This window comes from Intrasporangium mesophilum (assembly GCF_054783095.1).
Map to the genome: position 1 here is coordinate 1 of NZ_BAAGRF010000009.1, position 230,686 is coordinate 230,686.

Here is a 230,686-nt window from a genome sequence, read left to right on the forward strand (position 1 = left end):
TCGCGGTCGGGCTGTTCGCGGTCGGGGTGCTCGCGGTCGGGCTGTTCGCGGTCGGGCTGTTCGCGGTCGGGGTGCTCGCGGTCGGGGTGCTCGCGGTGGTCGGGGTGCCGAGCGACCGCGCGACCAGCTCGGGGCAGTGGCGCCGACGGCAGGCGTCCATGAGCGCGGCCAGGGTCTGGTCCGCCCAGGCGATGACCGGGCGGGGATCCGGGGTCGAGGCGGGTGTCCGGTGCGTCGTCAGCATGAACTCGATCGGCGCCCACAGGCGCGTCACGGTGTCGATCGTGTATGGCATCTGCCTCCTTCCCTCTGGATCCATTAGAACACATGTTCGAACAGAGTGCAACGCGGCCCGGGTGGAATTCGCCTGCAGCACAGCGCATTTAGCGTTATCCACAACCAGACGAGCCCGCAGGCGAGGGCACTATCGACGCTATGGCGACCCGACGGCATACGGGCATGGGGTGGTGTGCTGGGCCACCCCGGGAACGGTGGGCGTATGGGCGACCGGGGCCTTGATCGCGCCGCTCGGCGACTGTGCGCAGTAGGTTGCGTGAGAGGTGTTCGTACGGTCCCGGAATCGAAGGGGATGGCATGTCCGACACAGGAAAGACGATTCTGTGGATCGTCGTCGCGCTCGTGGTCGTCGCTGTGATCATCTGGCTCTTTGCCTCAGCCCGTCGGAGCAAGGAGGCAGACGCGCGACGGTTCGAGGCCTCGGAGCTGCGCGCTCACGTGCAGGAGCGTCTTCCGCAGGTGCAGAACCAAGAGGACCGTGCGTCCGTGACTGGTCGGATAGCTGCGGAAGCGAGAGCCGAGGCGGACGAGAAGGCCGCGGCCGCAAGGAATCTGGAGGAGCAGGCCGAACACCATCGCGCGGCCGCGGAGGCTGCGCGTGCCGAGCACGAGGATCTCGCCCGTCGCGCCGACCTTGTCGATCCAGACGTGCCGACGGACTCGGAGGGGTATCTCGTCGACGACCGCGGGCAGCGTTTCGCCGGGCGAGGTCCCGACCAGGCGTCCGAGGTGCCCGAGGCGCCTGATGAGCCGACCACGCGGGCCGAGCCGGCAGGCTCTGGACCCCGGTCGACGAGCCTGGGCGCGGGAGCGGGCGCAGTCGCCGCTGGTGCCTTGGGCGCAGCGTACGCGCACGACGAGGACGACGAAGAAGACCTCGCCGACGCCGAGAATCCTTTTGCCGCAAGCACACCGGCCGAGACTGAGCCGGAGCCGAAGGCCCTCGAGCCCGAAACTGAGCGGGAGCCGAAGCCCCTCGAGCCTGAGGCCGAGGCTGCGGAAAAGCCGGAGTCGACGGTCGGGCCCGAGGCAGCAGCCGAGCCCAAGCCGGAGGCCAGCGAGGACGCGTGGAGTGGTCCGACCTTCGTGCCCGAAGCCGAGGCCCACTCACCTGGGCAGGCTTCCTCGGGCGACGTCCCGGAGGGCGCCGAGCCGGACGAGAAGCCACGTGAGGCACACGAGTCAGGCGTGCCGGACGCCGCACACGAGGAGCGCGACGCAGACGAGGCGGGCGACGCAGACGAGGCGGGCGTCGCAGACGAGGCGGGCGACGCACACGAGGAGCGCGAGGCGCACGAGGCGGGCGACGCAGATGAGGCGGGCGACGCAGACGAGGGGCCGGCGGCCGAGTCCGACACGGCCTCCGACGAGCCCGCCGAGCCGAACCTGGAGGTGACCAGTCCCGCGGAGGCGGTTGCCGAGGCGGTTCCTGCCCTGCAGGACCGGGAGACGCACGTCGCGCTGGGGGGCACTCCAGGGGGCGACCCGGGCGACCACCGTGGACAGCCGTGGGCCACGACCCCGGGGGTGCCTGGCCTCGAGCAGGACACCGCCGAGCCAGAGGTGACCGAGCCGCAACCCACCGTCGACACAGGGCAGGGTGTGGAGGGCTTGGGAGACCAGGACGACGAGAACCCTCCACAACCGGACGCCGAGGAGGAGCCCGCCGAAGCGCCGGGCGGTCGCCGGATCTCCACCTTCGAGGAGGTCACCGACGGAGGCTTCGGGATCGGGTCCGCCGCTCCGCTCGCCGACGGTGCGCAGCCGCTGGGCCACGCCGTCAAGGGCACGCGTGAGGGCCGGACCTTCCTGGCGCCCGCCGACGACGGCTATGACGACGTCGAGCCGGACGTGTGGTTCTACAACGAGGAAGCAGCCCGTCGAGCCGGCTTCAACCGCGAAGGGGAGTGAACCCGCGACCTCAGCCCTCGATGCTGAGGGGGCGGGACGGCATACCCGGCCTGTCCGGCGGTGAAACGTGGGCGCGGGCACTCATGGCGCGCTCATAGACTGGCCCGCATGGTTTCACCGCTCGTCGCGCTCACGCCCAAGGTCCAGTCCGCGATCGCCGTCGCCCTCGGCGACGACTATCGCGAGGCGGACCCGGTGCTGCGGCCGTCGCAGTTCGCGGACGTGCAGGTGAACGCCGCGCTCGCGCTCGCCAAGAAGGTCGGTATGCCGCCGCGTGACCTCGCGAGCCGCATCGTCGACGCGCTCGACCTCGATGGTGTGTGCGACCACGTCGAGGTCAGCGGGCCTGGCTTCATCAACCTCACGTTCTCCGACGCCTGGCTCGCCGAGCTGCTCCACGACGTCGATGCCGACGAGCGGACCGGCGTGCCGCTGGAGCCGACCCAGAACATCCCGATCGACTACTCCGCGCCCAACGTCGCCAAGGAGATGCACGTCGGGCACCTGCGGACCACGATCGTGGGCGACTCCCTCGCCCGCACCCTCGAGCATCTCGGCCACAATGTCATCCGGCAGAACCACATCGGCGACTGGGGCACGCCCTTCGGCATGCTCATCGAGCACCTGCTGGAGGTCGGGGAGGACTCGCCCGAGGCGGAGCTGCTCGTGAGCGACCCCAATGCCTTCTACCAGGGTGCCCGGACCAAGTTCGACACCGCCGAGAAGGCCGAACCGGCAGGCAGCGCAGGCGACTTCGACAAGCGGTCGCGGGCGCGGGTCGTCAAGCTCCAGGCGGGCGACGAGCAGACCCTCGGCTACTGGCACGACCTGGTCGGCATGTCCAATATCTACTTCAACAAGGTCTACTCCACGCTCGGGGTGACCCTGACTGATGACGACCTCGCGGGCGAGTCGAGCTACAACGACGAGCTCCGGGCGATCTGCGACGAGCTCGAGGCCAAGGGCATCGCGACCATCTCGGACGGCGCGCTGTGCGTGTTCCTCGACGGATACACCGGCCGCGAGGGCAAGCCGGTGCCGCTGATCATCCGCAAGTCCGACGGCGGCTACAACTACGGCACCACCGACCTCGCCACCATCCGGTACCGCGTGGCCAAGCTCGGCGCCCACAGGGTGCTCTACGTCATCGGCGCACCACAGTCGCTGCACCTCAACATGGTGTGGGACACCGCCCGCAAGGCGGGTTGGCTGCCGGACGACGTCACTCCCGTCCATGTCCAGATCGGCAACGTGCTCGGTGAAGACCGCAAGATCCTGCGGACCCGGTCCGGGTCGTCGCTGCGGCTCATGGCCCTGCTCGACGAGGCGGTCGACAAGGCACGGACCCTCATCGACGCCAACCGGCCGGACCTCGCGGAGAGCGTGCGCGGCACGATCGCCCGGCAGGTCGGCATCGGCGCGGTGAAGTACGCGGACCTGTCCGTCGCACACGACAGCGAGTACGTCTTCGACCTGGACCGGATGGTCTCGCTGACGGGCAACACCGGCCCCTACCTGCAGTACGTCGTGGCCCGGATCCGCTCGATCTTCAGGCAGGTCGCGCTCGAGCCGTCGCTCCAGCACGCACCGGTCGTCATCGGCGAACCGCACGAGCGGGCGCTGGCGATCCAGCTGCTCGGCTTCGGCGAGGTCGTGGGCGAGGTGGGGTCGACGTACGAACCGCACCGGCTCGCGGCCTACCTGTTCGAGCTCGCCCAGGCCTTCTCAGCCTTCTACGAGAACTGCCCCGTGCTCAAGGCCGAGCGGGACGAGGTGCGAGCCTCGCGGCTCACGCTGTGCGCGCTCGTATTCCGCGTCATGACGACGGGGCTGGACCTGCTCGGTCTGGAGTCCCCCGAACAGATGTGACCCGCTCGTCGATCTGAACACGCAGATACGCCAGAGCCGGTCGCCGGCTCGGGGGCCTGGGCCGGGGCTGGGGCCGGGACCGGGGCCGGGACCGGGACGCCGACCTGACCGACGGTCCGGAAACGCCCGGTCTGATCACCCGTTGCGGGTGAGCAGAAGACCTATCCGGGAACGGCCGCCCAGAGCAGTATGAAGGCACGCTCAGCAGCAGCTCGCGCCGCAGCCTTCCCCGAAAGAGGTCTAGCCCATGTCGTTCTGGGACATCGTCTGGTTCATCTTCATCTTCTTCGCCTTCATGGCCTACCTCATGGTGCTCTTCACCATCATCACGGACCTGTTCCGTGACGACTCGGTCAGCGGATGGATGAAGGCGCTGTGGATCATCCTGCTCATCTTCTTCCCGTTCATCACGGCGCTCATCTACCTCATCGTGCGCGGCAAGGGCATGCAGAGCCGGCACATCTCCGACGCCGAGTCGATGAGGGAGAAGCAGGAGAGCTACATCCGGACGCTGGCGAACACACCGATGTCACCCGCCGACCACATCGCCCGTGCCAAGGAGCTGCTCGACAACGGCACCATCAGCCAGGAGGAGTTCGACCAGCTCAAGGCCAAGGCGCTCGCCTCCTGACGCAGGTCTCGCGATGCTCGCCTCCTGACGCCCGCACTCCTGACAGTCCACGCGCAAACACACCCGGAAGTCGTCAGCTCCGCACGGTAATAACCATCGGGAGTTGACGATTTCCGGGTGTGTTGCGCGGTCGGGGCGGTCCGGGTCAGCGGCCGTGCAGGGCTGCGAGCAGCTCGGCGTAGCGCGACGTCACGTCGGACGTGTCACCCGGCGGGACGGCATACTCCGAGTCGACCTCGAGGGCCCACGTGGGCGGCTCCGAAGCGCCGGACAGCGCCCAGGCGGCCTGGCGTGCGGCACCGATGCCGACGTACTCGGCCGGTGTGGGCACGACGACCGGCGCGCGAAACAGGCCCGGCGAGATCTCGCGAACGGCCTGGGAGGCGGCCGCGCCGCCGATGAGCAGCACCCGCTCGACGGACACGCCATTGTCACGCAGCGCGTCGACACCGGCGACGAGGTTGCAGAGCATGCCCTCGACGGCGGCCCGGGCGAGGTTCTCGGGGGTGGCGTTCGAACGGGTGAGGCCACTCAGCGTGCCGGTGGCGTCGGGCAGGTCGGGGGTGCGCTCTCCGTCGAGATACGGCAGCAGGCTCAGGCCTCCGGCGCCCGACTCGGCCGACAGGGCGAACCGGTCGAGCGTCGCCAGGTCGACGCCCAGCATCGAGGCCGCCGCCGTCAGGACGCGTGCCGCGTTGAGGGTGCACATGAGGGGCAGGTGGCGTCCGGTGGCGTCCGCGAAGCCGGCGATCGCGCCCGTCTCGTCGCGGATGGCCGAGTCGTGCGGGGTGAAGACCGTGCCGCTGGTGCCGAGCGAGACCACGACATCGCCGGGGGAGAGGGTCAGGCCCAGGGCCGCGCCCATGTTGTCGCCCGTACCGGCAGCCACGAGCATGCCGCCATCCGTGTGGCCGGCGGCCTCGGCAGGCGCGAGGACGTCGGGCACATCGACGACCCGGCCGAAGGCACGCTCCAGCAGGTCCAGCCGGTAGTCGCCCTTGGCCGCTGACCAGTAGCCGGTGCCCGAGGCGTCCCCACGGTCGGTGGTCCAGCGGTGGAAACCGTTGCCCTGCTGAAGGATTCGTCCCGTGAGCCAGTCGTGCGGCAGCACGACCCGGGCGACCTGCGCGGCATGCTCCGGCTCGTTCTCGGCGAGCCAGCGCAGTTTGGTCACGGTGAAGCTGGCGACCGGCACGAGGCCGACCGCGTCGACCCACGCGGCCACCCCACCGAGCTCGTCCGTGAGGTCCCGGGCGGCCCCGGCACTGCGCGTGTCGTTCCAGAGCAGCGCGTCGCGGACGACCCGGTCGCCCTCGTCCATGGCGACCATCCCGTGCTGCTGGCCGCCGACGGCGATGGCGGCGACCCCGTCGAGGATGCCGCCGCTGCTGGCCTGCTCGTAGGCCTCCCACCAGCGGTCCGGATGGACCTCGGTGCCGTCCGGGTGCGGCGCCCGGCCGGTGCGCACGACCGCGCCGGTCTCGGCGTCGCAGACGACGATCTTGGTCGACTGGGTCGAGCTGTCCACCCCTGCGACGAGGGTCTGTCCATCGGTGACGCGTTGCTGCGGTTGATCCATGCCGAAAGGGTCTCCCGTGCGCCCTTCTCGTGCAACTGCCCACGATCAGAGACGGCGGCGCCGAGGGGTCCGGCAACCGGGTGTGATTTGGCAGGCACTCACCCCGATAGCGGCCCCTCGTGGTCTAGGTTCATGATCCAGTGCCGCCTCCCCTCGATCGGCAAGGAGCCAAGCGTGCAGATCGGTGTCCCACGTGAGTCGCGTGCCCGTGAGACGCGGGTTGCAGCGACGCCCAAGACCGTCGCCCAGCTCGTCGGGCTCGGCTACGACGTCGTCGTCGAGACGGATGCCGGCGCGCTCGCGAGCTTCGACGACGCGGCGTATGCCGCCGCGGGGGCTCGCGTGGTCGGCGCGGACGAGGCGTGGGGCTCGCAGATCATCCACAAGGTCAACCCGCCGACCGACGACGAGATCGCCCGGCTGCGTCCGGGGACCGTGCTGGTCGCGCTCATGGCTCCGGCCCTCAGCCCGGACCTCGTCGAGAAGCTGCGCGCCGCGGGCGTGACGGGCATGGCGATGGATGCCGTGCCCCGGATCAGCCGGGCGCAGTCGCTCGACGTGCTGTCGTCGATGGCGAACATCGCCGGCTATCGGGCCGTCGTCGAGGCCGCGCACGAGTTCGGCTCCTTCTTCACCGGTCAGGTGACCGCGGCCGGCAAGGTGCCGCCGGCCACCGTGCTGGTCGCCGGAGCCGGGGTGGCAGGCCTCGCGGCGATCGGCACGGCCCGCTCGCTCGGCGCGATCGTGCGGGCGACCGACGCCCGCCCAGAGGTCGCCGAGCAGGTCGAGTCGATGGGCGCGGAGTTCCTCGCGGTCGAGATGCCCGAGGTCCAGGCGTCCTCCGACGGCTACGCCCGCGAGATGGGCGAGGACTTCAACCGACGCGCCGCCGAGCTGTATGCCGCACAGGCGCCGCAGGTGGACATCGTCGTCACCACGGCACTGATCCCGGGCCGGCCCGCTCCGCGCTTGATCACCGCCGACATGGTCGCGACGATGAAGCCCGGATCGGTGATCGTCGACATGGCTGCCTCCAACGGCGGCAACGTCGAGGGTTCGGTGGCGGACGAGCTGGTCATCACCGCCAACGGCGTGAAGATCATCGGCTACACCGACCTCGCCGCGCGTCTGCCTACTCAGGCTTCGCAGCTGTACGGCACCAACCTCGTCAACCTCATGAAGCTGCTCACGCCTGGCAAGGACGGGCAGCTCGTCCTCGACTTCGACGATGTCGTGCAGCGCAACATGACGGTCGCCCGCGACGGCGAGCTGCTGTGGCCGCCACCGGCCATCCAGGTCAGCGCTGCCCCGGTGGTCGCCGCGTCGGCTGCGGCAGTCGTGAAGGAGCCTGAGAAGCCGAAGGATCCGCGCCGGCGGTATGTCGGAATGGTGATCGCGGCGATCGTGTTCGGGGCGATCGCGGCGGTGTCGCCGCCGAGCTTCCTCGGGCACTTCACCGTGTTCGCGCTCGCGGTCGTGGTCGGCTACTACGTGATCGGGCATGTGCACCACGCGCTGCACACCCCGCTGATGTCGGTGACCAACGCGATCAGCGGCATCATCGTCGTCGGCGCGCTGATCCAGCTGGGCCAGTGGCGCTCCGGGATGTCGGCCGCGATCCTCATCCTCGCCTTCCTCGCGACCCTCATCGCGAGCATCAACATCTTCGGTGGCTTCCTCGTCACCCGCCGCATGCTCACGATGTTCCGGAAGGGCTGAGCGCACGTGACAACCGGAGTGGACCTCGCACTCATCCAGGCGGCATACATCGTCGCCGCGATTCTGTTCATCCTGTCGCTCGCCGGGCTCTCCAAGCACGAGACCGCCAAGGACGGCAACGTCCTGGGCATGGTCGGTATGGCGCTCGCGCTCGTCGCGACACTGTGGCTGGCGCTGCGCGGGTCGTCCGCGCTCAATGTCGTGCTCATCGTCGTGGCCATGGCGATCGGCGCGTCGATCGGCATCTGGCGGGCGCGCATCGTCGAGATGACAGGGATGCCCGAGCTGATCGCGATGCTGCACAGCTTCGTCGGTGCGGCGGCCGTCCTCGTCGGGTTCAACACCTTCCTCGCGTCATACACCGCCTCGAGCGCCGGGGCGGTCGCTGCGGAGACCGACGGCGTCCACCTCGTGGAGATCTTCCTCGGCGTGTTCATCGGTGCGGTGACGTTCACCGGGTCGATCGTCGCGTTCCTCAAGCTGTCGGCGCGCATCTCGTCCCGGCCTCTGATGCTGCCCGCGCGGCACTGGCTGAACCTGGCGGCGCTCGTCGTGTCGACGGGGCTGCTCGTGTGGTTCGTCGCGTCGGCGTCGATCGCGCCGCTGGCGATCATGACCGCGATCGCGCTGGCCTTCGGCTGGCACTTGGTCGCCTCGATCGGCGGCGGCGACATGCCGGTCGTGGTGTCGATGCTCAACAGCTACTCCGGATGGGCCGCGGCCGCGGCGGGCTTCATGCTCGGCAACGACCTGCTCATCGTCACCGGCGCCCTCGTCGGCTCCTCTGGTGCATACCTGTCCTACATCATGTGCAAGGCGATGAACCGCTCCTTCGTCTCGGTCATCGCCGGTGGGTTCGGCTCGGACGGCGCCGTCACCAGCGGGGACGTCGACTACGGAGACCACCGCGAGACGAACGCCGAGGAGGTCGCCGACCTGCTGACCCACGCCGGCTCGGTCGTCATCACCCCCGGATACGGCATGGCGGTCGCTCAGGCGCAGTACCCCGTCGCGGACCTCACGGCCAAGCTGCGCGAACGCGGCGTCGATGTCCGGTTCGGCATTCATCCGGTCGCGGGGCGCCTGCCCGGACACATGAACGTACTGCTCGCCGAAGCCAAGGTGCCGTACGACATCGTGCTCGAGATGGACGAGATCAACGACGACTTCCCCGAGACGGACGTCGTGCTCGTCATCGGCGCGAACGACACCGTGAACCCGTCCGCAGCCGAGGACCCGAGCTCGCCGATCGCGGGGATGCCGGTCCTTCAGGTGTGGAACGCCAAGGACGTCGTGGTCTTCAAGCGCTCGATGAACGCCGGCTATGCCGGCGTGCAGAACCCTCTCTTCTTCCGCGACAACTCCGCCATGCTCTTCGGCGACGCCAAGGAGCGCGTCGAGGACATCATCAAGGCCCTCTGACCGGCGCGCTCCCCGCTGGAAGCCCGACTCTCGGCCTCCTGAGATGTCGCTCTGGCACGCTGTGATCTTGCTCCGGATTCCGGAGCAAGATCACAGCGTGCCAGCGGACCTCCTGGCCGCCGCGGCATACGGGCCCCGAAGCCGAGTCCGCTGCTGTCACCGGTGTCGTCCAGACTCCTGCGAAAGGAGGGGGCGGTATGGACGAGGGATTCGAAGGACCCGGCTTCATCAGGAGGGTGCGTCGCCTCGCAGATCTCAGCCAGCGCGATCTGGCGACCTCACTGGGGGTCTCGCCAGCGACAGTCGGTCGTCTGGAGTCGGGCAAGGCCAAGCTCGACGCAGGGACGCTCGCGACCATCCTTGGCCTCGCTGGGCTCCGCCTTGCGGTCCTCGACGACCGCGGGCGCGAGGTGCGGCCGGTCCCGCCGGACACGCTCGTCGACAACCGTGGCCGGCGCTTCCCGAGCCATCTCGACGCCCGCCCGCCGACTGAGCACCCGCCGCTCGACCGGGGGATCGATCCGCGTAAGGGGAAGCCTCCAGCCACGGGGTGGTTCGACGGGCGCACTCAACGGGACCTCCGACGGGCCCGCAAGGGCGTGCCGGATGATCATCCGACGGTCGGCGGCGAGCGAGAGAAGCGGCGCGTGGAACGAGCCGAACGGCTCGAGCGAGCTCGACGAGCCAGCCAAGCTGCACCGTTGCCCGAGTGCGAGTGTCTCGATGAGTGCTTCGAGGCGCTCTGCCTGGCCGACTGCCCGTGTCAGTGCGAGCCGGCCAGCGGGAGCTGGATGGACCGAACAGAGTGGGCCGCCACGGAACCTGTTGGTTCAGCGGTCGCTGAGACCTCGGGAACCCCCGGGCTCAGCGGTCGCTGAGGACTTGGGGGGTGCCCTCGACGCCGGCCTCGGGCTCGCCCGTGGCCAGCTTGCTGTGGCTCTTGGAGTACCCGAAGTAGACGACGAAACCGATGACCATCCACACCACGAACCGGATCCACGTCTCGATCGACAGGTTGAGGATCAGGTAGAAGCACAACAGCGCTGACAACCACGGGATCCACGGGCTGCCCGGCACACGGAAGGACCGCTTGAGGTCGGGGCGCCGGTTGCGCAGGATCGGGATCGCGATCGACACGAGCATGAATGCCGTCAGCGTCCCGATGTTGACCATCTCCTCCAGCTTGCCGATCGGGGTCAGCGAGGCGATGAGGGCCACGAGCGTGCCGATGATGATGGTGAGCCGCAAAGGGGTGCCGGTGCGCTCGGACGTGACTCCGAGCCCGCTCGGGATGAGCCGGTCCCGGCTCATCGCGAAGGTCACCCGGGTCGCACCGATCATGAGGGTCATGACGACCGTCGTCAGGCCCGCGACGGCGCCCGCCGAGATCAGGGTCGCGTACCCCTCCTTGCCGACCGCCGAGAACGCCGACGCCAACGCGGCATCCGGGTCGATGTCCTTGTAGTTGACCATGCCGGTGATGACGAGCGAGACCGCCATGTAGAGCACGGTGCAGATCGCGAGCGAGCCGATGATGCCGATCGGCAGGTCGCGCTGCGGGTTCTTCGCCTCTTCGGCAGTCGTGGCGACGACGTCGAACCCGATGTAGGCGAAGAAGACGACGGCTGCCCCGGACATGATGCCGAGCACGCCGAACGTGACCGGCTCGATGCCGGTCAACCACTGGAACAGCGGCGTCGACAGGCCCGAGGACGCGGCGCCAGGCTGGGCCGGCGGGATGAACGGCGACCAGTTGTCGCGGTTGATGTAGGCCAGGCCCGCGAAGATCACGAACAGGACGATGAAGATCTTGATCGCGACGAGGACGAGGTTGACCCGCAGCGACTCCTTGATGCCGTAGGCGACCAGGGCGGTGAGCAGCGCGATGAGCAGGAACGCGGGCAGGTCGAAGTGCGACCCTGGTGCCACCGAGGCCGGCCAGGTGACCCCCACCTGGTCGAGGAACTTGACGAAGTAGGTCGACCATCCCTGGGCGACGACACTCGCCCCCAGCATGAGCTCGAGGAGGAGGTCCCACCCGATGATCCACGCGATGATCTCGCCGAGCGTGGCGTAGGAGAACGTGTAGGCGGAGCCGGAGATCGGCACCGTCGACGCGAACTCGGCGTAACAGAGGGCCGCCAGGCCACAGACGATGGCACCGACAACGAAGGACAGCGCGATCGACGGGCCGGCGTAGTCCTTCGCGGCTCTGCCGGTCAGCGTGAAGATGCCGGCGCCAATGATGACGCCGACACCGAAGACCGTGAGGTCCAGAGCCGTGAGTCGTCTCTTGAGATGGTGGTCGGCCTCGTGAGCCGAGGCCATCGAGGCTTCGATCGACTTGGTACGAAAGACACTCATGCGGACCTCCCGAACGTCTGCGGTCGACTGGTCCAAACCAAACTAGACCCGTCCCGCGGCGAGGGCGAGAGATGGCGGCCCCGTGGGTGAGTCGCCGGGCCGGCCTGCGGCTCAGTCGTCGCCGGGGTCCTCGCCCGGGTCGGCGACGCGGCGAGGCCGCTTCCGCTGAGCCCCGGACTGGCCGGTCTGACCGGTCTGGGGTGGCCGCGGCTGGAGGTCCTTCGCGAGTGGCTGCTGCCAGATCGGACCGGTGTCGGCGGCCCGCCGCCGGCGCCTGATGTCCTCGCTCTCGTACACCGTCTCCAGGCGGGGCGTCCGCTGGATCGGCAGGGCTCGGGAGTAGGAGTCGAGGCGGTCCTGGATCGGGTTGTGGGTGCGATGGACATCGGGGTAGCCGGGCTGGTGACCACCGGCGCTGATCGGGCTGGCCGGGGGAGTGGCTCCACCCGGGCCGCCGCCGTAGCCGCCGGGGCCGTACCCACCGGGGCTGTAGCCCCCCGACCCGCCATAACCACCGCCGGATCCGCGCCCGCTCGGTCCGGCGCTGGGCCCGCCGCCCGGTCCGCCGCCGAGCTCGTCGAACTCGTCGTCGAGGTCGTCCTCGTCAGCGGGGGGCGGCACGATGTGGAAGATCTCGGCGCAGATGGCGCGGTAGGTCTCGTCCGGCTTGGGGACCCACTTGACCTCGCGCAGCGCCTGGTCCTGGCCGGCGCTCTCGAGCACGAACTTGCCGTAGCCGAGGAACTGGCCGGGGATGGACCGCAGGTAGCTCATGTCGGTCACCTTGAGCAGCGGCATCATCGCGACCTTGTGGACGATCAGGCCGTAGCGCAGCAGCAGTCGCTTGTCAGTCGCGACGAACCAGTTGTGCTGCCAGTTGAGCAGCTCCCACATGAGCCGGGCGAGCAGGATGAAGAAGACCCACCAGAAGAGGGTCCCGACGACCTGGGACGACTTCGTCACGTTGGAGTCGATCCAGACGGCGACGAAGAAGCCGAGGATCATGGTGATGACGGGCTCGGCGAGCCGGGCCCAGTGGGCGTGCACGGCGATGACGAGCTTCTCGCCGGGCAGCAGCACGCGCGTCAGCCCGGTCGGGATGTCGCTGTTTCGTCGTGCTGCCATGGTGCCTGCCCCCGCCGGTCGTCAGCGTCGCGTCATTGGTTCAGCAAGGATCCGAAGAACGTCAGGATCGCATTGAACCCGTCGACGATGACACCCCAGATGTTCGCGACGATCTGGGCGGCCTTGTCGGGGGAGGTGAAGACGGCATAAGCGAAGAAGGCGAGCACCGCTATCCCGATGAACTTCTTGGTCTTGGGACCCATGGGGTGCGCTCCTTGGAGGGTATGGCCGGATGGCATACGTCTGAGGCCAGTGTGCCGCAAGTGACAGATGTGAAGTGGGATGGGATCCCCGCGTGTCCCGATTCGCCCGCGGGGGGCCGGGGTGACGCGACTATTGTCCATCGCGTGCCCGGACCGGTGTCGAGACCTTCTTCCTATGCGGCTGAGCTCCGGGAGGCGCTCACCCGGACCCTGCGCGGAGCCGACGAGCGGCACCTGACGCAGGCGACTGAGGCGCTGGTCGCACGGTATAGGGCGGTTGCGCCCGCTGCCACTCCAATCCTGGCGAGCGAAATCCAGGTGGCCGCCTACGCCGCATACCGTATGCCGGCAACTCACGCCGCGCTGGCACGGATCCTTCGCGACGTGGCGGGCACGGGCTTCGCGCCGCGCCGGATGCTCGACCTGGGTGGCGGGACAGGTGCTGCGGCGTGGGCGGCCGCGGCCGTGTTCGGCTCACTCGAGTCGATCGTGGTGCTCGACCAGGTGGACGAGGCGCTCGCTCTCGGCCGGCGCCTGGTGTCGGACGCACCCGCAGGCGCGCTCTCACACGCGCGGTTCGATCAGGCGGTCGCAGGACGGTGGCCGGACGTCGAGGCCGACCTCGTCACGGTCTCCTACGTCCTGAGCGAGCTCGATGACGCAGCGCAGTCGCGCCTCGTCGGGGATGCGATGGCCCGGGGCAGGGTCGTGGTCGTCGCCGAACCGGGGACTCCGGACGGCTACGCACGCATCCTGCGTGTGCGCGACGCGCTGCTTGCGGCCGGGTGGGCCCTGCTCGGTCCGTGCCCTCACGCGGCGAGCTGTCCTCTGCCACAGGGGGACTGGTGCCATTTTGCAGCGCGGGTCAACCGCTCGGCCGCGCATCGGCGGATCAAGGGTGGCGAGCTGTCGTACGAGGACGAGAAGTTCTCGTGGGTTGCCGGGGCATCGCCACAGGCGGCCCTCGCCGGGTTCGAGGCCGTGACCCGTCCCGCACGCGTGTTGCGCCACCCCATGAGGCGCAAGGGTCTCGTGGAGCTCCAGGTGTGCCGGCCGGATGGCACGGCCGGGCGCGAGGTGATCTCCAGGAAACAGGGCGACCGGTACCGAAAAGCCCGCGACACCGAATGGGGAGATGCGCTTCCGGAATGAGGTGCATATTCCGAAGTTTCTGACAAAATGGACATGAGGCGCTTGAGATAGCCGCGCGGGCTAATGTGAAGCCGTCCACCCAACACGGGGAGGTGGGCGTGGCGGTCATTTGATTCCGATCCCCTCAATCGGGAAGCAGTGCACCGGTGCAGAAGACGAGCGAACGCGGTACGGGGACGCGGGCGGCACGCCACGCTCCCAGGTTCAGGATGCCTGTCCTGGCGGACTGGATGATCGACCGAGAACGGGTGGGTCCGTTGCTCCCACTCGAGTCGGCTGTGGAGCGCGATGCAGGCTCCATCGTCGTCGTGACAGGCTCGGTCGGAGCGGGCAAGTCGACGCTGCTTGCTCGCTGGGCCCACGACGTGCTCGACCACGGCGCACTCGTCGGGTGGGTCTCACTGAGTGGTGACGACAACGACGCGCATGCCCTGTGGGACGCGCTCCTCACGGCGATCCAGCATGCCCTCAACGCCCACGACTCCGAGGCGTCCCCGATCGTCGAGGACCTCGTCGCGCCACGGCTGCCTGACAGCGGCGCGACCGGCGACCTCGTCGACCGGCTCGCACAGCTCGAGACGCCCTTGTGGATCTTCCTGGACGACGTGCACGAGGTGACCGACGCGCAGGCGCTGGGCGTGCTCGACCTGCTGCTCCAGTGGGCGCCGCCGACCCTCAACGTTGTCCTCGGGTCACGGTCCGACCCGTTCCTGCACCTGTCCCGGCTGCGGCTCGAGGGCCGCGTCCGCGATGTTCGCGACGACGAGCTGCGCCTGAGCCGCGAGGAGCTCGAGGAGATGCTGTCGGCTCAGGGCCTCGTGCTGACCGGGCCCCAGCTGAGCCGCCTTCACCACCTGACCGAAGGCTGGGCCGCGGGCGCCGGCCTCGCCGCCATCGCACTGCGGACCGGGCGGGATGTGGACGAGTTCCTTCGGTCGTTCGAGTCCGACGACGCCGCGGTGGCCGGCTACCTTGTCAACGAGCTCCTCTCGGGGCTCGACGCGGACATCCAGGAATTCATGTTCCTCACCTGCCTGCCTGATGTGCTCACGGCGGACCTCGCCACGAAGCTGTCCGGGCGCGACGACGCGGGTGAGCTGCTGCGACAGCTGGCGGGACGCAACAGCCTGGTCACCGCCCGGCACGGCGCCGACGGCTACAGCTACCGGTACCACGCACTCCTTCGCGGCTATCTGCGTGCCCGCGTCGAGGGGTCCGGTGCCAACCGGAAGGCCAAGCTGCACGTCGAGCTCGCCCAGTGGTACCTCCAGCACGACGGCCCGATGAAGGCGCTGGACCACGCTGTCGCCTCCGGCGACGCGCCCACCTGCCGGCTCGCCCTCGACCGGCTTTCGGTCGGGCTCCTGCTCAGTGGCGGCGCAGCCACGCTTCGCCGGCTGCTCGCAGCGGCGCCCTCCGAGGTCACGGACGAGACGGCATACCACTGCTTGTGGGCACTGTCGTGCCTCGAGCTGGGTGACCTCTCCGCCGCGATCTCGCTCATGGACGGCGTCGCGACCGGCAGCGAGCGCGAGGCCGAGCCGTCGCGGCTGCCTGCGGACCGGCTGCGTCGGGTCGCGCGGCTGGCGACTCGCCAGGCTGTGGCCGGAGCCGCCGAGATCGCCGCCGACACGGTGGGGTGGTTCGCCGCGTTCACGACGGCAGCTGCCGACGGCGACACGAAGGCTCTGCCTGCGTGGGTGGCGGAGCACGGATTCCATTCTGCGCCAACGGAAGAGATGGCCGACATCGTCGCGCTGGTCGCGGCGTGGACGGGCCCGGCCCACGTGCCCGGAGCGGTGCTCGACGAGGTCGGGCTGCTCGAGCTCGCCCACGTCGGCAAGCTGCTCCTCGCGATCGGCCAGTACGACGCGGGGGAGGCCGCGCTGCGCGAGGCGATGCGCACCGCCAGCCGCCTCGGTTACACGTACACCGAGACGACGTGCCTCTCCCAGCTCGCGGGCGCCGCCGGCGCGCGCGGGGACCTGGCCGAGATGCGCAAGTGGGCCGAGGTGGCTCTCGAGGCGGCCACGACGTATGGCTGGCTGTCACTGCCGAGCCTGCTGCCCGCGCTCATCCTGGCGTCCGCCTCGGCGCTGGAGGGACTGGACTACCGGCGGTCCCGGTGGCTCTGCGACGCTGCCGCCGCGATCATCGCGGGGCCGGACCGGCACGCCGGCCTGGGGCTCGACCGCCGGCCGGTCGACGTGAGCGAGGACCTCCGTCGCAGTGTCCGGGCGATCTCGGCGTACCTCGACTTCGCGGAGCTGCGCGACGACCCGGCGGCGCGACGGAGGCTGCTGCAGGATCGGGTCGAGGCCATCGACGAGCTCTCCGGCTGGGGGTTCAACCCGGTCCTGGTCGGCTCGGAGCTGACCGAGCACCACCGGATGGCCGTGGCCACCGGGCAGATCGACATCGCCCAGCGCGCCATCGACATCGGCGCCCAGATCCCCGATCTCGACGGTGACGTCGCCGTCCTGCGCGCCCAGCACCTGACGCGGCTCGGCCATGACGCCGAGGCCCGGGGGCTGCTCGTGCCGGTCCTGCGCGGGACCACCGAGCCGCTGCTCGTCACGAGCCTGCTCACTGCGTGGCTGCTGGAGTCCGCCCTCGCTGCGCGCAACGGACAGCAGACCGTCTCACACGATGCCCTGCTGTCCGCGCTGGAGATCGCCGGTCCCCGCCGTGCGGTCCGCCGCATGCTGCAGGTCGCGCCGGAGAACGTCGAGAGCCTCAACAACGGGCGGGGCAGGTTCGGCCGATATGAGGCGTTCGTCGATGAGGTCCTGACCCATGTCGAGGTCCCGGCGGCCCCCGGCGCGGCCGAGGGAGACCATGCCCGGGCCGACGGATCGGTGCCGCTGCTCACCCCGCGCGAGCTGTCCCTGCTCTGGGACCTCCCGTCGCTGATGACCGTGGCCGAGATCGCCGAGGCGCGCGCTGTCAGCCCCAACACGGTCAAGACCCAGCTGCGCTCGCTGTTCCACAAGATGGGCGTCGCATCCCGTCGTGACGCCGTCTCGGCGGGCCGGCGCTACGGCTTCCTCTGACCCTTCCGGGCTGCTCGTCGGTGCATCCTCCGAGCGCTGCATTTTCGGGAGCAGTTACACCTTCCAAGGGTGAAGCGACGCGCCCCGCGGCGCTGCACGATGGCTACCAATGAGCGGTCCCTCGTCGCGGTCGACCGCGACGAGAGCGCCCCCGGGAAACAAGAGGAGCTACTCACGTGCGTTACGAGTTCATCCTCGCCGAACGACTGACCGATGCCATGCGAGACGCCTTCCCCGAGCTGGAGGAGTCCACGGTCACCGACACCAAGGGGACCGTCCTCTACGGCAGTGTCCTCGACGGACCCCACCTGCACGGACTGCTGCAGCGCTTCCAGACCCTGGGCCTCACCCTGGAAGAGCTGCGCCGACTACCCGACTGACCCGGCCCCCGGGGCAGGAGTGTGCCCACACGACGGTGGCTGGCGACATACGGGGGCGGGCGGCATACGGCTGCGTATGCCGACTGGCCCGGTGCGCCCGGGGGCCCCAGCGCGGCGGCCGGTTGAGTCACCCGGATCGGGTGAGGGGGGTCAGACCACGCCGTAGAGGCGGTCGCCCGCGTCGCCAAGACCCGGGACGATGTAGCCCTTCTCGTTGAGCCTCTCGTCGATGGTCCCGAGGACGACCTTGACAGGGATGTCGGTGTCCGCGAGCGACTCCTGGAGGTGTGCGATGCCCTCTGGCGCCGCCAACAGGCAGACCGCGGTGATGTCGTCGGCGCCGCGGTCGACGAGGTACCTGATCGCGTCGGACATCGAGCCGCCGGTCGCCAGCATCGGGTCGAGGACGAACACCTGCCGACCGGTGAGGTCGTCGGGGAGACGGTTGGCGTAGGTGAGCGCCTCGAGCGTCTCCTCGTTGCGCTGCATGCCGAGGAACCCGACCTCGGCGCTGGGCAGGAGGCGCACCATCCCCTCGAGCATCCCGAGGCCGGCGCGCAGGATCGGCACGACGAGGGGCTTCGGGTTGGACAGCTTGATGCCGGTCGTCGGTGCCACCGGGGTCTCGATCTCGAACGGCTCGACCCGGACGTCGCGCGTCGCCTCGTAGGCCAGCAGGGTCATCAGCTCCTCCGCCAGCCGGCGGAAGGTCGGGCTGTCCGTCCTCTTGTCGCGCAGATAGGTCAGCTTGTGGGCGATGAGCGGGTGGTCTGCGACGTGGACGTCCATGGGTGGAAACTTAGCGCGTGGCCAAGCAATCCGAGACCCCCTCAGCCCCAGCGTCCGCGGCCGTCGCGGCGCCGACTGCGGAGACGTATGCCGCCTGGGTCGGCGAGTCGCTCGCGCTCGCCGCCGCAGCGGTCGGCTCCGAGGACGTGCCCGTCGGCGCGCTCGTCGTGTCCGGCGACGGCGAGGTGCTCGGCCGTGGCCGCAACGTGCGCGAGGAGCTCGGCGACCCCACCGGTCACGCCGAGATCGTCGCGCTGCGCCAGGCCGCCTCGGCTGCGGGCACGTGGCGACTCGACGGGTGCACTCTCGTCGTGTCGCTCGAACCGTGTGTCATGTGCGCCGGCGCAGCCATGGCGGCCCGCCTCGAACGGCTCGTCTTCGGCGCCTGGGACCCCAAGGCCGGAGCGTGCGGATCCGTGTGGGACCTGACCCGCGACCCCCTCGCGACTCACAATGTCGACGTCGTCGGAGGAGTGCGCGCCGAGGAGTCGGCGGCCCTGCTGGTCGATTTCTTCGAGGGACGCCGGCTCGGGTAAGGTCTCCTCTCGGTGGCGTGTCCGAGCGGCCTAAGGAGCACGCCTCGAAAGCGTGTGTGGGGGTAACTCCACCGTGGGTTCAAATCCCACCGCCACCGCCAAATGACTGAGGCGCCCCCGAGCTTGCGAGTGGGGCGCTTCTGTCATTTCTGGCGGGTGATGTTGCGCGGGATTTGGGAGGAGGCCGGAGCGAAGCGGAGGCCGACGGCGTCCCACCGCCACCACCGCTGACCTGCGGAAACGCCGGGGGAAAGACCTCGAACGAGGCCATGCGCCTGCTCAAACGCAGGCTGCCCGACATCGCGTTCCGCACGATGCTCGCCAACACGGTGCAGGCCTGAGCCAAGGTCAGGAGAGGTGGGCAGCGACCGCCGCGAGTGCGCGGTCCCGTTCCGCATTCGTCCATGGCCGCTGTCCGTCCAGGACGACCCAGTCGACACGCTCCGGGGTCAAGAACGCGACGGCAGCCGCCACACCCGACGGGGCAGACTCCGACGGCACGAACCCGACGACCGCCGGCACCCCGTGAACGCGCTGGACCGTGCCTCCCGCGCAGTGCTCGAAGGCCGCCTGCGCGAACTGCCCCATCCGCTTGGGGTCGTGCGCAGGCAGCTCGATCTCGGCGTAGGTCAGGACCCGCGAGGCGGAGTCCGGACGGGCTGGGTCACTCTCCTCGGTGACGATCTTGACGTGGCGTACCCGCTGGGCTCCCGAGACAATCAGCAGGTCTCCCCAGCCCGTGTGGGCCCACGGACCGCGTAGGCCACAATCGAGGTCCTCGAACGCCGGAGACCTCCCGGCGCACCGGCCATCGCCCGCATCCCGGCCGGGAACGAGCTCCTCGTTGATGTCGATGGTGCGCGTGACACCCCGCTCCAACAGGTCCTTCACCGGCATGTCGGCTCCCGCGCCCGTACCGAGGTCTCGAGCCTGGACGCACTCGACCGCTTCCGGAATCACGGTCATCGACGGGCCCACCGAGCTTTGGGTGGGGTCGGACGGTTGTGGGATCGAGGTGCCCGCGGTGCACCCAACGAGCGCAAGGAGTGGAGCAACAACCAGCGCAGCCAGGGGGAGCGCCCCCAGCCGGCGTCGGCCCCGTTGACCCCCCTCGTCCATGATTCGCATTATGCCAAGCACGGTTACGGTTGGCGCTCGTTGAGTGCCGGCGAGATCGGTAGGCCCGGCATCGGTCCCATCGACCAGGTGTTGCGGCTCATGAGGTTGATGACATGGTCCTGAGTTGAGGCCGGGCAGGTCCTCGGCGGCAGGATGAGTAGCGCTAACCAACGGCCCGCAACCAGCTCACACTGAGCCGGTCACGTCATACCGTCTAGGCCGGCCCATCAGCGAGGAGCGGCCAGAAGCGCGGTATAGAGCTCAGGTACTGGGACCGGATGGGTTCGCGTTCGTATCAGAAGGCGCGTAGTGAGGCGGGCCACCGAGCTGGCGACCCACGGTCGAACCGTTCTGTTTGACAGGCGCGGGACGACCAACAACTGCGCCGGGTCTTTCAAGCACACCCTTCCGCGGTCGACGGTTGGAATGCATTTTCGGCGCAAGATGTAGGCCTGCTGCTGCGGCGGAAGGGCGCCCGATGTCCTGGTTCCATCGCACTACTCGTTGGCCAATAGGGGGGCGTTTACCTGATTACGCCCACCTGCTCCAGCAGTCGATGTGGTTACAACACCATCACCAGCCGACGGGTTACGTGGTGCCCCTCATGAGCGACCTAGAATTTGTCAAATGTGGTCGCGCACAGTATGCGAGGTTCGCAGGCGCTATGGCGTCGCTCGCACTGACGCCAGCGCTACGACAGCGGATGGTCGACACGCTGCAGGTCAGCTAGTTCGAGAAGCCGGCGGAGCCACGCGTGACCTGGGTCCTTGTCAGTGCGTGACGTCCAGATCACGATCTCCGTGCTGGGCTGCAGGCGGGGGATGGGCGGCTCAAGCAGGCCTATGCCGGCCGCCTCGCCGATGTGTAGCGCCAGCCGCTCGTGCACAGGCGTGATTGGGCGAGTTCCTTTGAGAGGGAACGAAGCCAGGCCGAACCCGGCGATGATGTCGGTGTGGCGGGGTACGCCGAGGAAGTCGAGCAGCGCCCGGGTTCCGGGCGCGGACGTGCCCGACCCGCAGTGCGCAGTAGGCGTGCTGGACCTGGCGGCGGGCGGCCGCGGCGGTACCGATGTTGTGGCCGCGGCGAACCTCTCGCCCAGTTCGCCGACCTCGGTGTGCGGGCCGACCCGCTGGACGGATTCGACCGCGGCCCAGCGGACCAGCCGGAAGCTCTGCTTGGTGATCGGGCCGCGATGGACGTGGGCGTCGGACTCGTGGTGCGCTTCGGGCTCAAGCGGGCCCACGAGTCCAGGTGCGGAGCGGCGGCAAACTGGTGCACGTCGCCCGCTACCCGGTCGACCTGCGCTCCGTCGCGCACGGCACAGGCACCTTCACCCGCAGTTTTGTCCCGTATGACTACATACCTCCGGCCTTGGCCTGGGAGGTCACGATCTGGGCTGGGTCACGGGTCTGGACTTGCATCGCGTGGTCGGCCAGCGTTACGCGATCGTTACTGGATGCACCGAAATCCACACCATCGGCCCGTTGCGCTTCGAGGCTCTCGGCATAATGTTTTTCAGCACAACGTAATGCGTGATCGTCCTCACACGACGGCCACCCACTGGGAAGGGACGACCGATGAGTACTGGCATGAAGCGGCGGGTGCTGCCGGTAGCGGCTGCAGCCGCCTTGGTGCTCGGGAGTGCTGCCTGCGGCAGCGACTCGGGCGGAGGTGGGTCCGCCGGGGGCACGGCCTCCGGAGGTTCGGCGGCCAAGACGGTCGGCGTGATCCTGCCGGACGCAACAACCTCGCCACGCTGGGAAGCCAACGACCGGCCCAGTCTTGAGAAGGCGTTCACGGCAGCGGGTCTCAAGTCCGACATCCAGAACGCCGGTGGTGACAAGTCGAAGTTCGGCACGATCTGCGACGCCATGATCAACGAAGGCGTCTCGGTGCTGATGATTGTTAACCTCGACTCCGAGTCCGGCGGCGCCTGCCTGAAGAAGGCCGCCTCGGCCGGTATTCCGAGCATCGACTACGACCGGCTCACGCTCGGCGGCGGCGCGTCGTACTACGTGTCGTTCGACAACGTGAAGGTCGGCGCGCTGATGGGCACCGGTCTCCAACAGTGCCTCGGTGACAAGGCCCAGGGCGCGGGCGTCGTGTACATCAACGGCGACCCGACTGACAACAACGCTGCACTGTTCAAGCAGGGCTACGACACTCAGCTGAAGCAGGACGGCAAGGTCAAGATCCTGTCCTCGGACGTGTCCGGCTTCTGGGACGCCACCAAGGCAGGAAAGGCCTTCGACGGTCTGTACACCCAGTTCGGCAACAAGATCCAGGGTGTCATCTCGGCCAATGACACAATGGCCGGCGGCATTGTCGCCAGCCTCAAGCGCAACGGCCTCGCCGGCAAGGTGCCGGTCACCGGACAGGACGCCAGCGTCGAGGGTTTGCAGCGTATTCTCGCCGGCACCCAGTGCATGACGGTCTACAAGAACACCAACCTCGAGGCCGACGCGGCGTCGAAGCTGGCGATCGCACTGGCCACTGGCAACAAGGCCGCGGCGGATGCACTGGCGACGTCGACGGTCAAGGACACCGTAACGGGCAAGGATGTCCCGTCGGCCCTTGCCACGCCAGAGGCGATCTACCAGGACACCGTCAAGAAGGTTGTCTCCGACGGCTTCCAGAAGGCCTCGGACATCTGCACGAGTGAGTTTGCGGCCGCCTGCACCAAGTACGGCGTTTCCTGACAGACGCGAGAGGGCCGGCTCGTGCCGTGGGGCCGGCCCTCGAGCATCTGCCGCACGCTTTTACGCGCCATACCGCGCGGGCCAGACATCCGGGGGTATGTTCGGGCTGCTAGCAGACCCGCTTGGCCAGACAACCCCGGCTCAACGTGGAGGCCTCGATGACGACGATCACAGCAGCGGAGTCCGTCCCGGTGGCGGACCCCACAGCGCCCCTGCTCTCACTTCGCGCGGTCAACAAGAGTTTCGGCGCGGTGGATGTGTTGCGTGGCGTCGATATCGACGTCCGCCCAGGGCGGGTCACCGCATTGGTCGGTGACAACGGGGCCGGCAAGAGCACCCTGATCAAGGGCATCGCCGGCATCCACACCTTCGACGCCGGCGAGTACACCTTCGAGGGCAAGCCCGTCACGGTGCACAGCCCGAAGGACAGCAACGCCCTCGGCATCGAGGTCGTCTACCAGGACCTCGCGCTGTGCGACAACCTGGACGTGGTGCAGAACATGTACCTCGGCCGCGAGCTGAAGAAGAGCGGCCTGTTGGACGAGGACACGATGGAGGCCAGGGCCAAGGAGACGCTCTCCGGCCTGTCTGTGCGCACCCTGAAGTCGGTGCGCACCCTCGTGGCCAGCCTCTCCGGTGGCCAGCGCCAGACGGTCGCGATCGCCCGCGCCGTCCTGTGGAACTCGCGGATCGTGATCCTGGACGAGCCGACCGCGGCGCTCGGTGTGGCCCAGACCGAGCAGGTCCTCCTGTTGGTTCGGCGGCTCGCCGACCGCGGGCTGGGCGTGGTGCTCATCAGCCACAACCTGACCGACGTGTTCCAGGTCGCGGATGACATCGCGGTGCTCTACCTGGGTCAGATGGTCGCTCAAGTAGAGGCCAAGACTGTAACCAACAGCCAGGTGGTCGAACTGATCACGGCCGGGCGTTCCGGCGACCTAGGGCTGAAGCATCCAATGGCGGACGTGATCGAGGAAGGCGTGAGCGAGACGGGGGACGTGTCGGCATGAGCACCGTCACCGAGCCCCAGTCGGCAGAATCGCAGTCCGGCTTCGCCAGCACCGCCGGGCCTGAGACGATCGGCGAGGCGGCCCGCGCCTACATACAGAAGGTGCGCGGTGGCGATGTCGGCGCGCTGCCCGCCGTCGCGGGCCTGATCGTGCTGATCCTTGTCTTCACGGCGCTGCGCCCATCGACCTTTCCGACCGCGTTCAACGTCGCCAACCTGATCAACCAGAGCGCCGCGGTGATCGTCATCGCCATGGGCCTGGTCTTCGTGCTGCTGCTCGGCGAGATCGACCTGTCGGCCGGTTATGCGGCCGGGACGTCGGCGGCCGTCATGGGCATATTCATGACCAATCACGGCTGGCCCTGGCCGTTGGCCCTCGCCGCGTGCCTGCTGACCGGTGTCGTCATCGGCAGCTGCATCGGCCTGCTCGTGGCATACCTGGGCATTCCGTCGTTCGTGGTCACGCTCGCCGCGTTCCTTGGGCTCCAGGGCCTGCTGCTCGTGCTGATCGGCGAGGGCGGCACGATCCCGTTCCGCGACGACACGATCCTCGCGATCATGAACAGTAACCTCCCCATCTGGCTGGGTTGGACCTTGTACGTCGTCGGGATGATCGTCTATGCAGGGTTGACCTACCGGCGGTCGGTCGCCCGCCGCCGGGCCGGGCTCACCGGTGACGCCCTCTCGGTCTGGGCCTTCAAGATCGGGGCGCTGGCCTTCCTTCTCGGCCTCGCGACCTGGTACCTGAGCAGGGAGCGCAGCAAGAACATCATCGTGACCTCACTCAAGGGCGTTCCGATCGTGGTGGTCGTCCTGCTCGCGCTGCTGATCATCACGAGCGTCGCGCTGGGACGCCTGTCGTGGGGCCGGCACGTGTACGCCGTCGGCGGTAACACCGAGGCGGCCCGGCGGGCCGGCATCGGTGTCCAGACGGTGAAGCTGTCCTGCTTCGTCATCTGTTCGACACTGGCGGCCGTCGCCGGCGTGCTCCTGGCCAGCCGGGACAACTCGGTGTCGCCGACGACGGGTGGCTCCTCGACCCTGCTGTACGCCGTTGGCGCGGCCGTTATCGGTGGCTGCAGCCTGTTCGGGGGCAAGGGCAAACCGGTCAACGCGATCATCGGTGGCCTAGTGGTCGCCGTCATCGACAACGGCATGTCGCTGCTCAACCAGCCCTCGGGCCGGGTTTTCATGGTGACCGGACTGGTCCTGCTCGTCGCGGCCAGCGTGGACGCCCTGAGTCGTCGTCGGGCCGCGGCGAGCGGCCGAGCTTAGGGGCTACTGGGGCCGAGGAGGGCCCAGTCGGGGGAGCTGTCGTAGAGCGTGGTCCGGGCGGCTTCATTCCGTAGCGCTCGTAGTGGACGCGTCAGTCGACGAGTGCTTGTGTGCCCAGAACGAGCGCGAGCGCCAGCCGCTCGGCGTCTTCGGTGCCGGGCTCGGCGGTGTAGACGGTCACCCGCAGGTCGTCCATGGCGACGATGAGCGTGTCGCAGTCGAGCGTGATCCGGCCAACGGCCGGATGATCGACAACCTTGCGCCGCGACATCTCTGCGGGCGCCGGCGGGGCAGCCGACTCCCACAGCGGGGTGAAGCCCGGGGCGTCGCCCAAGTCGTCGATCAACCGCCGCAGCCCCCCATCGGCGGGGTACCGGGCGGCCGCCCGCCGCAGGTCGGCGACGAGCAGGGCGACGTGCTGCGCGTACTCGTCCGGTGTGTGCACGACACGGTTGCGGCGGCCGTTGAGGTGACGCCAGATGGCGTTGCGCTCGAGGCCGCGCCAGCCGGTCGTGTCACCCATCAGGGCGTCATATGCGGCATTGGCCAGGACGAGGGTCCAGCTGGCGTCGTAGACGACGACGGGGGTGTGGGCGAGGCGGTCGAGCATGCGCTGCACGCTCGCCGGCACACGCGAGGGGAGGATGTCGAGCCCGGGCACGGTCAGGCCGGCGAGCTCGTACATCAGGGCGCGGTCGCCGTCAGGCAGACGCAGCGCCCGGGCGAGGGACTCCACGACTTGGGCGGAGGGAGCCGTTGCCCGGCCCTGCTCGAGCCGGGTGAGATAGTCGGCCGAGATGCCGGCCAGCTGGGCGAGCTCCTCACGGCGTAACCCGGCGGCTCGACGGCGCCGGCCGACCGGCATACCGACGCTCTCCGGGGTCACCCGGTCACGCCAGCGACGCAGCGCACGGCCGAACTCCCAGGTCTCCACGAGGCCAGTCTGCCCGCACTGCGCGTCATCAGGATGGTCCTGTCAGTCCTATGACAACAGGACGACTGCCTGGGGCTGGAGCGCGCCAGCATGCTCAGTCCTATGACGACAGTCCTGATCACCGGTCCCACTCGCGGCCTCGGCCGGGCCACGGCCCTCGCGCTCGCCCAGAATCCGAGGGCCCGCGACCTGCTGTTGCTGGGGCGCGGTGGAACCGCACTGGACGAGACAGCCGAGCAGGCACGGGGACACGGGGTCAACGTCCACGAGATCGGGTGCGACTTCGCCCGGCTTTCCGACGTCCGCGACGCGGCAAGCACGGTGCGCAACCTCATCGAGGACGGGCACGTGGGTCGGCTGAGCGCGCTCGTCGCCAACGCCGGCGCCATGTCAGCCGACACTCGGCTGTCGTCAGTCGACGGCTACGAGCTGACCTTCGCCGTCAACTACCTGGCCCATGCGCAGCTGATCGGTGACCTCCTCGACTCGCTGGCCGACCGGGCCCGCATCGTGATGGTCGGCTCGAACACCTATCACGCCAACGTCTGGCGGCGGCTGCTGCACGTGCCGGCCGCCGAGTGGCGCGACCCGATCGCGCTGGCGAAACCAGCTCTGGGAGAGGACAACCCAGGCGTGAAGGCGGCGGGCGTGGCCTACTCCAACGCCAAGCTGGCGATCCTCTACTACGCGCACGAGCTTCAGCGGCGGGTCGGCCGGAGCGCTGCAGTGTCGGTGTACGAACCCGGATGGATGCCCGGCACGGCCTTGGGCAGAGGAGCTCCCGAGGCCGTCCAGGCGCTTGGACGTGGCCTGGCCCGCGTGCCTGGCGTGGCCACCCCGGAGAAGTCGGGACCGGTGCTGGCCTCGATTGCACTCGACGACCGCTGGGCACATCTGCATGACGGTGCCTTCGTCGTTCGCGGCAAGGTCGCTGAGGTGAAACCGGTGGCCCACGACCGCGACCGCGAGGCGCGTCTGTGGGAGGCAACCGCTGAACTGCTCGACGGAGCCGGCCGGGCATAGCGGTCAGTCCCACAGTGACTCGTGCGGGATTGTTTGCGTGACAGGGTCGTTCGGGCCCGGCATGATGGTGTGCGCCCAGCCGTCCCCTATCGGCTGGGTGCCCGGTGATTCCCCCGGCCCAGGTGCCCATCCGGCCGTCGAAGTCCGGCGGCGCTCTGCCGACCGGCATCGTGACCGAACCCAAGGAGATAGCAGGTGTCCGATCCCGCAGTGTCGAACCCCGACCTGTACAAGGTTGTGTTCGAGAACGACCGCGTCCGCGTCCTCGAGTACCTCGACCATCCAGGCGATGCGACGACACCCCACAGTCACCCCGACTCCGTCATGATCACCCTCAGCTCCTTCTCCCGAAGGCTTCGGAGCGGCGATCGCGACGTCGATGTCGAGATGCCCGAGCACCAGGTCCGCTGGCTCGACGCCCAGGAGCACGCGGGCGAGAACATCGGCACGTCCACCACACATGTCGTCTTCGTCGAGCTCAAGGAGCCCGTCGCGGCCAGGGCCATACCGGTCGACTCCGGAGACCCGGTCCTCGGCCCCCGATGAAGCCGACGCCGCACGTGCGCCCACACGGTTCGGTGGAATGAGGCTCGGTCGGTCGCAGGTGACTGTCGGCCCCCTGACACGCGAGCAGACGCGTTGCCCACATATCGCGCGCCCGAGAAAACGTGGGTTCCTGCCCACCACGATGGCCAGGTCGTCGACGCGGACTTCACCTGCGCCGAAGGGGCGTCTGGCCCCGGGCTGCTGAGTTCCTCGGGTTGCACCGGAACGGTCGCGAACGGGGCACCGATTGACACCTCGACGGCCGGCGCCCATTCCTTCTCGGCCACCGCCACCAGCAAGGACGGACAGACAACGACCAGGACGGTCCACTACTCCGTCGACTACGTGGTCACCGGGTTCGCCGCGCCCATCGCCGACCCGCCGACCGTGAACGTCGGCAAGGCAGGGCGTACGTATCCGGTGAAGTGGCAGCTGCAGAGCGCGAGCGGGCTGTACGTCGGCGACCTGGGCGCGATCACCGGCGTCACGTCCCAGAAGGTGACCTGCGCCACTGGGGCGCCGGTCACCACGGGCTGCTACCGGCTGACCGTGGCGTTCGACAGCGGCCAGGTGCTGGCCGCCTCCTTCGATCTTCGCTAACCCTGGTCCTTCCGGACGGCGGCCGAAACGGTGTCAACCATCAACCGAAGCCCGAATGTCGGGCCCGGGCATAGGTCCATACGGCTGAGCTGCGCCGCCAGGCTTGGTGGCAGTGCTGCCGCGCGTGAACGTGCCGACCGCTTTCGTGAGGTCGTATTGGAAGGAGACTTACACGCGCGGGTGGGTCACGACGTGCGGCGTGTCGATTGCCGGAGCGAAGCGACGGCGTCCCACCGCCACCGCGGTTCACCTGTGGAACGCCGGTCGGCTCGGCCTTGTCCACAGCCCGCCTGGTTCGAGAGCCACTCCGTGTCGCGCCAGCTCGCCTCGGAGGAGTCCACGCTCCGCCTCTACCGCCGGGCGATCGCGCTCCGCCGCCGGATCCCCACCCTCCGACCAGCGAGTTCCGTTGGCTCCCAATCGAACCAGGCGTGTTGGCCCTCACCCGGGCGACAGCTTCGCCTGCGTCTTCAATTGATGGCTGCGTCTGGTGCGCACCCTGTCGACGGCCGCCTCATGCGCGCCAGCCACGCCGAGGCCGGCGAGAAGATGCCTCCGAGCAGCGCCGACTGGCTCCAGCTGTGACGGGTCTCCGCGCGCAACGGGAGTCGTCGCGACGACAAACCCGTCGCCCATTCGACGCACGCGGTCCGCGAACCCGACTCAGGTCCCCATCCGCGCCGTCGGCAGCGTGACCGTGATCGTGCACCCCGCGTCGGGAGCGGACTCGACGCTGATCGCGGCGCCGATCGCGGTCGCGCGTTCCGCCATGGTCGACTGGCCCAGGTGACCCGGGTGCGGCCGCGCGGTGTCGAAGCCGATGCCGTCGTCGGCGATGGTGACGGTGAGGCCGTCGTCGGTGCTCAGGACGGCAACCTCGATCCGCCGGGCCTCGGCATGCTTCACCGCGTTGTTGAGGGCTTCGAGCGTCAGCCGGTACAGATGTTCCTCCACCGGTGGGTCCAGCGCCGGCCGTGTGGTGGGGCCGCGGACGTCGATCGGGATCCCCTCGCGTGCCGTGAGGGCCGCTGCCTGCCGGCTCAGAGCGGTGACCAGACCCTCCTCGGCCAGGGCTTGTGGGCGCAGCTCGAAGATGAGTGCGCGCATCTCGGCGAGGGCGCCCTGGGTCAGCTCGGCAAGCCGCCGCACCGTGGTGGCCGCCGCTGCGTCAGGACCGAGGCCGGCAGCCTCGAGCTGCCGCTCGGCGGTTCGCGCGTGCAGGGTCATCGAGAACAGCGCCTGGCTGACGCTGTCGTGCAGCTCGCGAGCCAACCGCTGGCGCTCGAGGTTCGCCGCGTCCTGCTCGGACCGTGCGTAGAGGTCCGCGTTGGCGACCGCGACCGCGGCCTGGTCGGCGAGCGCGGCGAGGAACGTCCGTTCCTCGTCGTCGTGCTCGCGCCCCGCAGGGTGGTAGTACTGCATGACGCCGAGGTATCGCCCTCGTGAGTCGAGGGGCACGACGACGATGTCGTCCCACGTCGCCTCCCGCAGGAACGCGTGCAGCGGCTCGTATAGCGGGTTGGCCAGGCCCCTGGCCCGGGCGCCCGTGGCGACCAGCACCTCCTGTCGTTCCAGGGCGTCCCGCGTGGGCGTCGGGTCACCGCGGCGCCACCACGCGGCCAGCGCAGCGGCATACGCGTCCTGCAGGCCGGCCGCTTCGAAAAGCGTCAGCTGGTGAGTGACGGCGTCGACGATGATGACGGCGCAGGCCTGCGCTCCGGTCACCCGCGCCGCGATCTGTGCCAGCGACCGAAGCGTCACCTCGATCGGCTGGTCCACGGTCATGATCTCGGCGACCATCGCGAACGCCTCGATGCGCCGCTGTAGCAGCTCGTATGCCGTGACTCGGTCAGTGGCGTCGGTGACGAGGTTGACGAAACCAACGACGTCGGCCCCGTCGAAGATCGGGGCGAGGACGACGTCCCAGTACGTGACGACTCCCGGCGCCTCGAGCCGGTTGCCGACCTGGCTGACCACCTCCCCGGCTAGTGCCCGCTCGATCAGGCGGTTCTGCGCCTCGTCGTTGCCCGGGATCAGCTCGTAGAGGGTCTTCCCGGTCCGGACGTACTCGGCGGGGACGCCGAGGTAGTGCGCGAAGAACTCGGCCCAGGTCCGGTTGCATCGAAGCAGGCGGGTGTCGCGGTCGCAGACCGCCACACCCATCGGCACGCGCCCGAAGACGATGTCGAGCAGCTGCTCGTCGCGTGCGGCGTCGGTCGGCGATGCCGGCGCCGACTCCGGCTGCGACGGAACCGACGCGCCCATCTCGGCCTCCTCGGAACGTCCCAAAGGCGTCTGAGACGAGTCCACCACCGAGAGAGCGGTCCCGGCAGCGCGTCGGCGCCAGACATACATCGAGCACCGACCCATACCCGGACATATGCCAGCTCGCGCCACGGGATTGCGACCGAACGACCGCCAGGCGCGATGCCGCGGCCGATAATGGCGTGACGGGCCCGCCGGGCACTGCGGAAGCGATCGCGACATGACGGCAGAGGCTGACAGCGACACGACCCGCGTGTTCCTCGTCGACGACCACGCGGTGGTCCGCGCCGGGCTCGTGGCCTATCTCGGCACCGAGCCGGGGATGGTCGTCGTCGGCGAGTCGGGCAACGGCAGGGATGCGATCAACCGGATCGCCGTCCTCGCGAACACCGGCGCGCTGCCCGACGTCGTGCTCATGGACCTGCTGATGCCGACTATGGACGGCATCGCCGCAACCGCAGAGATCAAGCAACGCTGGCCGGTGGTCGAGGTCGTGGCGGTGACCAGCTTCCTCGACGAGGAGAAGATCCGAGGTGCGCTCGAAGCGGGCGCTACGGGCTACCTGCTCAAGGACGCGGATGCCTCCGACGTCGCGGACGCGATCCGCGCTGCCGTGGCGGGCGAGATGACGATCGACCCGGCGGCCGCGAAGACCCTGACGGCGGCCCTGCGCGCGCCCAAGTCCGCAGCCGACGGCCTCACCCCACGAGAGCGCGACGTCATCATCCTCATCGCGCAGGGCGCGACCAACCGGCAGATCGGGAACCGCCTCGGCGTCACCGAGCGGACCGCACGCACCCACGTCTCCAACATCCTCACCAAGCTCGGGCTGACCAGCCGGACCCAGGCCGCCATGTGGGCAGTCCACCACGGCCTGGTCTCGGCCGGGCCCACGTCGGCGCAATGACGTAGACGACGACCGCGCAAACGGACGGTCCTCGCCGGCTTTTCGACCGATGCGACCCCAGCGCGATGGCGCGACAGTCGAGCCATGTCGCAACCGGTGAACGAACGGGTCCTCGTGGTCGACCACGACACGCGGGTCCGCGCAGCACTCGCGGCCCTGATCGACGCGACTCCGGGACTGCAGGTCGCGGCCACGACCCGCTCGACGGATGACGCCGTCGCCGTCGGTCGGCTCGTCGGCGCAACCATCGCGATCGTCGACGTCGACACCGGCCGGACCGCGGACAACCTCGCAGTGGTCCGCGAGCTGGCGCAGCACCTTGCCGTCATCGCCGTCGGCAACGGCGCCCACGGCCGCCGCCGTGCCCTAGACGCCGGAGCCATCGCCGTCTGCGACAAGAACGGCGACTCCGATGCCCTCACCGCGGCCGTCGTGGCGGCGGCCCGGCACCGTCCCCCACGCGCCGGGACCACCGAAGACGTCGGCTCGGCGACCCGACTGCGCTCTGACCCGAACCCACAACACGAAGAGGAGAAATGATGTCCCACCTGGAGCTACGCGCACGGATGACGGTCCGCCCCGGTCAGCTGGAGGGGTTCACCGCGCAGGCGGCCGAGCTCATGCGGCTGACCCGCGAGCTGGACACCCACACGCTGCGGTACGACTGGTACCTCAGCGAGGACGGGACGCTCTGCGAAGTCCACGAGGCGTACGAGAACGAGCAAGGGCTGTTCGAGCACAACGAGCACATCATGGCGGCTCGGGCCACGCTGTTCCGCGACTTCGCCGACGGTCACCACATGACGGCATACGGCGATGTCTCGCAACGGCTCGTCGACCTCTCGGCAGTCCATGCCGGCGGACTCGAACGGTACGCGTTCCTCAGCGGCCTGCAGCCTGAGCCCGCGATCTGACCGCGGGCGCCGGAAACCGTTGCCCGACAGGGCGATCGCCCAACCCAACCAACCCTGACTCGAGGAGAAGTCATGAGCAACCTGGAACTGCACGCACAGCTGAGGATCCGCCCCGGCCAGCTGGAGGCCTTCAAGGCCCAGGCCGCCGAGATCGTCCGGTTGGCCCGGGAGACGGACACGCAGACGATGCGCTTCGACTGGTACGTCAGCGAGGACGGGACATCGTGCGAGGTCCACGAGACCTACCCGAGCGCCACCGCGTTCTTCGAGCACACGCAGCACATCATGCAAGCCCGCGCCGCGCTGTTCAGCACCGCTGTCGACGGCCATCACGTGACGGCATACGGCGACGTGCCCCCGCGGCTCGTCGAGATGGCGAACGCCCACGCCGGCGGCCTCGAACGCTACTCGTTCCTTCAAGGCCTGCGGTCCGAACCAACGGTGTGACCTTCGCGAGACACACACCTCCCTGCGGGACGAAGTGCCCGCCCCATTCACATGACGAAGGAGTCATGCCATGACCACATCGACAGCGTCCGCCCGATCGGCCGGTGACAGGATCCGGCAGGCCATCGCCGACCGACCGTCGACCGACTACGTCTTCCACTTCTGGACCGCGCTCGGCTGGACCGTGCTCACCTTCGGCCTCTACGGGTTCTACGTCTTCTACCAGCTGATGAAGCACTCGCGGGACCACAACCGCAGGCGGATCGCGCTGCTGGCGGCTGCGCGGGAGCTGGCTCGGGAGCGGGCTGCCGAGCAGGGCACCGCCGAGGACGTCCGTCCCGCACTCGAGCGAGTGCAGGCCCACATCCAGTCGCTGCGCGCGATGGACGACGACTTCCGCGAGCCGACGTTCTGGCTGCTGGCCAGCTTCGTCGGCAGCGGCCTGGTCTGGCTCGTCGAAGCGATCCTCCTTGACCAGGACCTGATCCAGCACGAGCGACACGAGCGCGCCGCCGAGGCTGAGCTCACTGTGCTCTTCGCCGAGCTCGGTGTCACTCTGCCGGCACCCGCGGCGGCGGCGAAGCAGCCGCACAGCTACCTCGGCCGCATTGCCGCCGCGATCTGCACGTTCGGCCTGTACGCGCTGTGGTGGGTCGCCGACCTCATGCACGAGCGCAACGAGCACGTCCAACAGGACCACGCGTGGGAGGACGCCCTCCTTGCGGCAGTTGGCACAGCGCCGACCGCCGGCCGCGGCGCCCTGACGGGCGGCGACGCGCAGACCGGGAGGGGCTGACCATGGGCTACGTCACGGTCCGGGGAACCGACCTCTACTACGAGGAGAGGGGCGACGGGCCGCCCATGCTGCTGATCCCGCCGGCCGGCTCGACCGCCTCGACGTGGGGCGCGCTGGTCGACGAGCTGACGGCCTTCGGACGGGTGATCACGTATGACCGGCGGGGGTACAGCCGCTCGGGCGGTGGCGTGGTCAGCGCCGCCGAGGTGCACAGCGCGGACGCCGCCGCCCTTCTGAGCGCATTGAGCGCAACACCGGCGGTGGTGGCCGGGACCAGCGCAGGCGCCACGATCGCGCTGGACCTGGCGGTCCGCCGACCGGACCTCGTCCGGGCGGTCGTCGTGCACGAGGCACCGTGGCGTGCGCTGCTTCACCCGGACGTCGCGAGCCTGGGCATGCTGGCGAGAGTGCAGTGGCTGGCCTGGCGAGGTCGGTACGACGAGGCCGCCGCGGTGCTGCTGCGACAGGTGTACGCGTACCGCGACGGCGGGAGTGCCTGGGACGCCTTCCCCGACGAGTGGCGGCGCATCGCAACGGAGAACGGACCGTCGGTCATCGCCGACCTGAAGGCAACGCTTCGGAGCTATCCGCGTCGCAGCGACCTGGCGAGGATGACCCTGCCCGTGGTCTGCACCTATGGGTCCCGGAGCGCCCTCAACATGCGCGCCATCACTCAGGGGCTGGCCGCAGCCATTCCGGGCGCCACCGTATGCCGCATCGACGGCGCCGCCCACGCTGTTCCGTTCGACGCGCCGGGCACCTTCGCCCGGGTCATAGCCCCGGTCATAGCCCGGGTCATCGGAGACGCGGCCGGCCGTGCCGGGACCAGCCTGCGTACGCCAGATGGGAAGAGGTGAGACCCGTGAACGAGAGATCAGTGCCACGCATGGCGGCGCTCGTGGTGGGCGTCCTGCTCGTCCTTGTCGCGCTGCCCCTGCTCGGCGCCGGCGGAACGGCGCTGTGGGCCGACCGGACCCAGCGCGACGCCGGGTATGTCACGGCCGACGTCCATGAGTTCTCGAGCGCCGGAGCGGCCCTGACGACAGTCCCGACCGATCTGGGCTCGGCCGGAACCGGTTGGCTCTACTCGCCGGCGCTGCTCGACACGGTCCGGATTCGGGTCACACCGACGAACCCCGACTCGAAACTGTTCGTGGGGATCGGCCCCTCCGCCGAGGTCGACCGCTACCTCGCCGGCGTGCAGCACACCGTCATGTCCGACTTCTGGACAAGCAAGACGCACAGCGTCGGCGGCAGCACGACCCCGGCGGCACCGGCTACGCGGGGCTTCTGGGTTGCCGCGTCGACCGGCGCCGGCGCCCGGTCGCTGGTGTGGGGGGCGACCGAAGGGTCATGGAAGGTCGTGGTGATGAACACCGATGCAAGGCCCGGGATCGACGTCGTGGCCGATCTGGGGGCGCGTCTGCCGGCCGTGGTCTGGATCGCCGCCGGCCTGCTGGTGGCAGGGACCGTCATCGCCGTCGGCGGGGTGCTGCTCGTCGTGGGTGCTCTCCGCCGGCGCGTCAGGACCAGATGATGTCCGGGAAACGCGCGTTCGAGAGGGTGACCGCCTCCGACCTGTTCCTGCTGCTGTGGGACGACTACGGCTGGTCGAGCGACATCGGTGGGCTCGCCATCCTCGACGGCCAGGGCCTGTACGACTCCGACGGTGGTCTGCGAGTCGACGCCGTGCGAAGGCATCTCGAGCCGAGACTCCATCTGATCCCCCGCTTCCGGCAGCTGCTCTACCGGCCGCGGCTCGGCCTGGGCTGGCCCCTGTGGGTCGACGCTCCTTCCTTCGACCTCGCCGACCACATCCAGGTCCACCCGGTTGCCCCTCCCGGAGACGAGGCCCAGCTGCTACAGGCATGCCAGGACCTCGCGCGCCGGCGGCTTGACCCTGCGCGACCGCTGTGGGAGCTGTGGCTGCTGCCCGGCCTGTCGGAGGGACGACTCGGGGCGTACCTGAGGTTGCACCACGTGCTGGCCGACGGCGCCGCGGCCCTGGCGGCGTTCGGGACCTTGCTGGACCCGACCGCCGAGGCGCCCGAAGTGGCCCCGCCTCCATGGGCGCCGACGGCGATCCCCACCGCCACGCAGCTCCTGGGCGACAACGTGTCGCGGCGTCGGCAGGAACTGGCTCGAGGGTGCTCGGCCGTGGCCCATCCGCGACGGACGCTGCGCCGCGCCCGGCAGGCCGCACCGGCCTGGGGAGAGGTGCTCACCGAGCAGCCTGCCCCACGGACCAGCCTCAACCAGCCGGTGGGCGACGCGCGACTGCTGGCGCTCGTGCGCGGTCGCCTGGACCTCGCCAAGCGGATCGCACACGGCAACGACGCCACGGTGAACGACGTGGTGCTGGCCGCTGTTGCCGGAGGCCTGCGAGAGCTGCTCACAGGCCGCGGCGAGAGCGCGCCTGGGCTGGTCCAGCGGGCCATGGTGACCATCTCCGAGCACCACGAACAGCCAGAGCAGGCGCAGGGAAACAAGCCCGGTTGGATGATGGTGCCGCTGCCGCTCGACGAGCCCGAACCGGTGCGTCGGCTCCGGCGGATCGCGGCCGAGACGACCGAGCGGAAACGGCGGGCGCGTCCGGAGGCCGGCAGCGGCATCTTCCGGTTCATCGCCGCCCAGCGCCTCTGGTATCGGGCGTTTCCACGGCAGCGGTCGGTCAACCTGGTCGTCACGAACGTCCCGGGTCCGGGGGTTCCGCTGTACCTTGCCGGCGCCCGGGTGCTGGAGACCTTCCCGATAATGCCGACGATGGGCAACCTGACCCTCGTGGTCGCGGTCCTGTCGTATGCCGGTCAGCTCAACCTCACGGCGGCCGCCGACCGAGACAGCTGCGCGGACGTCGAGGCCTTCGCGCAGGGCGTTCGCGACACACTGGATGCACTCGCCGGATCGGTCCTGCTGCCGGCCTCTTGACTGCCACGCTGCTCACGTGGCTGCCGGACGGACGTCGACGAGGCCGTCGGGACCCACGTGGAGCTCGGCGCCCCAGGCCGAGCTGGCCCGGGTAAAGGATCAGCCGCCTTCCGTAGAGCTTGTGCTGGCGCGCATGGTTCGAGGAATGGCCGCACGACGACGTCACCCGTATGCCGTGCCGCGCGCACCCGTCGGTCAACCGGTCGGCGGCCGCGTGGCTCGGTTCGACGACGTTAACCCCGGGACGATTCGGTCGGGCGAGCCACGACGAGGGGATCCCGCTCGACGCGAGCCCCCAGGAGAAGACCAGGACCCGGCCGCCGCCCAACACTGGGATCGCGGCCGGGCGCTCTGCACCGTCCGCGTCGTACCCCTCAACATGACCGGACTAGCGTTCGACCCCTCGGCCAGGACACTGTGGGAGGCGGTCAACGCCACGGTGCCAGCTCCGTGCTCGTACGGTTCTGGGCCATCCTCGAACGCTTCGCGCGCTTCGGGTGCCACTCCAGCTGACCGAGACCACCCTGGTCTCCGGTCAGCTCATGCCGCCCGAGATCGTCGATCTCAACGACTACCAGGTCGACGACTGGCCGACGACGCCCGACGGCGAGGCGCGGCAGGCCGACGAGATCGTTCGTCACTACCGCACCGTCGTCTGGCACCCGGCAGTCGAGTCGCCGACGTACTGGGGGATCACGGACCACGGGGCCTGGCTCGGTGCGCCGTCCGGCCTGCTACGTCGCGACGGGTCCCGCAAGCCGTCGTTCAATGCCCTGCACGACCTGATCCGCCGCGAGTGGTGGTACCCCAGGACGACCATGCGGCCAGACGGGACCGGCGCCGTCCGCCAATACGGCTTCGCCGTGCATTACCGGGTCGCTGCGTCCGGGGTCGACGCCCATGTCGACGTGGCCGCGGGGCAGCGCAACGACGTGGTGGTCAGCCTTCCGGTGCTCGGTAACCGGCCACAGTCGCACTAGCCGCGGGTCATCCTGCCTGCGGCTATGTCAGGAGGCACAACAATCGACCATCTGGTCGGTTGTTGCGGCGCGTGGCGTTGATGTGGCGCGACAAGTGAGCATCTGGTCGGTTGTGGTGCCACACGGCATCGGCGAAAGGCACTGGGTCCGCTACAAGATCCAGCCGCGGCGGGACTTTGTGGGCGATGTTCGCGGATTCGGCCACCAGGTCCATCTCCGGCTGGATTCTGTATGCGGCAAGGCGGCAGACAACATCCTCAATTCGGCAGAGTCGGACGCTCACTGCCGCCGCACACCTGGGGCGCGTGCCATGCCCGCCGGCTGGCTCCGCCGCGCAGGGACGCGATCTCATTCCTAGTCTCATCCGGGTCCCGGCTCGAGCTGCTCGAGGTTTGGCCAGAGGAGTCCGCCAACGTGCATGGCGACCGTGTACCGCCACTGGACGGGCAAATGCCCGATGTGCAGGACGAGCCGGGTCCATAGCGTGGCCGAGAATCGTCCGATCCGCGCACCTGGAGCTCGTCATGGACCGCAACATCCGCCGTGCCACCATTGCCGCCGTCGCCAGTGTCGCGACCGTCTGTGCGATGGTCACGCCCGCAGTCGCCGAGACCCTGGCGGGCACGCCCGGCGCAGTGCTCCAGCGGCAGGGAATCACGACCCCGGAAGAGCTGGCCAGTCCCGCTCCGCCGGACCTCCAGTACCCGGATCCGACGGACGGGCTGTCGCTCATCGACCCGCCCACCGCGTCGAGTGGAGGGTCCGCCTCGCTGTCGTACCCCATCGTCCTGCCGAAGGGCCGCGGCCTCATGCCACAGCTCTCGATCGACTATGACTCCGGCAGCGGCAGCTCGTGGGTCGGGCAGGGCTGGGACTTCGGGGTCGGCGACGTCAGCGTCGACACGACCTTCGGCGTGCCCAAGTTCTGTCCTCGGACGACCGCGCCGGCGTGCGGCAGCTTCGAGAGCGAGTCCTATCGGCTGAACGGCGACCTGCTGATGCCGAATGCGCAGACCGCGAGCCCGCAGCCCCGGGTCAGCGAGCGCCACGACTGGACCAGGCAGGTCCAGACGCAGTTCGACCGGATCGAGCGACACGGGACGAAGCCGGGCGACTACTCGTGGGAGGTCACCGACAAGGACGGCAACGTCTGGTTCTACGGCATGTTCCCCGACCAGGGCGGGTTTGCCGCGGGCAAGGGCACCCGGACGAGCGGACCGTTCCAGAACGACCGGGCGCGCGACCCCTCCTCGATCCTCACCGACGACCACGGCAACGAGGTGACGTGGTACCTGACGGCACAGCGCGACGTCGGCGTCAACATGATCCGCTACCAGTACGAGACGGTGCACTACGAGGCGACCACGACCTCCAGCGGCAACCGCTCCCAGTGGACCGAGGTTCCCGCGTCCACGTGCACCGCGGAGGTCACGTGCGCCAAGCACGTCTACCTGTCCAAGCTCTTCTACACGGGCGCCGGCGAGCTGAGCGGCCACGACGAGGACCCGGCATACGAGGTCGACTTCATCCGCGGCGCCCAGCGCTCGAACCCGACGCTCGACGCCCGCGGCGGCTTCCTCGACCTCGCCCGCGACCGGCTCACCGCGATCCGGGTCTACTCGCTCAAGCCGACTCGCACCCAAGCGCTGGAGTACCGGCTCGCCTACGCGACCGGGCAGTACGCCAAGGACCAGCTGACGTCGATCACTCAGGTCGGCTGCGCCGGCACGGCCGGGTGCGACGCCGCGACGGCGTCCGCGGTGCACACGTTCACGTACTACGACGACACCAACGGCAAGACCCTCGCCGCCTCCCACGAGTGGAACACCCAGGACAACTCCCTCGGCACCGGCCGGCTCGAGGGCGGGGCCAGCGCGCTCGGCATGTCCTCGACCAACGCCGGCGACGGCCACCTCTATCTCGGGTTCAACCTCCTCGACCCGGAGAAGACCGGCTCCTTCGGCGGGTCCATCACTGTCGACGGGTCGACGACCGACTCGCTCGTCGAGTTCATGGACATCAACGGCGACGGCCTGCCGGACAAGGTCTTCCGCAAGGAATCCGACAAGGACCACCCGATCTGGTACACCCCGAACACGTCCAGACCAGGAGACGCGCCCGACCGTCAGGTGACGTACGGCGATCCTCGTGTGGTCGACGGCCTCTCCGCCCTGCCAAGCGAGCACTCCGCCGGCTTCGGGGGGTCCATCGAGGCCTATCTCGTGGTGTCCGCGTCGTTCGGCGCCTCGGGTTCGTGGAACTGGTCCGACGGCTACTTCAACGACGTCAACGGCGACGGGCTGCCGGACTTCATCAAGGGCGGCACCATCTACTTCAACCACCTCACCTGCACCGGCTCCGGCGACACCAAGGACTGCGTCCCGCATTTCGCGACGACCGACGCCACGACGCGCGTGCCACTGACGACCCAGCCCGTGAGCGACCCGGCCGCGGTGAAGGCCGCGGCCGCGCGTCACGCGGTCCTGCGGAAGCTCTCGCCGCCCATCGACACCGTCAAGCGCTGGGTCGCCCCGTTCGACGGCACCGTCTCGATCGACTCGACTGCGACCCTGCTCCCGTGCCTCGACGCCGACCTTGTCGACGGCGTCTGCCCCGACGTCAAGATGCGCCTCGCGATCCAGAAGGAGGGCACCGAGCTCGACCATCAGGTGGTCTCCGTGTCTGGCGACACGTGGTCGCCCACGCTCTCCACCCAGGTGACCAAGGGCCAGCGTCTCTACTTCCGCGCCGGCGCCGACGCCGACTCGGTGGGCCGGACCGTGTCGTGGGACCCGACCATCACCTACACGAGCTACAGCTCGGGGCCGGCGACGCCGCCGGCTGACGCCAACGGCCTGAGCCAGAAGGTGTTCACGTCCTCCGACGACTTCACGCTCGCGGGCCGCCCCGGCGGCTTCGTCGGGCTGCCTGTCGCCGGCGACGTCCTGTTCGGCGCGGAGATCGACAAGGCGGTGACGTCCGACGACGTCCGGCCGACGATGACGCTGACTCCGGGGTCGGGTCAGGCCGACGTCGACGAGACCGTCGAGGTCACCCCCGTGGACAGCTCGGGCCAGCCCGACCTGTCTCGCCTGAAGAGCTACGCCAAGAACAACGCCGGCAAGTTCTGCGTCAGCGACGGCTCGGGCACGCAGTACGGCTGCTTCGACACCGAGGCGCAGGCCAAGGCACAGCTGCAGATCCTGACGAAGAAGGAGACAGGCCGGTTCGTCCTCGGGGCCAAGGCCACCGTCGCCGCTCCCGTCAGCGACTCCAACGGCCAGATCACGGCCCAGGACCACGCAAGCATCCACTTCGCCGTCGACTCCCCGATCGACGTCAACGCGCTGCGCTGGGTCCAGCGCCCCCGGCTCTGCTACGCGACGGCCGCGGGAACGTGCGACTCGAAGAAGCCGGACCTCACGTCGCCGGTCGACACCGACATCTACCCCGACTCGACGGGCAGCGCCCCGCGCCAGCCGTGGCACAGCTCGGTCTCCGGCGACGCGAGGCTGCGGATCGCGTACTCCGTCGGTGACCTGTCCAAGGTGTCGGACCCGGGCAAGATCGTCCTGACGGTCAAGACGGCAGCGGACGGTTACGTCCTCAAGAAGGAGATCGACCCGAAGACGGACGCCAGCCCGTTCGACGTCACGATGTCCTTCACCAAGAACACCGACTACTGGTTCGACCTCAGCATGCGGGTGCCCGCGCTGGGCGAGAAGGTGTCCGGGACCTCGGCCTCCGTCCTGCCCCAGGGCGGCACCGACCCGGCGGACACGGTCTCCGTCCCCCTCACGGTCAACACGGTCGGACGTCAGGGCTACTTCCCGCTCGCTTACCGCGGGTGGGGTGTCGCGGGGTACCTCGCCAACGAGGACCGCGGCGGCAAGGCCCTCGTCCAGGGTGACTTCGACATCGTCTCGGGCGGCAAGCCCTTCGCCGACTCAGACAGCGCGTGCAAGGCCGTCACCGGCGGGGCGTGCAAGACGAGCAAGTCCGATGTCGACGGCATGACGTTCCCGGGCTCGTACTCCAACGACCCCAACGCCGACCAGACCTTCGACCCGAACACGGTCGAGTCCAGGTTCAGCAAGGCGTACGGCTACGTCCCCGAGGTCGGCACCGACGCGGCAGCGCTGATCACCGAGACGTGGAAGGGCCCGATCGCCCACCTCTTCGCCACCCGGGTCGGCCTGGCCTCGGCCCTGCTCGGCGGAGCCATGCCCGCCGACGACGGGAGCAACGGGCTCACGCCACCACAGCTCGAGGGCTCGACGGGGCCCGTCCTCGCCGCCATGATCGGCCTCGGCCCCGCCTCGGCATCCTTCGCCTTCGGCTGGAGCCGCAGCTTCGTCGACTACATGGACCTCAATGGCGACGGCTTCCCCGACAAGGTGACGACCGACAGCGTGACCTACACCAACCCGCGCGGCGGGCAGGGCTGCAAGCAGACGGACGGCTCGTTCACGGCGTGCTCGATCAGCCGTGACGGCGCGGTGAACCAGGACACCACCTTCGCGGTCGGAGGTGGGCTCAGCGGCTCGCCCGTCGGGATCAAGGGCAATGCCCGAGGCGTGCCCAACGCGACGCAGGGCGCGGCAGCCAGCAAGGGCGGTGGGACGAGCCCCGACGAGTACGGAGCGGGCATCGGCGCTGGTGTGGGGGTGTCCGCGGAGTTCGGAAGCCCCAATGCTGCCGACCCGAGCTGGGACTCCGGCAACGTCGACCCGAACACGACCAAGCTCCCTGGAGACCCGGTCCACAACGACTCGACGCTCGCGATCCAGCAGACCCTCGCGGACGTCAACGGCGACGGCCTCCCCGACCTCGTGAAGACGACCCCCAAGGGCGTGTTCGTCTACTTCAACCTCGGCTACGGCTTCGCAGCCAACTCGGTGCCGTGGGCCAGCGGTGGGTTCGAGTCCAGCGAGGCGTACAGCGGCTCGTTCGAGTTCGGGCTCGGCTTCTCCGGCCCGGGCAAGGACTTCTCCGGCGGCGTGTCCCACAACGCGGCGATCAACTTCCCGCGCTACTCCTGGGCGGACGTCAACGGCGACGGCATCCTCGACGCCCTCCACCGTGACGACAGCAACGGCACCGTCCAGATCGCGTACGGCACCGGCGCCGGACTGACGAGCGGCGCCGACCTCGGCGTCGACGACTCAGTCCCGTTCCGGCTGGCCGGCCAGATCACCGTGCCCATCAAGGACCAGATCCGGCAGGACCAGAGCGTCGGTTACGGCGCCGGTGCGGACGTGACGATCGGGTTCGGCCCGTTGTGCCTCGTCGCCTGCTACCTCATCGTCAACCCCGGCGTGCACTTCGAGAACAGCCTGAGCCTCAGCGACGTCGACCTCGTCGACGTCAACGGCGACGGCTTCGCCGACTCGGTCCGCCGCGTCGTGGCGGACAGCGACCACCCCAACCAGGAGCGGCTCGACGTCCAGCTCAACACGCACGGCCGGACCGGCCTGCTCAAGACCGTGACGAACCCGTTCCATGGCGTGACGACGCTCGACTACGACCGCTACGGCAACACCCCGGACCACCCCGGCTCGCTGTACGCGCTGTCCAAGGTGTCGGTCGACGACAAGCGACCCGGGGACGGCGTCGACGTCACGACGACGACGATGTCCTACCAGGGCATGGGCTACGACTTCCTGCGCCGGCAGGACCTCGGCTTCGCCCGCGTCGAGAGCGACGAGCTCGCCACGAACGGGGACGTGCTGCGCTCGACCGTCCAGACCTTCCACAACGACAACGTCTTCAGTGCGGGCCTGCTCACCGACACCACCGTCTACGACGGGCCCGTGTCCGCGGGCAAGCGCCTGCAACGGACGGCCTACGCCTGGAACGTGCTCGACGGAGCGACCCGGTCGGCACTCAACCTCGCCTCACTGACCCCGGATGAGTCGCTCGCGATCTGGGCTGTGCCGGAGCGCGTCGACGAGGCGCAGCAGACGTTCGGCCCGGACGGCAGCACCGTCATCCAGTCGACGTCGACGCACTTCACCTATGACGCCCTAGGAGCCCCGACGACGATCCTGGACCGGGGTGATCCGGCGAACCCGGCGGACGACCTCACGGCCACGATCCGGTACTCCGACTGCGAGATCTCCGCGAGCGACCCCGACCAGACCGACAAGTGCGCGACCCAGAAGACGGACACCACACAGCGTCCGGCGTTCTGGAGCCCTTCGCTGTGCCCGACCTGGGTCCACACCGCCGCGCAGTACACGGTCACCGACAGCGGCGGCACCGTCGTGCGCTACCGCGACGGGGCACCGGCACTGTGTGACAACGACTCCGTGACCGAGCTCAACGAGCTCATCAGCGGACCGATCAGCGGCGGCACCTACGCGACGACCCGGCTGAACTACGACAACTGGGGCAGCTACAACCGCATCGTCTACCCGGCCGGCACGGACGGGAGCCACTACGCGGTGCACTACGTCTACGACGACATCGGCCACGCCAACGTCGCAGACGTGACCGACTACGAGCTCACCGACGCCGAGGCCGACGACTTCATCGACGCCGCCTCTGACGCCACTCCCACAGCGGCGCGCACCGGCCTGGAGACGACCTCCACGTTCGACGGCCCGTCGGGCAAGGTCGGCAGGACGACTGACGCCAACAACGCGACGACCACGTACGCCTACGACCCGATGGGGCGGCTCGCCAAGGTGACGACGCCCGACAACCAGACGGTCACGTACTCGTACGACCCGGGCAACGCGGCATACGGCTACGCCACCGCGAAGCACAGCGACGCCTTCAGCACGGTCGGCGGCACGATCGATACGGCGACCTTCGTCGACGGCACCGGCCGTGTCACCGAGCAGAAGCGGACGGCGGAGTTCTACAACGGGCCGACCGGGACCGCAAAGGGATTCGTCGTCTCGCCCGCTGTGGCCGTCGATGCGCTCGGTCACGAGGTGTCCCAGTGGTTCCCGCAGAAGCAGATCGGCGGGTCCCTCACGGACTACCAGGCGCCGCCGCCTGACAGTGCCCCCCACACCGTCAGCGTCTACGACCGGCTCGACCGTGTCACATCGGTGACGGCCCCCGGCAACCGCGTCACGACGACCACCTACTCCGCGACGACCGACCTCGGCCGGAGGCTGTGGGAGACGGTCATCACGGATCCGCTGCTGCGCGCCACGCGGACGCTGACCGACGTGCGCGGGATCGTCCGAGTCTCGGAGGACCGGGCCGTCAACAAGCCGCCGGTCCGCACGGACTACGCCTACACACCGATGGGCGACCTCACGAAGGTCGTCACCGGCGGGGTGACGCAGTCCGAGAGCACCTACGACCTGCTCGGCAACAGGCTGTCGACGGACACCCCCGACGGCGGGCTGACCACCTGGACCTACGACGCCGCCGGCCAGCAGAAGACGTCCCAGACGCCCGAGCAGTTCGCCGCGAACACGCAGACGACCTACCGCTACGCCTACCAGAACCTCGTCTCGATCGACTACCAGAACGCCTTGCCGACCGTCACGCTCGGCTACGGCGGGTACGACGGCGTGTCCAAGACGGGAAACGGCGCTGGGCGGCTCGTCGCCGTCAAGGACAGCGCGCGCACCCAGACGCTGACCTACGACAAGAACGGCCAGCAGGCGTCGGAGACGACGGCGATGAACGACGACCACTGGACGAGGGGCAACGTCACGACCAGCTTCGTGAACGACTACCTCGGCCGGCTCGGCAGCGTCACCTACATCGACGGCGAGAAGGTGACGAACCACTACGACACCGGCGGATCCCTCGCCTCGATCACGGGCGAGAAGGCGTGCACCGACTTCGGGACCCTCGCCTCGGCGATCGACGCCACACAGACGACGATCTCGGTCCGCGAGACCCCGCACACGCAGGCGCCGGTCCTACCGTTCACGATCACGATCGGCGGCGAGCAGCTGCGGGTCACGGCCCGGGCGCCCGCTCCCGACGGGACCTTCACGTACACCGTGGACCGGGGCATCAACTCGACGCCACTGATCCCGACGGCCGCTCCGCACGGGGCGGGCTCGACGATCACCACCAGCATCGCGCTCACGTGTGCGTACCGTTACCTGGACCGGCAGGAGTACGACGAGTTCGGCGACATCGCCTTCCGTCAGCTCGGCAACTCCAACCAGTCGTGGTCGGAGCGCGACCCGAACACGCGGGCGCTGTCCAGGGTCGTCTCGACGGCCCCGACCCAGGGCACGTCCATCGAGGGCACGCTCGCCGCGTCCGCTACGCAGGGCGCCGGGACCCTCACGGTCAAGGAGGCCTACGCGCCCCCGCCGGTGCCCTTCACGGCACAGGTCGGCACGGAGAAGGTCACCGTCACCAGCCGCGTGGAGACATCCGTGAAGGGGACGTTCGCCTACACCGTCACCAGGGGCCAAGGCGGCACGACCGCGGTGGCACATGCCCCTGGCGAGCTGGTGCTCACCGACCTCGTCCAGCAGAACCTCACCTACAGCTACGACACAGTGGGCAATCTCAAGAAGTACGTGAACGACCTGCCGGTGGACACGTCCAGCCTGTTCGGCGGTAAGTCCTCGCAGACGTACGGCTACGACGCCTACTACCGCGTGACGTCGGCGTCGGGCTCCTGGGACACGGCCCCGTCGAACCAGCGCGACTACTCGCTGTCGCTGACCTACGACGACACGTCCGGCAACCTCCTGTCCAAGGACCAGAAGGACTGGACCCTCAAGACGTCGTGCACGAAGAACTGCAAGACGACTCCTGTCGGCGCGACGTCCTACACGGTCGCTCCGGGATACCGGTCGCCGCAGCAGCACCAGTTCTCAACCTTCGGCGCGGACACCTACACCTATGACCGCAACGGTCAGGTGACCTCGATCAGCAACCCCGACAACCTGCGCCAGATGGCGTGGGACGTCACGGGCCACATGACGATGATCATCGACCGGCCGAATGGCACGGGAGGCAAGCCCACGTTCTACACGTACGACTACCAGGGCAACCGGGCCATCGAGCAGAAGGAGACCGGGCGGACGTGGTTCGTCAACCAGTGGACCACGGTCCGTGACGGGACCCTCTGGAAGAACATCTGGGCCGGTGACGAGCGGCTCGGCACGAAGTTCTCCGAGACCGGCACGTACGAGCACAAGTCGTACTGGTTCCAGAAGGACCTCCAGGGCAGCACGAACGTGGTGTCCGACGAGACCGGGTCGATGTTCCAGCACCGCGAGTACTTCCCCGACGGCCAGATCTGGGTCGACGAGTCGAGCACGGTCTTCCGGTCGCCCTACATGGCTCAGGGGAACTACTTCGACGAGGACCACAACCTGTCCGACTTCGGGCAGCGATGGTTCGACCCGCGGAGCCAGGCCTTCCTCAGTGCCGACCCAGCCGTGTACGACGACCCGACCGGCGACATCACCGATCCCACAGCGGCCTGGTCGTTCACCTTCGCGCGGGGCAACCCGCTCGTGGTCGGTGACCCCGACGGCCGGGCCGGCAAGTTCATCAACCCGACCGTTGTCCAGCGCGACGCGCTGACCAAGGGTCTGACCATCAAGGGCAAGCCGCTGACGACGACGCAGATCTCGAGCATCAACCGCCAGCTCGCACTCCACCGAGGGCTCAAGGGGAAGCTCTTGTTCGGGGCGCTGTCCAACATCGAGCGGGCCGAGAAGATCAAGAAGATCACCGAAAGGTTCAGCACGAAGCCGGTGCTCGAGTTCACCTTCGACCTCGGGGCGAGCTCGCTGAAGACGACGAAGCTGAAGAACGTCACGTTCGAGAGCACCAAGATCGGGCTCGGCGTCGGCCCGCGCAAGAAGTTCCCGGCGCCCAAGCCCAAACCGCCTGCGGCGGCGCAGAAGAACCTTCAGAAGTCCAACGGTGCCGGGGGCAACCCCTAGCACGCGGGACTGAGGTCAGGCCCGAGCACGGTATGCCGCTGAGTGCGCTCAACGGCATACCGTGCCGTCGTGCGCGCCGTCCGTATGCCGCCGAGCTGGCTTCCCGGCACACCGCGTCGGAGGCCGTGTCGCTCCGTCGGCCAGTGTGACGGGGGTCAGCCGGCGTGACTGGAGTCAGCCGGCGTGGCTGGAGTCAGCCGGCGTGGCGAACGGCCCAGGCGACAGCCTCGGCGCGACCGCGGACGCCGAGCTTGCGGTAGATCGCGACCGAGTGGTGCATGACGGTCTTGGCGGTGACACCGAGGCGCTGGGCGATCTCCCGGTTGGTCAGGCCGTCGACGATCTGCTGCAGCACCTGTTCCTCACGTGCCGAAAGGGCCTGGGCGCCCCTGCTTCGGCGTTCGACCGGTGGAGCGCCGAACGTGTGGTCTGCATGGTGGTCGGCGATCTGGGCGGCGGCCATCGCGGTGGTGGCGAGCGCATCGGCCCAGGGCTGGAGCGACCCTTCGTGCGTCAGCCTCTCGAACCGCTCCGGCTCGAGCTCCTCACGCAGTCGGCTGATGTCCGAGAGGTAGCGGTCGGCATAGATCGGCGGGCAGGCTGCGATGAGGGTAGGTAGGAGCGGCAGAACCGCACCGTGCAGGCGCGCGGCCTGCTCGAGCTCGCCGAGCATGAGGTGCACGCGAGCCATCAACATCAGGGAGAAGCCTCCGGCGGTCCACGTACTGGCCTCGGTGATCTCATTGAGCCGCAAGGAGATCCAGCGACTCGCAGTGATCGGGTCGCGGTCGTCGATGGCGTTCTCGGCCAAGAACGCCATGGCGATCGACGCGAACGACGCGTCGTCGAGGGAGAGGCTCATCTCGAGAAGCTCGGCCGCCGACGGGATGCCGCCTGCGACGGCAGGCATCCCCTCGGCGAGAGGAATGAGAAGCAGTCCGCAGGCGACCTGGCAGTGCACGTCACCGGCGCGCCTCGACCTGGCGAGGGCGCTGACTCCCAGCTCCCAGGCTGTCGTCACGTCACGGCTCTGGTGCGCCAGCATGCCGGCCCACAGCTCGAAGCGTGCTGTCCAGGCCGGATGGACGAGCGACTCCGCCAGGGCACGACCCTCCGCGAGGAGCCCCAGGGTCATATCGACATCATGGGTGAGGGGTAGGGCGTGCACCCCGATCCCGAGCGCCCGGAGCAGCGCGAGCGGGTTGCCTGTCGAGCGGATGAGCTCGAGCCCTTCGCGCCAGTGTGCGATGACTCCCGGCATCGCATCCACGGCCGCTGTCGACTCGATCGCGGCCTGGGCCAGCCACACCAACGCGTCGCCGCGAGTGAGCGGATCTGCTTGAGCAGTAAGGGGGTTCGCGAGGAGGTCGCGAAGGCTACGGGTCATCGCGCCTTGTCGGCCCACGCGCAGTGCAGCCGGCGCCAGATCAGCGCACAGGCGCAGGGCGCGGTCCGGCGCACCCCGGGCGGACCACCAGTCGACCGCGCCGCAGAGCTCCGGCAGCGCGCGGATCAGCTGTGGCATCCCATCGTGCTCGCGGGCGTCGTCCACCGCGCACGCCCACTGACGTGCCAACGCGGCGTGGAACTCGGCGTGGCGGTCGCGAAGCCCGTTGCTCTCCCCGGCTTCCTCGGCGAGGCGCAGAGCAAGCTCCTTGGTCAGCGGGGCGAGCTCCCACCGGGCATCGAGGCCTGCGGAGTCCCTGGCGGCGGCGGCCCGGCTCCCTTGCGGGCCGGCCGGTTCGACGAGCCACGCGTCGACGAGCTCGGTGAGTGCGTCGACCAGCTCTCCGTCGTCGCCGGTCGGGTTCATCGCCCGAGCCTGGTCCAGGGTGAAGGGGGCGGCGAAAACCGACAGGCTGCGCAACATGCGACGCGCACCGGAGCTGAGCCGTGCGTAGGAGAGCCGGATCGCGGACCCCAGCGCCTGTCCGCGGTCCAACCCGTTCGATCCGGCCCGGAGGGTGATCCTGGCGTGCTCGAGCCCGGGCTTGGTGAGCTCCCGGACCAGCCCGCGGGTGCCCAGCAGCCGCACGTTGGCAGCCGCGATCTCGATGTCGAGCGGGACGCCATGCAGATGGGTGACGATGGCCGACACGTCGTGCAGGTCGACGTCCTCCGCGCTGAAGGTCGGGTCCACTCGCAGCGCCCTGTCGATGAAGAGCGCGAGCGCCGGGGTGTCGCGGCTCGGCCGGGCGGGGTCGCCGACATCGAGTCCCGTGAGCCGGTAGGTCAGCTCCTGCGCGAGCCCGACCGGCCCGAGCGCACTCGCGACGACGGTGGTATCCGGGATGTCGGTCAGGAGCTCGTGCAGCTCGGCGCCATGTCCGGCGAAACGGTCGACGTCGTCGACGACGACGACGTGTCCGGCAACCCTCGTTCTCAGGCGGTCGATGACGCGCTCGTCAGGACGGAGGCCATGCGCGTCTACCCACAGGACGCGCGCCGAAGCCCCGCCCGTGGTCGTCCGCCTGCGCTCAGGCAGCCGGTGCGCCTGGAGTCGCTCGACGAGTGCGCGCAGCAGGCTCGACTTGCCGATCCCTGAGCGACCGGTCACGGTGATCCACCGGACCCCGGGCCGCTCAACGACCTCGGCAAGGCCTGCGAGGTCGGCGTCGCGCCCGACGATGGACGCGGACCGCTCGAGATGTGACCGCCCTGACCCCCCATGGGCTCCGACGTCCCGGCCCAGGGCGTCGAGCTGATGCACCGCAACCATGAGTCCTCCTTGCCGGAGTCTCGCAGCCTCCGTACAGGCGCATGACGGAAATGGCGGAGGCCGACAAGGGGCTGGGAAGTTGCTGGAAACAAATGCAACGGGCTGGGCGCACCGAGCGTCGCCGGGTTCCTGCTGGATCCGTCCTGCCTGGGTTGTTCGGCGTTTTCGTGGCGGTTTACATGGCCCTATAGGGCTCTGTCCGGCTCAGCGACCGCACGGCTGCCGACTCCCGGGTGGCTACGGCAGAGGGACCGCGGAGGGACCGCGGAGGCCGCGCGACTGGGCATGGGTCCGGGCTGCCTCCGGAGTGGCGACGCCATTTCACCTTGTCAGCGAATTGCGCGTGGAACGTAAGCGCCTTGTTGCGGTTCCGTTAATCGATATTCGGCTTTCCGGCCCGCTCGTGGTGCGCCTGAACGGAATTCGCCGCGCACCCATGCGCGTGCGAGTTCCCTTTACTGCCAAGCGAACCCCCTACCGTCGAGTAGCCAGATTAACGCGATCGACATCAGTCCTTTACGGCTGCGGAATATCCGGGGACGACCGTGACGACCAGTCGCTGGGTCTGCAGCGACGAGGCGCAACTTCGACATCGGAAAGTACGAGGTGCTTCTGAGATGTATCTACGAAAAAGGGCCCTGCGCGTGGTCGTGGTCGGTGCGGTACTCGCCCTGGCGACAGCGTCTGCGGGATCGGCCCAGGGCAAGGGAGGCCCCAAGAAGGCCCCATTCGTCCTCGAGGAGGCGACCGTGGCGTCCATCCAGGGGGCGTTCAGGGCGGGCAGCCTGACCTGCTCGCAGCTCATCGACGGCTACCTGACCCGCATCCTGGCCTACGAGAACCAGGGGCCCGCCATCAACTCGCTCATCTCCATCGCGACCGATGCGAAGGCGCAGGCGAAGGCGCTGGACGCCACGTACTCCAAGGCCCCCGGCAAGGTCGGTCCGCTGTTCTGCATCCCCGTCGTCCTCAAGGACAACATCGACACGTACGACATGCCGACGACGGGCGGCTCGAAGACGCTGCTCTCGCCGCTGCCGCCGGAGGACGCGACGATCGCGAAGAAGTTCCGGGCCGCCGGGGCGATCATCCTGGGCAAGGGCAACATGGACGAGTGGGCCCACGGGGGCCGTGCCGGCTACAGCTCGGTGGGCGGCCAGACCCTCAACCCGTTCGACCTGAGCCGTTCACCGGCCGGGTCCAGCGGCGGACCCGCGGCGGCGGTCTCCGCCAACTTCGCGGTCCTCTCGGTCGGCACCGACACCGGCGGGTCGATTCGCGGCCCGGTCGACGCGGAGTCCCTCGCGGGCCTGCGCCCCACCGTCGGCCTCATCTCACGCGGGGGAGTCATCCCGTTCTCCTCGACCTTCGACAGCCCCGGGCCGATGACCAGGACCGTCACCGACTCCGCGCTCGCCCTCAACGCGCTGGCCGGCTACGACGCAGCGGACCCGGCCACCGCCGCGAGTGTCGGCAAGGTGCCGGCCGACTACACGGCATATCTCAAGGCGAACGCGCTCAAGGGCGCACGGATCGGCGTGCTGCGAAACTACGTCAACGCCACGAAGGCGCCGATGATGGACGCCGCCGTCGCGCGGATGCGCGAGCTCGGTGCCACGGTCGTCGACGTCACGCTGCCCGCCGAGGCGCTGGCCTTGCGGGCGCAGTACTACCCGATCGTCTCGGAGACGGAGTTCAAGACCCTGCTCGGGGAGTACCTCGCGACCTACCGGCCAGGTGCCAGCGTGCACTCCCATGCTGACGTCTATGCCGCGAGCTCGCAGCCGGGCTTCGGGATGGCACCCGAGGTGCTCACCCGGCTGCAGGGCGAGACACTACGCGGCGCGATGACCGACGCCGACTACCTGCAAGCGGCGCAGGAAGGGCCGGAGAAGATGCGCGCGGCCATCGACAAGCTCCTGGACGACAACAACCTCGACGCATTGGTCCGCCCGACCAGTGCCGGCAACGACATGTCAGCGCTCTCGGGCTACCCCGACATGCTCGTGCAGGGCGGCGTCGATGCCAACGGGATCTCAGCAGGCATCGGCTTCGTGGCCAAGGCCTTCACCGAGCCGAAGCTTCTCGGCTACGCCTATGCCTACGAGCAGTCCGCGCACGCCCGGATGGTCCCCGCGCTCACCCCGCCGATCCCGACGTCGTGGTGGAAGTAGCGCCTAGTCACCACGCACCGTGCGGCCCACCGTCGTGGGCCGCACGGTGCGCCGACCGTTCTCGGGCATGAATGCTTGGCCAGAAGACCCGACCGGCGGAAGTCCGCTAGCACCTGCAGGAGAAAGTCGCCGAGGTCATCGCGAGTCGCGACGCTACGGCGGCTGACACTTGTCGGCCGTCCAGTTGTGAAGGTCACTGCACGAGGGTGCCACGGGAGGACATAGTTGTCGGCGCGGTCTGCGCGGACGGCGGCATGGCCGGGCGAGCGTAGCGGCCCTCAACGCGGCATGACCCGGCAACTGCGTCCCTATGCGCAGGAACAGTAGGTGACGACGTACAGGAGCCACACGCCAACAATGAGAAACAGCGCAATCGCCATTGACGCCAGTGGTCGATGGGAGCCCTTTCCTCGGGCATGCTCGGTCCAAAGGCTCCAGGCTCCGTAGCCCAGCACCAGCGTCCCCGCTGCTCCGGCGGCCACGGTTGCGCCGGGATGCCGGTTCCATCCCCATATCGCTGCGGCAATGACGAGGCCAGCCAATAGGCAGGCCAGCCCGGCGACGAGCACCTCGGCGACGAACTCGCCAACGAGTTCGACAAGCTTGGAGGCGGCGCGTCGCGCCAGCCCAGACTTGGGCCGCGCGATGGGTGAAGTCACGACGGTGATGGTCTCACGGGGGATCAGGTGGCCCGGATTCACGCCCGATGTGACCGTCACGTGGTGGCCCGTCATAGGGGGACCGCGCGCGGAGAGCGGATGAGCGAGCATGCAGCCGGCGGACGAAGTTGCATCGGCTTAGAGGCCGCCCCGTCCGGACATCGGTTCTATCCATCGACGATCGGCTATGGGCTCGACGACGAGCACCGCGAGCGTCGCCAGCGCGATGGTCGAGAACACGGTGCCTGATTCGCTGGCGTGAGCCCCGGCCAGTCCGGCGCCAAGCGCGACGACGGGCCGCATGAGGGTGAACGGGCCCAGGACAACCGCCATCGCGACGTACTTCTGTCTCCAGCCGAGCACGGCGTAGGCGCCCAGGGCAAGCAAGACGACGACCGCGTACGGGACCAGCACTACGAGCATCGCCGCTGCGGTGACTGTGTATTTCTGGACTGGCGTTCTGGCGGCCATCACGTCCACCGTGAACACCAGGCATGCGGGCAGAAGGCAGATGAAGAGCGTGAGGACTCCGCGGACCGTGGCTTCCCGATCGAGCGCGGAGTGGTTGATCAGCCCGGTTCGGCCCAGCGCCGATCGAAACCCACTGCAGGCTGCGTCCATGAGCGCCACCGCGGCAAGGGCTGTCAGCACGAGCGCCGTCACGAGAGTGTCCCGATGATGGGGCGCAGCACATCCAGCGCGCGCGGATACCAGCGCGGCCCTTCAACGACCGTCGGGGAGTAGTTGGCCGCGGTCGCGCGTGCTGCGGCCAACAGTGTCTCGGCCGAGTGGGCTCTTCGTGCGGACAAGACGCCGTCATGGCGCGAGACCGGCTCCCGCATCCGGGCTTGGTGGAAGAGCCAGGCGCCAACCGTCGACCATGCGCACGGCGCGATGTCCCAGTGGGCGAAGCCGGCCACGCCCAAGCGAGCTTGGACCGCGAACAGGTCTGCCAGGCCCGCTTCGCTCAGGTGATGCAACAGTCCGGTGGAGATGACGATCGTGCGCGCCGGATCGGTGATGGCGATGCCGGGTGCGAACGCGTTGCCGGCCACGAACTCACAGTCGAGGTCCTCGAGACGGGCCAGGCGGCGAGCCTCACCGATCAGAACCGGGTTCAGGTCGACCCCGACGAGTTCGACCTGGGGCGAGAAGTACCGGTGGGCGGCTGCCGCGCGAATGACGTGCCCCGTGCCGCACCCGACATCGACGATGCGGACCGGGCCGTAGCTTGAAGCCTGGAGCCGACGGAGTGGTCCGCGCAGCAACGCGGCTACGCGGCGGTCCAGCTGCAGCTCCTCGCCCAGCCGTTGGAGCTCGTGATGAACACGCACGGCCAGCTGCGCGAGGTACGCCTCATCGATGCGATCGCCCCGGCTGGGCATCCGCGCGACGATCCGGGCGGCGCCCTGTTGACCGCGGTCCGACAGCAGGCTCACGACCTCGCTCTGGATGACGGGCAGCCGGTCGCCCGATTCATCCAACGGCCACAGCAGGTCAGTGATCTCTAGGTCCCCTGCCCGCATGACCACAGTCAACCGAGTCCGGCGGCGATTGCGATGCATTTCGTGCCTGCGACACGTCATCCATTCCGAACGCATGAATGCACGACCTGCAGCGGGGTCCGGACCTCGTTCCAACGAGCGGCATGTCCGTGCGTCGCGACGTCTATATCTCGAGGCAGAACTCGTTGCCCTCGGGATCGGCCATGACAACGAGATCAGGACCGTCGGCCAAGACACGGGCTCCGATAGAGCGGAGGCGGTCGACCTCGAGCCGCAGGTCGCCGACGGCACGCAGGTCGAAGTGTTGGCGGTTCTTGGCCGACTTCGGCTCCGGAACACGCTGGAACCAGAGGCTCGGTCCGCCCCAACCGGCGGGTTCCACCCAGGCGCGGTCAGTCGTGCTGTCCTCGTCCACATTCGAGCCGAGAGCCGAGGCCCAGAATCCAGCGACCAGCAACACATCAGTGCAGTCGAAGGTAACCGACTTCACGAAGGAAACCATTGCGGCACTGTAGTTGCTTGCCCCTGACGTCGGGAGCGTCGTCAGCTCGGCATGTGCGAACGGATCGCGGCAGATGATGCGTTTCGATGACGCAGGACGCTGGCCTCTGGAGCCGTACCCTGTGCCACATGCTGGTCGCTTCCCGCCCTCTGACACGCCTCGGCGTGCCGCAGGATCGAGCAGAACTGCGGTTCGGTCCGCTCAAGGACGACGTGCCCTACTCCGCGCGCCACCTGTTCAAGGCCGGCAAGCCGGCCTTCGAGTTAAGCCTCTGGTGTGGAACCTGCCCCTTCTTGTTCGAACGCAAGGAGGGCGCCGTCGGCACCGTGTCCACGGACGTCGGACAGATCGAGGAGCTCGAGACGGGGATGGACGACATCAATGATGCGGTCGTCGCCAGGTTTGGAGGGTTGATCCCCGCGGGCAGTTATCTGCCGCTATTGCTCGAGGTCCAGCCCGAGCTCGTGGCCCCCAACGATTCTCGGGATTACTTCACGCACGAACAGGTGGCTACGTGGGGGGTGGACAGCTTCTGGGCTCTGCCGGAGAACCCGCGAAGCTTCTACTACCGAACGTTCGAGACCCCGGTGAGCGCCGACGAGCACCTGTACGAGTTCGTGGTGCCCATGGTGCCGCCGAGCTGGAATGAGGCCGCGCGAGTCGAGCACTATCGCGACGCCATCGGCAGGGGCATCACACCGACAGCCGTTGCGCTCTCGACGTTGGACGTCTGCCAGCCCGCCATGGACGATGAGTCCACGGACTATTACGGGCACTGGGGACTGACCCACTTTCTTCTCGACGGGCACCACAAGTTCCATGCAGCAGCAACGATCGGCGCGAACGTACGGCTGCTCGCCCTAGTCAGCGCGGGCGGCAGTCTCGTTGGTTCCGACTACATCGATCGCCTGCCCGACCTTCTGCGCCAAGATCCCCTGCCGCGGCCTGAGGTCTCGCCGGGATGGGCTCATTGACCCGCCCGACTCTCGGCACCAGCGACCCACCAGCGGCTATGACAGTGAGTTGGTCAATCCTGCAAACTGAACCAGGCGGGGAGTGGTGTGTCTGGATGGAGCACCGCAACGTTGTCGGCGGAGGGGACGAGTACGCCGTCCCGGGAGTCACCCATCACAACCTCGACACGGCCCCGCCCGCCATGGAACGTGATGTGCGGGCACCACAGGCTGCCCTGCCGTTCATCCCACGGAACATAGTGCAGGTCGACACTCGTGACACGCGTCCCGACTATCGATGCCCAGCTGGCGGCACGCTCGCCGACCACCCAGATGGCCACATCCGCATCGCGCCGCACGCCGCTGCCGAGCATCGGGGTGCGTTGTAGCCCAATCCCCTCCCGGTCGCCCGGAGGGTCCCAGGTCAGCGAGAACGCGACACCGGACTGGGTCGTGATCTCAAGGCCATAGTCCATCGCATCGAAACCGTCGTAGAGCCACGTCGGCTCCTTCCACTCTGCCTCGGCTTCGATGCTGCGAGGGCCGCCGTCGATCAGCTCGGGGTGCAGCTCTTCGCGGCGGTAGTCGAGCGTGTAGTACACAACATCCCGGATGCGTTCTCCGACCAACTCGTTGGCATCGCGGCGGCGGGCGTCTGCCTCCGTACTCGAGGCAGCCCATGACCAGACTCGCCCTCCACCGTAGGTCCCGAACTCCACGTCGCTAGTCTGTCGAGTCGTCGACCTCGTCTCGCACCCTTTTGGCCCCAAGCGAACGTCCGGCCGACGGCCGCATTGGCGATCCGACGCGGCATGACCCGGGCGAGCGTCGCCGCCCGCAGAGCGGCATGACCGGAAGCCCGTCGTCAACGCTTAACATTCTCAGGCCCGGCGTGGTCGACCTTGGGGCCCTGCCAGGGCCGGGCGATCATCACTTGTCGGGGTTGACGAGTCCCTGCCGAACTGCGTAGAGCGCAGCTTCTATCCGCGAGTGCATCTGGAGCTTGTCGAGGATGTTGCGGATGTGGTTCCGCACGGTGTTCTCCGAGATGTGCATCGCGGTCGCGACCTGCTGATTGGTGCGACCGTGTGCGACGTGCTCAAGGACCTCGAGCTCCCGGTCGGTCAGTCGGGGTAGCTCGGTCGCTGGCGCGGTCGTGGGCGCCTCTAGTCTCCGGCTGAGCTGGTTGAACTCCAGAATCAGCTTGGTGGCCATCATTGGCGACAGCGGGGACTGGCCGCCGAAGACGTCACGGATGCCATCTGCAATCTGTTCCGTCGCCTGCTTGAGCAGGTAGCCGCTGGCACCAGCTTTAAGCGCTTCGAACAGATCCGCCTCGTCGTCCGAACCCGTGAGCATGATGATCCGTGCCGAGGGAACGCGCTGCTTGATGAGGCGGCAGGCATGGATCCCGCCGCGTTTGGGCATGCCGACGTCCATCACGATGACGTCCGGCAGGCTCCGCTCGGCGCACTCGACTGCCTCGACGCCGTTGGCGGCCTCCGCGACAACGTCAATGCCTTCCTCGACGGCAAGCACAGTTTGGAGTCCCCGGCGATAGAGGGCGTGGTCGTCGACGATGACGACTCTGATTAGATCGGAGGACGGCTTCACTCGCCCATCCTTGCTCAGCCTGAGTTCGCAAGACAGGCCCTATCGGGGCAGATCCGGACGTTTCAGTTGACCGCGGGTCTCACCTCAAAGGCGACCACGTCCGGCTCGGTTTGGTCATTGCCCCACACGATCACCGCGCATTTGCCGGGCTTGATTGGGAGCACTTGGTACTCGGTGTTGTAGACGTCCCGGATCGACACTTGCCCGTCTGTCTCTAGGCTGATCTCCCCGAGGCGACTCAAGCCAGCGATGTGTGGCGCGGGTCCGAGTTCCACCGTCGTTGAGCCATCGTCCACCGAGAGCACCCCGACGGCAACGCAGTCCTCCGTCGCCACGACGGTCTTGCCCGCGAACGATGCTGGTGGCGTGAACTCGTCCCGGCCGACCAGCAGGACCACGGAGTTGGGTGTTTCGATCACGTTGGCCACTCGGTTAGCCTGCCATCCGAGCCAACGCTCGTCTCCCAGGGAGGCGGTCCTCGGCCGATGGACGAGCGCTCGGCGGCAGAAGTGGACGTTTGGGGGCTCCGGGCACGACACCCACCCGGTGAGCGAAGCAGCGTTCGCGTCAATCGCCCGAGAATCCGGTGAAACATAGGTGCGACGGCACACCATCGGAGTACGCGATCACGTATGCGCCGGACCAACTACGTCGATACGACCCGATGCCTGCCCCGCCTGCCATCCACTGGGTGACCATCTCTACGTCGGGGTGCTCTGTCCCGAACTCATGCCGAAGCTGCCCTGGGGTCAGCGGGGAGACGGTGAAGGGCTTCGGCGTTTCGCTCACTCCACCGAATATGTCAATGATCGAGTGGGTGCCAATTTCGGGCTGGTTCGCAAGTAGCGACTCGGGATCGGTGACCGGCGGCCGCTTCAGCGAGGCCTCGAACTCGTCAACGAGGAAGTCGATCAGGTCGGGTTGGTTCCCGCTCTGTTCCAGCTGCGCGCGGTATTCGGCGACGGTCGGCACTGGCCCAGTGACCGGCGGTTCGCGATAGAACTCGCCGGACTCGTACGTACGCCAGCGCAGCCGCTGAAGTACCTCGGCCACGTCCCCATACTCGGCCACGTAGGCCCACCCCGATGCGCCCATCAACCGCCTCCCTGCTCGCTGGTCTCACCCGCGCCGTGACCGTCGGTGCCAGCACGCCAGCCTATGACAGCCAAGGGGAGCCGTGAGGAGTTGCGCGGTCATCGGCGGGTCCGCGCGAAGCGCGGCATGACCGGGCGAGCGTAACCGCCCTCAACGCGGCCATGTGCGGACGGTGACTGCGGAGGTCAGTCCTGTTTGGCGTGATGCTGCGAGGATTTCTGTATGGCCAGGAAGTCGAAGGGTCCTACCTTCGCCGAGCTGCTTAGGCAGCCCACGTGGAGCGAGGCGAAGCCGCGGGAATCGGGTGAGCACGCAGTGCGACCCGGCAAGTACAACCATGCCGGTGAGCTCTTCGACCCCAGCGGTCAACTGCTGGTCCTGCAGCAGGAGGACATAACGGGGCAGCGGGCGCAGGAGCTCGTCGCCGGCGGTGCGCTCGTGGCGCATGAAGGCTGTGGCTGCGGCGGTTGGGCCGGCTGCCAGCCGGACTGGTTGTCCAAAGACGCCTTGTCGCGGGTGCGTGCGGGTTCAGCGCCGTCACTTCGGGGTCGTGGTGTGCCGACCTGGATCGATCTTTGGAGTAGCGAGGCGGGTCGGGTCGTCTATCTGCATGGAGACGTGCAGTGGGGCGATGAGCTTGGTTGAGCGCCCGCTTGTGCGCGTTGACCATCGGAACGAACCTGTCCGGACACTGTCCCCGAGTTCCGCGCGGACGGCATTGAAGGGAGCTCGACCGCGGCGCGGCATTTCACTGCGGTCGCGAGTGGGGCTTGACGACCTCGATTGGGCACGTGGGGCCTGGGGCGCGAGCAATGCGCCGATCCCCCGTCAGGAGCGTCGACTGCAGTGCCTCGGCCAGCGCGACATAGGCAGCGTCGTAGATCGTGAGGTTCTCCCGCAGCTCCCAGCAGCGCATGATCAGTCCCCCGTGATCGACGCGCTGCAGTGGCAAGGCGCGCAGGTCATCCAGGGCATAGGCCACACGTCGAGCGTCCAGCTGGCCGCCCCGCGCGAGTCCGCGCCACACCGACACGACCTCCAAGTCGATCAGGCTCGGGGCGGCCAAGTCCTCACCGCGCAGCCGCGCGCGAAGGTGGTCGCCGTCCGGTCCGTCGTCCAGCAGGGCGACGGCCAGGACGCTGGCATCAACGACGAGCACGCTCGAACCGCAACGCGCTCACCGCGTCCGCCAAGGGCAGCCTGCCCCCGGCTCGACCGCCGGCCCGCTCAAGCACCTCATCTACCGTCGGCTGCTGGGCCTCACGGATGAGCCGGGCGCGTAGGTACTCCTGGAGCGACTGGTGGGCCGCTGCCGCTCGCTCGCGCAGGACCGCATGCGTCTCCTCTGGGACGTCCTTGATCTGAATGTTCGGCATGGAGCCATTATGGCTCCATCGGAGCCGGAAGGGAACTTCGCGTTCTTCGGCATAGACGCTTGCGACCATCGCGCTCACTGCACTGCGTCGTCCTGTTGCGTTACAGGCACAGGAGCGCGCCGCGTGCAGTAGTGGTCTCAGTCCTGGTCTCATTCGCGTCTGTTCAGGCGGTGCCACGGACGTCCGCGAGCACGAGATTTTAGGTTCCTCACTGGAACGCCGAGATGCCGCGCTCGACAGCGACCTCGATATCGCCATGATGGCGCGCACGCTCATATCACCGGCCCGTAACCAACCCATGGGCCCGCGTCGGGGCGACATCCACAAGAGCCGAAGGTCCGCGAGAAGCGCGTCATCACAGGCGCGCTCCCGGGCCCGCTGGCGGTGGTGGCATGGAAGTGCAAGGAGCACTGCCATGAGACCCACGATTCGATCAATTGCCACGGCCGCCCTCGCGGCACTCACCCTTGTCGGGCTCGTTCCGGCTGCACCCTTCGCAGTCGGAGCAGCGACGCCAGGAACGGCCGGAGCGAGCGCCTCAGCGGTCCAGGTCCCGGCCGCGAAGGTGGCCTACGCCGGGACCGTCTACCTGACCTTCGACGACGGACCCAACGCCACGTACACCCCGAAGATTCTTGCGATCCTTCGGAAGCACGGCGTCAAGGCGGTCTTCTTCGAAGTGGGCCAGAACATCTCGTGGTACCCCTCGGTCACCCGGAACCTGCGCACCTACGGCATGAAGATCGGCAACCACACCTGGAGCCACCCGAACCTGACGTCCCTGTCGAGCACGTCGGTCACCTCGCAGCTCAACCGGATGGAGTCGGCTCTGGGCTACCGGCCACGCTGCGTGCGCCCACCGTATGGAGCCACGAGCTCCCGGGTCGCGTCGATCATCGCGGCACGGGGTCAGCGCCAGATCCTGTGGACCGTAGACCCACGCGACTGGTCGCGCCCGGGCACCACGACCATCGTCAACCGAGTCCTCGCCAACGTCCGGGACGGCTCGCGGATCCTGCTGCACGACGGTGGCGGCGACCGCTCACAGACGGTCGCCGCGCTCGACATCCTCATTCCGAAGCTGCGCGCACGCGGGTTCATCATCGGGCTGATGGCGTGCTGACGGAGTAACCAGCGAAAGGTATGCCGCCGAAGCGGACCGCGGTGCTCCCGTGAGCACCCGGCGGACCCGGCGGCATACCTCGTCGGCGCGATGCGGACCTGTGGCGGGCCAGCGGGTTCAGCGGGTTCAGCGGGTGTCGCTGGTGGCGGCGAGGGCGGACTCGAGGACCGCGGCCCGGCCGGCCTCGAGACGGGCGACGACGACTCGCGGGGGTGAGCACGAGACGTAGTCGAGCCCGACGCGTGAGAAGAAGTGGATCGACTCCGGGTCGCCGGCATGTTCCCCGCACACGCCGAGGCCGAGGCCGGGCTTGGCCTGACGGCCCCGGTCGATCGCGATGCGGACCAGCTCTCCCACGCCGTCCTCATCGAGGGTCTCGAACGGGTCGGCGGACATGAGCCCGGACGTGCGGTAGGCGGTCAGGAAGCTGGCCTGGGCGTCATCACGGGAGACACCCCATGTCGTCTGGGTCAGGTCGTTGGTGCCGAACGAGAAGAAGTCCGACTTCAAGGCGAGGTCGCCGGCTCGGAGGGCTGCTCGGGGCAGCTCGATCATGACGCCGATGGGCACCGTGACCGAGGAGCCGAGCCGGGTGGCGGTCTCGTGCACCACGTCGGTCATGCGCTGCCGGGCTGCGTCCAGCTCGGACGTGAGGGCCACGAGGGGCACCATGAGCTCCGGGCGGGGGTGCAGGCCCCGCCTGGCGAGCTGATCGGCGGCAGTGACGAGTGCGCGGACGTGAGCATCGACGAGCTCAGGGAGGACGGTCAGGAGCCGGACCCCGCGCAGACCGAGCATCGGGTTGGCCTGCTGCCACCGCCGGACGGCCTCGAGGCGTCGTGAGAGCGCCGGGTCTACCGCTCCGCGTGCCGCTTGGAGCGCGGCCTCGACGGCCAGCTCTTCGCTGTCGGGGAGGAACTCGTGCAGGGGTGGGTCGAGGAGGCGCACGACGACCGGCAGCCCGTCCATCACCTGCAGCAGCTGGGTGAACTCGTCCAGAGCCAGTCGCTCGATCTCGGCGAACGCGCCCTGCCTGTCGTCGTTGACGACGACTCGCTCGACGAGCTCGCGGCGGGCACCGAGCAGCATGTGCTCGGTGCGGCACAGCCCGATGCCCCGGGCGCCGAGCCGCCGTGCCAGAGCGGCCTCGTGAGGCGTCTCGGCATTCACGTGAACCGCGAGGCGGGCGCGGCTGTCGGCGTGCTGAAGCAGACGGAGCACGGACGCGACGACCGGCTCGTTCGTCGAGGCGGCCGGGTCGACCTCGCCATTCAAGGCGGTCACCAGGGCGCTCTGCCGGATCGGCAGGGCCCCGGCATAGACGCATCCGGTCGTGCCATCGACGGACAGCACGTCACCCTCTGAGACGACCTCGCCCCAGCTGGTGACGGCCCGGCGGGCGTGCTCGTCCACCGCCAGCTGGGATACGCCAGTCACGCAGGTGCGGCCGAACCCGCGCGCGACGACGGCGGCGTGTGAGGCGAGCCCGCCGCGCGCGGTGACCACGGCCACGGCTGCGAGTATGCCGTCGACGTCCTCGGCGCTGGTCTCCGGACGCATGAGCACCACCGGTTGCCCTGCCGCGGAGCGGGATACGGCCGTCGCAGGGTCGAACACGACCTCGCCGACCGAGGCGCCTGGGCTCGCCGGGAGTCCCGTGACGAGTGGCTGAACGTCCGCTGGCACGTCGAAGCGTGGGTGGAGCAGGGACTCGAGCTGGTGCCCGTCGACCCGCAGTAGGGCCTCGTCGAGAGTGATGAGCCCCTGGTCGACCATGTCGGCAGCCATGACGAAGGCTGCGGAGGGGCTGCGCTTGCCGACGCGCGTCTGCAGGACCCAGAGCCGGCTGTCCTCGACGGTGAACTCCACGTCGCACAGGTCGCGGTAGTGCCGTTCGAGCGTGTCAAGATGCCCGAGAAGCTGTGTGTATGCCGCGGGCTCGAGGTCTGCGAGCGCGGCGAGGGGGACGGTGGCTCGGCTGCCGTTGACGACGTCCTCGCCCTGGGCGTTCTGGAGGTAGTCGCCGTAGGGGACCGGCGCGCCCGTTGCTGGATCACGGGTGAAGCAGACCCCGCTGCCGGAGCGGGGCCCGGTGTTGCCGTACACCATCTGCATGACGTTCACCGCGGTGCCGAGGCTCTCGGAGATGCCCTCGTGGGCTCGGTAGACCTGGGCCCGGGCGCTGTTCCAGGACGCGAAGACCGCTTCGATCGACCGGTCGAGCTGTTCCCATGGGTCCTGCGGAAGATCCTCTCCCGCATGGTCTTTGAGGACGCAGCGCAGATCCGTGACGAGATCGCGCAGGGCGTCGGCGCTGAGCGAGCTCGGGTCGGAGACGCCGTCCTTCTCCTGGGCTGCCTGGAGGGGTGCGGCATACAGGGCGGGCTGGACGCCGAGCACGGTGTGCCCGTACATCTGCACCAGCCGTCGGTAGCAGTCCCAGGCGAACCGTTCGCCGCCCCGGTCGGCCAGACCCTGGACCGAGCTGTCCGTCAGCCCGACGTTGAGAACCGTCTCCATCATCCCCGGCATCGAGAACCGCGCGCCGGACCGGACCGAGACGAGCAGCGGGTCGCCGGGGTCGCCGAAGAGCCGGCCGCATGCATCCTCCAGGTCTGCGACAGCGGCGCGGACCAGCGGCGGCAGGGTCGCGGGCACGCGTCCTTGCGCGAGATACGCGCGGCAGGCCTCAGTCGTGATCGTGAAGCCGCCGGGGACGGGCAGGCCGATTCGCGTCATCTCCGCGAGGTTCGCCCCCTTCCCGCCGAGCAGATCGGCCATGGACCGGTCACCAGCCTTGAACGGGACGAGAAGCGGCGATGTCATGTCTCGATGCTCGATCGGTGCTCAACAGGACGGCAGGGACCTTTGGCCCGGGCACTCACCACACCGGTCGCGATGATCGAGGTGTGAGCTGGCTGCGGGACCGCCTCCCATTCGCCTTCTTCGCGACGACGGCCGCGCTGCTTCTGGCTGGGATCGTCGCGCAGCTCGCGCAGGCGGAAGGTCTGGCTCGAGCGCTGTGGGTGACGGGCTCGATCCTCGGCCTTGTCGTCTCGGTCGCGACGACGGTGCGCGCCGTACGTGCGCGGCAGCCGACGGTCGATGTCATTGCCGTGCTCGCGCTCGCCGGTGCCTTGTGGGTGGACGAGCCGTTCGCGGGCGCGATGGTGGCGGTCATGCTCGCCACCGGACAGCTGCTGGAAGCCCGGGCCGCGCGTCGCGCACGCCGCGAGCTCAGCGCACTCGTTGCACGCGCACCCCGCCGGGCCCGGCGCCGCACCGAGGACGGCATGACTGACATTCCTGTCGAGCAGGTGCGGCGTGGCGACCGGCTCGTCGTCGCATCGGGCGAGGTCGTGCCCGTCGACGGGCGACTCCTTGTGAGCGGCACCTTCGACGAGTCAGCGCTCACCGGTGAGCCGATGCCTGCCGAGCGTCCCGCCGGGGATGACGTGCGCAGCGGCGTGGTCAACGCCGGGTCACCCGCAGAGGTCGTCGCGACGGCCGAGGCCGCCGAGTCGACGTATGCCGCGCTGGTCCGGCTCGTCGAACAGGCTCAGGCCGCGTCGGCTCCGTTCGTCCGCGTCGCCGACCGGATCGCCGTGCTGTTCGTGCCGCTGACCCTCCTCGTAGCTGCGGCCGCCTGGATGGCGAGCGGAGATCCCGTTCGTGCGGTGGCAGTGCTCGTGGTGGCCACGCCCTGCCCCCTGCTGCTTGCAGTCCCGGTCGCGATCATGTCGGGCCTGTCGCGCACGGCCTCGCTCGGGGTCGTCGTCAAGGGAGGTGGCGCCCTGGAACGGCTCGCGGCCGGCCGAGTCGTGCTGTTCGACAAGACCGGGACCCTCACCCGTGGGCGGCCGACGCTTGCCTCGATCGTCGTCGACCCGGGTGTCGACGGGACGGTCCCCGGGGTGGACGCGGACGAGCTGCTCCGGCTCGCGGCGTCACTCGACCAGGTGTCGCCGCATGTTCTGGCCGGCGCCATCGTCGGTGCGGCACGGGCGCGAGGGCTCACGCTCGAGACGCCCAGCGACGTGGTGGAGGAGCACGGCTACGGACTGCGCGGGCACGTCGGTGACCGCGAGGTCTGGCTGGGCAAGAGCTCGTGGATCGTCGGACGGGATCAACCTGCCTGGGCGCGGCGAGTGCGGCGCCGGGCCGACCTGGACGGTTCGCTCACCGTGTACGCGGCCGTCGACGGCATGCCGGCAGGGGCGTTCCTCCTGGAGGACCCCATCCGCCCGGACGCCCCGCGGATGATCCGAGCGCTGCGCGACGCGGGCATCGCGCGAGTCGTTCTGGTCACCGGTGACCGAGCCGACGTGGCCCAGGCGGTCGGAAGAGTCGTCGGCGTGGACTCGGTTCTCGCTGAACGCGATCCAGCGGCAAAGCTCGCCGCCATCAGAGCAGAGGCCGCCGGGTCGGAGCAGGGCGTGCCGACCGCGACGATCATGGTCGGCGACGGCGTCAACGACGCGCCGGCGCTGGCGGCGGCAGGGGTCGGTGTAGCTCTCGCGTCCCGAGGGGCGACGGCATCGTCGGAAGCAGCCGACGTCGTGCTCACCGTCGACCGCGTCGACCCGCTGGCCGACGCGATCCTGGTGGCCAAGCGGGCTCGGCGCATAGCGATGCAGGCCGCGGCCGTCGGGATGGGCCTCTCCCTGGTGGCCATGGGCGTCGCCGCGTTCGGGTGGCTGCCACCAGCCGCCGGCGCCGTCGTGCAGGAGGCGATCGACGTCCTCGCCATCGGGGTCGCGCTGCGCGGCGTGCTTCCCGGCAGGATCCACACCATTGCGATGTCCCCGGTCGATGTAGCGACAGCCCGGAGCCTGCGCCCGGGACATGACGCCGTGGTAGCCCTGGTCGAGCAGATCCGCACCATCGCGGACACCCTGTCGACACGCGACCCGGACGTCGATGCGGTCCGTGGGCTGCTGGCCAGGCTCGAGGGCGAGCTGATCCCGCACGAGCGCGCCGACGAGGAGCTCCTGGTGCCCCTGGTTGCGCGCGCGCTCGGCGGGTCGGCCGCGACGACCGCACTGAGCCGGACACATGCTGAGATCGCGCACCAGGTCGGACGTCTGCGGCGGTTGCTCGGCGATGTCGGGGAGACTCCCGAGCCGGAGGACGTCGTCGAGCTGCGCCGGCTGTTGTACGGGCTGTATGCGATCTGCCGTCTGCACAACAGCCAGGAGGAGGAGAGCGCCTTCGCGCTCGTCCCGGAGCACCTTGCCCGCAGTGCTTGACCGTGCAGCGACACCACCTTGAGACCGCGGGACCAACGCCTCTGACGAGGTGTGGCTGACGACCGGACGGTAGAGCCATGGTCGATCTGGTGACTTCGGGCGTCATGTCACGCGGCGCGTCAGGGTCCCTGGGGCAGCTGGACGTTCGCCCTGTGCGTTTGTCCTGGCAGGGTCTCCCGGGGCAGCCCGACGAGCCCGAGTCGGCGGGTGTGTTCGTCCGCGAGTGCCTTGCCGGCCAGGTCGAGAGTCTCCAACGACTGGACGAACCGGTCCGGGCCGACCAGCCCGACGCCGTCCACCAGCTGCGGGTCGTGACCCGACGACTACGCAGCCTCCTGGCGAGCTTCGAGCCCGTCTTCGAGCGCCCCGAAGCACGGCGCCTACGGGACGAGCTTGCGTGGCTCACGCGAACGGCAGGAGACGCGCGGGACGCCGAAGTCCTGCATGCGCGCCTCCTCCAGCGGCTTGACCAGCAACCTGCTCCCGACCAGCTCGATCGACTCCGTCGCCTCGTCGACGCACGCCTGACCCAGACCCACGATCAGGCGCACCAGGCCCTGGTCGCGTCGATGAGCTCGCCGAGGTACCGCCAGCTGATCCGGTCGCTCAGTGGTTTCATCGCCAACACGCCATGGGGAGCCGACGCGTTCGCGCCGGCGTCCGTGGTGCTCCCCGAGTGCCTGCGCCGTGACTGGCGGCGCCTGCGCCGCCGTGCTCGAAGGGCGGCCGCCGAACGGAGGGGGCCCGAGCGCGCCGCACGCCTGCACGAGGTGCGCAAGGCCGCGAAGCGGACGCGGTACACGGCTGAGGCCATGATCCCGGCCTGGGGCAGGGACGCGAGCCGGTTCGCCTCGGCGGTGGAGGCCCTGCAGACGATCCTCGGCGAGCAGCGCGACGATCTCGTCGCCGATGACCGGCTGCGTGAGTTTGCAGTCGAGTCCAAACCGGCGCGCCGCCACCTCCCGGTCGTCGCGCTTTCCTCACGTGACCCCATGGCGTTCGAGCGTGCCTACGGCTCGGCCTGGCGCCGGGTCGAGCGCAAGAAGCTGCGCCGGTGGTTCATGACCGCTGCCCGCTGACGGCGCCTCCTCGATCGCGGTCGACATGCCCCGCCGACGTGGAGAAGACCGGCACATCGGATGATGTGCCGGTCGCGTTCAGGTCACGCGTGGCGTGTCCGAGATGGCTGGCTGCGGTGGCGGCCGAACAGCCTCTGCCGCGCATCGTGGATCAGCACAGAGAGCGTGTGGGCTCGACGTGACGGCGTTGTGGACTGCAGCTCGCTTGCGGGAATTCCATGGCCTTGAGGACTCATGACCAACACCTCCACCCTCATGCTGCCCCGGCCGCTCCGACGTCCGCAGTGCCTAAAGTCCCGGCATCGACGGCATACCTCGCTGGTATGCCGCTGGGACGGCGGGCCGTTCGGGTTCAAGTCCGGTGGCCGCTGGATCTGGGAGACAGAGCCCGAGGTCCCAGCTCTCGGTCACGTCATCCCATGCGGTCCAGGGGACCTTCGGCCTTAGCCGAGGCACCTGCCCGCGACGAGAGTGGACAGCGGCGGATGGAGGAAGATGGCCACTGAAGTCCCTTACCGCCGGCCCGGTCCACGCCGGCTAGGCACGGCGGACCAGCGGCGCCCGGGGCCGGAGATTGACGTGCGGCAGGTCAGCCACGCCTTCGGCGATCGAGTCGCTCTCGACAACGTTTCCTTCGGCGTGGCCCGCGGCGTGATGACGGGCCTACTTGGGCCAAATGGGGCTGGCAAGACCACGCTGATCAGAATCCTCTTGGGCGTCCTTCAGCCCCAGCAGGGCACAGTCCGGCGCCATGGCGTGCCCATCACGGGGGCCGCGCGTCGCTCCTGGGGCTACATGCCTCAGGAGCGGGGTCTGTACCCGGCCATGAAGGTCGGAGAGCAGGCGATCTTCTTCGCGCGCCTGCACGGGCTGTCGCGACGCACGGCGGAGCAGAAGTCCCGCGACCTGCTCGCTGAGCTCGACCTGGCAGAGCGATGGGACGACCGTACGGACAAGCTGTCCGGTGGCATGCAACAGAAGCTGCAGCTGGCGACGTCCCTCGTACACGAACCTGACGTCATCGTCCTCGACGAGCCCTTCGCCGGCCTCGATCCGGTGGCCGTGGCAAGTCTGTCCGAGAGCCTTCGACAGCGGACCGCCGCCGGGTGCACGGTTCTGTTCTCGAGTCACCAGCTCGACCTCGTCCAAGACCTGTGCGAGGACATCGCCATGATCGAGAACGGCCGAGTCGTGCTGAAGGGTGAGGTGTCCTGGCTGCGTGCGTCTTCTGGCCGGCGGCAGCTGAGACTTCACCTGGGATCTGCGAATCGCGCCTGGCTGCAGGCCTTCCCGGAGGTGGATGTCGTGAGCGACGAGGCCGACGCGCTGCGCCTGGGCATCCCGCCGGCGACTGATCCGCTTGACGTGCTCGACGCTGCCCGGGCTGCCGGCCGTGTCACGGACTTCGGCCTGGACCTGCCAACCCTTTCTCAGCTCTTCCTCGAGGCTGCCCAATCGGGCCCCCAGCACGAGCTGGTGTCGTGATGCGCGCCTGGTGGTCGGGCACGCGTCTCGTCTGGGAACGGGGCGTGGTCGAGAATGTGCGTTCGAAGACCTTCAGGATCGTCATGGTCGTCCTGCTGCTGCTGTCCGCGGCAGCCGTGATCCTGCCCCAGCTGTTGGCCGGCGGCGTCACGACATACACCCTGGCTACCGTCGGAAAGGCGCCGGCGAGCTTGGTCGAAGCCATGGATGCCGCACAGCTCAAGGGCCACTTCACTGTCGAGTACCTGACTCGGGCCGGCGTTGACGACGTGCGCGCGGCAGTCCAATCCGGCGATGCCACGGTCGGGCTGACCGACGATGTGATCTACGCGGCCGCCGACAACGCAGGCACCTTCCCCGTGGTCGTCGCTCAGGCCGTCGTGCGCCTCGAGGTCGCGGACCGGCTGACCCAGGCAGGGCTCACGCCCCGGCAGATAGCCGACCTGGAGTCCATCCAACCGCCGAGACAGGTCACCGTCGCGCCCGCAGCGGACGAGAAGCGCGCCGCCGTGGGATTCGCCGTCGGCATCTCGCTGTACATGGCGTTGCTCTTCGGCGGCAGTGCCATCGCGACCGCAGTCGCCCAGGAGAAGGCAAGCCGCATCTCGGAAGTTCTCCTGGTCGTCCTGCGCCCGAGCCAGATTCTTGCCGGGACCGTCCTGGCCGTGGGCACCGTGACCCTGGCCCAGGTCCTCGTCCTGGCCACCCCGGTGCTCGTCGCGGTGAGAGTCCGCGACGACTCCGGCCTGCCGCCCGTCGCCGCGGGCGACATCGCGCTCGGACTGGCGTGGTTCCTTGTCGGCTTCGCGCTCTACGCATTCCTGTATGCCGCGTGTGGCGCGCTCGTCAACAAAGTGACCGACGTGAGCAGCGCCGTGATGCCCCTCGTCATGGTCATGCTCGCTGCCTACCTGGTATCGATCATGGTGATCACCCAGGACCCGACCAGCCCCTGGAGCCTCCTGATCGCGGTGTTCCCGCTCACGTCCCCCATCGGGATGCCCTTCCTCTGGGCCTCGGGAGAGGCCAGCGTCTACCTACTCCTGCTCTCCATGACGCTGGCCGTCCTCAGCGCAGCCGGTGTCATTTGGTTTGCCTCGGCCATCTACCGGCGCGGTCTGGTCATCACTGGTCGTCGGGTGCGAGTCCGCGAGCTGGTCGCCAGGTCCGGGAAGTGAGTCACTCAACCGCAGCCGACAGGGCCTTTCGGCCCTGTGCGCGTGCCCCGTTGGCCCCTTGACTGGTTGCATGGCAGGCGAGTTGCTCCTCGAGACGTCGGGGCTGGGCAAGCGGTTCGGCCGCTCGTGGGCGCTGCGCGGGCTGTCCCTGGCGATCGAGCGTGGGGAGGTGTTCGGATACCTCGGCCCCAACGGCGCCGGGAAGACGACGACAATCCGGCTCCTGCTGGGGCTGCTTCGCCCGACCGCGGGCTCGGCGGCCGTTTGCGGGCATGATGCGTGGCGTGACTCGGTGGCGGTACGCCGTCGGGTCGGCTATCTCCCTGGCGAACCCGCGACGTATGGCCGGATGACCGGTCGGCAGCACGTGGAGTACCTCAGCCGCCTCCGGGGGCAGCCATGGTTCCCGCGGGCAGACGAGCTTGCCGCGCGTCTGGTCCTGGATCTGGACCGGCCGGCGCGAGACCTGTCCCGGGGCAACCGGCAGAAGCTGGCCCTGGTTCTGGCGCTGATGCCCCCGGTCGACCTTCTCGTGCTCGACGAGCCGACCAGCGGGCTGGACCCGCTCGCTCAGCAGGAGTTCCACGTGCTCCTCCGGGAGCACGCCGCCTCAGGTGGGGCCGTCCTGCTGAGCTCGCATGTCCTGAGCGAGGTTCAGCGGGTGGCCGACCGGGTCGGAGTCCTGCGGTCCGGTGAGCTCATCGCGGTCGACCGGCTCGACCAGCTGCGCAGCCGCTCCTTGCACCACATCCACGCGACCTTCGAGGACCCAGTGGATGCTGCGGACTTCGCCTCCCTTCCGGACGTTCGCGACGTCATGGTGGCCGACCACACCATGACGTGTAGTGCACCTGAGGACGCCCTGGACAGTGTCGTCAAGGCCCTGGGGCGGCACACCCTCCGGGACCTCACGTGCACCGAGGCCGAGCTGGAGGAGACCTTTCTCGCCTACTACGGGACGGGGGACCACCATGCTGCTTAGCGTGCTGACCAAGACGCTCAACGACCAGCGGCGCAGCCTCGTGGGCTGGCTGTCCGCGATCATCCTGATCGTCCTGATGTATGCCGCCATCTGGCCGAGCCTGCGGGGGCAGCCGTCCATGAGCGACTTCCTGGACCAGATGCCGGAGGCGTTCCGCAACCTGTTCGCAAGTGCCGGCGCAGACCTGACCACGCCTGTGGGCTACATCCAGATCGAGCTCATGTCGTTCGTGGGCCCCGCCATGGTCATCGCTTATGCGGTTGGGCAGGGCTCTGCCGCGGTTGCCGGCGAGGAGGAGAACCACACGATCGACCTCCTGCTGGGTGCCCCGGTCAGCCGGACCCGCGTTGTCCTGGAGAAGGCGGCCGCGATGGTTGCCGGCACCGCGCTTCTGGCCGCTGCGACCGGTGCGGCCCTCGTGCTGGAAGGACGGCTGTTCGACTTGGACCTGCCTATCGGCGCGGTGGTTGCAGCGATGCTGCACCTGATGCTGCTCGGCCTGGTGTTTGGCGCCATAGCCTTGGCGCTCGGGGCCGCCACAGGGCGCGTCGGGCTCGCACGAGGAGTGCCGGCCGCGGTGGCTGTCGTGGCATATCTCGTCAACGGCCTCGGCGCGATCGTGGACTGGCTCGAGCCGTTCCAACGGTTCTCGCCGTTCTACCAGTTCGCTGCCCACGACCCCCTACGGCAGGGCGTCTCCTACCCAGCGGTCGGGGTGGCGGCCGGGACCGTCGCGGTGCTCGTGGCGCTCGGCGTGTGGGGACTCAGACGCCGAGACGTCCGCGGCTGACAGGCCCGGCCGTCGCGTTCGGTCACCCCGGCCCGCTTGCGATCTGGCTCATCGGCACGATCGACCATGCGGTCGGGAGCCATGTCAGGTCGTAGCCGGTGCGGTCCCGAGAGCAGCGTCCCAGTGGCCCTCGTGGTCCTCGATGAACTTCGCTGTGCCGGCCCAGTGCTCGCCGTGTCCCGCGACGTACATAGCTCCCCACGGTTCACGCTCGACTTCGTGGGATCGGCGGAGTAGATCGTGCATAGCCCGGGCGCGCTTCGCCATCGCTGCTGGCAGGGCTTCGCGCAGGTCTCGTTCGGCTCCGTAGCCGTCGGCGAAGGCCGCGAGGCGGGCCGCAGACTCGGCGATCTCCGCGCCGGGAAACAGGTGGCCGAACGCGGTGGCGGCATATGCCAAGTCCCACACGCGCGTGCTTGGGCCCGCCCCGTCCCAGTCGATGAAGACGAGCCGGTCCCCGTCGACGACGAGGTTCCACGTCGCCAGGTCGTTGTGGCAGAGCAGGTCCGGATCCTCGGCGGGGATAAACACCTCCCAGTCGTCCGGGACGGGCAGATCGGCGCTCGCGTCGTGGAGGTCGCGCACGAGAGCCCCGACGCGCCTCACGAGGTCGAGGCGCAGAGGCGCGCCGTCCATCGCCAAAGCCCCAGGGATGAAATCCAGTACCAATCGGCCCTCGTTGTCCCGGCCATGGACTCGTGGGAGGTCGATCCCGCGCTCGTGCAGGGCGCCCATCAAGGCGATGGTGCGTTCGGTCGTGGCCAGCCAGGGCTTACGAACCGTTGCCCCCACGCGGATGACGCCCTGCGACGCGTTTCCGCCTTCGAGGGACTCCTCATGCTCGAGCTCGGCCGGCATAAGAGCACCTTACGAACAGCAATCCGTGACGGCGACACGGTCTTGCGCTCATCGGCTCCAGACTCGGACGCTCACGACCGCGCCTGCCGCGGCATACGCCGTTTCGGACCGTCCCCAGACGTTGCCAAAGCGAGCATCGCGACTCGAAGGTTGCCGGCGATCGACTGAGGCCAGGTCACTGGGCCGGGCCGTACAGCGCGGCGAGCCGGCGGGCAACGGTGGCCATGGCGGCGCGCAGCTCGACCGGGAGCAGGATCTCGATGTCAGGTCCGAGGGCGAGGAGCTCGCGGAGCGCGGTGTCATAGGAGTCGAAGCGGAACGATCCTTCGATCCAGTCCGGTCGCTCGAGTGCCGGTGTCGGGTGGGGTCGGGGTCGCCACCCTTCGGGCCGGCCGTTGATGAGCGCGTGCTGGAGCGCGGCGGGGGCGAGGCGGACGCGGACGCGGCGGAGCGACCCGCGGGTGGCGTTGAGCCCGGGCGGGACGGCGAGGCCAGGCTGCTGGAAGGTGTCGAGAAGCCGGAAGCCTCCGTTCGGGCCGCGTGACGCGTAGACGGGGACGCCTGCGGCAGAGAGCAAGTCGAGGTCGCGCAACACGGTTCGCATCGAGACCTGGAGCTGATCGGCGAGGGCCGCGGCGGTGTGGCGTCGGCCGTCCTGGAGGAGCAGCACCAGGCGTAGGAGCCGTCCGGCGCGCATCCGGTCACCGCCGTCGTTTCGCAAGAAGTTCGGGATTCATGCCACATGGTGTCATGTATGGCGGCGAGACTGGTCGGGTAGCGCCGCCTGGTGCTGCAGTCGAGCGCAAAGGAGATTGGTCGATGCCTGATCATGTCGAGGGGAACGGCACGGCGGATGATCCGTGGATCCTGGCGACGCCGCCGGGGTCGTCGGAGTTCGACGCGTGGCGGGACGAGACGGCCGATCCGCCGGCGCTACTGATCCGGGTCGGGTCGACGACGCTCGCCTACCAGCTGCGATGCATCGAGGACCTGCATTCGATGCTGGTCGAGCACGGTGACTGGATGCCGCTGGGCAACGCGGACGAGCAGAAGGAAGCCAAGCCTGGCACGGTTGAGGCGTGGGCCCGCTCGGCGGAGAACCCGGTGGGTGGCTGGTACGGGCTGCGCAAGGGCTATCGGGGCCGCTTCGGGAACTACGTGCCGCCGGTGCTCGAGCACCTCGGTCTCGCCGAGGTCGAGCACCAGCCGCGTAACAACCGGATTCGGGCCCGCTGATGGGTGACCGCTTCATTTCCCTTGTTGCCGGACGATCGACGGCCCCGGCCGGACCTCTGTGGGGCTGTTAAGGGACGTCGGGCTACGCCGCCGGCTGGAAATCGCTCATTCCCCGTCTTCAGGGGAGCGAGGCCAAATGCCGTGGCTGGCGTGAGCGATGAGAGCTTTCTTGCTACGGCATACGGCCGACCTGCCCCTCGGACAGCCCTGTCGCGCAAGCGAACCCGTTGAGGGCACACGCTCTAGTCCGGGTTCGGCTTGTCGATCCGGCGAGTGGATGCGGCAACACCTAGCGAGCAGCCGCGCGAGGACACTCTGATCGCGTCAGATCTCTCCCGCTGGCGTGTCATACAGCAGCCGGCGAACAGCCGCGCGGGACGCCAGGAGAGCGATGACGAGCAACGTCACGGGTACGAACCCTCCCAGGATCACAGCATCGCCGAAGACGACGTCGACCAGCTTGAGCACCACAAGCTTGCTGCCGGCGGCGACCGCCCACAAGGCCACGGCGGCTGAGGCCTTTCCGGCCGGAGTGCTCGCTGCGCGGAACATCGTGATGATGCGGCCCTTGAGCAGGAGTACCAGTTCCAGCGCGACCTTGAGGAGACCCGCCGTGAGCAGCGAGAGGGTGAAGCTTTCGCTGATCACCGATGGGAGGTATTCGATCGCGAGGTTCAGGACGACAACGTAGACGAACAGGTCGATGACGTCGGCGGGCCGGGTGCGAATCCACCGGCGCACGGGACGTCGTGGGCGCGGGACGTTCTCCGGTGGGGGCGCTTGTCTGTCCGTCACGGCACGATCTTGGTGCACCTCGAGGTCGCACGGCGACGTTGCGATGAGCGCACCTCTTGACGGCAAGGGCGCGCGACGTGCCATCAGCGGCACAGAAAGGCGTTCGCCTCAGGCTGATGACAGTGCGTTGTGAATGCTTGTCAATCGAAGGCGGCCGCGAGCCCGGCGCTCTCGACGATAAGAGCGGTCAGTCCCGCCCTGCTGAACGTTTCGTGACTCTCGCCAGCAGTCCAAAGGGCCGCCGAGCCTGGGTGAAGCACCTGCGCGACGCCGTCTTCGCCCGATACCTCCGCCTCTCCGCTGACAACGAATAGGCATTGATCGACCACGGCCGGGTGACGTCCAATGATCCCGCCCGGGGCGACCTTGGCGAGGACAACGTGGGCATCGGTCGCCACGGGAACCACGCCGAAGCCGTCGCTACCGAAGCTAGTGATGTTTCGAGCTGTCAGCTCTTCAGTAGTAATCACGCGCACTGGCCCATCCTTGCGGATTGCCATGAGCGCTCGGCCGAAGGTGCATCGGCGGCAGCCGCGGAGCAGGAACTACACGACGCGGTTCGTGCCGCGCGTCAGGCAGGCGACTCCTGGACCGTCACCTGTGCAGCGCTTGACACCACGCGGCAGGCGGCGCAGCAGCGGTTCGGAGACCACTGACCGCGGCAAGACGTGCGCGCGCCCGCGTCCGCCTTCCGGAAACCTGGTGGACGGCCGCAACGGAGGACGAAAACATCGAGATGATGCGAAGGGTCCTCGACCGGTTGTCGCTCGGGCAGGATAAGCACGTGGTCGCCTTCGGCTGGGCAGTGCTGTTCTTGGTGTTCGTCGACGAGCTGCTCGCCTTGGTGGCGTTCGGCGTCTGGGGCTGGCAGCACAACCCGGCCTGGCTGCTGGTCTGGGCACTGCCTGTGGTCGCGATGGCGGTCTGGTACTTGTACGCCTCACCCAAGGCACGGTATGGCGGCCCGGTGGTCCGCCCGGTCACGAAGGTGACCGTGTTCGGGCTCGCGTGTCTCGCGTTGTACGACGCCGGCCACACCGGCTGGGCGATCGCGCTGCTCGTCTACTCAGTGGTGGTCAACGCACTCGCGATGCTGCCGAGCGTCCGACGGCTCGTGAAGGCACCGGTTGGCTGAGCGGTCTTACCCCTTCGGTGCTTGACGTTGGTGCGTCGGCGACCTCCCAGCGAATGAGCGGTTCGCGGCACGAGCGCGCGAGAGCGCGACTATCCGAGCGCACTTCGCATGGGACGCTGAGCGAGTCCCGCGTCATCGCTTTCGGCTCCGTCGAACAGTTGGAGGTCCACCACGATCTGAGCCAACTGCTCGCCCGCATGGCCCAGCCAGATGTTGTATGCACCGTCGCCCTTTCCACACCTGATCACGACGGCATCCCCCATGCGAGCAAACGGCACATCGATCAGACGCGTATACATCGCGCGGGGATCGACCTTCGCCTGCTCCAGGCGAAGCTGCTCCGCCTCTGCCAGGTCGAAGAGCACAATGCTGGCATTGTCGACCGGGATCAGCACCGGATCCCCGTGCTCATCGGCCAGCTGCGTCCACCGTTCGGGGGCCTGATCGCTCACCCCTGGCGGGATCTGCCGCTGCTGACTGGACCGGCCGTGGGGTTGCGCGGCATTGCCGTGAACCGGTGGCGGACGGTCAAGGAGTCAGCGGCGTCTGCGTATTTGAGGTGTGGGACCACCTGTCGCCGCACGAGGGTTTACTCTTACGCGGATTGCGCCCGCCGGGCGCGCAGTGGCGGAGCAGGGGGGGGTCGTGCGGCGTACTCGCATGGTGATGGTGGCCTGCGTCCTCACGTTGGGCGGTCTTGCAGGTGTGCCAGCTGCGGCACCGCAGGCGCACGCTGCCGCTGCAGGCGATGTCGCGGTCATCGGTGAGCGGATTACATCCACGCGGCTCTCTTCATGGATTGACACGTACCCGGCGGGCCCTGTCGCGGGTGTCCCGAAAGCCCAGGTCGACCCGGCTTCCTCGACCGTGACCGTCGCAGTGGACGACGTGATGGGCGGCCCCTCGGCGACCTTGACCATGGCGTGGCCGGCCCGCACCGGCTCGTGGACGCTCGGCGTCACCGGGCCCAACCCGGAGCAGACGGTCAGGCTGACCCGTGGAGCCAGGAGCTGCACGTTTACTTATGGGACTCTGACGGTCTACGTCGCCCAGGCCACTGCGACCGAAGACGTGGCGGCGCTGTCGGTCGACGTGACAGGCTCGTGCCAGCTCTCCCGTGACGGCCAGTATTCCGGCGCCCAGGTCCGGATCGGCGACAACGATCCGAGTCGGGCGGTATCGGTTCCCCGCGCGACGCCGGGCAGCGTCGCGACCGGCGCCCTGACCGGCACGTCTGTCACGCGCCAAGTGACGGTGAGCAACACCGGTGACAAGCCATGGAAGGCCGGAACCGCCGTGGTCGCCTCCGCTTCCACGCCGCCGAAGTTCGCGGTCACGCCGGGCGGAGACCACTGCGCCGGCCTGACCCTGTTGACCGGCCAGGCGTGCACGGTGGAGATCGCCGCCACGGCCGGCAACTACACCATGTACGAGGACCTGATCGTTCCCGGTGACGGCCCGGCGAGCCTCGCCGTTCCGGTGATGCTCGAGGGCTACGACCCGGTGGAGCCGCCGACGCAGGTCACGGCCATCCCGGGTCGACTTTCGGCCACGGTGTCGTGGCAGCCGCCCAGCACGCTGCCAGGTCGCGGCTACCGCGTCTACGACATCACCGGCGGTGGCCGCATCCTTCTGGCCAGCCCATCTGCGTCCGCCACGCAAGCCAACGTGCCCGGCGCCGGTCCGCGCCGGCTGGCCGTCGTGGCAGCCAACGGACGCTACGCCGAGTCGCCCGACGTCGTCGTCGACGTCTCGGCCGTGACCAGCGAGGTCATCGGCAACGACTGGTACGGCCACGCCGTCTCGTTCGCGACCGACTCGGCAGCGCCAGCGGCGCGCCCCCTGACGGTCGAGCGGGTCGATCTGGATGCGTCCCGGACCCGGTGGGTCACAGCGGGCGGCGCCGACGTGCGGGTCTGCCCGGTGGCGACCGAGCAGTGCGTGACGGTACCCGGGACCGGCAACAGCGCCAACCCGGACGCGGACTACACCTCGGACGCGCGGTGGCTGCCCGACGGCACCATCGCGTTCCTACGCGGTTACTCCGAGCAGCTACGCACCCTTTGGGTCGTGCGCGAAGACGGCTCAGGGCTGCGGAAGGTCGCCGACGTGCCGAATCACGCTCAGCTCGCGGCGGCCCCCGACGGGGTTGAGGTGGTGCTGCACAGCTATGAGGGCTTCGGACGCCTCGAACGGCTGCAGCTGTCCAACGGTCACATCACGCCGATCCCGGGAACTGACTCAATCGAGAGCTACACCATCTCCCCTCAGGGATGGCTCGTGGCCCAGAGGCGCGTCGACACCTCCGGTCCGTCCAACAACGGCCCTCGCACATTCATGGTCTCGGGGCTTGACGGATCCGGGGCGCACCCGCTTGCCTTGCCAATAGGTGACAACCGGGCAGCAACGTTCGACCCGACGGGCACGAGGGTGGCGTTCGCTCGGTACACCGGCGACTTCGAGGCGACGATGTGGGTCGCCGCTGCCGACGGTTCCGGCGCCCGACAGCTGTCCACGGCCTCCACCGGGTGGATCGACCCGAGGTGGTCGGTGGGCGACCAGCTCGCCCCGACGGCGAGCGTCACCGTCCCTGCCTACACCACCCGCAGCACCACCCTCGCGATCGGGGCCACCGACGGCGACGACCCGGCCGGGTCCCTGCGCCGGCAGTGCCGCCTGGACACGGCGACGACATGGACCGCGTGCGGATCCACCCTCGCTTTCAGCGCTCTCGCCGCCGGCAGCCACACCCTCAGCGCGCAGGTCACCGACCCCAGCGGCAAGCAGTCGAGTCTGGTCACCAAGAGCTGGATCGTCGACGCCAGCGCACCCACCTCCGCAGTGACGGCACCCGCGTCGGTGCAGACCCGCTCCCCATCGACGTTGACATGGACGGCCGCAGACTCTGGGGGCTCCGGCCTGGCGAGCTACGACGTGCGCTTCCGGCGCGCCTCGCCTTCCGCCGGCTTCGGGGCGTACACCTCCCCCTCGTCCTGGCAGAAGCTGACCTCCAAGTCCCTCACCACCACGCTGAGCCCCGGATACCACTACTGCTTCTCCGTTCGTGCCCGCGACCGCGCCGGTAACGCCGGCGCGTGGAGCGCCGACCGATGCACCTCGATGCCCCTGGACGACCGCGCCCTGAGCGCCTCCACGGGATGGACCCGAGGCAGCTCGACCAGCTACATGTACAACACTTACAGCAAGACCGTGAAGACCAGCGCACAACTGACACGCATCGGTGTGCAGAGCCGACGCCTCGCGCTGGTCGCGACCACATGCTCGACCTGCGGGACCGTTGACGTGTATCACGCCGGCGTCAAGCTCGGCCGTGTGAGCCTCTACTCCTCCACGACCAAGGCGCGACAGGTGCTGTGGCTGCCACTGCAGACAGTGACCCGTACGGGTACCGTCACGATTCGCAGTGTCAGCGCCAAGCAGGTCCTCATCGACGGACTGGCAGTCACGCACTGACCCGCACGCGGCATGGTCGGAAGTGGCCTCGGGCGTTTCCGGCACCTCTGCCTCAACTCTTCCCAGACGGGCCGAAGCCCCGCAGGTGGATGATGGGGTCGTGCCGAGGCCGAGAAACCTCATCTGCATGATCTTCGGGCATTCGTGGAAGCGCGAGCAGCAGGCCCACCACGTCGTGCTGCTCACCTGCAAGCGCTGCGGCTACGTTGACGCCGTGGACAAGGACATGGATATGGGGCCCTGGCTCGGATGACCGTCGAGCAGCAAGGCGGCACGACCGCGCTCGCCGCTGCATTTCCGGATGACGGCACGACCCGGTCGTGATTGTCTCGCTCGATGACTACGAGTCCCTCCGGGAGACCGCCTACCTGATGCGTTCGCCGGCCAACGCCCGACGTCTGCTCGACGCGATGGAGCGCCTCGAGGCCGGTGGCGGCCAGGCCCGCGACCTGATCGACACCGACTGAGGTGGTGCTCGTCTGGGACGAAAACGCCTGGGACGACTGCTTGTGGTGGCAGGAACAGGACCGCAAGGTGCTCAAGAGAATCAACGCCCTGTTGGTCGACATCCAACGCAATGGCAACGAAGGCATCGGCAAGCCCGAGGCGCTCAAACACGACTTCGCCGGATACTGGTCCCGACGAATCACCGACGAACATCGCCTGGTCTACAAGATCGCGGGTGACCAGGTCCGCATCGCCGCCTGCCGATATCACTACGGGTAGACGGTCCCTCTGCGGCATGGGACGGTTTGCCCACCCTGGCCCGGCTCGAACGGGCTGCCACTCTCCGGGGTTGCTGGGCGGGCGGTCGGGTCGATACGACAGGATGGCCGGCATGTTCGATGCCGAGGAAAGCACCAAGGCCCTCCAGGAAGCGGTGCGGGTTCGCGACCGGAAGCACCTGGACGCCGTGGTCAGCGAACGCATGATCTGGGTTGAGCCGGTGTCGGAAATCCGCAGAGGAAAGCGCGAGTGGATCGAGGCGAGTTGCTCGGTGACATGGAATTGGTTCCAGATCGCCATCTCCCGCCAACTGGACCTCGGCGACACGCGTGTCGTGGAATCGTGGATCAGCCTGTCCCGGGAACCCGTTGCCGGTGAAGAGGAGGCGGAACCGGTGATCGGTGCAGGACGGATATTGGATATCTGGGCCATCGAGAACGGCATATGGCGCTTGGTGGCGCGCCACCCACAAGGGGCGAAGGACTGACCGCCATCCCGTGATCCGCTCATCGGCACCACCGGTCTGCGGCAGTTCCGGATGTTGGTGCAGCTGCCCAGCCCGACAAGCGTCCGCTTGCGGAAATCGAGGCCTCGCGTCAACGTGGCGTCACCGTCATGATCACGTTGTCGACGGACCGCGCGCTGAGCGTCGCCAGGCCCGATGGCGCCGTGACGGGCACCGTGACCGTGGCGCGCAGGGCGATTGGAGGTGTCGGCGTCGAGTGTCGCACGGCCGGATGCTGGAGCTCGTTTGCGGTGCCGGCCGGTCGCCCCGACCCTCAAGCGACGGGCTCATACGACTACGGGTTGCGCCCGCCCGCGGGCGAGTCGGTCGACCCTTCTCAACACGGACGGGATGCGGTGTGGCCCTGCCATCCCAGCGACGATGCGGGCGGCTTCTTCGATCTCGATGCCGCCGGCGGCCGTGACGTAGAGGGGCCGCGTGGCGACACCCCTGACGACCTCTATTGCGTGGGTCGCTGTGTGGAAGTGCGTCTTTGCGACACCGATGACGGGAACTCTGAATGCGTCCGCGGCATGCGCACCGAGGCCCGGTCGGCCGTCCGGGTCGAGGGTCGCGTATCCGTCGACGACGAGGAGATCGAGGGGCCTGCTGAGGGTCAAGACCGCCCGGATGCACGGAAGCTCGCGCTCAAAGAGCGCGCCAGGTTTGTACGGCGCTATGTGACCGATGTCGGCGACGTGCTCGGCCACCACTGTCGCAAAGTCGGACCCGCGGCATATGACGAGCGCAGCGGTCGCCCCGCCGACCTCGTTGTAGTGGACATCTACGGCACCCACCCACGCGGACTTGGGCGACAAGGAGGCCATCAGCCCAGTGTGGACGATTCGGTGGGCACCGGCGGGTTGCCCGGGTTCCGCCTCGACCGACAGCGCGACGTGCGGCAACACAGGCGTTCTCCCGCAACGCGGCACAGCAGCCGCGATCGCTGTGCAAGGCGTCTGGTCGGGCGTTCGCCCGTAGAGCGGCATAGTCGGACGAACGTCCTCCGCGCGGCATGAGAGTGGATCTCGGTCATGAGCATTATTCGTTCGGGCCGATCGAAAGGACCCCGCCCCCGTCCGGGCGTCCATTGAGGAGGTTCCAGTTGACCGTCAGGTCGGCCCATTTGGCGGAGCCGCTCGGTCGCGTGCCGTACATGACCCGGTCCCCGAAGTCCGCTGGACCTCCCAGCTTTCCGCTCAAACAACTCAGACTCGAAACCGCGGCGCTGTAGTCCTGGCCGTGCGCGGGCAACAGAACGGTCAGTGAAGCGGCCCTCAGCTCTGAGGCTTCAGGGCGATCGAGATTGCACGCGCTCCGCGCTTCGGCGAGTGAAGCGGCCGCCGTGTTCGCGTCGGGGGACCCGCATGCGGTACACGCCACCGCGAGGAGGCCAGCGGCTCCGGTAAGGAACGTGAGCGGGGTCGCTTTGCGCGCGTGGCCATTGCGGTTGTCCAGCGTCTTCATGGTGTGAGTATCGGGTCAAACACCTCTGCCCGCCCTCTCGGGAACCCGGACAACCGTTTCCGAGAAGCTCTCCCCGGGCTAGCATCACGGGTCGCAACACCCGTCGCGATGATGAGCGGTGACGCTAGGCCCGTCGCTGCTGCGTGGAGCGAGCGGGATCGGCCGGTCAGTACCAGGACGGGCCGTGGTCGCGGTATGGCTCCTCGAGCGCGGCAGCCTCGTCGTCGGTCAGGTCGAGCTCGAGGGCACCGGCGGCTTCGGGCAGGTGATGGGGTTTTGTTGCGCCGACGATCGGCGCGGACACGGCAGGGTTGCGCAGCACCCACGCGAGCGCGATCTGCGCCATCGTCACCCCGCGAGCGCGAGCAAGATCCTCAACGGCGGTCACGACGGGCTCGTCCAACGGCGAGTCGAAGGCCTGCACCACGTGATCGACAGTGGAACGGATGGACTGCTCACCCCACGGTCGGGCCACGCGGCCCTTGCCCTGCGGCGAATAGGGCACCAAGCCGACGCCGCTGTCAGCACACATGGCCATCAGCTCGGGCTCATCCTGGCGGCGCAACAGGTTGTACTGGTTCTGCATGGACACGAAGCGGGTCCAGCCGCCGAGGTCGGCGGCGTGTTGCAGCTTGGCGAACTGCCACGCATACATCGAGGATGCGCCGAGGTAGCGGACCTTTCCGGCCTTGACGATGTCGTGCAGCGCCTCCATGGTCTCCTCGACCGGTGTGTTGGGGTCGAAGCGGTGGATCTGGTACAGGTCGATGTAGTCGGTGCCGAGTCGGGCCAAAGAGGCGTCGATCTGTTCGAGGATGGCCTTGCGGGACAGCCCTGATCCGCCCGGTCCGTCGTGCATCGTGCCGTGCACCTTGGTAGCCAGCACGATGTCCTCGCGGCGCGAGTAGCGCCGGATGGCGCGACCGACGACCTCCTCTGACGTCCCGGCCTGGTAGACGTTCGCGGTGTCCCAGAAGGTGATGCCCAGCTCGATCGCCTGCCGGAAGAACGGCTGGGCGTCGTCGTCGGCCAGCGCCCACTCGTGGGCTCGTTCGGTCGTCGGATCGCCATAGCTCATGCACCCCAGTGCCAGCCGGCTGATCCTCAGGCCAGTGCTACCAAGACGGGTCTGTTCCATACGGTCAGTCTCGTGCATTGCTGCCGGCGCACATCGGCGCGCGCGCACATCGGCACGCGCGCTCATCAGCACGGTCGGACGCTCACGACCGCGCGGGCAGCGGCACGCCGTTTCGCACCCTGTGTGCGACGGATACGGGCGTGGTCCAATTTCTGGTCTCGTTCGCCTCCGTTCATGTGGTGCCATCGGCGTGCGCGGGCGCGGCTCGGGAGCGCGAGGCGAACGCGCGGGAGCCGGCTGAACGTCGAAGCGCAGACCTCGAAAGCGTGTGGCGGTAGCTCAACCGGGCCGATGCCGGGGATCAGGTGGTGGTCAACCGCAATGCGGTAGGCGCAGAGCGTCGTGGGCTTGCGAGTGGGGCCGTCCTGCTGTGTCTCGTGGCGGCCGATGATGCCCTGGCCTTGGCAGGAGCGAAGCGCAGGCCGACGACGGTTTCCCATGTCGGCCAGCTGCAGACCCGTCAGCCTGCGTCGGTGCGCGCGCCGGGATCCTGCGTGTGATCGACGACGTCGCGCAGCTGCGAGCGTGACGCGACCCCGAGCTTGGGGAAGGCGCGATAGAGATGGACGCCGACCGTGCGCGGCGACATGTAGAGAAGACCGGCAATCTCTCTGTTGGTTCGTCCGGCCGCGGCCAGGCGCACGACCTCACGCTCCTGTGCCGTCAGCCGGAGCCAGCCCTCGTCGGCATCCAATCGCACCTCTCTGAGCCCGGCGGCCCGAAGCTCGGCGCGGGCCCGGTCAGCCCAGGCGCGCGCCCCCAGCCGCCGCAAGACGTCGTATGCCGCATGCAGCTGAGTCCGGGCCTCGCTGATGCGGCGTTGTCGCCGCAGCGCGGCACCATAGTCGAGACGGGTCAGGGCCAGCTCGAACGGCCACGACTCGGCCGGCCGCCCGATCGCCATGCGAAAGAGCGTGTCGGCGCGCTCGGGATCCGGCTCGAGCAGGGCATCCGCGCGCGCGAGCCGCGCGACGTTGCGTGGTCCCGCCCCGAGCAGCACCCCACGAGCGTGCTCGAGGATTGGCGTCAGCTCAGCGGCCCGTCCCTGCCGCACAGCGGCCGCGGCAAGCTCACCCAAGCCTCGGTAGGACACCCGCTGGTGGCGTGCCCGGCCGTCCGGCCGGAATGCCCCCCGAAGCTGCTCGAACTCCTCCTCGGCATCGCCCTCCGCGAACGCCAGATAGGCCCGAGACAGGCGAACGCTCATCTCCAGGGCTATGTCCTCGCCGATCTCGACCCCTTGAAGCGCCGTGTCGAGCAACCCTCGCGCACGGTCGATGTCGCCGCGGACAGAGGCCACCCGTCCCTGCAGCTCAAAGGCGACCTGACCGTCGAAATACAGGAACCGTGCCTCGGCGAGGTCTGCCAGCCAGCGCGCCAACCGGTCCATCTCGTCGAACGCTCCCAGGTCCCAATGCACTTCGGCGAATCCGAGAAGGGTCTGTGGAAGCTGCTCGGTGTGGGTGCGGCCCATGAGCTCGACCGCCCTCGTATACCGCTCCCGAGCAACCGCCGACTCGTCGAGCAGCAGGGCCGTCCCGCCGAGCATCAACGCCTGGGTCGCGGCCGCACCGATGCTCACGGCAGGGTCGATCGCCGCAGTCTCACGGACCAGCCGGTGCAGCTCCGGCGGACGCTGCATGGAATGCGCGCCGACCCGGATCCAGGCGCGGTCCGCCCGGGCGACGGCGTCGAAGGGGGCCGGCAGCTCGGCGGATGCACGTTCGAGGCGCGCGAGCCAGTGGTCGACGACCTCCGAGCCCTCGTCCGTCCGGTAGACCAGCATGGCGAGGCTCGTGAGCGACGCCCAGGCCACGTCGTCGACGTTGAGCGGCTCCAGCTCGGGCATCACCTCGACGAGGGCGGTGCGGGCAGCTGTCTGCCGCGCGGTGTGTGCCACGGCATATGCGGCGTAGTGCCCGGCTCGCGCTCGAATCATGGGGTCGGGCGAGGTCGACCGCAAGTGGGCGGCCAATGCCAAGAGCTGGTCGGGCGGACCGATCGGCACCATGATCCTGATGGCCTCGAGCAGTCGGCTCTCACGGTCCTCCCGCCTCGCGCTCAGCTCTGCGGCCCGGATCGCGGCCCGCGCGGCCTCGGGGTGCGCGCCGCGGTCCCGCGCTCGAACCGCCGACTCCATGAGCCGAGCGGCCACTCGCTCGTCAGGCCCGAGACATGCCTGCCCCTCGTGCCAGATCGCACGGTCGTCGTCATCGTGACTTCGAGCCAACAACCGGTGCGCGGCGACGCGCTCTTCGGCGGTGGCCGTTGAGTAGACGACGGAGCCGACCAAGGGATGCCGGAAGGTCGCGCGGCGTCCGACCGTCCGCAATACGCCCCGCCGTTCGGCGGCGGCGAGCGCTTCCAATGCGGTCTGCTCGCCGACGGACCGCGCGAGCACGCCGAGGTCGTCACCACCCGCAGCCACCAGCAGGAGCACGTCACGAGTGGTGCGCGGAAGCGCCTGGAGGTCAGTCGCGAAGACCTCTTCGACGCGGGCCGGAACGACGGACTCGTCCGCGGCTGCCAGGACCGGACTCCGCGCCCTGGCAGCCGTCCGGCCCAGCTCGAGCAACGCCAGAGGGTTGCCCGCGCCTCGCGCCACGACCGTGACGCGCTGTGCTCCGGTGAGTTTCAGTCCGCTCCGCCGCAGCAGCATCGCGGACTCGTCCGCGTCGAGCGGCGGCAGTGGCAGGCGGGGCACGGACTCGAACCCGGCGGGCGGGCGTTCGCCACGGGCTGCCACGAGTAGTCGCACAGGCTCGCCCTCGAGCCGTGCGGCGATGAACCCGAGCACGGCCCGCGACGTCGGATCCAGCCAGTGCAGGTCATCGACCACCATGAGCAGCGGCGTGGCGCGACCTAACGTCCGGAGATGGTCGAGCACGCCCAGCCGGAGACGGAGCGGGTCATCCGCCAGCGCGAGCAGGCCCAGGACGGGTGGCCCCAGCAGGGTGGTGAGTGCCGCGTACGGGAGATCCTGCTCCGACGGCCTCCCGGCCGTGCGCAGGACCTGCATGCCGGCGGACTCTGCCTCGTGGGCCAGGACGTCGAGAATCGCCGTCTTGCCGGCGCCGGGGATACCAAGGAGCACCGCGGCGGCGCTCTCGTCGGCAATCAGCCGGCGCAGGCTCTCGAGCACCGAGTCGCGCCCGATCAGTCCGGAGGAGCTCGCCGGCCGGGCAGCCGGTCTCCTCGTGTCCTCACCCTGGTCGCTCATCCGGCCTCCCGACGAGACGTGAAGGCACTGGTGCCCGACGACGAGCGCCAGCCTCGCCCCACCGACAGACCCTGCGGGTAAGTCGTTCGACTGATGCCACCCGGTCCTGAGGTGCATAGCGTCCCATAGCGTCGGTTGTGGGCGCATCAGCCCGCGACAGCCCGCCCGCCTACACGCAGCGGAGGTGGACGCCGTGGGGGTGACCTACCTGGACGCGTCTGCGCTGCCGCCTACAGAGCGCGCAGGTCACGTACGTGAGGCCATCTGGAGCTCCGTGGCCCGGGTCGACATCAGCCATCATCCCGACCCGGCCCAGATTCGTGCCGCCGGGACCATCACCCGGCTGGGGCGCCTCACCATCTGCTCGATCAGCTCCAACGTCACCTCAGCGACCCGCACCTCACGCCTGGTCCGCGACGGCGCGGCATACCTCATCGTCGCAATGCCCTTGTCCGGCTCGATCCGGGTGGCTCAGGCGGGCCGCGAGGCCGCTGTCCGCCCGCGCGACATGGTCGTCTACGACACCACTGAGCCGTACACCATCACCATCGAGAACGCGGTGCGCGGCCACTGGTTCCGGCTTCCGCTGGACTCGCTGGCGCTTCCCGAGAGTGTCATCCGGGACGTATCGGCGCGCCGGCTGAGCAGCGACCGGCCACTCGTCGACGTCGTCTCGAGCTACCTGCACCGGCTGGCCGGGTCCGCGGTCTCCTTGGACCGGCAGCGCCTGGAGCAGGTCGCCCAGCCGACTGCGGAACTGGTCCGCGCGCTCGTCCGCGCCCAGGCTCTCGGCGCCGACACCGGACACGAGGCACTGGAGAGCTCCCTCGCGACACGGATCCTCGAGTACGCACGAGACCACTTGTCGGAGCCCAACCTGCGCGCAGCGGTCATAGCGAAGGCGCAGCACATCTCGGTCCGTCACCTTTACGCAGTGCTGGCCGCGTCCGATGTCTCACTCGGCGACTGGATCAGGGAGAACCGGCTCGAGGAGATCCGGCGGGAGCTGGTCAACCCGGCATCGAACCACCGCACCATCGAGGCCATCGCCCGACGCTGGGGATACGGCGACGCCACCCACTTCGGACGCTCGTTCAAACAGGCTTACGGCATCACCCCGAGCGACTGGCGCCGCGCCGGTCAGGACGCCTGACCTCCGCTGGGCCGAGCCCCTTCGGCGCGCGCGAAACGCAGGGTCCTGCGTACGATCCGCAGAGTTGCAACCGCTGAACCTCCCTAACGTCGAACGCGTCCGCGAGTCGCGGGCCACCCGCGTTTGGACATCACCACCCATCGAGGGAGAGACACGATGGCACTCGCAGCAGAGCTCGCGAAACTCAGCGAGCAGTCGAAGAGGTTCGAGGACACGGTCGCCAACCTGTGCGACCGCAACGACGCGAACGCTACGGAGCGCACGGAGGCGTTGCGCACCTCGGTCGACCAGGCCAGGGCGAGGGTGGCCGCCAGGGCCGACGAGCAGCATGACCAGGTCGAGGCCGGCTGGGCCAGGCTGCACCAGTCGGTCTCCGACGGGTTCGACTCGCTGCGCACGGACGCCGCCGAGCGACACGCCCAACACCAGGTCGGCCGCGCAGCACGAGTGGCCGACATCGCCGAGTTCGACGCGGAGGACGCCGTCGACTTCGCCATCTTCGCCCTCGAGCAGGCCGAGTACTACGTGCTGGCCGCATCACAGGCACGACTGGACGCCGACGCTACTGCTGCGGCCGACCAGCCGTGAGCGCACTCACGAACGAAAGCCATATCTCCCCGCCCAGAAAGGAAACTCGAATGAACACCACCAAGCGCATGACGTCCGCAGCAACACTGCTCGCGGGCGCCCTTGTCGCGGCTGCTGTGCTGGTCGGTAGCGGGTCGGCCTATGCCGTCGTTGCCACCGACCGGCCGGTGTCGCACACCGCGGCGGTCAAGCCGACGATCGTGCTGGTCCACGGCGCCTTCGCCGACTCCTCCAGCTGGAGCAGCGAGATTCCCGAGCTGCAGCAGCAGGGCTACCAGGTCCTTGCGGTCGCCAACCCGCTGCGCGGGGTCGCCTCCGATTCGGCCTATCTGCAAAGCGTCCTGCAGACGATCCAGGGCCCGATCGTGCTCGTGGGTCACTCCTACGCCGGCTTCCTGATCAGCCAGGCCGCGGCCGAGAACCCGAACGTCAAGACCCTGGTCTATGTCGCGGCATACATCCCGCTCGCGGGCGAGAGCCCGGCCGACCTGACCTACCGCGACCCGGGTTCGGAGCTGACCGGCACGAATCTGGTGGCCCGGCCCGAACCCACCGGCACCGACCTCTACGTCAACCCCGCGACCTACGGGCAGGTGTATGCCGGCGGCCTCCCCAAGAGTGAGATCGCCACTGCCGCAGTCCTGCAGCGGCCGATCGCCGCTTCCGCGCTGTCCGACGACGCCACCGTGAACCCGCCGGCCTCGGTGCCCAAGTGGGAGATCGTGGCGCTGCAGGACAACGCGATCCCCACCACGACGCAGTTCTTCATGGCCGACCGCGTCGGCGCGCAGGTCGTGACGGCCCGGTCCGGCCACGACGTGCCGGCCGCGCAGCCGGACCTCGTCACCAACACGATTCTGAAGGCAGCCCGATCGGTCAACTGAGCTGACGAACCACACACCACGTTGAGAGGGGAACGAGATGTCACTGTCAGAGCAGCTGAGCCGGCTGTCGGCCCGCACCCAGGAGCTTGAGCGGCGCGCGTCCGCCGCGCGCAGCAAGGCACACGCCGAGCTGCAGGGGGACGTCAAGGCGGCCCGCGAGGTCTCCCGAGCCAGCGCCGAGGCCCTTCGCAAGTCCGCGGAGGCGGACGCCGCGGAGGTCTCGGCGTGGTGGACCGAGGTGGGTCGGTCCTGGGACCGGCACGTCACCCGGATGCGTGAACGGGTGGACCAGCAGAGGGCCCGGCACGACCTGTCGGCGGCCCAGCGCGATGCCGAGGAGGCCGAGGAGTACGCCTCGTACCTGCTGGACTACGTGGACGCGGCCGTGCAGGAGGCCGAGTATGCCGTGCTCGATGCGGCCCTGGCCCGCCAGGAGTACGACCAGCTCGCCGCCACCCAGCCCGGCCAGTCCGGCCACGCCACCCAGCCCGGCCAGCCCGGCCAGCCCGGCCAGCCCGGCCAGTCCGGCCACGCCACCCAGTCGGGCCAGGGGGTGGACCGCTGATGATGGTCACCAGCCCCGTTGACGCGGTGCGCCGGCTGAGCCGGGCCCAGGTCGCCGCGATGAGCCGGGCGTGGTGGGTGCTGCTGGTGACCGGCATCGTGAGCGTGTTGGCCGGTGCGGTGATCTTCTTCATCAGCTGGACCGTGCAGGACCTGGTCGTGTTCGTGGGGACCCTGCTGATCGTGCGCGGGCTGCTGACGATGCTCAGCATCCCCATCGACGGCTCGGTCCGGACCTGGTCCATCGTGCTGGGCGTGATCGAGGTCTTCGTCGGGGTCGGGGTGTTCGTGTGGCCGGGCCCGGCGCTGCTGGTGGTCGCGTTCTCGATCGGGTGGCTGCTGGTGTTCCGCGGCACGATGGCGATCATCGGGGCGGTGATGGGCCGGGCGGTGATGCCGTACTGGGGCCTGGTCCTGGTCGCCGGCATCATCGAGGTGCTCGTGGCCCTGTACCTGCTGAGCCGCCCGGAGGTGACGCTGCTGGCTCTGGTGTTCGCGGTCGGGTTCACCGCGATGCTGTACGGCCTGCTGGAGATCGTGGCGGCCTTCGAGGTCAAGAAGCTTCCCGAACGCGTCGACCAGCTCACCGGCGAGCACCCCGGACCCGACCACAACACGCTCGAAGCCGTCGGCTGAGCACGTACCGGGAGCGACAGAGAGGGAGTGCGATGTCGGATCGGACCGTTGGCATCTACTTCGCGTGGAGCCGTCCCGCGGAGACGGCCGCGCCGCTGGAGGTCATCGAGGACCGCTTTCCCGCTCTCTTCGAGAGCCGAAGGTTCTTGTTTCCACACCTGGCCGAGTTCTCGGACCCCGAGCGCTTCGACCAGGGGGTAGGTGGGTTCATCGACGAGGTGCTGAGCCAGAACTTCGTCGAGTTCGCCGCGAGCGCGGCGGCTGCCAGGGGACGTCCAGTCGTCGAGGTCGAGCGCGTGACCCGAGAGGGCGTGGCCACCGGGCTTGACGAGCTGCCGCTCGACGAGCTCGACACCCTGGTCATCATCAGCTTCGACTCCGACCGCACCGACCAGGTGGCCAGCGCGTCGGAGGTCGCAGCGCTGCGCGGATTCCTTTCCGTCCCGGGCAACGTCGCGTTCGGCGGGCTGCACCACGAGGTCGGTGTGGGCGACGATGCGGATGGCGACCGACGAATGGCCGTTCAGGTCGCCGAGCACGAACATCACGGTGATCGCACTCTGCCACCACGGCAGGGATTCGGACGCTACGGCCGCTCCCTCCTTGCCGGGCTGGATGTTCCGGTGGACAACCGGTTCGGGCTCCGGCCGGCGGTCGAGCCGGACGGCTCGCCCGCTGCGATCCTGCCGGAGCTGGATCGCGACCGGCTCGGGCTGCTGGCAGGCGTGCCTCATTTCAACCTGCATCCGCACCTGCCGCACATCGAGCGCCACGGCTCCGCCGTGACGGGTATGGAGGTGCTCGCTCGGCAACGGGTGGATCCGGATGCTCCGCCACATCCCGAGGCCGCGGATGTTTTTGATGCACTGTTGCAGTCACGGCCGGGTCTGTTTGCGGGTGACCTGCTCGTCGGCGATGCCACCCTGTTCAGCGCAACCAACGGTGGTGCCGAAAGCCTGCGGCGCTTGTGGCGGAACCTCCTCGATCGCCAGGTCAGCTGACTCGCGGCTCGCGGGCTGTCTGACGCCTCTCCGCCCGAGCGGCCCGGCGTTTGGGCCTGGCGCTAGCGCCTGGCGATGGTGCTGGTGTCCTGGTCGTGCGATCGTGGGTCGATGGCAGACCAGTGGCCGAGTTGTCGGGATGGCGGGCCGAACGAGGTGGTCGGCCGATGACCTACGTCTGGACCGGCGTCTGCGTGCTGCTCGTGGTCGGCATCGGTCTGGTCGTCTGGGGTTCTCTGTCAGGGCCGGGACGGTCCGGCCGCGACGTCTCGGCGCGGCGGACCAAGGAGTCGCAGGTCGGAGCCTTGCTGGTGGTCGTATCGCTGGGCGCTTTGGTGATCGCCTATCTCACGGCCCGTTGGCCCTAGGCCGTGGTCTCGCTGACGCAGGGCGGCGTCCAGGGCCCCACGCGTGTGCCCGCGCGGCGGCATACTTCCATGACCCAGATCGAGAGGACGGCCCGATGAGAACGCTGCACGTCGGGCTCCGGGTTGCGGATCTGGAGCGTTCGCTCGCGTTCTACATCGCCCTTGGCTACACCGTGGTTGGGACCGTGCCCCAGACGGAGCTCGGAAGCCTGACGATGCTCAAGCTCCCGGGTGACGAGTTCGTGGCCCTCGAGCTCGTCCATAGTCCCGACATCGGCCCGATCCATCCTCAGGGGCTCAGCCACCTCGTCATCAAAGTCAAGTCCATGACCGCCGCCGTTGCTGATCTCGCCGCCAAGGGAGTCACTGCCGAACCGCCCAGCTCGCCCGATGGCTCGCAGGACTTCTGGACGTCCTGGGTCACCGACCCCGACGGCTATCGCATCGAGCTGGTGCAATGGCCCGCAGGTCACGCCGACGGCATGAGCGAACTCGACTTTCCCGGATAGGCGCCGCCACGCAGCGCGGACGAGGGGGTCGCCCGGCATACGCGGCCCTGATCGGGTGTGGGTCTCGAGCGTCACGCTCTAGCGTGGGTGAATGGCTGACATCTCTGCCGGCGCCACGGGGCGGACGGTGATGACATCCGACGGGCGCTCCCTCGATGTGCTCGACTCGGGCGGAGACGGGCTGGCGCTTCTCTACCACTCCGGGACACCCGGGGGTGCGGTGCCCTGGCCCGCCGGGATCGAGGCCGCGCGGAGGTTGGGACTGCGCTGGGTGACCTACTGCCGCCCGGGCTACGGATCGAGCACGCCGAAGCCGGGACGAACCGTTGCGGACGCTGTGAAGGACAGCGCCACGGTCCTCGACGCCCTGGGGATCGGCGACTTCGTGTCCCTGGGCTGGTCGGGAGGCGGACCCCACGCCCTCGCCTGCGCGGCGCTGTTGCCGGATCGGTGCCTGGGGGTTGCGACCATCGCCGGCGCGGCTCCCTCCGACGAACCCGATCTGGACTTCCTCGCCGGGATGGCTGAGGACAACGTCGAGGAGTTCACCCTGGCGTCGCGGGGACGCGAGGTGCTCGTCCCGGCCATCGAGGAGATGGCGCGGGCCTATCGCAGCGTCACCGGGGAGCAGATCGTCGAGGCGCTGGGCGGCCTGCTCAGCGAGCCCGACCTTGCGGCCCTCACGGGACCACTCGCCGACTACATCGCGGCCATGGCGCGTGAGGCGGTCAGGGTCGGCGTCGACGGCTGGGTCGAGGACGACCTCGCCTTCTGCGAGCCGTGGGCCTTCGACCTGGCCTCGATCACGGTGCCGGTGGCCGTCTGGCAGGGCAGTGAGGACCTCATGGTGCCGTCGAGCCACGGTGAGTGGCTGGCCGCGCACGTGCCGGGCGCCCGGCCGCACCTGCTCCACGGAGTGGGCCACATCTCGTTGGTGGCCAGGCTGGACGAGGTGCTCGAGGATCTCGTCCAGCACCGACGGCGTTAGCGGCCCGACTCGTCGGCGGGCTCGTCGACGGTCAGCACGATAAGCGGGCTGTGGCGGAGCATGTCCGCCACATCCGTGCGGCGCCAGCGCCTGGCGGCCGCCTCGATGAAGGGTCGGCGTTCCTCAGGGTCAGTGATGACTCGCGCGGTCGCCGGCACGTCGACGACGACCGTCTTCTTCAGGTGAATCACGACGTGGGGATCAGCGTCGATGTTGTAGATCCAGTCACGGGTACGGTCGGCCCGGGGCATCCCGGTGATGAACAGCTGGTCGTCGTCGTGGTGCAGGAAGATCTCGATGCGCCGATGTTGACCGGTCCGTCGGCCGGTCGTCGTCAGATCGATGATCTGACTGTGGTTCAAGGCAGCCCGGGTAGCTTCACTCATTGAGGGGGCGGGGTCCATGGCGCGATCCTCTCGACTGAACCGACCCGGTCCACCCTACGGCGAGCGGCGGGCTGTGCGCCCGGATGCAGCGAGAAGTCCATGGTCCAGGCGCCCGGGGCGCGTGCATGTCTCGGTCGCGCCGCCTCGCGTCCGGTCCGCCACCATCGGTGGGCTAGTGCTTGAGGACGGGTAGCGCAGGTGGGTCACGCCGACGCCCGAGGCGAAGTACCAGTCGAACACCTCCGTCACGTCGTCGTCAGAGCCGGCGACGTAGCCGTCGAGCGACATGGACATGATGGCGACAACCTCAGACATGGCGATGGTTCCTTTCTGAACGGTCGGACCTGGCGACGAGAGTTCTCACCTGGGCAACGAACAGGGCTGCCCCGAACGGACATCTGTCACGCGGCTGAATTCTCCGTGGAACTCGACCGCGCACGGCCACGGGTTCGTGGCGTCTCAGCGTTCGATCCAGGCGTCAGCCGTTCAGGCGCACTGCTTCGCGAACCAGCGCCTTCACAGCGGCCTCCGGCAGCCGTCCACCCTCATGGAAGTCGATGGCGCGGACGCTCTTGCTGTCGAGGCGCGAGTTGAAGAGCTTCTTCGGGTCCTTCAGCTGGGCTCCCTTCGGGAACGTCAACCGCACGGCATTCTTGAGCATCTCGCCGATGCAGACAATGCCGTCGACCGACCACACCGGCACCCCCTCCGGCCTCGAGGGCTTCCTCCACTTCACGTCCTCGGTGATGGCCGGGTCGGCGGCCAGAACTACCTCACGGACGTGTGACAGCAGCTCGCCTCTCCAGTCGTCGGCCTTGCTGATGATGGCATCGACTTCCTCAGCAGTACGTCCCACCACATGAACCCCGTTCCTTTCGTGTCGCTAGCGCATGGCTTCAGTTGTATCGCTCGACGGTCGACAGCGACTCGCGCCTTCAGCGTTCCAGCGCCTCCACGCGGAAGCGACCGGACTCCTCGACGACGAGCACGCCCTCGCCCTTGCCCAACGGATGGACGAGGTATGCCGTGAGCCCGAGGACCGCTGCCTCGTTCGTCGGGCTGTGGCCGGCAACGAGGGCCCGCTCGCCGTCCTCGAGCCGGTCGACGACGCGTCGCAGGGCCGCCCCGAGCAGCATGGACTCCTTCTCGACGAGGTCAGGGTCGATCGTGCGCATCGCTTCGAGGTCAGCACCCTTGCCGGCCGCTTTGGCGACCTCGCGCCAGCGGTCCTCCACCGCCGACCGCAGGCTTGGGTCCTCGGTGATCGGCACGCCGTCCTGTCCGGCGGCCCGGCGCAGGATCTCGAGCATCTCGGTGCAGCGGGCTGCGCCCGTGGAGACATATGCGGCATACGGCGGGTGAAGGCGCTGGCTGATCCTCTCGGCGTCGCGAACACCCTGTGCTGTCAGGTGATCCCCGTCATTGTCGGTGTGTCGGAGCAGTTCGACATAGCGCATGGTCCCAGTCTGCTCGCGCGGAGCCGCCAGCGCGCGATCAGGGCCCGATGACCTCCTGACCCATGGGATGCTCCGCGGCCGGGTGCTCCACCAACGCGAGCACGCGGCTGGACATGAACCGTGCCGTGCGCACCGGAGTCCCACCACGAGTCACCTCGGTGACCTCGACGATGCCCCGGCTCGTGTTGATCTCCACCCTACGGCCGTTGCGGGAGGCCTCGATCGTGTACGTGCGGACCTCGCCACCGGCATCGATGACGATCTCCACTCGATCTCCACGCACCCGTTCACGGTAACGCGGACATCCGACAGTGGCGCGGGCCCGCTCCCGGACTCCGGGTCGCTGGACGGGCTCTGAAAGCGCCTCGAGGTCGGCGTCGTGCCCTGATGCAGGTGGGCGCGTATCAGGAGGCGGCGCCAGCCCGTCAGGTATCGAGGGAGGCACCGATGGACAACCTATGGAGCGCTCTGGAGAGCCTCGCCACCGCCTCGGCCGTCGCGCTTGCGCTCGTGACCTTCATCTTCTCAAATCGACGCGACAAGGCGATCCGGCGTGCAGATCTGGTGCGGGCGTATACATCCGACTTTTACGCCGACCAGAACGTCGTGAAGCTCTTCAGCGACCTTGACTACGACCGGTTCCGGTTCGATGCCACGGACGAATGGTTGGGCACTGGTGCCGAGTCCACGCTCGTCCGCATGCTAGATATCTTCAACAGCCTTGGTCACAACGCGCGTCATGGCGTTATAGGCCTGTCCGACATCCACGGAACAACCATCGGCTATGCGGTACTTCGCGCCTATGACTCGGCTGAGGTGGTGCGGTATCTGGAGTATGTCCGACAGTGGGATCACGAACACCTAGGGACGGGTGTGCCCTTCCAGTTCTTCCAAGAACTAGCTATGGAGCTGCGGACCGTATCTGCCCGAACGAGGCGGCTCAACCGGCTGCTCCCAGCCGTGCTCGAGCCTAGGGAAGGCTCAACGGTGCCCGGCACGAAAGCGGAGTCAGACCCCTAGGGCGCACAGAATGCGACTTGGCCGCGTCCCGTCGATTGCGCACCGCACAGATGCCGGGTTGTATGGGGTGGTGTGCGGGTTCGACTCGTCCGCGGCCCCCAGCGGGCTGCTTGCGTAGCGTGCCTCCTCGTGTTGTCCGTCCTTGGTCTCGCGGGCTGCGCCGCTGGCCGCGTGGCCAGCGAGGGAACCAGTATGAGCCGGCCGTCGACCGGCCCGGTCGAGACGATCGTGCGCGTGCTGCAGATGAACCTCTGCAACAGCGGGCGCGCCAGGTGCTACACCGGCGGGCGTGCCGTCGGCATGGCGGTGGCACTGGTCCACCGGTTTCGGCCGCACATGATCAGCCTCAACGAGGTCTGCAGCGATGACGTACGCGTTCTGAAGAAGGCGATGTCGGTCGCCTTCCCCGCTGCCGACGTCGTCTCGGCGTTCATGTCGGCGAAAGATCGCCCCAGCCAGGCCCCGGTCCGGTGTCAGAACGGCCAGGAGTTCGGCGACGGCGTCGTGGTCGTGGTCTCGTCGCCCGCACGTGGCGGCCGCAGCTACAGCGGTGTCTACCCGGTGCAGGACCCCGACGACCCCGAGGAACGCGTCTGGGTGTGCATCGATCTGGAAGGACGGTTCACTGCCTGCACCACACACACGGCCAGCGCCAACACAACCGTCGCGCTTGAACAGTGCCGATACTTGCTGACGTCAGCGGTGCCCAGGATCACCCGCGGCTACGGTGGCGAACCGGTCATCCTCGGCGCAGACCTCAACCTCGCGGCTCTCGGCTCACCCAGCCCACAGTCATGCCTCCCTAACGGCTACCAGCGCACCGACGACGCCGGTCTTCAGAACGTCGTGGTGAGTCCGGGTATCGGGGTGCGACCGCAGTCGGTGATCGACATGCAGGGCACCACTGATCACCCGGGATTGCTGGTCGACGTTGCGCTTTACGGCCGTTGAGGGGAGCCGAGTCCGCCATCCGCCCGGATTTGCCGCAGTCCGCACGCGCTCATGCGGTCACGGTGTCCCCATGGCGGTGGACCACCTTCCACTCGCCATCCTCGCGGCGGTACACCTGAGTGGCTCGCAAGGTGTAGGTGCGCGGCTGGCCGTCGACGGAGGCGGAGGTGTGCTCCAGGCCGGCCGTATAGGCCATGTCGCCCACCACGTCATAGGTCTGCAGCTCGAACGCGTAGGACGTGCAATCGGAGAAGGATCTGCCCAGAGCAGTGAAGAGCTCGTCCAGCTGGGCCTGTCCGTGGGCGTTGCTCCACGCACCCAAGACGCTCACAGGCTCCTTGCGGGACCAGAGCGCCCGGCGCGGCGCGGGGTCACCGTTGTGCAGCGAGAGCTCCGCTTGGTAGAGAGTTGTCCTCACCCAGGCGAGAAAGTCGTCACGATCGGTCACCCCTGCAGCATGCTCCGCATGCAGGGCTTTGGCACGTGATCGCTGACGATGCGCCGCAGGCGCCGCTGCGTCGCACGAGTCGCTCGTGCCGATGAGATTGCCGCTCCGCCCGCGTGCTTCGCGTGTCATTCGAGAAGGCGCACCTCGAGGTCGAAGGCCAGAACCACGGCACGCGCGAGCTCGACCTCCTGCTCGGCTTTGAGGTACCCCACAGTGCGGCCGAGCAAGTCCACCGGAACAGCCACGAGGTTGTCGAGCGCGACGGCGCCGTCGTGATCCAATCCGTTGTCCGGCCCCACCCGGACCTCGCTCGACAACCCCTTGATGGTCGTCGTGATCGGAGCCACCGTTACTTTCGTCATCGCGCCCGGGAGTCTTCGGTCTAGAGGGCGGTCTGCGGGGTGGTCGTTGATCGTGTCGTGTCGATCCGGGCCGCGGGGACGTCCCGGCGCAGCGACTCCTGCCGACGTGCCACCAACTGCCAGAACGTCAACACCGACGTGACCCAGAGCACCGGCACATAGAACGCCAGGATGACCCATGACCAGTCGCTTGCAGTGTCGGTCAGCCGTTCGCTTATCCCGGTCACGGTCGAGCTGACCAGGTCGGCTGTCCCGACTACGGCCACGACCCACACCAGCAGCCGCGCGCTCGCGTGCCGGTGCCGTAGGGCGACCAGGGCCAGTAGCGCAAGCACTGCCGTGGCCAGGTCGCCGAAGGCGATCACCGACTGTGCGGTGGCGGACGCGCCGAGCCCGGCGATGTTGGAGGCACTGAAGATCTGCAGCGCCACGTAGCGGAGCGCCTCGACCCACATCAGTAGGGTGAGCGCCTGGGCGAGCGGACGCCGGGTGAGCGCCGGGGCGACGTACCAGGCTCCGACGAGCCCCGCGGCGACAAAGGTGAGCAGGGTGGCCAGCAGGTTGGCGGCGAGCAGGTTCATCGTGCCTCGGCCAACCAGGCGAGGGCCGCGTCACGACCGAGGAACCACTGCGTCGGGAAGGCAGCGGCGCGCCCGTCGACGCGCGGCTCCGCCCCCGACTCGGCCGTCGGTCCTGTGAAGCCGGCGGGCATCACGAACGCGAACCGGGTGACGCCGGCGCGGTTGTAGCGCGGGATCACGTGGTCGTCGCGCCAGGCCATCGACCCTTCGCGGTCCTGGAATCCGTGCCGGAACTCGGTAGCGTCAATCAGGATGCTCGCCGTGGCGATCGACTCGGCCTCGGTGGCGAGCAGCATCAACCCGGTCTTCCAGTCCTCGTCCGACATCGACTCGGTTGTGGGTAGCCAGGCCAGCTCGAGATGCTCGGGATTCTGGTGCTGGATCACGAGTCCGTAGCGATAGCGCGCGGTCTCGTTGGGAGCGGGGGTCTCGGAGGTCATGCCAACGAGGCTATGGATGTGGCAGATGCGGCCGTGAGGGGTGAATCGGACACCGTAGAGGTTGAATCGGACAAGGTGGCTGCGGGGTCCGAGCAAGCGGGGTGTCGATGGTTCACTGAGGGCGTGGTCAGAACTATCGTCATCGCCCCGGCGGAAACGTCGTCCATCACCATGACCGGGCTCTTCGACGTGATCAGCAAGGCCGACCGCGCCTACGGTGCGCTCCGGGGCCGGCCGGGTCACGACACCGCGTTCGACGTGCGGCTGGTGAGCCTGGACGGCCAACCGGTGCGCCACGGAGAACGCGTGACCGTCAACGCCGACCTCGCCGCTGAAGAGGTCCACGACGTCGACCTCGTCGTGGTGCCCGGCCTTGATGACGACCTCGAGCCCTCACTCGCCCTCAACGAGGGCTGGGCGCCCTGGCTGGCGCGGTGGCACCGGGACGGGGCGGTGGTCGCCTCGAGCTGCAGCGGAGCCTTCCTGGTCGCCGATGCCGGCATCCTCGACGGTCGCTCCGCCACCACCCACTGGCTCTACGGCGAGGCCCTGCAGCGCAGGCACCCCGCGGTCCGGGTCATGACCGAGCGGCTCCTCATCGACCACGGCGACGTCATCACCAGCGGCGGCGCGACGACCTTCCTGGACCTGGCGCTGTATCTCGTCGAGCGTTTCGCCGGACGCGAGCGTGCCAACGCTGCGGCACGGATCCTCCTGATCGACGGCGCCCGCACGAGCCAGCTGCCCTACGTGAGCCTCGGCGGCGTCCTCCACGAGCACGACGACGAGGCGGTACGCCGCGCCCAGCACCTCATCGACCGTGACCTGGGCGGTGAGCTGCGTGTTGACGCCCTGGCCCGGGCGGTCGGTCTGAGCAGCCGAACCCTGGCCCGCCGATTCCTGGACTCCGTCGGCCAGACTCCGCAGGCATATATCCAGGCCCGGCGGGTCGACACAGCCCGACGCATGCTCGAGACCAGCGACACCCCGGTCGACAACATCCGCCGCCGGGTCGGGTACTCCGATGCGACCGCGTTCCGTCGCGCCTTCCGGCACCACGCCGGCCTCTCACCCACCGACTACCGACGTCGATTCGGCTGGCCCAGCGGGGCAGCGAAGGGACACCAGGACTGACCGGCCCCAAGCCGAGCGCCACCGGCAGTTCTCGAACAGCGCGGCGCGAAGGTCGTTCACGCTCGCATTGTGCCGGTGCGACACCACGGCCACCTGGTCGCGGGTGGGTGGCTGACCGTCCCTGCCGTTCATCAGGTCGAACAGGCTGGTCTCACGCCGGACCTCCCTTGGTCGCGACGCCCGATGGAAATCGCAGAGACCAGTCCCTGATAGACGCTCTACTCGCTCGTGGGCCAGATGGGGCCCTGGTCGGTCCAGGTGACACCCTTGTTGTGGCAGAGGCAGAACGGGTGGCCGACGGGGTCGGTGTAAACGCGCCAGCCGTAGCCGTCGGGGCCGATGGAGTCCTGCTGCAGGGTCGCGCCGAGGGCCAGGACGCGGCTCTGTTCGGCCTCGATGTCGTCAACCTCGAAGTCGAGATGGAACTGCTTGGGGTGCTCACCGTCGGGCCACTGCGGTGCGCGGTAGTCCTCCACACGGGTGAAGGCCAGCTCGATCTCGCCGAACCGTATGCCGGCCCAGTCGCCGTGGCTGCCCCCCTTGATGGGGCGACCTGTCACCTCTGAATAGAAGGCTGCCAGCCTCATCGTGTCCGGGCAGTCGATGATGAAATCGGTGAGTTGCAGCACCCGGTGATCGTGCCACAGGCAATCCTGATGGCCAGTCTCTGTCGGCGGCGTCAAGTCGACCCTGACTGCCTACGCCGGCGCGGCATCGGCACGCGGTTGTGTCAGCCGGTGATGTCCCCGGTGCTGGCGTCGCTGGACTCCCGCCAGACCCCGTGGTCGCCGCCGTGTCGTCGGTGCCGGTGACGCCGCCCTGACCGTGCAGGTCAGGTTCGGGCTGACTCCGGCGAAGGACCGGAATGTGCCGTGGAAGTCGCGCCGGATGCAGAAACGGAATCGCGCGACAACCTGATCCGTACTCAATGGTCAGGCGTGCCCATAATGTCCTGTCAGCGGTTGGCTGCCGCTGTTCTTGGGGCGTATCAGACATTGGTAGAAGCACGCGCATTCCGAACCCGCCCACATCACGCGTGGCAGTCCCAGCGGCTGAACGAAATGTCATCCTTTATCACAATGAGCGACGCGAATTGAGCAGTAGTGACTCTCGCTCGAAGCGGGCGGAAACGCGCGCGAATTGTCCCTTCCGAAGCCGGTGCGGGCGGAGGACCCTGTCAAGAGGGAGCACCGCTCGGATGACGGGAAGAAAGCCATGCGTGGAATCGAGCGACGCAGCGGACGCATCGTCAAGACAGTCCTCAGGGCACTCTCCGTGGGTGCACTCTCGATCCCGGCGATGGCTGGGCTGGCCCAGGCGGCTCCGACGACCCCCGTACCTGTGTGCGCCGGAGCGAAGGATCTGGTCGTCGACGTGACACAAGACGTGCGGAACCAGCCGTTGGTGCCCGCTCGAGACGGCCACATGTGGGCCAGCTTCGACTACACCCAGCATCTGCGCATCTGGGCGGTGGGCGTCCAGCAGTACTGCGTCCGCAAGGACTTCGAGGGCACGTGGGTGAGCCTCGCCGGAGCCAGCCCCAGCCTTACCGGCACCATCGGCGAGGGAGACACCGGGACGTTCACCGGCACGGAGTACTGGGAATGGACCGAAATGCTCTCACCCACCGCCCCGACATCGGGCTACCTCGGCGTGGTCAACGCTGACTGCACGGCGGTGGACGTGTGCGCCGACGACAGCTTCCTGATCGTCAACACGTACTACTTCCCCGTAGAGGGGTACCGGCACTGCTCGCTGGTGCGCTCGATCCTGGACGTCGACGGCGGCGATCACGGGCGTATCAGCCTCAGCTACGACGGGGGCCGCAGGCTCACCGTCACGGGCGACATCACCGGCTGACACTGGGCGCCATCACTCGACACGGTGCGAGGGACGGAGTGAGATCAGCGTCTACCGGCGGTGCACGGACTCGCCGTGCGATCTCGGCCGTCGTCAGTCCTCGAATACAGACCAGCAGATGGCGTTCCGGCGGACCTGGTCCTCGAGGACGAGCGCTCTGATCTGGTCGGGGAGCTGGTCGCGCTGCCAGTCACGTTCCCACCGTCCCGCGTCGCTGTTGCTCGGATCCGCTGCCTGAACGGACTTGATCGCGTAGGCGGCTGCGCCGAGATCGTGCTCGGCGACATGCCCCACGCAGGCGGCCTGGCCGGCGGCGTACGCGGCGAACCGTGCCGCCCCTCGCACAGGCCGCGCGGCACCCATCGCGTGTCCGCCGCGGGCTCGGGCTTCCATCATCTTCATCTCGCCACGGGCCCAGGCGCGCGCCGCATCGATCGCGGCGCGAGGGCGCAGATCCGACGGTTGCTCCGCCTCGAAGAGATCCAGCACGTGCTCGGCACACTCGGCGGCCCACAGCGCCAGCAGCTGGTGGTCTGCGTCGCTGAGCAACCCGCCACGACGGATCGTGATCAAGCGCCGGTCCCGGACCTTCGGCAGGATCATGCGTCACAGCCTGCCAGTCCTCGATGCGGCATCTCGTCCGTCTCAGTCGGGACGCCCACCAAACTGCCACTGGTGCACTTCGACTCCCGAATATGGGTGGGCGGAGAGGACTTCCCGCGCGCTGTCTGGGTCGGGCGCCTCGAGCAGAACGGCCGCCCCTAGCACCCACGAGCCGTCGTCGGACAAGAGCAGCCCATTGGCGATGAGCTCGTCACGAAGGGGTAGGCCGACGGCGTCACCAACGGGTTCCAGGGTGAAGCCCAGGACGAGGTAGCGGTCGTATTCAGGTCGGGCACCATTGAACTCCCACATCGTGCGACCTAGACAGTCGTGCCATCGTCTCAGGAGCACGTCGCGGTAGGCACCAGCCTGGTAACCGGGCTCATCAAAGGCAAACGCGCGGGCCGCTGTCGGATCCGGCAGGTCCAGGATGTGCACGCTGCCGGTCAGAGTTCCGTCACTGCTGAACGTGGGCCCGCGGGCGATCATCGTCGCGGCGAACTGATCCATGTACGACCAGTGCTGCTCCACCATCCGCTCACGCAGGGGCGTCGATCCTGGGCGATCGCGGTGGTAGCAGAAGAACTCCATGACTCAAGAGTCTCTGAGCCCCTCTGCCGGGGCAATGCAGTTGCCACAGGCCCGCTCGTCGCCAGGTGACTGAATCCCAGCGAGGTGAGTACGTCCAGACCACCCTTCCCAGCCCAACAGGAACTGGACCCGCCGCGATCTCAACCCGACCGGCAAGGGCCACAGCCCCGCTATGTGTAGCTGGCGGCATACGGCTGCGCTGTTGGACATCCATAGTGCCGGCACGACACATTGGGCTAACGGCCCGTCTGGTGCCGTATGCCGTATGCCGTGGACGCGAAGGTGAGGTGCGTGGTGAGGCTGGTCGTACAGGAGTTCCTCACGCTCGACGGTGTGTCTCAGGGGCCGGGGTCACCAGACGAAGACACGAGCGACGGGTTCGAGCTGGGCGGCTGGTTCGCGCCCTACGTCGACGAGGCGTTTCTCGAGATGGTCGGGGGCTGGCTGGGCGAAGCGGACGGTCTGCTGCTTGGTCGACGCACATATGAGAACTTCGCGCGGGACTGGCCGCGGATGGGCGACCACCCGTTCGGCGGCATCATGAACGCCCTGCCGAAGTTCGTCGCGTCCCGTGGCTCGACCACAGCGGACTGGAGCCCGACCACCGTCCTGTCGGGCGACATCGCTTCGCAGGTCGTCGAGCTGAAGCGGCAACCGGGCCGGGAGCTGCAGGTCCACGGCAGCGCGCGGCTGGCCCAGTCGCTCCTGGCGGCCGGACTGGTCGATGAGTTGCGGCTCGTGATCGCCCCGGTGGTTCTTGGCCAGGGCCGACGCCTCTTCCCAGAAGGTGGCGCGCCGGCCGGCCTACAGCTCGTCAACCATGAGACGACACCGGGCGGGCTGTCGGTGCACACCTTCGACTACAGGGGAATGCCGGAGCTCGCGACCTACGGACCCGAGGCGTAGCCGCACGGGGCCCGCCGAGGCAGAGATGGGCGCGCCGATCGGCGCCTCTCTCCGCTGTGCAGCGCACGTGAGTCAACGTCCCCACAGCAAAGAGCTGTGTACCCACGGGGTACCTTGCGTAGACGTGCTGTTCATCAGCGAAGGAGCCACCGACCATGGTGCGAGCCGAGCCGCCGACGAAAGACGCTCACCGGCGTGACGCCCAGCTGAGGCGATGCTGGGAAACGGCCCGGCGGATGGTTCGCCGATGATCGCCTCACGACGCTTCGAGGGTGCGCGCGCCCTCATCACCGGTGCAGGGCAAGGCATCGGTCTGGCTTGTGCCGTACGACTCGCGGCTGAGGGCGCCCGGGTGGCCGTCAGCGACCTCGACCTGAACAAGGCCCGGTCAGCCGCCGACAGCCTGCCTGAGTCAGCCGGCCGGCTGGCATTGAGGATGGACGTCACGGACCGCGCCAGCGTGGATGCCGGTGTCGTCCGGGCAGCGGATGAGCTCGGCGGGTTGGACGTCGTCGTCAACGTGGCCGGGGGAGATCTCCCACATGGCGTCTTCGAGGAGATCACCGACGAGACCTGGTCAGCGGTGGTGGAGCTCAACCTGATCAGCGTGGCACGCGTGTGCCGTGCCGCGATCCCGTTCCTGCGCCGCAGCACTCGCGGTCCGGCGATCGTGACGATCAGCTCGATCAACGGTCAGGTCGCGCTGGGCAGCGAGCCGTACTCGTCGGCGAAGGGTGGCCTGACTTCACTGACCGCGAACCTCGCCCGGCACCTGGCTGCGGACGGGGTGCGTGTCAACGCAGTCGCTCCCGGCACCATCAGGACCCCGGTCTGGGACTCTCAGGAGGGCGGTGCCGAAAGCATGTTGCCCCTGTACCCGCTGGGCCGGGTCGGTGAGCCGAGCGACGTGGCGGCCGCGGTCGCGTTCCTCGCCTCGGACGACGCAGCGTGGATCACCGGCCACGTCCTGCCGGTGGACGGCGGGCTCCTGTTGGCCCGTCCGGCCCTATAGCCAGGATTCGAGCGTTGAGGTGTGACGGGCCCGGCCGGCGACGAGCGAAAGTGCTTGCGGTTCAGGCGAGCCAAGCCGCATAGAAGATCCCGAGCCCGGTCGCGGCGAAGATCCCCGCGATGATCCAGAAGCGGACCACGACCGTAACCTCAGGCCACCCTGTGTGCTCGAAGTGATGGTGGATCGGGGCGATCCGGAAGATCCGACGGCCCGTTCCGGTGAGTCGCTTGGTCAGCTTGAAGTACGTCATCTGCAGGATCACCGACAGCGTCTCGAGCACGAACAGGCCCGCGATGACCGCCATGAGCAGCTCCGTGCGCGTCATGATCGCCAGACCGGCCAGGGCGCCCCCGATCGCGAGGGAGCCGACATCGCCCATGATGATCCGCGCCGGGTTGGCGTTCCACCACAGGAAACCGACGCAGGCCGCGGCGATGGCGGTGGCGAACACGGCGAGATCGAGAGGGTCGCGCACCTGGTAGCACTGCGATGACACCACGTTGGGTCGTGACGAGCCGCACAGCTGGTTGCTCTGCCAGATGTTCACGAGGATGTAGGCGCCGAAGATGATCACCGAGGCGCCGGCGAGAAGCCCGTCGGCGCCATCGGTGAGGTTGGCCCCATTGGAGGTCGCGGTGACGATGAACCAGATCACGAGCAGGACCACGACCAAGGGCAGCTTGATGCCCCAGTCCTTCGTGGTGGACAGGTACTGCGACGCGGGCCTGACCCCACGCTCGTCCGCGAAGAACTGCGTGGCCAGCACTCCGAAGACGAGCGCAACCAGCGTCTGACCGGCCATCTTGGCGCGACTGCTCAGACCCTGGTTGTGCTGGGTGTAGACCTTGATGAAGTCGTCGAGGAACCCCACCACCCCGCAGCCGAAGAACAACAGCATCAGCAGCCAGGCGCTCGCACTCGGCCACCCGGCGGTAAGGACTGTTGCCGCCAGGTATGCCGCGATGGCAGTCAGCACGATCACCAGGCCTCCCATGGTCGGCGTGCCGCGCTTGATGTGGTGCGTCGTCGGCCCGTCGTCCCTGATCGGCTGGCCGAAGCCGTGCCGGGTGAACCATCGGGCGGCGAACCGGGTGCCCAGCAGGGAGCAGACCGTCGCCAGCCCGGCGCTCAGGAGTATCGCGCGCATGAAGTCCGGCCCCTCTCGGGCATCCGAATGGTCCCGGTCCCTTCGAGGCGAGCTGGGAATCGTGTCGCCGCCCAGTGTGGCGTAGCGGGCTCGACGAGTCGGTCAGGGCACACCGTCAGGATGCGCCTGGTGTGAACCAGCGACCACACGACATCCGGCCAGAGCGGATGTGGCACCACCGTCGACCAGGTGGCGGATTGGTGCGGTCGGTGGCCCCCGCACAGGCCCCCATAGGTGAGCAGGTGGTCGACGGTTGCGGGACCACGCCAGGAATTTCCTCCCGCATTCGAGTGGTCGACAGGTGCATGTGGTGGGACTGTGTTCTGATCCAACTCACAGCAAACCTTGAGCGAGGATCCAATGAAGGCTCCACGAATGCTCTCCATCGCTGTCGCCGCCGCCGTCGCGCTCTTCGTCGCCGCGCCCACCCAGGCCGCCCCCGGAGCGGGCGCGAGCCAGGACGCTGGGTCCGTCGACCGCGGGCCGATCGATGCGTACACAGCGACGGTGACACCCGCGCAGCGTGGCCAGCTGGCCAAGCTCGGACAGGACCTGTCCGAACAGGACCAAGGGTCGGACAAGGTCAGCGTCTACCTGACCCCGACGCAGGCGGCCCAGGTGCGCAAGCTCGGCATCAACGTCCAGCTGACCAAGGTCAAGGGTGGCAAGACCGTCCGCGAGTTCGCCGCCGACCAGGCCCTCAACGGCTACACCGTCTGGCGGTCGTACGACGAGGCGGGCGGCATCCGGGACCAGCTCTACGCGGCAGCCGCGAACAACCCCTCGATCACCAAGCTCGTCCGTCTGGGGACGACCGGGCAAGGACGCGAGATCCTCGCCCTGCGGATCACCCAGGGCGCCCGCGGCGTTCCCGACGGGAGCCGGCCGGCGGTCCTCTACAGTGCGACCCAGCACGCGCGTGAGTGGATCTCGACCGAGGTCGACCGCCGGCTCATGAACTACTACCTCGACAAGTGGCGCGCCAACGACCCGCAGGTCAAGTCGCTTCTGCAGCGCACCGAGCTGTGGTTCGTCCTCGTCGCCAACCCCGACGGCTACCAGTACACGTTCGACCACGAGCGTCTGTGGCGAAAGAACCTGCGGGACAACAACGGTGACGGCAAGACCACCGTCGGCGACGGAGTCGACCCGAACCGCAACTACCCGAACCGCTGGGGCTACGACAACGAGGGCTCGAGCAACATCACCTCGAGCGAGACGTACCGCGGCACGTCCGCAGGGTCGGAGCCGGAGACCGTCGCACTCAAGGGCCTGCTCGACCGCATCCGGCCCAAGTTCCAGGTCAACTGGCACTCAGCGGGGCAGTGGCTGCTCTACCCCGAGGGCTGGCAGACGGGCACGGCCACGGCCGACGACCCGATCTACTACGCGCTCGCGGGCAACCTCGACAACCCGGCGATCCCGGGCTTCCAGCCGGGCCTCTCGTCCGACGTCCTCTACGTGACGAACGGTGAGACGAACGGCTACGCCCACACCTCGGCCGGCACCCTCGCGTGGACACCGGAGCTGTCCCCGGGCTGTGACGGGTGCGGCTTCGTGTTCCCCGACGACCCGGCGCTCGTCGAGCAGGAGTTCCAGCGGGTGCTGCCCTTCGCGAGCTCGGTCGCCCGATCGGCCGTCGATCCGGCGAACCCCCTCTCGACCGTCGGCATCGCGACGAAGCCCTTCTACATCGACAGCGACGACCCGTACAAGCGGGGCGTCCCAGGCGCCCAGCTCAGCTTCCGATACTCGTACGGCGACCCGCAGCCGGTCGCGGTCAACGCCAAGCGCAGTCTCGGCGCTGTGACGGTGAAGTACCGGATCAACGGTGGACCGGTGCGTTCCGCGCCGACCTCCGAATGGGCCGGTGGCGAGAAGTACACGCCGGCCGCGGTGTACTACCACCAGATGCGGGGCGTGGTCACCGGCACCTCGCCCGGTGACAGCGTCGAAGTGTGGTTCGAAGGCGGCGGCGCGACGAGCGATTCGTTCACCTACCAGGCCGTCTCGGAGAGCGGTCGTCGAGTGCTCGTCGTCGCAGCCGAGGACTACACGGGCGCATCGCCTGCGCAGACCCCTGGGCCGCACTACGCGAGCGCGTACGTCGACGCCTTGGCCGCGAACGGCATACAGGCAGACGTCTATGACACCGATGCGCGTGGACGCATCGCCCCTGACGCGCTCGGCGTGCTGAGTCACTACGACGCGGTGGTCACCGAGACCGGCGACGACATCGTGACGCGGCGGGCGGGCACGGGCGCGGGCAACGCCGACCGGCTGGCTCTCGACCAGCTCTATGAGCTGCGCGCCTACCTCAACGAAGGCGGCAAGGTGCTCCTGGCCGGCAACGACGCGGTGCGCCAGTACTCGGGCGTGGCGGGCAACCAGCTCTACGACCCCAAGGGCGAGATCCAGTGCAACCCGCTCCCGGCGAACACCGATCCGAGGCGGTGCCTCAACCTGATCGGTTCGGGCGACAACATCAACGACGTCATGCAGTACGTCTTCGGCGCCTACAGCGGGATCCGAGGGGACGGGATCGACGAGAACGGCGCTCCCTTCGACTCCGTCGGGACCGGCGACCCGTTCAGCGGGCTCACGTGGGGCCTCGACGGTGCGAACCAGACCGGCGCCTGGTCCTTCCTCGCGACGAGCGGTGCGCTGCCCCCAGCGACCTACCCGCAGTTCACGAGCGCTCCGTCGTCGCGGTGGAACAAGCCGGGCGGTCCGTTCGAGCCGCACTCCGGCGCGAAGTACATCTACTCGCAGGTCGCCGACGTGTCGTACAAGCGGTTCACGAAGGAGATCGCGGTGCCCGCCGGTGGCGGACAGCTGTCCTTCTGGACCTCCTACAGCACCGAGGAGCACTGGGACCACCTCTTCGTCGAGGCGCGCACACCGAATGGTGACAACTGGACGACGTTGCCCGACGTCAACGGCGCCACGACGACAGACCCGGGTGACAGCTGTCCCGCCGGCTGGCGCGACCTGCACCCCCAGCTCGACCACTACCAGACCCTCACGGGCAACACCTGCACGTCCACCGGCACCACCGGCGCGTGGAACGCGGCGTCGGGAAGCTCGAACGGGTGGCGTCAGTGGAAGGTCGACCTCGGGGCGTATGCCGGCAAGACCGTCGAGATCTCGCTCAGCTACGCGAGCGACTGGGCAACCCAGGGCGTCGGCGTCTTCCTGGATGACGTGACCTACCCGGATGGCACGACGGAGTCGTTCGAGAGTGGTCTCGGCGGCTGGGTCGCGGGCCCGGCCCCGGCCGGCAGCTCGGACAACGCCAACACGTGGGAGCGGATCGACAGCAGCGGCTTCCCGGTCGGCAACTCGATCACGACGCCGGACACGATCCTGCTCGGCTTCGGTCTCGAGGGCGTGAGCACCGCCGAGAAGCGGGCCCAGCTGATGGGGGCGGCGATGGGCCACCTGCTCAGCTGACCGGCATACGCCCGACGGAGGGCTGGCGGGGTGTGACCCCGCCAGCCCTCCTGGCTGCGCGGGAGCAGGACTGGCTCTGACCAGGGAAGCCAGGAGACATCGGGCCGGCACGGAAGAGCCGGGGTTGAAAGCAGGAGATGGCTGGGTAAGAATCGAAATTGAGGACGGCCATTTCGGTCGCCCCCGCACCGACCCGCGGTAGGCGTTGCCTACCGGTCCGGACCTGGAGGGGGCGGATGGCCGCTCAGCATGTTCCCGTTTTGGCACGGCCCACCATCGGATCTCTCGATGATGCTCGGTCCTATGTGGCGTCACACGCGCTCGCCGGGTCGCCGATCGGTCGGGTCGGCCTCGAGCTGGAGTTCCACGTCGTCGATCTGGCACACCCGCAGCGAAGGGTCGCCTGGTCGAGGCTGACGGAGCTTCGGTCTGGGCTTCCGAGCCCGCCCGGCGGGAGTCGGGTGACCATCGAGCCGGGCGGTCAGTTCGAGCTGTCCACTCCGCCGATGGCCGACGTGGCCACCGCGATCGCTGCGTTGCGTATCGACGAGCATGTGCTCGCGACAGCGGCGGCCAGTGCTGGCCTCGGCCTGGTCTCGATCGGCGCCGACCCGGCCCGGGCGGTCCAGAGGGTGAACCCCGGCGCTCGGTACGTCGCGATGGAGCGCCATTTCGACTCGCTCGGCTACGGCGTCGCGGGCCGGGCGATGATGTCCTCCACCGCCGCGCTGCAGGTCAACGTCGATGCCGGCCTCCCCGACAGCTGGGCGACCCGCCTGCGGCGGCTTCACTCGCTGGGCCCGGTCCTGCTGGCACTGTCCGCATGCTCCCCGGTCCTGGCGGGCCGCGCCACGGGTTGGCGGTCGATGCGTCAGCAAGTATGGCGGGACCTCGATCCACGCCGGTGTGGGCCGATGGCGGTCGGGCCCGATCCGGCGCAGGCCTGGGCGGCGTACGCTCTCGCCGCGCCGGTGATGATGGTCCGCGATCCGGTCGCTGCGTCGGCATCTCCCTTGACGCGGCCCGTGCCATTCGCAGACTGGGTGACCGGCGCGGTCCCGCTGTCGCGGAGGCCCACGTTCGAGGATCTCGACTACCACCTGTCGACCCTCTTCCCGCCACTGCGCCCCCGCGGCTTCCTGGAGATCCGCTGCATGGACGCGGTGCCGCGCCGGTGGTGGCCGGCGCTGGCCGCGGTGGCCGTGACGCTGCTCGACGACGACCGCGCCGCCGATCTGGCCGACGACGCCTGCGCGCCGGTGGTGGGTCGATGGATGCCGGCCGCGCGCGACGGTCTGGCTGATCCGAGAGTGGGGCCCGCGGCCCGCCGGTGCATGGAGATCGCAGCCGAACGTTGCACGGAGGCGTTGCGGCCCGAGGTGGAGGCCTACGCCGAGATGGTATGCCGGGGCCGCACCCCCGGTGACGACCTGCGCGAGCAGGCTGCCCTACGCGGCCCGCTCGCCGTCCTGGAGGAGGAAGCCCGTGCGTGAACAGATCGCCCGCGGCCTCGAGCTTGCTCGCAAGCGCACGCTCGCGTTGACGGATTTCGACGACCGAGACCTGACCCGTCAGCACAGTCCGCTGATGAGCCCTCTGGTGTGGGACCTCGCCCACGTCGGGCAGCAGGAGGACCTGTGGCTGCTGCGCGCAGGCGATCCCGGGCGGGAAGCCGTGCTTCCGGCCGAGATCGACCGGCTCTACGACGCGTTCCTCCACCCCCGCCACGAACGCCCTTCCCTGCCGCTGCTGTCGCCGGCCCGGTCACGCCGCTTCCTGACCGAGGTTCGGGGACGGATCCTCGACCAGCTGGACACCGCGGAGGACCTGTTCCCGTTCGTGATGGTCGAGCAGCACGAGCAACAGCACGACGAGACCATGCTGGCCACCCACCAGCTGCGCACGGGGCCGGCCCTGCTCGACGCCGACACCGTGCTGCCGCCGGGTCGGGAGGTGGCGCACGACGCGATCCTGGTGCCCGCCGGTGAGTTCGTCCTCGGTGTCGATGCCGCCAGCGAGCCGAATTCCCTGGACAACGAACGCCCATCGCATGTCGTCGACCTGCCCGCGTTCCGGATCGGGCGGGTGCCCGTGACGAACGCTGAATGGCAAGGGTTCATCGACGACGGCGGCTACACCCAGGGTCGTTGGTGGTCCGCACGCGGCTGGGCACACCGGGTCGAAGCGGGGTTGGAGCGGCCGTTGTCCTGGTCGGCCGATGGCAGCCGGCGGAGGTTCGGGCACGTAGAGGACGTTCCGCCGCTCGAGCCGGTCCAGCACGTCAGCTACTTCGAGGCCGAGGCCTACGCCGCATGGGTGGGCGCGCGGCTTCCGACCGAGCTCGAGTGGGAGAAGGCGGCCGCTTGGGACCCGGTGACGGCGCGTCGGCGGCGCTGGCCGTGGGGCCAGTCGGAGCCGACCCCGGCCCTGGCGAACCTGGGCGGGACGGCTCTGCGCCCAGCAGTGGTGGGCGCCTACCCTGCCGGAGCCTCGGCCTATGGTGTCGAGCAGCTGATCGGCGACGTCTGGGAATGGACGTCCTCGGACTTCCAGCCGTGGCCGGGCTTCACTCCGATGCTCTATCGGGCGTACAGCGCTCCGTTCTTCGGTGGTGACTTCAAGGTGCTGCGCGGCGGGTCGTGGGCGGTCGCCCCCAGCACCATCCGACCCTCGTTCCGCAACTGGGACCTGCCGATTCGGCGGCAGATCTTCTGCGGCGTGCGTCTGGCATGGGACGTGTGACATGTGTCGACATCTCGCTTGGCTCGGGGAGCCCCGCACGGTCTCCTCGCTGGTCCTCGACCCGCCGAACGGACTGCTGGTGCAGTCCTACGCCCCACGCCGCCAGGCACACGGGCGCCTCAACGCCGACGGCTGGGGTGTCGGGTTCTACCCGGCGGGCCGTGCCGAACCAGCGCGCTGGCGGTCCGCGCGGCCCCTGTGGAGCGATGAGTCCTTCGCGTCGGTCGCCCCGGCGTTGACGTCGTCGTGCGTGCTTGCTGCAGTCCGGTCGGCCACGCCCGGTATGCCGGTCGAAGAAACCGCAGCTGCTCCGTTCCAGGACGGAGCGTGGCTGCTTTCGCACAACGGTGTCGTCGAGCGCGCGGTTCTCCCTGCCACCGAAAGAAGGGCCGAGTCAAACATCGACTCGGCCGCTCTCGCACAGTACGTCTTCGACAAAGGGCCGGGCGCCTTGGCCGAGACAGTCCTCGACGTGGCCCACCGCGATCCTCGTGCGCGGCTCAACCTGCTGCTCACGAACGGAAGGCGCATCCTGGCGACCACCTGGGGCGACACCCTGTCCTACCTCGTCGACGGTGATGGCTGGGTGGTCGCCAGCGAACCGTACGACGACAACCCCAACTGGGTCGACGTGCCAGACCGCCACCTGCTCGAGCTCACCCTCACCGGGATGAGCATGACCCCGCTCGAGTCCCAACCATGACTGTCGCCATCTCTCGCCACCTCCAGCCCGAATGGCGCCTCGACAGGCTCAAGGAGGACGTGAGGGCGGGTCTGACCTCTGCGCAGAAGTCGCTGCCCCCCAAGTACTTCTACGACCAGCACGGGAGCGAGCTCTTCGACCAGATCACCAGGCTTCCCGAGTACTACCCGACCCGAACCGAACGCGTCATCCTCGACGCCCGCGCGTCCGACGTCGCCGGACTGACCCGGGCCGAGACCCTCATCGAGCTCGGCAGCGGGACCTCGGACAAGACCCGGCTCTTGCTCGATGCCCTGCGCGCCCGGCGAGCGCTGCGCCGGTTTGTGCCCTTCGACGTCGACGGCACGGTCCTGGCCCAGGCCACCGAGGCGGTCGCCGCGGACTACCCGGGCCTGGACGTGCTGGCGGTCGTCGGCGACTTCGAACACCACATCGGTCTGCTGCCCAAGGGCGATCGTCGACTGGTTGCGTTCCTCGGCTCGACGATCGGCAACTTCGAGCCGGGGCCGCGCGCGGAGTTCCTGGACGCGGTGCACGCGACGCTCGAACCAGGCGACTGGTTCCTGCTCGGCACCGACCTCGTCAAGGACGCGTCCCGGCTCGTCGCTGCCTATGACGACCCCGGCGGCGTCACCGCAGCTTTCAACCGCAACGTGCTGGCCGTCATCAACCGCGACCTGGGCGCCGACTTCGATCTCAGTGCGTTCGACCATGTCGCAGTCTGGGACGCGGATCAGGAGTGGGTCGAGATGCGGCTGCGGTCCAACCGACAGCAGGTCGTCCACGTGACCGACCTGAGTCTCGACGTCCACCTCGACAGAGGCGAGCAGATCCGCACCGAGATCTCGGCCAAGTTCCGCCGCGGGGGAGTTCACCGTGAGCTCCAGCGGGCCGGGCTTCGCATGGCCCGGTGGTGGACCGACCCGGGCCACGACTTCGCACTGTCGTTGTCCACGCCGCTCTGAGCGCCACACCTGATGGGGTGCCGGGTGTGGATGTCTGTGGTCGTCCTGGCGACCTCAACGCTCCACAACCCGCGATCGGCCCGCGACCAGTGCCGACCGTTCTAGAGTCACGAGAGTGACTGCGACATCGCCTCTGCTGCCGATCCTGCCGACCTCGCTGGTGGGCAGCTACGCCCAGCCGGACTGGTTGATCGACCGGGCCAAGCTCGCTGGCCGCTTCCCTCCCCGGGTGCGTGCCGCAGAGCTGTGGCGGGTCCAGGCGGAATACCTCGACCAGGCACAGGACGACGCGACGCTGCTGGCGATCCGCGCCCAGGAGGTGGCGGGACTCGACATCATCACGGACGGTGAGATGCGGCGGGAGTCGTACAGCAACCACTTCGCCACCGCGCTCGAGGGCGTCGACATCGACAACCCTGGGACGGCCCTCGATCGCAGCGGGCATCCCAACCCGGTGCCTCGCATCGCCGGCCCGATCGCGCGGCCGCGCCCCGTCACCGTCCGCGACGTGGAGTTCCTCAAGGCGAACACCGACCGCCCGGTCAAGATGACCGTCCCCGGCCCGTTCACGATGTCGCAGCAGGCGCAGAACGACTACTACCCGGATCTGGCGTCGGCCGCGCTGGCGTATGCCGCTGCGGTGAACGCCGAGATCAAGGACCTGCATGCCGCCGGCGCCGACCTGGTCCAGATCGACGAGCCGTACATGCAGGCGCGGCCCGAGGCGGCCCGCGAGTACGGGCTCGCCGCGCTCAACGCCGCGCTCGACGGCGTCACCGGCACCACCGCGGTCCACATCTGCTTCGGGTATGCCGCCATCATCCACGAGCGGCCCGAGGGGTACTCGTTCCTGCCGGAGCTGGCCGGCTGCTCGGCCGACCAGATCTCGATCGAGACCGCACAGTCGGGTCTCGATCTCGGAGTCCTGAAGGACCTCGCCGACAAGACCATCATCCTGGGCGTCATCGACCTGTCCGACCCCGCGGTCGAGTCAAGTGAACTGGTCGCCGACCGCGTGCGCCGAGCCTTCCCCTACATCTCACCGGACCGGATCACCATCGCCACCGACTGCGGCATGAAGTACCTCCCGCGCGCGAGTGCGGAGGGAAAGATGCGTGCCATGGCCGCAGCGGCATCAATCCTGCGGGCCGAGCTCTGACGCCGGCCGCGCGGCCTTGCGTGCTGTCTTCTTGGCGGCCGTCTTCGCCGTCGCGGTCCTGGCCGGCGCGGTCTTCACCGGCGCGGTCTTGGCCGTTGTGGTCTTCACCGGCGGCGTCTTGGCCGTTGTGGTCTGGGGTGCCGCGCTCTGCGCCGCCGCGCTCTTGGTGGTCCGCTTGACTGGCTTCCTGCTCGACGCATCCTCGGCGTGTCGACGACCCTTGAGGCGCACCAACAGCTGCCCGTGGCCACTGGATCCGGTGACGGTCTTGGTCTCGAGGTATGCCTGCGCCTTGATGAGGTCGCTGAGCTTGCCGAACCCGTAGGTGCGTGAGTCGAACGACGGGTCCGTCCGGTTGAGGTGGTTGCCGAGATCGCTCAGGCGGGCCCAGTCGTCGTCGTCGGCGTCCACCTTGTTCAGCGCCTTCGTCACGACACTGCGGATTGCGGGCGCCTGGTCCTCTTTCGCCGGCTCCGTGGTGGGCTCGCTGGCACCGCTGTCGCCGGCCAGGACCTCCAGGAACACGAACCTCTCGCACGCCTCGACGAAAGCCTTCGGTGTCTTGCGTTGACCGACGCCGATGACGCGCTTGCCCGACTCGCGCAGGCGGGTCGCCAGGGGCGTGAAGTCGCTGTCGCTGGAGACGATGGCGAACCCGTCGACGTTGCCGGAGTACAGCAGGTCCATGGCGTCGATGATGAGTGCCGAGTCGGTGGCGTTCTTGCCATAGGTGTAGGCGAACTGCTGCTGGGGGGAGATGGCGTTCCCGAGCAGAACCTCCCGCCAGTTGTTCAGGTGCGGGTTCGTCCAGTCGCCGTACGCGCGCTTGACGGTGATGGTGCCGTAGCCGGCGAGCTCCTCGAACATCTCCTTGAGCAGCCTGGCCGGCGTGTTGTCGGCGTCGATGAGCACGGCGAGGCGGGTGCTGTCGTCGGTCATGGGCGAGAAGCCTCCTTGATCGGTTGTGCCCCAGTCTGGTCCACGCAGCTGCGGTTGTGCCGTGCGACACCACGCCGCCGCGGGCGGGGAGCTCGTCGGATCCGAGCAACGGCCCCCACGTGCGGCGGGCTGCCGCACGTGGGGGGCCACTCGATGACGTGGGCCGAGGCGGCTACAGCTCAGCCGACCCCGGCCGCACGCTCACTTGCTCGGCCAGACGTTCTCGCTGAGGTTGGCGATCGTGCCCGGAGCGAGGTCCTCCGTGTCCTTCGCGGTCAGGTGTCCGGGAGCGAAGCCGCTCATCGGGCCCGAGACCGGAAGGTTCAGCTTCGTCGAGCTGAGGTCGAGGGTGTACGTTCCCGCGCTCGAGTCGACCGCCAGCACGCCGTTGCTCGCGCCGCTCACAACGATCCCGAGCTGGTGCCCGGCCGGGACCACGACGTCGTTGGCGGCGAGCGAGACCGTCAGCTGGTGGTCGCCGGCACCGTCGAGACGGGCCCAGCCGCGCGCGAGCACCTGCAGGTCGGTGCTCTGGATGCGGCGGGCGACGTCTTTGTAGCACGCGTCGTCCTGCGCGGTCGCTGCGCCCCAGCACGTCTCCGTGGCGAGGGTCGCGGCACCGTCACCGCTCGCGCTGACGCGGTCCATCGTGCCGTAGTCGACGAGCATGACCGACACCTGGCCCACGGGCGCCGTGTGGGCGACCGCGAGGTCGACCGTCGGGGTGCCGGAGATCCGGACGTCCTGCACGGTCGTGCCGGTGAGGAACAGCAGCCGGTTGGCGTTGTCGCCGAGCTTGACCGCGTTGGCCTCGGTGAGGCGCGAGTTGTTGACGTAGCTCGCCGTGCCCCGGTCGGGCGCGCCGAGCGCCATGGTGCCGTCAGCACGCGGGTTCAGCGCCATGGTGCGAGCTGCCTGGATCGGCCAGGTCTTGGACTGCTGCCACTGGTTGGGCGCCGTCTCCACACTCACGGCCGGTTCACGGTCGATGCCGTTGTCGATACCCATGAGCTCGTGGTCGAACCACCGGTTGAGGGTGGTCACCCACTCCTGGCGGTTGCTGTCGAACGGGTCGACATGTCCGAGCCGGGTGAGCCACATCTTGCGCGCGACCCCTTGCGCGCCGAGGGCCTCCCACCACGTCGAGGCGTTCATCGTCTTGACGTTGTTGTCCTGCAGGCCGTGCACGATGAAGACGCTGGCCTTGACCTTGGACACGTCGTAGAAGGTGCCCTGCCGGTAGTCGCGCTCTGCCCAGAAGTCGGTGTACGCGCCGGTCGCGTCGGCGTCGTTGGCGTCCATGTAGCTCAGGCGGGCCGAGCAGTTGGTCGGGATGGTGCGGCCACCCGCGATGGTCCGGGACAGGCTGCTGGCGTAGTGCCGGCTCTTCACCGCACCCTGCCAGCGGTTGTAGTCGTACCAGGAGCTGATCGCGCTGATCGGCACGATGGTCTTCAGCCCGTCGACGCCGGTGGCGGCGACCCCGTTGGCCAGGGTCCCGTCGTACGACTTGCCGATCATGCCGGTCTTGCCGTTGCTCCACGTCGCGCTGACGGCCCGGTTGTTGATGTCGTGAGCGGTGCCCTTGCCGTTCAGCCACTCGACGACCGCCTTGACCGACTCGACGTCGGATCGGCCGCCCTCGTCCGTGCAGCCGGTGGACCGGGACGTGCCGGCCATGTCGACGGCGACGAAGGCGTAGCCGCGCGGGACGAAGTAGTTGTCGTAGTAGAGCGGGAACTTGGTCGGGTTGCCGTTGGCGTCGTACTCCTTGAGCTCCGACTCGTTGCCGCGGCCGAGGCTGAGGTAGTACGGGCTGGCATCCATGATGATCGGCACGCGCGCGGTGCCGTCGAGCTCACGGGGGCGGATGATGTCGGTGGCGATCCGCTCCGGGTTGCCGTCTCCGTCGAGGTCAGGGGCATCGACCCAGACGGTCTCGCGGATGGCGTCCGCGTAGTTGTAGACCGGTGACGTCATCCCGTCGACGAGGGTGACCGGTGGGCTGTCCGCCACCGCGGCGTGGGCCACTCCCACGGTGCCGAAGGCGAGTGGCGCGACCAACGCGGCAGAGCCGACGATGGCCAGGATCCTGGCTTTCATGTGAGTCCTTCCTGCCCTGGGAACGATGTCCCATTTGGGGGGTTAGGGCCCTCACAAGCTACCGACGGACAGTGGTGTCTGAGGGCCTTGTCATCGAGGTCCCGTCAACGTGTCCAGTTGGGTTGTCTCGTCGGACGGCGAGCGCGCCGAAATGCGCGACGAGAGTATGCCGGTTGGCGAGGTTCGCCCGCCCTGCGCCGGCCCAGCCGGCGACGTAGAGCGTCAGGAAGACTTCTCGACGCCCTGCGGGTAGAGCAGGTCGAGGCACAGCTGCCGGCTAGTCCGGACGTGCGCGAGGGAAGCGCGCGCCGCGGTGTCGACGTCACCGCTCGCGATCGCCTGGTACAGATCGAGGTGCTCCCGGTGGAGCAGCCTCGGGTCGTCGTTCTGCCGCAACAGCCAGTGAATCCTGCCCTCGAGAGGCTCGAGCATCGAGGCCAGCAGTGCATTGCCGGCGATCGTGGTGATCATGTCGTGAAAGGCCTGGTTGCAGCGGCCGAGGGACGAGGTGTCCTTCGCCCGGATGGCCAGATTCGCTTCGCGCAGAAGCGCTTTGAGACCGCGAAGCTGATCCGGCGTGGCCCGCTGGGTCGCGAGCCTCACAGACAGCACCTCGAGCGCCTCGCGGACGTCGAAGAGCTCGTCGACGTCCTCTCGAGAGAGCCGCGTCACGACGACACCACGACGGGGCACGTCGGTGACGAACCCCTCTCCCTTGAGCAGGTTGAGGGCGTCGCGAACCGGGACTCGTGAGACACCGAGCTCCTCGGCGAGGGTCCGCTCGACGAGCCGGGTGCCGGGCGTGAGCTCCCCGCTGACGACCCTCTCCCGGATCGCGTCCGCGACCTGCTCACGAAGCGACCGGTGGCTCGACCCGATCGTCGGCAGGCTCACCTCGGGCTCTCCTTGTTGCGGCATCACTCTCACATTATCGAGCCCACCGTCGCGGTGGTTCCGCCACACGCCGGTCAGCCTGGCACCACGCGCGTGCCTGCAGCGTCGCCGAGGGCGTCAGGAATCCGGTCGAGCGAGGTGATCACGGCCAGCTCGCCGCCACCCTCGATGAAGCGGCAGGCCGCATCGACCTTGGGTCCCATCGACCCTGCAGGGAAGTGGCCGTCGGCAGCGAGCGCGCGCAGCTCGGAGGCCGTGACGCGGGCGACCGGACGGGCGTCGGCGGTGCCGTAGCCCACGATCGCGTGCTCGACCGCGGTCGCCAGGACGAGGGCTTGGGCGTCAGTCGCAGCAGCGAGTGCCACCGCGCTGAGATCCTTGTCGATGACGGCCTCGACGCCGGTGAGACGGCCGTCCTCGCGGCGGACGACCGGGATCCCGCCGCCCCCGTTCGCGACGACGGTGAAACCACCGTCGCGGGCGGCGCAGATCGCGGCCGCATCGATGACCTCGACGGGCTCCGGACTGGGCACGACCCGACGCCACCCATCGTCACCGAAGTCTCGCCAGTCCTGGCCGTGCTCGACCATCAGCTGGGCTTCGGCCGACGGGAGGAACCGCCCGATCGGCTTGGTCGGTTCGGCGAACGCGGGGTCATCCGCTTGCACGAGGGTGCGGCTCACGACCGCAGTGGAGCGACGGTCGATACCGGCGGCCGCGAAGGCGGCATCCAGCTCGTCGAGGAACAGGAAGCCGATCGACCCCTGGGTCATGGCACCGCACCAGTCGAGAGGGACGGGTGCGAGCACGGACGCGGCCATCTCCTGCTTCACGAGGATGTTGCCGACCTGTGGCCCGTTGCCATGGGTGAGCACGACGTCATGACCGGACTGGACCAGTCGTGCGACGTGCTGAGCGACGGTCCGCACGGCAGCGACCTGATGGTCGGGGTGGGTCGAGCCGTCGGGTCCGGTCATCGCATTGCCGCCAAGGGCCAGGAGTACGCGCATGCGGGCTAGTGTAGCGTTGGCATATGGCATCCGGTATACCAAACTGCTACGGTGAGCCGTGACGACCTCGGCAGGGCTGTCCAGCCCGCCCAGGACTCCGGGCGTGTCGAGTTCGCTGAACCACCAAGGAGATTGACGATGACGGAACCGATCGACCCCAGCACCTACCTCAAGGCTGCAGAGGCGGGCGACCTCCAGCTGGTCAAGGCCGAGCTCCAGTCAGGTGCGCCGATCGATGCAACGAACCGGCAGCGACAGAGCGCGATCCTGCTCGCTGCCAAGGGCCGCCACTTCGACGTCGTCCGTCACCTCGTCGCTGCCGGCGCCGACATCGACCAGCAGGACGAGACGTGCTTCAACCCGTTCATCCACGGCTGCATCCACAACGACCTCGAGCTCGTCCGGATCATGGTGGGCGCCGGCACGGACCTGACCCGCCTGACCCGCTTCGGCGGCAACGGCCTGACGCCGGCCGCCGAGAAGGGCCACCTGGAGATCGTGCGTGAGCTGCTCACGACGACCGACATCAACGTCAACCTGACCAACTTCGTCGGCTGGACCGCACTCATCGAGGCGATCATCCTGCGTGACGGCGGGTCCGTGCAGCAGGAGATCGTCCGGCTCCTGCTGGAGCATGGCGCCAACCCGCACCTGACCGACAAGTGGGGGGTCGCGCCGATCGAGCTGGCCCGCGAGAAGGGCTACGCCGAGATCGTCGACATCCTCGTCCAGTACGGGGCGTGATGGCAGCCCAGATGGCGGCGGCACCGACCGCACCGACGGCACCGATCGCACCGACGGCACCGACCGCACCGACGGCACCGACCGCGTTGTGGGCGCTGACGGCGGACGAGCCGCTGCTGGGCCTCATCCGCAGTGGGCGGTTCGCCGGCACTGTGCACAGCGCGTTCGCCTCCGTCGTGAACGTCCGCACGACCGAGGGCGACCTGTTCACTCTGGCTGCCCGCCACGTCGACAACGCGCCGAACACCATCGTCGTGGACGCCGGCTCGCTGTCGCACCTGCGCGCCCCGCGAGGCGCAGCCGTCGTCTCGCACGGCTCGGGGCTCGCCTGCCCAGGACGGTTCACCATCGATGTCGCGAACGTATCTCCTTGGACGCCAACGGTCCCCGATCTCAGCAGGTCGGCGGGCTCCGACCGGCTCGCGCAGCTGGCGGCCGAGCTGGAAAGGATCATCGACCGCCACGGCCGGCCGGGCGGCATACGACCGCGTGACGGGCAGGGCACGATCGACGCAAGGGTGTCGCGAGCCCTCGAGGTCGGGACCACCGGGCTGGTCCGTGCACTCGCGCAGGGCGACCTTGCAGCGGCCACCCTGTGGGGCGGGCGGGTCATCGGACTCGGCCCGGGCCTGACGCCGTCGGGTGACGACTTCGTCACGGGCCTGGCCGCCATGGCCTCGGCGCCGGGCACCCGCATCCACGCGCTGGGTCCGTGGCTTCGCCGGCTCGTGTGGACGCACCGGACCCGCACGAATGTCATCAGCTGGACCGCGATGCACGAGGCCGCCCGGGGCCGCGTCCGCGAGTCCCTCATCGCCGTCCTTGACGCCGTCGCCGCGGGCGACGCAGGTGCCCTCCACGCCGCGGCGCGAAAGGTGATCACCATCGGCAACACGTCAGGGACCGACATCGTGACCGGAATGCAGGCTGCCCTGCACCTAGAGACAGAACTGCGAGGCGCGGCATGACCACCAGGGTCGTCGTCAAGAAGAACACCTATTTCGACTCAGTGTCCCTGATGTCGATCTCCACCAAGGCCAACCAGATCGAGGGCGTCGTCCAGGCGTTCGTGGCCATGGGCACCAGCATGAACAAGGAGGTGCTGCGCAGCCTCGACCTGCTCACGGCTGACCTCGAGGCGGCCGGCACCGGCGACCTCATGATCGTCGTCGAGACCGACGACACGACCACTCCCGACGAGGCCATCGCGTCGATCGAGGGCCTGTTCACGCGTCGGACGGAGTCGCGCGGCGAGCACCGCGTCACGTACCGGACCGTCGGCGCAGCCGTCGCCGGCACGCCCGGTGCGAACCTCGCCGTCATCGCCGTCAACGGCGCCTATGCCGTCCGCGAGGCCCGTCAGGCTCTCGAACAGGGCCTGCACGTCATGATGTTCAGCGACAACGTCGCGGTCGAGGACGAGGTGGCGCTGAAGCGGCTGGCCCACGACAAGGGTCTGCTCATGATGGGCCCGGACTGCGGCACCGCGATCATCAACAACGTCGCCCTCTGCTTCGGCAATGCCGTGCGCCGGGGCAACATCGGCATCGTCGGCGCCTCGGGCACCGGCAGCCAGGAGGTCAGTGTCCGGATCCACGACTTCGGCGGGGGCATCTCCCAGCTGATCGGCACGGGCGGCCGCGACCTCTCCGAGGAGGTCGGCGGCATCATGATGATCGACGGCATCCGGGCTCTGGCCGCCGACCCCGACACGCACGTCATCGTCCTCGTGTCGAAGCCGCCCGCCCCGGCCGTGGAACGGAAGGTCCTCGCCGAGATCGAGCACGCCGGCAAGCCCGTCGTCGTGTGCTTCTTCGGTGGCTCCCAAGAGGCGGTCGAGGCCGCCGGTGGCCACTTCGCCTCTGGCACAAAGCCGGCCGCGCTCGAAGCGCTCCTCCTGACTGGCGTCAGGGAGGAGGACCTCGACCTCCATGCGCTCAACTGGCCCCTCGTCGAGGAGGTCCGCGCCAAGCTCGCGCCCGAGCAGAAGTACATCCGCGGTCTCTTCTGCGGCGGCACCATCTGCGACGAGGCGATGTATGCCGCCCTCGGGAGGTACGAGGACGTGTGGTCGAACATCCAGAAGGACCCGAGGCTGCGCCTCGGCGCGGGTGACCCCAGCCGGGGCCACACCTTCCTCGACTTCGGCGACGACGAGCTCACCAACGGCCGGCCCCACCCGATGATCGACCCGTCCCTGCGCATCGCCCGCCTCGTAGAGGAGGCCAAGGACCCCGAGGTCGGCGTCATCGCGATGGACTTCATCCTCGGTTTCGGCGCTCACGAGGACCCCGTCGGCGTGACCCTGCCGGCGATCCGCGAGGCGAAGGCGATCGCCGCGTCGCAGGGCCGCCACCTCGAGATCCTCGGCTATGTCCTCGGAACGGATCTCGACACACCGTCGCTCGCGGCGCAGACCGCCGCCCTCGAGGAGGCCGGTGTGACCATCGCCAGCAGCAGCACCAACACGGGCCTGCTCGCTCGCGAGTTCGTCTGGAAGGGAGAGAACCGATGAGCGCAGTCGCAGACCTGTTCGGCGCGGACCTCAGTGTCATCAATGTCGGACTGGAGATGTTCGCCGACGACATCGCGGCCCAGGGCGCCGGCGTCACGCACCTCGAGTGGGCCCCACCCGGTGGCGGCAAGCCGGAGGTGCTGCACGCCCTCGAGGTGCTCGAGCTGCCCGAGATCGCCGCGAGGATCGAGGCCGCCAACCAGAAGGCACTGGAGCGGATCACGTCCTCGCAGCCGATGCTCGTCGGCTTCGGCCAGGCCATCGACGTCGTGCCCGGCATGACCAGGACGACGATCCTGCACGCCGGCCCACCCATCGCCTTCGAGAACATGTCGGGCCCGATGCGGGGGGCCGTGGCCGGCGCGCTCGTGTTCGAAGGGCTCGCCACGGACATCGACGACGCTCATGTGGTTGCCGCGTCGGGGGAGATCACTTTCGCCCCGTGCCACGAGCACGGCTGCGTCGGGTCGATGGCCGGCGTGACCTCCGCGTCGATGTACATGCACGTGGTCGAGAACGCCACCTACGGCAACCGCTCGTACACGAACCTGTCCGAGCAGCTGGCGAAGGTCCTGCGCATGGGTGCCAACGACCAGACGGTCATCGACCGGCTCGCCTGGATGCGAGACGTCCTCGGTCCGATCCTCGAGGAGGCCATGCAGATCGGCGGCCCGATCGACCTGCGCCTCATGCTCGCCCAGGCGCTGCACATGGGCGACGAGTGCCACAACCGCAACGTCGCCGGGACGACGCTGCTCATCCAGGCGCTCGCGCCCCGGATTCTGCAGACGCACTTCACCGAGGCGCAGAAGGTCGAGGTCTTCGACTTCGTCGCGTCCTCGGACTACTTCTCCGGCCCGACGTGGATGGCGATGGCCAAGGCAGCCCTCGATGCCGCACACGGCATCGAGTACTCCACCGTCCTCACGACGATGGCTCGCAACGGCGTCGAGCACGGCCTGCGCGTCTCCGGGATCGAGGGCGACACGTGGTTCACCGGACCGGCACAGCCGGTCATCGGCCCGATGTTCGCCGGGTACAAGCCCGAGGACGCCGGCCTCGACATCGGGGACAGCGCCATCACCGAGACCTACGGGATCGGCGGCTCAGCGATGTCCGCGGCGCCGGCGATCGTCGCCCTCGTCGGCGGCACGGTCGACGAGGCGGTCGACGTCACCCGGCAGATGAGGGAGATCACCACCGGGGAGAACCCGAACGTGACGATCCCGCTCCTTGGCTTCATGGGGGTCCCGACGGGCATCGACGTCCGCAAGGTCGAGCTGACCGGCATCCTGCCCACCATCAACACGGCGATCGCCCACCGGGAAGCCGGCATCGGGATGATCGGCGCCGGCATCACCCACCCGCCGATGGAGGCCTTCGACCAGGCCATCGTCGCTCTCGCCGAAAGGCTCGAGTCCCTGGCCGCCGCGGACCATTCCTGACCAGCCACCACGCCGCATCACCCAACTCGGCGGGCAGCGAGGCCCGCCGCTGTCGAAGGAAGCATCGATGAACTCTGTGAGCACCACGGCCGCGCTGGCCGAGGTTGACACTGGCGTCGTCAGGATCGACGACGCCAAGCTCGCCCGGTACGCGAGAAGCGGCTACGCCGCCGACGTTCTTCCGCTCCAGCCGGAGCAACGGACGTGGAGCACGTTCAGCTTCGTCACCCTCTGGATGGGGCCCATCCACAACATCATGAGCTACATGACCGTGGCCGGGTTCTTCATCCTGGGGCTGAACGTGCCGCAGGTCGTTCTCGCCGTCATGCTCGCCGCCACCATCGTGTCGGTCGGATATGTCCTCAACGGCAGGTCGGCCGCGAAGTACGGCCTGCCGTTCGCCATGCTGCTGCGCGACTCGTTCGGGGTCAGGGGCTCGGTCATCCCGGCATTGGCGCGTGGCATCGTCGCCGGTGTCGTGTTCTTCGGCACGACGACCTTCGTCGGCGCGCAGGCGCTCAACGTCATGTTCAGCAGGATCTGGCCGGGTTACCTGCAGCTCGGAGGCGACTTCTCGCTCCTGGGCCTGAACCTGCCGACGATCATCTCCTACCTGCTGCTCTGGACCATCACCGTGCTGCTGTTCGTCAGCGGCTCCAGCGCACTCGGACAGTTCGGCAAGTGGTCGGCTCTCGTCGTCTACGCGATCATCATCATCGCCGCGATCTGGGCGTTCGACATCGCCGGCGGTGTGGGGCCGATCCTCGACTACGCGCCGGACAAGCCGATGGCGAGCCCGCTCGTCTTCGTCGCCTGCGTCAGTGCGCTCGTGTCCAACTGGGCCGGCCCCATCGTCAACATCTCGGACATGACGCGCAACGCCAAGTCGGTGGGGGCACCGTCGATCGGCTTGCCGTTCGGGATGATCGTCTCCTACGTCCTGTTCTCGGTCGTCACGGTCGCCATCATCGCCGGCACGAAGATCGCCTTCGGCGAGGAGATCTTCAACATCGTCTATGCCTTCGACAAGATGGACCACAACCTGGGCGGCAACGTCGCGGTCGTCCTCATCATTCTCGCCCTCAACACGGGAGCGACCGCGTTCGTCGTGTTCGCCAACCTGCTGCCGTCGGGCCTGCAGATGACCGCGATGTTCCCCAAGGTGTTCAACGTCAAGACGGCAGGCGTGCTCACTGCCGTCGTCGGGACGCTGATCCTTCCGTGGAAGCTCGTCGAGAGCCAGCAGATGCTGTTCCTCTTCTACGGCTTCATCGGCTCGATGTTCGGGCCGATCGCGGGCATCATGCTGGCCAGCTACTACCTCGAGCGCCGCGACCGGCTCGACCTCGACCGGGTCTACGTCGCCGACGGAGAGGTCGGCGAGCACCCGAACGGGTACAACCGGCTGGCGCTCACGGTGCTCGCCGTCAGCTTCGTCGTCACGATGCTCGGCGCTTTCGTCAAGAGCATCCCCTTCCTGGTGGAGCTCAACAACTTCGCGTTCTTCGTCGGTGTCTTCATCGGCTTCGTCGGCTACGCGCTCGGCCTCAGGAGGAGGTCGGCGCGCTCGACGCGTGACGCCGTCTGACCCCGAAAACCCTCGACAGCACAACCGATCCAAGGAGGATCGAGATGCACCCCGATGCAGACAGGTACTACTCCGACGCCGCGAAGACGACCATCGACTGGATGAAGGAGAAGCTCGGCGGGCCGTTCGGTGCAACGCTGGTGCGCGGTGACGACGTCATCGTCACCGTCGGCAACCGGCAGCTGGGCGACATCGACCCGACCCAGCACGCCGAGATCGTCGCCATCCGGGAGGCGTGCACGATCCTCGGCACCCGCGACCTGTCGGACTGCGTGATCTACGCGACCTGCGAGCCCTGCCCGATGTGTGTCGGCGCCATCATCTGGGCCGGCATCAAGACGTGCTACTTCGCCGCGACCCGTGACGACGCGGACAAGCACGGTTTCGGCGACGGCCACCTCCGTGACTACCTCGCCGGCCGGGACGACAGCGTCGTGAACCTCGTCCACACGGGCAACCGCGAGGACTGCGACGCACTGTTCCCGAGGTTCTGGGAGCTGAACGCCGAGATCGTCGACGGACGGGACAGCGAGCCGGTCATCGCCTGACCCGGCCGCCCAGCCCAGCGGCATACGGACCCCACGACCGTATGCCGCTGGGTGCCCTCCGGCGCGCCCCTGACCTCGGCAGGGCCGCACTGCAACGAGCTTGCAACGTTCTCTTGCCTAGCGTCGCATCGAACCCGGTGACAACGACGTCTAGGAGATCTCATGACCACGATGCAAGCCGCAGTAGTCCACACTTTCGGCAGCGACCTCAGGATCGAGGACGTCCCGCTGCCCACCCCGGGGCCCGGACAGGCTCTGGTGAAGCTCCTCACCAGTGGCGTCTGTCACACGGATCTGCATGCCGCACAGGGCGACTGGCCGGTCAAGCCGAGCCCGCCCTTCATACCCGGCCACGAAGGCGTCGGCGTGGTCGTCGCGCTCGGTGACGGAGTCAGCAACCTCCACCTGGGGCAGCTCGTGGGCAACGCGTGGCTGTTCTCGGCGTGCGGCGACTGCCAGTACTGCAACACGGGCTGGGAGACCCTCTGCGAGCAGCAGCGGAACGGCGGCTACTCGGTCGACGGATCGTTCGGCCAGTACATGCTCGTCGACGCCAAGTACGCCGCGATCATCCCCGAAGGGGCCGACCCGGTGGAGGTGGCACCGGTCCTGTGCGCGGGCGTCACCGTCTACAAGGGCCTGAAGATGACCGAGGCCAAGCCGGGGGAGTGGGTCGTCATCTCGGGGATCGGCGGTCTCGGTCACGTCGCCGTGCAGTACGCGAAGGCCATGGGCCTACGCGTCGCTGCGGTCGACATCGCCGACGACAAGCTCGCGCTGGCGGAGAAGCACGGCGCGGAGCTCACGGTGAACGCCCTCACCGCGGACCCGGCCCAGGTGGTGCAGCAGGTGACCGGCGGAGCCCACGGCGTGCTCGTGACCGCGGTCCATCCGTCGGCGTTCGGGCAGGCGATGCACATGTCACGCCGGGGCGGCACCATCGTCTTCATCGGTCTGCCCCCAGGCGACTTCCCCGCGTCGATCTTCGACATCGTGCTCAAGGGCCTCACCGTCAGGGGCTCCATCGTGGGCACCCGTCAGGACCTGGCCGAGGCGCTCGACTTCTATGCCCGCGGCCACATCCACGCCACCGTCACCACCCGCAGTCTCGACGAGATCAACGACGTGTTCGACGAGATGCAGCACGGCAAGATCGACGGGCGCGTCGTCATCCAGTACTGACGATCCCACGGGCACCCACCGGCATACCTCCCCCATCGCCGACCCCGAGCCTCCGTGTCACCCCGCCCGGATGACGGGGAGCGATGCGGGGACCGGTTAGCGTCGATGTCAGGGCCGGCCTGGTCCTCGGCTGAGGCGCAGGCCCCTTCGCCCGACCAAGCCGAGCTCAGCGCCGCCCGAGAAAGCAAGGTCTCATGCCGGGAACCGAACGCCTGCGAGTGGACTCCTTCGGCCATCCTGAAGACGGTCTCCACGGCGCCACGCCCTGGTACCACTGGGGCCCTTACCTGTCCGAGCGAGCGTGGGGCACCGTGCGCGAGGACTACAGCGCCGACGGGAACGCCTGGGGCTACTTCCCGCACGACCACGCTCGGTCCCGCGCCTACCGCTGGGGTGAGGACGGCATGGCCGGGGTCAGCGACGTCGGGCAGAACCTGTGCATGGCCCTGGCCCTGTGGAACGGTCGCGACCCGATCCTCAAGGAGCGGATGTTCGGGCTGACCGGCCCCGAGGGCAACCACGGCGAGGACGTCAAGGAGTACTGGTGGTATCTCGACGCCCTGCCGAGCCATGCCTGGCTGCACTGGCGGTACCACTATCCGCAGGCCGAGTACCCGTATGCCGCTCTGCTGGCGGAGAACGGCAGGCGCGACCACTCGCAGCCGGAGTTCGAGCTCATGGACACCGGCATCTTCGACGACGACCGCTACTGGGTCGTGGACGTCGTGCACGCCAAGGCGGACCCCCATGACCTGCTGATGCAGGTCCGGGTCACCAACGCGGGGCCCGAGACCGCGACGCTGCACGTCCTGCCTCAGCTGTGGTTCCGCAACACCTGGTCGTGGGACGCCGACGCGGCGCGGCCGTCGCTGCGGTCCGCCGATCCCGCCCGGGTCGCGGTGGAGCACCCGGTGTTCGGCGACCTGGTGTGGGAGGTGGACCGCGACCCGCTCGGAGGTCTGCCCGATCTGCTGTTCTGCGACAACGACACCAACACCCGGCGGCTGTACGGCTCGGCCGACTCGCCGGCCTTCCCGAAGGACGGCATCGGCGACCATGTCGTGGCCGGCGCGCCGACGGTGAACCCGGACCGGAGCGGGACCAAGGGCGCGGCCTGGTACCGGCTGACGGTCGGCCCGGGCGAGACCCAGGTCGTGCGCGTCCGGCTGCGCGCGCCCTCCTCGTCGCCGGCGTTCGGCGCGCCCTTCGACGCCGTCCTGGCCCAGCGGCAGGTTGAGGCAGACGAGTTCTATGCCGAGGTGATCCCCGCGGACTCGGATGACGACTCGCGCCTCGTGGCGCGACAGGCGTTCGCCGGGATGATCTGGGGCAAGCAGTTCTACCGCTATGACGTGAAGCGCTGGCTGGACGGAGACCCCACGCAGCCACCGCCTCCGCAGGAGCGGCGCCACGGCCGCAACGCCGGGTGGCTCAACCTCGACGCCCGCGACATCCTGTCGATGCCCGACTGCTGGGAGTACCCGTGGTTCGCGGCCTGGGACATGGCGTTCCACTGCGTCGCTCTGGCCCATCTCGACCCGGCCTTCGCCAAGTACCAGCTGCTCGTGCTGTGCCGCGAGTGGTTCCAGAACCCGAACGGAGCCATGCCGGCATACGAATGGGCGTTCGGTGACACCAACCCTCCCGTGCACGCGTGGGCCGCACTCCATGTCTGGGACATCGACGGACGGCGCGACTCCGACTTCCTGGCCCGGCTGATGCCGAAGCTGCTCATGAACTTCACGTGGTGGGTCAACCGCATGGACCCGGAGGGCGACCACCTCTTCGCGGGCGGCTTCCTCGGCCTCGACAACATCAGTGCGATCGACCGGTCCAGCCTGCCTGAGGGCGGGCGCCTCGAGCAGGCCGACGGCACGAGCTGGATGGCGTTCTACTCCCTCACCATGCTCGAGATCGCCGTGATCCTCGCCGAGAAGGACGACGCGTGGACCGACATCGAGGTGAAGTTCATCGAGCACTTCGTGCTCATCGTGGACGCGATGCACTCCCAGGGTCTCTGGGACGAGCAGGACGCTTTCTTCTACGACATCTTCCGGACCCCCGACGGGCAGGCGACCCCGATCAAGGTCCGGTCGATCGTCGGGGTTCTGCCCCTGATGGCGATGGTCGTCGTCGATCCCGACCTCCGCGCCCGCCTGCTCACGCTGCAGAAGCGGTTCGCCGGGTTCCTCGAGTTCGCCGCCCTGGACGGGCAGCCCACGGCGGCGGCACGGGTGATCCAGCTGCCGGGCAGCGACGACTTCGCGGTCGGCGTCATTCCTCCTGGCGCCGTCCGCCGCGTCCTTGCCCGAGTGTTCGACGAGGACGAGTTCCTCTCGCCACACGGTCTGCGGGCCCTGTCCCGGTACCACCTGGACCACCCGGTATGGCTCGAGCTGGCCGGGGCCGAAGTCTCCGTCGACTACGAGCCCGCCGAGTCCCGATCCGGGATGTTCGGAGGCAACTCGAACTGGCGTGGCCCCGTGTGGATGCCGGTCAACTACCTCCTCGTGCGCAACCTGCAGCGCTACGCCCGGTCGGTGGGAGCGGAGATCGACGTCGAGTACCCCACGGGCAGCGGCCGGCGAGTCGGGCTTGCCGACTGCGCCGACGATCTCCGTCAGCGGTTGGTGTCGTTGTTCCTCAGGGGCGCAGACGGCCGCCGGCCCTGCCACGGCCAGGTGGACAAGCTGCAGAACGACCCACGGTGGAGGGACAACGTCACCTTCAACGAGTACTTCCACGGGGACAACGGTGCGGGTCTCGGGGCCAGCCACCAGACCGGCTGGACCGGCCTGGTGGCGGATCTGATCTGCCGCCCGGATCCCTTCGTGAGCCAGTCCGATTCGATGTGATCCCGCGTCGTATAGCGCGCGGGAGCACATCGACCCGGTCTGGGGTGCACGTTCTGCATGGTGTCGGTGCACAGGAGGCCGAGACCGCCGTCGTTCGCGGTTCCTACGTTGGCGCTGTCCCTTTCCGCCAACCGAGGAGAAGCCGTGAACGAGTACCCGCTTCCCGATGCGACCGAAGACCAGATCGCAGCAGTCAACGCAACCGGACATCAGCCGGTCATGTTCATCCACGGCCTGTGGCTCCTGCCGTGCAGCTGGGACCGCTGGATGCGGCTGTTCGCCGACGCCGGCTACGCCCCCCTTGCGCCAGGATGGCCCGACGACCCCGCCTCCGTCGCGCAGGCGCAGGCGAACCCGGAGGTGTTCGCCAACAAGACGGTCGGGCAGGTCGCCGACCACTTCACCGAGATCGCCGACCAGCTCGACCGCAAGCCTGCCCTCGTCGGGCACTCCTTCGGCGGCCTGCTCGCCCAGATCGTCGCCGGCCGTAGGAAGTCCGCGGCCACGGTCGCCATCGACGCCGCCCCGTTCCGCGGGGTGCTGCCGCTGCCCGTGTCCGCGCTGCGGTCGTCCTCTCCGGTGCTGAGCAACCCGGCCAACCGGCACCGTGCCGTCCCGCTCACCTTCGACCAGTTCCGCTACGCGTTCGCCAACGCCGTCGACGAGCAGGAGGCCAAGGACCTCTTCCAGCAGTTCGTCGTCCCCGCGTCAGGCGCGCCGATCTTCCAGGCGGCGAGCGCGAACCTGAACCCCTGGACCGAGGCCAAGGTCGACTACAAGAACCCCGAGCGTGGCCCGCTGCTCGTGATCTCCGGGATGGCCGACCACACCGTTCCACCGGCCATCTCGAAGGCCACGTTCAAGAAGCAGCGGAAGAACCCCGGGATCACCGAGCTCGCCGAGGTCGAGAACCGCGGCCACGCGCTGACCATCGACAACGGCTGGCGCGAGGTCGCCACCGTCGCGCTGGAGTTCGTCGAGAGGTTCGTCCGATGAGCACCCGTGCAGGCACGTCGCGCCCAGCCCGGAAGGGCCCGTCCAGGTCGGTCCTGATGAGCACCTTGCTCGCACTACTCGGGCTGCTCGCTGCGGCGCTCGCGATCAGTCCGCCCGCGTCGGCAACCGCCACGGTCGTGCGCGACGGCGCGGACATCCACCACACCGCGACTCCGCAGCCGAAGCCCACCATCGTGCTGGTGCACGGAGCCTTCGCGGATGCGTCGGGCTTCGCGGCCACGATCACAGCGCTCCAGGCCGACGGCTATCCGGTGCTGGCGCCGCCGAACCCGCTGCGCGGGCTCGCCCAGGACGCGGCTAGCCTCCGGGCGTTCCTGGCCACCATCTCGAGGCCCGTCGTCCTGGTCGGGCACTCCTACGGCGGCGCCGTCATCACCCAGGCCGCGCAGGGTGACGGCAACGTCGTCGCGCTGGTCTACCTGGCGGCATACGCCCTCGACGAGAACGAGTCGGCCGGGGAGGCCAACGCGCTGGGCGGCGGCTCGACGCACCTGCTCGAGCACCTGGTGCTGCGGCCCTACCCGGGCGCGCCCGCGGGCGACGCGGATGGGTACATCGACCCTGCGTGGTTCCAGCGGATCTTCGCCGCGGACGTGCCCCGCAAGCAAGCCGCCGTGATGGCGGCCACCCAGCGGCCCGCCGCGCTGTCCGCGCTGGTCGCCAAGCTCGTCGGACAGCCCGCCTGGGCGTCGGTGCCTTCGTGGTACCTCGTCGCTCGGCAGGACCAGGCCATCCCGCCGGAGGCCGAGCGTGCCATGGCTCGTCGGATGAACGCCCAGACGTGGCAGGTGGATTCGTCACACGCCGTCATGGTCAGCCACCCGGACACCGTCACTCGGCTGATCGAAACCGCCGCGCGCGCCACCGCGGGCCCGTCGGCCGTTGCGCCGTCGGGGGCCGGTGCCCGGCGATGACCAGAGGAAAGGCGATGCGTGCATCACCGACGCGGCTCGCGGTGCAGGGCGTGCTGGCGGTCGCCATCGGCGTGGTGGCGATCGTGTGGCCGGACATCACGATCGGCGCGTTCGTCATCCTGTATGCCGTGTGGGCGTTCGTCGATGCGGCGTTCAACGTCATGGCCGCCGTCGCCCCGCCCGCCGGCGCGGAGGCAGCCACGTCGACGAAGGTGGGCCATGGCGTGCTGGCCGCCGTCGACGTGCTCGCCGGAGTCCTTGCCATCGTGTGGCCCGACATCACCGCCCTGGCGCTGGTCCTTCTCGTCGCCGCGTGGGCGCTGGTCGCCGGAGTCCTGCAGGTGAGAGTGGCCTTCAGAGCCGGCGAGTCGGCGGGCGAGCGCACCTTCTTCGTGCTGACCGGCCTGCTGTCGGTGGCGCTCGGGATCGCCTTCGTCCTTCGGCCCGACATCGGTGCGGTCACCATCGCCGCCGTCTATGGCTTCTTCAGCATCGTCACCGGGGTCGCCTTGCTCATGACCGCCTGGTCGATCCGTTCAGCCCGGAGCCGCGCCAACGCCGCACTGCAAGTGGGATGATCCGGGCCACTAGCTGGTTTGGCCACCCAGCTTGAGGATGCGCGCGAGGTCGGTGCGGTTCGCCGCACCGACCTTGGCGTAGATCCGGTACAGGTGCGACTCGATGGTCCTCGGCGACACGAACAGGCGCTCGGCAACCTGACGGTTGGTCAGACCGTCCGACACGAGCTCCGCCACCTGTAGCTCCTGCGGTGACAACACATCGACCGGGGACACGGTCGCCTGGATGGCACCGCCGGCCGCGCGGAGCTCGCGCTGCGCCGACTGGGCCCAGGGACGGGTGCCGAGGGCGGTGAACGCGGCACTGGCCAGCTCCAGCTGAGCTCGGGCGTGCTCCGGACGCTGACGCCGCCGGAGCCAGCTGCCGTAGCTGAGCTGGACGCGCGCCCGCTCGAACGGCCAGCTCGTGGACATGGCGGCGAGGGCGTGCTCGTATGCCGCCGCAGCCTCCGTGTCCGGGGCCGTGAGTGCCTCGACGAAGGCCAAGGCGGTGGTCAGCAGCGGTGCTGGGGCCCGGTCGTGCTGGCGTCGCGCGACGTCCACGGCGGCATCGAGGACGTCCACATCCCCGGTGCGGACGGCGGCGAACGCCAGGTGGGTCAGGCCCCAGAACCGCACCTGAGGGTGGAAGCTGGGTTCGTCCGGGTTGAACGGGCGCCACAGGTGGGCGACCGCGGCGGCATGGTCGCCGATGGATGCGGCCACGATGCCGCGGGCGAGCTCGACATGGGACAACATCGGGGACAGTCCGACGGCGCTCAACACGGCCTCGACGTGGACGGCAATCCGCTCCGCCTCGTCGGCATCCCCCCGCAGGGCGGCCACGTAGCTCAGTGCGATATCGCCGCTTCCGACCCAACGTCGCTGGTTGGTCTCCGTGGCCAGCCGGACGCCCTCTGTGGCGTAGACCCTGGCTTGGCCCACCTGGCCGGTCAGCGCGGTCGCGAACGCGAGGCCGATCAGGGCGTTCGCGAGTGTGCCGAGCCGACCAGACGAACGACATCGGCTCTCGGCCGCAGTGAGAAAGGTACGGCACGATGCCGGGTCGCCAACGGCCAGAGCCCCGATGCCGACCCTGAACAACGTCAGTGGGTCCTGCACGGACATGGGGGCGATCTGCGGCATACGCTCAAGCAGCTCGCGACCGCGACTGACCGGCGCAATGAGGCCGAGCCCGCCAAGGCGCTCGAGCGCAGCGTCACCGTCCAGGCTCAGTGAGTCCAGCAGCCGCACCGCACTGTCTCGGATCACCTGCGCGGGGTTGGTGAAATGAAAGCGGAGGCTCACGGACATGAGTGCCTCCAGGGCCGCCCGGTCGGCGCCTGCATCATGGATCTGCTGCGCGCTGTCGATGAACTCGGCCAGAGTGTCGGCACCGGCCCAGCCCTCCCGGAGCATGCTGACCAGCCACCGTACGCGGGCCCGGTCCTCGGACCTCAGCGCGTGGGGGTTGATCGCGGCGAGCAGGCGACGACAGCGTGGCGCGTCGTCGAGCTCCATCGCATACTGCGCGGCCTGAAGCTGTAAGTGCGCCGCTCGCTGTGGGTCGTCGGCAAACCGTGCTGCCTGCTCGAGCGTCGCCGAGGCGACGTCGATGTCTCCACGTTCTGCGGCACGTTCGGCCAGCGCAAGAAGGTCGGACTCCAAGCCGGCCGCCGGCCCGAGCGTGCCAGCGGCCCGGTGCCACAGGGCCCGTTCCGGGTCTGCGGCCAGCGAGTCCGCCCAGGCCAGATGGATCCGGTGCCGTTCCCCGACCGGTGTGAGGGCAGCGACGACCGCACTCGCGGTCGGGGAGGCGAACCACAGCTCGAACCCGTCGGTCGACATCTCGGCCAGGCGGGCATCGAGGGCGGGATGCAGCTCGCTGACTGTCACGTCGCGCTCGAGGTACCGGGCAGCCGCGGCGATCACCTCGCCGGTGGACCTGCTTTCCCCGAGGCTGAGGACCCGCAAGAGGGCCGCGCTCGAGGCGGGCAGGCCGCTCAGTGCCCGTACGTAGGTCTGCTCGAGACGGTCGGTCACCGGCAGCGTGCCCGTGAGGGGCCTGCTGCCATCTCGGCCTGCGGCGACGGCCAGCTCAACCAGGGCCAGTGGTAGCCCGGCGGACTCGCGCAGGACGACCGTGGCGACGGTGGCCGGCAGGTCAGGAGCGACGCGGTTCAGCAGCAGCTCCGCGTCGGCGCCCCTCAACGGCTCCAGCGTCACCGTCGGCAGCTCGAGACCCTCGAGCCGCTCGTCTCCCCTCGTGCCACTGGTGACCGCCACCAGCACGACCACCGGGTCATCGTGGATCCGGCGAAGAACGAACAGCAGGGCCTCCCAGCTCGGCCGGTCGATCCACTGCGCGTCATCGACGACGAGCAGGACTGGTCCTTTCTGGGCCCGGTTCAGGACGATGCGAAGCGCCTGCATCGCCGCGGGGAGGTGGCTGTCCGGCTCGGTCGGCGCGAGCTCCGACCCGGCGAACTCCGAGAACTCCGCCCCCAGGAGCTCCTCGAGCCCGGCCAGCGGAAGGTCACGGTCTCGCTGGCGGCCGGTGCAACGCCTGACGACGAACCCGCGTTCGGTGGCCTCGGACGCTGCACCACGCAGCAGGTGAGTCTTGCCGATGCCGGCCGGGCCGCGGATGACAAGCCGCCTGTCGTACCCGTCGTCGGACGGGCGACCCTCGTGGGAGGCAGCCGACAGCAGGCGGGTGATCAGGGCCCACTCACGTTGCCGTCCGACGACGCCGTCACCCATGTATGCCGGTCACCACCTCGCGTTGCAGTGCCCCCATCCTTCCCCGGCGCGGGACCCTCCTGCCACACCGGGAGCCTCCCGTTGCCGGTCCGTCAGGATTGGGCGCTCGTCACGGGCAGCATGGTGGCGCGATACTCCCGCGGCGAGACCCCGTAGGCGCTCTTGAAGGAGCGGGAGAAGTTCGTGAGGTCCCCGAAACCTGCGCGGTGCGCGATCGCCGCGATGGTGTCCCGCTCGGCACCGGCGCTCTGGAGGGCGACCCGGCACCGTTCCAGACGCTGCTCACGGATCCAGGACCCCAGCGAGATGCCCGATCTGGACAGGAGCTTGTAGAGGTAGCGGACCGATATGCCGTGCGCTGCCGCGATGTGGCGCGCGTTGAGATCAGGATCGGTGAACCTCTGGCGGACGTACTCGAGCACACGTGCCTCGAGGGCATCGGGCACCACCACGCTCCTGGCCTCCCGCGCGTTCGGGCCACCCGCGGCCTGGGCCGCCACCAGCGCCCGCACGAGAAGCAGGGTGGCCTGCCCGGCTGGCTCGGGCGGCTCGGGCGACCTCGCGCCCGGCTCCCCACTCGAGGAGGCGTCCGTGCGGTCGGGTGCAGGCGGCATACTCCCGCTCCTCGCCTCGAAGGCCAGCCTGCGCAGGTACGGGATGACCAGCCGGGACAGGGGACGATCGCGACCCAGCCCCACGCCCAGGAGCTCGCGCACCGCCCGGTCCGGCAGGGCGAGAGCCGCGAGTGGCACCTGGACGTGAAGGCGGCGCCCGCAGCGTTCGTGCGTGACCGTGTACGGCATCCTCGTGTCGATGACGGCGAACTGGCCCGGGACGAGGACCGTCTGCCGACCGGCCTGCTCGACCAACGCGGTCCCGGACAGCTGCAGCTGAAGGAACACGCTCGGCGGCGCATAGTCGCGCGTCAGCGCCCGAGTCCGTCGCGTCGTGACCGGCGTCGTCGACAGCTCACACAGCCGCACCGCACCGAGGTCGGTGATGCAGGCGGCGACCCGGATGTCGTCCGGCCGCCGGTGCTCGATCTCGAGGCGGGCCACCGAACGCCAGATCGCCTCCCGGATCGTCTCGGCCCGCTCGTCGACGGGAACGGTGTCGGTCGTCAGCTGCATGTCCGGACCTCCACTCCAGTCGGGCGCTGCTGCACCACAACGCTATGGAGGCCCGTTCACGGACGTGTAGGTGAAAACACGCAAACTGCGCCCCGAGTCGATGTGATCCCGCGTCGTACAGCGCGCGCGAATACATCGACCCAGCGTCAAGCGTGCCCCTCCGCCGGTGCGGTGAGGATCTCGGCTCCGTCGTCCGTGATGGCGATCGTGTGCTCGCTGTGGGCGGTCCGGCAGCCGGTCGCGCTCCGGAGCGTCCATCCGTCCTCGTCGGTGACGAGCTCGGCGGTGTCCGCCATGACCCAGGGTTCCAGCGCCAGCAGCAGGCCCGGCCGCAGTCGGTAGCCACGCCCGGGTCGTCCGGTGTTGGACACGTGCGGCTCCTGATGCATCGTCGATCCGACGCCATGACCCCCGAACTCGGTGTTGATCGGATACCCCGCGTCGTGGAGCGTCGAGCCGATGGCGTGGGAGATGTCGCCGATGCGAGCCCCCGGGCCTGCGGCGGCGATCCCGGCGCGGAGCGCGCGCTCGGTCGCGCTGATCAGCTCGACGCTCTCGCGGGGCCGCGAGTCGCCCACGACGAAGCTGATGGCAGAGTCCGCGACAACGCCGCCCTTGGAGACGGCGAGGTCGAGCGACAGCAGGTCGCCGTCGACGAGGCGGTAGTCGTGCGGTAGTCCGTGCAGCACGGCGTCGTTGACCGACGTGCAGATGAAGTGGCCGAAGGGGCCGCGTCCGAAGGACGGCGCGTAGTCGACGTAGCAGGACACTGCTCCGGCCTCGACGATCATGCTCCTGGTCCACCGGTCGATGTCCAGGAGGTTCGTGCCGACGCTGCTGCGGCCCTTGAGCGTCTGCAGGATGCCGGCGACCAGGGCGCCGGTCTCCCTCGCTCGGGTCAGCTCGGTCGGGTTGAGAATCTCGATCATCGGCGCCTCGCTCGGGGTCTCAGGATTCGATCCTGCACCCAGGGTCCATCCAGCCGGCGGAAAGGCTCGCCGCAGACTGTTACCGGACTTCCGTCGGCATCCGGGAGGTGGCTGCGAGGTGTCTGCCGGTTCGCCGTGGTCGGCGTTCTGGAGACGTCTGGGTATCTAGGGTCGAAGAAGTCACGACGCCGTGGCATCCCGACCTCCCACGAGCGCCTCAACCACGATGACGACCCAGACTCTCGCTCAACCCACCGCCAGGCGATCGCGCCTGCTACCGCCGACGCCGGAACGCCGCGCGCTGGTCCCGGCCGTCATAGCCGTCGCGTTCCTTCTGACGGAGGCCGTCGTCCAGGCGGTCACCCCCTTCATCCGCAACGACGACTGGCCGTTCCTGGTCCCGGCGCACACGCCCGGGGTGATGTCACCGGGCTACTACGACCAGAGCGAGGGACGCTGGCTCAACCCGGCATGGTGGGACCTCGTCGGCCAGCACGGCAACGCCACGACGGCGTCCCTCACCTATGCCGTCGGCTATGCCGCACTCGTCGCCGGCATGTGGCGGGTGCTTCACCACTCCGGGATCCGTCCCGCGCCTGCCATCGATGCCCTCCTCGGGATCGCGTTGTTCGCCTCGTGCGTGTGGGTGCAGCTGCTCTACTGGCCCGGCGCGCTGACACCGTCGGTCCTCGTCGCCGCTGCGGCCCTCTGGCTGCTGCCCTGGGCAGCGCGCTCCCGTCTGCGCCTCGGAGTCTGGCTCATGGTCGGCGAGGTCGCGGCCGTGCTGAGCTACCCGCCGGTGGGTGTGCTCCTGCTCGTCTTCGCCGTCGTGGTGCTCCGCGAGGCCCCATGGCGCACGGTGCTCTCGGTCGTTGCGACGTGGGTGGCTGCCTTCGCGGTCGGCGTCGGCGTCGCCTACACGCTCAACTGGATCGTCAACGGGCACTTCGGGCTTCAGCTCGCCTCCTGGCGCCAGCCCAACCCGCTGCACTCGGTTCACTCCCTGGAGGTCAACGCCCAGCGCTGGCTCACCGCGGCCGGGTCCCTGTGGGCCGCCCAATGGTGGGTCGCGCTCGCAGGCGTCGTCGGGATCGTCCTTGGTTGCCTCGACGCGGACGTGCGTCCCCGCCTGTGGCGCCTCCTCGTCGCGTTCGCGGTCGCCTGCGGTCTCGACGTCGCGCAGACGCTCACGACGGGCGTCGTCACGGACGTGCGGGGACAGCTGTGGACGTGGCTGGTCGCCGTGCTGCCCGTCGCTCTGGTGCTCGGGCAGCGGCGGCGTCTGATGCACAGTCCCCTGGCACGACTTCGTGCCGGGCTCCGCATCCGACGCGCCCAGCCGGTCAACGCCGTCGCGGCGATGACGCTCGCGGCGCTGGGGGTCGGCGGGGTCCTGACGTGGCGCGCCGACATCGGCGAGCACCAGGTCGTCCGCAGCCAGTACGCCGCGATCGCAGCAGCGGCCACCGCGCACGCCCCCGGGACGATCCCGCCGACCGTGGTCGTCTACCAGGACCCGGCCCAACGGCATACCCGCTCCGGAAAGATCATGGCCAGCACCATGTTCATGGCGGTGCGCCAGGACCAGGGCGGTGTGCAGGCCCACTGGTGCACCGGCCGCGAGTGCCTCGTGCAGGCCGCCCAGATCGGGTCGGGCTCGGTGGTCCAGCTCGGACAGATCGGTCGGCACCCCGATGTCGTCGGCGTCGTCGTGCCGACGCCACCGAGCTGGCTCTGACGGCTGGGTCCGAGGCGCCGGCTACTTCCATCGGAAGTGCACGAAGACCCGGCCGAAGTTGTCGGAGTCCTTCTCCACGCGGTGGTAGAGCGGCTTGATGTCCTTGCGGTCGAGGAAGCGAAGCACCCGCTTCTTCAGCTGGCCAGATCCCTTGCCCGGGATGATCTCGACGAGCGGCGCCTTCTTGGCGACCGCTTCGTCGATGACCGCGTGGAGTGCGCGCTCGATCTCGTCGCCGCGGTTGTAGATGTCGTGCAGGTCGAGCTTCAGCTTCACCCGACCATGATCTGCTCCTGCCCGACTGTCCGCCACAGTCCGCACCGGACGCGGGTATGCCGGCCGGTCGGCTAGGGAGGTACGGCCGCCGTGCTCAGTCGGCGTGGTCGGTCGGCGTGGTCAGTCGGTCCGGCCGCCCTGCGACGTCATGAAGGCGTCGTCCCAGGAGCGCAGGTGCCGCATCAGGGTCCGCTTCTTGTCGTGGTGGCCGCTCATCCGCTGCAGGATGTCGTCGAGCAGCTCGACGGCGTGCGTGATGTACGGCCCCTTGTTGAGCATCACGCACTCGGCTCGCCCAGACATCGCAGCGTCGGTGACCTCGGCCCGCGAGGGGCGTCCGGTGCGGGCCAACGTGTCGAGCACCTGGGTCGCCCAGATCACCGGAACGTGGGCCGCCTCGCACAGCCAGAGGATCTCCTCCTGCACCTCCGCCAGGCGTTCGTAGCCGGCCTCGACGGCGAGGTCACCGCGGGCGATCATGACGCCGACGTCCTTGCTCACGAGGGCCTCGGCCAGGATCGAGGGGAGGTTGGCGAAGCCGGACACCGTCTCGATCTTGAGGATGATGCCGAGGCCGTCGGCGCCGAGGGAGTGCAGCTCCTGCTGCAGCATGCGGACGTCACCGGGCTCGCGCACGAACGAGAGGCTGACGATGTCGGCGTGCGCCGCGACGAACGCCAGGTTGGCGCGGTCCTCGCCGGTCAGGGCGGGGACGTCGAGCTGCGTGTCCGGCAGGTTGATGCCCTTCCCGGCGCCGAGGCGCGCGCCGGTGGGGCCCGCCTCGGTCACGCGGACGGACACGACGTCGGCGTCGGCCCTTTCGACAGTCCCGCCGATCTTGCCGTCGTCGAACCAGATGCGGTCGCCCGGGGCCACGTCCTGGAAGACCTGTGGCAGGGTGCAACCGATGCGCAGCGGGCGCGAATCCGCTTGCGCCGGAGTCAGATCGGGGACGAGATCGATGACGTCGTCGGGGCGCACGAAGAGCTTCTGCTCGCGGCTGGGGAGGACGTCGACGGAGGTCGCCATGCCGTCGCGGGTCCGAAGCTCGAGCCCGGGGACGAGATAGCAGGTCCGCTCCGCGGTGGCCATCGCTCCATCGCCACGCACCGTGACGATGTCCAGCGTCCGGCGGCGTCCGCGCGCGTCCACGAGCCCGATCCGGTCGCCCACCGCCAGCATCTGCAGCCAGCCGGGGTCCGTGACGGGCAGGCGTGCGGCGCCATCAGACGCAGGTCCGTCCGTGGTCGTGACCCAGACACGTGCCGGCTCGACGACGCGCCCGAGGGGATCCCGGGTCGGCCTGACCTTGAGCACCGGCGGCCCAGCCTCGATCGGGCCGGTGCGCAGCTTCGGACCGGCGAGGTCCATGACCACCGTGATCGGGCGGCGAACCCGCCGCTCGGCGTGCCGCACCTTGCCGACCATCGATGCCCACTGCTGGGGGCCGTCGTGAGCGCAGTTGATGCGGAGCAGCTCGGCGCCTCGGTCGACGAGCGCGTCGATGAGGGTGGGCGACTCGGCTGCCTCGCTCGGCAGCGTCACCATGATGCGCGTCGCCCGGCCGGGGGTCGGCGGCCCCAGCAGGTCGATGCTCGCCCTGGCCAGCTCGAGCCGGTCGAGACCGACGAGCGCGGCACCTCGGGTCGCCTCGTCCGAACCCGGCGGGACGGCATACCCCTGGGGTTGTGGCGACATCGCCCGGAGCGCCGCCTCGACGGCGCGGACGGTGCCGAGGACGTCGGGTTCGAGACGGCCGAGCGAGGAGAGCCCGAGGCGCGACAGGGCGTCCTGGAGCTCGCGGATGTCGCGCCGACGCACCTCGAGGTAGCGCGCGAGGTTCTCCGCCCCAGCGCGGTGGTTGGGGTGGATCGACCCGCCCGCGGGCCCGGCCAGTCGGGCTCCCTCGACGGCAAGGCGCAGCTGCACGACCGCATCGAGCGTCGACGACAGGGCGTCGTCCGGCGTGGTCACCCTTGCACGATAGACCGCGCCCCGCGCGGCCCGTCACGAGGGAAGCTAGTCGCTGTCGTACTTGAAGGACACCTGCAGCTTGGTCCGGTAGACGAAGGAGCCATCGGACTCGATGGTCAGGTCCTGCGCGACGACTTCGGCGACCCTGAGGTCGCGAAGCGTCTGCTGGGCCTGTCGGACCGCCACCGCGGCGGCGTCCTCCCACGAACTGGTGCTGGTGCCGATGAGCTCGGTCACTCGATAGACGCTCATGTTCCTCCTCGGCCGAAGGGAATGCCCGTCTGCCATGGTCGTCCTGGATCCGCGGACCCGCAACCTCGCGAGTCGTCCGCGGTCGACGAGGATCTCGAAGCTCGACGAGCCAGGTATGCCGCTGCGTCCTTTTCGGGGCCACGGCACCGTCGTGCTGCTCCGGCGCCTTCACCAGCCCACCTCCCGGACCATGGTTGACGACTTGGGCCTATCGGTATATTGGTTAGCCCATTAGTTCTCAACGATGAGGAGGCCACGTGCCCAAGGTCGTGTACGTCGCCGTGGATGGTTTGGAGCAGGTCGTCCAAGCCGACGTGGGGGAGTCGCTGATGTCCGCGGCAGTGCGGCATGGCGTGCCCGGCATCATCGGGGAGTGCGGCGGCAACAGCTCCTGCGCGACCTGCCACGTCTGGGTCCGTCCGGACTTCCACACGCTGGTGGGTCGTCCCGGCGACTTCGAGGACGACCTTCTTGACCTCGGTGTCGAGGAGCGACGTGAGTCCAGCCGGCTCGCGTGCCAGGTGACTGTCACCGCCGAGCTCGATGGCCTGGTCGTCGACGTGCCGCCCGAGCACCTGTGAGCGCCAACGCTTGTCATCTGTCCAATGGTCTGATAATTATCCCACACAGGGAAGGGAGCCGTCATGCTTCGTAGGGACATCAACGACCTGCTGACCCAGACCGGGCCGGGGACGCCGATGGGTGAGCTGTTCCGGAGATACTGGATGCCCGCCTTGCTGGCGGAAGAGCTTCCGGCGAACGACAGCCCGCCGGTCCGGGTGAAGCTCATGTCCGAGCGCCTGATCGCCTTTCGCGACAGCCAGGGCCGTTATGGCCTCATGGACGAGTTCTGCGCACATCGCGGCGCCTCCCTGTGGTTCGGCCGCAACGAGGACTCGGGCCTGCGATGCCCCTATCACGGGTGGAAGTACGACGTCACCGGCCAGTGCATCGAGATCCCGTCAGAGCCGGAGACCAGCAACTTCTGCGAGAACGTCAAGCTGCGTTCGTACCCGCTCGTCAGGGTCGGGGACGTCCTGTGGACCTACATGGGGCCGGCCGAGCACGAGCCACCGCTGCCGGAGTGGGAGTTCGCCCGGGTCAGCGCCGAGCAGACGTTCACCTCGAAGCGCTGGCAGGAGTGCAACTGGCTCCAGGCCCTCGAGGGTGGCATCGACTCCAGCCACGTCACGTTCCTGCACTCCGGCAGCCTCGACACGGACCCGCTCTTCCGAGGCTCGCGCGGCAACGCCTACAACCGTGGTGACCTCAAGCCGTCCTTCGAAGTCGCCGAGAACGAGGGTGGCCTGTTGATCGGGGCGCGGCGCAACGCCGAGGAGGGCCATTACTACTGGCGGATCACCCCGTGGGTCGTCCCGAACTTCACCATGGTGCCGCCCCGAGGTGACCACCCGGTGCACGGACACTTCTGGGTGCCGATCGACGACGAGAACTGCTGGGTCTACACCTTCGACTACCACCCGGTCCGGCCCCTGACCGACGCCGAGCGACAGGCCATGCGTGACGGGTTCGGGGTGCACAGCAAGAACTCCGAGGGCACCTATCGCCCGACCGCCAACAAGGACAACGACTACCTCATGGACCGCGAGGCCCAGCGTCGTGGCGAGACGTACTCAGGCGTGACGGGAATCGCCATGCAGGACGCGTCTCTCCAGGAGAGCATGGGGCCGGTCGTAGACCGCACCAAGGAGCGACTGGTGCCCACAGATGCCGGCATCATCAAGGCCAGGCAGAAGCTGCGCAGGGCCGCGCTCGCGCTCCGTGACGAAGGCACCGTGCCTCCCGGAATCGACCCGGAGCACCAGAGAATCCGATCGGTCGCGGTCGTCCTGCCCGAGGACCAGGCGTTCCTTGACGGCGTCCAGGACGCGATCGTCGCCAGGCCGGGCGTCGCCCAGACGACGGTCTGAGCCATGGCCACGAGCCGATGACCAGACCCGTACTGGCGAGCAGCTGCTCCCGCGCGACCACGGCCGCCGAGGCGCGCTACCGGATCGACTATGCACTGGCGCCGTCGCGGGCGACTCGCGTCATCGCGCTCGATGCACCTTCCGAAGCCCTCGTCCGCCAGGTGGCCGCGATGCCCTGGCATCACACGCGCTTCTACTCGTTGGGTGACGACGACGGCGCGGGCGAGCTGCAGACCGTCGACGGGGAGCGCACACCGTTGGCGCCGGAGCTGGCCGACGTCGACTCAGTGATCATGGTGTGCGCGAGCGACCGCGTCGAGCCGGCCTCGGCTGCCGCGGCCTCCACCATCGGCGCCGCCTGCACGGTTCGCGGCATCATGACCGCCGCGCTCGTGGTGACCGAGACCGCGGGGGTCGGCGCCGTGCTCGCAGCGATACGGCCTCACGCCCGTATGCTGCTCTGCCCCGCCACGGCCGACGACCTGCCCGAGCTCCTGAGCGCGATCAGAGCATGAACGGACCTTTCGGGTCGGCCGACAGGATGACGATCCAGCGGCTGCAGACGATGAAGGCCGACGGAGCCAAGAGCGTCTGTGTCGTCGCCTGGGACCATCCCATGGCGCGGATCGCAGATCGTGCAGGCGTAGACCTCGTCTCTGTGGGCGACTCGGTGGGTGTCAACCTCTGGGGTCACCGCAACCCGTTCGAGGTCACTCTCGACGAGATGCTCGTCGTCGCCAAGGCCGTGCGGCGAGGCGTCTCTCGCGCCCTGGTCAGCTGTGACTTCCCGTACGGGCCCCTGCAGTCCGGGGCGGGCGTGGACACGGCCGTCCGCCTGGTCAAGGAGGCCGGGGTGGACCTGGTCAAGCTCGACGGTGCCAGCGACTACCCCGAGGTCGTCGAGGCCGTGACGCGGGCAGGCGTGCCGGTCTTCGGCCAGCTCGGCATCACACCCCAGACGGCCCTCCGGCATGGCGTCGACTACTCCAGCCAGTCCACCGCGCAAGTCCCGGACGGGCTGCTCGAGGACATCGTCGCGCAGGCCAGGCGTCTCGAGTCCGCGGGTGCCGCGCTGCTCGACTTCACCAACTCGGGCCCGGTCGTGGGTCCTGCCGTCGTGGGTGCGGTCTCGATTCCCGTGCTCGGGGGCATGGGCGGCGGGCCGTGGCTCGATGGGCGCATCCGGATGGCGGCGGCCGCTGTCGGCTATGCCGCGCGGTGGGTCGACGAGGAGCCGGACACGTACGCGAACGTCGCGCGCATCGCTCACGACGCGCTGTCCGACCTGGTCAGCGATGTCCGCGAGGGCCGCCAGATCCGGGGTGGCATTCCCGTCGGGGATCCGCCCACCGCTTCGACCACGGAGGGAACGCATGGCGTTCGCCGAGCTTGACGGCATACGGACCCGTTATGAGGTCAGGGGCGAAGGCCCTGCCTTGCTCATGATGAGCCCCGGGGGCTTCGACTCGAGCCTCGACGCCTGGAGCACGGTGGGCAACTACCGCAGGCTCAACCTCGTCGAGCACCTCTCCGAGCGCTACCGGCTCATCCTGTTCGACCGGCGTGAGTCGGGGCAGTCCGGCGGCCGGGTCGAGCGGCTGAGCTGGCCCCGCTACGTCGCTCAGGCCGCAGCTCTGCTCGACCACCTGGAGGTCGACTCGGCCCACGCGATGGGCGGCTGCGTGGGGTGCTCGACGGTCGCCGCGCTGGCCGTCGCTCGGCCGGAGCGGGTCCGCAGCATGGTGCTGTTCGCGCCGGCGGGCGGCATCCGGTACCGCCTGACGCAGCATCAGCGCTTCGCGCGGCATATCGCGTTCGTCGCCGAGCACGGCCTCCCGGCGGTCGTCGAGCTGGCCCGCTCGACGAGCGCAGGCTTCAGCAACGACCCGCGCGTCGGGCCGTGGGCGGCCGCCTTGCGCTCGGACAGCGACTTCGCCGACGCGTATGCCGCTGGGGACCAGGAGAGGTACCTCGTCGTCGCCAGCGCCAGCGTGCGGCTGCTGTTCGACCGTGACACGGTACCCGGTCCCGAGCCTGAGGACCTGCTCGGCCTCGACGTCCCTGCGTTGGTCGTGCCCGGCCAGGACACCTCCCACACGCCGTCCGCGGCCCACTACCTTCGCGAGTGCCTGCCGGACGTGGACTTCTGGGATGTGACCGTGGCGGACCAGACCGAGGCCGCGGTCGCTGAGCGGGTCCTGCAGTTCCTCGACAGCCACTGACTGGCACGGACTGGCACTGACAGGCACCGTCAGGCACTGACAGGCCGGCAGGGCTCCGGGCCGACCTCAGCCTTCGACGTCGAGGGTGCCCTCGGCGAAGAGGCCGTCGAGGTCGGTGGGTTCGCTGAGGATGTGCTGGAGGTGGGCCTGGCGGACCATGTCCTCGAGGACCTGGCGGTTCGGTCGCAGCCCGTATGGGAGCGGGTCGCCTCCCGTGATCTCCATGACCTCGCTGAGCTCGCGATCCATCGCGCTAGTCCGGACGCCGTCGCGCAGGGTGCCGATGTACTGCCTCTTGGCCGCGGTGAAGGCGTCGACCAGGTCGACGGCGAGCTCCGGGTCGTGGGCGAGGACGTCGTCACGCACGACGACGAGGTGGTTGATGGGGTACAGCCCGCGCTCACGCAGGGCCGCGACCGCCGCGGCGTGGGGGTCGCGGATCACGGGCCTGACGTCGGGCCGGTCGGCCTGGACGCCGATCACTGCATCGAGCTCGCCTCGGACCAGCAGGTCGACGAGGTCGACGTCCTTCGGGGCGGAGATGACGTTGTGAGGTGCGACGAAGGTCGGCACATGCTCGTCACCTGAGCGCACCCAGGTGACGGAGTCGAGGTCGATGCCGTGCTCGGTGGCCAGCACCGCCCTGGCCCACACGCCGGTCGTGACGGTGTACCCGCGGTTCACACCCACTCGCCCGCCGGCGAGATCGGCCGGGCTCGCGATGGGTCCGTCCCGCCGCACGAGGATCGCGCCGTGATGGAACCCCCGGACGAGGAACACCGGGAGCGCCGTGAACGGCACTCCGTGCTCTCGCGCCGTCAGGTAGGTCGTCAGGGCCATCTCGCTGACGTCGTACGCCAGCTCGCGAACCATGGCCCGGAAGCCGCGGACCAGCACCGGCTCGTCGACGAAGTCGAGGCTGCACCGGCTGGGCGCGATCGTGCGGTCCAGCAGTGCGCGGTTGGCGCCCTGCGGCCGGGTCAGGGTGCGAAGGGTCGGCGGCATCGGTGTCTCCCAGAATGCGAGCTCGGTTGCGTGGTCATACCTTTGGTTGGACGGTATATTGGCCTAACCATTTTGCCAAGGGAGGTCCAAGCATGGTCGAGCTGGTTCGTGCCGCAGTCAGAGTGGCCCCGGGCGTCACCGAGCTGCGTGACCTGCCCATGCCGGACCTCGGTCCCGACGACGCGCTCGTGCGCATCGAGGTCGCGGGCATCTGTGGCACGGACGTCAAGATGTACGACGCACCGGCCATCGCGGGTCCAGTGATCATGGGTCACGAGAACGTCGGTGTCATCGAGCGCGCCGGGCCAGGCTTCGCGCGGCTGCACGGGGTCGGCATCGGGGACCGCATCTTCGTCGAGCACTACGTCGGCTGCTACCACTGCTCCTGGTGCCGAGCCGGCGAGTTCCGGCACTGCGAGGCCACCGACTGGCGGACCAACCGCGATGCGCGGCGCTACGGGTACACCAGCGCCGAGCACCCCGGCACCCTGTGGGGCGGGTTCGCCGAGTACATGTACCTGCCCTGGAACGCGGTCGTACACCGGGTCCCCGACGGCGTGTCCGCAGAGCTGGCCGGCCTGGTCACGCCGCTGTCCAACGGGATCGAGTGGGCGCTGTTCGCTGCCGGTGTCGGCTACGGGAGCTCGGTGCTCATCCAGGGCCCCGGCCAACAAGGCCTCTCGCAGGTGGTGGCGTGCAAGCAGGCCGGAGCCTCGCAGATCATCGTCTCCGGCACCGCGCGCGACGCGGCCCGGCTCGACCTGGCTCTGGCCCTCGGCGCCGACCATGTCGTGGACATCGGTGCAGTGGACCTGCTCGAAGCCGTCGCCGACCTGACCGGCGCCCGTGGGGTCGACATCGTCCTGGACTGCACGTCGAGGGCGGGCGTCGGCCCGGTCCTTGCCGGCGTGGACGCACTGAAGCGACGCGAGGGGGTCCTGCTGATCCAGGGTGAGCTGGCCAGCTTCCCCGACTTCCCGGTCAAGAGGATCACCGAGAAGGCGATCACCATCAAGAGCGCCCGCGGACACTCGTACCGAGCGTGCGAGCTCGCGCTCGAGCAGCTGGCCTCGCGTCGCTTTCCGCTCGAGCGCCTGGCCACCCATCGCTACCGGCTGGACCAGGTCGACGAGGCGATCCGGGCTCTCGGTGGGCAGGCCGGCGACGACGTGATCCACGTGTCGCTGATGCCGTGGCTCGACGCAGCGGTGGCCTGATGGCGGTCGTCGTCACGGACCCGCCGCGGCCCGACCCGGGGGTCCGCGACGAGCTGGCCGGCTTCGGGGTCGCAACCATCCACGAGGCACAGGGCCGGACCGGGCTGGCGAGCCCCGCACTGCGGCCCATCTACTCCGGCGCGCACATCAGTGGCACTGCAGTGACCGTGAGCGTTGCCCCGGGCGACAACTGGATGCTCCACGTCGCCGTCGAACAGTGCGACGAGGGCGACGTCCTGGTCGTGGCCCCGACCTCGGCCTCCGATGCCGGGTACTTCGGCGAGCTGCTCGCGACCGCGCTCGCCTTCCGCGGGGTGCGTGGTCTTGTCATCGATGCCGGTGTCCGTGATGTGGCGGAGCTGACCAGGATGGGATTCCCCGTCTGGTCCCGCCACGTCTCGGCGCAGGGCACGGTCAAACAGACCTTGGGGTCGGTCAACGTCCCCGTCGTGTGCGCCGGTCAGCTCGTCAACCCGGGTGACGTCATCGTGGCCGACGACGACGGCGTCGTGGTCGTCCGGCATTCACGCGCGTCGTCGGTCCTCGAAGCGTGTCGGCAGCGTGAGAGCAGGGAGGCTGCCGCCCGGGCCCGGTATGCCGCGGGGGAGCTCAGCCTGGACACCGCCTCCATGCGCGGGCGGCTTTCCGAGCTCGGCCTGCGGTACGTGACGTTCCAGGACTACCGCGCCGAGGCGGGCGAGCAGTGATCATCGACGTTCACGGGCACTTCACCACCACGCCGGCGGCACACGAGGCCTCTCGCGACGCTGCCCTCGCCGGGCGGCCCGGCGCCCGCGACGATGTCCTGGCGCGGCCGTCGATCAGCGACGACGAGCTGCGTGAATGCCTCGAGCCGAACCAGCTCCGCGTCCTGGCCGAGCGCGGGGAGGACCTGATGCTGTTCTCCCCCAAGGCGTCCGCGATGCGCCACGACCTGAGCGATGCCCGGGTGGCGTCTGCCTGGGCCAGGGCCTGCAACGACCTCGTCCACCGAGCGGCGAGCTTGTACCCGATGCGCCTGGCACCCGTCGCCCAGCTGCCGCAGACCCCCGACGGAAACATCGGTGACTGCGTCGACGAGCTCCGCCGCGTCGTGGAGGAGCTTGGCTTCGTGGGCTGCAACCTGAACCCCGACCCGTCAGGGACGTGGGGCGGCAGACCGCTGACGGACGAGTCGTGGTTCCCGATCTACGAGGCCCTCGAAGAGCTCGACGTCCCCGCGATGCTTCACGTGTCCTCGGCCTGCAACCCGAACTTCCACACGCTCGGGGCGCACTACCTCAACGCGGACACGACGGCATACATGCAGCTGACCGACGGAGAGCTCTTCCGGCGCTTCCCCCGGCTCCGGCTCGTCATCCCGCACGGCGGCGGCGCCGTCCCGTACCACTGGGGACGCTATCGCGGACTGGCGGAGCGAGCGGGGCTGCCCGACCCGGCATACCTGTTCGGCAACGTGTGGTTCGACACGTGCGTCTACCACCAGCCGGGAGTCGACCTGCTGCTCAACGTAGTTCCGGCCTCGAACGTCCTCTTCGCATCGGAGATGCTGGGCGCCGTGCGCGGTGCGGACCCGAAGACGGGGATCGAGTGGGACGACACACTTGTCTATGTCCGGCAGGCCGGACTTCCGGCGGCTGACCTCGAGGCGGTCCTCAGCGGCAACGCGCTGCGGGTCTATCCCCGCCTGGCGGCCTGGCTAGCGGCGCACGAGGACGCCCCGTCCATCCACCAGGCGGCGCAGCACGTCACGCCGTGAGCCGAAGGTGTGAGCTCAGCGGGGTGTGCGGATCGGCTGCCGCGTGCGGCGGCACGGCGGCGCCACTCTCGAGGAGCCGTCGGGCGGCCATGAAGTCCCGGGGGCTGTTCACGCAGTCGGCGGCCACGAGGCGACCGTCGCGGTAGTACAGCATCGAGAACCGCTCGCTGTCCGGCTCACCGCGCAGGACCGTCTCGTCGTGGCCGGCGCTCAGGCCCGCGATCTGCAGCTTGAGGTCGGCCTGGTCCGACCAGAACCATGGCACGGAGCCGGGCCTCGGCGGGGCGTCGAGCAAGGTGGCTGCCGCCTGCTGAGCCTGAGCCACGGCGTTCGGCACGGACTCCAGCCGCGTCAGGTGCCCGCCCGGTCCACGCTCCACCGTGCAGTCGCCGGCGGCGACGATGCTCGGCACGCTCGTGCTCCCATAGGCATCCACGACGATGCCCCCGTCACACTCCAGACCGAGCTGCTCGGCGAGCCTGGTATCGGCGGTCATCCCGATCCCGACGACGACCACGTCGGCCCGGAGCAGGCGCCCGTCGTCCAGCTGGACCCCCCGGACCCGATCCTCGCCGACCATGCCTTCCACTCCGACACCCACCTCGACGCGGGTGCCGCGCCGGCGATGGGCGGCCTCGAAGAAGCTGGACACGGCCGGTGCCACCGCTCGCGCGAGGACCCGGTCGGCCGCCTCCACCACCGTGACGTCGAGGCCGTTCTTCGAAGCCGCCGCGGCCACCTCGAGGCCGATGAAGCCGCCGCCCACCACCACAACGCGCCGCGCGCTGCGCAGGGCGTCGCGCAGGGCGCGTGCATCGTCGAGGTTGCGAAGGTGGTGGACGCCCGGCAAGTGGTGACCCGGCACGCGCAGCATGCGAGGAGTCCCTCCGGTGGTGAGCGCCAGGGAGCCGAAAGCCAGGCGCCGCCCCTGACGAGTCGTAGCCACGCCGTGCGATGCCCGCACGTCGGTGAGCTCGATGGACTCCACCCGGTCTCCGCCCACGAGCTCGATGTCGCGATCCGCGTAGAAGCTCGGTCCGCGAAGCATCAGCCGCTCCTCCGGCTGCTCGCCCAGCAGGTAGGACTTGGACAGCGGAGGTCGCTGGTAGGGCGGTGCTGCCTCGTCGCCGACCAGCGTGATGGTGCCCTGGTGCCCCAGCTCGCGAAGGCTGCTCGCCACCTGAAGGCCCGCCTGACCGCCGCCGATGACGAGGATGGAGTGCTCGGTGGCGTGTGGGATGCCACAGTGGCGTCTCGATTCCATCATCACCCTCCAAAAGGTATATTGGTAGGACCATATGGCCTCGGCGTCGAGTGGGCAAGGGGTGGACGGGGTCGAGGCGACCTAGTACATTGCCGCTAATGGTAAAACCATTAGCATCTAGCGACCGCGTTGATCACGACGCAGCCAAGGGAGGCAGCATGGGCAAGCGAGGACGGGTCTTCGTCAGGGGGCTCACGTCGGAGACCTATGGTCTCGGTGAGTTCCGCCGCCAGCAGCTCGCACATGAGCGGGTCCGGGACGACTCCGTCGTCGTCGACGACGCGAAGGTCGGTCACTCCGGCGACAGTGAGCAGTCGCGCACGTGGTGGCGGATCGGCCCCGGTGACGAGGACTTCCTCACCCAGACCATCCAGGTGCACTTCGTGGAGCTGCCCGGCCAGTCGTCGAACCACGGCCACGGGCACCAGAACGAGGCTGCGTTCTACATCCTCGAGGGCCGAGGTTACGAGATCCACGACGACCAGCGATACGACTGGGCCAAGGATGATCTCGTCTATGTGCACACCGACTCGGTGCACCGCCACTTCAACCCGTACGACGAGAAGGCTGTCGCCCTCGTGGTGAAGGCCAAGAGCACGTGGATGTTCATGGGCCTGATCCAGCAGGGCCGCAGCGGCCCGGTGGAGCAGGAGGAGCGATTCGGGCCACGCGAGGAGTGGGGCAAGATCTGGACGCCCGGTGTGCTCGACCGCAAGAAGGTCGTCAGCCCGGATGACACGCACTGGGAGGACACCGAGCTGGGGCGGGTCCGGGTGATCGCATCTCCCGAGCAGACGGACGGTCGGATCTTCAGCATCGACGCCTACGAGCTGGACATCCCGGCCGGCGGCCACTCGGGCAAGTACTGGAAGATGGCGGACGAGGTCTTCTACGTCCTGGAGGGCGAGGGATACGCGCTCCAGTGGGAGGTTGAGGCCGAGATCGCAGAGCAGTACTACGCCCGGATCGCCACGGAGCCTGAGCGCTACGACATCGTCCGCGGCGACACGCTCTACGTTCCCCAGAACCACGTCTGCCAGATCTTCGCCGCCGACGGCACGCCGCTACGGCTGTTCAATGCTCAGAACCGGATCTTCAAGCATCTCGGATACGACAACGTCCACTACTTCGAGCCCGCCTCGGTGCACCCGGAGGCGCTGCGCGAGCTCGCGTCTCGAGTGTGAGCGGGCCTGGGCGCACCCGGAGCTGAGTCCCCTCCCTCAGGCTTCGGGAATGACTGAGGGCCGAACCGCCAACAGTGGCGGTTCGGCCCTCAGTGCTGTCGTCAGCTGCGGCGCTCCATCGCAGAGACCCGCTTGGCCGTGCGCTGCAGATGGGTGCCCATGATGGTCCGTGCCGCCTCGAGGTCGCGATGCTCGATTGCGTCGACGAGCGCCCGGTGCTCCTGCGCTCCCTTGCGGCCCATGAGCGGCGCGATCACCTGTGCCTCCTCGAGCGACATGAGCATGGGTCCGTGAAAGCTCTGGACCAGCATCTCGATGGCGGCGTTGTGGGTGCAGGCGGCCACCCTGATGTGGAAGTCCGCGGACGAGCGCATGGAGTAGCGCCCGTGGTCGGCTTCGGCATCGGCCTTGTCCAGCAGCTCCACCAGCTCTGCGATGTCGTCGGCCGTGGCGCGCTCGATGACCAAGGGCAGGACCGCCAGCTCGACGACCTGACGCGCCTCCGTGACCGAGCTCGCTGTCAGTGGCGAGAGCCTCAGCAGGTTGGCCAGGCCCTCGCCGACCTGCTCCGCGGACGGGCTGGTGAGGAACGCCCCGCCCTGGGCGCCGACGCGGATCGCGACCAGGCCGTTGGCTTCGAGCACCCGCAGGGCTTCTCTCACCGTGACGCGGCTGACTCCGAACTGCTGGCAGAGCTCTCGCTCACTGGGAAGGCGATCGCCTGGGGCGAGCCGGCCCTGCCCGATGAGCAGCTTGATCTGGTCCACGATGACCTGCGACGCGCGGTCCACATTCACCCGGTGGAACAGCGTGTCCTCATGTGCGGAGGCTTTGGCATCAGCCACAGGCCCCCTCCTCCCTGTGTTCTCGAACGGTGCGCGTCGCGCTGCGTTCATTGGCCCAATGGTATGCGAATTCGTTCACCCAGGGGTGCTGTCCGCGCGGGAGACGGCGGTGCAGCTGAGGTTGCCCTTCCCAACGACGCCCGGCCTGTGGTAGACATCACCCCACGCGGTTAATGGTTAGACCGTAAGCCCACTCAAGGTCTCCTCCGCGCCGCTCGTCACAAGGGAGATTCAATGAAGAAGTTCCTGGTGGCCACTGCTGCCCTCACCACGATGCTGGTCGCTGCGTGCGGCACCAGCCCGACGGCGTCGGTGGGTGGCCCGGCTGCGAGTTCAACCGTAGACAGCCAGGCAAAGGCCGTCTACGACAGGATCAACGCGCTGACCGGGGCAGAGCGCGCCAGCACCCTCAAGGAGCTCGCCGAGAAGGAAGGGCAGCTCTCCGTCTACACGTCCAACTCAGACCTCGACGACGTCGTCAGCGCGTTCGAGGACAAGTACAAGATCGATGTGAGCGTCTACCGGGGCAACTCCGAGTCGGTGCTCCAGCGCGTGCTCCAGGAGTCCAAGGCCAACTACCAGGGTGTCGACCTCGTCGAGACGAACTCCGGTGAGATGACCGTCATCAACCAGGAGGGGCTGTTCTACCCCTACCAGGGCGCGCTTCGGGACGCGGTGCGCAAGGAAGGCCAACGGGACGGATGGACCGCCGACCGGTTCAACGCGTTCGTCGTGGCCTGGAACACGAAGAACGTCAACGCGGCCACCGCCCCCAAGGCACTGGCCGACCTGACCAAGCCCGAGTGGAAGGGCAAGGTCAGCATGGAAGTCGGTGACGTGGACTGGTTCGCGACGATGTGGAAGTACCTGGCCGCCAAGGGCATGTCCGAGACCGAGGTCGGCGACCTCTTCCAGAAGCTCGCTGCCAACTCCAAGATCGTCAAGGGCCACACGGTGCAGGGCGAGCTGCTCAGCGCCGGCCAGTTCGCAGTTGCCGTGTCGGCCTACTCCCACACGGTGGACAAGCAGGCCGACAAGGGCCAGCCGGTGGCCTGGCGGGCAGACGGCTCTCAGCCCGTGCAGCCGGTCGTCCTTCGTCCCAACGGGGCTGGTCTCGTAGCCAACGCCCAGCACCCTGCCGCGGCGATGCTGTTCATGGACTTCCTGCTCACGGATGGCCAGCAGAACATCGCTGACAACTTCCGCATCGGGTCGGTCCCCGGCGGCAAGGACCCGCTCGCAGGGCTCGAGGTGATCGCGGTGGACGAGGCGGATCTCGCGAAAAACTCGAAGTCCTGGGACGAGCGCTACGCCGCGGCCGTCCAACAAGGCCAGTCCTCCAAGTAGGAATGCGGTGGCCCGGCGCGTCGGAGGCCCTCCCCCCACCCCGACGCGCCGGCACCCGAAGCGCCAGGCCGCGGCGCAAGCCACGAGCCGGCACCCAGGAAGCGCAGCCCACCCTGAAAGGCCAGACGCCAGTGACCACCGACACACCGTCTGTCGACACCCCGGCCGCACACCGGCGGTGGGCAGTCGTTCCCGATCGCCAGACCTGGCGCCGGTTCCGGCCCACTCCCAAGGTGCTCGTCGCCGGAGCCGTGACTCTGCTCATCGCCTACCTGGCCATCGTCCCTCTGTACTACCTGCTGTGGGGCACGTTCTTCGACGCGTCAGGCTTCTCGCTCTCCGGGTTCGCCCGCGCGTACGGCGACTCCCGGGTGTTCAGCCTCATCGGCAACTCCCTGGTCTTCGCACTCGGCTCGGCTGCCCTGTCGCTCGTCGTCGGCACCGGGCTGGCGTACCTCAACGTCCGCACGGACGTCCCGTTCAAAGCCCTGTTCTTCGCGGCCTCGATCATCCCGCTCGTCATCCCAGGCATCCTCTACACGATCTCGTGGATCTTCCTGGCGAGCCCCGACATCGGGCTGCTCAACGCCGGCCTGAGCCGGGTCACCAACGGCGGCACGGTCGACGTCTTCTCCCTCGGCGGCATGATCTGGGTCGAGGGGCTGCACCTGTCGCCGATCGTGTTCCTGATGATGGTCGCGGCCTTCCGGTCCATGGACCCGTCGCTGGAGGAGTCCGCGCTGATGTCCGGTGCCGGGCGGTGGGTCGTCTTCCGCAAGGTCACGGTCCCACTGGTCCGCCCGGCCATCGTCGCCAGCGTTCTGGTCATCGGCGTCCGTAGCCTCGAGAGCTTCGAGGTCCCGGCGCTCCTCGGTCTTCAGAACGGGACCTACGTCTTCACGAGCCGGATCTACTTCGTGCTGCGCGGATACCCGCCGGACCTCGGCGCGGCCGGTGCCCTGGGCGTCGGGCTGCTCGCCATCGCCATCGCCGGTGTCGCCATGTCGCGGTTCCTCGGTCGCAAGGACAAGGGCTTCCAGACCGTGACCGGCAAGGGTTTCCGTCCGCGACCGATCGAGCTCGGGCGGTTCCGCCCTGTCGCCGGAGCCGTCATCGTCCTCTACTTCCTGATGACGGTCATCGCCCCACTTGCCGTCCTGCTGTACATGTCGCTGCTGCCGTTCTACTCGGCACCCTCGTCGGACACGCTGTCCATGCTCACGCTCGACAACTACCGGCACCTCTTCGAGATGCGCTCGCTCGGCACGGCGCTGACCAACTCCGTCTTCCTGGGGGTGGCGGCGGCGACGATCGTCATGGCCCTCATGGCCGTCGCGTCCTGGATCGTGGCCAGGACGAAGATCCGCGGACGAGGAGTCATCGACGGCCTGTCCTTCATCCCCCTGGTCATCCCCGGTCTGGTGCTCGGCCTTGCCCTCAGCTTCGTCTACCTGCGCAGCCCCATCCCGATCTACGGGACGATCTTCATCCTGCTCATCGCCTACGTCACCCGATACCTCCCGTACGGCATGCGCTACTCCATGACCTCCATGCAGCAGATCTCCGGCGAGCTGGAAGAGTCGGCCGCGGTGAGCGGCGCGAGCTGGTGGCAGAGCTTCCGTCGGGTGCTCGTGCCGCTGCTGTCGCCAGGACTTCTTGCCGGCTGGATCTACATCCTCGTCGTGTCGTTCCGCGAGCTGTCGAGCTCCATCCTGCTCTACAGCCCGGGCAAGGAGGTCATGTCGATCCTCATCTTCGAGGAGTACGAGAACGGCCACTTCACCGTGCTTGCCGCGATGGGCGTGCTGATGGTGCTCACCCTCGTGGTCCTGGTTGCCATCGCCTACAAGCTCGGGGCCAAAGTCGGCCTCCAGCGGGACTGACCTCTAGAAGGAGCTTTCTCGAATGCTCGAAGTCAACAACCTGACCAAGACCTTCGATGCCGACCGCCACCGACGACGGGGCAAGCGCGTCGAGGACGCGGCAAGGGTCTTCGCCGTCAACGACGTCACGTTCACCGTCGAGCCGGGCGAGCTGTTCACGCTCCTGGGCCCGTCCGGCTGCGGCAAGACGACGACCCTTCGGTCGATCGCAGGGCTCGAGCGGCCCGACTCCGGCAGCATCAGCGTGAGCGGCCGCCCGCTGTTCAGCATGGGTGGCTCTGGCAAACCGGTCAACGTATCTGCCAACCAGCGAGGCCTGGGCATGGTGTTCCAGTCCTACGCGATCTGGCCGCACATGACCGTCTTCGACAATGTCGCGTTTCCCCTTCTGGTGAAGCCACGTGGCCGGCGTCCGGGCAAGGCCGAGATCGAGCAGCGAGTGATGCGTGTGCTCGAGACGATGGAGCTGCGCACACTCGCGGACCGGCAGGCGACGAAGCTGTCCGGCGGGCAGCAGCAGCGCCTGGCCCTGGCCCGCGCGATCGTCATCGAGCCACCCCTGCTGCTCCTCGACGAGCCGCTGTCCAACCTCGACGCGAAGCTGCGCGAGTCCCTGCGCTACGAGCTCAAGCGCCTGCAGCGAGAGCTCGGCATCACCTCGATCTATGTGACGCACGACCAGATCGAGGCGCTCGCGCTGTCCACCACCATCGCGGTGATGAGCCAGGGAAGCATCCTGCAGCTGGGCAAGCCGCGCGCGATCTACGAGAACCCCCAGAACAAGTTCGTCGCGGAGTTCATCGGGACGTCGAACTTCATCGACGGACACGTGTATGCCCGGTCGGGCGACACGTACACCGTCGAGACCGCCGAGGGCCGGCTGGTCCTTCAGTCGAGCGCGGACCTTCCGGTCGGCTCGGCTGTGGTCGCCTCGATCCGTCCCGAAGCGGTCGACCTCACCTCGACGGCTCCGGCCGACCTCGAGAACGTCTGGGAGGGGGTCGTCACGACGCGCGCTTTCCTCGGCGACGCGGTCGACCATGTCGTGGCGGTGCGAAAGCACGAGATCCGAGCCCGGTGCCTCCCACACGTCTCCGTCGAGGCAGGCACGCACGTCTACCTGCGTTTCACCAAGGACAAGCTGTCGCTCGTGCCGGCTGACTGAGCCGTGGGCGTGCACCCACCTCCAGGCGTGCTCGCCCACCGGCAGCTCACGCTCTACCTCGCCGGCGTCGCGCTGACCCAGGTCGGGAGCCGGGCGACGATCGCGGCCAGTGTCTACCACGTCTACGAGCTGACCGGCTCGATCACCCGCACCGGCATCCTCGGCGGTGTCAGCGCCCTCGGCTTCCTCCTGTTCAGCCCGCTCGGCGGCATACTCGCCGACCGGTACGACCGACGACGGGTGGTCCAGGCGACCCAGCTGCTCGGCATGCTGGCCGTGAGCGCGCTCGCCTGGTCGAGCTCTCGGCCCGATGCCTCATGGGCCGGTGTGGTGGTGGCGATGTTCGCGGTCACCGCGACGACCGCGTGTGACCAGCCCGCGCGCCAAGCGCTGCTTCCGGCTCTGGTGCCCCGCGCCCAGCTGCAGCGCGCCGTCGCCCTCGTCAACCCGACTCGCGATCTGGCGGTGCTGAGCGGCCCGGCGATCGCCGGGGTTCTCATCGCGGTGGCGGGACCCCAGCTGGTCTACGCGCTGGACGCCGCGACGTATGCCGCGATGGTGGTCCTGGTCGCCGCCCTGCGCCCGGGCGCGCCGGAGCAACGCGGCCGCCCTTCGACAAGAACGCCGTTCTCCGAAGGCGTGCGGCTGGCGATGCGGCCGGGGGTCATGCGGTCCCTCGTCCTCCTCGACCTGTGCGCCACCATCCTCGGCGCCTACCGGGTGGTCCTTCCGGCGATCGCACGAGACACGCTGCAGCTGGGACCGGTCGGCTACGGGTTGCTCGCCGCGGCCCCTTCGGCCGGCGCTCTGCTCGTGACCTACCCCTTGGTGAGGCGGGCGGGGCCGGGCGCGCCGGTGGGACAGTGGACGTTGCGAGCGACAGCCGGCTACGGCGCGATGGTGGCGGTCCTCGGTCTCGCCTCGGTCACGGCGCTCGTGGTGCTCTCGGCCGTGGTGCTCGGCGCATGTGACGCGATCACGACATCCGTGCGCCACGCGGCAGTGCAGCTGGAGACTCCGGACCACCTACGCGGCCGGGTCGGCTCGGCCTACCAGATGGCCTCCCGCGGCGGCCCTGCGCTCGGCGATCTCGTCGTCGGCTTCTGGGCCGGCCTGTTCGGCCCGGCCGTTGCCCTCGGACTGGGTGGAAGTCTCGTCCTGGGGATCGCTGTCGGGGTGCGGTTCCTGGGGACCGGCATCCGGTCCTACATCAGCCCGAGGGTCTAGCGACCTGGCTGGATCGTCGCTATGGTCTGACCATTAGTCACACACGACGTTGGAGGAAACGTGACCAGAGACGCAGTGGTCTCCGATGAGCTGGCGCGGAAGTTCGCGACCGAGAAGGACTCGCCCTACGTGCGATGGGTGCGTGACGAGGGCCTCGAGATCATCAGTGCCCACTACGTGTACGACCTCAACACCGTAGACCTGCGCCCGTGGCCCCGGCGCGGCGGACGAGGGGTCTACATCAACCACGAAGCCACACGGACCTCCAACGACTGCTATGTCTGCGAGATCCCGCCAGGCGGGCAGCTGGCCCCGCACCAGCAGCTGTGCGAGGAGATGGTTCTCGTGCTCTCGGGCCATGGGTCGACGACCGTGTGGAACGACTCGGGACACTCGGTGTCGTTCGAGTGGGGTCCGGGTTCCATGTTCGCCATCCCGCTGAACGCGCGGCACCAGCACTTCAACGGGTCCGGCTCGGCCCCTGCGCGGTTTGTCGCCTCCACCAACCTGCCCCCGGTTCTGAACCTCTACGACGACGCGGACTTCGTCTTCAACACCCCGCGAGACTTTCTGAACCGCTTCGCGGGAGAGCCCGACTACTTCGCGGACAAGGACGAGGTCGACGGACTGCTGCTCAGGACGAACTTCGTGGCCGACGCGGTCTCGCTGCCGCTCGTCGCCGCGAAGGAGCGCGGGGCCGGCGGTGGCCACATCCGGTTCTCGATGGCGAAGGGCTCGATGAACAGCCACATCTCCCAGTTCCCGACCGCGACCTACAAGAAGGGCCACCGCCACGGTCCCGGTGCGCACGTGATCATCCTCAGCGGTGAGGGCTTCAGCCTCATGTGGCCCGAGGGGGAGGAGCCGCGTCGGTACGACTGGAAGGCAGGCAGCCTCATCGTTCCGCCCAACATGTGGTTCCACCAGCACTTCAACACCGGCAGCGAGCCGGCCCGCTACCTCGCGTTCAAGCACGAGGGAGTCTCGATCCGCAACGCGCAGGGCGTCCCGAAGGCGTGGATCAGCATGCGACTCGGTGGCGACCAGATCGACTACGCCGACGAGTCGCCCCTCGTGCGTGAGACCTTCGCCAAGGCCCTCGCCGAGAGCGGCATGCAGCCACTCATGGAGGAGGCGTATGCCGCTGAGCTCGTCGATCTGCCGTCCAAGCCGTGAGTGCCGCGCTGGATGACGACCACGACCACCACGACGGTGAGCCCGGCTCGCTTGCCCTGTGGCTTCAGGACAACGTGGTCCTGCACAGCGTCGGGGTGGACATCGGGTCGGCCACCACCCAGGTGGCGCTGGCACGACTGCACCTGAGACGCCACGCCGAGGCGCTGACGAGCAGGTATGTGGTCGTCGGCAAGGAGCTCGTCCACGACTCGGGGCCGAGGCTGACGCCGTATGCCGCCGACGGCCAGATCGCTGCCGAAGCCGTGGGCGAGATCCTCGACGAGGCGTACGCCCGGGCCGGGTGGGGCTCCGACGACGTGGACACCGGCGCCGTCATCCTCACCGGTGAGGCCCTTCGCCGGCGCAACGCGGAAGCGGTCGGCGCCGTCGTGGCCACGCGGGCCGGAGACCTCGTGTGCGTGACCGCGGGCCACCACATGGAGGCGTTGCTCGCGGCATACGGCTCCGGAACCGTCCGCAGGTCCCACGAGGACGGCAGTCGGCTCCTCAACGTCGACATCGGTGGGGGAACGACCAAGATCACCCTGGTCGAAGCGGGCACCGTGGTCAGCACCTCGGCGATCCACGTGGGAGGCAGGCTGATCGCGGTCGACGACAGCGGCGCCGTGGTGCGTCTCGAGCCGGGAGGTCGCCGACACGCGGCCTCCGGCGGGTTCACCTGGCAGCTGGGCGATGTCGTGCCGGCGGCCGACCTGGCCGAGGTGGCCGAGCTCATGGCCGGCGCGATCGTCGACGCCCTGTCCGGTGGCGCGCACCAGCTGTTCCTCACCGACCGTCCGGACCTGTCCGTCCCGGTGGACGGGGTGATCCTCTCCGGCGGCGTCGCGGCATACCTGAATGGCACTGAGGCGCGCGAGTTCGGCGACCTCGGCAGGCCGCTGGCGGCGGCCCTCGCCCGCCACGACGACGCGGGGCGTCTGCCAGGGGCGCTCCTGCGCGGAGAGGAGTCGATGAGGGCCACGGTGTTCGGTGCCTCCGAGCACACCGTCCAGCTCAGTGGGATCACGGGTCGGATCACGAACCCGGACCGGTCACTGCCCCGGCGAAACCTGCCCGTGGCTCGGGTCCGACCGTGTGTCGACGAGACCGTGGACAGCGCAAAGGTCACACAGGCCGTGCAGGACGCGCTGACCCGGAGGGGCGTCGCGGCCGAGGACGACCTCGCGCTCGCCGTCGGATGGTCGGGTGCACCCAGCTATGCCCGGCTGTCGGCCTTCGTGCGGGGGCTCGCAGCGGGGCTCGGCTCACGTCTGGACACCGGCCGAACGGCATACCTCCTCCTCGACGGCGACGTGGCGATGAGCGTCGGGCGGCTGCTCACCGAGGAGGCGACCGCGCAGGCCGATCTCGTCGTCCTGGACGGGATCCACCTGCGCGACTTCGACCACGTCGACCTGGGTCGGGTCCGTCCGGTGTCGGGGAACCTCCCCGTCACAATCAAGTCCTTGGCCTTCTGAGTCACGCTCGAGTCGCGATCGTGTGGGCCCGCGCTAGCCGATGGCCCGGAAAGCACTGCAGGACAAGGCGGCCCGGCTGGAGACGTGCGCGCGTGTCGCTACAGCTGCTCGGACTCGTCGTTGGCGGCGGACTCGATCCAGTCGATCGCCTCGTCGGTGAGCTGCGACTGGCCGTCGGTCGAGTCGCCTGCCCACCACGCGGGGTCCGTCGCGCCGGACGTCACGGCCAGGATCTGGCGCGCGACGTCGTCGGTCAGCGGCTCACCGTTGTGCGCGATCAGCCACGCGCGGGTCGAGTCGGAGAGCTTCGGCCACCACTCCGAGATGTCCATAACGGCACCGTACCCATGCGTGGGCGGTGGTCTCCAGCCCCGGCTGCTGCCGACTCAACTTTCCTCGCGGGTGATGTAGATCGGGCGTCTTCTCGATCGTGGAGGGGGTGACAGGAGCGGCATGAGGCCGCCGCCACACCGCAAGGAGACCACCATGAGCATCACCCGCCCCGCCAGCAGCCCGGCGTCGGCGCACACCTCGTGCGACGACGGCTGGACCCCGACGCACGTCACCCGTTCACTACTCGGCTGGGGTGCCGTCGCGGGGGCGTTCTACGTCGCGACCTCGGTCGTGCAGGGCCTGACCCGTGACGGCTTCGACTTCACCCGACACCAGTGGAGCCTCCTCGAGAACGGCGACCTCGGCTGGCTCCAGGTGGCGAACTTCGTCCTCACCGGGATCATGATCGTCGCCTTCGCCGTCGGACTCCGTCGTGCGCTCGCGGGCGGCCCTGGTGTGCGATGGGCGCCCAGGCTCGTCGCGACGTTCGGCGTCTGCCTCGTGGCGGCCGGCATCTTCCGCGCCGACCCTGCCCTCGGCTTCCCCGCAGGCACCCCGGACGGCGTCGGCACCGTGACGACCCACGGCATACTGCACTTCGCGGCAGCGGGGGTCGGGTTCAGTGCCATCGCGGCCGCGTGCTTCGTCGTCGCCCGACGGCTCACGTCAGACGGCGAGCGCGGTCTTGCAGTCTTCTCCCGAGTCACGGGCGTCGTCTTCATCGGCGGGTTCCTCTGCGTCGCCTCGGGCGCGGGTAGCGTCGCCGCGAACCTGCTCTTCACCGCGGCCGTCGTGCTCGTCTTCGCCTGGATCGCCGTCATCGCGGTCCACGAGTACCGGTCGCTCGCCGACTGATCACACTGAAATCGATTCTAGGACAAGGAGACTCCGATGCGTTACCTGATCATCCTCAAGGGCACCCGGCCTGCCGCCCCGCCTCCCGAAGGGCTCATGGCCGCGATCGTCGACCTCGGCGCGGAGGCAACCGCCTCGGGCGCGCTGCTCGACACCGCCGGACTGTCGCCCAGCACGGCGGGGGCGCGGGTCACCGTCGCGGGCGGGGAGCTGTCCGTCATGGACGGACCCTTCACGGAGGCGAAGGAGTACATCTCCTACGCGGTCTACGAGGTGCGGTCCAAGGAGGAGGCCGTCGAGTGGACCTCCCGCTTCATGAAGCTCCACGTCGACCTCTGGCCCGGCTGGGAGGGTGAGTCCGAGGTCCTCAAGGTCATGGGCCCGGAGGACTTCGCGCCACCCCAGTGACGACCCGGGCATCCCGCCCGCTGACGTAGGGTCGTCGGGGTGGAGGGTGACCAGACGGGCGAGGCCGCGTCGCGTCGGGCCGTCGAGGCGATCTGGCGGATCGAGTCCGGGCGCCTCGTCGCAGCGCTCGCCCGCATCACCGGTGACCTCGGCACGGCCGAGGACCTGGCTCAGGACGCACTCCTTGTGGCGCTGGAGCAGTGGCCGGTGGCCGGGATCCCGCCCAACCCTGGTGGGTGGCTCATGACGACCGCGAAGCGACGGGCCATCGACGCCCACCGTCGGGCGGGAACGTTCGAGCGCAAGGTCGCGGTGCTCGGCCGCGATGTCCTCGACGACGAGCCCGGTGTGGACAGCGACGACCTGGTCGACCGGCTCGACGACCACGTCGGTGACGACCTGCTCCGGCTCGTCTTCACTGCGTGCCACCCGGTGCTCTCGCTCGAGTCCCGCGTCGCGCTGACCCTGCGCTGCCTGGGCGGCCTCACGACAGAGGAGATCGCCCGGGCCTTCTTCGTGCCGGAGAAGACGATGGCGCAGCGCATCGTTCGGGCCAAGAACACCTTGCGCGACAAGGGAGTTCGTTTCGACCTCCCCTCGCCGGACGACCTCTCCGAGCGCCTCGCATCGGTGCTCCAGACGATCTACCTCATCTTCAACGAGGGATACTCCGCCACCACCGGCGAGGACTGGACGCGCCCGATGCTCTGCCAGGACGCCATGCGTCTCGGCCGCCTCCTCGTGACGCTCGTCCCGAACGAGCCCGAGGTGCACAGCCTCCTGGCCCTCATGGAGATCCAGGCCTCGCGCCTGCCCGCCAGAGTCGGGCCGGACGGGTCGGCGGTGCTCATGCCGGACCAGGACCGACGCCTCTGGGACCGGCTGCTCATCCGCCGGGGGCTCTCCGCCCTCGCGACGGCCGAGTCGCTCGACGGCCCGGTCGGTCCCTACCGGCTCCAGGCAGGCATCGCCGCCTGCCATGCCCGGGCTCAGAGACCTGAGGACACCGACTGGGCTCGCATCGCGGATCTCTATCAGGTGCTCTTGGGTGTCTGGCCGTCACCCGTCGTCGAGCTCAACCGGGCCGTCGCGGTCGGCTTCGCGCACGGACCTGAGCGCGGGCTCGAGATCGTCGAGCGGGCCGCGGCGTCAGGCACGCTCGACGCCTACCCGCAGCTGCACGCAGTCCGAGGGGACCTGCTCGACCGCGCCGGACGGCATACGGAAGCGGCGGATGCGTTCGAGCGGGCGGCCGGGCTGACCCGCAATGCCACCGAGCGGTCGCTGTTCACCCGCCGCGTGGCGACGGCGCTGGGCCGCGCAGCGGCCTCCAGGCGGCCCGGACAGCGCTGATGAGCGATCACCTCGGCCGGTAGGCGTCACGTCTGTGGTCTACTCGCAGAACCACGACCTCCCGCTGCGACTCGTTGATCCGGTACAGCACACGGTAGGTGCCCCGGCGAGCAGAGTGGATGCCACGGATGCAATTGGCCGTGACGCCCGTCGACCTCCGATGTCGATCCGGCAACGTCCCGATGTATCGGCCTCGCGTCGGGCGGATGATGAGGGGGTGAGCACCCCGCTCGCCTACTGGATCGCCGTGGCGCTGGGCGCTGCCATCGCGGTCGCCCTGTGCGTCGGGTGCCGCCGACGGCCGGGACCATGGACGACGTGGGCCGGGCGAGCGATCGCGATCGTGCTGGCGCTCGACGCGGTCGTCTTCCTCGTCCGCCCGCTGGTGCAGGGCGGCTGGTCGGTGCAGACGTCGCTCCCGCTGGCCCTGTGCGACCTCGCGCTCGTCGTCGCGGCGGTGACCTGCTGGTGGCCGGGTTGGCAGCTCGGTGTGGAGCTCACCTACTTCTGGGGGCTCGCCGGAACGCTGCAGGCGGTCATCACCCCGGACCTGAGCGCCGGGTTCCCACAGGTCGAGTTCTTCCAGTTCGTGGCGGGGCACCTCGGCATCGTGATCGCTGCGCTCTACCTCGTCGTAGGCCTGCGGCTGGAGCCCCGCCCGGGGGCGGTGCCACGCGTGTTCGGCCTGACCGTGGCCTACGCCGTGCTGCTCGGGATCTTCGACTGGGCCACCGGCTCGAACTACATGTACCTCGCCGCACCACCTGACCGGGCCACGCTGCTCTCGGCGCTCGGGCCGTGGCCGTGGTACCTGCTCACGGCGTCGGCGGTCGCCTACCTGCTGCTGGTGCTGCTCGACCTGCCCTTCCGCCGGTCGCGCCGTCGCTCACCCCCGTCAGCGGTGGTTGGCGACGGCGACCCGGCCGTTGCGCAGCGAACCAGGGTTGCCGGCGGGCAGGTCGAGCCCGGCCGACAGCTCGAGTAGGTCGAGGTCGGACTCGACGTCGAACCCATTGTCCGACAAGAGCTTTCGTATGCCGTCCGGTCGCCACAGCGAGCGCCACGGCTCGCGCGCCATCGGGTCCTCCTGCCGAGTGACGCGGAGCAGGAGTCGCATCACCCTCCGCATCGCTGAGGTGCGCAGCGACTTCGCCTGGTAGTTGACGACCAGCCGGCTCCCCGGCGCCGAGAGATGGGCGACCTGGTTGACGGTCGACCGCACCGCCTCGGCCGTCAGGTAGGGCACGACCCCTTCCCAGACCCACGTCGTCCTCACCGACCGGTCGAAGGAGGCGTGCTCGAGCGCCGGCGCGAGCGCGTCGCGGGAGAGGTCGACCGCGACCGGGACGACTGTCGCGGCGACGGCCGGGCGGCCAGCGAGCCTGCGCAGCTTGTCGCGGCTCGAGGCGGGGTGGTCCACCTCGAACACCGTCGCCGACGCGACCTCGGTCATGCGCCAGGCACGCGAATCCAGTCCAGCTCCGAGGATGACGACCTGAGCTGCTCCGTGCTGCGCGACCGCCTCGTCGATCGCGATGGTCCGAGGCACCATCGACACGCCAACCCACTGGACCATCTCATGGCTCATGCGCTGCGGTCCGGAGGGCGGCACGCGTCCCTCTCTGACGTCGTCGACCACGGCCAGCTCGGACGGGTCGAGCAGCTCGCGAGCGACGGAGTCGTGGAAACGGCCCACGGCGTAGCGTCCGAATGCTGCCGCCCGGCCCTGGCAGACCAGCACGGCCGTCGAGCTGGCCGCCTGCTCAGTCGCTTGGTCACCCATGCGAACAGTCAAGCATCGTGGGCCATCGGGCCCATCGTCGCGGACCGCCGACGGCAGGCGGGCTCGCGGACTACGCTGCCCTGCATGGTCTCGAAGACCACTCGGGTCCGCGCCGGGCGCCCGGCGCCCGCGCGATGACCCGCCCCGCATGAGCGCCGTCGCTGACCGGCCCGACGAGGCCGCACGGGGGTGGCAGGGGCATGTGCCCGGCCTGGGGGCGGCGAGGTCGTACCAGCGCCCGTGGCTCTCCAAGGACCTCATCGCGGGCCTGGTGCTGTCGGCGCTGCTCGTGCCGCAGGGGATGGCCTACGCCCAGCTGGCCGGACTGCCGCCGGTGACGGGCCTCTACACCTCGATCCTCTGCCTCGTCGCGTATGCCGTCTTCGGGCCGTCGCGGGTGCTCGTCCTCGGGCCCGACTCCTCGCTCGGTCCCATGATCGCGGCGACGATCACCCCGCTGGTGCTTGCCGGGGGTGATCCGGCTCGTGCGGTCGCGCTCGCGTCCGTCCTCGCGATCATGGTCGGGGTCATCATGGTCGTCGCCGGGCTCGCCAAGTTCGGCTTCGTGGCCGACCTGCTCTCCAAACCGACTCAGATCGGCTACATGAACGGGCTCGCCCTCACCATCATCGTCGGCCAGCTGCCCAAGATCTTCGGCTTCTCCACCGATGCGGACGGGCTCCTCGCTGAGATCCGGGCCTTCGGGTCAGGACTCGCCAACGGCGAGGCGAACGCGGTCGCCGCAGTCATCGGGCTGGGTGCCCTGGCCGGCATCCTGCTCCTGAACCGGCTCCTGCCGAAGGTGCCGAGCGTGCTGGTGTTCGTCGTGCTGACCGCCGTCGCAGTCAAGGCATTCGACCTCCAGGCACAGGGTGTCGACACGGTCGGCGTTCTCCCGCAAGGCTTTCCACCGTTCACGATCCCGCTCGTCGGATTGAGCGATCTGCCGCCGCTGTTCCTCGGCGCGCTCGCGATCGCGGTCGTCGCCCTCGCGGACACGATGTCCACTGCGTCCGCCTTCGCCGCCCGCAAGGGCGAACGTGTGCAGGGGAACCAGGAGATGGTCGGGATCGGGGCCGCCAACATCGCGGCCGGGCTCTTCCAGGGCTTCTCGGTCAGCACGAGCGGGTCGCGCACCGCGGTCGCAGAGCAGGCGGGCGCTCGCTCCCAGGTCACCGGGCTCGTCGGCGCCGCGGTGATCACCGTTGTCCTGCTGTTCGCCAACGCCCTCATGCAGTACGTGCCGCAGCCGACGCTCGGAGCCATCGTCGTCGCGGCCGCGATCTCACTGACCGACGTCCCCGGCACCCGCCGGCTGTGGCTGCAACGGCGCATGGAGTTCCTGCTCTCCATCGTCGCCCTGCTCGGGGTCGCCCTGCTCGGTGTGCTGCCGGGCATCCTCATCGCGGTCGGGATGTCGATCCTCAACGTCTTCCGCCGTACGTGGTGGCCGCACCAGGCTGAGCTGGGCCGAGTCGAGGGGATCGCCGGGCTGCACGACACCAAGAGCTACCCGGATGCCGAGCTGCTCCCGGGGCTGGTCGTGTACCGGTTCGACGCACCCCTGATCTTCGCCAACGCACGGACGTTCAACGAGACCGTGCGTGCGATGCCTGAGGACCACCCGGACCTGCGCTGGATCGTCGTGGCCTCGGAGCCGATCACCGATGTCGACACGACGGCAGCCGACATGCTCGAAGACCTGGACACCTGGCTCGGTGACCGCGGCGTGTCCATGGTCTTCGCGGAGATGAAGGACCCCGTGCGAGCCAAGATCGAGCGCTACGAGCTGTCCCGCACGATCGACCCGTCGCGATTCCTGCCGACCATTGGCGCGGCCGTGGCCGAGTACTCGAGACGGACCGGGGTGACCTGGCGCGGCCCGGACGGACCGGCGTGACGGCACGCTGACCGTGCCCGTTCTCTGGGGGCCTCGAGCACCGACATTCACCCGCTGCGAGTGACGACCGGCGGGCCTGGTGGAGCGCACCCTGGGAGTGCTCCTGGGAGAACGTCGTCACGGGAACGTGCGACGTGCCCGCGGGGGAGCGAGTGGCGCAAGCGCAACGCCGGACGGAGGCGTGGTCGTGGATCGTGGGTATCGAGGCAAGGGCACTTCGCAACGGCACGGAGTCCGCAGAAGGCTGGTCTTCCTGACTCTGGCGGCCCTCGGCGTGCCGCTCTTGGCGGCCTGCTCCCAGCAGAGCACCACGCCGACGCTGAACTGGTACATCAACCCGGACAACGGGGGCCAGAAGCGGCTGGCCGAGAAATGCACCCCGAAGGACGGCAGCTTCACGGTGAACATCCAGACGCTGCCGAACGACGCGTCCCAGCAGCGCGAGCAGCTGGTTCGCCGTCTCGCGGCCCAGGACAGCTCGATCGACGTGATGAGCCTCGACCCGCCGTTCGTGGCGGAGTTCGCCAACGCCGGATTCCTGCGCCCGTTCTCGAAGTCGGACGAGGCGACCCTGACCCAAGGCGTCCTGCAGGCACCCATCCAGACAGCGTTCTGGAAGGGCAACCTCGTCGCGGCGCCGTTCTGGGCGAACACCCAGCTCCTCTGGTACCGCAAGTCGGCCGTGACGGCGGCGGGCGTCGACCCGACTGCGCCCGGGTTCACCTGGGACCAGATGATCCAGACCGCTGAGAGCCAGAAGAAGGTGATCGGGGTCCAGGCCAACCGCTATGAGGGCTACATGGTCTGGATCAACGCCCTCGTGGTCTCGGCCGGGGGGCAGATCATCACCAACGTCGAGGCGGGCAAGGACGCCACGCCCTCGATCGCGTCGCCCGCCGGGGACGCCGCGGCAAAGATCATCGGCACCCTGGCGCGGTCGTCCGCCGCGCCGCCGGCGATGTCCACGGCCGGCGAGGAAGAGGCGCGCTCGGCCTTCCAGGGCGACCGTGGGATGTTCATGGTCAACTGGCCCTACGTGTACAGCGCCGCCCAGGGCGACGCCAAGGCCGGGGCCATCCAGCAGTCCGTCGTCGACGACATCGGCTGGGCGCGGTACCCGGAGGCCGTCGCGGGCAAGGAGAGCAAGCCACCGCTGGGCGGCATCAACCTCGCCATCGGGGCCTACACCCAGTACCCGAACCAGGCGCTCCAGCTCGTCAAGTGCGTCACCTCGCTCCAGAGCAACATCGACTACATGCTCGACTCCGGCAACCCGGCCGCGAAGGCCGCGGCATACGACGACCCACAGGTCCGCAAGGTCTTCCCGATGGCCGACCTGATCCGCGACTCGATCAACGGAGCCGGGCCACGCCCGATCACGCCGTACTACAACGACGTCTCGACATCGGTCCAGATCACCTGGCACCCCTCCACCGGCGTGACCGCACCGGAGACGCCGAAGGAGACCAGTGACTTCATGACGGCCGTCCTGCATGGCCAGCGACTGCTGTAGCCGAACTGAAACCCGTCTCTGAAGAGCAGGAGGAGCCATGGCCGCCAACGAACCGGCAGCAGCCACAGGGCAATCGGTCGCGACCGCGCCGCGCCCGGCGACGCCGGTGCCGATCTCCGACCGCACTCGCCACGAGCGTCGTCTCGGGCTCTACCTGTCGGCCCCCGCGTTCGTCGTCATGGTGGTCGTGACGGCATACCCGCTGGTCTACGCGGTGGTGCTCTCGCTCTACAACTACCGCCTCACGGACCCCTCCGGCCAGGAGTTCGTCGGCCTGCGCAACTATGCGACCGTGCTGACCGACCCCGTCTGGTGGACCGACTTCAGCACGACGCTGATCATCACCGTCGCCAGCGTCGCGGTCGAGCTGGTCCTCGGGTTCGCGTTCGCCTTCGTGATGTACCGAATCCTGCAGAGCCGCAGCCTGGTCCGCACCGGCATACTCCTGCCCTACGGCATCATCACGGTGGTCTCGGCATACATCTGGCGGTACGCCTTCCAGCTCGACTCCGGCTTCGTCAACCAGTGGCTCAACCTCGCCGACTTCAACTGGTTCGGGCAGCGATGGTCGTCCCTGTTCATCATCATCCTGTCGGAGATCTGGAAGACCACGCCCTTCATCTCGCTGCTGCTGCTCGCAGGTCTGGTCCAGGTCCCGTGGGACCTGCAGGAAGCGGCCTCGGTGGACGGGGCCACCGCCTGGCAGCGGCTGCTGCGCGTCACCCTGCCGAACATGAAGGCGGCGATCATGGTGGCCCTGCTGTTCCGGACACTCGACGCATGGCGGATCTTCGACAACCCGTTCATCATGACGGCCGGCGCCAACCAGACCGAGACCCTGTCGTTCCTGGCCTACCGCCAGAACGTCACCCTGCTCAATATCGGGGTGGGGTCCTCGATCTCGGTCCTGCTGTTCTTCACGGTCGTCATCATCGCGTTCATCTTCGTCAAGCTCTTCCGGACCGACCTGTCACAGGTGAGGGGTGACCGCTGATGACGAGCCCACGCGCCGCCAGATGGTGGACCATCTGGGGTCTGCTCATCCTCGTATGGGCGGTGTTCCCCCTGTTGTGGATGGTGTCACTGTCGTTCAAGGACCCGGCGACCTTCCGCAGCGCGACCCCGACCTTCTTCCCGAAGGAATGGGTGTGGACGAACTACCAGACCGTCTTCAGCGACTCGCTGTTCACCAGTGCTCTGCGCAACTCGGTGGGTATCGCGCTCATCGCGACCCTGTTGTCGGTCATCGTGGCGATGTTCGCGTCCTATGCCATCGCGCGGCTCGAATTCCCCGGCAAGAAGCTCCTTCTGTCGATGGCCCTCGCTATCGCGATGTTTCCCCAGGCCGCCCTCGTCGGGCCGCTGTTCAACATGTGGCGCAACCTCGGCATCTATGACACCTGGGTCGGCCTGATCATCCCTTACCTCACCTTCGCGCTCCCGTTGTCGATCTGGACGATGTCGGCGTTCTTCCGGCAGATCCCGTGGGAGATGGAGCAGGCGGCCCAGGTCGACGGGGCGACGGCTTGGCAGGCATTCCGCAAGGTCATCGTGCCGCTCGCGGCCCCCGGTGTCTTCACGACCGCGATCCTCACGTTCTTCTTCTGCTGGAACGAGTTCCTGCTCGCCATCTCGCTCACCTCGACCGACAAGGCCCGCACTGTTCCGGCCGCCCTGTCGTTCTTCACCGGCGCCTCGCAGTTCCAGTCGCCGGTGACCGCAATCATGGCGGCCTCCGTGGTCGTCACCATCCCCGTCGTGATCCTCGTTCTGGTCTTCCAGCGCCGGATCGTGGCGGGCCTGACGTCCGGCGCCGTCAAGGGCTGACGTGCCCTTCGTCAACCAAAGGAGTGGTCAGTCGTGGCAGCCATCACCATGAAGAACATCGTCAAGCAGTACAGCGACGGGTATCTGGCCGTGGACGACGTGAGCCTCGACGTCGCCGACGGTGAGTTCGTGATCCTGGTGGGACCGTCCGGGTGCGGCAAGTCGACCTTGCTGCGGATGATCGTCGGGCTGGAGGACATCACCTCCGGCGAGATGCTCATCAACGGCACCCGCGTCAACGAGAAGGCCCCGCGCGACCGCAACCTGGCGATGGTGTTCCAGAACTACGCGCTCTACCCGCACCTCAACGTGTTCGAGAACATCGCTTTTCCCTTGCGGCTCAAGAACGCTCCCGAGTCGGAGGTGAAGGCGAGCGTGATGGAGGCAGCCGAGGTCCTCGAGCTGACCGAGCACCTCGAGCGCAAGCCGGCGAACCTCTCCGGCGGGCAGCGCCAGCGGGTCGCGATGGGCCGGGCCATCGTCCGCAAGGCAGACGCGTTCCTCTTCGACGAGCCGCTGTCGAACCTGGACGCCAAGCTCCGCGGCCAGATGCGCACCGAGATCGCCCGCATGCAGCGCCGGCTCGGCACCACGACGGTCTACGTCACCCACGACCAGACCGAGGCGATGACGCTCGGAGACCGGATCGCCGTGCTGCGCAAGGGAGTCATGCAGCAGGTCGGGACCCCTCACGACCTGTACGACTCCCCGACCAACCTGTTCGTCGCCGGCTTCATCGGCTCGCCGCCGATGAACTTCATCCCCGGGCGAGTGCGGGACGGCGGCATCGAGACGCCGTTCGGCGACGTGGCTGTGAGCGACCGCTTCAAGCGCTCGGCCGGGCACGAGCTGGTCATCGTGGGCATCCGTCCGCAGCACTTCGAGGACGCCTCGCTCGTCGACCCGGCCGTCCGGTCGCGTGGGCACACGTTCTCGGCGACGGTCGACGTGACCGAGTGGCTCGGAGACGAGCTGTACGCCTACGTGCCGTACGAGGCGCCCCATGACGTGACGCAACAGCTCAAGGAGCTCCAGCGCGAGCTGGACAGCGAGCAGATGCGCACCCAGCTGGTCGTGTCGCTCGACGCCCAGAGCCGGATCAAGAGCGGCATGACGACCGACCTCTGGTTCGACAGCGAGCAGGCCCACATCTTCGACCCCGCGAGCGGTGAGAACCTCACGCAGTATGCCGCCCGGCCGGAGCCCGCAGTGAGCTGACCGCGGGGACCACGGGACCCAAGACGGTGGGGCGTATGCCGGAGAGGGCGGCATACGCCCCCCACTGGTGTCGGCTAGCGGCGTGCGGGCGCGTCCAGCAGGCTCGCCATCCGCTTGGCGACGAGGTCCGTGGCGCGGCGGGGGCTGAGCCGGGTCAGCCGGTCGAGCATGCGCGCGTCCTTGCCGACCACGATGCGGTAGTGGCCCTTCTCCACACCGCCCTCGATGATCTGGCGGGCGGCGTCCTCGGGTGTGGTGAGCGAGGCGGCCTGGGCCGAGTCCATGGCCTCCATCCCCGGGATGGCGACACCGCTGTTCTCGGTGATCGGGGTGGCCACGCCTCCCGGATGCACCACGGTGACAGAGACATTCGTGGTCCGTAGCTCTGCGTAGAGCCCTTCCGTGAGCAGCTGCACAGCCGCCTTGCTGGCTCCATAGACCGTCTGGCCCGGGACTGGGACGAACGCGCCCATGCTCGAGACGTTGACGAGCGCCGCCTCCGGCCTCGCGAGCAGCACTGGCAGGAACGCCTGGACGGTGTTGACCACACCCCAGAAGTTGACCGCCATCACCTTCTCCACGTCGGCTCGGGCGAGCTCGGCGAACGGGACGAAGCGCTGGATGATCCCGGCCACGTTGAGCAGGCCGTCGACCTGTCCGTGGGCGGCCATCACTTCCTGCGGGAGGGCGGCGACCCGGTCGAGGTCGGTCACGTCCACCGTGTGGCTCGAGAGCCGCTCCGCCGCAGGTCCTGCGAGACGGGCCGTCTCCTCGAGGCCTTCGGGCCGCAGGTCGACCGCGGCCACTCGGGCGCCGCGCGCGAGCAGCGCCAGGACGACCGCGCGGCCGATCCCGCTGCCGCCGCCGGTGACGACCAACACCTTGCCGGAGATCCTCATGTCTTCTTCCTTGCTCTCGAGATCAGCCCGCCACGGCAGGCTGCCGGGCTGCGTGCTTGGCGGCGATGTACCCGAAGACGCAGGCGGGACCGAGTGTCGACCCCGGCCCCGGGTAGGTACGGCCCATCACCGACGCGGAGGTGTTGCCGGCCGCATACAGGCCTTCGATGACGGTCCCGTCCTCACGCAGAACCCGGGCGTCCGCGTCGGTGAGGACACCGCCCTTGGTGCCGAGGTCACCTGCGACCACCTCGACCGCGGTGAACGGCCCCTTCTCGAGGGTCCCGAGGTTCGCGTTCGGGCGTGAGCCGGGGTCGCCGTAGTAGCGGTCGTACGCCGAGTTGCCGCGCCCGAAGTCGTGGTCGATGCCGGTCCGTGCGAACCCGTTGAACCGGTCGACGGTGGAGGCCAGGCGGCCCGGGTCCACGCCGATCGCCCGAGCGATGTCATCGAGCGTGCCGGCCTTGTGCAGGATGCCGGCCGCCGCCATCGCCTTGCCGGCGCGCGGGTCGAGCGCGTAGGACCGCAGGTAGCGCCGAGCGTGCCGGACGTCGGCGATCATCCAGTACCTCCCGGGCACCGTCTCGAAATGCTCGAGCATGTGGTGGCCGAGGTCGACGTAGGACTCGGACTCGTTGGCGAACCGGTCCCCTCGGCCATCGACGATGATGGTGTGCGGCATCGAGCGCTCGCTGACCAGGAACGCCGCGGCGCCCCCGACCGCCGACGGCGGGATCGATGCGCCCCACCACGAGTCGTCCATGAGCTCCAGGGCTGCGCCGGCCCGGACCGCTACGTCGATGCCGGTGCCGACATTGCCCTTCGAGCCCGACGAGGCCGTGCCGTCGACGCCCTGGTAGCGCTGACGCCACTCTCGGTTGTGGTCGAAGCCCCCGGTCCCGAGCACCACGCCGTGCCGCGCCCGGACACGTTGGGTGGCGCCGCCGCGGTTCGTGCGGACCCCGACGACCCGGCCGTCCTCGACGACCAGCTCCTCGACCGGGGCAGACAGCCAGACCGTGGTCCCCTGTCGCAGGGCGACGTCCAGGAGCGATGCGGTCAGCGTGGCGCCCATCCCGACCAGCCGCTTGCCGCGCACCAGACCACCGAGGACCCGACCGACGACGCGGGCGCCGCGAGCGGCCCCGTCCGCTGTGGTCCAGGCTCGCGACAACAGCCAGAAGTCGTCCGTCTTGACGGGGGCGGGGACCCCGTCCCGGCCACGGGCGGTCGCCCACCAGGAACCGAGCCTGCGGGTGTCGAAGGGCTCGACCTCAAGCGCCCGGCCGATCTTGCCGCCCGGCAGCTCAGGGTAGTAGTCGGGGTACTCCGCGGCGCGGCAGAAGCGCACGCCCAGCCGCTCGGCGAGGGTCACAAAGCCCTCGACACCGTCGACGAACGCCTCACGCCGCTCGGGTGAGGATGCGGGACCGGCGTCTCCGACGGTGACCTCGAGGTAGGCGAGGGCCTCCTCGCGACAGTCCGCGGCGCCGGCCCGCCGCATCAGCGGGTTGGTCGGGAGCCACAGGCCTCCACCCGACATCGAGCTGCTGCCACCCCAGCGGTCCGTCCCCTCCAGCATCAGCACGGTCAGCCCCGCGTCGGCAGCGGTGATCGCCGCCGAGAAGGCTGCCGCGCCGGTCCCGGCAACGACGAGGTCGTACGTGTGGTCCCAGACGTTCTGCATGGTCCAACCTCCCACTATCCGGACAACCCTGTCCGGTTCGATACAGTGAAGGATGCCTGCTCCGCAGACCCCACGCAAGAGTCCCGAGCAGAACCGTGGATCCACCGGCCGGCCGAACCGCGGCCCCGCGGCCGCAGCCGCCAACCGCGCCGCGTTGGTCGAGGCGGGTCGCGAGCTGTTCGCCCGCGAGGGCTACGACGTCCCGATGAGCGCCATCGCGCGGGCGGCCGGAGTCGGGCAGGGCGTGCTCTACCGGCATTTCCCCAGCCGGGTCGCGCTCGCGCTCGCGGTGTTCTCCGACAACATCGACGAGCTCGAGCGGGCCGCGGCGACCGACGTCGATGACGGAGGCTTCCTGGCGCTGTGGCGCAGGATCGTCCACCAGACCCTCGAGTCGACGGCGTTCGTCGACCTGCTGGTCCGGGCCGAGCCGATGCCCGACTGGGCCGGCGCGGACCGGCTCGAGGCGATCGTGGGTGCACCCCTCGCGCGGGCCCAGGCCGCCGGGCTCGTCCGCGCCGACCTGACGGCGCACGACGTGATCCTGCTGCAGCGCGTGATCTACGGCGTGATCGTGACCGCCCCTGAGTCGACGGACCTCTCGGCCGAGGTCAGGCGCACAGCCATGCTCGTCGACGAGGCTCTGGGGCGTGCCCTCGACGGCTGACCGACGCGGCCCGCGGGACACCACCAGTGAGCACCTGTGCAGCTGTGGTGCCGGTATGCCGCTTGCGACCACGACACGTGACCATCGGCGCAGCTGTGGTGTCGCGTCGGGGTGCCTCGCTCCTCGCCTACGCCCTCACGCCGATGGCGATCGGCTCGGACGGGCGGGACCACGGGCGGCGCGCCACGGCAGCGGCATACCCCTCGGCGAAGACGCCGAGAAGCCGGAGCAGCTGCTCCTGGTCGTCGGGCTGCAGCGATCCCAAGGCGTCCTGGTAGAGCCCCAGCATCAGGGTCAGGTCCTGCTCGAACTGGGCGAGGCCCTCCGCGGTCGCGGTGATCTCGCGGGCCGCATGGCCGGCCGCGCGGCCACGCCGGAGCAGGCCGGCCTTGAGTGCCGCGTTCACCTGCCGGTTGACCGTCGACTGCTCCAACCGGAGCGCTTCGGAGATCTCGCGCAACGTCCGGGGCTGCCCGTCGGAGAAGAGCCACATGAGGCGCTGGTCCGCCGCGCCGAGCCGGGCATGCTGCTCGGCCACCCGGCGGAACCGGTCCAGCCCGGCGAGGATCGCCGCGACCTCCCGATCCGGAGTCACCGCGAACTGTCGCCCGGTCGCCGTCATGGGAACCTCCGCCAGACTTGCCGTCATCGATCGTATGTATGTAGCATACACACGCAAGACATATGTAACATACATATCCACGAATCCGGTTGGGTGGCAAGACTTATGAGTTCAGCTTCGGATGCCGTCGAGACCCAGCTGGGCCGCGGCAGGTTCTCCGTCAAGGTCGTCATCGCCGTGCTCTGCTTCGGCAGCCTCTGCGGTGCCCTCATGCAGTCGCTGGTGATCCCGATCCAGAGCGAGCTGCCGGCACTGCTCGGGACCGAGGCCGGCAACGCGTCCTGGGTCATCACGGCGACGCTGCTCGCGGCGGCCGTCACGATGCCGGTCACCGGCCGGCTCGCCGACATGTACGGCAAGAAGCGGGTCATGGTCGTCTCGGCCGCGCTCCTCGTCGTCGGCTCGCTCGTCGCCGCTCTGTCCAGCACCCTCGCTCCCATCCTCGTGGGGCGCGCCCTTCAGGGCATGGCGATGGGGTACATCCCGGTCGCCATCAGCGCCGTCCGCGAGTTCGCCCCGCCGCACCTCAAGACGGGTGCCGTGGCCACCGTCAGCGCCACCCTCGGCGTCGGCGGCGCCCTCGGCCTGCCGCTGGCCGCGTGGATCGCGCAGGACTACTCGTGGCACGCCCTGTTCTGGATCTCGACCGTCCTGGCGGCCGTCGTGCTCGCGCTCACCATGCTCGTCGTGCCGCCCGTCCACGACGAGCACCCGGCCCGGATCGACGTCGTCGGCATCATCGGCCTGGCGATCGGCCTGTGCGCGACGCTGGTCGGGATCTCCAAGGGCTCCGAGTGGGGCTGGACGGCCGCGTCCACGCTGGGGTGCGTCGTCGGCGGCATCGCGGTCCTCGTCGCATGGGGCTGGTACGAGCTGCGCCACCACGACCCCCTCGTCGACCTTCGCACCACCGCCACCCGACCGGTCCTGTTCACCAACCTCGCGGCCGTGCTCATCGGGTTCGGCATGATGGCCCAGACGATCGTCGTCCCCCAGCTGCTGCAGCTATCGACGCAGACCGGCTTCGGCCTCGGGCAGACGATCCTGCAGGCAGGCCTGTGGATGGCGCCGGCGGGCCTGATGATGATGCTCTTCGCCCCCGTGTCGAGCCGCCTCATCACCACGATCGGCGGGCGGCGCACGCTGGGGATCGGCGCTGTCGTCCTGGGCGCCGGCTACCTGACCGCACTCTTGCTCATGGACGCCCCGTGGGAGCTCATGCTCGCCTCGTGCATCGCCTCCGCCGGCGTCGGGATCGGGTATGCCGCCATGCCCACCCTGGTCATGGACAACGTCCCCGAGAGCGAGGCGGGCTCGGCCGTGGGTCTCAACGCGCTCATGCGCTCGATCGGCACCACCGTGGCCGGAGCCGTGATGGCCGCGGTCCTGACCAGCCGGACCATCGCGCTGGGTCCGGTCCAGGTCCCCAGCCAGAGTGCGTTCACGACGTGCTTCATCGTCGGCGCGGCAGCTGCCTTCGCCGGTGCCCTGGTGACGCTGCTCATCCCGCGCGGCCGCACGAACGTCGTGACGACGAGTGTCGGGGAGCCGGTGCCCGCGCTCGCCGACTGAACGCACTGCGTCTCATCGGCTCGCGTGGAGCCCGGCCCGGCGGCTGCGGGCGAGACCCCAGATGATGAGGCCGGCGGTGACGACGGCAGAGGCGATGCCGAAGCTCAGCGAGCCGATGCTGAGGATGAGCGGCACGCTGAGCGCGGTGAGGATGCCACCACCGAGGAAGGGCTCGTAGAAGAGCTGCTTGTAGCCGTACCCCCTGGCGGCACCGGTGGTGTGGGCCGGGTCAGCCATCTCGGCGAGGATGAAGCCGGTCGCGACGTTGCCCTGTGACTGCCCGTAGTCGGCGATGCCGCGCTCGAACCAGTGGGCCGGGAAGAAGCGCGGTCCGAGCCACAGCAGGCCGGTCACGCTCCACGCGACAGAGAGCGCCGTGAGGATCAGGATGCTCGGGATGTTCGCGCCGAGCGTGGCAAGGGACAGCGTGCCGATCGCGGCGGCGATGAGCAGGTCGAGCGAGAGGCCCGTGATGTCGTTGACCGTGCGGCGCTCGACGACGTCCTCGTGGTCGGTCATCGACAGCACCAGCTGGACGACGAACCCGCCGATGACCGTGAAGGGGAACAGCGGGAACCGGTCGAAGAGGTCCGACCCGAGGGCGTTGGAGACGGCGCGCAGGCCGAGGAGGATCAGCAGGCCGATGAAGATCGCGACGGCGATGGCTCCGAAGCTGCGGCTGATCGACCCGAGCCCGATGTCGGTGGTCGTGTCGCCGTCGTTCGGCGGCACGTCGCTGAGCCGGCTCGCGGTCGACCGGGCCGCGGTCTGCTCGCGAGCCACGTCGACGCTCGGCTTGCGGACGGCCCAGTTGACCAGGATGGTGCCCCCGATGACACCGGTCAGCATGCTGAGCGTGGCCAGGCCCAGGCCGATGTCGACCAGCTCTCCGGCGCCCGCCTCGTCGAGCAGGCCGCCCATGCCCGCGATGGTGCCGTGCCCGCCCGCGAAGGACATCTCGATGATCGAGCCCGCGGCATCCGGTAGCCCGAAGACCGGTGTGAGCAGGAACGTGACGGCTAGGCCACCGATCGCGAACTGGCCGAAGGAGTAGACGCTGCCGAGGATCGCGTGCGGTGCGGCGTCGTTCCAGATCCGCCCGAAGGAGGGGAGTCTCTTGCCGATCATGATGCCGCCGAAGACGACGTTGATCAGCAGGCCCGGCAGCGCGGACAGCACGGGGACCGTCTCAGCCGGCACCAGGCTCCAGCCGTTCGTCAGCTCCCCGAGGACCTGCGGGCCGACCAGCAGGATCAGGAATCCGGCGATGACGCTCGCCGGGATGTAGACGGCGGCGAGCCACGGGACGGTGCGGCGAAGGAGCATGCCCGCGATGAGCGCCATCCCAAGCAGCAGGAATGAGAACGCGACCCACTGGGCTTCGTTGAAGTGCCCGAACACCTATCGCTGTCTAGCAGATCCGGGAGCCGGTGGGGGAGATCGCGGCGTTGCGTTAGACACGTCGTCACTCGGCGAGCAGTGCCGCCAGGGTGCCGCCGAGCTCGAACGCTGCGTCTCGGACCCCGCGGTCGACCGGTCCGGTCACCAGGAGCGGGCTCGCCGAGCGGACCCAGCCCAGCGCCCCGGCGATCGACTCGATGGCGCGGCTCGCGCCTGCCGTGTCGTTGTTGCCGTGCACCCAGTAGCCGTACGGCATTCCGCGCTTGGCTTCCAGCGTCGGGTAGTACACCGTGTCGAAGAAGTGCTTGAGCGCCCCGCTCATATAGCCGATGTTCGCTGTGGTGCCAAGGAGTATGCCGTCGGCTCCGAGCAGGTCGCTCACGGTGGCGGACAGCGCCGGGTGGAGGTCGACCGTGACGCCCTCGATGCCCTCGGCGCCGGTTCCGGCGAGGACGCTCTCGAGCAGCTCCTGGGTTGCGGGCGAGGGCGTGTGGTGGACGACGAGCAGACGCGCGGTCACGCTGCCCAACCTAGCCGCCCACGCGGCATACGCTCGGGGCTCGAGCCGCCGTTGAGGTCCGAAGCCACCCGTGCACGGGTCGCTTCAGACCGGGCGAGTGGCTCAGGCCTCGCGAGGCGGCTCGGCCGCTGCCGACCACTCGTCGTCGAGGATCGCGTAACCGACCGAGTCGAGCCATCGCCCGGACCGGTGCAGCGAGTCGCGCACCCCGTGCACCTCGCGGCGCATGCCGACGCGCTCCATGAGGCGCCACGAGGGCTCGTTGCCGAGGAAGGCCACAGCGGTGACGCGGCGCAGGCCGAGGTCGTCGAAGCAGTATCGGAGGACCTCGCGCACGGCTTCGGTGGCGTAGCCGTGCCCGGTGTAGGCCGGATCGAGGACCCAGCCGAGCACGGCCTGGACGCCGTGCGCCTGGTCGGCGACCTCACGCTGGGCCCACGCATCCTCGCGGCGGAGCATGAGGTCGCCGATGACCGGCCCCGAAATGCCGCCGAGAGTGATGACGAGGGTCGTCTCGAGCCGGGCGGGGTCACAGAAGAGCGCGCGGTAGCCCTCGAGATCGGCGGGGCTGCCCGTCAGCCACTCGTTGACCTCCTCGAGCTGCCGGAACCTCCACGTCGGCTCGGTGTCGTCGACGGTGGAGGGACGCAGGGTGAGGCGCTCGGTGCGCAACGGGCGGTCCAGCGCCGAGCGGCGCTCGGGGGACGGTGCGCCGGCGGCGCGCAGGTCGAGCAGGACGGCGCCGATGTCCCGGAGTCCCGCGAGTATGCCGTGCAGCTGGGCCTGGTCGGCGACCGCGACCGTCACCGTGGTGGTGCCGTCGGCGTCGCGAGCCAGGTCGAGCTCGCCGAGCCAGGTCGACCAGTGGTCGTCGAGGTGACCGTCGACGCGGATGGTGTAGGTCGTCGGGGAAGGGTGCACGGGAGCCCTCTCTGGTCTGGACGGTGCCGTCGTCACCGGCCGGCCCCGCTCCCGGGTGCTCATCGGACGGTGGCGACGTCAGTGCGCGCTGCGCCGGTCACGCTCGAGTCTGCCCCTCGCCGGGCCAGGCGGAAGAGCGAGACGCCGAGCCCGATCATCGCGATGCCGTTCGGGAAGGCGAGGAGGCGGTAGAAGGCGTCCGGCATCACCGACAGGGCAGCGCTGACGACGCCGCTGACCGCGAGGAGCACGGCCGCCCAGCGGGCGAGCAGGTGGGCGCGGAAGAGGGCGATGCCGAAGACCAGACCGCCCAGCAGGTAGGCAGCGCCCTGGAGCTTGGCCATGGTGGCCAGCGCCCCGATGTCGCCCACCGGCGAGCCGCCGGTCGTCGCGGCGATGACGTCGTTGGCGTAGGAGGGGCTGATGGCTGCGACGGTCGGCATCACGAACGCGGCGACGAAGGCCGTGCTCATGATCATGAGGTAGCCGGCGCTGAGGACGAGGTAGCCAACGAGCCCGAGCACGCCGTTGCGGCGCACCTGGCTGAGGTACATGCCGGTGATCCCGACCAGGGACAGCACCGCCAGGAGGACCTTCAGGGTGTCGCGGACGGCCATCTCGGTGGTCTGGATCGAGGCCGCGTCCAGGTGCGGGTGATTGACCTGGACGCCGATGAAGAGGGCGCCCGCGGCCGCGGCGCAGATGCCGGCAGCAGCCGTGAGGCGAATGGTGGTGATGGTCATGTGAGGCTCCTCGGTTCCGGTGCCGGACGTGGCGCCCGGCGATGTCCGCAACGCTAGGAACCGACGTGGTGAGGGCACATCACCAGGTGATGTGACGGTGGTGGTGAGCCTTCTGGTGAGCCTTCTGGCGGGACTCGTGGCGCGCCCGCTGGCGGCTCGACGGGCCGCCGTCAGAGGAGGCCGAGGTCGGCGGCTCGGCGGACCGCGGCTCGACGGGTGTTCGCGCCCAGCTTGGTGAAGATGTGCTTGGTGTGCGTGCGCAACGTGTTCACCGAGACGAAGAGCCGTCGAGCGATCTCCGGCCCGCTGAGGTCCGTCGCCAAGAGCCGCAGCACCTCGAGCTCACGCTCGCTGAGCTCCTCCTTCCCTTGCCCTGCCGTGCGTCCAGGTCCGTCGCGTCCGGGCCCAACCGCGCCCGGCTCGGCCCGCGCGACAGGCAGCAGGCGCCGGGCCTGTGCTTGCGCCTCCGGCGCCTCGCTGCGGACGACCTGCTCGAGCAGGGTGGTCATCGGCTCTCCCTCGTCGAGGAACAGGCGGACGTACCCGGCCGGCACGCCGTCGACGAGGGCAGCCGCCAGGTCCGCCGTCGCCGAGATGTCACCGTTCGCCTGACGTGCCAGCGCCCGCACCATGAGCGCCTCGATGACGCTGCCGTGCCGGCCCGCAGCCCGCGCGACGTCGAGGAGGCGGTCGACCAGGTCGAGCGCCGCGCGCGGGTCACCTTCGGCGACAAGCAGTCTCGCGAGGGTGAGCTGGTCGTGCTCGGCGAGGTAGACGGGCGGGTCCGTCGACGCGACCCCGCGGTCTCGCGCCCACGCCCGGGCGTCGTCGAGGTGGCCCTGCCGGATCCGGACGCGTGCCCGGGAGGCTGCGATGGGACGCACGTCCGGAAAATAGCCGGGCAGGAAGAGCGGCTCGGCCTCGTCGAGCATCGAGCCTGCACCGTCGAGGTCGCCTCGAGCCTGCAGCAGCGCGGCCGTCGCGGTGAACCACCGGAACCGGTTCTCCAGCAACGACGCCCGGTCGCCCAGCTCGCGCGCCACCTCGAGGTGCTCCTGCGCGGCATACAGCTCGCCCTGCTCGCGAAGGACGTCGGCAAGGCCGACATGCAGGTCTCCCGTCGTCGGGAGCACTGGGCCGGGGTGGCTCTCGGCCGCGGCGAGCGCGCGCTCGTACAGCCGGCGTGCCTCGACCGGGCGTCCGCGCGCCAGCCACATGTTGCCCAGCACGACGGTCGCGCCGAGCTCGTCGGCCAGCATGCCGGCGGCGTGGAGGCTGGCGACGGCCTCGGTGAAGGTGTCCACGGCCGTGCTGAGGTCGCCGGCGGCCCAGGCCGCCAGACCGACAAATCCCGCGGCTGCACCACGGGGGAAGTGGTCATCCGGTCCGGCCAGGGCGAGAGCCCGACGCGCGTGCGCGACGGTGCCCTCCACGTCGCCTCGCGCCTGGGCGACAGACGCATGATAGACAGCGACCATCGCTGGGAGAGAACGGAGCTCACCGTCTCGGCCTTTGGCCGCCTCGGCCAGTGCTCCCGGAGTGGCGATGGTCGCGGGCGGAGCCGCATCCAGGGAGTCAGCGGCAGCGCCGAGCCAGGGTTCTACCGAATCGAGGTTGCCGGTGGACAGCTGGCTCCACCCCATCACCGTGGCGAGCAGTGGCCGGCGCCGGATGACATCGTCGGGCAGCGCGCTGAGCCACTGCCGAAGGATGCGGTCCTGGCGCTGCCTGCGCAACCCGGCCACCGCGAGCTCGATGAGGTCGGCGGCGTGCTCGTGGTCACCGCTCGCGATCGCGTGCGGCACGGCGTCGATGAGCTGCCCGTTCTCGGCGAGCCACCGGCTCGCCGCGGCATGCAGCTCGCGGACGGTATGCCGGTCGGTGTGCCGGTCGGTATGCCGGTCGACGGGGCGGGCGGTGGGGCGCGCGGTCAGCCGGGCGCGCAGCGCGTCGGCGAACAGGTGGTGGTAGCGGTACCACCGGCGCTCGCCGTCGAGTGGGACGAGGAAGAGGTTCTCGCGGTCGAGGGTCTCGAGCAGCTGCTGGCCGTCGGCGCGGCCGGTCAGGGCGTCGCAGAGACCACCGCACAGCTGGTCGAGCACGGAGGTGTCGAGCAGGAAGTCGCGCACCTCGTCCCGCTGCCGGTCGAGAACCTCCTCGACGAGGTAGTCGAGGACGAACCGGTGGCTCCCGGAGAAGGCCTCCACGAACCCAGCGACGTCGCCAGGCCCGTCAGGGGGCGTGTCGCGGGACTCGACGCCGGACCGGTCGCGGGTCTCGGTGCCGGGCCTCGAGTGGGCCCGGACGGCGAGCGCGGCCAGCTGGAGCCCGACAGCCCACCCCTCGGTCCGAGCCTCGAGATCGGCGACGAGGTCGGGCCCGAGCCGGAGCCCCATCACGTCGTTCAGGAACTCGTGGGCCTCCGCGTCGGTGAACCGCAGGTCCGCTGCCCGCACCTCCACGAGCTCGCCGCGAGCGCGCAGGCGGGAGAGAGGAAGTGGCGGATCGGCCCGCGTGGTGATGGCCAGAGTGACGTGCGACGGAAGGTTGTCCACGAGGAAGGTCACCGCGTCGTGGACCGCCGGCCCGTCGATGACGTGATAGTCGTCGAGCGCCATCACCAGCGGGCCGGCCATGACGTCGAGGTCGTTGACCAGGCTGACCAGGACGGCGTCGGGCGGAGTCCCGTCGCCGGCATCGAGCAGGGCGAGCGCCTCGGCGCCGGCGTCGGGCTCGGCCGTGCGGATCGCGGCGACGAGGTGGGTCAGGAACTGTCGCAGGTCGGCGTCGGCAGCGTCCAGGGCCAGCCAGGCCACCGCGCGCCGCCCCCGCTCGGCAGCGAGCCACTGGGTCAGGAGGGTGGTCTTGCCGAACCCGGCCGGAGCCGCGACGAGGACGAGCCGCGGCGTCTCGCCTCCGTCCGCCGCCAGCCGGTCGGCGAGGCGGTCCCGCTGCACCAGGCGACGACGAGGCGACGGCAGGTGCAGCTTGGTGCCCAGCACAGGCATCTGCTCAGAGTAGGGCCCGCGGTGTCGTCAGGTTGCCGGTGGGTCGTCAGCCAGCTCGACCCAGGTGCCGAGCCCGTCGATGTCGGCGCCGCGGGCGAAGGCGCGCAGCGTCTCCGCCGCCCGGACCGAGGTCGAGATGAGCTCACCGGCGAACTGGGCACGATCGGGAACCGGGAAGTCGTAGGTCTCGTCTGCCCCGACCAGCCCCGTCCCCTGCAGGACAAGCCACCGGCCGCCCTCGTCGAGACGGCGGACGACGCCCAGGTCGCCGTTGATCGACAGACCCAGCAACGGATAGTCCGAGCCGGCCCTGGACACTTCCGTGTAGCCCGACCTCAGCTCCAGCAGGGAGTCCAGCAGCTGTTGGTAGGCCGCGTCGTCGGAGAGCGTCCGTGCCCCGTCGACCCCGGCGACCCCGGCGACCCCGTCGACCCCGTCGACCCCCGCGGCCCGGCCGGGGGCAGGCTGGGCGACCGTCCACTCGACGTCCACGGTCGGTCTCCTCGAGCTCTGGTCCGTCATCGGACCTGCAGGTGGATCAGCGGGGCCGCCACCGCGGCATACCGCTGCTGGACGGCCCGTCATCCTGGCCTCTGGTGCTCACCAGCCCTCGGGTGACGGCAGACTGGCCACCGTGCCGAAGCCGACGTTGGCCCACAGCGAACCGAAGGCGACGACGCCGCCGAAGACGAGCGGCTGACCGGCGACCGACACGGCACGGTCCGCGGTCAGGTCGTCGCGCAGATGGACGAACCGGCCGTCGATCGGCACCCAGACCTCACCGGCGATCACGACCGGGCTCCCGACGGACGTGCCCGCATCGGTCATCGTCGCCTCCCGGGTGACGAGGTCGAGACGTGTGATCAGCGACGAGCAGTCGCTGATCCAGAGCGCGGTTGCCGTGACCGCTGGTTGCTGGTCACAGAACTGGACTGCAGTGGGCACCTGGACGCGCGTGGTCACCTCGCGGCTGGCGGTGTCGACAGCGATGAAGCGATGGTTGCGGTAGTCGGTGACCCACACTGTCCCGTTGACCTCGATCGGTGTGGCCGGTCCGTAGGCGCTGCGATTGCCGACCTTCACCTGGTCGAGCAGGGTGCCGTCCGTCGCACGAAGGATGGACAGCGTGCCGTTGTGGTGGCCCGCGACCCAGATCTCGTCGCCCACGATGGCCGACCCCGACGGCGCGTCGCTGGCCACCGACCACTCGAGCTGCCCTGTCCTGGCGTTCCACTTCTCGACGTGGTCGGTGCCGAAGACGGCGCGCACGATCGTGTCCCCTCCGCCGGTCACGTTGGCCCCGGGGTCGCCGCTCACGACGGTGACCTCGTCGGTCGTCGGGTCGATCGCCACGAGCCCGTCTGGCGACGCGGCCCAGACCCGTCCGCCGGCCACGGCCATCGTGCCGACGAACCGGAGCTCCCGGGTCGGGATCGTCGCCGTCGGATCGACCTCGCGGGTGACCACCCCGGTGAGGTCGAGTGTTCCTATCGCCAGCGCTTCGGTGGCTGCGTCGGCCCGCGCGACGGCTGACGTCGAAGGCGCGTATGCGGCACCGAGCGCCGATGCGACCAGGGTGAGCGCCGCCGCTGCGAGCAGCCGTGTCCGGCGCGGTCGCCGGGGCGTGACGTGGTGGTGCGTGTTCATGGATTCCTCCCTCGTGCCGGGCCCGGTCGGGTGGCAGGTTCCACGGTTGCGGTAAGGCGCGTGCCACACATCTGGCGAATGCCTTATCTCTCGCAGCACCGGTCCGGACGTGTGCAGCCGGTGGGCCGATGAGCGACTCGATGAGCGACTCGATGAGTCAGTCGATGAGTCAGTCGACGGTTCAGTCGACGGTTCAGTCGATGAGCAGCGTGCGGCGGGCGATGGCCGCTGCCTCGGTGCGGTTGCTCGCATGCAGCTTGGCGAGGATCCGCGAGACGTGCACGCTGGCGGTCTTGGGCGACATGTTCAGCTCGTGCGCGATCTCGTTGTTGCTGCGTCCGTCGGCGACGAGCGACAGCACCTCGCGCTCGCGCACAGTCAGGTGGTCGGGACCGGTCGGCCGCTCGCGGGCATCGCTGGGAAGCGGAAGGCGGGCCCGGTGCGCGAAGGCGAGGATCTCCGTCCGTAGCGGTGCGGCCCCGAGCCGGTCCGCGGTGGCCAGGGCCGTGAGGGTCTCGGTCAGCGCACGGTGGCGGTCGCCGGCCCCGGCCACGGACTCGGCGAGCCGCAGACGGCATACGGCTTCGTCCCAGCTCCACCCGATGAGCGCCCACGCGTCTGCCGCGGCAGCCCAGTCGGCGGGCACCTCGGCACCGCGATGGCTCGCCATCAGGGCCGCGTGCTCGGCGCGGAACGCGTCAGCCGCCGGACAGTCCCACTGCAGGCGCGCCGCGGTCGCGTCGAGGCGCTCGACGAAGCCGTCCGGCGCAGGGTCCGCCGGACGCGCGGTGTGAGCGGCGGTCTCGGCGCGAAGGCTGGCGTTGAGCGCCGGCCACACCGTCGCCGCGCGCCAGGCGCCGGGGTCGCCGTCGAGCGCGCAGAGGAGGCGACGGGCGACCGCTGCGTGCCCGACCGCGTAGAGCGCGAGCACCGCGTCACCCAGGTATGGCCCGTCCTCGAACGGGTCGGCGTCCACCTGCAGGGTCGGCTCGACCCGGCTCAGGAGCTCGGGGACACCGGCGATCTCGCCGCGCGTGACCAGCAGCCGCATGGCGGTGCTGTCGGCCTCGTCCTCGAAGCCGGGAACGGTGCGCAGCACGTCGACCAGCCGCTGCGCTGCCGTCCAGTCGCCGACGTCGAGGTGCGCCCTGGCCAGCAGGAACGTCACAGTCGCGTAGCGGACCGGGATGAGGTGGGGCGCCCGAATCGGGGCCAGGACGCGCTCGGCCAGGTCGATCGCCTCGCGCGAGTAGCCGGAGCCGACCAGAAGCACGAGCTGGACCGTGGAGATGAGCAGCCGGTCAGCGACAGGTGCGTCCTGGAACTGTGCAGCCAGCGCAGCCATCCGGTCGGCCTCCGGCCGCGGCCGGGCCCGCACCTGCGCGTCGAAGCCGACGAACACCGCGGCCCGCAGCCGCGCCTTCCGATGTCCCAGTGCCTCGGCCATGTCGAGCGCGACACGATGCTGCTCGTCCGCGAGCCGAGGGTCGAACCGCCTGGCCGCCCTCGCGTTTCGCTGCAGGGCGTCGGCCGCCCTGAGGTCCGGCGCAGCCCCCAGGAGCGTCGTCGCGCGGTCCCTCGTCGTTCTGTGGTCGACCGAGACCGGCCCGTCGAGCCGGGCCCTGGCACCCTCGGCACAGAGGGTCAGCCAGAGCGGACCCACCGGGTCGGCGTCGCCCCTCGTCAGTGCCCGCTCGCGGTTCACGATCTCGAGGAGCTCGGCCCAGTGACCGCTGGCCATGGTCGCGATCGCGAGGCCGTAGAGGATCTCGTTCCGTCCGATGGCAGCCACAGCCTCCGCGTCCGGCACCTGCGGCCACAGGTCCAAGGCCCGCGTCCAGTGGAGCGACTCCAGCGCCGCGTCGCCGATCTCTGCGGCTGCGAGGGCCGCGCGACATGCTGCATCCAGGGCAGCCGGCGCGTCCCCGGCCTGGAACCAGTGGTGCGCCAGGGCGAACACCGCGGCCGCGTCGGCCCTGACCCTGCCCTCGATGGCCCTCGCCCAGGCACGGTGCAGCTCGCGACGCCGACTGGGCAGCACGGTGGCTGCGACCGCCTCGCTCACCAGAGCGTGGACGAAGGTGATCGAGGCGGTCTGGTGCGACACCCCGAGCACGCCGCCCCGGACCGCCTCGTCGATGCTGGCGTCGAACTCCACCTCCGACAGGCCTGCGGCGGACCTCAGTCCCACGAGGTCCAGAGGCCCGCCGGCCAGAGCGGCGGCCTCGACCAGCCTGCGTGCCGGAGCCGACAGGTGGGGGAGCCGGGCCAGGACGATCTGCCGAAGCGAGAGCGGGAGCTGGGAGCCGACATCGTCGAGACTGGCGACGAGCTGTTCGACGTGAAGCGGGAGGCCTTGTGCCAGGTCGACGATCCGCTCCGTGAGCGGCAGGGTCATGTCGGGCCGTCCGATGCCCGAGATCTGCTCCCGAACGCGGGCCTCGTCGAGCCGTCCGAGGTGGATGGTGTGAGCGTGGGGTTGCGACTGCACGTCGGCGAGCATCGAGCCCACGGACTCCGGGTATGCCGCGGCCGCCCGGACCGAGCCGACGAGCAGCTGCCTGCGAGCCCCGACGGACCGGGCAGCGACCGTGAACAGGTCACGGCTCATCCGGTCCGCCCACTGCAGGTCCTCCACGACCCAGCAGAGCATCCGGTCCGCGGACAGCTCGTCGATGAGGGTCAGGGCTGCCCCGAGCACGAGCACCCGGTCCAGGGTGGTGCCCCCGCCGAGCGAAGGGACGATCCCCGACAGGTGCTCGGCCGCGTGGCCGAGGCGCCCTCGCACCTCCTCCAGGCCCACCTGCCGGACGATGTCCCGCACGGAGTCCGCCAGGACGCCGAACGGCACGTCACCCTCGGAGAGCTCGACGCCGTGCCCGAAGACGACAAGGTCGCGGCCGCGGATCCGGTCGGTGAGCTCCGCGACGAGGCGCGACTTGCCGACTCCGGCCTCACCGCTGATGATGACGACCGACCCTCGGCTACCCCGCGCGTCCTCCGCCAGGTCCAGCAGGTGTGACAGCTCGGTGTCGCGGCCCACCATGACGCGGCTGCGCGGGTACGGCATGCGTCCATTGTGGGCGAATCGGGATAGTACGTCTCAGGATCAGGGCTAATCGCCGGTTTGGCCGGGAACGCTCATCTGTTGAGCTTCACCGCGCACGGGTCGGCGCCCTTGTCGCCGCGAGCCATGAAGTTCTCGGCGACCTCCTCGGTGAGCACGGTGGGGTCGATCTGGGCGTGCATCACTGCCTGGACCGCGGTGCTGCGCATGTCGAACACCTGGTCGTAGACGGTCTTCGGGCTCTTCTTGTTGACGGTGTCAGTGAGGAACACCGGCGCGTTCGTCCCCGCCTTCAGCTCCAGCACGAACCTCTGCGCAATGGTCAGCTGCTTGTCGCCGGGCAGGGCGGGCGCGCCCATGTCGGCAGACGTGACGAGCGTGGGCTTGTTGAAGCCATACCAGTCGTCGGTTGCGACATCGCCGATCAGCAAAGGCGCTTCAAATGCACCCGGGGCGGAGAACTCCTTGATGATGGCGGCCTTCTGTGCAGGCGTGCCACTGGTCAGGAGAATGCCGCCGATATGCAGCTCGTGCATTACCCGAATAGTTGTCGCTTTTGCCTGCACCGGGTCCGCTTTTGATTTTGCGGACGCGAGGGCGTAAATGCCATTTTCGTCCAGCGGCAATATGACCAGCTGTCCGACCATTCGCTCGAGCACCCATTTGTCGATGCAGGCGAGCTGCTTGGGCTTGGCGACGGACGTCGACTTCACGACCGGCTTGAGGGCCGCGGACGGCTTGGGCGGGTCGACCTGCAGCGGGAGGTCCGAAGGCACGCTGGGGATCGGGAAGGGCGCGATCGCCGGGTTGCTGGCCAGGCTCTGCGGCTCCTCCGTGCGCGTCGGCATGCTCTGGTAGTCCGACTGCAGGGAAAGGGCCTGGTTGATCCGCTGCTTGACCGCCTCGTTGCAGCTCGCCGTCCACATGACCAACGACAGCGTCAGCACGCCGGACATCGCCAGGGCCAGCCGGCCGCTGCGCCGCCTGGGCTCGATCGGGCTGCCGTCCCGCACGGCTTGGCTGATGCGGACGCGATGGTAGGTCGGGGCGCGGTGGTGCAGGTCCCCGAACTCCCTCGGGACGTCCACCTGGAACTCGGGCTCGGGGTCGGGGTAGAGGTCCTCGCGACCGAACGCCAGCTCGCGCCGCGCCCGCCGGTGGGGGTATTCGGAATAGGTCCGGACGGCATACCGGGAACGCGGGCCGATGGCCTTGGGGTTCTCGAGGTCGTGCGCGCCTTCGCCATACAGCTCACGCACGGTCAGCTTGCGGATTTCTGCAGCCCTAGATGCAGAATGCCCCGCCTGCTCGGTCGACATCGCCCTCCCCCCGTCCGCTATTCACCACATTGTATACCTTACGGCTCAGACCGGACCATAACAATCATGTTTCGGTCCCATGACGTGGGCTGGAACTCAAGCCTATTTCTGCATGGTCATGTTCATACCACGAGCGGTCCGGTGGCGCGACCGCATCGGACGTGATCTACTTCGGTTCTGTAAGGCACCCGAGAAAGGGCCGGGCGTCGTGGCCGCAGAGGTTCCAGAGGTCTTCAACGAGCTCGTCGGCCGGCACCGCCGCGAGCTGCTCGCGCACTGCTACCGGATGCTCGGCTCGGTCGACGAGGCCGAGGACGCCGTCCAGGAGACATTCCTTCGCGCCTGGCGCGCGTACGCCGGTTTCGAGGGCCGCTCCAGCGAGCGGACGTGGCTCTACCGGATCGCGACGAACGTCTGCCTGACAGCCATCGGCAAGCGCGGCCGCCGGCCCCTGCCGTCCGGGCTGGGCGCGCCCGCCGACGACCCCTCGACCCCGCTCGAGACCGGCACTGAGGTCCCCTGGCTGCAGCCGTTCCCGGACGCGCTGCTCGCTGCGCCCCCGTCGGACCCGGCCGCCGTCACGTCCGCCCGGGCCGGCATACGGCTCGCCTTCGTCGCCGCGCTGCAGCAGCTGTCCGCGCGGCAGCGCGCCATCCTCATCCTGCGGGACGTGCTCGGTATGCCGGCCGCCGAGGTGGCCGAGCTGCTCGAGACCACGGCGACCGCAGTCAACAGCGGACTTAGGCGGGCACGCGAGCAGCTGGCTCGGTCGAGGGTCGCCAGTGACGACGTCTCCGAGCCCGTCGACACCGCCAGAAGAGTCATCGTGGAACGGTTCGCCGCGGCTGTCGAGGCGGGTGACGCGAGTGCCATGGCCGAGCTGCTGCGAGAGGACATCGTCCTGGAGATGCCGCCGTTCCTGACGTGGTTCGCCGGGCGCGACGTCGTGACCGAGTTCGTCGAGAGCTCCCTGCTCGGCGCACGGGGCGAGCTCCGCCTGGTCCCGACCGGGGCGAACGCCCAGCCTGCCTTCATCGTCTACCGGCGAGTCGATGAAGGGCTCGTGCTCCACGCGCTCCAGGTGCTCGAGCTCGATGACGCCGGCATCGCACGCATCACGGCCTTCTCGGACCCGGAGGATCTCGCGGCGCTGGGGCTGCCCGCCTTTCTTGCCGGCTGACCGCAAGAAGTCTCGTCGGCTCGGCCGCCGCGCGACGATTCCGCCGCTCGTCCCTGGTCTGTACCCGTAGAGCGTCGCAACGGGTGACGCAGAGGCCAGAAGGCGGCATACATCATGAACGGGCACACCATCGTCAGTCGGGAGCAGTGGGACGCGGCACGCGAGGGGCTGCTTCGCCTGGAGAAGGAACACACACGGGCGGCGGACGCGCTGGCGCGCCAGCGCGCCGAGCTGCCGTGGGTGGCCCTCGAGAAGGACTACGTCCTCGACACCGCCGACGGACCGCGCTCGCTCGCCGAGCTCTTCGACGGGCGCTCGCAGCTGGTCGTCTACCACTTCATGTTCGGCGCTGCCTACTCGGCGGGATGCCCCGTCAACTCCTCCATCGCCGACGCGCTCGACCCGCTGGTCACGCATCTCAACGCACACGACGTGACCCTGCTGCTCGTCTCGTCCGCCCCGATCGAGAGGCTGACGAGCTACCGGGAGCGGATGGGCTGGTCGATCCCCTGGGCGTCGAGTGCCCGCAGCGACTTCAACCGCGATCTTCGGGCGGCCTTCGCTCCTGAGGAGGTGCAGGGGTGGCTCGGGAGCCCGATGCCACCGGTGGTCGCGCGCAACGCCGCTGCGACGGGGACGTCGATCCTCGAATACCTTTGTGAGTCACCGGTGTTCAGCGTCTTCGCCCACGAGGACGACACCATTTACCAGACCTACTGGACCACGGGCCGCGGGCTCGAGGTCGTCATGCCCTACTACGGCATGCTCGACCGGGTGCCGAAGGGGCGCGACGAGGCGCAAGGCTTCCAGCTCTGGCTGCGCCGGCATGACGAGTACGAAGCCTGACCGGCCGGTGGGTCCCAGGACCGTCGAACGCCACCTCGGCAGCATCTTCCGCAAGCGCGGCCACCGGTCGCGGACCGAGCTCGCCGCGGCATACGCGACCGGCGGCCACTCACCGGGTCAGTGGGGCCACGTGCGCAGCGCCACTGATGTGGCTCGGGTGATGTCGCGAGATGCCCACGTCGCCCCGTCGAACTCCAGCCAGAGGACCTGAGAAGCGCTCAGGAGCAGCTGGGCGTTGATGGGAGAGCCGTTCTCGCCGTTCATCACGAACTCGAGCCGGCGGCCCTTGCTGGGTGGCGCCAATGGTCGGCTCGCTCGGGCGCAGGTGCGCGCGAACGCCAGCCACACGGCGTGTGGGTCCAGCGCGGTGTCGAAGTCGAGGTAGACGTATCGGAGCTCGTGGGTCTTCGCGACGTGTCCGGGGGGTGGCATCGGGCCGCCCCGGACGAAGCCCATCACCATCGACCCCGGCTGCGTCTCTGCGAAGAGGTGGGCAGGGTCCTTCGCACCCCGGATCCACGGAAGACCAGTGGCACAGTCCCGCCTTGGTGTGTCCGCCGGGGCGCAGCCCGCAGTGGAGTGGGTGCTCATGACGGAGACTTCGCCGTGCGCGGAGCTCGGGCTCGAAGGCCAGAGCTCGCGCACGGTCAGGACCTCCCGGTCAGCACCTTCGGTGACTGTCGGGCAGTAGTGGCCTAGGGCCACGGTGGTCATGGAAGAGCTGGTCGGGGGCAGAGCTTGTGTGCGCCCGGGCCGCGAACCGTGCTGACCCGCAGTCGAACTGCCGGTGGGCGCTGAAGGCGGGGACAGCTCGGACCGTGGGAACACAGCGCTCGCTGAACCGGAAGTCGGGGCCGCGGGCGATGTGCAACCGGCGAGCAGGGCCGCCGATGTCGCCGCCGCGCTGACGGGCCCGGCAAGCACGATCGCCACGCCGGCGCGCCAGCAAACGGCAGTTGATGCCACAGACGTCTCCTCCTTCGGGGCCTCGCTGGGCCAAGTTCGGAGACTATAACGGCAATTTACTGCTATATAACACTGTTTGCCTTCGTTTACCATAACTGACGTTTTGCGCCGCACGACCTTGTTGCACGCACGCAAGCGCGGCTTGCGTCACGCTGGTGCCCGACGGACCGCCACGACCATCGCCTGTGAGCTCAGCTCACCCTCGGGGGACAGTTCGTGGCGGTCCATCGGGTCGTCTCGTGCAGGTCAGCTTCAGTCGCGCTGGCCTCCCGGCATCGGTGTCGGGGGTGGCTGCCATCCTGGGGTGATGGAGTCGGTGTACGAGGCCGCAGGCGGTCATGAGGGGATGGTCCGGCTGGCGCACGCGTGGCACGCGCGGGTCATGGACGACGAGGTGGTCAGCCACGCATTCAGCCATGGGTTCCGTCCCGACCACACCGAGCGGCTCGCCTCCTACTGGGCCGAGGCGCTCGGTGGACCCACGACGTACTCGGACACCTACGGAGACGAGACCTTCGTGGTCCGGCTGCACAGTGGGAACGGTCCTCATGAGGAGATGAACCAGCGGGCGATCGCGTGCTTCGACGAAGCGTTGGCCGATGTCGGAGTCTCCGACGATCCGCTTCGCGGCGTCCTGCACGACTACTTCGCCTGGGCGACCACGACGACCATGGCGCAGTACCACGAGTCCGCCGACGACGTCCCTGCCGGCCTGCAGATCCCCCGCTGGTCGTGGGACGGACTGATGGCCTGACCGCCCCGGGTTGGCGGAGACGTGAGGCGCGGCGAGCATCAGGTCGAGACGTGCCCCAGCTCGGCAAGGCGCTTGATGGTGAGCAGCTGCCGTCGCGCCATCACCAGGTCGCCAAGGCACAATGCCTGTGCGACAACGGGATTCGTCTCCATGACGACCTTCAGCAGCAAGCGCGTCCTGCGGTCGGCCTGCGGCGCCAGCAGGTAGGTCATGTAGGCGCCGAGGATGTGGCCCGTGAGGGATCGGCCTTGCTCCACGTGCACGATGCGTCCCAGCTTCCGCCCGGCCGACGCGGTGAAGGACTCACCCACCATCGGCTCCGGGAGGTCCAGGACCTCGCGAGGAGACTGCCGCCTGCCGTTGTCGATCCAGTCGTACGAGTAGGGCGCCACCCGCACCTGCGTCACCCACGTCCAGACCTCGGCCCCCGGCGCGTCGACCGAGACCCCGCGCCAGGCCGTCAGCGCCGGTGCGCGGACGAAGTCGTCGCAGGTGAACGTCAGCTTCGTCTCCTCGGGACTCACGCCCCACCTCGCGCCGAGCACACCCCCATTCTGGGGGCCAGCACGAGACACCAGGGGTATGCCGCGGGCTCAGTTGGTGTGACGGCCCCGGCCTCGAGCGACACTGGGCCTACGGCGCCCGCCTGCGGCGCCGGCCGGCATCGACGTGGGTCATCGCGAACGCGCGCTGATGGCCGCGTGAGGACGAGCGCCGTCGTCGGCGCGCTGCTCGGTCTCGAGGACGTCGAAACCGACCAGCTCGAGGATCTCGGCCACGCGGTCGACCGGCCAGAAGTGCGCCTCCGTCACAGCGTGGGCAAACGGCACCAGCTCTGGGCCGTCGAAGAATCCCAGCAGAAGTAGTCCGCCCGGCCTGAGCGTGGATCGAATGATCCGCAGGGTGCCCGGGACTCGGTCCGGCGGCAGGTGGATGAGTGAGTACCACGCCAGGACGCCGCCATAACGACCCGGTTCCGCAGCGAGGTCGTCGAACGACGCGATGCGGTAGGTGGTCCCTGGATGCGCCCGGCGGGCGATGTCGATGAACTCGGGCACTGGGTCGATGCCCTCGACCTCGTGACCGAGCCGGGCCAGATGGGCTGTCCACTGCCCGGGCCCGCAGCCGGCGTCCAGGATTCGGCCGTCGACGCCTGCCGACCACCTCTCGACCCGCGAGCGGTCCGCCGCTGCAGTGGCTTCCATGAAACCGAACAGCTGGGCGTACTCGTCGGCGCGTGCGGCATACGCGGTGCGGGTGTGTTCGGAATCCACGCAGTGGACCCTAACCCGGTGGACGGTCACGCCCGCAACAGGTCTGGAACCGCCCTCCTCACACCTCGGTGTTCGAGTGGGGCAGGGTGGGTCGCATGAGCGACGACCACAAGGAACGGCTCCACGACTACCTCGGCAAGGCGCGCGAAGCGGTCCTCTGGAAAGCCGAGGGGCTGTCTGAGTACGACGTCCGGAGACCACTGACACCCACCGGGACCAACCTGCTCGGGCTCGTCAAACACCTGTCGGTCGTGGAGGCCTGGTACTTCGGGCAGGTCTTCGATCGCCCGTTCGTGCCGCACCTGCCGTGGTGGGACGACGACGCTCAAGAAGGCGCCGACATGTGGGCGACGGCCTCGGAGACCCGCGAGGGCATCATCGGGACCTACCGCTCGGCCTTCGCGCACGCCGACGAGACCATCCGCGCGCTCGACCTCGATGCCCCGGGCCACGTGCCGTGGTGGCCTCGCCCGGACGTCACGCTGCACACGATGCTCGTGCACGTCCTCACCGAGACCGCGCGGCACGCCGGGCACGCCGACATCCTTCGCGAACAGCTCGACGGGCGCACCGGGTTGAGAGCGGACAACCTGAACGTGGAGCCCCACGACGAGCAGTGGTGGGCCGAGTACCGGTCGCAGATCGAGGCCGCCGCGAGGTCCGCTTCGACGGCCTGAGCTTCGACGACCTGAGCTTCTTCTACGACCTGACCACAGCGCAACACACCGAGCAGTCGCAAGCTCTGACGGAAATAACCGTCGGACCTTGCGACTGCTCGGTGTGTTGCGGGGTGTCGGGCCGCAGACCGTGCGGGGCTCGGGGCCGTGCTCATCGCCCTGGGTCGAGCAGCGATGTGGGGGAGATGAAGCGCCGGAGGAGGCCGTCGCCGCCGTTGCTCGGCGACCTCCGGGCCACGCCCGCGAGGAGGTCGGCGACCTGGACGCGCGGGTCGTCGCGTGAGTCGACGGTCACGAGCCCGGCCAAGGGCGAGACCATCGGCGGCAAGGCCCCGGCTCCGTCGGGGTGGGCCCCAGGTGCGTCGGCGCCATCGGCGAGGACCTGCTGCAGGCGCATCAGCCTCCCCGCAGTCAGAGCACTCTGCTCGTCGTGGATCACGAGCACCTGCCGCTGGCCGCCGCTCCAGAACAGGACCGTCTCTGCGAGAGCCGGCAGCAGCGGCTCGAGCGGTGGCGGGATCGTCCGGTCGTCGTGGGCCAGCCGCGTCACGACCGCCCGCACCTTCGTGCGGCTCAGGGAGCCGAGGACGTCGTCGGCCTCGGCCCCCAGCCCGACGCCGGCCAGCCCGTCGCGCGCCTGGAAGAAGCGCTTCACCACGCCGCGATCGGGCTGGCGCCGCCGCTTGGTCCGGACCAGCTCGACGAACGCCTCGAGGAACGCGCTCCACTCGGCGTCCCCACCGCGCGTCGCCCGGTAGAGGGCGAGAGCAGGCGCGCGGTCGTCCTGGGTGAGACGTGTCCCGGCCGCGTAGGACGGCTCGGCCAGGAACAGGTCGACGAGCCTCGTGACGAGGAAGTACTCCTTGTCGACGAGCTGGACATGGGCGCGCCCGTTGAGCTCGCCGAGCATCCACTCGAGTGCCCCGGGCGCGCGCGGGCCCCGCAGCAGCTGCCCGGACTTGAGCTCCTTCAGCGACCACCGGAAGCCGGACCGCAGGCGCGTGACGAGCTCGACGGCCTCGTCGACGCTGAGGTCGACGCTGGCATGGGCGAAGACCGGCGTTGCGGCATCGAGCAGGTTGGTGCCCGAGAAGCCGGACTCGTCGCACGCGATCTCCACGACGGCCGCCCCCGCGCCAGTCGCGCCCGCGCCAGTCGCACCGGCACCAGTCGCACCGGCGCCAGGCCCGCCTGCGCCGGTCGTAGGCGGCAGGCCACCTTGCAGCGGCAGCGTCCGATCCCTCACCACGCCATCATGCTCGCCTGCGCGCGCGGACCAGGGCCAGCGAATTGTGCCACCTCCCAGGCAAGCCGGGTATGCCGTCTGGTGGGGACCGAGGGGGCCGACGGCATACCCGGGGCTCTGGGAGCGGCCCGGAAGGGTCGCCGTCAGCCGGTTGACCCCGTGCTGAGCGAAAGCCGCCTGACGTGGCTGCGGGCGTGGTCTATCGCAGCGTCGAGGTCGGCGAAGAGGTGGTTGTCGTGTCGCAGCGCGGACAGGACCCCGACGGCGCGGAACAGCTCGACATGCCCCTCGCGGACACCCTTGATGAGGACCGTGACACCGCGGGCCTCCAGGCGGTGCACGATCTCCGACAGGACGTGCGCGCCGGTGGCGTCGACGAGCTCGAGCTGCGACATGCGCAGGATCACGACCGACACGCCCTCGATCCCGGTGACGGCGTCGAGCACGCGGTCCGCGGCGGCGAAGAACAGGGGGCCGTCGAGCCGGATGACTGCGATGTGCTCGTCGCCCGGCTGTGGGTCTTCGGCGAGCGGCTCGCGCTCGACCCCGGTGGCGCGCGCAAGGCCGCGCAGCGCGAAGAACCCTGCGACGACCATGCCGATGGCCACTGCGACGATGAGGTCGACCGAGACGGTGACGATCGCGGTGATGACGTATGCCGTGGCGTCCGCTCGCGTCGAGCGCAGGACGGACCGCGCCGTGGCGACGTGGACCATCCGCACTGCGGTCACCATGAGGACGCCCGATAGCGCGGCGAGCGGGATGTGGCCGACGGGTCCGGCGGCGACCAGGACGACCAGCAGCAGCACGACGGCGTGGGTCATCGCGGCGACGCGGGTCCTGCCCCCCGAGCGGACGTTCACCGCGGTGCGCGCGATGGCCCCGGTGGCCGGCATACCTCCGAACAGCCCCGACCCGATCGAGGCCAGGCCCTGTCCGACGAGCTCTCGGTCGGGGTCGTAGTCCCCGGTGTCGGCCAGCGACGCGGCGACCCGCGCGGACAGCAGCGACTCGATCGCCGCGAGGGCAGCGACCGTCAGTGCCGCGGTCGTGAGGTGCGAGACGGTGCCGGGGTCGAACGGCGGGAGCGCGGGCGCCGGCAGGGAGTGCGGGAGCGTGCCGATGGTCGACAGCGGTGACGGCAGGAGCAGGACCAGCAGGGTCGTCGCGACGATCCCGACGAGCGACCCGGGCACCGCGGCCTTCCACCGGGGCAGCAGGATCATGGCCGCGGCGACGACCGCGACCGCGCCGAGCGACCACAGCAGGTAGACCGCGTCTGCCGAGAACAGTGAGGAGACCGCAGCGACAACGACATTCGTGGTCGATGCACCGTGGTCTCCCGGTCCGGTGAGCACCGGCACCTGCTGCAGGAAGATGATGACGGCGATCCCGAGCGTGAAGCCCTCGATCACGGGCCAGGGAATGAACGAGACGGCCCGGCCCAGCCTCAGCAGGCCGGCCGCCAGCACGACCAGGCCGGCCAGCAGGCTGACGAGCGCGACCGCGCCGACGCCGTGCGTCGCGACGATCGGTCCGAGGACGACGACCATCGCCCCGGTCGGTCCGGACACCTGCACGTGCGAGCCGCCGAAGACGGCAGCGACGAGCCCGGCGACGACGGCCGTGACGAGGCCCGCCTCCGCGCCCGCACCAGAGGAGATCCCGAACCCCAGTGCGAGGGGAAGTGCCACGATGCCGACGGTGAACCCGGCGAGCAGGTCGGATCGCCAGGACCTCGGCAGGTCCGCATAGTCGCGGCGCGCAGGGAGCAGGCTGCGCAGGTGCACGGCGACGGGCCTCACCGGACGGAGATGTCCGGCAGCGCCCCGACGGCTCGCAGCCGTGCACTGTCGTTGGTGACGATCTCGACCAGCAGGCGGCGGGCCACGGCCAGCAGCTCGGCAACCTCCGGGTAGGCGATCCGGTAGTAGACGTGGCTGGCGCGACGGTCGGACACGACGAGGCGATGGCGACGCAGCACGGACAGGTGTTGCGACAGGTGCGATGCCTCGAGGCCGGTGCGCTCCTGGAGCTCGGCCACGCTGTGCTCGTCACCGTCGGCGAGGAGCTCGAGGACACGGATGCGGAACGGGTGCGACAGGCCCTTGAACAGGCCCGCCTTCACCTCGTAGAGCGGGCGCTCGCTGCGGCTGAATGGCATGATGAATTCATCATATCGACAGATGGCGGTCATCACCAGTGACGTCAGCCTCCGTCGCGGCCGACCGAACCGCGGTCGCGACGCTCCACGCTCCCGAACTGCCGCACGAACGGCCGCCCGAAACGGTCGGTCAGCTCACACGGACGACGATGCCCGTCTGCCCGTGCAGCACCGCAGCCACACCGGCACGGACCGCCCGTGAGACCCGTTCCGGAGTGAAGCTCGCGGGGTCGAATGACGTTGCCATGTGCAGTCCTTCGCCGCGGAACGACGCGCCCGTCCAGTTGGCAGCGGTGACGTTGGCCGTCGGCTCCGCCAGCTCCGCGCCGACGACGAGGAACTGCTGGTCGAGGTGGTTCGCCGTCACGAGCGCGAGCGCGTCGACGAGGTCGTTGCCGACGCAGATGACGAGGTCCGGGGCCAGGTCGAGGGCGCCCGTGATGCTGCCGATGTACTGGTCCGCGCTCGTGGCAGTGATCGTCTTCAGGCTGACGTCCTGCTGCTGCGCCCAGTCGGTGACGGCCTTGGCTGTCGTCGCGGTCGGCGCGTCCGTCCCCGCCCTGAGCAGCACCACGCGGTAGCCCGGCGCCGGCCGAACCCCGTCCCAGGAGCCCGGCTCCGGGCTGATCGTCGCCTCGGGTGACGGGGGCGCCGTGGGATCCACGAAACCCGGGCCGAGCGAGCCGATCGCGGTCGGCCCGTCGTGCGGCCCGGACCAGTCGTCCTGCTGAGCGCACCCGCCGAGAAGCGCAGCCGCAGCCAGGGTCGCGAGCAGGGCGGCGACCGTGCGCCGAGGCTGAGCAGGCATGGGGTCCGTCCGAGCTGGGGGAGTGGGCGCCTACTTCCTACCTCATCCCGCGGTGCCCGCAGACACCCAGAAGGCGTGCGACGTCATCAGTTCACAGTGATGTCGCCTTCGCACCCGCTGCCGTTCGCGTGGAGGGAGCAGATTTCGTCCGCAGACCACTGAGGAGCGCACCTGTGTCCAACGCCTGGAGCCCGCCCGCAGCGCTGGGAAGCCGCATCGCACACCACGCCGCACACCGCACCGATCGCCGCCGTCCCGTATGCCGGGTCGTGGCCGTCCTGATCGCCGCCGCGGCGGCGCTCCTGCTCACCCCGGGAGCGAGCTCGGCCCACGGGTTCACCTCGACGGCATACGCCGATCTCAGCTCGCCGTCGGCGGGCCAGGTGCGCGCGAGCCTGGAGCTCGAATACGACCTGCTCGTCGTGTCGGCCGCCGACGCCGGGCGGGACGACCCCCTCTTCCGTGCCGGCACCGCAGCCTTCGACGACGGCGACGCCGCGGAGCAGGCTGCCGCCCTCCAAGAGCACAAGGCGAGCGTGCTCGCTTATGTCTCAAAGGGATTCCGCGTCTCTACCTCGGCCGGTGAATGCACGGCGTCGATGCCCGACCCCGTCACGATGACCCAGCGTGACGGCGTGCCGTACGCCAGGCTGGTCCTCGCCTACCGGTGCGACCCGTCCGCGGTGGCGCACGACGTGACGAGCACGCTGTTCCCCGACGCCGAGGGCTACGTCCGGGACACCAAGACCATCGTGACCTACGGTCTCGACCTGCGCAGCGGCAGCGCTGCGCTCGACACCCAGCAGCGGACGTTCACGACGTCGCAGTCCGTCCCGGAGCGGTTCTGGGAGTTCTTCCGCCTTGGTGCCGAGCATCTGCTCGGAGGGCTCGACCACATCCTGTTCCTCGTCGCACTGATCGCAGGGTCACGCAGTCTGCGCGAGATCGTCTTTGCCGCAACCACTTTCACGGTTGCGCACTCGGTGACCTTCATCCTCGCGGCGCTCGGCGTCGTCCACGTCCCGGCGGCCGTGGTCGAGCCCGTCATTGCGCTGTCGATCGCGGTGGTGGCGGCAGTCCCGCTGTGGCGCATGATGCGCCCCCGAGCCGGTGGCCGTGACCTCGAGCAGGTCCGGCTGGGACGGCTCGGTCTCGACCGCGTCGGAGTGACTCGGCTGGCCATCGTCTTCTGCTTCGGCCTCGTGCACGGACTCGGCTTCGCCTCCGCGCTGGGGATCGAGCAGGCCTGGTCGTGGACCCTGCTCTGGTCGCTGCTCGTCTTCAACGTCGGCATCGAGGCGGTCCAGGTGGGCATCATCCTCGCCGTCTTCCCAGCGCTCGCCTTCCTCCGGCACCGGGCACCGGTCCTGGGTCTGCGCGCCACCGGCCTCGCGGCGGCGGGGGTCTGTGCGATGGGTCTGGTCTGGTTCACCCAGCGCGCGTTCTCGATCTGAGCCGGACCCTGCGCCTGGGCAGGACTTATGCAGCGGGCCATTGCGCGTGCTGCAGCCGTTCACCGCAAGGACACCCGCCCTGAGAAACCTGAGACCGCCATCAATCCCCTCTGAAACGGACGGACATTGTGAAGTTCTCCAGTTTGAGGCACGGTCAGCAGGGCGCCCGGCGCCGGCTGGCAACCTGCGGCGTCGCCGTGGTGCTCGGCGGCTCGGCCGCCCTGGGCACCGGGCTCTTCGCCACCGCTGCGCACGCAGACGGCGTGTCCACGACCTCGGGCATCGTGCTCGGCGTCGGGGCCAGCGAGTCCCAGCGCGTCGTGTCGTGGTACGCCACGGACGGCAGTCCCCAGACCGTCCAGGTCGCGCCGACCGCGAGCGTCGTCAACGGCGAGTTCCCGGCCGACGCCGTCACCATCGCGGCCGTCGTGGCGGCCAACACCGTCAACGGCGGCTACAACGGCCACGTCACCATCGACGGCCTGCAGCAGAACACCGCCTACTCCTACCGGGTCGGCAGCGAGGGCGCCTGGTCCTCTGCGTACTCCTTCAAGACCCAGTCCTTCGCCGGCGCCTTCGACTTCCTGTTCTTCGGCGACCCGCAGATCGGGTCCTCGGGCAACGTCGCGAAGGACGGCGAGGGCTGGGCCGACACCCTCTCCGTCGCGCTGAAGGCCAACCCGGACGCCGAGCTCCTCGTGTCCGGCGGCGACCAGGTCGAGACCGCGAACACCGAGTCGCAGTGGAACGCCTTCCTCGCCCCCAACGAGCTGCGCTCCTACCCGTGGGCGGCGACGATCGGCAACCACGACGTGGGCGGCCGGGCCTACGAGCAGCACTTCTGGACGCCGAACACCGACCGGTCCGCACCCTTCTACAACGGTGCGGCCGCGACGCGCTCCGGCGGCGACTACTGGTACATCTACAAGGGTGTGCTGTTCATCGACCTGAACAGCAACGCCTACAACAACGGCAGCGACGAGGCACACGTCGCCTACATCCGCGACGTCGTCAACGCCCACGGCGCCGAGGCCAAGTACACCGTGCTGGTCTACCACCACTCGATCTACTCCCCGGCCGACCACGCCAACGACTCCGACAACAAGAAGCGCCGCCTCGACTTCCCGACGGCGTTCTCCGAGCTCGGTGTCGACCTGGTGCTCCAGGGCCACGACCACAGCTACTCGCGCAGCTACGCCATCAAGAACGGGCAGAAGGCCAACCCGGACGAGCAGCCCGCTCAGACCCAGGTGGCCGAGGGCCCCGGTGGCGTCATCTACGTGACGGCCAACTCGTCCTCCGGCTCGAAGTACTACGACCTGACCGCGCCGATCCCGGGCTCGGACTTCGGCCCTGACCCGCTGAACCCGTCCAGCCACTGGGCGAACTCGGTGGAGAACCAGGAGCACGTCCGCACCTACGTCAAGGTCAGCGTCGGCAAGAACGCCCTCACGGTTCAGAACGTCCGCAGTGGCACGTGCGCGGCCCCGAACGCCGCGGTCGAGCTCGGCCGGGTCTCCTGGTGCGGCCCGGAGAAGGGCGTGAACGCGGCCCTGCCCGTCGGCTCGGTCCAGGACCAGGTCGTCATCCACCCCTACCGGGGTCGTGGCGCGCTCGACATCCCGACCGCCGGGCCGAACGTCCCGGCGTCGGTGACCTCGGGCAAGGGCGCTGCCACGACGGTCACGTCCCTGAGCTGACGGCACACCGCTTCAGCGCACACCCCAGCGTGACCTGGTGGGTGGCCGCCCGTAGTGCGGTCACCCACCAGCGCACGTCCGCTTCCCAGGAGCCCCGATGCACCCACGATCCACACGACCCACGGTCGGCGCCGGCGGCGAATCGGCCCTCCTCCGAAGGGTGCTCACCGTGGTGCTCACGGTGGCGCTCGCAGTGGGCGGTGTCGCCGTGGGCGGCATCGCCGGTAGTGGCCTCGCAGCGAGCGCCGCGGGCCGCGCGACGGCGACGGCCGACGGAGCCGCAACATGGACGGTCGCGACGGCGTCGAACCACTTCGGCAACGCCCGGCGCAACTATGCGTACGTCGCCAACCCCGGAGGGCGTCTCGAGGACGCGATCGTCGTGAGCAACCAGGGCGGCACCCCGATCACCCTGAGACTGTATGCCGCTGACGGCTACACCACGTCGGCAGGCGACCTCGACCTGCGCGCCGAGGGCACGGCCTCGAAGAGCATCGGCGCCTGGGTCACTCCCGCCAGGTCGGCGGTGACCGTCGAGCCGGGATCGTCCGTCACGGTCCCGTTCACCGTCGTCGTCCCGAAGGACGCCCGGGCGGGTGACCACCTCGGCGGGATCGTCGCCTCGCGCACTCAGCCGAGCGCAGCGGGCGCCGGCGGCTCGGACGTCGAGCGCCGGGTCGGCCTGCGCATCCAGCTGCGCGTCGGAGGCGCGTTCGAGCCGCGCCTCGCGACCGAGGACCTGAAGGTGGCCTACGCCGGCACCGCGAACCCGTTCGGCACGGGCAGCGCCGTCGTCACCTACACGATCCGCAACACCGGGAACGCGGTGCTCCGGGCACGGCAGTCCGTCGGTATCGCAGGCCCGCTCGGGCACTGGCCGGTTCGCGGCGGTGCGGTGCCCGACTCTCCGGCGCTCCTGCCTGGTGAGACCTGGGCCGTCACCGTGCCCGTCCAGGGTGTAGTCCCCTCCGTCGGCGCAACCGCGACGGTGACCCTGACGCCCTTGCTCACCGACCCGGCCGGGTCGACCGCACCGCTCGCGCCTGTCGACGCGTCGGCGACCGGGTGGGCGGTTCCTTGGACGCTCCTCCTGCTCCTCGCGGCGCTCGTCGGGCTGGCCGTCGTGGCCGTCCGCCTCCGGCGCCGCGGGCTGCGCGCAAGCCGGTTGTGGATGGTTTGAGCGGTCTGGGCGACGACAAGCCTCCACACCCTGCCGAGAGGGAACACATGTCGACCGTTACGCCAGAGCGCTCAGACCGGCCGCGCCGGCGCAAGGGCCGGCGGTACCTGGGGCTCGCAGGTGAGAGCCTCGTCGCGCTCGGGATGCTCGTGCTGCTGTATGCCGTCTGGCAGGTCTGGTGGACCGACGTCGACGCGGGCGCCGCGCACCAGCGGTCGGTGCAGCAGCTCGAGGGCGAGTTCAAGGACGGTGCCGCGCCGCGCCTGCCGGGCCAGACCGCTCCGCCCGTGCCATCGGGCAAAGGCCATGTGGCGCGGATCCCCGTCGTGGCCCGTAGCGTCGAGGCGCCGCCCGAGGGCACGGTGTACGCCATCGTCCGGATCCCGCGACTGGGCCCCGACTATGCCGTCCCCGTCGTCGAGGGGACCAAGCGCAGTGACCTCGAGCAGGGCATCGGCCACTACCGCGGCACCGCGTGGCCCGGCCAGGTGGGCAACTTCGCCCTCGCCGGCCACCGGATGACGTACGGCGGCCCCTTCCGCGACATCGAGCGCGTGCTGCCGGGCGACCGCGTCATCATCGAGACCGCGACGACCTACTTCGTCTACACGATGGGCAAGCACACCATCGTCGACCCGAGCCACATCGCCGCGATCGCCCCGGTGCCGGAGAAGCCCGGAGCCAAGCCGACCGTCGCGTCCATCACCCTGACGGCCTGCCACCCGAAGTACGCCTCCACCTGGCGGTGGATCGTCCACGGCCGGCTCGAGGCGGCCGTGCCGCGGGCACAGTGGGACCCGCGTCAGTGGTACTCATCGGCAGGAGGCCAGCAGTGATCGCCGCCCTCTGGCACCGGCTCCCGGGCCCCACCTGGCTGCGCGGCCTGGTCGTCGCGGCACTGGTCGTCGCGCTCGTGGCTGTGTGCTTCGAGTGGGTCTTCCCGCTCGTGGCGCGCTCGATCCCGCTCAACGAGCAGACCGTCGGCGCCGCCGAACCGATGGGTTAACCCGCCGTTCGTCTGTTGCTGGCCCCACACGGTTCCGCCGGATGCACCAGCCGCGAGAAGGTCCAGCCGTTGGTCCCTCCACACGTCGCCAGTGCTGGATGGGTCGGTAGGGGAGGGTTGTCAGAACGATGGCTGGAGCACAGTTCCAGGTGTACACGCGCGGGAGCGGGGGCCCGTCGACAGGTGACGTCCGGTGGCGGCTGATCACGGCCAACCACCGCGACCTCGGCCGCAGCGCGGAGTTCTTCGCCGACGCGGTCGGGGCCGTCACCTCGATCAGGGTGCTCGTCGCCGGGCTCGAGCGCCTCGAGCGGGCGCTGGCCTGCGGCGTCGACGACGGGCTGTGGCGTTGGACGCTGCTGCTCGACGACGAGCCGGTGGCGCGCGCGAGCCGTGGCTACCGGCGGCGCATCGAGTGCGAGCTGAGCGTCAAGCAGTTCGTCGTGCTCGCGGCCGAGTCAGTGGTGAACCCGCAGCTGCGGACCTTCGACCAGTCGGCGCGCTCCCGCCCACCTGGACGGCGGGTCGCGGACGGGCAGGCGCTCACCGCCGCCTCCTGAGGGGCGCTCACAGCGTGAGGCCCCCGCACGTGGTGCGGGGGCCTCACCGCTTTCCTCCAGAGAAAGCAGCTTCAGGCTAGCCGCGCAGCGGCGACCAGCGCCAACCGACAGGCGTGGGCTGTGCCCCACGCGTCCACAGGTCGGTCGTCTGTCGTTCACGGCCCTGAGGCGCCATGGCCCACGGGGCTCAGGAGACTTCACGCGTCAGACGGAGCGGGGGCTTCGGGAGCCTAGGGATCGGTTGTCGCACAGATGGATTCGCTGGACAGCACGGGCACGCTTGTCGCCGACGTGCCGCGCAGGCTGGCCCAGCGGCATACCCCCTCGGATGTCGGCTTCCGTTGGGTGCTCCGCGGTGGCGGGGTACTCGTCCTCGCGATCATGGTCCTCATCGGGCTGTTCCTGCTCGGCCGCGCGACGACCGCGCTCAAGACCGCGGGCCCGAGCTTCTTCACGACCGCCGGGTGGGACCCGGACGGGCGCAACTTCGGCATCGCCGGAGTTCTGCTGGGCACCGTGCTCATCGGGCTGACGGCGATCGCGATCGCCGTGCCCCTGGCGCTCGGCACGGCGCTCTACATCTCCGAGTTCGCGCCGGTCTCGATCAAGCGGCTGCTCGTCAACCTCGTCGACCTCATGGCCGCGGTGCCGAGCGTCGTCTACGGGCTCTGGGGCGCGTTCATGCTCCAGCCAGACGTACTCGTGAGCGGACCGACGGGTGAGGGGCTGCCGCGCTGGCTCGCGACGTATCTCGGCTGGTTCCCACTCTTTCGCGTCGACCAGGACGGTCAGCCGTTCAACCCCGATGACCCGCAGCTGTCGGGCTCGCTCTTCACGTCGTCGACCTTCGTCGCCGGGATCGTCGTCGCGATGATGGTCGCACCGATCACGTGCTCGATCATGCGCGAGACCTTCTCGCAGGCGCCGCTCGGCGAGCGGGAGGGCGCCTACGCACTCGGCTCGACCCGCTGGGGGATGATCCGCGTCGTCGTGCTGCCGTTCGGCCTCGGCGGCATCATCGGCGGGACGATGCTCGGCCTCGGCCGGGCCCTCGGCGAGACGATCGCCGTCTTCATGGTGATCTCGGTCGTCTTCGCCGTGCAACCGCACATCCTCGAGGCCGGCACGTCGTCGATCTCCAGCCTCATCGCCCTGCGGTACGGCGAGGCGTCGCCCTTCGCTACGTCGGCCCTGATGGCCGCGGGCCTCACGCTGTTCGTGATGACGCTCGTCATCAACTTCTCCGCGTCCGCCGCGATCGCGCGGAGCCGCTCCGGGGCGGTGAGCGAGGGATGAGCGTCGACGTCCGCGCCGCCGAGACCACCGAGGAGGGTATGCCGTCCGGTGCGGCGCCTTCGGAGGCTTACCTCGCGTCTGGTGGCGTTGCTGCGAAATCCGTTGCGGGGCACGGGCCATCGGGACCAGCCGAGGTGCGTCGCACCGCCAAGGGCGTCCGGCAGGAGGATGTCCTCGCCGTGCTGGGGGCCCTCGGTGCGGGTGTCGGGCTGGCCGCGATCACCTACTACGTCATCGCCCCGTTCTCCGGCACGCTCGGCTTCATCGTGCTCGCGTTCGGTGCGTTCCTCGGCTGCTACGTGCTGCTGGTCCGGATGGACGGCGACCGCGAGCTCGTCAAGGACCGGGTGGCGTCCGTCCTGGCGCACAGCCTCGGCCTGGTGATGCTCCTCGGTCTCGTCGTGGTCGTCGCCTTCGCGCTCTGGCAGGGACTCAGTGTGCTCACGCACGCGAACTTCTACACCGAGGACATGGCGGAGACAGGGCCGCTCGCTCCGCTCTCGTCGGGTGGCGTCAAGCACGCCATCGTCGGCACGCTCGTCATGATCACCATCGCGCTCGCGATCACGATCCCTCTCGCCGTCGTCTGCGCGGTCTTCCTGTCCGAGAGCCGGAGCCCCTTCGCACGGTTCGTCCGCACGATCGTGGAGGCGATGACCGCGCTGCCGTCGGTGGTCGCCGGGCTCTTCGTCTACGCCGCGATCATCACGCTGCAGGAGCGCTTCCACTGGGGGAGCACGTCGGGTCTCGCGGCCTCGGTCGCACTGTCGGTGATGATGCTTCCCATCATGATCCGCGCCGCGGACGTGGTGCTGCGGCTCGTGCCCGGCAACCTCAAGGAGGCCGCTGAGGCACTCGGCGCGCCCCGCTGGAAGGTCATCTGGCACGTCGTGCTGCCCACCGCCCGGTCCGGCCTGATGACCGCGATCATCCTCGGCACGGCCCGAGGCATCGGCGAGACCTCTCCCGTGCTCCTCACGGCCGGATACACCACCGGCTTCAACGTCGACCCGCTCCACGGTCCGATGGTGTCCCTCCCGCTGCTCACCTTCAGCATGACCAAGTCGCCCGAGCCCGGTTATGTCGCAAGAGGTTTCGGCGCAGCGACCGTGCTCATGGTCCTCGTCCTGCTGCTCTTCGTCGCCGCGCGGGTGCTCGGGGGGCGGGCGCCCGGAGACCTGACCAAGCGGCAACGCAGGCGGCGCGCGCGGCGCTCGGCCGAGGACCTCGCCTACTTCGACGAGCTCGCGGCTGCCGACGCCGAGCTGGCCCGCCAGCGCGAGGAAGCCGCGCTCGCCCCGGCGGCGCCAGACGACACCGACGACAAGGGAGACCGATGACGACCGCGACGCTCCGGCGCGCCTTGGTGGCGCTGTTCGTGGCGACCCTCGTGACGGGCGCGGGCAGTGTGGGACTGGTGGCACCGGCATACGCCGACACCTACAAGCGCGTGTCGGGCTCGGGCTCCACGTGGAGTGCCAACGCGCTGCAGCAGTGGATCGCCAACGTGCGGCAGTACGGCATGACGGTCGACTACAGCGACACCGGGTCGAGCGTCGGGCGTCAGCAGTTCGCCAACGGCACCGTCGACTTCGCCGTGTCGGAGATCCCGTACGGGGTCCCGGACGGCGCGAGCCAGGACCCGATCCCACCACGGAAGTTCGCGTACATGCCGATCGTCGCCGGTGGCACGTCGTTCATGTACAACCTCACGGTCGGTGGGCGGAGGCTCACCGCTCTGCGCCTGTCGGGCAGCAGCGTCGCGAAGATCTTCACCGGCGCCATCACGCGCTGGAACGACCCGCAGATCGCGAGCGAGAACCCAGGTCTGCGGCTACCGGCCAAGCGGATCGTGCCCGTCGTGCGGTCCGACGGCTCGGGCACGTCGGCGCAGTTCACGGCCTGGATGGTGGCGCAGCAGGGCTCCGTCTATGGCGCGTTCTGCCGGAAGGTCGGCAAGAGCCCGTGCACCCAGACGTCGAACTACCCAGTGCCACCGGGCGGGGGCTTCCAGTCGAAGTCAGGCTCCAACGGCGTGGCCGGGTTCGTCCGGCAGGCGCAGAACGACGGCGCGATCACCTACGTCGAGTACTCCTATGCCAAGAACGCCGGCTTCCCGGTCGTCAAGGTGCTCAACCGCGCCGGCTACTACACGCTGCCCACCGCGGAGAACGTCGCGGTCGGCCTGCTCGGCGCCCAGATCGAGACGAGGAACACGAGCCCTTCGGCCTACCTGACCCAGAAGCTCGCCGGCGTCTACAACAACGCCGACCCGCGCGCCTACCCGCTCTCGTCGTACTCGTACATGATCCTGCCGACCGCGGTCGAGGCGAACTTCACGACCGACAAGGGCAAGACCCTCGGCGACTTCGCCTATTACTTCCTCTGCGCCGGACAGCAGCAGGCCGACGTCCTCGGCTACTCACCGCTGCCGATCAACCTCGTCAAGGCGGGACTGGCGCAGGTCCGGCGGATCCCCGGCGTCGACGTCCAGCGCATCGACGTCAGCAAGTGCAACAACCCGACCTTCAGCGCTAGCGGCGAGAACACCCTCGCCAAGACAGCCACGATGCCGCAGCAGTGCGACAAGGCCGGCCCGCTCCAGTGCGGGACCGTCGCCGAGCGCAGCCCGGCGGCCGGGCAGGGCGCCAACGGCTCCAACGGCAACGGCTCGACCGGCTCCAACGGCTCCAGCGGCACCGGCTCCAACGGCAACGGCACGAACGGCGCCGGCACCGGGTCGAACGGCCGCCCTGGTGCGACCGGCGGGACCGGCTCGGGCACGGGAGCGACGCCGGGCACGACGGGAGGCACCGGCCAGGTCGGAGCACCGGGCCCGGGCGGTGCGGTGACCCCGGCGGTGAACGAGTTCGGCGAGACCGTGGCTGCCGGCGGTGGCAGCGGGGACGGCGCGGTGCTCGCCCAGGCCGTGTCGCAGGAGGTCGCCGCCCGCAAGGGCTGGCGCGGCGAGCACACCCTCATGCTCATTGCCGGGTTGGCGCTGCTCGCCGCGACCCTCGGCCCGCCCCTGCTCAGCCGCAGGCCGGGACGGAAGTGATGGCGATGCGCGCCTACCCACGGCCCCGGGCTCACGGCATACGCCCCGCATGGCGTCGGTGTCCCGCGCCCGACGCGCGCTCGACCCGTCGCCGCCTCACGAGAGCTGCCGCAGCACTGGCGGCAGCCCTCGTCGTCGCCCTCCCGGCACTCGCCGCAGGCTCGGCACTCGCGGCGAGCGACGACCCTTTCGTCACCGAGTCGGCTCTCACCAAGGGCGGCAAGGGCCGCTTCGCCGACCTGTCGGTCACGGTCGGCAAGACGACCAACCTCACCGACGAGGCCGTCAAGGTCTCCTGGAAGTGGGGCGGCAGCGACCCGGGTTCGCATGCGACACAGTCGGATACGCAGTGGTCGTACAACTACCTCAGCATCTTCCAGTGCTGGGGTGACGACCCGAGCGGGCCGTCACGGGAACAGTGCCAGTACGGCGGTCAGTTCAGCCTCATCGACGGCATCAACACGCGGGTCACGCCGTTCAACAACGACGAGCGGGCGTATGCCGTGAGCCGGGTGGTCTCGCCGGTGAACGTCTTCGGCCAAGCCGTCACGCTGTCGACGGACCCGGCCGAGACCGCGGACACCGTCCACGGCTACCCGGCCACGTCCGTCAACGGCCGCCTCACCGCCGGCATCGTCCCGATGCGCGCGAGCCCCACCACGACCTTCCCTGACGGCGAGGTCGACACGGACTCGGTGACCTCGAAGTTCTTCGACCGCTTCGGCACCAACGAGGTGCCGCTCGCCCGGACGAACGGCGACGGCACCGGCTCGGTGTTCTTCGAGACGCAGACAACGTACGAGTCGCAGTTCCTCGGCTGCGGTGCTCGCCAGCCCGCGCCGGGGACGGCGATCGGGGTCAAGGGCCGCGGCTGCTGGCTCGTCGTCGTGCCTCGCGACCGCATCGACTCCAACGGCGACGACGTGGTCACCCGTCCGGGTGGTTCGGAGCGAGTGCTCTACTCCTCGCCGCTGAGCCTGTCCAACTGGGCCAACCGGATCACCTTCCCGCTCGACTTCCTCCCGGTGCGAGAGCCCTGCGCGCTCGGTGGCGTCGAGCGACCCGTCGTCGGTCAGGAGTCGCTCAGCGTCGCGATGTCCTCGTGGCAGATCCCGCTCTGCGCGGGAGGCCAGGGCTACTTCTACGCGACGACGACGGACGACATCGCGCGGGCGACGGCGCGCACCGACCTGCCCAAGCTCTCGATCGCTACGGATCCGCTTGCGCCCGACACGATCCCACCCGAGGAGGGCAAGGTGGTCTACGCGCCCGTCGCGGTGTCCGGGATGACGATCAGCGTCTTCATCGAGCGCGCCTACAACTCGGCGAGCCGGCCCGAGCTGCGACCCTTCGGCGGCACTCGCGTGGAGCATCTCAAGCTCAACCAGCGTCTCGTGGCCAAGCTGCTCACCGAGTCCTATCGCTACAGCACGTGGATCACGGGCGGGGGTCCAGCCCATCTCGACAAGGCGCCGCTCTCGCTCATCGACGACCCGGAGTTCAAGGCGCTGAATGCCACGAGCATCCTGTCCGACGACGTCACGGAGATCCGCAACGACCGGCGTGAGCTCGCGCGGATCTATGTCGCCCCCGACGCGTCCGACGGCGTCAAGGAGCTGTGGGAGTGGATCCTCGGCGACGCGGACGCTCGTGCCTTCCTCGACGGCAAGCCCGACGAGTGGGGCATGACCGTCAACTCGTACTACCAGGGGCTGAGCCGCTACGAAAGCGCCGGCGACGTGCTGAGCAACATCCCGCGCCTCGAGGAGGCCTGCACCGACGTCGCGATCGGCAACGGCAGCGGCAGCACCCAGCGCCTCTGCGCGCTCGACGCCGCGCCCTACGTCAACTCGCTCGACCAGGCCGCCGCGCTCACCTCGCGCGGCCAGCCCAGCGGCAGCGAGTCCTTCGTGGACGACGTCGGGAACATCAAGCAGGCCAAACCCGAGCCTCAGCTGGTCGGACAGCGCGCGCTGATCGCCCTCACCGACACCCCGTCGGCGGCCCGGCGCGGCCTCGTGTCGGCATCGTTGCGCAACAAGGACGGTGCCTACGTCACCCCGACCTCGGACGCGATGCGCGCTGCGCTCGCCCAGGCGGTGGCCACCAGGACCACCGGCGTCAACCGGATCGACCCCACGTCGGTCAAGGGGGCGGGCTACCCGCTGACCCGGCTGTCGTACGCGATGACCAACCCGGCGCGCCTGGACGCGCAGGCGCGCAAGGACTACGCCAACTTCCTCGATGTGGTCGCCACCGACGGCCAGCGGCCCGGCATCGAGCCTGGGGACCTCCCGGCCGGTTACACGCCGCTCACCGGTCCGTACCAGGTGCAGGCGGTCAACGCCGCGCAGGCGATCCGGACCGCGAAGGCTCTGACGCCGCCGGCGTCCGAGCCACCCGCGTCGCCGCCCTCGGGCTCGCCGGCAACGGATGGACCCACGCCGAACGGGGGACCGCCATCGCCGATCACGCCTCCGGGGGACGACGGGGCGCCGCCCGTGGCCGCGCCACCGGTCGCCGCGCCTGCGGTCCCCGGCGCGGTGCCGCCGGCCGCCCCCGCCGCGCCTGCCGCCCCCTCGACCGGTCCGCTGGCCTTCACCAGAAGTGTCCTGGACGCGCTGAGCCCCGCCCTGCTGCCGGTCCTCGCCGCCGTGGGACTGCTCGCCGGCGGTGCGGGCCGGGTCATGGTCTGGCGGGCGAACGGGGGTCGCCGCGATGCGTGACCTCACCCAAGCTCCCGGCGGCCACCAGCCGCACGGGTCGGTCGAGGCCTTCGGTGCCACGGCCCTCCTCCAGAGAAGCACCAGCCACAAGGAGAAATCGTGAAGCTGCACAAGGGAATGGCCCTCGCGGCCATCGGCCTCACCGCGGCCTTCGTCGCGTCGGCCTCCCCGGCATCGGCCGACCCGGTCGGTGACCCCGTCGGCACCTACCGTCCGCTCGCCGGCATGGGTTCCGACACGACCTTCGAGGTCATGAACGGCCTGTCCGAGGTCGTCGTCATCAACGGCTCCAAGGCCTTCGGCTCCTACGACCCGACGCCCGCCAACCAGCTCGTCTCCACCAAGACCGAGGCGCAGCTGCCGAACTGCAACACCACCAACGGCGGCGGCACTCCCCGCGCCAACGGCTCGGGCGCCGGCCGCGACCTGCTGACCAAGGCGATGACGGGGACCGACCCGCTGTCCGGCTGCATCGACTTCGCGCGCTCGTCGAGCACGTCGGTCAACGCGAACCAGACCTTCGTGCCGATGGCGTCGGACGGCCTGACCTACGCCTACCCGAACGGCGGCGACATCGGCTCGTCGTCCTCTCTGAGCGACCTCCAACTCATCTACAAGTGCGACCCGTCGATCGTGGGCACGTTCCAGCCGCTCATCCCGCAGTCGGGCTCGGGCACTCGGACCAGCTGGGCCACGCTGATGGGCATCAACGCGACGACCCTGCCGTCGTGCGTCAAGGACACCATCGGTGGTGTGCCGATCCAGGAGCACAGCGGCCTGGTCCTGACCAGCAAGAAGGACATCGTCCCGATCTCGGTCGCGCAGTACCTGTCGCAGATGTTCGGCGTCGTGCCCGACCGTCGCGGCTCGGCCCAGCTCGGCACCATCGACGGCGTCAGCCCGCTGATCCAGAACCCGGCCCAGACCACCTTGCGCACGGTCGGCAACATCCTGCCGACCCAGACCTTCAACGACACCGCGTCGCTGGGCTACAAGGTCTTCGTCAACGACGGCAGCGGCAAGTCGGCGCTCTGCACCCAGGGCAAGGCCGTCATCAACAAGTTCGGCTTCATCCCCAGCACCTGCTGACGGACGACGTCCACCCGGGCGGCGTCGCCGAGCGGCGCCGCCCGGGTCCCAGATCCTCGGTGCCAAACGCACCGGGTCGCTCCACCTCCAGAGAAGCGAAAACGTGAAAGGACAACCATGCGCACCATGGTGAAGCGCGTCATCACCACGGGGGCCGTCATCGCGGCCGCCGCCGGTGGGACGTTCGTCGCTGCACCGTCGGCGTCGGCAGCTCCGGGCGATCTCGTCTACATCGCCGCCTATGCCGTCTCGCCGCAGACCGCGTCGGGAACGCAGAACAACGCCATCGAGGTCAAGGCTCCGGCCGCGTGTGACCCGCTGGCGACCCGGCACAAGCTGTTCGTCGCCGACTATGTCGCGACGGACGCGGCCCAGCAGGCCGAGGCCGACAAGTGGAAGACCCAGAACCTCTACTCGCCGATCGCCGTGGGCCTGCCCGGCCCGCTGACGGTCTTCTCCTCGACGACGCTCCAGCAGAAGGCGGACCTGCTGTCCGCCCAGATCGTGCCCGGCACGATGACGCTGAGCCTCGTCTGCCAGAACAACCTGGGCAACACCGTCTACAACACGTTCTCGGGCTCGCTGACGATCAACTCGGCGACGTCGTGGACGGGCTACCTCCCGTCGCTGCCGGCCACGTCGACCACCGTTGCCGTGTCGCCGAACCCGGCGACCACCGGCCAGAACGTGACCCTGACGGCCAACGTCACCAAGGGCGACCCGTCGCAGGTCGCCCCGCTCACCGGCTCGGTCGAGTTCTTCGACGGTGCCCTCTCGCTCGGCACGGGCGCCATCGACGCGTCCGGCCAGGCCACCGTGGCCAAGGCGTTCGCCGCGGGCTCGCGCAGCATCACGGCCAAGTACCTCGGCGACTCGAGCTACTCGGGCTCGACGTCGGCCGCAGTCACCCTCGCCGTCAACGCGGCCCCGGCCGCCGACACGACGGCTTCGCTCTCCGCATCTCCCTTGGCGGGAGCGGCATACCAGACCGTCTCCTTCAGCGGGACCGTCGCGAACACCTCGAGCCCGGCCGTCATCCCGGTCGGTGCGTGCGACTTCTACGACGGCTCGCAGAAGGTCGGCTCGGCTCCGGTCAGCGCCACGGGTGCGTGCACGTTCGCGGCGGCGACCTTCGGCGCCGGTGCGCACACGTTCTCGATGAAGTTCGTCCCGGCCGACTCCTCGGTGTTCAAGCCGGCGACGTCGGCGGACGTGGCGGCCACCTTCGACGCTCCGACGGCCACGCCGGACGAGCAGTCGATCGTCGTCACCGTCCCGGCCGGCAACCTGTCGATCTTCACGCCGTACACGCCGGCCAACCCGCTCAACCTGGGTGACATGGTGCTCGCGGCGAACGGCTCGAGCTACTCGGCCTCCGCTCCGTTCGACAAGGTGACGGTGACCGACACCCGGGCCGGCAACCCGGGCTGGGCAGCCTCGCTGCTCCGCGCGGACTTCGTCGGTGCCAACCCGGCCGACAAGATCGACGCGAAGTACTCCGGCTTCGTCGGCGTCGCGCCGTCGTACATCTCGGGCAACGCGGTCCAGAGCATCAACGTCGCCGACGTCCCGGCCAACGACCCGGCATACGTCGCGGCTCCGGCGCAGTTCGCCCAGGCCCTCCCGGGCCACGGCACCGGTTCCGTCGACATCAAGGGCAACTTCGTCCTCAAGGACGTGCCCACGTCGACGAAGCCGGGTCTCTACACCACCACCGTGACCTTCACGGTGGGCTGACCCAGCACCACCCCGTATGCCGCCCGGCTGGGTCCGCGCCTCGGTGCGGACCCAGCATGGTGGGCGGAATCCATTGTCGCACAGCCTGATTGGAAACACCGTGAGCATCCTGCGCCCCGATCGTGCTCTTCGCGCGTCTCGCGTCCTCGTCGCCGGAGCCGCGCTCGCCGCGACTGCGTCGCTCGCCCCCGCGGCGCCCGTGCTCGCGAGCCCGACCTCGCCCGTCACCCGTGCGAGCCTGATGGCCGGGGCCTCCCAGCCCCCGGCGCACGCGACCGTGCGTCCCTCCGGGCCAGCCGCCGCGGTCACCGCCGAGGACCCCAAGCGGGTCGGTTTCGGCGTCGTGCCGGCCACCCCGAGGGGGATCGACCAGCGCGCCTTCTTCTCGTACGGCCTGGTGCCCGGAGCGACCGCGTTCGACCATGTGGCCCTGGTCAACTACAGCGACCGGCCGCTCGTCCTCGGCATCGCCCCGGCCGACGCGCTCAACACCAACGAGGGCGGCTTCGCGGTCCAGCCCACGGGCGAGCAGCCGCACGACCTCGGGGCGTGGATCACCATCAAGGGTGGGAACAAGGCCGTCACGGTGCCCGGTCGTTCCCGCTCGGGCGCCCCGGGACGTGTGATCCTTCCGGTGACGATCTCGGTCCCGAAGAACGCCGACCCCGGTGACCACGGCGCCGCCGTCGTCGCGATCCTCACCACGATGAGCAAGAACCCGCAGGGGCAGAACGTCAAGCTCGAGCAGCGCGTCGCGGCGCGCGTCTACGTCACCGTCGCCGGTGACGTGAAGCCAGGCCTCATGGTCTCCGAGCTCCACGTCGACTACCGGGCGCCCGTCCTGCCCTGGCAGTCGGGCGATGCGACGGTCACGTACACGGTCGTCAACAGCGGCAACGTTCGGATGGGCTTCGACCCCGCGATCCGCGTCGCCGGGCCGTTCGGCCTCGGCAGCCAGACCGTCGACCTCGACCCCGTCGCCGAGCTGCTGCCGCACAACTCCCAGACCTTCACCCAGAAGGTGACCGGCGTCTGGCCGACCCTGTGGGCCGGCGCCCGCGTGACCGCAACACCGCAGGCCGCGGTGGCGGCAGCGAAGCCGAACCTGGGCCAGGTGACCGAGTCTCGTGGCTTTGCCGCCCTCGCCTGGTGGCTCGTCATCCTCATCCTCGTCGGCCTGGGCCTGCTCGGCCGCATGCTGTCGCGGCGGCTGCGCCCTTCCGGCACCGATCGCGGCACCGCCCGGGCGTCGAAGCGCACCCGCAAGCAGAGCGACGAGCGCGAGCTCGTCGGCGTCTGACCATGCACGGTCCCTCCCGGACCAGACGCGGGCTGCTCACGGCGGCGACCGCGTTCGCGGTCATGGGTATGCAGCTGAGTCTCGCTCCCGCGGCCCCCGCGGCGACCGGGTCTCTCGCGTCGGTCGCCAACGCCGACAACAGCTCCCGCACCGACGGGGCGGCCACGGACCCGCTGCTGCTCACTGCGGGCGGGCCGTGCAGCGCATCGGCGACCCGGTCGGTCGTCATGGTCAGCAAGGTCACGGCAGCAGTGCCTGCCGACCAGCCGCGCGCCGATGCCTGGCGCGGCGAGCTGGTCTTCGCACAGTCGTCCCCGCCGCCGTCGCACGCGGTCGTCGCTCGGCTCAGCTCGTTCGTCGACCTCGCCGACACGCTGACCCACCAGATCGTCGCAGGTCGCTGGGACCTGCTCCTGGCCTGCCAGGACGCGAACGGCAACCTGGTCGACGACTGGCGCGGCAGCCTGACCTTCGACAGTGCCGCCCACTGGACGGCCGACCCGCTTCCGGCTGCCACTGGGACGTCGACGGTCGCGCCGGTGCTCACGCCATCGGTGGGAGCGAAGGGGGGCGACACCTCGGGCTCTGTGCCGTCGAGCTCGGCCGCGGGCGCGGGTTCGAGCACAACCTCGCCGACTTCACCTGAGGGTGTCTCCCTGAGCGTCACCCCGACGAACGGCCCTGCGTACCAACAGGTTCGGCTCACGGGTTCTATCCAGCCACCGGGCTCCGGCGGGCAGTGCACGTTCAGTGACATCGATGCCACGATCGGCACGGTGCCGCTCGACGCGTCGGGCAGCTGTGTCTTCGTGTCGTCCGCCTTTGCGCAGGGCGCGCACACCTTCGCAGTGAGCATCGTCCCGGCCGGGTCGACGACTCCGCTGGACTCACGAACCGTCGACGCGGCATACGGCGCTCCGGCGGATCCCGACGCGCTGAGCGCGACGGGATCGATCACCACCACCGTGCCGACGGGGTCGCTGGCGATCTTCACTCCCTACACGCCGGCCAACCCGCTCGATCTCGGCAGCCTCGTGCTGTCGGCAGACGGCCGTGCGTACTCGGCCGCGGCGCCGTTCGACGCCGTCCGGGTCACGGACACTCGGGCCGGGAACCCGGGCTGGTCGGCGTCGCTCGTCCTCGCCGACCTCGTCGGGGGGCGTGGTGCGGACCGGATCTCGGCGGCATACGCCGGGTTCGTGGACGTGACCCCCGCCTACGTGCCCGGCGACGCGATCACGACGCTCGACGTCCGGGACATCCCGCCGGCGGCGAACCGCCCGTCCGGGCCCGTCGAGTTCGCCCGCGCAGCCCCGGGAGCCGGCACGGGGTCCGTTGACGTCCGCGCCCGACTGGTGCTCAAGGACGTGCCCACCTCGACGCTCCCCGGCCGCTACACGACGACCATCACCTTCACGGTGGGTTGACCCTGATGCCCTCCGGCCCCCGTTCGTCGCCTGTTCACCTGCCCACGAGCCGGTGGCCGCGCGCGGTCCCTAGGTTGACCGCGGCGGAAGGAACCCGCGCTCCGTTCCCATCCGAACCCGAAGGACCATCGTGAACAAGAACGTCCTCCCCCTCGCTCTGACCGGGTCAGGGCTCGTGGCGGTCGCCGCCGCCGTGGTCATCGCCGCCGGGGGTCCTGCCGCGGCGAGCGGCGCTGCGTCCGCGACAACGCAGGTCGCCGCAGCAGACGGGCTCCCGGCCGTCCAGCCGCTGTCGAGCATCGTCAAGCAGTCCGACCAGACGACGCCGCACGGCACGAACAACGACTCCATCATGGTGACGGCCTCCAAGGCCTGCAGCGCCGAGGCGACCAAGCACAAGCTCCTCGTCGCCCAGATCCAGCCGAGCAGCTCGGCTGACCAGGCGGCCGCGGACCAGTGGGCAGACCAGAACCTCTACACGCCCACGTCAGTGGGCCTGCCCGGCCCGCTCTCCGTCTTCTCGTCGCAGACGATGCAGCAGTGGTCCGACCAGTACCACGCCCCGATCGTGCCGGGTGTCTGGACTCTCGAGCTGCGTTGCACCAACAACCTCGGCAACGTGGTCTACGACCGGTTCCAGGGGACCGTCACCTTCACGTCGCCGACGGAGTGGAAGGCGACCGGCGCCACTCCGCCGCCCACTACCTCGACGACGAAGCCGACGACCTCCACCTCGCCCGCGACCACCACCTCGACCAAGCCCGGCACGACGACGGACTCGAGTGAGACCGGCGAGCCGAGCTCCTCAGAGCCCGACGGCTCGGCGAGCTCGGACGACTCGGGCACGGGCGGGCAGCTCGCCGACACGGGGGCCTCGGTCTTCCTGCTCGGCACGCTCGGTCTCGGCCTGGTCGGGACGGGCGGCACGATGCTGTTCGTCCGGCGACGTCTCGACGTCACGCCCTGAGCACGGGCCGTAGCCACGCATGACGATCACGACCGATGGCTCGGCGAGCGCCCCCGCCGAGCCGACCACCGACCCGACCGCCGAGCCGACCGACGGGCCGACCGACGGGCCGACCGACGGGCCGACCGACGGGCCGCCAGCCGACCTGGCCGCCGGGGGGCCGAGGGACCCGGCCGACGGGTCGGTGGCCGACCTGCCACCCGACCCTGCGGCATACCCCTCCGACGGGCCTGCCCCCGAGCAGAGCAAGCTGTGGCTGCCCGGTGCGGTGCTGAGCCTCGTCGGGCTGATCCTCGTCTCGTTCTGCTTCTACATCGCCGTCGTGAGCCAGCTCTCCTACTCCCGTGCGCAGCAGCTGGCGTACGACGACTTCCGGGCCGCACTGTCCGCGGGGACCGCGCCCGTGGGGCCGACCTTCGTCGAGGAGCCGGAGGTCGAGGGCGCGCAGGTGCCGACGGATCAGACTGCGGCACAAGGCAACTCGTCCACACAAGCGCCCGAGCAGCAGGCGCCGCAGCCGATGCTGCTCCCAGCCGGCACGCCGGTCGCGCTGCTCAGCATTCCGGCGATCGGGGTGCGGGATCTCGTCGTCCTCGAGGACACGACCTCGGCCGTGACGCGGGACGGGCCCGGCCACACGAGGTCGAGCTCGATGCCGGGCCAGGTGGGCTGGAGCCAGATCCTCGGTCGACGCTGGGCCTACGGAGCGCCCTTCCGGGACCTGCCCGACCTGCTCGTCGGCGACGACATCCTCGTCACGACGGGCCAGGGCGAGCACCGGTACGAAGTCACCGGGTTCCGCAAGCCCGGCGACCCCGTGCCCCGGCGCGACGCCGGCCAGGGGCGCCTGGTGCTGATGACCGCCGACGGGCGGGCCTTCATGCCCGACCAGCCCGTCATCGTCGACGCGGTGCTGCGCTCTGACGCGCAGCCGGTCGGCGCAGCTGCGGTCTTCCCCGACGAGCCCGCATCCGACCCGATGCAGGGGGACCCGTCGGGGTGGTTCGCGATCGTCCTCTGGTCCCAGGCGGTCGCTGTCGCCGCCGCCGGGGTCGCCTGGGCGCGGCGCCGCTGGGGCCCGCGTCAGGCGTGGCTCGCCGGCGTCCCGCTCATCACCGCTCTCGGCCTCGGGCTCGCCGACAGCGTCGCCACGCTCCTGCCCAACCTGCTGTGACCGCCACACCCGAGAAGGACCCCACGATGACCGACACGGACGAGCTGACCCGGAGCGGCGCGGCAGTCGCCGACACGGCGGCAGGCGCGGCAGGCGCCGACACCGCGGCAGTCGCCGACACCGCCGAGATCGTTGCCGTATCGTCGATCTCAGGGCCCCGCGAGCCCGCGGCCGCGTTTCCCGGCCCCGGATCGAGCCAGCCGACGCAGCGCATGACTCCCGTCGGAGGACTGCCCAGCCAGGGCCAGCTGGACGCCCGCAACGTGTCGGCGTGGTTCGGCGAGCACAAGGTCCTCGACCGGGTGAGCCTGCTCATGCCGGCCAACCGGGTCACCGCGCTCATCGGCCCGTCCGGCTGCGGGAAGTCGACCTTCCTGCGGATCCTCAACCGGATGCACGAGATGGTGCCGTCCGCCTCGATGGCCGGTGAGGTGCTCCTCGACGGCGACGACATCTACTCCGAACGCAAGCGCCTCACCGAGGCCCGCCGGCACATCGGGATGGTCTTCCAGAAGCCCAACCCCTTCCCCGCGATGTCCATCTACGACAACGTCCTGGCCGGGCTCCGGCTGACCGGCACCAAGGCGAGCCGCGACGAGAAGGACGACCTCATCGAGGAGAGCCTCGTCAAGGCCGGCCTCTGGAAGGAGGTCCGCGACCGGCTGCGCTCGCCGGGCGGTGCGCTCTCAGGTGGCCAGCAACAGCGCCTCTGCATCGCCCGGTCGATCGCTGTGAGGCCGCGCGTGCTACTCATGGACGAGCCGTGCTCTGCCCTCGATCCCACCTCGACCCGCCGGATCGAGGAGACGATCGGGGAGCTGGTCTCGGAGATCACGGTCGTCATCGTCACGCACAACATGCAGCAGGCAGCGCGCGTGTCCCACCGGACGGCGTTCTTCCTTGCGGAGCAAGGCGTTCCGGGAGCCATCGTCGAGCAGGGAGAGACGAAGCAGGTGTTCGAGGACCCGCGCGACCCGCGCACCCTGTCCTACGTCGCCGGCCAGTTCGGCTGAGCGGCGCCGACGCGGAAGGGGCGTCAGCGGCTCGGTGCTTCGATGGACTTCATGGTCCACGACTTCGCACCGGTGATGCTGGAGGTCGAGATCCCCACGGCGAGGTCAACCACCTCGGGCCCGCTCGCCGGGATCGGGACGATCTTTCCGCGCCCGTCGCTGAGGCTACCGGCGTCCTGGGTCATCGACGCCCGGAAGAAGAAGAGCCCGTCGGTGGTGCCCCTGAACACCGCACTGTCGATGCGCACCCGTCCTCCGTCGCGGACCAGCTGCTTGTCGCGTTGGGTCTGCACGTCGATGATCCAGTTCGCGCACGTGTAGCAGCCCATCGCGGTCGAACGCCGCAACGGGTCGGCGTCACCGGTGGCGAAGCCGTAGTTGAGCACGTCGACCCAAGTCAGCAGGAAGTCCACCGCATGGTCCTTGTCGACAGACGTGGCCGACACGGTCGCCGGTGGTGTCACGCTCCCCCCGTATGCCGTCGGGCCCGGTGTCGTCGGTCGGCCTGCGGCTGTGGACGGTGCCGTCTGCTGGCCTGCCGCGCCGGAGGGTCCCGTCCGCTGCACGGACGCCGAGCTGGGTGCCGTCTGCTGTGTCGCCGGCGTCGTGCGGTCTGCTGCCTGCGGCGCGCCCGGCCCGGCGCAGGACGAGAGGGCCAGCGCGGCCCAGCTGGCGGATGCCGCCACGAGCAGCGCGGGTCGGTGGGTGAAGCGTGGTCTCACGACCCGACCCTAGGCGGCCCGTTGTGTCGGGAGGCGCTGAATCTGGCTGACCTGCAAGGGATTCAACCTGCCGTCGTCGCTCCGCAACCCGCCGGTCACCACACCCCCACCCCGTCGAGTGAGCGGCACCGTCACTCCAGTCCCAGTCGAGTGGGCGCTCCGTCACTCCTGTCACAGTCGAGTGGGCGCTCCGTCACTCCGGTCACATGACGCGTGGGGCTGGAGTGACCAAGCGCCCACTCGACCGGGCTGTTGTCGCGCCGGGGTCCACATGTCGTCGGGGACGTCTCCGCGCCGGACCCCCCGGGCCCGCGTTCCCGTCTGGTCGACTGGGCGCTCCGTCACTCCCGTCACGTGATGCGTGGGGCTGGAGTGACCAGGCGCCCACTCGACCGGGGGTGGCGTGGGGTTGGTGGGACGGGGCGCTCACTCGACCAAGGGCTGGACGGGTGTGGGGTCGAGGGCGGTGCGGCGTCGGCGCACGAGGCCGACGTGGAGGCCTGCGACGACCGCAGCCGGGAGGACCGGCCAGAGCAGCCACCAGCCGGGGCTCGAGATGGTGCCGCTCAGCCAGCGCCCGAGAGTCGTCTGCGGCGCGCCGCCGGATCCCCCCGAGCCGCCAGTCCCGCCGGCGACTCCCGACCCGCTGCTGGGGCTGGTGCCGCCGCCCGGGCTGTTTCCTGTGCCGGACCCGCCGCCGTTCGTGGAGCCGCCCGAGCCGTCGTCTCCCGAACCGGGCGAAGAGCTGCCGCCGTTGGCGGGTCCCGGGGACCCAGCCCCCGCGGGCGGCGCCGCGACCTGGACGGTGATCGTCGCGGTCGCCTGCGACGTCGGCAGGTCGGTCCGCTGGGCGTACCGGATCGTGGCCTTGCCGTGGAACCCGGGCGCCGGCGCGAAGACGACCTTTCCGTCGCGAACCGACCAGTCTCCGAGCGAGGTCGTCACCGTCTCGGGCGCCGGGCACGTGGGCGGGTCCGGCCGTGTCGGCTCGGGCTCCACGTCGACCGGCGTCGCGAGCGGCTCGGGCGTCCCTGTGCTCAAGGTCGGCGGGCAGGACGTCACGGCGCCGGGCACGAGCAGAGTGTCGTTAGCCGACTGGTCGACGACGACCTCGGGCGGCACGTCCCCACGCAGCGTGACCTTGTCGTCCACTGCAGACAGCACCTGGGTATGCCGCTTCACCGTGACCGTCACGTCCTGCGTGGCACCGTTCGTGGAGCGGGCGCGGTAGCGGAACGTGCTCGCCGACGGCGCCTGGCGCTTGTCCGGAGCGAGGTCGATGGTGCCGTCAGGACCGAGGGTCAGGGTGCCGATGCCGGATGCGTCCAGCCGCGACACCGCCCCCTTCGAGGACACCAGCCGCACCGACGCCGGGTCGGGCCGGCCGGTGTCGTTGGCGAGCACGTGCAGGCGGCTGGTCAGCGGCCCGACGACGAAGGTGTCGGCCACACCGGAGTACGGGACGGGCGGCACCGTGACCGTGATGACCCCCCTGCCGTCGTCCGCCCGTGCCTCAGGGGCACTCTGCCCGACCGCGACGACCCCCAGCGCAACGGCGACAGCAAAGCCCGCGCCGATCGGTCTCACGAACTCCTCCTCATCCGGCCGAGCGCACCCGGCCGGGGCGAATGACAGCCGCATACAGCCTACCCCGCGGGAAGAGCTGGAATCCCGAAGTTGCCTGTAGGACAACGAGATTCGACATTTTGTTCACTCGGAGTTACCACCCTGTGAACCTCAACGTCGCTATTGCCTCCGACCACCAGCTCCCAGGTGCGTGGTCAGCCCGGGAACGCGCGGAGGGCCCCGCGGGGCCCTGGCGCCGGCGCTGGATCGACCGGGTGACGGGTGGTGGCGCGGGGCCCGGGGCTAGGTTGTGCGGGTGAGTGTTGAACTGCCCGCACGGGCGCGGGTCGTCGTCATCGGTGGCGGGGTCATCGGCTCGTCCGTGGCCTACCACCTCGCCCATGCCGGTTGGACGGACGTCGTCGTGCTGGAGCGCGACCGCCTGACTTCCGGCACGACGTGGCACGCGGCCGGCCTGATGACCTGCTTCGGGTCGACCTCTGAGACGAGCACCGCGATCCGGCTCTACTCCCGCGACCTGTACGCGCGGCTCGAGGCCGAGACGGGACAGGCGACCGGTTTCCGCCCGGTGGGCATGATCGAGGCCGCCGCTGACCGCGACCGGCTGGAGGAGTACCGCCGGGTCGCCGCCTTCCAGCGGCACCTCGGGCTCGAGATCCACGAGATCTCGCCCGCGGAGATCGCCGACCGCTTCCCGTGGGCGCGCACCGACGACCTGCTGGCGGGCTTCCTCGTGCCCGGCGACGGCCGGGTGAACCCGGTCGACCTGACGATCTCGCTGGCCAAGGGGGCGCGGGCCCTCGGCGTCCGGGTCATCGAGGGCGTGGCCGTGAGCGACGTACTGACCTCGCACGGTGCCGTCACCGGGGTCAGGGCGGCCGGGCAGACCATCGAGTGCGAGTACGTCGTGAACTGCACGGGCATGTGGGCCCGCCAGCTGGGCGAGCAGAACGGGCTCGTGATCCCCAACCAGGCGGCCGAGCACTATTACCTCATCACCGACACGATCGAGGGGATCGACCCCAACGGCCCGATCTTCGAGGACCCGTCCTCCTACGGCTACTACCGCGAGGAGGGCGGCGGCATGATGGTCGGGCTCTTCGAGCCCGACGCGGCCGCCTGGAAGGTCGGCGGGATCCCGACCGACTTCTCGTTCGGCACGCTGCCGCCCGACTGGGACCGGATGGCGCCGTTCCTCGAGAAGGCGATGGCCCGCGTGCCCGTCACTATGGAGGTCGGCGTCCGCACGTTCTTCTGCGGGCCGGAGTCCTTCACGCCGGACCTCGCGCCCGCGGTCGGCGAGGCGCCGGGGATCCGCGGCTACTTCGTCGCCGCCGGGATGAACTCCGTCGGCGTGTTGTCGGCCGGTGGTCTGGGACGCGTGCTCGCCCACTGGATCACGACCGGCGAGCCGGACGTCGACGTGACCGGCTTCAACGTCGACCGCTTCCGCGCGGACCAGCTCGAGCCGGCATACCGCGCCGCACGCACCACCGAGATCCTCGGCACGGTGTATGCCGCCCACACCCCCGGCAAGCAGCTGCGCACCGCGCGCGACCGCCTGCTGTCGCCAGTGCACGAGCGGCTCGTCAAGCAGGGCGGCTACCTTCGCGAGGTGTCGGGCTGGGAGGGCGCCGACTGGTTCGCCGGGGCGGGCCGCACTCCCGAGGCCGAGCCGACCTGGGGGCACGCGCCGTGGTTCGAGCAGTGGGAGCAGGAGCACCGCACGGTCCGCGAGTCCGTCGGCCTGATGGACATGTCGTTCATGGCGAAGTTCCGGGTCCGCGGTCCCGGGGCGGGTGCCATGCTCGACCGGCTCTCGGCCGGTGCCGTCGACGGCGAGCCCGGCGTCATCACCTACACCCAGTGGCTCAACGACGACGGCCGGATCGAGGCCGACCTGACCGTGACCAAGCTCGGTCACGACGACTTCTTCGTCGTGGCTTCCGACACAGCGCACGGTCACGTGCGCGCGCGGCTGCACCGGTTCGCCGAGCCGTCCGTCTCCGTCACCGACGTGACGGCGGAGCTCGCCCAGCTCAACGTCCAGGGCCCGCGCTCACGGGACGTCCTGTCGGGTCTCACGGACGCCGACCTGTCCACTGAGGCGTTCGGCTTCCGCAGCGCCGGCTGGGTCGAGCTTGCGGGCGTGCGGCTGCTGCTCGCGCGGATCACCTACCTCGGCGAGCTCGGGTACGAGCTGTACATCCCGGCTCGGGAGGCGTTGGGGGTGTACGACGCCCTCCAGTCGGCCGGGGCGGCATACGACCTGCGCCCGGTGGGGCTCAAGGCACTCGCGTCGCTGCGGATGGAGAAGGCCTACCGCGACTTCGGCCACGACATCGACAACACGGACTGCCCGCTCGAGGCGGGGCTGGGCTTCGCGCTGGCGCTGGACAAGCCGACCGCGTTCATCGGTCGGGACGCAGTCCTGGCGCGCAAGACCGCGAACGCTGCCGCGGGCGGTATGCCGCGTCGCCTGGTCCAGGTGCGCGTGCTCGGTCCGGAGCCCCTCCTCTTCCACGCTGAGATCGTGCTGCGCGACGGACTGCCGGTCGGCTACGTGCGAGCCGGCTCCTACGGCTGGACCCTCGGCTCGGCCGTCGGGCTGGCGATGGTCGAGGGCGGCGGCGAGCCGGTGACACCGGACTGGCTGTCGAGCGGAACGTGGGAGGTCGACATCGCGGGGGTCCGCCACCCGGCCGAGGTGTCGCTGCGGCCGATGTACGACCCGACCAGTGCCCGGATCCGCGTCTGAGCGCGCGTGGCGAATCGAAGGAGACCGCCCATGACCACCTCAGCTTTCGTCTATGACGCAGTGCGGACCCCGTTCGGCCGGTTCGGTGGGGCGCTGGCCGGCACTCGGCCGGACGACCTCGCGGCCCATGTGGTGAAGCAGCTGGTCAGCCGGGCGCCGGGGCTGGTGGCCGACGGCTTCGGGACGCGTGTCGACGAGGTCGTGCTCGGCAACGCCAACGGCGCGGGCGAGGAGAACCGCAACGTGGCCCGCATGGCGACGCTCCTGGCTGGGCTGCCGACGAGCGTGCCCGGCTCGACGGTGAACCGGCTGTGCGGGTCGAGCCTGGACGCCGCGATGGTGGCCTCGCGGTCGATCGAGACGGGCGACGCTGACATCGTCGTGACCGGCGGGGTCGAGTCGATGAGCCGCGCGCCGTGGGTCCTGCCGAAGACCGAGAAACCTTATCCAGCAGGCGATCTCGCGCTCGCGTCGACGACGTTGGGTTGGCGGCTGGTCAATCCCGCGATGCCTTCGGAGTGGACCGTCTCGCTGGGGGAGGCGACCGAGCAGCTGCGGGAGAAGTACGGCATCACCCGCGACCGGCAGGACGCCTTCGCCGAGCGCTCGCACCGGCTCGCCGACGAGGCGTGGACGCAGGGCTGGTACGACGAGCTGGTGGTGTCGGTGCCGGGCGTGGACCTTGCTCGTGACGAGTCGATCCGCCCGGACACGACCACGGAGCGGCTGGCCGGGCTGAAGACCTCCTTCCGCAAGGAGGGAGGCACGGTGACCGCCGGCAACGCCTCGCCCCTCAACGACGGCGCCTCCGCGGTCCTCCTCGGCAGCGAGCGTGCCCGCGACGACATCGGCCTGGACCCGCTCGCGCGGATCGCGGGTCGCGGGTCGAGCGCGCTCGAGCCCCAGTACTTCGGTTACGCCCCCGTCGACGCGGCCAACCAGGCTCTCGCCCGCGCGGGCATCACGTGGGCGGACGTGTCTGCGGTCGAGCTCAACGAGGCCTTCGCCGCGCAGTCCCTGGCGTGCCTTGACGCCTGGCCGATCGATGCCGAGATCGTCAACCGGCACGGCGGCGCGATCGCGATCGGCCACCCGCTCGGTGCCTCCGGCGGCCGCATCCTCGGCACGCTGGCCCGCGACCTGCAGCGCACCGGCGAGCGCTGGGGCGTCGCCTGCATCTGCATCGGCGTCGGCCAGGGGCTTGCGGTGGTGCTGGAGAACGTCAGCGGGCACTGAGCACGGCCCTCGAGGGCGGGCGACGGGCACGGAGAAGGAGAGGCCCGTCCCTCTCCACTTTCAACGTATAACGCACACGGGGTCTTGCGGCAAGGCCCCCTCGCCGTCGGACAATTGCCGGCCGAGGCCAGATCCAGCGGCCACGCGAACGGAGCCGATGACGTGACCCCCTTGACCACCAGCGCCTTCGACCTTCCCGACTACCTCGCCGCCAAGGCGGACCCGGCGCTCATCGCCACCGACGAGCGGCAGTTCGCCGCTGTCGCCGACAGCCTCGAGCGCACGATCACCGACCTGTCCGACCGTCTCGATGCGGCGCGCCGAGCACCCGGCGGGGCCGGGCAGCAGGCCTTGGACCGCGACCAGGAGGTGCACCGGCTGACCGCACGCCTGCGCACCCTGCGCAGGTTCGGGCTCGACCTCTGTCTCGGGCGCATGGTCATGGCCGACGACCCGGACCCGATCTACATCGGACGCCTCGGGCTCAAGGACAGCGCGGGACGCCAGCTCCTCGTGGACTGGCGCGCTCCGGCCGCGGAGCCGTTCTTCGGTGCGACCCACGCCAACCCGATGGGCCTGACGAGCCGTCGCCGGTACCGCTGGGCCCGCGGAAGGGTCAACGACTTCTGGGACGAGGTGTTCGCCCCGGACGGGGTGGACCACCACGCCGCACTCGATGACCAGTCCGCCTTCATCGCCAGCCTCGGCGGGTCTCGCACGTCCCGGATGCGCGACGTGCTTAGCACGATCCAGGCCGACCAGGACGCCATCATCCGTGCGGGCTCGCGCGGCCCGCTCGTCGTGGACGGAGGGCCCGGCACCGGCAAGACGGTCGTCGCACTGCACCGGACGGCATACCTGCTCTACTCCGACCCGCGCCTGGGGCACCGGCGCGGCGGCGTCCTCTTCGTCGGCCCGCACGAGCCGTACCTCGCCTACGTGTCCGACGTCCTGCCCAGCCTCGGTGAGGAAGGCGTTCTGACCTGCACGCTGCGCGACCTCGTCCCCGAGGGGGCGACCGCGAGCGCCGAGACGGACCCGGAGGTCGCGCGCCTGAAGTCGTCGGCCGCCATGGTGACGGCGATCGAGCCGGCTGTGCTGCTCTACGAGGAGCCGCCCACCGAAGGGATGACCGTCGAGACGCCCTGGGCGCAGGTGTGGATCAGCGCCGACGACTGGGCGCAGGCCTTCCGGGCTGTGGAACCGGGCACCCCGCACAACGAGGCGCGCGACCAGATCTGGGACGAGCTCGTCTCGATCATCGCCGACAGGCACGACGACGAGTTCGATGACGAGGACCACGAAGAGGACCATGACGAGGACCGCGACGAGAACCACGACGAGGACCATGACGACCGCACGCCGGAGCGGATGCGCGCCTCGCTGCGCCAGAACCGGGAGCTGGTGACCGCGCTCAACCGGGCGTGGC

The 230,686-nt window shown here is 69.4% G+C and carries 208 protein-coding genes and 1 tRNA gene (1 of these 209 cut by a window edge); 127 read left to right on the plus strand and 82 right to left on the minus strand.

Annotated elements, in window-relative coordinates; all coding sequences use genetic code 11:
- Positions 1-295: hypothetical protein (locus ACYVLP_RS07485; RefSeq protein WP_460626716.1), on the minus strand; the 295-nt coding region annotated here is incomplete at its 3' end.
- A 299-nt stretch (positions 296-594) separates the two neighbouring features.
- On the opposite strand from ACYVLP_RS07485, the gene ACYVLP_RS07490 reads away from it, so the two are divergent.
- The 3 genes from ACYVLP_RS07490 to ACYVLP_RS07500 all read left to right on the plus strand — a co-directional run bounded on the left by ACYVLP_RS07490 (position 595) and on the right by ACYVLP_RS07500 (position 4,708).
- Positions 595-2,208, plus strand: a complete 1,614-nt coding sequence (locus ACYVLP_RS07490; protein WP_460626717.1) for a sunset domain-containing protein — start codon at positions 595-597, stop codon at positions 2,206-2,208.
- A gap of 108 nt (positions 2,209-2,316) precedes the next feature.
- The gene (argS, locus tag ACYVLP_RS07495) at positions 2,317-4,077 is read left to right on the plus strand and encodes an arginine--tRNA ligase (protein WP_460626718.1); all 1,761 of its coding nucleotides are present in this window, start codon (positions 2,317-2,319) and stop codon (positions 4,075-4,077) included.
- Positions 4,078-4,324: 247 nt separating this feature from the next.
- On the plus strand, positions 4,325-4,708 hold the full coding sequence (locus ACYVLP_RS07500) for an SHOCT domain-containing protein (protein WP_460626719.1): 384 nt from the start codon (positions 4,325-4,327) through the stop codon (positions 4,706-4,708).
- 145 nt (positions 4,709-4,853) lie between these two features.
- Here the strand turns inward: ACYVLP_RS07500 and xylB are convergent, their stop codons facing one another.
- The gene (gene xylB / locus ACYVLP_RS07505) at positions 4,854-6,287 is read right to left on the minus strand and encodes a xylulokinase (RefSeq protein ID WP_460626720.1); all 1,434 of its coding nucleotides are present in this window, start codon (positions 6,285-6,287) and stop codon (positions 4,854-4,856) included.
- Between the two features lie 174 nt (positions 6,288-6,461).
- Between xylB and ACYVLP_RS07510 the strand changes: the two genes are divergently transcribed.
- The 3 genes from ACYVLP_RS07510 to ACYVLP_RS07520 all read left to right on the plus strand — a co-directional run bounded on the left by ACYVLP_RS07510 (position 6,462) and on the right by ACYVLP_RS07520 (position 10,306).
- Positions 6,462-8,006: a Re/Si-specific NAD(P)(+) transhydrogenase subunit alpha gene (locus tag ACYVLP_RS07510; protein ID WP_460626721.1), complete on the plus strand. Its 1,545-nt coding sequence runs from the start codon at positions 6,462-6,464 to the stop codon at positions 8,004-8,006.
- A gap of 18 nt (positions 8,007-8,024) precedes the next feature.
- Positions 8,025-9,428: a Re/Si-specific NAD(P)(+) transhydrogenase subunit beta gene (gene pntB, locus ACYVLP_RS07515; protein ID WP_460627066.1), complete on the plus strand. Its 1,404-nt coding sequence runs from the start codon at positions 8,025-8,027 to the stop codon at positions 9,426-9,428.
- A 197-nt stretch (positions 9,429-9,625) separates the two neighbouring features.
- The gene (locus tag ACYVLP_RS07520) at positions 9,626-10,306 is read left to right on the plus strand and encodes a helix-turn-helix domain-containing protein (RefSeq protein WP_460626722.1); all 681 of its coding nucleotides are present in this window, start codon (positions 9,626-9,628) and stop codon (positions 10,304-10,306) included.
- Here the strand turns inward: ACYVLP_RS07520 and ACYVLP_RS07525 are convergent.
- From ACYVLP_RS07525 to ACYVLP_RS07535, 3 genes are all read right to left on the minus strand, one after another.
- Positions 10,293-11,792, minus strand: a complete 1,500-nt coding sequence (locus ACYVLP_RS07525) for an amino acid permease (protein WP_460626723.1) — start codon at positions 11,790-11,792, stop codon at positions 10,293-10,295. The genes ACYVLP_RS07520 and ACYVLP_RS07525 overlap by 14 nt on opposite strands.
- A 111-nt stretch (positions 11,793-11,903) precedes the next feature.
- Entirely contained in the window at positions 11,904-12,917 is a 1,014-nt protein-coding gene (locus ACYVLP_RS07530) for a PH domain-containing protein (RefSeq protein ID WP_460626724.1), read from the minus strand.
- A 32-nt stretch (positions 12,918-12,949) separates the two neighbouring features.
- The gene (locus ACYVLP_RS07535; protein ID WP_460626725.1) at positions 12,950-13,120 is read right to left on the minus strand and encodes a hypothetical protein; all 171 of its coding nucleotides are present in this window, start codon (positions 13,118-13,120) and stop codon (positions 12,950-12,952) included.
- Positions 13,121-13,438: 318 nt separating this feature from the next.
- Here ACYVLP_RS07535 and ACYVLP_RS07540 point away from each other — a divergent pair, with 318 nt between their 5' ends.
- The 3 genes from ACYVLP_RS07540 to ACYVLP_RS07550 all read left to right on the plus strand — a co-directional run bounded on the left by ACYVLP_RS07540 (position 13,439) and on the right by ACYVLP_RS07550 (position 17,705).
- Positions 13,439-14,272, plus strand: coding sequence for a small ribosomal subunit Rsm22 family protein (locus ACYVLP_RS07540; RefSeq protein ID WP_460626726.1), 834 nt, complete (start codon positions 13,439-13,441; stop codon positions 14,270-14,272).
- Between the two features lie 209 nt (positions 14,273-14,481).
- The gene (locus tag ACYVLP_RS07545; RefSeq protein WP_460626727.1) at positions 14,482-17,325 is read left to right on the plus strand and encodes a helix-turn-helix transcriptional regulator; all 2,844 of its coding nucleotides are present in this window, start codon (positions 14,482-14,484) and stop codon (positions 17,323-17,325) included.
- Positions 17,326-17,501: 176 nt separating this feature from the next.
- Complete coding sequence (locus tag ACYVLP_RS07550) at positions 17,502-17,705, plus strand: hypothetical protein (protein ID WP_452269811.1); 204 nt, start codon at positions 17,502-17,504, stop codon at positions 17,703-17,705.
- A 150-nt stretch (positions 17,706-17,855) separates the two neighbouring features.
- Here ACYVLP_RS07550 and upp read toward each other — a convergent pair whose 3' ends face one another.
- Positions 17,856-18,494, minus strand: coding sequence for a uracil phosphoribosyltransferase (gene upp / locus ACYVLP_RS07555; RefSeq protein WP_460626728.1), 639 nt, complete (start codon positions 18,492-18,494; stop codon positions 17,856-17,858).
- A gap of 17 nt (positions 18,495-18,511) precedes the next feature.
- On the opposite strand from upp, the gene ACYVLP_RS07560 reads away from it, so the two are divergent.
- Together ACYVLP_RS07560 and ACYVLP_RS07565 are read left to right on the plus strand one after the other, a co-directional pair.
- Entirely contained in the window at positions 18,512-19,030 is a 519-nt protein-coding gene (locus ACYVLP_RS07560; RefSeq protein ID WP_460626729.1) for a nucleoside deaminase, read from the plus strand.
- A gap of 11 nt (positions 19,031-19,041) precedes the next feature.
- Positions 19,042-19,131: transfer RNA gene (locus ACYVLP_RS07565), tRNA-Ser, on the plus strand.
- A gap of 247 nt (positions 19,132-19,378) precedes the next feature.
- On the opposite strand, the gene ACYVLP_RS07570 is transcribed toward ACYVLP_RS07565, so the two are convergent.
- Positions 19,379-19,996, minus strand: coding sequence for a hypothetical protein (locus ACYVLP_RS07570; RefSeq protein WP_460626730.1), 618 nt, complete (start codon positions 19,994-19,996; stop codon positions 19,379-19,381).
- Between the two features lie 844 nt (positions 19,997-20,840).
- A complete protein-coding gene (locus ACYVLP_RS07575) occupies positions 20,841-21,392 on the minus strand; it encodes a type 2 periplasmic-binding domain-containing protein (RefSeq protein ID WP_460626731.1) in 552 nt (183 codons plus the stop codon).
- 346 nt (positions 21,393-21,738) lie between these two features.
- Between ACYVLP_RS07575 and ACYVLP_RS07580 the strand changes: the two genes are divergently transcribed.
- The 3 genes from ACYVLP_RS07580 (at position 21,739) to ACYVLP_RS07590 (ending at position 25,132) form a co-directional block, all read left to right on the plus strand.
- Entirely contained in the window at positions 21,739-22,848 is a 1,110-nt protein-coding gene (locus ACYVLP_RS07580) for a sugar ABC transporter substrate-binding protein (RefSeq protein ID WP_460626732.1), read from the plus strand.
- A 158-nt stretch (positions 22,849-23,006) separates the two neighbouring features.
- A complete protein-coding gene (locus ACYVLP_RS07585) occupies positions 23,007-23,858 on the plus strand; it encodes an ATP-binding cassette domain-containing protein (protein ID WP_460626733.1) in 852 nt (283 codons plus the stop codon).
- On the plus strand, positions 23,855-25,132 hold the full coding sequence (locus ACYVLP_RS07590; RefSeq protein WP_460626734.1) for a sugar ABC transporter permease: 1,278 nt from the start codon (positions 23,855-23,857) through the stop codon (positions 25,130-25,132). The genes ACYVLP_RS07585 and ACYVLP_RS07590 overlap by 4 nt, the downstream gene beginning before the upstream one ends.
- A 91-nt stretch (positions 25,133-25,223) precedes the next feature.
- On the opposite strand, the gene ACYVLP_RS07595 is transcribed toward ACYVLP_RS07590, so the two are convergent.
- Complete coding sequence (locus ACYVLP_RS07595) at positions 25,224-26,066, minus strand: helix-turn-helix transcriptional regulator (protein WP_460626735.1); 843 nt, start codon at positions 26,064-26,066, stop codon at positions 25,224-25,226.
- A gap of 102 nt (positions 26,067-26,168) precedes the next feature.
- On the opposite strand from ACYVLP_RS07595, the gene ACYVLP_RS07600 reads away from it, so the two are divergent.
- The 3 genes from ACYVLP_RS07600 to ACYVLP_RS07610 all read left to right on the plus strand — a co-directional run bounded on the left by ACYVLP_RS07600 (position 26,169) and on the right by ACYVLP_RS07610 (position 28,235).
- Entirely contained in the window at positions 26,169-27,089 is a 921-nt protein-coding gene (locus tag ACYVLP_RS07600) for an SDR family NAD(P)-dependent oxidoreductase (RefSeq protein WP_460626736.1), read from the plus strand.
- 195 nt (positions 27,090-27,284) lie between these two features.
- Entirely contained in the window at positions 27,285-27,635 is a 351-nt protein-coding gene (locus tag ACYVLP_RS07605; RefSeq protein ID WP_460626737.1) for a cupin domain-containing protein, read from the plus strand.
- Positions 27,636-27,728: 93 nt separating this feature from the next.
- Positions 27,729-28,235, plus strand: a complete 507-nt coding sequence (locus ACYVLP_RS07610; RefSeq protein WP_460626738.1) for a PxKF domain-containing protein — start codon at positions 27,729-27,731, stop codon at positions 28,233-28,235.
- A 663-nt stretch (positions 28,236-28,898) separates the two neighbouring features.
- Here ACYVLP_RS07610 and ACYVLP_RS07615 read toward each other — a convergent pair.
- Entirely contained in the window at positions 28,899-30,500 is a 1,602-nt protein-coding gene (locus ACYVLP_RS07615; RefSeq protein ID WP_460626739.1) for a sensor histidine kinase, read from the minus strand.
- Between the two features lie 220 nt (positions 30,501-30,720).
- Here ACYVLP_RS07615 and ACYVLP_RS07620 point away from each other — a divergent pair, with 220 nt between their 5' ends.
- The 10 genes from ACYVLP_RS07620 (at position 30,721) to ACYVLP_RS07665 (ending at position 47,365) form a co-directional block, all read left to right on the plus strand.
- Complete coding sequence (locus ACYVLP_RS07620) at positions 30,721-31,407, plus strand: response regulator (protein WP_460626740.1); 687 nt, start codon at positions 30,721-30,723, stop codon at positions 31,405-31,407.
- An 84-nt stretch (positions 31,408-31,491) separates the two neighbouring features.
- Positions 31,492-31,947, plus strand: a complete 456-nt coding sequence (locus ACYVLP_RS07625; protein WP_460626741.1) for a response regulator — start codon at positions 31,492-31,494, stop codon at positions 31,945-31,947.
- Positions 31,947-32,321, plus strand: coding sequence for a putative quinol monooxygenase (locus ACYVLP_RS07630; protein ID WP_460626742.1), 375 nt, complete (start codon positions 31,947-31,949; stop codon positions 32,319-32,321). Before ACYVLP_RS07625 ends, ACYVLP_RS07630 begins: the two co-directional genes overlap by 1 nt.
- A gap of 72 nt (positions 32,322-32,393) precedes the next feature.
- The gene (locus ACYVLP_RS07635; protein WP_460626743.1) at positions 32,394-32,768 is read left to right on the plus strand and encodes a putative quinol monooxygenase; all 375 of its coding nucleotides are present in this window, start codon (positions 32,394-32,396) and stop codon (positions 32,766-32,768) included.
- A 70-nt stretch (positions 32,769-32,838) separates the two neighbouring features.
- Entirely contained in the window at positions 32,839-33,564 is a 726-nt protein-coding gene (locus tag ACYVLP_RS07640) for a hypothetical protein (RefSeq protein ID WP_460626744.1), read from the plus strand.
- 2 nt (positions 33,565-33,566) lie between these two features.
- Positions 33,567-34,421, plus strand: a complete 855-nt coding sequence (locus tag ACYVLP_RS07645; RefSeq protein WP_460626745.1) for an alpha/beta fold hydrolase — start codon at positions 33,567-33,569, stop codon at positions 34,419-34,421.
- Positions 34,422-34,426: 5 nt separating this feature from the next.
- Positions 34,427-35,101: a hypothetical protein gene (locus ACYVLP_RS07650; protein WP_460626746.1), complete on the plus strand. Its 675-nt coding sequence runs from the start codon at positions 34,427-34,429 to the stop codon at positions 35,099-35,101.
- The gene (locus ACYVLP_RS07655; RefSeq protein ID WP_460626747.1) at positions 35,101-36,492 is read left to right on the plus strand and encodes a wax ester/triacylglycerol synthase family O-acyltransferase; all 1,392 of its coding nucleotides are present in this window, start codon (positions 35,101-35,103) and stop codon (positions 36,490-36,492) included. Before ACYVLP_RS07650 ends, ACYVLP_RS07655 begins: the two co-directional genes overlap by 1 nt.
- Positions 36,493-36,989: 497 nt before the next feature.
- Entirely contained in the window at positions 36,990-37,472 is a 483-nt protein-coding gene (locus ACYVLP_RS07660) for a hypothetical protein (protein ID WP_460626748.1), read from the plus strand.
- Positions 37,473-37,996: 524 nt separating this feature from the next.
- Positions 37,997-47,365: a toxin TcdB middle/N-terminal domain-containing protein gene (locus tag ACYVLP_RS07665; protein ID WP_460626749.1), complete on the plus strand. Its 9,369-nt coding sequence runs from the start codon at positions 37,997-37,999 to the stop codon at positions 47,363-47,365.
- Positions 47,366-47,558: 193 nt separating this feature from the next.
- Here ACYVLP_RS07665 and ACYVLP_RS07670 read toward each other — a convergent pair whose 3' ends face one another.
- Positions 47,559-50,084 carry an ATP-binding protein gene (locus ACYVLP_RS07670; RefSeq protein WP_460626750.1) on the minus strand — a complete coding sequence of 842 codons (2,526 nt, stop codon included), beginning with the start codon at positions 50,082-50,084 and terminating at the stop codon, positions 47,559-47,561.
- A 617-nt stretch (positions 50,085-50,701) separates the two neighbouring features.
- On the opposite strand from ACYVLP_RS07670, the gene ACYVLP_RS07675 reads away from it, so the two are divergent.
- Positions 50,702-52,258 (plus strand): amidase family protein, encoded by a 1,557-nt coding sequence (locus tag ACYVLP_RS07675; protein ID WP_460626751.1) that lies wholly within the window; start codon positions 50,702-50,704, stop codon positions 52,256-52,258.
- A gap of 308 nt (positions 52,259-52,566) precedes the next feature.
- Here ACYVLP_RS07675 and ACYVLP_RS07680 read toward each other — a convergent pair whose 3' ends face one another.
- From ACYVLP_RS07680 to ACYVLP_RS07695, 4 genes are all read right to left on the minus strand, one after another.
- Positions 52,567-52,992 (minus strand): hypothetical protein, encoded by a 426-nt coding sequence (locus ACYVLP_RS07680; RefSeq protein ID WP_460626752.1) that lies wholly within the window; start codon positions 52,990-52,992, stop codon positions 52,567-52,569.
- 63 nt (positions 52,993-53,055) lie between these two features.
- Positions 53,056-53,580 (minus strand): hypothetical protein, encoded by a 525-nt coding sequence (locus ACYVLP_RS07685; RefSeq protein WP_460626753.1) that lies wholly within the window; start codon positions 53,578-53,580, stop codon positions 53,056-53,058.
- Positions 53,577-54,518 (minus strand): methyltransferase domain-containing protein, encoded by a 942-nt coding sequence (locus tag ACYVLP_RS07690; RefSeq protein ID WP_460626754.1) that lies wholly within the window; start codon positions 54,516-54,518, stop codon positions 53,577-53,579. The genes ACYVLP_RS07685 and ACYVLP_RS07690 overlap by 4 nt, the downstream gene beginning before the upstream one ends.
- A gap of 67 nt (positions 54,519-54,585) precedes the next feature.
- Positions 54,586-54,924: a VOC family protein gene (locus ACYVLP_RS07695; RefSeq protein WP_460626755.1), complete on the minus strand. Its 339-nt coding sequence runs from the start codon at positions 54,922-54,924 to the stop codon at positions 54,586-54,588.
- Between the two features lie 128 nt (positions 54,925-55,052).
- Here ACYVLP_RS07695 and ACYVLP_RS07700 point away from each other — a divergent pair, with 128 nt between their 5' ends.
- Entirely contained in the window at positions 55,053-55,898 is an 846-nt protein-coding gene (locus ACYVLP_RS07700; RefSeq protein WP_460626756.1) for a hypothetical protein, read from the plus strand.
- A gap of 53 nt (positions 55,899-55,951) precedes the next feature.
- Here the strand turns inward: ACYVLP_RS07700 and ACYVLP_RS07705 are convergent, their stop codons facing one another.
- From ACYVLP_RS07705 to ACYVLP_RS07720, 4 genes are all read right to left on the minus strand, one after another.
- On the minus strand, positions 55,952-56,596 hold the full coding sequence (locus ACYVLP_RS07705) for a hypothetical protein (protein ID WP_460626757.1): 645 nt from the start codon (positions 56,594-56,596) through the stop codon (positions 55,952-55,954).
- A gap of 211 nt (positions 56,597-56,807) precedes the next feature.
- Positions 56,808-57,491: a response regulator gene (locus tag ACYVLP_RS07710; RefSeq protein ID WP_460626758.1), complete on the minus strand. Its 684-nt coding sequence runs from the start codon at positions 57,489-57,491 to the stop codon at positions 56,808-56,810.
- Between the two features lie 62 nt (positions 57,492-57,553).
- Positions 57,554-57,919 (minus strand): hypothetical protein, encoded by a 366-nt coding sequence (locus tag ACYVLP_RS07715; protein WP_460626759.1) that lies wholly within the window; start codon positions 57,917-57,919, stop codon positions 57,554-57,556.
- Positions 57,920-58,058: 139 nt separating this feature from the next.
- Positions 58,059-58,544 (minus strand): hypothetical protein, encoded by a 486-nt coding sequence (locus tag ACYVLP_RS07720; RefSeq protein WP_460626760.1) that lies wholly within the window; start codon positions 58,542-58,544, stop codon positions 58,059-58,061.
- A gap of 264 nt (positions 58,545-58,808) precedes the next feature.
- On the opposite strand from ACYVLP_RS07720, the gene ACYVLP_RS07725 reads away from it, so the two are divergent.
- The gene (locus ACYVLP_RS07725) at positions 58,809-59,231 is read left to right on the plus strand and encodes a hypothetical protein (protein WP_460626761.1); all 423 of its coding nucleotides are present in this window, start codon (positions 58,809-58,811) and stop codon (positions 59,229-59,231) included.
- A gap of 103 nt (positions 59,232-59,334) precedes the next feature.
- On the opposite strand, the gene ACYVLP_RS07730 is transcribed toward ACYVLP_RS07725, so the two are convergent.
- The gene (locus tag ACYVLP_RS07730; protein ID WP_460626762.1) at positions 59,335-59,745 is read right to left on the minus strand and encodes a type II toxin-antitoxin system VapC family toxin; all 411 of its coding nucleotides are present in this window, start codon (positions 59,743-59,745) and stop codon (positions 59,335-59,337) included.
- A complete protein-coding gene (locus ACYVLP_RS07735) occupies positions 59,732-59,962 on the minus strand; it encodes a FitA-like ribbon-helix-helix domain-containing protein (RefSeq protein WP_460626763.1) in 231 nt (76 codons plus the stop codon). The genes ACYVLP_RS07730 and ACYVLP_RS07735 overlap by 14 nt, the downstream gene beginning before the upstream one ends.
- Before the next feature lie 415 nt (positions 59,963-60,377).
- Between ACYVLP_RS07735 and ACYVLP_RS07740 the strand changes: the two genes are divergently transcribed.
- A complete protein-coding gene (locus ACYVLP_RS07740; protein ID WP_460626764.1) occupies positions 60,378-61,085 on the plus strand; it encodes a polysaccharide deacetylase family protein in 708 nt (235 codons plus the stop codon).
- 126 nt (positions 61,086-61,211) lie between these two features.
- Here the strand turns inward: ACYVLP_RS07740 and ppdK are convergent, their stop codons facing one another.
- Positions 61,212-63,911, minus strand: a complete 2,700-nt coding sequence (ppdK, locus tag ACYVLP_RS07745) for a pyruvate, phosphate dikinase (RefSeq protein ID WP_460626765.1) — start codon at positions 63,909-63,911, stop codon at positions 61,212-61,214.
- An 83-nt stretch (positions 63,912-63,994) separates the two neighbouring features.
- On the opposite strand from ppdK, the gene ACYVLP_RS07750 reads away from it, so the two are divergent.
- From ACYVLP_RS07750 to ACYVLP_RS07775, 6 genes are all read left to right on the plus strand, one after another.
- Positions 63,995-66,334: a heavy metal translocating P-type ATPase gene (locus tag ACYVLP_RS07750; protein ID WP_460626766.1), complete on the plus strand. Its 2,340-nt coding sequence runs from the start codon at positions 63,995-63,997 to the stop codon at positions 66,332-66,334.
- Positions 66,335-66,486: 152 nt separating this feature from the next.
- The gene (locus ACYVLP_RS07755) at positions 66,487-67,413 is read left to right on the plus strand and encodes a CHAD domain-containing protein (RefSeq protein WP_460626767.1); all 927 of its coding nucleotides are present in this window, start codon (positions 66,487-66,489) and stop codon (positions 67,411-67,413) included.
- Positions 67,414-67,908: 495 nt separating this feature from the next.
- Positions 67,909-68,898, plus strand: a complete 990-nt coding sequence (locus ACYVLP_RS07760) for an ABC transporter ATP-binding protein (protein WP_460626768.1) — start codon at positions 67,909-67,911, stop codon at positions 68,896-68,898.
- Complete coding sequence (locus ACYVLP_RS07765) at positions 68,898-70,076, plus strand: ABC transporter permease (RefSeq protein ID WP_460627067.1); 1,179 nt, start codon at positions 68,898-68,900, stop codon at positions 70,074-70,076. Before ACYVLP_RS07760 ends, ACYVLP_RS07765 begins: the two co-directional genes overlap by 1 nt.
- A gap of 70 nt (positions 70,077-70,146) precedes the next feature.
- On the plus strand, positions 70,147-71,058 hold the full coding sequence (locus ACYVLP_RS07770; protein ID WP_460626769.1) for an ABC transporter ATP-binding protein: 912 nt from the start codon (positions 70,147-70,149) through the stop codon (positions 71,056-71,058).
- 1 nt (position 71,059) lies between these two features.
- The gene (locus tag ACYVLP_RS07775) at positions 71,060-71,848 is read left to right on the plus strand and encodes an ABC transporter permease subunit (RefSeq protein WP_460626770.1); all 789 of its coding nucleotides are present in this window, start codon (positions 71,060-71,062) and stop codon (positions 71,846-71,848) included.
- A gap of 84 nt (positions 71,849-71,932) precedes the next feature.
- Here ACYVLP_RS07775 and ACYVLP_RS07780 read toward each other — a convergent pair whose 3' ends face one another.
- A complete protein-coding gene (locus ACYVLP_RS07780) occupies positions 71,933-72,706 on the minus strand; it encodes a phosphotransferase (RefSeq protein WP_460626771.1) in 774 nt (257 codons plus the stop codon).
- Between the two features lie 175 nt (positions 72,707-72,881).
- Positions 72,882-73,403, minus strand: coding sequence for a WYL domain-containing transcriptional regulator (locus ACYVLP_RS07785; RefSeq protein ID WP_460626772.1), 522 nt, complete (start codon positions 73,401-73,403; stop codon positions 72,882-72,884).
- A gap of 122 nt (positions 73,404-73,525) precedes the next feature.
- Between ACYVLP_RS07785 and ACYVLP_RS07790 the strand changes: the two genes are divergently transcribed.
- Complete coding sequence (locus ACYVLP_RS07790; protein WP_460626773.1) at positions 73,526-73,942, plus strand: DUF6855 family protein; 417 nt, start codon at positions 73,526-73,528, stop codon at positions 73,940-73,942.
- A 324-nt stretch (positions 73,943-74,266) separates the two neighbouring features.
- Here the strand turns inward: ACYVLP_RS07790 and ACYVLP_RS07795 are convergent, their stop codons facing one another.
- Entirely contained in the window at positions 74,267-74,737 is a 471-nt protein-coding gene (locus ACYVLP_RS07795; protein WP_460626774.1) for a hypothetical protein, read from the minus strand.
- Between the two features lie 140 nt (positions 74,738-74,877).
- A complete protein-coding gene (locus tag ACYVLP_RS07800) occupies positions 74,878-75,237 on the minus strand; it encodes a cupin domain-containing protein (protein ID WP_460626775.1) in 360 nt (119 codons plus the stop codon).
- Positions 75,238-75,473: 236 nt separating this feature from the next.
- Here ACYVLP_RS07800 and ACYVLP_RS07805 point away from each other — a divergent pair, with 236 nt between their 5' ends.
- Positions 75,474-75,872, plus strand: a complete 399-nt coding sequence (locus ACYVLP_RS07805; RefSeq protein WP_460626776.1) for a YrdB family protein — start codon at positions 75,474-75,476, stop codon at positions 75,870-75,872.
- A gap of 89 nt (positions 75,873-75,961) precedes the next feature.
- On the opposite strand, the gene ACYVLP_RS07810 is transcribed toward ACYVLP_RS07805, so the two are convergent.
- Entirely contained in the window at positions 75,962-76,324 is a 363-nt protein-coding gene (locus ACYVLP_RS07810) for a hypothetical protein (RefSeq protein WP_460626777.1), read from the minus strand.
- A gap of 415 nt (positions 76,325-76,739) precedes the next feature.
- Here ACYVLP_RS07810 and ACYVLP_RS07815 point away from each other — a divergent pair, with 415 nt between their 5' ends.
- From ACYVLP_RS07815 to ACYVLP_RS07835, 5 genes are all read left to right on the plus strand, one after another.
- On the plus strand, positions 76,740-79,346 hold the full coding sequence (locus tag ACYVLP_RS07815) for a hypothetical protein (RefSeq protein ID WP_460626778.1): 2,607 nt from the start codon (positions 76,740-76,742) through the stop codon (positions 79,344-79,346).
- 100 nt (positions 79,347-79,446) lie between these two features.
- A complete protein-coding gene (locus tag ACYVLP_RS07820) occupies positions 79,447-79,599 on the plus strand; it encodes a DUF1660 family phage protein (protein ID WP_460626779.1) in 153 nt (50 codons plus the stop codon).
- A 67-nt stretch (positions 79,600-79,666) separates the two neighbouring features.
- A complete protein-coding gene (locus ACYVLP_RS07825; protein WP_460626780.1) occupies positions 79,667-79,813 on the plus strand; it encodes a type II toxin-antitoxin system Phd/YefM family antitoxin in 147 nt (48 codons plus the stop codon).
- A gap of 1 nt (position 79,814) precedes the next feature.
- Entirely contained in the window at positions 79,815-80,072 is a 258-nt protein-coding gene (locus ACYVLP_RS07830; protein ID WP_460626781.1) for a Txe/YoeB family addiction module toxin, read from the plus strand.
- A 112-nt stretch (positions 80,073-80,184) separates the two neighbouring features.
- On the plus strand, positions 80,185-80,559 hold the full coding sequence (locus tag ACYVLP_RS07835) for a DUF4440 domain-containing protein (protein ID WP_460626782.1): 375 nt from the start codon (positions 80,185-80,187) through the stop codon (positions 80,557-80,559).
- 109 nt (positions 80,560-80,668) lie between these two features.
- On the opposite strand, the gene ACYVLP_RS07840 is transcribed toward ACYVLP_RS07835, so the two are convergent.
- The 5 genes from ACYVLP_RS07840 to ACYVLP_RS07860 all read right to left on the minus strand — a co-directional run bounded on the left by ACYVLP_RS07840 (position 80,669) and on the right by ACYVLP_RS07860 (position 86,402).
- On the minus strand, positions 80,669-80,803 hold the full coding sequence (locus ACYVLP_RS07840; RefSeq protein ID WP_460626783.1) for a hypothetical protein: 135 nt from the start codon (positions 80,801-80,803) through the stop codon (positions 80,669-80,671).
- A gap of 61 nt (positions 80,804-80,864) precedes the next feature.
- Entirely contained in the window at positions 80,865-81,404 is a 540-nt protein-coding gene (locus tag ACYVLP_RS07845) for an endonuclease V (protein WP_460626784.1), read from the minus strand.
- Positions 81,405-81,618: 214 nt separating this feature from the next.
- The gene (locus tag ACYVLP_RS07850; RefSeq protein ID WP_460626785.1) at positions 81,619-82,044 is read right to left on the minus strand and encodes a hypothetical protein; all 426 of its coding nucleotides are present in this window, start codon (positions 82,042-82,044) and stop codon (positions 81,619-81,621) included.
- 166 nt (positions 82,045-82,210) lie between these two features.
- Positions 82,211-83,182, minus strand: a complete 972-nt coding sequence (locus tag ACYVLP_RS07855) for an aldo/keto reductase (RefSeq protein WP_460626786.1) — start codon at positions 83,180-83,182, stop codon at positions 82,211-82,213.
- Between the two features lie 460 nt (positions 83,183-83,642).
- The gene (locus tag ACYVLP_RS07860; RefSeq protein ID WP_460626787.1) at positions 83,643-86,402 is read right to left on the minus strand and encodes a helix-turn-helix transcriptional regulator; all 2,760 of its coding nucleotides are present in this window, start codon (positions 86,400-86,402) and stop codon (positions 83,643-83,645) included.
- Positions 86,403-86,595: 193 nt separating this feature from the next.
- Between ACYVLP_RS07860 and ACYVLP_RS07865 the strand changes: the two genes are divergently transcribed.
- The 9 genes from ACYVLP_RS07865 to ACYVLP_RS07905 all read left to right on the plus strand — a co-directional run bounded on the left by ACYVLP_RS07865 (position 86,596) and on the right by ACYVLP_RS07905 (position 93,093).
- A complete protein-coding gene (locus ACYVLP_RS07865) occupies positions 86,596-87,555 on the plus strand; it encodes a helix-turn-helix domain-containing protein (RefSeq protein ID WP_460626788.1) in 960 nt (319 codons plus the stop codon).
- Between the two features lie 156 nt (positions 87,556-87,711).
- Positions 87,712-88,143, plus strand: coding sequence for a hypothetical protein (locus ACYVLP_RS07870; RefSeq protein ID WP_460626789.1), 432 nt, complete (start codon positions 87,712-87,714; stop codon positions 88,141-88,143).
- A gap of 50 nt (positions 88,144-88,193) precedes the next feature.
- Complete coding sequence (locus ACYVLP_RS07875) at positions 88,194-89,027, plus strand: alpha/beta fold hydrolase (protein ID WP_460626790.1); 834 nt, start codon at positions 88,194-88,196, stop codon at positions 89,025-89,027.
- A gap of 37 nt (positions 89,028-89,064) precedes the next feature.
- Entirely contained in the window at positions 89,065-89,592 is a 528-nt protein-coding gene (locus ACYVLP_RS07880; RefSeq protein ID WP_460626791.1) for a hypothetical protein, read from the plus strand.
- Complete coding sequence (locus ACYVLP_RS07885) at positions 89,592-90,227, plus strand: HdeD family acid-resistance protein (RefSeq protein WP_460626792.1); 636 nt, start codon at positions 89,592-89,594, stop codon at positions 90,225-90,227. Before ACYVLP_RS07880 ends, ACYVLP_RS07885 begins: the two co-directional genes overlap by 1 nt.
- A 218-nt stretch (positions 90,228-90,445) precedes the next feature.
- Positions 90,446-91,228, plus strand: a complete 783-nt coding sequence (locus tag ACYVLP_RS07890; RefSeq protein ID WP_460626793.1) for a hypothetical protein — start codon at positions 90,446-90,448, stop codon at positions 91,226-91,228.
- Between the two features lie 167 nt (positions 91,229-91,395).
- A complete protein-coding gene (locus ACYVLP_RS07895; RefSeq protein WP_460626794.1) occupies positions 91,396-91,596 on the plus strand; it encodes a hypothetical protein in 201 nt (66 codons plus the stop codon).
- 95 nt (positions 91,597-91,691) lie between these two features.
- Positions 91,692-92,105 (plus strand): VOC family protein, encoded by a 414-nt coding sequence (locus tag ACYVLP_RS07900; RefSeq protein WP_460626795.1) that lies wholly within the window; start codon positions 91,692-91,694, stop codon positions 92,103-92,105.
- 91 nt (positions 92,106-92,196) lie between these two features.
- Positions 92,197-93,093, plus strand: coding sequence for an alpha/beta fold hydrolase (locus ACYVLP_RS07905; RefSeq protein ID WP_460626796.1), 897 nt, complete (start codon positions 92,197-92,199; stop codon positions 93,091-93,093).
- Here ACYVLP_RS07905 and ACYVLP_RS07910 read toward each other — a convergent pair.
- From ACYVLP_RS07910 to ACYVLP_RS07930, 5 genes are all read right to left on the minus strand, one after another.
- The gene (locus tag ACYVLP_RS07910; protein WP_460626797.1) at positions 93,090-93,497 is read right to left on the minus strand and encodes a nitroreductase family deazaflavin-dependent oxidoreductase; all 408 of its coding nucleotides are present in this window, start codon (positions 93,495-93,497) and stop codon (positions 93,090-93,092) included. The two genes, ACYVLP_RS07905 and ACYVLP_RS07910, sit on opposite strands and share 4 nt — an antisense overlap.
- A 36-nt stretch (positions 93,498-93,533) precedes the next feature.
- On the minus strand, positions 93,534-93,794 hold the full coding sequence (locus ACYVLP_RS07915; protein WP_460626798.1) for a hypothetical protein: 261 nt from the start codon (positions 93,792-93,794) through the stop codon (positions 93,534-93,536).
- A gap of 163 nt (positions 93,795-93,957) precedes the next feature.
- Positions 93,958-94,335: a DUF1801 domain-containing protein gene (locus ACYVLP_RS07920; RefSeq protein WP_460626799.1), complete on the minus strand. Its 378-nt coding sequence runs from the start codon at positions 94,333-94,335 to the stop codon at positions 93,958-93,960.
- 79 nt (positions 94,336-94,414) lie between these two features.
- On the minus strand, positions 94,415-94,936 hold the full coding sequence (locus ACYVLP_RS07925) for a histidine phosphatase family protein (RefSeq protein WP_460626800.1): 522 nt from the start codon (positions 94,934-94,936) through the stop codon (positions 94,415-94,417).
- A 37-nt stretch (positions 94,937-94,973) separates the two neighbouring features.
- Complete coding sequence (locus ACYVLP_RS07930) at positions 94,974-95,219, minus strand: hypothetical protein (protein ID WP_460626801.1); 246 nt, start codon at positions 95,217-95,219, stop codon at positions 94,974-94,976.
- Between the two features lie 164 nt (positions 95,220-95,383).
- On the opposite strand from ACYVLP_RS07930, the gene ACYVLP_RS07935 reads away from it, so the two are divergent.
- Complete coding sequence (locus tag ACYVLP_RS07935; protein WP_460626802.1) at positions 95,384-95,956, plus strand: hypothetical protein; 573 nt, start codon at positions 95,384-95,386, stop codon at positions 95,954-95,956.
- Positions 95,957-96,184: 228 nt separating this feature from the next.
- The gene (locus ACYVLP_RS07940) at positions 96,185-96,907 is read left to right on the plus strand and encodes an endonuclease/exonuclease/phosphatase family protein (RefSeq protein WP_460626803.1); all 723 of its coding nucleotides are present in this window, start codon (positions 96,185-96,187) and stop codon (positions 96,905-96,907) included.
- Between the two features lie 49 nt (positions 96,908-96,956).
- Here the strand turns inward: ACYVLP_RS07940 and ACYVLP_RS07945 are convergent, their stop codons facing one another.
- The 4 genes from ACYVLP_RS07945 to ACYVLP_RS07960 form a co-directional block, all read right to left on the minus strand.
- Positions 96,957-97,355, minus strand: a complete 399-nt coding sequence (locus tag ACYVLP_RS07945; RefSeq protein WP_460626804.1) for a nuclear transport factor 2 family protein — start codon at positions 97,353-97,355, stop codon at positions 96,957-96,959.
- A gap of 125 nt (positions 97,356-97,480) precedes the next feature.
- Positions 97,481-97,702, minus strand: a complete 222-nt coding sequence (locus ACYVLP_RS07950; protein WP_460626805.1) for a hypothetical protein — start codon at positions 97,700-97,702, stop codon at positions 97,481-97,483.
- A gap of 35 nt (positions 97,703-97,737) precedes the next feature.
- On the minus strand, positions 97,738-98,298 hold the full coding sequence (locus ACYVLP_RS07955) for a hypothetical protein (protein WP_460626806.1): 561 nt from the start codon (positions 98,296-98,298) through the stop codon (positions 97,738-97,740).
- Complete coding sequence (locus ACYVLP_RS07960) at positions 98,295-98,738, minus strand: hypothetical protein (RefSeq protein ID WP_460626807.1); 444 nt, start codon at positions 98,736-98,738, stop codon at positions 98,295-98,297. Before ACYVLP_RS07960 ends, ACYVLP_RS07955 begins: the two co-directional genes overlap by 4 nt.
- 123 nt (positions 98,739-98,861) lie before the next feature.
- Here ACYVLP_RS07960 and ACYVLP_RS07965 point away from each other — a divergent pair, with 123 nt between their 5' ends.
- Complete coding sequence (locus ACYVLP_RS07965; protein ID WP_460626808.1) at positions 98,862-99,872, plus strand: GlxA family transcriptional regulator; 1,011 nt, start codon at positions 98,862-98,864, stop codon at positions 99,870-99,872.
- A gap of 218 nt (positions 99,873-100,090) precedes the next feature.
- Here ACYVLP_RS07965 and ACYVLP_RS07970 read toward each other — a convergent pair whose 3' ends face one another.
- Positions 100,091-100,501, minus strand: a complete 411-nt coding sequence (locus ACYVLP_RS07970) for a VOC family protein (RefSeq protein WP_460626809.1) — start codon at positions 100,499-100,501, stop codon at positions 100,091-100,093.
- Positions 100,502-101,087: 586 nt separating this feature from the next.
- Here ACYVLP_RS07970 and ACYVLP_RS07975 point away from each other — a divergent pair.
- Positions 101,088-101,732 carry a hypothetical protein gene (locus ACYVLP_RS07975; RefSeq protein ID WP_460626810.1) on the plus strand — a complete coding sequence of 215 codons (645 nt, stop codon included), beginning with the start codon at positions 101,088-101,090 and terminating at the stop codon, positions 101,730-101,732.
- Positions 101,733-101,825: 93 nt separating this feature from the next.
- Here the strand turns inward: ACYVLP_RS07975 and ACYVLP_RS07980 are convergent, their stop codons facing one another.
- A complete protein-coding gene (locus tag ACYVLP_RS07980) occupies positions 101,826-102,335 on the minus strand; it encodes a putative immunity protein (protein WP_460626811.1) in 510 nt (169 codons plus the stop codon).
- Positions 102,336-102,377: 42 nt separating this feature from the next.
- On the minus strand, positions 102,378-102,926 hold the full coding sequence (locus ACYVLP_RS07985; protein WP_460626812.1) for a YciI family protein: 549 nt from the start codon (positions 102,924-102,926) through the stop codon (positions 102,378-102,380).
- A 294-nt stretch (positions 102,927-103,220) separates the two neighbouring features.
- On the opposite strand from ACYVLP_RS07985, the gene ACYVLP_RS07990 reads away from it, so the two are divergent.
- Both ACYVLP_RS07990 and ACYVLP_RS07995 read left to right on the plus strand, forming a co-directional pair.
- Complete coding sequence (locus ACYVLP_RS07990) at positions 103,221-103,832, plus strand: dihydrofolate reductase family protein (RefSeq protein ID WP_460626813.1); 612 nt, start codon at positions 103,221-103,223, stop codon at positions 103,830-103,832.
- A gap of 247 nt (positions 103,833-104,079) precedes the next feature.
- A complete protein-coding gene (locus ACYVLP_RS07995; protein ID WP_460626814.1) occupies positions 104,080-104,844 on the plus strand; it encodes an SDR family NAD(P)-dependent oxidoreductase in 765 nt (254 codons plus the stop codon).
- 61 nt (positions 104,845-104,905) lie between these two features.
- Here ACYVLP_RS07995 and mraY read toward each other — a convergent pair whose 3' ends face one another.
- Positions 104,906-105,991, minus strand: a complete 1,086-nt coding sequence (gene mraY, locus ACYVLP_RS08000) for a phospho-N-acetylmuramoyl-pentapeptide-transferase (protein WP_460626815.1) — start codon at positions 105,989-105,991, stop codon at positions 104,906-104,908.
- Between the two features lie 375 nt (positions 105,992-106,366).
- On the opposite strand from mraY, the gene ACYVLP_RS08005 reads away from it, so the two are divergent.
- The 6 genes from ACYVLP_RS08005 (at position 106,367) to ACYVLP_RS08030 (ending at position 115,013) form a co-directional block, all read left to right on the plus strand.
- On the plus strand, positions 106,367-109,444 hold the full coding sequence (locus tag ACYVLP_RS08005) for a M14 family metallopeptidase (RefSeq protein WP_460626816.1): 3,078 nt from the start codon (positions 106,367-106,369) through the stop codon (positions 109,442-109,444).
- Positions 109,445-109,680: 236 nt separating this feature from the next.
- Positions 109,681-110,937, plus strand: a complete 1,257-nt coding sequence (gene egtA, locus ACYVLP_RS08010) for an ergothioneine biosynthesis glutamate--cysteine ligase EgtA (protein ID WP_460626817.1) — start codon at positions 109,681-109,683, stop codon at positions 110,935-110,937.
- Entirely contained in the window at positions 110,930-112,186 is a 1,257-nt protein-coding gene (egtB, locus tag ACYVLP_RS08015; RefSeq protein ID WP_460626818.1) for an ergothioneine biosynthesis protein EgtB, read from the plus strand. Before egtA ends, egtB begins: the two co-directional genes overlap by 8 nt.
- Position 112,187: 1 nt before the next feature.
- The gene (gene egtC / locus ACYVLP_RS08020) at positions 112,188-112,889 is read left to right on the plus strand and encodes an ergothioneine biosynthesis protein EgtC (protein ID WP_460626819.1); all 702 of its coding nucleotides are present in this window, start codon (positions 112,188-112,190) and stop codon (positions 112,887-112,889) included.
- The gene (gene egtD, locus ACYVLP_RS08025) at positions 112,886-113,854 is read left to right on the plus strand and encodes an L-histidine N(alpha)-methyltransferase (RefSeq protein ID WP_460626820.1); all 969 of its coding nucleotides are present in this window, start codon (positions 112,886-112,888) and stop codon (positions 113,852-113,854) included. Before egtC ends, egtD begins: the two co-directional genes overlap by 4 nt.
- Positions 113,855-113,969: 115 nt before the next feature.
- Entirely contained in the window at positions 113,970-115,013 is a 1,044-nt protein-coding gene (locus ACYVLP_RS08030; RefSeq protein ID WP_460626821.1) for a hypothetical protein, read from the plus strand.
- Here ACYVLP_RS08030 and ACYVLP_RS08035 read toward each other — a convergent pair.
- From ACYVLP_RS08035 to ACYVLP_RS08050, 4 genes are all read right to left on the minus strand, one after another.
- Positions 114,990-115,952 (minus strand): NYN domain-containing protein, encoded by a 963-nt coding sequence (locus ACYVLP_RS08035; RefSeq protein ID WP_460626822.1) that lies wholly within the window; start codon positions 115,950-115,952, stop codon positions 114,990-114,992. The two genes, ACYVLP_RS08030 and ACYVLP_RS08035, sit on opposite strands and share 24 nt — an antisense overlap.
- A 201-nt stretch (positions 115,953-116,153) precedes the next feature.
- Positions 116,154-118,055, minus strand: coding sequence for a CocE/NonD family hydrolase (locus ACYVLP_RS08040; protein WP_460626823.1), 1,902 nt, complete (start codon positions 118,053-118,055; stop codon positions 116,154-116,156).
- Between the two features lie 222 nt (positions 118,056-118,277).
- Complete coding sequence (locus ACYVLP_RS08045; RefSeq protein ID WP_460626824.1) at positions 118,278-118,949, minus strand: GntR family transcriptional regulator; 672 nt, start codon at positions 118,947-118,949, stop codon at positions 118,278-118,280.
- 74 nt (positions 118,950-119,023) lie between these two features.
- Complete coding sequence (locus ACYVLP_RS08050; protein WP_460626825.1) at positions 119,024-119,959, minus strand: carbamate kinase; 936 nt, start codon at positions 119,957-119,959, stop codon at positions 119,024-119,026.
- Between the two features lie 138 nt (positions 119,960-120,097).
- Between ACYVLP_RS08050 and ACYVLP_RS08055 the strand changes: the two genes are divergently transcribed.
- From ACYVLP_RS08055 to ACYVLP_RS08105, 11 genes are all read left to right on the plus strand, one after another.
- Positions 120,098-120,703 carry an ankyrin repeat domain-containing protein gene (locus ACYVLP_RS08055; RefSeq protein WP_460626826.1) on the plus strand — a complete coding sequence of 202 codons (606 nt, stop codon included), beginning with the start codon at positions 120,098-120,100 and terminating at the stop codon, positions 120,701-120,703.
- A complete protein-coding gene (locus ACYVLP_RS08060; RefSeq protein WP_460627068.1) occupies positions 120,703-121,671 on the plus strand; it encodes an oxamate carbamoyltransferase subunit AllH family protein in 969 nt (322 codons plus the stop codon). Before ACYVLP_RS08055 ends, ACYVLP_RS08060 begins: the two co-directional genes overlap by 1 nt.
- Positions 121,668-123,218, plus strand: coding sequence for an acyl-CoA synthetase FdrA (gene fdrA / locus ACYVLP_RS08065; RefSeq protein ID WP_460626827.1), 1,551 nt, complete (start codon positions 121,668-121,670; stop codon positions 123,216-123,218). Before ACYVLP_RS08060 ends, fdrA begins: the two co-directional genes overlap by 4 nt.
- Positions 123,215-124,663, plus strand: coding sequence for a YlbE family protein (locus ACYVLP_RS08070; RefSeq protein WP_460626828.1), 1,449 nt, complete (start codon positions 123,215-123,217; stop codon positions 124,661-124,663). Before fdrA ends, ACYVLP_RS08070 begins: the two co-directional genes overlap by 4 nt.
- A 67-nt stretch (positions 124,664-124,730) precedes the next feature.
- Entirely contained in the window at positions 124,731-126,251 is a 1,521-nt protein-coding gene (locus ACYVLP_RS08075) for a cytosine permease (protein WP_460626829.1), read from the plus strand.
- Between the two features lie 44 nt (positions 126,252-126,295).
- On the plus strand, positions 126,296-126,799 hold the full coding sequence (locus ACYVLP_RS08080; protein ID WP_460626830.1) for a nucleoside deaminase: 504 nt from the start codon (positions 126,296-126,298) through the stop codon (positions 126,797-126,799).
- A gap of 171 nt (positions 126,800-126,970) precedes the next feature.
- Complete coding sequence (gene adhP / locus ACYVLP_RS08085) at positions 126,971-127,981, plus strand: alcohol dehydrogenase AdhP (protein ID WP_460627069.1); 1,011 nt, start codon at positions 126,971-126,973, stop codon at positions 127,979-127,981.
- A gap of 194 nt (positions 127,982-128,175) precedes the next feature.
- Entirely contained in the window at positions 128,176-130,836 is a 2,661-nt protein-coding gene (locus tag ACYVLP_RS08090) for an MGH1-like glycoside hydrolase domain-containing protein (protein ID WP_460626831.1), read from the plus strand.
- Positions 130,837-130,980: 144 nt separating this feature from the next.
- Positions 130,981-131,832 (plus strand): alpha/beta hydrolase, encoded by an 852-nt coding sequence (locus ACYVLP_RS08095; protein WP_460626832.1) that lies wholly within the window; start codon positions 130,981-130,983, stop codon positions 131,830-131,832.
- Between the two features lie 56 nt (positions 131,833-131,888).
- The gene (locus tag ACYVLP_RS08100; protein ID WP_460626833.1) at positions 131,889-132,767 is read left to right on the plus strand and encodes an alpha/beta fold hydrolase; all 879 of its coding nucleotides are present in this window, start codon (positions 131,889-131,891) and stop codon (positions 132,765-132,767) included.
- Between the two features lie 14 nt (positions 132,768-132,781).
- Positions 132,782-133,345: an HdeD family acid-resistance protein gene (locus ACYVLP_RS08105; protein WP_460626834.1), complete on the plus strand. Its 564-nt coding sequence runs from the start codon at positions 132,782-132,784 to the stop codon at positions 133,343-133,345.
- Between the two features lie 9 nt (positions 133,346-133,354).
- Here ACYVLP_RS08105 and ACYVLP_RS08110 read toward each other — a convergent pair whose 3' ends face one another.
- The 3 genes from ACYVLP_RS08110 to map form a co-directional block, all read right to left on the minus strand.
- The gene (locus ACYVLP_RS08110) at positions 133,355-136,087 is read right to left on the minus strand and encodes a LuxR C-terminal-related transcriptional regulator (RefSeq protein ID WP_460626835.1); all 2,733 of its coding nucleotides are present in this window, start codon (positions 136,085-136,087) and stop codon (positions 133,355-133,357) included.
- Between the two features lie 92 nt (positions 136,088-136,179).
- Positions 136,180-137,217, minus strand: coding sequence for an AraC-like ligand-binding domain-containing protein (locus tag ACYVLP_RS08115; RefSeq protein WP_460626836.1), 1,038 nt, complete (start codon positions 137,215-137,217; stop codon positions 136,180-136,182).
- A 146-nt stretch (positions 137,218-137,363) separates the two neighbouring features.
- Positions 137,364-138,146: a type I methionyl aminopeptidase gene (map, locus tag ACYVLP_RS08120; protein ID WP_460626837.1), complete on the minus strand. Its 783-nt coding sequence runs from the start codon at positions 138,144-138,146 to the stop codon at positions 137,364-137,366.
- A 226-nt stretch (positions 138,147-138,372) separates the two neighbouring features.
- Here map and ACYVLP_RS08125 point away from each other — a divergent pair, with 226 nt between their 5' ends.
- Positions 138,373-139,884: a hypothetical protein gene (locus tag ACYVLP_RS08125; protein ID WP_460626838.1), complete on the plus strand. Its 1,512-nt coding sequence runs from the start codon at positions 138,373-138,375 to the stop codon at positions 139,882-139,884.
- A gap of 21 nt (positions 139,885-139,905) precedes the next feature.
- Here ACYVLP_RS08125 and ACYVLP_RS08130 read toward each other — a convergent pair whose 3' ends face one another.
- The 3 genes from ACYVLP_RS08130 to ACYVLP_RS08140 form a co-directional block, all read right to left on the minus strand.
- Positions 139,906-140,160, minus strand: coding sequence for a Smr/MutS family protein (locus tag ACYVLP_RS08130; RefSeq protein ID WP_452269904.1), 255 nt, complete (start codon positions 140,158-140,160; stop codon positions 139,906-139,908).
- A gap of 120 nt (positions 140,161-140,280) precedes the next feature.
- A complete protein-coding gene (locus ACYVLP_RS08135; RefSeq protein WP_460626839.1) occupies positions 140,281-142,134 on the minus strand; it encodes a pyruvate kinase in 1,854 nt (617 codons plus the stop codon).
- A gap of 45 nt (positions 142,135-142,179) precedes the next feature.
- Positions 142,180-142,386, minus strand: a complete 207-nt coding sequence (locus tag ACYVLP_RS08140) for a dodecin family protein (protein ID WP_452269906.1) — start codon at positions 142,384-142,386, stop codon at positions 142,180-142,182.
- A gap of 257 nt (positions 142,387-142,643) precedes the next feature.
- Between ACYVLP_RS08140 and ACYVLP_RS08145 the strand changes: the two genes are divergently transcribed.
- The 5 genes from ACYVLP_RS08145 to ACYVLP_RS08165 all read left to right on the plus strand — a co-directional run bounded on the left by ACYVLP_RS08145 (position 142,644) and on the right by ACYVLP_RS08165 (position 146,539).
- Positions 142,644-142,967 (plus strand): 2Fe-2S iron-sulfur cluster-binding protein, encoded by a 324-nt coding sequence (locus ACYVLP_RS08145; protein ID WP_460626840.1) that lies wholly within the window; start codon positions 142,644-142,646, stop codon positions 142,965-142,967.
- A gap of 63 nt (positions 142,968-143,030) precedes the next feature.
- Positions 143,031-144,317 carry an aromatic ring-hydroxylating dioxygenase subunit alpha gene (locus tag ACYVLP_RS08150; RefSeq protein WP_460626841.1) on the plus strand — a complete coding sequence of 429 codons (1,287 nt, stop codon included), beginning with the start codon at positions 143,031-143,033 and terminating at the stop codon, positions 144,315-144,317.
- A gap of 17 nt (positions 144,318-144,334) precedes the next feature.
- Positions 144,335-144,832, plus strand: a complete 498-nt coding sequence (locus tag ACYVLP_RS08155; RefSeq protein ID WP_460626842.1) for a hypothetical protein — start codon at positions 144,335-144,337, stop codon at positions 144,830-144,832.
- The gene (locus ACYVLP_RS08160) at positions 144,829-145,710 is read left to right on the plus strand and encodes a 3-methyl-2-oxobutanoate hydroxymethyltransferase (RefSeq protein ID WP_460626843.1); all 882 of its coding nucleotides are present in this window, start codon (positions 144,829-144,831) and stop codon (positions 145,708-145,710) included. Before ACYVLP_RS08155 ends, ACYVLP_RS08160 begins: the two co-directional genes overlap by 4 nt.
- Complete coding sequence (locus ACYVLP_RS08165) at positions 145,691-146,539, plus strand: alpha/beta fold hydrolase (RefSeq protein WP_460626844.1); 849 nt, start codon at positions 145,691-145,693, stop codon at positions 146,537-146,539. The genes ACYVLP_RS08160 and ACYVLP_RS08165 overlap by 20 nt, the downstream gene beginning before the upstream one ends.
- 66 nt (positions 146,540-146,605) lie before the next feature.
- On the opposite strand, the gene ACYVLP_RS08170 is transcribed toward ACYVLP_RS08165, so the two are convergent.
- Positions 146,606-147,544 (minus strand): ABC transporter substrate-binding protein, encoded by a 939-nt coding sequence (locus ACYVLP_RS08170; RefSeq protein WP_460626845.1) that lies wholly within the window; start codon positions 147,542-147,544, stop codon positions 146,606-146,608.
- 92 nt (positions 147,545-147,636) lie between these two features.
- On the opposite strand from ACYVLP_RS08170, the gene ACYVLP_RS08175 reads away from it, so the two are divergent.
- The 3 genes from ACYVLP_RS08175 to ACYVLP_RS08185 are packed head-to-tail and all read left to right on the plus strand — an operon-like array spanning position 147,637 to position 150,520.
- Positions 147,637-148,761, plus strand: coding sequence for a zinc-dependent alcohol dehydrogenase (locus tag ACYVLP_RS08175; RefSeq protein WP_460626846.1), 1,125 nt, complete (start codon positions 147,637-147,639; stop codon positions 148,759-148,761).
- Positions 148,737-149,468: a 4-carboxy-4-hydroxy-2-oxoadipate aldolase/oxaloacetate decarboxylase gene (locus ACYVLP_RS08180; RefSeq protein ID WP_460626847.1), complete on the plus strand. Its 732-nt coding sequence runs from the start codon at positions 148,737-148,739 to the stop codon at positions 149,466-149,468. Before ACYVLP_RS08175 ends, ACYVLP_RS08180 begins: the two co-directional genes overlap by 25 nt.
- A complete protein-coding gene (locus ACYVLP_RS08185) occupies positions 149,465-150,520 on the plus strand; it encodes an amidohydrolase family protein (protein ID WP_460626848.1) in 1,056 nt (351 codons plus the stop codon). Before ACYVLP_RS08180 ends, ACYVLP_RS08185 begins: the two co-directional genes overlap by 4 nt.
- On the opposite strand, the gene ACYVLP_RS08190 is transcribed toward ACYVLP_RS08185, so the two are convergent.
- Complete coding sequence (locus tag ACYVLP_RS08190) at positions 150,510-151,784, minus strand: NAD(P)/FAD-dependent oxidoreductase (protein ID WP_460626849.1); 1,275 nt, start codon at positions 151,782-151,784, stop codon at positions 150,510-150,512. The two genes, ACYVLP_RS08185 and ACYVLP_RS08190, sit on opposite strands and share 11 nt — an antisense overlap.
- Before the next feature lie 158 nt (positions 151,785-151,942).
- On the opposite strand from ACYVLP_RS08190, the gene ACYVLP_RS08195 reads away from it, so the two are divergent.
- Positions 151,943-152,968: a cupin domain-containing protein gene (locus ACYVLP_RS08195; protein ID WP_460626850.1), complete on the plus strand. Its 1,026-nt coding sequence runs from the start codon at positions 151,943-151,945 to the stop codon at positions 152,966-152,968.
- Between the two features lie 101 nt (positions 152,969-153,069).
- On the opposite strand, the gene ACYVLP_RS08200 is transcribed toward ACYVLP_RS08195, so the two are convergent.
- Complete coding sequence (locus ACYVLP_RS08200; protein WP_460626851.1) at positions 153,070-153,813, minus strand: FadR/GntR family transcriptional regulator; 744 nt, start codon at positions 153,811-153,813, stop codon at positions 153,070-153,072.
- A 234-nt stretch (positions 153,814-154,047) separates the two neighbouring features.
- On the opposite strand from ACYVLP_RS08200, the gene ACYVLP_RS08205 reads away from it, so the two are divergent.
- The 6 genes from ACYVLP_RS08205 to ACYVLP_RS08230 all read left to right on the plus strand — a co-directional run bounded on the left by ACYVLP_RS08205 (position 154,048) and on the right by ACYVLP_RS08230 (position 162,089).
- Complete coding sequence (locus tag ACYVLP_RS08205) at positions 154,048-155,160, plus strand: ABC transporter substrate-binding protein (RefSeq protein ID WP_460626852.1); 1,113 nt, start codon at positions 154,048-154,050, stop codon at positions 155,158-155,160.
- Positions 155,161-155,291: 131 nt separating this feature from the next.
- On the plus strand, positions 155,292-157,043 hold the full coding sequence (locus ACYVLP_RS08210; RefSeq protein WP_460626853.1) for an ABC transporter permease: 1,752 nt from the start codon (positions 155,292-155,294) through the stop codon (positions 157,041-157,043).
- A 22-nt stretch (positions 157,044-157,065) separates the two neighbouring features.
- A complete protein-coding gene (locus tag ACYVLP_RS08215; RefSeq protein ID WP_460626854.1) occupies positions 157,066-158,208 on the plus strand; it encodes an ABC transporter ATP-binding protein in 1,143 nt (380 codons plus the stop codon).
- A 9-nt stretch (positions 158,209-158,217) separates the two neighbouring features.
- The gene (locus tag ACYVLP_RS08220) at positions 158,218-159,435 is read left to right on the plus strand and encodes an MFS transporter (protein WP_460626855.1); all 1,218 of its coding nucleotides are present in this window, start codon (positions 158,218-158,220) and stop codon (positions 159,433-159,435) included.
- Positions 159,436-159,495: 60 nt separating this feature from the next.
- Complete coding sequence (locus tag ACYVLP_RS08225; protein WP_460626856.1) at positions 159,496-160,611, plus strand: cupin domain-containing protein; 1,116 nt, start codon at positions 159,496-159,498, stop codon at positions 160,609-160,611.
- Positions 160,608-162,089, plus strand: a complete 1,482-nt coding sequence (locus tag ACYVLP_RS08230) for an ethanolamine ammonia-lyase reactivating factor EutA (RefSeq protein WP_460626857.1) — start codon at positions 160,608-160,610, stop codon at positions 162,087-162,089. The genes ACYVLP_RS08225 and ACYVLP_RS08230 overlap by 4 nt, the downstream gene beginning before the upstream one ends.
- 98 nt (positions 162,090-162,187) lie before the next feature.
- On the opposite strand, the gene ACYVLP_RS08235 is transcribed toward ACYVLP_RS08230, so the two are convergent.
- Positions 162,188-162,421: a hypothetical protein gene (locus ACYVLP_RS08235; RefSeq protein WP_460626858.1), complete on the minus strand. Its 234-nt coding sequence runs from the start codon at positions 162,419-162,421 to the stop codon at positions 162,188-162,190.
- A 154-nt stretch (positions 162,422-162,575) separates the two neighbouring features.
- On the opposite strand from ACYVLP_RS08235, the gene ACYVLP_RS08240 reads away from it, so the two are divergent.
- From ACYVLP_RS08240 to ACYVLP_RS08250, 3 genes are read left to right on the plus strand one after another with little or no spacing between them, the layout of a single operon-like run.
- The gene (locus tag ACYVLP_RS08240; RefSeq protein WP_460626859.1) at positions 162,576-163,277 is read left to right on the plus strand and encodes a DUF998 domain-containing protein; all 702 of its coding nucleotides are present in this window, start codon (positions 162,576-162,578) and stop codon (positions 163,275-163,277) included.
- A 36-nt stretch (positions 163,278-163,313) separates the two neighbouring features.
- Complete coding sequence (locus ACYVLP_RS08245; RefSeq protein ID WP_452269909.1) at positions 163,314-163,685, plus strand: YciI family protein; 372 nt, start codon at positions 163,314-163,316, stop codon at positions 163,683-163,685.
- Between the two features lie 39 nt (positions 163,686-163,724).
- The gene (locus ACYVLP_RS08250; RefSeq protein WP_460626860.1) at positions 163,725-165,038 is read left to right on the plus strand and encodes an RNA polymerase sigma factor; all 1,314 of its coding nucleotides are present in this window, start codon (positions 163,725-163,727) and stop codon (positions 165,036-165,038) included.
- A 7-nt stretch (positions 165,039-165,045) separates the two neighbouring features.
- Here the strand turns inward: ACYVLP_RS08250 and ACYVLP_RS08255 are convergent, their stop codons facing one another.
- Positions 165,046-165,213: a type II toxin-antitoxin system RelE family toxin gene (locus ACYVLP_RS08255; protein WP_460626861.1), complete on the minus strand. Its 168-nt coding sequence runs from the start codon at positions 165,211-165,213 to the stop codon at positions 165,046-165,048.
- 42 nt (positions 165,214-165,255) lie between these two features.
- Here ACYVLP_RS08255 and ACYVLP_RS08260 point away from each other — a divergent pair, with 42 nt between their 5' ends.
- Positions 165,256-166,023 carry a YwaF family protein gene (locus ACYVLP_RS08260; RefSeq protein ID WP_460626862.1) on the plus strand — a complete coding sequence of 256 codons (768 nt, stop codon included), beginning with the start codon at positions 165,256-165,258 and terminating at the stop codon, positions 166,021-166,023.
- Here ACYVLP_RS08260 and ACYVLP_RS08265 read toward each other — a convergent pair.
- On the minus strand, positions 165,934-166,821 hold the full coding sequence (locus ACYVLP_RS08265) for a class I SAM-dependent methyltransferase (protein ID WP_460626863.1): 888 nt from the start codon (positions 166,819-166,821) through the stop codon (positions 165,934-165,936). The two genes, ACYVLP_RS08260 and ACYVLP_RS08265, sit on opposite strands and share 90 nt — an antisense overlap.
- 148 nt (positions 166,822-166,969) lie before the next feature.
- On the opposite strand from ACYVLP_RS08265, the gene ACYVLP_RS08270 reads away from it, so the two are divergent.
- The 5 genes from ACYVLP_RS08270 (at position 166,970) to ACYVLP_RS08290 (ending at position 173,279) form a co-directional block, all read left to right on the plus strand.
- A complete protein-coding gene (locus tag ACYVLP_RS08270) occupies positions 166,970-168,721 on the plus strand; it encodes a SulP family inorganic anion transporter (protein ID WP_460626864.1) in 1,752 nt (583 codons plus the stop codon).
- A gap of 187 nt (positions 168,722-168,908) precedes the next feature.
- Positions 168,909-170,234 (plus strand): extracellular solute-binding protein, encoded by a 1,326-nt coding sequence (locus ACYVLP_RS08275; protein ID WP_460626865.1) that lies wholly within the window; start codon positions 168,909-168,911, stop codon positions 170,232-170,234.
- Between the two features lie 37 nt (positions 170,235-170,271).
- Positions 170,272-171,228 (plus strand): carbohydrate ABC transporter permease, encoded by a 957-nt coding sequence (locus tag ACYVLP_RS08280; protein WP_460626866.1) that lies wholly within the window; start codon positions 170,272-170,274, stop codon positions 171,226-171,228.
- Complete coding sequence (locus tag ACYVLP_RS08285; RefSeq protein ID WP_452269916.1) at positions 171,228-172,061, plus strand: carbohydrate ABC transporter permease; 834 nt, start codon at positions 171,228-171,230, stop codon at positions 172,059-172,061. The genes ACYVLP_RS08280 and ACYVLP_RS08285 overlap by 1 nt, the downstream gene beginning before the upstream one ends.
- A 33-nt stretch (positions 172,062-172,094) precedes the next feature.
- Positions 172,095-173,279 carry an ABC transporter ATP-binding protein gene (locus ACYVLP_RS08290; protein ID WP_460626867.1) on the plus strand — a complete coding sequence of 395 codons (1,185 nt, stop codon included), beginning with the start codon at positions 172,095-172,097 and terminating at the stop codon, positions 173,277-173,279.
- A gap of 74 nt (positions 173,280-173,353) precedes the next feature.
- Here ACYVLP_RS08290 and ACYVLP_RS08295 read toward each other — a convergent pair whose 3' ends face one another.
- Both ACYVLP_RS08295 and ACYVLP_RS08300 read right to left on the minus strand, forming a co-directional pair.
- Positions 173,354-174,178, minus strand: a complete 825-nt coding sequence (locus ACYVLP_RS08295; RefSeq protein WP_460626868.1) for an SDR family NAD(P)-dependent oxidoreductase — start codon at positions 174,176-174,178, stop codon at positions 173,354-173,356.
- A 22-nt stretch (positions 174,179-174,200) separates the two neighbouring features.
- Entirely contained in the window at positions 174,201-175,865 is a 1,665-nt protein-coding gene (locus ACYVLP_RS08300; RefSeq protein ID WP_460626869.1) for an FAD-binding protein, read from the minus strand.
- A 52-nt stretch (positions 175,866-175,917) separates the two neighbouring features.
- On the opposite strand from ACYVLP_RS08300, the gene ACYVLP_RS08305 reads away from it, so the two are divergent.
- The gene (locus ACYVLP_RS08305; RefSeq protein ID WP_460626870.1) at positions 175,918-176,532 is read left to right on the plus strand and encodes a TetR/AcrR family transcriptional regulator; all 615 of its coding nucleotides are present in this window, start codon (positions 175,918-175,920) and stop codon (positions 176,530-176,532) included.
- A 127-nt stretch (positions 176,533-176,659) separates the two neighbouring features.
- Here ACYVLP_RS08305 and ACYVLP_RS08310 read toward each other — a convergent pair whose 3' ends face one another.
- Entirely contained in the window at positions 176,660-177,154 is a 495-nt protein-coding gene (locus ACYVLP_RS08310) for a MarR family winged helix-turn-helix transcriptional regulator (RefSeq protein WP_460626871.1), read from the minus strand.
- 105 nt (positions 177,155-177,259) lie between these two features.
- On the opposite strand from ACYVLP_RS08310, the gene ACYVLP_RS08315 reads away from it, so the two are divergent.
- A complete protein-coding gene (locus ACYVLP_RS08315; RefSeq protein WP_460626872.1) occupies positions 177,260-178,726 on the plus strand; it encodes an MFS transporter in 1,467 nt (488 codons plus the stop codon).
- Between the two features lie 12 nt (positions 178,727-178,738).
- Here ACYVLP_RS08315 and ACYVLP_RS08320 read toward each other — a convergent pair whose 3' ends face one another.
- The 9 genes from ACYVLP_RS08320 to ACYVLP_RS08360 form a co-directional block, all read right to left on the minus strand.
- Positions 178,739-180,127, minus strand: a complete 1,389-nt coding sequence (locus ACYVLP_RS08320) for a sodium/glutamate symporter (protein WP_460626873.1) — start codon at positions 180,125-180,127, stop codon at positions 178,739-178,741.
- Positions 180,128-180,191: 64 nt separating this feature from the next.
- Positions 180,192-180,647: a flavodoxin family protein gene (locus ACYVLP_RS08325; RefSeq protein ID WP_460626874.1), complete on the minus strand. Its 456-nt coding sequence runs from the start codon at positions 180,645-180,647 to the stop codon at positions 180,192-180,194.
- Between the two features lie 102 nt (positions 180,648-180,749).
- Positions 180,750-181,568 carry a GNAT family N-acetyltransferase gene (locus tag ACYVLP_RS08330; protein ID WP_460626875.1) on the minus strand — a complete coding sequence of 273 codons (819 nt, stop codon included), beginning with the start codon at positions 181,566-181,568 and terminating at the stop codon, positions 180,750-180,752.
- Positions 181,569-181,627: 59 nt separating this feature from the next.
- Positions 181,628-182,311 (minus strand): hypothetical protein, encoded by a 684-nt coding sequence (locus ACYVLP_RS08335; RefSeq protein WP_460626876.1) that lies wholly within the window; start codon positions 182,309-182,311, stop codon positions 181,628-181,630.
- 170 nt (positions 182,312-182,481) lie between these two features.
- Positions 182,482-185,319 carry a tetratricopeptide repeat protein gene (locus ACYVLP_RS08340; RefSeq protein ID WP_460626877.1) on the minus strand — a complete coding sequence of 946 codons (2,838 nt, stop codon included), beginning with the start codon at positions 185,317-185,319 and terminating at the stop codon, positions 182,482-182,484.
- Positions 185,320-185,346: 27 nt separating this feature from the next.
- Positions 185,347-185,811: a hypothetical protein gene (locus ACYVLP_RS08345; RefSeq protein WP_460626878.1), complete on the minus strand. Its 465-nt coding sequence runs from the start codon at positions 185,809-185,811 to the stop codon at positions 185,347-185,349.
- A 108-nt stretch (positions 185,812-185,919) separates the two neighbouring features.
- Positions 185,920-186,966: an NHL repeat-containing protein gene (locus ACYVLP_RS08350; protein ID WP_460626879.1), complete on the minus strand. Its 1,047-nt coding sequence runs from the start codon at positions 186,964-186,966 to the stop codon at positions 185,920-185,922.
- 193 nt (positions 186,967-187,159) lie between these two features.
- Positions 187,160-190,036, minus strand: a complete 2,877-nt coding sequence (locus ACYVLP_RS08355) for a helix-turn-helix transcriptional regulator (RefSeq protein ID WP_460626880.1) — start codon at positions 190,034-190,036, stop codon at positions 187,160-187,162.
- 71 nt (positions 190,037-190,107) lie between these two features.
- Entirely contained in the window at positions 190,108-191,352 is a 1,245-nt protein-coding gene (locus ACYVLP_RS08360) for a hypothetical protein (RefSeq protein ID WP_460626881.1), read from the minus strand.
- 208 nt (positions 191,353-191,560) lie between these two features.
- Between ACYVLP_RS08360 and ACYVLP_RS08365 the strand changes: the two genes are divergently transcribed.
- Both ACYVLP_RS08365 and ACYVLP_RS08370 read left to right on the plus strand, forming a co-directional pair.
- Positions 191,561-192,532 (plus strand): sigma-70 family RNA polymerase sigma factor, encoded by a 972-nt coding sequence (locus tag ACYVLP_RS08365; RefSeq protein WP_460626882.1) that lies wholly within the window; start codon positions 191,561-191,563, stop codon positions 192,530-192,532.
- 114 nt (positions 192,533-192,646) lie between these two features.
- Positions 192,647-193,378, plus strand: coding sequence for a DUF899 domain-containing protein (locus tag ACYVLP_RS08370; protein WP_460626883.1), 732 nt, complete (start codon positions 192,647-192,649; stop codon positions 193,376-193,378).
- Between the two features lie 117 nt (positions 193,379-193,495).
- Here ACYVLP_RS08370 and ACYVLP_RS08375 read toward each other — a convergent pair whose 3' ends face one another.
- Positions 193,496-194,092, minus strand: coding sequence for a hypothetical protein (locus tag ACYVLP_RS08375; protein WP_460626884.1), 597 nt, complete (start codon positions 194,090-194,092; stop codon positions 193,496-193,498).
- Positions 194,093-194,651: 559 nt separating this feature from the next.
- On the opposite strand from ACYVLP_RS08375, the gene ACYVLP_RS08380 reads away from it, so the two are divergent.
- Positions 194,652-195,098 (plus strand): group II truncated hemoglobin, encoded by a 447-nt coding sequence (locus ACYVLP_RS08380; RefSeq protein WP_460626885.1) that lies wholly within the window; start codon positions 194,652-194,654, stop codon positions 195,096-195,098.
- A 38-nt stretch (positions 195,099-195,136) separates the two neighbouring features.
- Here the strand turns inward: ACYVLP_RS08380 and ACYVLP_RS08385 are convergent, their stop codons facing one another.
- Together ACYVLP_RS08385 and ACYVLP_RS08390 are read right to left on the minus strand one after the other, a co-directional pair.
- The gene (locus ACYVLP_RS08385) at positions 195,137-195,622 is read right to left on the minus strand and encodes a hypothetical protein (RefSeq protein WP_460626886.1); all 486 of its coding nucleotides are present in this window, start codon (positions 195,620-195,622) and stop codon (positions 195,137-195,139) included.
- A gap of 150 nt (positions 195,623-195,772) precedes the next feature.
- Positions 195,773-196,372: a class I SAM-dependent methyltransferase gene (locus ACYVLP_RS08390; RefSeq protein WP_460626887.1), complete on the minus strand. Its 600-nt coding sequence runs from the start codon at positions 196,370-196,372 to the stop codon at positions 195,773-195,775.
- A 95-nt stretch (positions 196,373-196,467) separates the two neighbouring features.
- Here ACYVLP_RS08390 and ACYVLP_RS08395 point away from each other — a divergent pair, with 95 nt between their 5' ends.
- Positions 196,468-197,049 carry a DinB family protein gene (locus ACYVLP_RS08395; RefSeq protein WP_460626888.1) on the plus strand — a complete coding sequence of 194 codons (582 nt, stop codon included), beginning with the start codon at positions 196,468-196,470 and terminating at the stop codon, positions 197,047-197,049.
- A 151-nt stretch (positions 197,050-197,200) separates the two neighbouring features.
- Here the strand turns inward: ACYVLP_RS08395 and ACYVLP_RS08400 are convergent, their stop codons facing one another.
- The 4 genes from ACYVLP_RS08400 to ACYVLP_RS08415 form a co-directional block, all read right to left on the minus strand.
- Positions 197,201-198,295 (minus strand): DUF3800 domain-containing protein, encoded by a 1,095-nt coding sequence (locus ACYVLP_RS08400; protein WP_460626889.1) that lies wholly within the window; start codon positions 198,293-198,295, stop codon positions 197,201-197,203.
- Between the two features lie 143 nt (positions 198,296-198,438).
- On the minus strand, positions 198,439-200,100 hold the full coding sequence (locus ACYVLP_RS08405; protein WP_460626890.1) for a SulP family inorganic anion transporter: 1,662 nt from the start codon (positions 200,098-200,100) through the stop codon (positions 198,439-198,441).
- Positions 200,097-200,459 (minus strand): ArsR/SmtB family transcription factor, encoded by a 363-nt coding sequence (locus ACYVLP_RS08410; protein WP_452269937.1) that lies wholly within the window; start codon positions 200,457-200,459, stop codon positions 200,097-200,099. The genes ACYVLP_RS08405 and ACYVLP_RS08410 overlap by 4 nt, the downstream gene beginning before the upstream one ends.
- 130 nt (positions 200,460-200,589) lie before the next feature.
- Complete coding sequence (locus tag ACYVLP_RS08415) at positions 200,590-201,267, minus strand: hypothetical protein (RefSeq protein ID WP_460626891.1); 678 nt, start codon at positions 201,265-201,267, stop codon at positions 200,590-200,592.
- Between the two features lie 173 nt (positions 201,268-201,440).
- On the opposite strand from ACYVLP_RS08415, the gene ACYVLP_RS08420 reads away from it, so the two are divergent.
- The 17 genes from ACYVLP_RS08420 (at position 201,441) to ACYVLP_RS08500 (ending at position 222,954) form a co-directional block, all read left to right on the plus strand.
- Complete coding sequence (locus ACYVLP_RS08420; RefSeq protein WP_460626892.1) at positions 201,441-202,721, plus strand: HupE/UreJ family protein; 1,281 nt, start codon at positions 201,441-201,443, stop codon at positions 202,719-202,721.
- Positions 202,722-202,849: 128 nt separating this feature from the next.
- Positions 202,850-204,421 (plus strand): purple acid phosphatase family protein, encoded by a 1,572-nt coding sequence (locus ACYVLP_RS08425; protein WP_460626893.1) that lies wholly within the window; start codon positions 202,850-202,852, stop codon positions 204,419-204,421.
- Positions 204,422-204,590: 169 nt separating this feature from the next.
- Positions 204,591-205,601: a WxL protein peptidoglycan domain-containing protein gene (locus ACYVLP_RS08430; RefSeq protein WP_460626894.1), complete on the plus strand. Its 1,011-nt coding sequence runs from the start codon at positions 204,591-204,593 to the stop codon at positions 205,599-205,601.
- 47 nt (positions 205,602-205,648) lie between these two features.
- A complete protein-coding gene (locus ACYVLP_RS08435; RefSeq protein WP_460626895.1) occupies positions 205,649-206,437 on the plus strand; it encodes a class E sortase in 789 nt (262 codons plus the stop codon).
- Positions 206,434-206,607 (plus strand): hypothetical protein, encoded by a 174-nt coding sequence (locus ACYVLP_RS08440; protein WP_460626896.1) that lies wholly within the window; start codon positions 206,434-206,436, stop codon positions 206,605-206,607. Before ACYVLP_RS08435 ends, ACYVLP_RS08440 begins: the two co-directional genes overlap by 4 nt.
- Before the next feature lie 128 nt (positions 206,608-206,735).
- Complete coding sequence (locus ACYVLP_RS08445; RefSeq protein ID WP_460626897.1) at positions 206,736-207,167, plus strand: hypothetical protein; 432 nt, start codon at positions 206,736-206,738, stop codon at positions 207,165-207,167.
- 252 nt (positions 207,168-207,419) lie between these two features.
- Positions 207,420-208,463, plus strand: a complete 1,044-nt coding sequence (pstC, locus tag ACYVLP_RS08450) for a phosphate ABC transporter permease subunit PstC (RefSeq protein ID WP_460626898.1) — start codon at positions 207,420-207,422, stop codon at positions 208,461-208,463.
- Entirely contained in the window at positions 208,460-209,803 is a 1,344-nt protein-coding gene (gene pstA, locus ACYVLP_RS08455; RefSeq protein WP_460626899.1) for a phosphate ABC transporter permease PstA, read from the plus strand. The genes pstC and pstA overlap by 4 nt, the downstream gene beginning before the upstream one ends.
- Positions 209,800-211,521 carry a phosphate ABC transporter substrate-binding protein PstS gene (gene pstS / locus ACYVLP_RS08460; protein WP_460626900.1) on the plus strand — a complete coding sequence of 574 codons (1,722 nt, stop codon included), beginning with the start codon at positions 209,800-209,802 and terminating at the stop codon, positions 211,519-211,521. The genes pstA and pstS overlap by 4 nt, the downstream gene beginning before the upstream one ends.
- 5 nt (positions 211,522-211,526) lie before the next feature.
- Positions 211,527-214,247: a hypothetical protein gene (locus ACYVLP_RS08465; RefSeq protein WP_460626901.1), complete on the plus strand. Its 2,721-nt coding sequence runs from the start codon at positions 211,527-211,529 to the stop codon at positions 214,245-214,247.
- 99 nt (positions 214,248-214,346) lie between these two features.
- Positions 214,347-215,336 (plus strand): hypothetical protein, encoded by a 990-nt coding sequence (locus ACYVLP_RS08470; RefSeq protein WP_460626902.1) that lies wholly within the window; start codon positions 214,347-214,349, stop codon positions 215,334-215,336.
- Positions 215,337-215,453: 117 nt separating this feature from the next.
- Entirely contained in the window at positions 215,454-217,073 is a 1,620-nt protein-coding gene (locus ACYVLP_RS08475) for an Ig-like domain-containing protein (protein ID WP_460626903.1), read from the plus strand.
- 100 nt (positions 217,074-217,173) lie between these two features.
- Complete coding sequence (locus ACYVLP_RS08480) at positions 217,174-218,373, plus strand: COG1470 family protein (protein ID WP_460626904.1); 1,200 nt, start codon at positions 217,174-217,176, stop codon at positions 218,371-218,373.
- Between the two features lie 2 nt (positions 218,374-218,375).
- A complete protein-coding gene (locus ACYVLP_RS08485; protein ID WP_460626905.1) occupies positions 218,376-219,800 on the plus strand; it encodes a hypothetical protein in 1,425 nt (474 codons plus the stop codon).
- A gap of 130 nt (positions 219,801-219,930) precedes the next feature.
- Positions 219,931-220,767, plus strand: a complete 837-nt coding sequence (locus tag ACYVLP_RS08490) for a hypothetical protein (protein WP_460626906.1) — start codon at positions 219,931-219,933, stop codon at positions 220,765-220,767.
- Positions 220,768-220,786: 19 nt separating this feature from the next.
- Positions 220,787-221,941, plus strand: coding sequence for a sortase domain-containing protein (locus tag ACYVLP_RS08495; protein ID WP_460626907.1), 1,155 nt, complete (start codon positions 220,787-220,789; stop codon positions 221,939-221,941).
- A 212-nt stretch (positions 221,942-222,153) separates the two neighbouring features.
- Positions 222,154-222,954, plus strand: a complete 801-nt coding sequence (locus ACYVLP_RS08500; protein WP_452269986.1) for a phosphate ABC transporter ATP-binding protein — start codon at positions 222,154-222,156, stop codon at positions 222,952-222,954.
- 23 nt (positions 222,955-222,977) lie between these two features.
- Here the strand turns inward: ACYVLP_RS08500 and ACYVLP_RS08505 are convergent, their stop codons facing one another.
- A complete protein-coding gene (locus ACYVLP_RS08505) occupies positions 222,978-223,676 on the minus strand; it encodes a DUF6318 family protein (RefSeq protein ID WP_460626908.1) in 699 nt (232 codons plus the stop codon).
- 426 nt (positions 223,677-224,102) lie between these two features.
- Entirely contained in the window at positions 224,103-225,263 is a 1,161-nt protein-coding gene (locus ACYVLP_RS08510; protein WP_460626909.1) for an Ig-like domain-containing protein, read from the minus strand.
- Positions 225,264-225,558: 295 nt separating this feature from the next.
- Here ACYVLP_RS08510 and ACYVLP_RS08515 point away from each other — a divergent pair, with 295 nt between their 5' ends.
- From ACYVLP_RS08515 to helR, 3 genes are all read left to right on the plus strand, one after another.
- Positions 225,559-228,021, plus strand: coding sequence for a GcvT family protein (locus ACYVLP_RS08515; protein ID WP_460626910.1), 2,463 nt, complete (start codon positions 225,559-225,561; stop codon positions 228,019-228,021).
- Between the two features lie 30 nt (positions 228,022-228,051).
- On the plus strand, positions 228,052-229,257 hold the full coding sequence (locus tag ACYVLP_RS08520; RefSeq protein ID WP_460626911.1) for a thiolase family protein: 1,206 nt from the start codon (positions 228,052-228,054) through the stop codon (positions 229,255-229,257).
- Positions 229,258-229,419: 162 nt separating this feature from the next.
- On the plus strand, positions 229,420-230,686 hold the 5' portion of the coding sequence (gene helR / locus ACYVLP_RS08525) for an RNA polymerase recycling motor ATPase HelR (RefSeq protein ID WP_460626912.1). It continues 953 nt past the right edge of the window; the window shows 1,267 of its 2,220 coding nt (coding positions 1-1,267); its start codon is at positions 229,420-229,422; its stop codon lies beyond the right edge, outside the window.

Excerpts from the sequence above, each read along its gene's own strand:
- ACYVLP_RS07490 (WP_460626717.1), top strand. The coding sequence starts at position 595 with ATGTCCGACACAGGAAAGACGATTCTGTGGATCGTCGTCGCGCTCGTG.
- argS (WP_460626718.1), top strand. The coding sequence starts at position 2,317 with ATGGTTTCACCGCTCGTCGCGCTCACGCCCAAGGTCCAGTCCGCGATC.
- ACYVLP_RS07500 (WP_460626719.1), top strand. The coding sequence starts at position 4,325 with ATGTCGTTCTGGGACATCGTCTGGTTCATCTTCATCTTCTTCGCCTTC.
- xylB (WP_460626720.1), bottom strand. The coding sequence starts at position 6,287 with ATGGATCAACCGCAGCAACGCGTCACCGATGGACAGACCCTCGTCGCA.
- ACYVLP_RS07520 (WP_460626722.1), top strand. The coding sequence starts at position 9,626 with ATGGACGAGGGATTCGAAGGACCCGGCTTCATCAGGAGGGTGCGTCGC.
- ACYVLP_RS07525 (WP_460626723.1), bottom strand. The coding sequence starts at position 11,792 with ATGAGTGTCTTTCGTACCAAGTCGATCGAAGCCTCGATGGCCTCGGCT.
- ACYVLP_RS07530 (WP_460626724.1), bottom strand. The coding sequence starts at position 12,917 with ATGGCAGCACGACGAAACAGCGACATCCCGACCGGGCTGACGCGCGTG.
- ACYVLP_RS07535 (WP_460626725.1), bottom strand. The coding sequence starts at position 13,120 with ATGGGTCCCAAGACCAAGAAGTTCATCGGGATAGCGGTGCTCGCCTTC.
- ACYVLP_RS07545 (WP_460626727.1), top strand. The coding sequence starts at position 14,482 with ATGCCTGTCCTGGCGGACTGGATGATCGACCGAGAACGGGTGGGTCCG.
- upp (WP_460626728.1), bottom strand. The coding sequence starts at position 18,494 with ATGGACGTCCACGTCGCAGACCACCCGCTCATCGCCCACAAGCTGACC.
- ACYVLP_RS07570 (WP_460626730.1), bottom strand. The coding sequence starts at position 19,996 with ATGACCGTGATTCCGGAAGCGGTCGAGTGCGTCCAGGCTCGAGACCTC.
- ACYVLP_RS07580 (WP_460626732.1), top strand. The coding sequence starts at position 21,739 with ATGAAGCGGCGGGTGCTGCCGGTAGCGGCTGCAGCCGCCTTGGTGCTC.
- ACYVLP_RS07585 (WP_460626733.1), top strand. The coding sequence starts at position 23,007 with ATGACGACGATCACAGCAGCGGAGTCCGTCCCGGTGGCGGACCCCACA.
- ACYVLP_RS07590 (WP_460626734.1), top strand. The coding sequence starts at position 23,855 with ATGAGCACCGTCACCGAGCCCCAGTCGGCAGAATCGCAGTCCGGCTTC.
- ACYVLP_RS07600 (WP_460626736.1), top strand. The coding sequence starts at position 26,169 with ATGACGACAGTCCTGATCACCGGTCCCACTCGCGGCCTCGGCCGGGCC.
- ACYVLP_RS07615 (WP_460626739.1), bottom strand. The coding sequence starts at position 30,500 with ATGGGCGCGTCGGTTCCGTCGCAGCCGGAGTCGGCGCCGGCATCGCCG.
- ACYVLP_RS07620 (WP_460626740.1), top strand. The coding sequence starts at position 30,721 with ATGACGGCAGAGGCTGACAGCGACACGACCCGCGTGTTCCTCGTCGAC.
- ACYVLP_RS07625 (WP_460626741.1), top strand. The coding sequence starts at position 31,492 with ATGTCGCAACCGGTGAACGAACGGGTCCTCGTGGTCGACCACGACACG.
- ACYVLP_RS07630 (WP_460626742.1), top strand. The coding sequence starts at position 31,947 with ATGTCCCACCTGGAGCTACGCGCACGGATGACGGTCCGCCCCGGTCAG.
- ACYVLP_RS07635 (WP_460626743.1), top strand. The coding sequence starts at position 32,394 with ATGAGCAACCTGGAACTGCACGCACAGCTGAGGATCCGCCCCGGCCAG.
- ACYVLP_RS07640 (WP_460626744.1), top strand. The coding sequence starts at position 32,839 with ATGACCACATCGACAGCGTCCGCCCGATCGGCCGGTGACAGGATCCGG.
- ACYVLP_RS07645 (WP_460626745.1), top strand. The coding sequence starts at position 33,567 with ATGGGCTACGTCACGGTCCGGGGAACCGACCTCTACTACGAGGAGAGG.
- ACYVLP_RS07655 (WP_460626747.1), top strand. The coding sequence starts at position 35,101 with ATGTCCGGGAAACGCGCGTTCGAGAGGGTGACCGCCTCCGACCTGTTC.
- ACYVLP_RS07665 (WP_460626749.1), top strand. The coding sequence starts at position 37,997 with ATGGACCGCAACATCCGCCGTGCCACCATTGCCGCCGTCGCCAGTGTC.
- ACYVLP_RS07670 (WP_460626750.1), bottom strand. The coding sequence starts at position 50,084 with ATGGTTGCGGTGCATCAGCTCGACGCCCTGGGCCGGGACGTCGGAGCC.
- ACYVLP_RS07675 (WP_460626751.1), top strand. The coding sequence starts at position 50,702 with ATGTATCTACGAAAAAGGGCCCTGCGCGTGGTCGTGGTCGGTGCGGTA.
- ACYVLP_RS07680 (WP_460626752.1), bottom strand. The coding sequence starts at position 52,992 with ATGACGGGCCACCACGTGACGGTCACATCGGGCGTGAATCCGGGCCAC.
- ACYVLP_RS07690 (WP_460626754.1), bottom strand. The coding sequence starts at position 54,518 with ATGCGTTCGGAATGGATGACGTGTCGCAGGCACGAAATGCATCGCAAT.
- ACYVLP_RS07695 (WP_460626755.1), bottom strand. The coding sequence starts at position 54,924 with ATGGTTTCCTTCGTGAAGTCGGTTACCTTCGACTGCACTGATGTGTTG.
- ACYVLP_RS07700 (WP_460626756.1), top strand. The coding sequence starts at position 55,053 with ATGCTGGTCGCTTCCCGCCCTCTGACACGCCTCGGCGTGCCGCAGGAT.
- ACYVLP_RS07725 (WP_460626761.1), top strand. The coding sequence starts at position 58,809 with ATGGCCAGGAAGTCGAAGGGTCCTACCTTCGCCGAGCTGCTTAGGCAG.
- ACYVLP_RS07735 (WP_460626763.1), bottom strand. The coding sequence starts at position 59,962 with ATGCCGAACATTCAGATCAAGGACGTCCCAGAGGAGACGCATGCGGTC.
- ACYVLP_RS07740 (WP_460626764.1), top strand. The coding sequence starts at position 60,378 with ATGAGACCCACGATTCGATCAATTGCCACGGCCGCCCTCGCGGCACTC.
- ppdK (WP_460626765.1), bottom strand. The coding sequence starts at position 63,911 with ATGACATCGCCGCTTCTCGTCCCGTTCAAGGCTGGTGACCGGTCCATG.
- ACYVLP_RS07760 (WP_460626768.1), top strand. The coding sequence starts at position 67,909 with ATGGCCACTGAAGTCCCTTACCGCCGGCCCGGTCCACGCCGGCTAGGC.
- ACYVLP_RS07765 (WP_460627067.1), top strand. The coding sequence starts at position 68,898 with ATGCGCGCCTGGTGGTCGGGCACGCGTCTCGTCTGGGAACGGGGCGTG.
- ACYVLP_RS07770 (WP_460626769.1), top strand. The coding sequence starts at position 70,147 with ATGGCAGGCGAGTTGCTCCTCGAGACGTCGGGGCTGGGCAAGCGGTTC.
- ACYVLP_RS07780 (WP_460626771.1), bottom strand. The coding sequence starts at position 72,706 with ATGCCGGCCGAGCTCGAGCATGAGGAGTCCCTCGAAGGCGGAAACGCG.
- ACYVLP_RS07785 (WP_460626772.1), bottom strand. The coding sequence starts at position 73,403 with ATGCGCGCCGGACGGCTCCTACGCCTGGTGCTGCTCCTCCAGGACGGC.
- ACYVLP_RS07790 (WP_460626773.1), top strand. The coding sequence starts at position 73,526 with ATGCCTGATCATGTCGAGGGGAACGGCACGGCGGATGATCCGTGGATC.
- ACYVLP_RS07800 (WP_460626775.1), bottom strand. The coding sequence starts at position 75,237 with ATGGCAATCCGCAAGGATGGGCCAGTGCGCGTGATTACTACTGAAGAG.
- ACYVLP_RS07805 (WP_460626776.1), top strand. The coding sequence starts at position 75,474 with ATGATGCGAAGGGTCCTCGACCGGTTGTCGCTCGGGCAGGATAAGCAC.
- ACYVLP_RS07835 (WP_460626782.1), top strand. The coding sequence starts at position 80,185 with ATGTTCGATGCCGAGGAAAGCACCAAGGCCCTCCAGGAAGCGGTGCGG.
- ACYVLP_RS07845 (WP_460626784.1), bottom strand. The coding sequence starts at position 81,404 with ATGGCCTCCTTGTCGCCCAAGTCCGCGTGGGTGGGTGCCGTAGATGTC.
- ACYVLP_RS07850 (WP_460626785.1), bottom strand. The coding sequence starts at position 82,044 with ATGAAGACGCTGGACAACCGCAATGGCCACGCGCGCAAAGCGACCCCG.
- ACYVLP_RS07855 (WP_460626786.1), bottom strand. The coding sequence starts at position 83,182 with ATGGAACAGACCCGTCTTGGTAGCACTGGCCTGAGGATCAGCCGGCTG.
- ACYVLP_RS07860 (WP_460626787.1), bottom strand. The coding sequence starts at position 86,402 with ATGAGCGACCAGGGTGAGGACACGAGGAGACCGGCTGCCCGGCCGGCG.
- ACYVLP_RS07870 (WP_460626789.1), top strand. The coding sequence starts at position 87,712 with ATGGCACTCGCAGCAGAGCTCGCGAAACTCAGCGAGCAGTCGAAGAGG.
- ACYVLP_RS07875 (WP_460626790.1), top strand. The coding sequence starts at position 88,194 with ATGAACACCACCAAGCGCATGACGTCCGCAGCAACACTGCTCGCGGGC.
- ACYVLP_RS07880 (WP_460626791.1), top strand. The coding sequence starts at position 89,065 with ATGTCACTGTCAGAGCAGCTGAGCCGGCTGTCGGCCCGCACCCAGGAG.
- ACYVLP_RS07885 (WP_460626792.1), top strand. The coding sequence starts at position 89,592 with ATGATGGTCACCAGCCCCGTTGACGCGGTGCGCCGGCTGAGCCGGGCC.
- ACYVLP_RS07895 (WP_460626794.1), top strand. The coding sequence starts at position 91,396 with ATGACCTACGTCTGGACCGGCGTCTGCGTGCTGCTCGTGGTCGGCATC.
- ACYVLP_RS07900 (WP_460626795.1), top strand. The coding sequence starts at position 91,692 with ATGAGAACGCTGCACGTCGGGCTCCGGGTTGCGGATCTGGAGCGTTCG.
- ACYVLP_RS07905 (WP_460626796.1), top strand. The coding sequence starts at position 92,197 with ATGGCTGACATCTCTGCCGGCGCCACGGGGCGGACGGTGATGACATCC.
- ACYVLP_RS07910 (WP_460626797.1), bottom strand. The coding sequence starts at position 93,497 with ATGGACCCCGCCCCCTCAATGAGTGAAGCTACCCGGGCTGCCTTGAAC.
- ACYVLP_RS07915 (WP_460626798.1), bottom strand. The coding sequence starts at position 93,794 with ATGTCTGAGGTTGTCGCCATCATGTCCATGTCGCTCGACGGCTACGTC.
- ACYVLP_RS07925 (WP_460626800.1), bottom strand. The coding sequence starts at position 94,936 with ATGCGCTATGTCGAACTGCTCCGACACACCGACAATGACGGGGATCAC.
- ACYVLP_RS07935 (WP_460626802.1), top strand. The coding sequence starts at position 95,384 with ATGGACAACCTATGGAGCGCTCTGGAGAGCCTCGCCACCGCCTCGGCC.
- ACYVLP_RS07955 (WP_460626806.1), bottom strand. The coding sequence starts at position 98,298 with ATGAACCTGCTCGCCGCCAACCTGCTGGCCACCCTGCTCACCTTTGTC.
- ACYVLP_RS07960 (WP_460626807.1), bottom strand. The coding sequence starts at position 98,738 with ATGACCTCCGAGACCCCCGCTCCCAACGAGACCGCGCGCTATCGCTAC.
- ACYVLP_RS07975 (WP_460626810.1), top strand. The coding sequence starts at position 101,088 with ATGCGTGGAATCGAGCGACGCAGCGGACGCATCGTCAAGACAGTCCTC.
- ACYVLP_RS07980 (WP_460626811.1), bottom strand. The coding sequence starts at position 102,335 with ATGATCCTGCCGAAGGTCCGGGACCGGCGCTTGATCACGATCCGTCGT.
- ACYVLP_RS07985 (WP_460626812.1), bottom strand. The coding sequence starts at position 102,926 with ATGGAGTTCTTCTGCTACCACCGCGATCGCCCAGGATCGACGCCCCTG.
- ACYVLP_RS07995 (WP_460626814.1), top strand. The coding sequence starts at position 104,080 with ATGATCGCCTCACGACGCTTCGAGGGTGCGCGCGCCCTCATCACCGGT.
- mraY (WP_460626815.1), bottom strand. The coding sequence starts at position 105,991 with ATGCGCGCGATACTCCTGAGCGCCGGGCTGGCGACGGTCTGCTCCCTG.
- ACYVLP_RS08005 (WP_460626816.1), top strand. The coding sequence starts at position 106,367 with ATGCTCTCCATCGCTGTCGCCGCCGCCGTCGCGCTCTTCGTCGCCGCG.
- egtA (WP_460626817.1), top strand. The coding sequence starts at position 109,681 with ATGGCCGCTCAGCATGTTCCCGTTTTGGCACGGCCCACCATCGGATCT.
- egtC (WP_460626819.1), top strand. The coding sequence starts at position 112,188 with ATGTGTCGACATCTCGCTTGGCTCGGGGAGCCCCGCACGGTCTCCTCG.
- egtD (WP_460626820.1), top strand. The coding sequence starts at position 112,886 with ATGACTGTCGCCATCTCTCGCCACCTCCAGCCCGAATGGCGCCTCGAC.
- ACYVLP_RS08035 (WP_460626822.1), bottom strand. The coding sequence starts at position 115,952 with ATGACCGACGACAGCACCCGCCTCGCCGTGCTCATCGACGCCGACAAC.
- ACYVLP_RS08040 (WP_460626823.1), bottom strand. The coding sequence starts at position 118,055 with ATGAAAGCCAGGATCCTGGCCATCGTCGGCTCTGCCGCGTTGGTCGCG.
- ACYVLP_RS08050 (WP_460626825.1), bottom strand. The coding sequence starts at position 119,959 with ATGCGCGTACTCCTGGCCCTTGGCGGCAATGCGATGACCGGACCCGAC.
- ACYVLP_RS08055 (WP_460626826.1), top strand. The coding sequence starts at position 120,098 with ATGACGGAACCGATCGACCCCAGCACCTACCTCAAGGCTGCAGAGGCG.
- ACYVLP_RS08060 (WP_460627068.1), top strand. The coding sequence starts at position 120,703 with ATGGCAGCCCAGATGGCGGCGGCACCGACCGCACCGACGGCACCGATC.
- fdrA (WP_460626827.1), top strand. The coding sequence starts at position 121,668 with ATGACCACCAGGGTCGTCGTCAAGAAGAACACCTATTTCGACTCAGTG.
- ACYVLP_RS08070 (WP_460626828.1), top strand. The coding sequence starts at position 123,215 with ATGAGCGCAGTCGCAGACCTGTTCGGCGCGGACCTCAGTGTCATCAAT.
- ACYVLP_RS08075 (WP_460626829.1), top strand. The coding sequence starts at position 124,731 with ATGAACTCTGTGAGCACCACGGCCGCGCTGGCCGAGGTTGACACTGGC.
- ACYVLP_RS08080 (WP_460626830.1), top strand. The coding sequence starts at position 126,296 with ATGCACCCCGATGCAGACAGGTACTACTCCGACGCCGCGAAGACGACC.
- adhP (WP_460627069.1), top strand. The coding sequence starts at position 126,971 with ATGCAAGCCGCAGTAGTCCACACTTTCGGCAGCGACCTCAGGATCGAG.
- ACYVLP_RS08090 (WP_460626831.1), top strand. The coding sequence starts at position 128,176 with ATGCCGGGAACCGAACGCCTGCGAGTGGACTCCTTCGGCCATCCTGAA.
- ACYVLP_RS08100 (WP_460626833.1), top strand. The coding sequence starts at position 131,889 with ATGAGCACCTTGCTCGCACTACTCGGGCTGCTCGCTGCGGCGCTCGCG.
- ACYVLP_RS08105 (WP_460626834.1), top strand. The coding sequence starts at position 132,782 with ATGCGTGCATCACCGACGCGGCTCGCGGTGCAGGGCGTGCTGGCGGTC.
- ACYVLP_RS08110 (WP_460626835.1), bottom strand. The coding sequence starts at position 136,087 with ATGGGTGACGGCGTCGTCGGACGGCAACGTGAGTGGGCCCTGATCACC.
- ACYVLP_RS08115 (WP_460626836.1), bottom strand. The coding sequence starts at position 137,217 with ATGCAGCTGACGACCGACACCGTTCCCGTCGACGAGCGGGCCGAGACG.
- map (WP_460626837.1), bottom strand. The coding sequence starts at position 138,146 with ATGATCGAGATTCTCAACCCGACCGAGCTGACCCGAGCGAGGGAGACC.
- ACYVLP_RS08125 (WP_460626838.1), top strand. The coding sequence starts at position 138,373 with ATGACGACCCAGACTCTCGCTCAACCCACCGCCAGGCGATCGCGCCTG.
- ACYVLP_RS08140 (WP_452269906.1), bottom strand. The coding sequence starts at position 142,386 with ATGAGCGTCTATCGAGTGACCGAGCTCATCGGCACCAGCACCAGTTCG.
- ACYVLP_RS08150 (WP_460626841.1), top strand. The coding sequence starts at position 143,031 with ATGCTTCGTAGGGACATCAACGACCTGCTGACCCAGACCGGGCCGGGG.
- ACYVLP_RS08155 (WP_460626842.1), top strand. The coding sequence starts at position 144,335 with ATGACCAGACCCGTACTGGCGAGCAGCTGCTCCCGCGCGACCACGGCC.
- ACYVLP_RS08160 (WP_460626843.1), top strand. The coding sequence starts at position 144,829 with ATGAACGGACCTTTCGGGTCGGCCGACAGGATGACGATCCAGCGGCTG.
- ACYVLP_RS08165 (WP_460626844.1), top strand. The coding sequence starts at position 145,691 with ATGGCGTTCGCCGAGCTTGACGGCATACGGACCCGTTATGAGGTCAGG.
- ACYVLP_RS08170 (WP_460626845.1), bottom strand. The coding sequence starts at position 147,544 with ATGCCGCCGACCCTTCGCACCCTGACCCGGCCGCAGGGCGCCAACCGC.
- ACYVLP_RS08175 (WP_460626846.1), top strand. The coding sequence starts at position 147,637 with ATGGTCGAGCTGGTTCGTGCCGCAGTCAGAGTGGCCCCGGGCGTCACC.
- ACYVLP_RS08190 (WP_460626849.1), bottom strand. The coding sequence starts at position 151,784 with ATGGAATCGAGACGCCACTGTGGCATCCCACACGCCACCGAGCACTCC.
- ACYVLP_RS08195 (WP_460626850.1), top strand. The coding sequence starts at position 151,943 with ATGGGCAAGCGAGGACGGGTCTTCGTCAGGGGGCTCACGTCGGAGACC.
- ACYVLP_RS08205 (WP_460626852.1), top strand. The coding sequence starts at position 154,048 with ATGAAGAAGTTCCTGGTGGCCACTGCTGCCCTCACCACGATGCTGGTC.
- ACYVLP_RS08215 (WP_460626854.1), top strand. The coding sequence starts at position 157,066 with ATGCTCGAAGTCAACAACCTGACCAAGACCTTCGATGCCGACCGCCAC.
- ACYVLP_RS08235 (WP_460626858.1), bottom strand. The coding sequence starts at position 162,421 with ATGGACATCTCGGAGTGGTGGCCGAAGCTCTCCGACTCGACCCGCGCG.
- ACYVLP_RS08240 (WP_460626859.1), top strand. The coding sequence starts at position 162,576 with ATGAGCATCACCCGCCCCGCCAGCAGCCCGGCGTCGGCGCACACCTCG.
- ACYVLP_RS08245 (WP_452269909.1), top strand. The coding sequence starts at position 163,314 with ATGCGTTACCTGATCATCCTCAAGGGCACCCGGCCTGCCGCCCCGCCT.
- ACYVLP_RS08265 (WP_460626863.1), bottom strand. The coding sequence starts at position 166,821 with ATGGGTGACCAAGCGACTGAGCAGGCGGCCAGCTCGACGGCCGTGCTG.
- ACYVLP_RS08270 (WP_460626864.1), top strand. The coding sequence starts at position 166,970 with ATGAGCGCCGTCGCTGACCGGCCCGACGAGGCCGCACGGGGGTGGCAG.
- ACYVLP_RS08280 (WP_460626866.1), top strand. The coding sequence starts at position 170,272 with ATGGCCGCCAACGAACCGGCAGCAGCCACAGGGCAATCGGTCGCGACC.
- ACYVLP_RS08285 (WP_452269916.1), top strand. The coding sequence starts at position 171,228 with ATGACGAGCCCACGCGCCGCCAGATGGTGGACCATCTGGGGTCTGCTC.
- ACYVLP_RS08295 (WP_460626868.1), bottom strand. The coding sequence starts at position 174,178 with ATGAGGATCTCCGGCAAGGTGTTGGTCGTCACCGGCGGCGGCAGCGGG.
- ACYVLP_RS08300 (WP_460626869.1), bottom strand. The coding sequence starts at position 175,865 with ATGCAGAACGTCTGGGACCACACGTACGACCTCGTCGTTGCCGGGACC.
- ACYVLP_RS08305 (WP_460626870.1), top strand. The coding sequence starts at position 175,918 with ATGCCTGCTCCGCAGACCCCACGCAAGAGTCCCGAGCAGAACCGTGGA.
- ACYVLP_RS08310 (WP_460626871.1), bottom strand. The coding sequence starts at position 177,154 with ATGACGGCGACCGGGCGACAGTTCGCGGTGACTCCGGATCGGGAGGTC.
- ACYVLP_RS08315 (WP_460626872.1), top strand. The coding sequence starts at position 177,260 with ATGAGTTCAGCTTCGGATGCCGTCGAGACCCAGCTGGGCCGCGGCAGG.
- ACYVLP_RS08335 (WP_460626876.1), bottom strand. The coding sequence starts at position 182,311 with ATGACCATCACCACCATTCGCCTCACGGCTGCTGCCGGCATCTGCGCC.
- ACYVLP_RS08340 (WP_460626877.1), bottom strand. The coding sequence starts at position 185,319 with ATGCCTGTGCTGGGCACCAAGCTGCACCTGCCGTCGCCTCGTCGTCGC.
- ACYVLP_RS08350 (WP_460626879.1), bottom strand. The coding sequence starts at position 186,966 with ATGAACACGCACCACCACGTCACGCCCCGGCGACCGCGCCGGACACGG.
- ACYVLP_RS08355 (WP_460626880.1), bottom strand. The coding sequence starts at position 190,036 with ATGCCGTACCCGCGCAGCCGCGTCATGGTGGGCCGCGACACCGAGCTG.
- ACYVLP_RS08360 (WP_460626881.1), bottom strand. The coding sequence starts at position 191,352 with ATGTCGACCGAGCAGGCGGGGCATTCTGCATCTAGGGCTGCAGAAATC.
- ACYVLP_RS08370 (WP_460626883.1), top strand. The coding sequence starts at position 192,647 with ATGAACGGGCACACCATCGTCAGTCGGGAGCAGTGGGACGCGGCACGC.
- ACYVLP_RS08375 (WP_460626884.1), bottom strand. The coding sequence starts at position 194,092 with ATGACCACCGTGGCCCTAGGCCACTACTGCCCGACAGTCACCGAAGGT.
- ACYVLP_RS08380 (WP_460626885.1), top strand. The coding sequence starts at position 194,652 with ATGGAGTCGGTGTACGAGGCCGCAGGCGGTCATGAGGGGATGGTCCGG.
- ACYVLP_RS08395 (WP_460626888.1), top strand. The coding sequence starts at position 196,468 with ATGAGCGACGACCACAAGGAACGGCTCCACGACTACCTCGGCAAGGCG.
- ACYVLP_RS08410 (WP_452269937.1), bottom strand. The coding sequence starts at position 200,459 with ATGCCATTCAGCCGCAGCGAGCGCCCGCTCTACGAGGTGAAGGCGGGC.
- ACYVLP_RS08415 (WP_460626891.1), bottom strand. The coding sequence starts at position 201,267 with ATGCCTGCTCAGCCTCGGCGCACGGTCGCCGCCCTGCTCGCGACCCTG.
- ACYVLP_RS08435 (WP_460626895.1), top strand. The coding sequence starts at position 205,649 with ATGTCGACCGTTACGCCAGAGCGCTCAGACCGGCCGCGCCGGCGCAAG.
- ACYVLP_RS08445 (WP_460626897.1), top strand. The coding sequence starts at position 206,736 with ATGGCTGGAGCACAGTTCCAGGTGTACACGCGCGGGAGCGGGGGCCCG.
- pstC (WP_460626898.1), top strand. The coding sequence starts at position 207,420 with ATGGATTCGCTGGACAGCACGGGCACGCTTGTCGCCGACGTGCCGCGC.
- pstA (WP_460626899.1), top strand. The coding sequence starts at position 208,460 with ATGAGCGTCGACGTCCGCGCCGCCGAGACCACCGAGGAGGGTATGCCG.
- pstS (WP_460626900.1), top strand. The coding sequence starts at position 209,800 with ATGACGACCGCGACGCTCCGGCGCGCCTTGGTGGCGCTGTTCGTGGCG.
- ACYVLP_RS08465 (WP_460626901.1), top strand. The coding sequence starts at position 211,527 with ATGCGCGCCTACCCACGGCCCCGGGCTCACGGCATACGCCCCGCATGG.
- ACYVLP_RS08475 (WP_460626903.1), top strand. The coding sequence starts at position 215,454 with ATGCGCACCATGGTGAAGCGCGTCATCACCACGGGGGCCGTCATCGCG.
- ACYVLP_RS08485 (WP_460626905.1), top strand. The coding sequence starts at position 218,376 with ATGCACGGTCCCTCCCGGACCAGACGCGGGCTGCTCACGGCGGCGACC.
- ACYVLP_RS08495 (WP_460626907.1), top strand. The coding sequence starts at position 220,787 with ATGACGATCACGACCGATGGCTCGGCGAGCGCCCCCGCCGAGCCGACC.
- ACYVLP_RS08500 (WP_452269986.1), top strand. The coding sequence starts at position 222,154 with ATGACTCCCGTCGGAGGACTGCCCAGCCAGGGCCAGCTGGACGCCCGC.
- ACYVLP_RS08520 (WP_460626911.1), top strand. The coding sequence starts at position 228,052 with ATGACCACCTCAGCTTTCGTCTATGACGCAGTGCGGACCCCGTTCGGC.